Genomic DNA, 224,005 nt, shown 5'->3' with positions numbered 1-224,005 from the left:
GAGAACTTTCCGGATACCGTCTCCAACGAGCCCGAGACCACGATCAACATCGTACGACAGGCGCCGGTCAAGCCGGATCCGGTTGTCCAGCAAGTGCAGAGCATATTGAAGGATCTGAACTTCTACGACGGTGCGGTTGACGGCCTTTCGGGACCGGCCACCCGCAAGGCCATTCAAGCCTATCAGCTCAAGGTCGGGCTGCCGTCATCCGGCGCCATTGATGATGCGCTGCTTGATCAGATCGGCGCACGGCAGACGACGTCTGCCATTCCGCACCCGGTGCCGCGGCCGGCCAGCGCCGCATCCGAGCCGGCCGCGGTTCCTGCTCCGATCCCGGTCTCCGCACCCGCCAATGGCGCAGCCCCGGATGCCCGCATCGTCAAGATCCAGGCCGGCCTCAAGGCATTCGGCAACAACGACATGCAGCTCGACGGCGTCGTCGGCGCCCGCACCAAATCCGCTATCAAGGAATTCCAGGCGCTCTTCGGCCTGCCCGAGACCGGCGAGCCCGACGAGGCCGTCTACGTCAAGATGCGCGAGATCGGTCTGACGAACTGACGGCTGGTGGCGGTTCCTTTAAGCCAATGCTCAGGGTCCCGCATCCCGTGAACGATTGCTACGGCTAGGACGCCATAGCTCATTGGCTCGTAAATGATGATATACCGGCCCTCCACGAGAATACGAGCGGAAGCACTCAGCTCTGGCCGAGCGACGCCCATATTGGGATGGCTCGAGGCGAGCTCCAACTTGTCGAAAATCTGTCCCAAGAGGCGGTTAGCCGCACCTTCGTTGTCGACCGCGATATGGCGCCAAATCTCGCGGAGATCCTGTTGCGCGCGAGGGGTAAGTCGATAGCTAGCCACGTTCGGCGTGCTCAGCCTTCAGAGCACGCAGAAAGGCGGCGCGATCAATTTCCTGACCTTCGCCGCTAGCAATACCTTCGTCATATGCCTGCCTTAGCTGCGCCAGTTCGAGGGCACGAAGCTCCTCGCGGTACTCCCACAGCCTCAGTGCTTCCCTGACGATTTCACTGTTCGAAGCATATCCGCCCCCGTCCACTGCGTCCTGCAAACGGGCGGCCTGCTTTGGCGTTAACGAAATGGTGAGAGTGCGCATAGCTTGGCTTTTCATCGTTCCTTTATAGTGCCTTTCATAACTTTTAACAAGATTTGTTAGGAAACCCTTTCTGGCTGGTGCATAGGCGCTCGCAGGTTTGTAAGCATTTCGCTAAACAGTCCGCATGTCATTCGGAACCTTTCCATGCGCGTGACCACCGATCTGTGGGTGTCGGCCCTGCTGCGCCGTGCCTTCACGGCAGGCGGCTTTGCCGCCGTGGTCAAACGTGGCGCGACTGAGGCAGGCGCTGTCTTCGTTTTGGCGCGCGGCCGGTTGGGCGAGGTCGCCCTTTACGGACCGGCGCCGCAGACCAGTTACGATTCAGCAAAGCCCGACGAGCGCTTCTTCACGTTGCTCGATTGCAGCGATGATGCCTCGGCATTCGATGCGCGGCTGGAAAAGGAAAAGCGGTTCGACCCGGACATCTGGGTGGTCGAGATCGAGGCGGGTGCGGTCCCGGTCGAGGAGCTTCTTTCCTTAAGAACAGAATAGGTGAGCTTCAGGACGCCTTGAGGCCAGCGGCCGAAGCCGCGTTGGTCGTTGCCTGGCGCTCGGCGGTCGCTGGGTTGCCGGCCTTGCCGCGGATCGCTCGCGACAGGGTCTCGGCCTTCCAGGCCCGCACCGTGTCGAGCGCCGCTTCGCGATGCAGCAGCCGGTAGCGATCGAGGAAAAGTCGAATCGCCTGCGGGTGCGGGAACTCGCCGGGATAGACCGCGACCGCGATCAGGAAAGCGGTGTCCTCACTGAGGTCGAGTGCCCTGAGCGCCGCAAGCAGGCCTGCATAGGTCGATTGCTCGGTCACCGAGCGGGCGGTGGCAAAGTCGACCTCCAGCGCATCGGCAAGAGCTGTCTGGAAGAAGGCGGCATTGCCGGTCAGCGCCGTCTCGCGCAGCTTCGCATAGGCCGGCTGACCAAGGAACGTGTTGACGGTGACGTCGCCCGCCGGCCGCATCATCGAGCGCAGCCGGCGCCGAGCATTCTCCCCAGCTTCTCCGGCAGGCGGGTGATGGTCGGCGGCGGAGGTGCCGGAAGTCGGTAGTTTCGTGACCGTCTCCGGTTGGCGCGTCTTAACGAGCGTCGGCTTCTCCAGGGCGCGGATCAGGTCGGCAATCGTTTGGTTGAGCCCTTTGCGCCGCGCGATCGCGCGGGCATGCGGCAGGCCATGGCGGCCGATCAGCGCGATGAGGTCGATATCGCTCAGTGCCTTCGAGCGGATGAGCAGGGGAGCCGCCGTCTCGACCGGCTCCTCGGCGAGCCGTCGCACCAGGGCCGTCGGGGCATATTCACACTCCGACAGCGCCGCGGCGACATAGCGCCGCGATTCGACCGAGACGTCGTCGAACAGCGGCAGCGTCAGATCCTCGAGTTGGGCGATCTCGCGGCGCGACGGCCGCGTCAGCGAGCAGAAGGCCGACACTGCGGCGCGGAACAGCCTTTCGGCTTTTCCCGCTTCGGTCCGGATAGCGATGTGCCTGAAATCCGAAGAAGACACGGAGGATACGCCCGATACTCGACACAACCCTGGTCTCGCTGGATCGGTCGGGCCGATTTCGCGTTTGCCAGAAACAAACATCAAATTAGCGACGATCCGTTAGCGCTCCGTTAACCCTCTGGCCGCCTTAATCGAGTTTGGAGGCGTTGCGTTGTGCTCCGGTCAAACCGAGAGGAATGCGCGAACCATGGGCATGGTCCTGTCATTTGTGCCGAGAACGGCACGCATAAATCGAGCAAGTCACGACACCGCTACGGCGGCGGCGGTCATCATTTTCCCCGGCGTACGCTACGAGCAGCAGCCGCAGGGCGGCCAGGCGCGGCCAAGCGGCGTTGATCCGGGCAAGCCAGGTTCGCCGCGGCCTCCTGTCCCGCATCACTGAGGGTACAATCTAGTAGTCCGGCAGCTCGCAGGCGCTCTGCTCGAGAAACCGTGACACGATCGGTTTCCAGCTCTCGTCCGGCACGAAGGCGCGGACGACGAATATGCCTTCCTCGATCGGCGCCTCGACGAAGATCGCGCCCTGCAACTCCTCCGGAAGATCGCGTCGCACATCGATCATCTGCGCCGGCGTCAGCACCACCGCATCGAGCTTGCCGCTGTTGGCATTGTGATCGTTGAAGGAATAGATGTTGTGGCCGCTGCGGTCATAGACCGAGGCCGACCAGAACGGCACGTCTCCCGGCGCCTTGATCCGCACCAGCCCGTCGGCGAGATCGAAACGGCAGGCCGCGGCATAGAACAGCGGATCCACCGATTTCACCACCGGCGCGCCGCCGGCCTCCGCATCGAGACGCGTCATCTTGTAAAGATCGGACGCCATCGCCAGTCGCGACCAGGCGTCGCGCTCGGAAAATTCCGGCACCAGTAAAAGCACGATGATGTGCACGATGCCGGCGCCGACGAGGCCGATGATCAGGGCGTGGAGCAGCCTACGCATTGCAGCCCGCCTTAAGGATGCGGGGCAGCGTCACGTCGGAAAGGCCCGTGCTGCTGGCGATCGGTGTGTCGTAGAAGGTGAGCACGAAATACATCTTGCCGAAACCGGTGGTCAGCAGCCAGTTGCCTGGAGCCGGGCGGTTGCCGACCGAGATGGAGACCATATTGTCGGGCTTGCGCAGGACATCGTAGGACTGCAGCGCGGCGGGCCTCGGCTTGCCGGTGTCGATGACACCGAGAGACTGGTCGGCGGCATAGAGCGTCCAGAAGCGGGCCGTCGGGTATCCGCCTTCGATCGTATAGGCGCATTGCCGCTTCAGCGGCTCGCCGGCCTCGTCGCGCTCGGCGACGAAGGACAAGCCCTCGGCGCGGCCGAGCGCCAGGACGCCCTCGCGCGCCACGCGCGCCTTCGAATAGGGATCGGCCCCTTGCGTGCCGATATCGGGAAAGGCGGTCCATTGACCGATGCGGATCGCACCGACGCCGTCCTGCGCATTGAGCGCATACCAGACGCTGCCGCCGCCGAGGCCGATGGCCAGAGCAAGCGAAAGCAGTGTGAGGAATGCGTTCTTGAGCATGAAGGCCGGACAAAGAGGAGGTGGCTCGGGATATCGCGGGGCAGGCCCTCATGGCAAGCCGGCTGCTTCGGTGGGACTCTCTAATGCATGTCGCTCAGAAGTGTGCGGCGGTTCTGAGACAACGGCATGCATCGAAACAAAAACTTAAAGCGCCGACAGCGTCTCCGGTGGGGTGGGCGCCTCGAGGACCGGGGCTGACTGGAACACCCTGGTCATGTCCCGCAGCGTCTGCGTGGTGCGGCTGGAGAGCACCGGCGGACGCTCGGCCTGGGCCTGCGCCGTGGCGTCGTCTGCCTCCTCCTTCTTCGCCGCCTCCTCGGCCTTGGCCGCGACCTCCGGGTCGACGAAGGGATGATCGAGACCAGGGATCGGCTTCAGGTCGATGTTCTGATGCGCATAGGCCATCAGGCGCTGCCAGACCATCGCCGGCAGCGAACCGCCGGTCATCTTGTTGGTCGGGGTGAAGTCGTCATTGCCGAGCCAGACGGCGGCCGTGTAATTGCCGGTGAAGCCGACGAACCAGGCGTCGCGGTAGGATTGCGTCGTGCCGGTCTTGCCGGCGACGACGATGTTGGGAAGCTGGGCGCGCCTGGCCGTGCCGATCACCGGCACCGCCGCCAGCATGGTGTTCATGTATTTCAGCGCCTGTTCCGAAAGCACGCGGTGCGGCGGCGGCGCGTCCTTGGTCCAGTCATAGACCACGTCACCGGTCCGGGTGACGAGTTGGGTGATGCCGTGCCTGGAGCCGACGAAACCGTTCTGGGCAAAGACGCTGTAGCCCGTCGCCTGGTCCATCACCGTCATCAGCGACGTGCCGAGCACCATGGTCTTGTGCGATTCCAGCGGTGATTCCACGCCCATCGATTCGGCCATCGCCTTGATCGGGCCGATGCCGAGATGGTCCTTGGCGAGCCGCACCGGCACCGTGTTGATCGATTTGGCGATCGCCGTCAGCAGCGTGACATTGCCGGCCGATCCGCCGCTGTAGTTGTGCGGTGACCAGCTGCCCCAGCTGACGGCGCCGCCCGACACCACCGAGTCGGGCGTGAAGCCGTGCTCCATCGCCGTGGCATAGACATAGGGCTTGAACGACGAGCCGGTCTGGCGCAGCGCCTTGGTGGCGCGGTTGAACTGGCTGGCGCCATAGTCGCGGCCGCCGACGATCGCGCGCACGGCGCCGTTGGTCTCGATGACCACCACAGCGCCTTCGGTGACGTTGTATTCTTTGCCGAATTGCCTGAGGTGGAACTCGACCGATTCTTCCGCCGCCTTCTGGATGTTGGCGTCGAAGGTCGTGTGGGCGACCAGCGAGTGCTGGCCGGTTTTGGCGATCTTCTTGACCTCGTCGAACGCCCAGTCGAGGAAATAGTCCGGGCTCTTCTGCTCGCCGCGGTCGACGATGTCGGCCGGATGCAGCCGTGCCTGCAGCACCTGGCCTTCGGTCATGAAGCCGGCGTCGACCAGGTTGGACAGCACGACATTGGCGCGGGCCCTCGCCGCCGGCAGGTTGATGTGCGGGGCGTATTTGGTCGGCGCCTTGAACAGGCCGGCCAGCATCGCCGCTTCCGCGAGGTTCAGGTCCTTGACGCTCTTGCCGAAATAGAAGTCCGCCGCCGCCTCGATGCCGAACGTGCCGCCGCCCATATAGGCGCGGTCGAGATAGAGCTGCAGGATCTCCTTCTTGGAAAGGTTCGCCTCCAGCCACAGCGACAGGAAGGCCTCCTTGATCTTGCGCTCCAGGGTGCGCTCGTTGGACAGGAACAGGTTCTTGGCGAGCTGCTGGGTGATGCTGGAGCCGCCCTGCACGACCGAATTGGCGCGCACATTCTCGAAGATGGCGCGCGACAGGCCGAGAACGTCGATGCCGTAATGGTCGAAGAAGCGCCGGTCCTCGGTCGCCAGCACCGCCTTGATGACGTGGTCCGGCATTTCGTCGACCGGTACCGAATCGCGCTGGATGATGCCGCGCTGGCCGATCTCGTTGCCGTAGCGGTCGAGGAAGGTGACGGCGAAATCGCCCTGGTTGCGCCAGTCGCCGGCGGTGATCTCGAAGGCCGGCATGGCCAGCGCCAGGAGCACCACGAAGCCGCCGGCGCCCATGGTGAAGCCTTCGCTCAGCACCTCGATGATGGCGCGCCGCCAGCCATGCAAGCGGAAGCGGCGGGAAAAGATGGTCGCCGCTTCCCAGAATTGGCCCGACTTGAACCCGATCTCGTAGAGCGAGGAATCCAGCCACGCGTCGACGGCAAGCAAGGCGGAAGCGATCCGGCCTCTTCTCTTGCGTGGTCTCAAAGGACTTGTCATTCCAGAATTCCGCCCCAGCGCCTTTCCACCGAACCGCATGTGGGCAGTGTCAGCGTACACCCTGCCAGACTATTCGACCATTTTAGCACCGCTCACAAGGGCAGCGAAGCCACACACAAACTTTGTTGATCGCTAAGGTTGATTGGGCGTGCCGGCGGCCGGCTCTGTCGGGTGAAGCAGCGCAGGCGAGCGGCAGGATGGCTGACCCGTACCCCAACGAGCCGATGAAGGCTGCTCTGGTCTCAGCAGATCGCAAGGGCGTCGCCCAAGCGTTGGCGGAGGGCGATTTCGCCGGGGAGGGGAGCCGGCTTTCCGTGCACATTGTCGGCCTGGAACGGCCGGCGTGGCATGAGGAGGCCCGACATGATGGACGAAGCGGTGCGGGATGTCCGGCGCGAACGACGGCGCGGACGCACGAGCGAAGCGGGCAGCGAGTCGAGCCGCCGTCCGAACTACCGTTCGCTGAAGAACCCCTTCCTGCCGCAGCCCGTCTTTTCCGAAGATCAGGTTGCGGCGATCCACGACACGGCGCTGCGCGTGCTCGAGGAACTTGGGATCAAGGTGCTGCTGCCCGAGGCGCGCAGCATTCTTGCCAAGGCGGGCGCCTTGGTCGACGAGGACAGCCAGATGGTGAGAATCGGCCGCGACATGGTCGCGGCGGCGCTCGCCTCGGCGCCCCGCTCCATCCAGACGTATGGCGGCGACCGCTGCCGCGATCTCGCGCTCGAACTCGGCTCGATGACCTTCCTCGCCGGCTCCGGCGCGCCAAATGTCACCGACCTTGAGCGCGGCCGGCGGCCGGGCACGCTCGCCGCGTTCGAAGAGTTCATGAAGCTGCTGCAGCATTTCGACGTGCTGCATATGCTCGGCCCGTGCATCGAGCCGCAGGATATCGACAACCGCTTTCGCCATTATGCGGTCAACCGCGCGCAACTGACGCTGTCCGACAAGCTTCCCTTCATTTTCGCGCGCGGCACGCCCCAGGTCGAGGACGGCTTCGAGATGGTCCGGCTGGCGCGCGGCCTGTCCGAGGACGAGTTCCGTGACGGAGCCTATTGCTACACCGTCATCAACACCAATTCGCCGCGCCAGCTCGACATACCGATGGCGCAGGGCATCATCGACTTCGCCAGAGCCGGGCAGGTGTCGATCATCACGCCCTTCTGCCTGGCGGGCGCTATGGCGCCGATCACGGTCGCCGGCGCGCTGACGCTGCAGCATGCGGAGGCGCTGGCAGGGTTGACGCTCGCGCAGATCGTGCGTCCGGCCGCGCCGGTGGTCTACGGCTCCTTCTCCTCCAATGTCGATATGAAGTCGGGCGCGCCGGCCTTCGGAACGCCGGAGCACATCAAGGCCACTTTGGGCGCCGGCCAGCTCGCGCGCTTTACCGGTCTGCCGTGGCGCTCCGGCGGCGGCAGCGCCGCCAACATCTCCGATGCGCAGGCCGCGCACGAAACCCAGTTCGCGCTGTGGGGCTCGGTGCTTGCCGGCTCGACAGTCTGCATCCACGCCGCCGGCTGGCTGGAGGGCGGCTTGAGCGTCTCCTTCGAGAAGCTGATCACCGACATCGAGGCGCTGCAGACCGTTGCCGAGCTTTGCATGCAGACGCCGGGCGATGCCGACGCTATCGGCTTCGAAGCCATCGCCGAAGTTCAGCCGGGCGGCCATTTCTTCTCCGCCGCCCATACCATGACGCGCTACCGCACCGCCTTCTACGAGCCGCTTGTGGCCGACTGGTCGAATTTCGGCAATTGGACGCAGGCCGGCGGCAAGACCGCCACCGAGCGAGCCTCCGGGATCTGGAAGCGGATTTTGGCCGACTTTCAGCCTCCGCCCGCAGCCGCTGCCACCGCCGGCGTGCTGGACCAGTTCATCGCGCGGCGCACCGAAGAGGGCGGCGCCGCGCCGGTGTCGTGAGGTTCAGCGCAACAGCGAGACGGCCTTGCGCGAATAGGTGGTGTCGCTGACCTGGGCGAGCATGAAGGCCGCCACGTCGGCGCGCGACAGCGTCGGAAGCAGCGAGGTCGCCCGAATGTCATTGCCATGGCGGAACTGGCCGCTTGCCGGGCCATTGCCGAGCTTCGGCGGCCGCACGATGGTCCAGTCGAGGCCTGAGCGGGCGATCAGGCCTTCCTTCGCTTCGTGATCCGCCACCTCATGGCGCAGCATGAGCGGCACGATGATGCCGCCGAGCAGCGGCCCCAGTTGCGTGCGGCTTTCGCGGACGCCGAGGAAGGATTGATAGATGAGGCGGCTCGGCCCGGTCCGCCGCATCGCATCGACGATGTGACCGACACCGGCGATCACGTCGGGGTCGTGTTTCAGCGGCACGCCGACGCCGAGGCAACTAAACACCGCATCGTGCCCGGCAATGGCGCTCTCCACCGCATGACGGTCGGCGACATTGCCCACGACGATGTTCAGACGCTCATGACTGAAGGCGAGTTTACCCGGTGTGCGCACGAAAGCGCGCACCCTATGCCCCTGCGCCAGCGCCGCCGCGACGAGCGCGCGCCCGGTCGCGCCGGAAGCGCCAAAGATCAGCAGGTTCATCGTCAGCCTCCCGCTTCGTCAGCCGACCTGCGCCCGGCGACGAATGCAATCGGCGCCCGGGCCGTCGATCCGGCAAATTCTCGCGCGGGCGGAGCGATCCGGCAATTGACGATTTTCGCGCACGCCTGCAAAACCGCACAGGCTTCCGGCGCCGAGTTGAGGGCAGAGCCGGAAAGCCGCATGGTGCGGCTCACGGCCGATATTCTCGGCAGCCACCCCGTTTCGCTTGTCTATCGCCGCGAGATCGGTAATGAGGCGCCGGTGCGGGCGGTCATCCGTTTCGTCAGCGGCGTGATCAGGGACAATGTGGCGTTGATCAGCGGTGAGCCTTGAGGAGATCGCCGGCAGAGAACGCGCGGCGATCTGGCAAAAGCAATGCGAGGCCGCTAGGCTGCGAAGGGAACCGGGCAGGCGAGAGGAAAGAAATATGACGGCGCCTGGCGATTTGATGCAGGCCTTGTTCCTGAGGCTGAAGACGGACGCATCGTTGTCGGCGCTGCTGGGCGGCGCCGGCCTGCTTGAGCAGGCGAGTGACAAAGCGGCCTTTCCCCACGTGACCTACGGCCGCACCAGCGCCTTCGATCTCGAATCCGGCGCCGACAATGACAACGATCAGCTCATCACGCTGCATGTCTGGTCGAAGGCGCAGGGAGAGGCCGAAACGCGTCTCATCATGGATAGCATCAAGGCCCGCCTCGACGGCGCGGCGCTTTCCATAGGTCCGCGCGGCCAGACGCGCCTGTCGCTCGAATTCGCCGAGGCGCGCTATGACGAGGACCTGACCGTCCATCACGGTCTGCTGCGCTTCCGCGCGCTCACCCAGGAAAGCACCTGAATTAGGCCTCAGCTTTCAAGTTGAGCCTGGATTGCGGCCTTGTCGATGACCGACCAGACCTCGCATATTCGGCCGTCGCGAAATTCGTAGAAGACGTTCTCGGCGAAGGAAACGCGCGCGCCGTTGACCGGCATGCCGAACAGCAGGCCCTTGGGCCGGCAGTCGAAATGCAGGCGGGCGGCCACGCGCGGCGGCTCTGAGACAAGCAGCTCGATGTTGAAACGCAGATCGGGAATGGCGTCGAAGTCGCCTTCCAGCATCCGGCGATATCCTGAAAGCCCGATCGTCTCGCCGTTATACTGGACCTCTTCGCCGACGAACCGGCCGAGATCGTCCCAGTCCTGGGCATTGAGGCAGGCGATGTAGCCCCGGTAACGCTCGGCAAGGTCCTCACTTCGCATCGTAGCTCCTATGGTCACCAGGACGTTCTACCCTAGCTAGGGCAGGGCGAAAGTTTCGCATCCGAATACCGTAGCCGTGCGGATGATTTTCCGGCTATGAATTCGGGGCTTGGTTTGAGGGGTTTCGGGCGGCAGGACTCATTCGTCTCGCGTTGAAGCATTCCAGGAATAGTGCGAAGCGGCTTTGCGTCCGGAATTGCGCAAAAACGATACTATGGGGTTACAGGCAATGGGTTTTCCGGGCGGTTCACCGTTCATTTCATGTTCAGCACGCATGCGTTAGAACCGTGATCATGAAAACCTTTGGCTCCCATATACGCTCCGTGACGCTGGCGCTTGCCGCAGCCGCGCTTTTCGCGTCGCAGGCGATCGCCATGCCGGCCATCGATCCGTCGGTCGAGCAGCCGGTCGTGCTTGCCGCCGGCGATTGCTATGCCATCGGCCAGCAGGTTGCCGCGCAGTATGGCGGCACGCTTGCCAAGGCCTCGCAGGCGACGCGCGGCGGCCGGCAGGTCTGCGTCATCGTCGTGCTCGTTCCCGGCAAGGAGGGCCAGCGCCCGCGCCGCTCGGAGATCGTGGTCCCGTTGGACTGACGCTATCGTTTCCCAGGCCGGCGGAATCGGCCTATACCTCCGCCGCAAAACAGGCTTCGAACCATGCGCGTGCTCGTCGTCGAGGATGACAAGGATCTCAACCGGCAACTGGCCGATGCGCTCGTCGATGCCGGTTATGTCGTCGACCGCGCCTATGATGGCGAGGAGGGGCATTTCCTCGGCGATACCGAGCCCTATGATGCCGTGGTCCTCGACATCGGCCTGCCGCAGATGGACGGCATCAGCGTCGTCGAGCGCTGGCGCCGCGGCGGCCGCAAGATGCCAGTCCTCATCCTCACGGCGCGCGACCGCTGGAGCGACAAGGTGGCCGGTATCGATGCCGGCGCGGACGACTATGTCACCAAGCCTTTTCACATCGAGGAGGTGCTGGCCCGGGTCAGGGCGCTGATCCGGCGCGCCGCCGGCCATGCCTCGTCCGAGATCAGCTGCGGGCCCCTGAGGCTCGACACCAAAGCCTCGAAGGCCGACGTCAACGGCGTCCCGCTCAAGCTCACCTCGCACGAGTTCCGGCTGCTCGCCTATCTGATGCACCATATGGGCGAGGTGGTATCGCGCACCGAACTGGTCGAGCATCTCTACGATCAGGATTTCGACCGCGATTCCAACACCATCGAAGTGTTCGTCGGCCGGCTTCGCAAGAAGATGGGCATCGACATGATCGAAACCGTGCGGGGCATGGGATATCGCATGCGTGAGCCGGAGGCGTGACGCGGAACCGCTGAAACCAACTATGAAGACGCGGCTTTCGAGGCTGCGGCTCTGGCCGCGCTCGCTGACCTTCCGCGTCATCGCCTTTTCGACCGTCTGGGCGATCCTGACGCTGGTCGTCATCTTCACGCTCATCACCACGCTCTACCGCCAGGCCAGCGAGCGCGGTTTCGACAGCCTGCTTTCGGCGCATCTGTTCAACCTGATCGGCTCGGTCGGCATTTCCGACAACGGCGCGCTCACCGGCGCGCCGGACCTAGGCGACCTGCGCTTTTCCGAGCCGAATTCCGGCTGGTACTGGTCGGTGGAGCCAGCCTCCGAGGACGTTCACGGCGAGCTCCATTCCTCCTCGATGACCACCTCGATCCTGTCGCCGAGCGTCGCCGAGGTCCCCTTCAACGCGAACTTTCAGCGCAGCTACTCGACCGAAGGCATCAAAGGCGAGCAGGTCGAGGTCTTCGAGAGCGAGTTCGTGCTCGATGCCAAGAACCGTGCGGCGCGCTTCCGCGTCATGGGCAACCATAGCGAGCTCGAGCAGGAGATCGCGAGCTTTCAGCGTCGCCTGCTCACCTATCTGTCGCTGTTCGGCGTCGGCATGATCGCCATCAATGCCATCGCCATCCTGCTCGGCCTGCAGCCGCTGCGCCGGGTGCGCAATGCGCTGGCCATGGTGCGTGAGGGTACGGCGCATCGGCTCGACGGCAGCTTCCCGGCAGAGATCGAGCCTCTGGCCAACGAGACCAACGCGCTGATCGAAAACAACAGGCGCATCGTCGAGCGTTCGCGCACGCAGGTCGGCAACCTCGCCCATTCGCTCAAGACCCCGCTGGCGGTGCTCATCAACGAGGGTCGCGCGCTCGGCGGCGCCAAGGGGCAGCTCATTGCCGAACAGGCCGCCTCGATGCAGAAGCAGGTCGACCACTACCTGCAGCGCGCCCGCGTTGCCGCCCAGCGCGACAGCGTCGTCTTCCGAACCCCGGTCTCGCCGCTGGTCGAGCGCATGGCGCGCGTGCTGCAGAAGCTCAATCCGCAGGCGAAGCTCTCCCTGTCGCTGCCGCCGGGCGAAATTGTCTTTGCCGGCGAGCGCGAGGATCTCGAGGAATTGCTCGGCAACCTGCTCGAGAATGCCATGAAATGGGCAAAGAGCGCGGTGGCCGTCTCGGTCGCCGTCGTTCCGGGAAGCATCAATCAGTTTGAAATCGTCATAGAGGATGACGGACCGGGCATCCCCGAGGAGAAGGCGCGCGAGGCGTTGAAACGCGGGCGGCGGCTCGACGAGACTAAGCCTGGAACGGGACTGGGGCTGGCCATTGTCGCCGACCTCGTCAACGAGTATGGAGGCGTCCTGGCGCTGGAACGCTCCGGCATGGGTGGCTTGAGGGCGGTGGTGAGATTGCGGAGCCTGCAGTGACGTATTTTATCGATTTGCTTGCGGCCGGTTGCGGCCAAATTTCCGACAAATATCAACACTATGGCCACGATCACGTCTCCGATGGCGCGGCCCCAATCCGTGTCGCTCAGAGCAATTCCAGGAAAAGTCTGAAACGGTTTTCCATCCGGAATTGCGTCAAAACAACGAGATAGAACGGTTAGCCGTTTCCGTGAAACGGTGAACTGCTCTAGAAGTCCATTCCGCTCAAGACAACCGGTTGCTGGCATGAAGATTCGCGTCGCGCTCGTTTCAACCCTGTTGGCCGTTTCCGGCTGCACCACGCTGGGCAAAAGCGGCCCAAGCGCCTCGCTCACGCCGCCGGCCGGGTCCAATGCTTCCGGCGGCAAGGTGGGGACCAGCATCGTCGCGGCGATGAATGGCGGGCTGATCGGCGGCTCGATCGGCTCCGGACTGAGCGACGCCGAAAAGCGCAAGGGGCTCGAGGCCGAATACAAGGCGCTGGAGTACAACAACAGCGGCCAGAAGGTGACCTGGAAGAGCGACAGCTCATCCCACTATGGCGAGGTCGTTGCCGCCCAGCCCTACCGGGTCGGCTCGCAGGACTGCCGCCAATACACCCATACCGTGTATGCCGGCGCTGCGGGGGTTACCGCGCGCGGTACCGCCTGCCGCAATGCCGACGGCAGCTGGACGCCGCTGACCTGATAATTGCGTCCTGCCAACCCCATGTTTGGCAAAGGACATGCAGGGCAAGGCAGGTCGGATCGTCCTATAATCCGGTCCGGTTGATGTCGATCAAGGCCAGACGACAGATCTGCCGTCAAAGCGTCGCAGTGTGCTTGTGTTGGCAGGGCAGGGCTCTGCCGTTATTGGAAGAACCATGCTGTTCTGGGTCATAGCCGCGATCCTCACACTGGGCGCCAGCCTGGCCGTGCTGCTGCCGCTGGCTGGCGGCCCGAAGGGCGCGTCCGCCGCCGGCTCCCACGACCTGGAAGTCTATCGCGACCAGCTCTCCGAGATCGATCGCGACGTGGCGCGCGGGCTGATCCAGCCGGCGGAGGCGGAAGAAGCGCGCGCCGAGATCGGCCGCCGCATCCTGCGCCTCGGCTCGGCTGAGCAGTCAGCAACGGATGCACCACGCCCTTCGCAGGCCGCGCGGCTCATCGCCGCTGCCGCCGTGCTGCTGGTCCCCCTGGTGAGCTGGGGACTCTATGGCGCGCTCGGTTCGCCGGACCTGCCTTCGCAGCCCCTGGCGGAGCGGCTTGCCAAGAACCCGGCCGATTCTTCGGTCGACGAATTGGTCGCCCGCGCCGAGGCCCATCTCGCCGCCAACCCTTCTGACGGCAAGGGCTGGGACGTGCTGGCGCCGGTCTATCTGCGCCTGCAGCGCTTTCCCGACGCGGTGACGGCCTACCGCAACGCCATCCGCCTCGACGGCGACAGCGCCGTTCGTCAGGCCGGCCTCGGCGAGGCGATCGCCAATGCCGCTGGCGGCATCGTCTCGGCGGAGGCTCAAGGTGCCTTCGAGGCGGCGCTGAAGCTCGACCCCGTCAATGCCAAGGCGAATTTCTACCTGGCGATGGGGCTTGCCCAGGAAGGCAGGAAGGCCGAGGCAGCGGCGGCCTGGCAGAAGATGCTGGGCATCTTGCCCCCGGACTCGCCTTGGCGCACCGCAGTGAAGCAGGCGCTTGCCGAAACAGCTGGACCAGCGGTCGCGGCAGGCGCATCGGCCAAAGGGCCGGACGCCGAGCAGATGCAGGCGGCGCAGCAGATGTCGCCGCAAGACCGCCAGGCGATGATCGAAACCATGGTTGCCGGCCTCGACGATCGGCTGAAGCAGAACCCGCGCGACGAGGAAGGATGGATGCGCCTCATTCGCTCCTACGTCGTGCTCGGCAAGGCCGACCAGGCGCGCGACGCGCTCGCTCGCGCTGTCGCCGTCTTCGGGCCCGACAGCGAGCAGGCCAAGAAGTTCACCGCCTTTGCCGCCTCGCTCGGCGTGGCGGCGACGGAGTAAGCGATGACGCGCAAGCAGAAGCGATTGTCGGTGATCGTTGCCGGACTGGCCTTCCTCGGGACGGCTGCCGGGCTCACCTTCTATGCGCTCGGCCAGAAGGCTTCCTATTTCTACATGCCGGCCGATCTCGCTAGCGCAACCGTCCAGCCGGGACAGCGCATCAGGCTTGGCGGCCTGGTCGAGAAGGGAACCATCGTGCGCGGGCAGGGCGCCACCGTCGCCTTCTCCGTCACCGACACGCAAAAGTCGGTCAAGGTCACCTATACCGGGATCCTGCCCGACCTGTTCCGCGAGGAGCAGGGCGTCATCACCGAGGGTGCGTTCCGTCCGGACGGCGTCTTCGTCGCCGACAGCGTGCTTGCCAAGCATGACGAGCGCTATATGCCGAAGGAAGTCGCCGATGGGCTGAAGGCTAAGGGCGTCTGGCAGGAAACGAAGAGTGAGTAGCAGCCGTGGTTGAGACCGGACATTTCGCGCTCGTCCTCGCCTTCGCGCTGTCGCTGGTGCAGATGCTGGTGCCGCTGGTCGGCGCCCGTGCCGGTAACCAGCGGCTGATGGCGGTCGGCGGTCCGGTCGCGGTCAGCGGCTTTGCGCTCACCGCGCTCTCCTTCGCGGCATTGGCCGTCGCCTATGCCGGCTCCGATTTCTCGGTGGCGAGCGTGTGGGAGAATTCGCACTCGCTGCAGCCGATGATCTACAAAATCACCGGAACCTGGGGAAACCACGAAGGCTCGATGCTGCTCTGGGTGCTGATCCTGACCTTCTTCGGCGCGTTGGTCGCCGTCTTCGGCTCGAACCTGCCGGCGACGCTGAGGGCCAATGTGCTTGCCGTGCAAGGCATGATCGGCGCTGCCTTCTTCCTGTTCATCCTGACGACGTCCAATCCCTTCGTCAGGCTGAACCCGGCGCCGATCGAGGGCCGCGACCTCAACCCGGTGCTGCAGGATCTCGGCCTCGCCGTCCATCCGCCGCTGCTCTATCTCGGCTATGTCAGCTTCTCGATCTGCTTCTCCTTTTCGGTGGCAGCACTGATCGAGGGCCGCATCGACGCATCCTGGGCGCGCTGGGTGCGGCCGTGGACGCTGGTCGCCTGGATGTTCCTCACCGGCGGCATCGCCATGGGCTCGTACTGGGCCTATTACGAGCTGGGCTGGGGCGGCTTCTGGTTTTGGGATCCGGTCGAGAACGCCTCCTTCATGCCCTGGCTCGCCGGCACCGCGCTGCTCCATTCGGCGATCGTCATGGAAAAGCGCTCGGCGCTGAAGATCTGGACGCTGCTGCTTGCGATACTGACCTTCTCGCTGTCGCTGCTCGGCACCTTCCTGGTGCGCTCAGGCGTGCTGACCTCCGTTCACGCCTTCGCCACCGACCCGACGCGCGGCGTCTTCATTCTCTGCATCCTTACGCTGTTCATCGGCGGCTCGCTGGCGCTGTTTGCGCTGCGCGCCTCGACGCTCACCGCCGGCGGCCTGTTCCATCCCATCTCGCGCGAGGGCGCGCTGGTCCTCAACAACCTGTTCCTCACCACGGCAACGGCAACCGTGCTGGTCGGCACGCTCTATCCGCTGGCGCTCGAGGCGCTCACCGGCGGTAAGATCTCGGTCGGCGCGCCCTTCTTCGACCTGACCTTCGGCCCGCTGATGCTGCCGCTCCTGGCGATCGTGCCCTTCGGGCCGCTGCTTGCCTGGAAGCGCGGCGATGTGCTTGCCGCCGCGCAGCGGCTGATGGCGGCTTTCGCGCTGGCGCTTGCCGCCGTGCTCGTCACCGGTCTGTTCATAGACGGCGCCTCGGTCTTCGCGGCGCTTGGCGTCGGGCTTGCCGTCTGGCTGGTCGCCGGCGCGCTCACCGACCTTGCCGTGAAATCCGGCGCAGGCTCTGCGGCGCCTGCCGTCATGCTGCGGCGCTTCGCCGGCCTGCCGCGCTCGGTCTATGGCACCGCGCTTGCCCATCTCGGCCTCGGTCTGACGTTGCTCGGCATCGTCGGCACGCTCTCCTTCGGTACCGAGAGGATCCTGACCATGCGCGCCGGCGAGACGGTCGAGCTCTCCGGTCATACCTTGCGGTTCGAGGGGCTGTTCCCACGAAAAGGCCCGAACTTCACCGAGGATCGCGGCCGCTTCGTCATGATCGGCAGCGATGGCAACGCCGATGGCGAGATCAGCTCGGCCAAGCGCTTCTATCCGGTGCGTCAGACGGTGACCACCGAGTCCGGCATCAGGACGATCGGATTGAGCCAGCTCTATCTCTCACTCGGCGACGAAGGCAATGACGGTTCCGTCGTCGTGCGTCTGTGGTGGAAGCCCCTGGTGACGCTGATCTGGGGTGGCGGGCTGGTGATGATGGCGGGCGCGGCCATGTCGCTGATGGACCGGCGCCTGCGCGTAGGCGCGCCGTCGCGCCGCCGCAGGCAGGTAGCTGCCACAGCATCCGTGAGCTCGACATGAGGGCCAGGTTTTCACTTGCCTCGCTGGTCCTTCTGCTTGCCCTGGTCTTCGCCGGGACCGCGCAGGCGGTGAAGCCGGACGAGGTGCTGCCCGATCCGGCGCTGGAGGCGAGGGCGCGCGCGCTTTCGGAAGAGCTGCGCTGCATGGTCTGCCAGAACCAGTCGATCGACGAATCCGATGCCGACCTGGCGCGTGACCTGCGCATCCTGGTGCGCCAGCGCCTTGTCGCCGGCGACACCGATCAGCAGGTGATGGACTATATCGTCTCGCGCTATGGCGAGTTCGTGCTGCTGAAGCCGCGCTTCAGCCTGCGCAACGCGCTTTTGTGGGGTACGCCGGTGCTTCTGCTGCTCGTTGGCGGCACCTTTATCGTGATCGGTGCCCGCTCCCGGCGCCCTGCGTCGGGAAGCGTCCTAAGTGCCGAGGAACAGGCGGCGTTGGACAAGATGCTGCGCGAATAATGCACCTTAGAGGTTGGTCGAAACGCTTATGCCGTCGTCATCCACGGGCGGAGCAAGGAGCGCAGCGACGCGCGTAGACCCGAGGATCCATGCCGTGACTTCCACGCTCCGCTGCGGCGGAGAATTCTGCACCGCTGTACTCTACGGTTGAGGTAACGGCATGGATCCCAGGGTCTCCGCGACGGAGCTTCGCTCCTGCTTCGCCCTGGGATGACGACGTCGAGGGTGCTTCCGCAAGCCTCCGAGCGAGGCACATCTCAGACCTTGCGTGTGCGCGCAGCTTCCACCGGCCTCGATGACCGGTCGATTTCCGGCATTGCTCATTCGTGAGTCACCAAACGGCCCGTCTTTGCGTCGGATATTCCGCGCTTGATGCCCTCGATTATCTTAGTCTCCCAATCGACCGGGGCTTGACCCGGTTGGTGCGACCTGCGGTCATTTTGAAGCCTCGTGATCTCACGCATCCTTGCCGATCGCCAACATTACAAAATTTTCATGTACCGGAAATGGCCTCGTAATGTGCGGCTCTCTAATTCTCTTGCCCGAGGATGCTCGCCTGAGCGCATCCCTTCGAAAGAGGATAGAGACCCATGAATATTGCCCCCAATTCATATTCCCGCACCCGCAAGCGCCTACTGGCCGCCGCAGCCTCGCTGGCCGTCGCTGGCGCCATCGGTTTCGGTGCGGTGACCACCGGTACCGGACCTGTGCTGGCAGAAGCCGTGCGTGTCCAGGCGCCGCAGGTGACGGGCTTCGCCGATGTGGTCGAGCGCGTGTCGCCGGCGGTCGTCAGCGTCAAGGTCAAGGCCAAGATCCAGCCGACGGCCGATGACGGCTCCGATGACCAGGACGGCTTCGACAACCTGCCCGACAATCCGCAGCTGCGCCGCTTCTTCAAGGAGTTCCGCGGCTTCGGCGACCAGGGCGGCCAGTTCGGCATGCGTCGCCACCGCGACCACGGCAACAATGGCGAGCCGCGCCCGGTCGCTCAAGGCTCCGGCTTCTTCATCTCCGAGGACGGCTACCTCGTCACCAACAATCACGTCGTCTCGGAAGGCACTGCCTTCACTGTGGTCACCAATGACGGCAAGGAGCTCGACGCCAAGCTGATCGGCTCCGATCCGCGCACCGACCTCGCCGTTTTGAAGGTCGATGGCGGCGGCAAGTTTACCTATGTCGACTTCGCCGATGATTCCAAGGTCCGTATCGGCGACTGGGTCGTGGCCGTCGGAAATCCGTTCGGCCTCGGCGGCACCGTCACCGCCGGCATCGTCTCGGCCCGCGGCCGCGACATCGGCGCCGGTCCTTATGACGACTTCATCCAGATCGACGCATCGGTCAACCGCGGCAATTCGGGCGGCCCGACCTTCAACCTCAATGGCCAGGTGATCGGCATCAACACCGCCATCTTCTCGCCATCGGGGGGCAGCGTGGGCATCGCCTTCGACATTCCGGCCTCGACCGCCAAGCAGGTTGTCGACGACCTGATGAAGAACGGCTCCGTCCAGCGCGGCTGGCTCGGCGTCGAGATCCAGCCGGTCACCTCCGACATCGCCGAGTCGCTCGGCCTGAAGGCCGACAAGGGCGCGCTGGTTTCGAGCGCCCAGGACGCGGGCCCCGGCAAGAAGGCCGGTATCGCCGCCGGCGATGTGATCACCCAGGTCGATGGCAAGGATGTCGCCTCGCCGAAGGAACTCGCCCGCATGATAGGCTCCTACGCGCCGGGCAAGTCGGTCGATGTCACGGTCTGGCGTGATGGCAAGAACGAGACGATCAAGGTCGACCTCGGCACGCTGCCGACGAGCGACAAGCAGGCTTCCAACGAGGACAACGGCAAGCAGTCCGCGCCCGCCAAGGCCGACACGCTGGCCGATCTCGGCCTCACCGTCACCAAGTCGGAGAACGGCAAGGGTCTGGTGGTCACCGATGTCGATCCGGACAGCGATGCAGCCGACCGTGGCATCCAGCCGGGCGACGTCATCACCTCGATCAATTCGAACGAGGTCAACACCACCGACGATGTCTCCAAGGCGATGACGGATGCTGCCAAGACCGGCCGCAAGGCGGTGCTGATGCAGATCACCCGCGACGACTCCAACCGTTTCGTCGCGCTGCCCGTCGGCAAGGGCTGAGCGCGCCTGATCCCGAAAGCCGCGTGGGTTTTCGGCAGGATCATGCGCCACTGCGCAACTTTCGACCTTTCCTGGCGGCGGTTTCAACACCCCCGGACCGCCGCCGGGAAACATGGGGCCGAACACGTCTGTCAGTCACCGTGTTTCGCTCCTGGCGGCAGCGGGTATCCCATGACTCGCTGCCGCCTTACAGCACGTCGCCCAAAAGTGGTTGCCGGTTTTGGGATGACGACGTGCGAAGCCAAAAGCACGTCGCCCAAAAGTGGTTGCCGGTTTTGGGGTAACGGCGTGCGAAAACAAAAGCACGTCACCCAAAAGTGGTCGCCGGTTTTGGGGTAACGACGTGCGGGACCGACAATTGCAAAGGCGCGTCCGATGCCTGCCCCTCAATATTCCAGTGAAATCGCGTATAACGGCTCCATGAAGATTCTCGTCATGGAAGACGATCGCGAGGCCGCCGACTATCTGCAGAAGGCCTTCGCCGAGGCGGGCCACACCGCTCATGTCGCCGGTGATGGCGAGACCGGCTTCGCGCTGGCCGACGCCGTCGACTATGACGTCATGGTGGTCGACCGGATGATGCCGCGCCGCGACGGCCTGTCGGTGATCGCTGCGCTGCGTTCGCGCGGCAACACCACGCCGGTGCTCATCTTGTCGGCGCTGGGCGAGGTCGACGATCGCGTCACCGGCCTGCGCGCCGGAGGCGACGACTATCTGACCAAGCCTTATGCCTTTTCCGAATTGCTCGCCCGGGTCGAAGTGCTGAACCGCCGCGCCAGCGCCAGGGAGGCCGAGACCGTCTACAAGGTGGACGATCTCGAACTCGACCGGCTTTCGCATTCGGTCAAGCGCGCCGGCCGTGAGATCACGCTGCAGCCGCGCGAATTCCGCCTGCTCGAATATCTGATGCGGCATGCCGGCCAGGTGGTGACGCGCACCATGCTGCTGGAGAATGTCTGGGACTATCACTTCGATCCTCAGACCAACGTCATCGACGTTCACGTCTCGCGGCTGCGCGGCAAGATTGAGAAGGGCTTCGACAAACCGATCCTGCACACGATCCGCGGCGCCGGCTACATGCTGAAGGGCGGCTAATGCATGCCGCCTAAAAGTGTGCAGCGGTTTTGGAAGGACGACATGCGCAAAAGCAATGGACCTAAAGCGTGTCGCTTGAACCCGTTTCAACGCGGAGCGCTTTAGAGAGCAAGATGGCCCTTTCCCTGCCGGCCATCATGAAGACGACGGCAGCCCGGCTTTCGGCGCTTTTTTTCCTGCTGTTCGCGCTCTGCGCCGTACTGCTGGTCTTCTACATGACGTCGCTCTCGGCCCGCATGCTGACCGCCCAGACCCAGGACACCATCAACGACGAGATGGTGGGTCTCGCCCGCGCCTACCAGCGCGGCGGCCTGCCAGTGCTGGTGCGCGTGGTCGAGGCCCGCTCGCGCCAGCCGGGCGCCAACCTCTACCTGATCGCCGACCCCAACGGCCAGATTCTGACCGGCAATGTCCAGAGCCTGCAGCCGGGGGTCATCGAGACGGAAGGCTGGACGAAGGAGCCTTTTTCCTATCACCGCTTCGGCGAGGGCGAGCTCGACCGGCTGCGCAGCGGCGCCTCCGAGCAGGCCCCGCCACAGATCGGCGAGAAGGAGGCGCAGCCCGAGGGCGAGCAAGGCCATAATGCCATCGCTTTCGTGCTGCGGCTGCCCAACCAGATGATCATCCTGGTCGGCCGCGATCTCGGCGAGCCCGAGCGCTTCCGCGCCGTCATCCGGCGCTCCCTGATGCTGGCGCTGGGCATGATGGGTTTGGGCGGACTGCTGATCTGGTTCTTTGTCGGGCGCGCCGCGCTCAACCGCATCGACAGCGTCTCCGAAGCGAGCCGCCGCATCATGGGCGGCGACCTGTCGGGACGGCTGCCGGTCACCGGAGCCGGCGACGAGTTCGACCGCCTGTCAGAAAACCTCAACACGATGCTGGCCAGGATCGCGACACTGAACGAGGGACTGAAGCAGGTTTCCGACAACATCGCTCACGATCTGAAGACGCCGCTGACCCGGCTGCGCAACCGCGCCGAGGCGACGCTTGCCGGCAAGCACAAGACGACCGACTACCGGCAGGCGCTGGAAAGCACGATCGCCGAATCCGATCAGCTGATAAAGACCTTCAATGCCATCCTGATGATCTCGCGGCTGGAATCTGGCTATTCCTCCGAGACCACCACTCCGGTTGATCTCGCCGCCACCGTGAGCGACGTGGTCGAGCTCTACGAGCCGGTGGCGGAGGAGGCCGGGGTGGTTCTGGAGGCGCTCGTGCCGGAACCGCTGATGATCGACGGCAACCGCGAGCTGATCGGCCAGGCGCTGTCGAACATCGTCGACAACGCGATCAAATACTCGGCCGACGCAATCGAGCCGAAAGTGCGCGTGACGCTGGAGCGGGCCGTCGGCGAGATCAGGCTCGCCGTTACCGACAACGGCCACGGCATTCCCGACGACGCCGACCGTGCGCGCGCGACCGAACGCTTCGTGCGGCTGGAAAAGAGCCGCTCGCAACCCGGCTCCGGACTCGGCCTCAGCCTCGCCAAGGCGATCATGACTTTCCACAACGGCAGGCTTGATCTTCTGCCTACCAATCCCGGATTGTCCGTGGTCATGAGTTTTCCCGCGCGGGAGACGCAATGATGGCGGCGAGGATGGCGAAGAAACAAGTCGAAGGCGAGTTGCAACTTCGTCCTACACTGGCGCTTCGACCGCTGGACGAGGCTCGCGCCCGGCGCGAACTGTCCGAGATCGCCGACGCAGCCGGGGAGGCGGGCTTGTCCCGGCTGGCGGCGCTGCTCGCCGGCGAGGGGCCGCTGCAGGGCTTGCTCGCGGCTGTTTTCGACCTGTCGCCCTTCCTGCGCGACATGGCGCACCGCCGGCCGGCCATTCTGGACACCCTGTTCGACCAGCCGGTTGAGGCGCGGCTCAAGGCGATCGGCGAGGCGATCGGCCGCGTGGCGCAAGCCGAGTCGGTTTCCGAATCGAGCCTGATGATGGAACTCCGCCAATGGAAGGCGGAGGCGCATTTCCTGACCGCGCTTGCCGATCTCAGCGGCGAGGCCGAAACGGCGCTTACCGTGCGCCGCCTCAGCGACCTAGCCGATGCCTGCACCCGCGCCGCCATCGACTTCCTGCTGCGCGATGCGCACGAGCAGGGCAAGATCAAGCTGCCCGATCCCACGAACCCGGCGCGGCAATCGGGCTGGATCGTGCTCGGTATGGGCAAGCTCGGCGCGCATGAGCTCAATTTCTCGTCCGACATCGACCTCGTCGTCTTCTTCGATCCTGACGCAGCGGCCGTCATCGATCCCCTCGATGCGACGGAACTGTTTGCGCGCCTCACCCGACGCCTTGTTCGCATCCTGCAGGATCGCACCGAGCACGGGTATGTGTTCCGCACCGACCTGAGGCTTCGCCCCGATCCCGGCTCGACGCCGCTGGCGATCCCGGTCGAGGCGGCACTGCATTACTACGAAGCACGTGGCCAGAACTGGGAGCGCGCCGCCATGATCAAGGCGCGCCCGGTTGCCGGCGACCTCGCCGCGGGTGCCGCCTTCCTCAAGGAACTGCAGCCCTATGTCTGGCGCAAATACATGGACTATGCGGCAATCGCCGACGTCCATTCGATCAAGCGCCAGATCCATGCTCACAAAGGTCATGGCGAGATCGCGGTGAAGGGCCACAACGTCAAGCTCGGCCGCGGTGGTATCCGCGAGATCGAGTTTTTCGTCCAGACGCAGCAGCTCATTGCCGGCGGCCGCTTCCCGGAACTGCGCGGCCGTGAGACGGTGCCGATGCTCGGCCAACTTGCCGCGCGCGGCTGGATCACCGCCGAGGCGCGCGATGCGCTCGCTCGCCAGTACTGGTTTCTGCGCCGGGTCGAGCACGCTATCCAGATGGTGGCCGACGAGCAGACGCATGTTCTGCCCGACGAGGACGAGGAGCTGGAGCGCATTGCGCTCATGCTGGGCTTTGCCGGCGAGGCGGAGTTTGCCGACGCCTTTCGGGCTGCGCTGCAGCAGGTCGAGCGCCATTATGCGGCGCTCTTCGAGACCGCGCCGGAATTGTCGGCCGGGGTCGGCAATCTCGTCTTCACCGGCGACGTCGACGATCCCGATACGCTGCAGAGCTTGCATCGCCTCGGCTTCCAGCGCCCGAGCGACATCTGCCGCGTCATTCGCGGCTGGCATTTCGGCCGCTACCGCGTCACCCATTCGGCGGAAGCGCGCGAGCGGCTGACGGAGCTGACGCCGGCGCTGCTGAAAGCCTTCGGCCAGACCCGCCGCGCCGACGAGGCGCTGGTCCGCTTCGACGAGTTCCTCGCCGGCCTGCCGGCCGGCATCCAGCTCTTCTCGCTCTTGCAGTCGAACCCGGCCCTGCTCAAGCTGATGGCGACCATCATGGGCGCGGCGCCACGGCTCGCCGCCATCATCACGCGCCGCCCGCATGTGTTCGACGGCCTTCTCGACCCGGCGCTGCTGACCGAGTTGCCGAACCGCGCCTATCTTTCTGCGCGGCTCGCCGCCTTCATCGAGGGCGACCGCGTCTATGAGGACGTGCTCGACCGTCTTCGCATCTTCGCCTCCGAGCAGAAGTTCCTGATCGGTGTCAGGCTGCTCGCCGGCTCGATCGATCCCGCGCGCGCAGGCCGCGCCTTTTCCGATCTCGCCGATCTTACCATCGAAGCGGCACTCAACGCGGTGACGACGGAGTTCGCGCTGCGCCACGGCTTGATTGCCGGCGGCAGGGTGGCGCTGCTCGGCATGGGCAAGCTTGGCAGCCGCGAGCTCACCGCCGGATCCGACGTCGATCTCATCCTGCTCTACGATCACGATCCGGACGCCGAAGAGTCCGACGGCGAGAAGCCGCTCGCGCCCTCGCACTACTACACGCGCATGACGCAGCGCCTGATTGCTGCCGTTTCAGCGCCGACCGCCGAAGGCGTGCTTTACGAGCTCGACCTGCGCCTGCGGCCCTCCGGCAACAAGGGGCCGGTCGCCACCCACATCGACGCCTACAAGAAGTATCAGCGCCAGGACGCCTGGACCTGGGAGCACCTGGCGCTGGCCAGAGCGCGCGCGATCGGTGGCGATGCCGAACTTTGCGCCGAGGTCGAGGGCGACGTGGCCGCGGTGCTTGCCCAGCCGCGCGACGCTGCCAAGGTCAAGGCGGAGGCCTTCGAGATGCGGGCGCTGATCGAGAAGGAAAAGCCGCCGCGCGATCTCTGGGACATCAAGCTCGTTGCGGGCGGTCTCATCGATCTCGAATTCATCGCCCAGGTAGCGGTCATCACCGGCAATGTCGAACCCGGGCGCCGCGTGACGGCGACCGCCGACATATTGGCGCGCCTTGCGCCGCAATTCGCGGCCATCGATGTCCGGCACGAGCTCTGCGAGGCCGATCGGCTGTATACCGCGCTGACCCAGATGATCAGGCTTTGCCTGACCGGCGAGTTCCAGCGCGACGACGTCCCGCCTGGGCTTTCGGACCTGCTTCTGGGAGTCACCGACCTGCCGGACTTCGGCGTGTTGGAGGCGCACCTCAAGGAGACGTCGCGGAAGGTCAGGAAGGATTTCGACCTTCTGCTGCGTGCGAAGCCGCCATGATGGAGGGACGAGGTTCGTGAAGAGCATCGGGTCCGCAAGCGGAAGCTGGCTCGCGAAAATCCGATGTTCCCACAAAGAGATAGGACGGCTGCCTGAATCAAAATGAAAGGTTGCCGTCCTGGCATCGGGGGTGACGATGCAACAGGAGAAGACCAATGAGAAAGTCCATCAAATTTGCCCTTGCCTTCGTAGCGCTGGCCGGTGCTGTCGGCACCACCGCCTATGCCGAGAACGCCGGCGGCGACCGCATGCGTGAGCGCATGATGATGCGCCTCGACAAGGCGATGAGGGATTCCAATGGCACGATAACCTTCGATCAGTTTTCGAACGCCATGGATTCGCGGCTGAAAAAGCTTGTTGCCGAGAATGGCGGCAAGCTCACCGTCGCCCAACTGGCGGACGCGCTGGAGAAGGCACGCTACGAGCGCATGGCCCGTCGCATCATCGAACGCTACGACAGCAAGGGCGACGGCACGCTGACCGCGGACGACATCACCGGCCGCGAGAAGAAAATGTTCACCCTGCTCGACAAGAACAACGACGGCAAGATCCAGAAGGGCGAACTGCCCAAGATGGGCCGCTTCGGCCACCACCCCCAATGGGGTGGCGGTGATGACAGCATGCAGTGATCTGACGGCTTGGTTCCGGCGGCCTGACCGTCGCCGGAACTGCTCGCCTGGCTATTCGTCCGTTGAACCCGGCGTAGCGCGCGGCGCGTATGCGCTTCTAGGATGCGGTCGCGCAGAGACGGCCTCATGCCGGCTCCTCAAGCTCAAGCCGCCGCCTTCACCGACGGCGGCGACTTCTTCAGCGGGATGCGCACCGATACGATGGTACCGGCGCCTTCGGTCGAGCGGATCTTCAGCGCGCCGCCCTGCAACTCTGCGAGCGAGCGCGAGATGGCGAGGCCGAGGCCGGAGCCGGTGTGGTTCTTGGAGAACTGGTTCTGCACCTGCTCGAAGGGGCGGCCGAGCTTGCCCAGTGCGGCCTTCGGAATGCCGCAGCCATTGTCTTCGATGGTGAGTACCAGCGCCCCCGACGCATTGCGCGCGCGGACCGTGATGCGGCCGCCCTGGCCGGTGAACTTTACCGCGTTGGACAGAAGGTTGATGGCGATCTGCTTGATCGCGCGGCGGTCGGCATAGAGCCGCATGGAGTCGGCGATGCGCGTATCCACCGTGATTGCCTTTTCCGCCGCCTGCAGCGAGATGACCCGCACAGTCTCCTTGATCAGCGGGCAGAGGTCGATCTCCTCGCGGTCCAGCGAGAACTGGCCGGCCTCGATCTTGGACATGTCGAGTATGTCGTTGATGACACCGAGCAGGTATTTGCCGCTGCCGTTGATGTCGCTGGCATATTCCTCGTAGCGCGGCGAGCCGAGCGGCCCGAAGAGACGCTGCTCCATCAGCTCGGAAAAGCCGATGATGGCGTTGAGCGGGGTGCGCAGCTCGTGCGACATGTTGGCAAGGAATTCGGACTTCGCCCGGTTGGCGGCCTCGGCGCGCTCGGTCTCCTTCATGTATTTGCGGTTGAGCTCGACCAGCTCCTTGGCGCGCTCCTCCTCGGCCCGGCGGGCGAGGCTGAGATCGTGGATCGTCGCCATCAGGCGGCGTTCGCTGTCGACCAGCTTTTCCTGATGCAGCTTGATCTGCGTGATGTCGGAGCCGACCGACACGATGCCGCCATCCCTTGTCCTGAGCTCGTTGACCTGCAGCCAGCGCCCGTCGGATAGCTGGCGCTCGAGAGTCACGCCGCCATGCGGGCCGTTGGCATTGGCCAGCCGGCGCTCGGAGGCAAAGGCGAGCATGCGCTCCTCCAGCACGGCGCGGGCGGCGCCCGGCAGGACGTCACGATCCGACAGACCGTTGTCCTGTTGGAACTTGGAGTTGCACATGATCAGCCGCTCGGCCGCATCCCACAGCACGAAGGACTCGTTGATGTTCTCGATCGCCGTCCTCAGCCTCATGTCGGCCGCCTCCGATCGCAGCGCCAGATGGCGCTGCTCGGTGACGTCCACGGCAATGCCGATCAGCTGGATCTCCGGCGCCTCAGGGTCGATCACTTGCGCCCGCGCGCGCATCCACACCCACTGGCCGTCGGCATGGCGCATGCGGAACACCTGGTCGATATGGTCGATCTCGCGTTCGACGATGCGGTTGGCGAGCTCGAACAGATCGCCGTCTTCCGGGTGGATGATCTCGTCGACCTCGCCGAAGGACAGCATGGAGTCACAGGGCTCGTAGCCAAGCATGTCGTACATCGAGCGCGACCAGTACATCTTGCCGCGCACCATGTCCCAGTCCCACAGCCCGCAACGGCCGCGTACCAGCGCCATGTCGATGCGTTGATGCGCCTCGAGATAGATGCGGTCGGCGGCCTGGGCGCGCGCCGCCTGGCCGAAATAGGCATAGAGGATGATGATCAGCACGCCGGCCGTCAGCACGAACAGCGCGACGTTGAGCGACACCGTCTTGCGCCAACTGTCGAAGACGGCCTCCTTCGGCACCAGCACCGCCGCGGCGTTCTTGCGGCTGCCGGAGAGGCTCACCGCCGCGAACCAGTCCTGACCGCCAATGCTGACATTCATGACGCCGGCACGGTTGCCGAACATGAACAGCGGCTGCCCGCCGAGCACGAGGCTGTCGAGCGAGCGCCCCTGCCAGCCTGTCGACAGGGGCGACACGGCGATGATCTTGAAGGCGTCGTCGGTGATGGCCAGCACATGGCTGCGGCCCATGGCGCCCTGGCGGCTGGTGCTTTCGAGGAGATCCATGGCCGTGGCGGCGGCGGCGCTCGGGTCGGCGGTGATCGCATGGGCCATCTGGTCCGCAGCCAAGGCCAGCACCGCCTTGGCGTTGCGCGCAACGTCGTCGCGCTCGTTCATCAGCGACAGGACGCGAAGCGCCGCGATGACGACGAGGAAGATGATGATCAGTGCCGGGATCAGGCGGCGCAGCAACGGCTCGGCCGCCAGCAGCCGCTGGTAGGCCGGTTCGGCGATGAGACGCGTGTTGCCGGCCAGCCCATCGCGCCTCGCCTCGCGACGCGCAAAAACCTTCCCGCCGGGCGCGCCCCACGCGTCCGTCTTGGCCATAAATGGCACTCCCCGATTTGCCGCATACTTGACGATCCGGCTACGCCGCACGTCCGAATCGTCATTAAAGAATCAAAGGTGATTCGCCTTGTCCAGAGGCGCGGCCAAAAAAGATTAAAAGTTGATTGAAATTGCGACTTTTCCTTCTCGCCTGGTGGGAGAAGGTGCCCGAGCAAAGCTCGGCGGATGAGGGGTTCCAGGAAACACCGACGCCTCATTCCGTCCAACACCCCTCACGGTCTCGGCGCTGCGCGCCGATCCACCTTCTCCCACAAAGGGCCCACAACGGGAGAAGGAGAGGGCGCTACGCCAGCGTCCGCTCCACGATGTCCCGCAAGTCGGCCGACAGGTTCTCGGCCTTCGCCATCGTCAGCAGCGCCTGCCGCGCCTGGTCCTGCCGTCCGGGCTCCAGCGAGCGCCAGGACCGCAGCGCCGTCGCCAGCCTTGCGGCCACTTGCGGATTGCGTTTCTCGACCTCGAGCACGATCTCGGCGAAGAGCCGATAGCCTTCGCCGTCGGCGCGGTGGAAGCCGGTCTGGTTGGCGCTGGAGAAGGTGCCTATCAGCGCGCGCACCCGGTTCGGATTGGCGATCGAGAAAGCCGGATGCTGCATCAGCATGCGCACCTTGTTGACTGTCTCTGCGCCAGGCACGCCGGCCTGGATCTGGAACCATTTGTCGAGCACCAGCGCATCGCCGCGATACTTGGTTTCGAAGCTCGCCAGCGCTTCCTGCGCTTGCGGCGAGCCGGCATGGCGATGCGCCAGAACGGTGAGCGCCGCGGCGCGGTCGGTCATATTGGTTGCCGTGCCGAAATGGGCGGCGGCAAGCGCCGCGCCCTCGGGCAGCAGCGAAAGATAATCGAGCAGGATGTTGCGCAACGCCCTGCGGCCCGCGCTCGCCGCGTCGGGGCTGAACGGTCCGTCGTCGGCGAGGCTACCGTAGAGCGCGGAGAAGGTCTCGCGGTTTGCCTTGCCGATGGTGCGGGCCAGCGCCTCTCGAGCGACGAAGATCGCGTCGGGATCGATTCCCTTGCCGATGTCGCGGGCAATGTCGGCCTCACCGGGAAGCGACAGCGCCAGCGCGCGATAGGCAGACTCCAAGGTCTCGTCGCCGGCGATCCTGCCGGCAAGTTCGGCGAGCCGCGCCGCGAATGCCGGCTCCTTGCCGCCCAGCACCTGGCGGAAGGCCGCGATCAGGGCGTCGGTGAGCAGCGTGTTGAACGCCTGCCAGCGCGAGAAGGCGTCGCTGTCATGGGCGGCGAGGAAGAACTGGTCGTCCGGCTTCTGCTGCACCGAGAGCGTGATCGGCGCCGAGAAGCCGCGGTTGAGCGATAGAGACGGCCGTTCCACCACGCCCGAGAAGCGCAAGGTATGCCGCCGCTTGCGGACATGGATGATACCGTCCTCGACGACCGCACCGTCGGCGCCTTGCCAGGCGACGGGCTTGCCGCCAGCGCCGACAAGGCCGAAGGCGAGCGGGATATGCATCAGCCGCTTGCGGCTCTCCGATGGTGTCGGCGGCACCGACTGTTCGATCTCCAGCGTGAACGCCTTGGCGCTGGCGTCATAGGAGGAACTCACCGTCAGGTTCGGTGTACCGGCCTGATGGTACCAGAGCGCGAATTGCGCGAGGTCGCGGCCGGAAACGTCCTCGAACACTTTGAGGAAATCCTCGATCGTCGCCGCTTCGCCGTCATGACGCTCGAAATAGAGATCCATGCCGGCGCGGAAGGCCTCAGGCCCGAGAATGGTGCGGATCATGCGCACCACCTCTGAGCCTTTCTCGTAGACCGTCGCCGTGTAGAAGTTGTTGATCTCGCGGTAGCGGCGCGGCCTGACAGGATGCGCCAGCGGCCCCTGATCTTCGGGGAATTGATGCGCGCGCAGCGTGCGCACCTCGGCGATGCGCTTGACCGCCCGGGAGCGCTGGTCAGCCGAGAATTCGTGGTCGCGGTAGACGGTCAAGCCCTCCTTCAGGCAGAGCTGGAACCAGTCGCGGCAAGTGATTCTGTTGCCAGTCCAATTATGGAAATACTCATGCGCGATGATCGCCTCGATATTGGCGAAGTCGGCGTCCGTCGCGGTCTCCTCATCGGCCAGCACATATTTGTCATTGAAGATGTTGAGACCCTTGTTCTCCATCGCGCCCATGTTGAAGTCGGAGACGGCGACGATGTTGAAGACGTCGAGGTCGTACTCGCGGCCGAAGACTTCCTCGTCCCATCTCATCGAGCGCTTCAGCGCGTCCATCGCGTATCCTGCCAGCCGCTCCTTGCCGGGTTCGACATAGATGCCGAGCTCGACCTTGCGACCCGACAGCGTTGTGAAGCTGTCCTCCACTTTGCCGAGCGCGCCGGCCACCAGCGCGAAGAGATAGCAGGGTTTCGGAAAGGGGTCGTGCCAGACAGCGTAATGCCGGCCTCCGTCAAGCGCACCGCTTTCGACCGGATTGCCGTTGGAGAGCAGCAGCGGCGCCTCGTTCTGCGGGGCCTCGATGCGCACCGTGTAGACGGAGAGGATGTCGGGCCGGTCGAGGAAGTAGGTGATGCGCCGAAAACCCTCGGCCTCGCATTGCGTGCAATAGACGTTGTTGGAGCGATAGAGGCCCATCAGCGCTTCGTTGCGCGCCGGCGCCATCTCGGTCTCGAGCCGAAGCTCGAAGCGTTGTGCCGCGGGCGGCTTCGCAATCGTCAATTGGTCTGGCGTCGACGCATAGTCCGAAGGTGCAAGAGCACGCCCGTCGATGGCTAGGCCGAGCAGCGTCAGCCCGTCGCCGTCGAGCACCAGCGGCGCGGCGGCCGCGACGCCTGCGCGCCGCTCGATGGTCAGCATGGCAGTGACGCGGGTCGCATCCGGAGACAGGCGGAAATCGAGAGTGGTCCGCGGAATGAGGTAATCGCTGGGGCGATAGTCTTCGAGCCTGAAGACATGGCCGGTATCAGTGCGCATTCCGGTGCTTTTCCTGTCGATTTTCGGGCGGACAGCGGGCGTTGCTGGTCCAAGAATTTCAGCGTGGGCGCTCTTTACACGAAACGGTCACTCGACAAAACTGCGCCGGGGTCTATTTCTGGGCTTCGTTTTCCGACCATCGTCACGAGGCAGGATGACCGTCGATCACGCCGGCAATCACAGCACGCTGCGAGGCATCGCGCTGAAGATCGTCTCGGTGGCGGTGTTCGTCGGCATGCAAACCTGCATCAAGTCGGCCGGCGACGTGCCCGCCGGGCAAATCGTGTTCTTCCGCTCCTTCTTCGCCATCTTCCCGATCATCGCCTTCCTGGCGCTCAGGGGACATTTGGCCACCGCATTCGCCACGAAACGGCCTTTCAACCACATCGCGCGCGGCCTCGTCGGCGTCGGCGCCATGGGGCTTGGCTTCTTCGCGCTCACCAGGCTGCCGCTGCCGGAGGCGATCACGCTGAACTATGCCCAGCCGCTACTGGTGGTCGTGTTCTCCTCCGTCTTCCTCGGCGAGGCCATCCGCGTCTATCGCTGGAGCGCTGTCGCCGTCGGCCTTGTCGGCGTGCTCATCATCTCCTGGCCTGAACTGACGCTGCTGGGCTCCGACACAGCGCTCGACGACCAGGAAGTGCTGGGCGTGATGGCGGCATTGATCGCTGCCGCGATCTCGGCCGTCGCCATGCTTCTGGTGCGCAACCTCGTGCAGACCGAGAAGACGGCGACCATCGTGCTGTGGTTCTCGTCGACCGCAAGTGTGCTCTCGTTGCTCACCATTCCGCTCGGCTGGCAGGTGCTGACCCCTGTTCAGGCAGCGCTGCTTGTCATGGCGGGTTTCTGCGGCGGGCTCGGCCAGATCCTGATGACTGCCGCCTACCGCCATGCCGAGGCTTCCGTCGTGGCGCCGTTCGAATACACGTCGATGATTCTGGGCGTCGTCGTCGGCTATTTCGTCTTCGGCGACGTGACATCGCTGAACACCCTGATCGGCGGCGCGATCGTGGTCGCCGCCGGCATTTTCATCATCTGGCGCGAGCGGCAGCTCGGGCTGGAACGCACGCGCACGAGAAGAGCCACGCCGCCGCAGGGTTAAACCTAGGAGCTTACGGCCGCGCGCTCGTTCGTCAGCCGCACCAGACCGCCCGCGCCTGCTCGTCGGCCGGAAAGAACTGGCTCATGCGCTGGCGCGTGCGCCATCCCCACGAGGGGGGAGATCAGCTAATCGCCAGCCCCCGCAGCTTCGCCTTCACCTCGAGGAAGTCCCGCCAGGCGAGCTTCTTGTGCGCCGGCGTCCTCAGCAGATAGGCCGGGTGCAGCGTGGGCATGGCGGGAATGGCAATGCCGGAGGCGGTTGTATGAACGCGCCAGTTGCCGCGCAGGCGCAGGATGCCGTCCGTGGTGTTGAGCAGCGTCTTTGCCGAAGGTCCGCCGAGATTGACCAGCACCTTTGGATTGACCAGTTCGATCTGCCTTTCGATGAACGGTCGGCAGATCTCGGTCTCGTGCGGTGTCGGTGTGCGGTTGCCCGGCGGCCGCCAGGGAATGACGTTGGCGATGTAGGCGGAGTTGCGGTCGAGGCCGATCGCAGCCAGCATGCGGTCGAGCAACCGGCCGGACCGGCCGACGAAGGGCAAACCTTCGAGATCCTCGTCGCGGCCCGGCGCCTCGCCGACCAGCATCAGGTCGGCGTTCGGATTGCCGTCCGCGAAAACCAGGTTCTTGGCGGTGAACTTGAGGTTGCAGCCGTCGAAAGCCGCCATGTGCCGGCGCAACTCGTCGAGGCTCGAAGCATCCGCCGCCAGCTGTCTTGCGAGCAGCACCTGCCCTTCGTCGGGCACGGCGGCAGTGGCGGCCAGGGGACGAGCAGGCGCATCCGGCACCCGGCTCGCGTCGAGCCTGGCTGGCGGCGCCGGCTGCGCCGGCGGCCGGCCCGCGTCGGGGGCCGCATCGGACACCTGTGTTGCCTGGGACCTGCTTTCCCGGACGGGCGCGGTTGGAGCCGGTGCCCGCTCGGCCTGCTTCGGCCGCGCCTCCGCGAACCGGTTGATGGGCGCGTCTTCCAGCGCCTCGTCGGCGCCGGCGCTGGCGTAGAAGGCGAGCAGTTCGGCTATGTCGATCGGATTGCTGGGGGAGGCGGCAGTCATGGGCGCCACCATCGTCCGCGCCGCGCCGATTTGCAACCTCGTCGACACTCTACCCGGTCGGTATGCGGGGGTCCTGCACCAGATAGAACGTCCAGCGAGGCGTGTAGTCGGTGACCAGGAATTCGAAGCTCGCCGTCTTCAGCGGATCGACCTTGCCGTTCTTGAACAGGAGCCGGTCGTAGGGTTCGAACTGGCGGTCGAAATCGGCGAAGTTGCTTGAAACGATATTGTCGGGCCGCTTGTTGCGCTGGTCGAACGAAAGCCCGTCGCCGAACACGCTCGGCTGATCCAGTATCTCCTGCAGTTCGAACTGGAACTCGACCCAGGCCTGGGCGCTGTTGTTCAGCACCTCGATGCGCATGTACATCACCCCATTGGCGAAGTCGCCCGCCCTGCCGAAGGCCTCGATCGGCCTCGTCGCGCGGATGGTCAGCGTGACAGGCGTCGCCGAGTTCAATTCCTCGGTGATGACCAGGGGGTCGTCCTTGGTGCCGGTGCCCGAAGCGCCGGTGATGCGGAAGCCGCCAAGCTCGTCGGAAAAGGAGTAGGCGCCGGTCGCCCATACTTTCTGCTGATCGGCCTGTGCCGGGGCAATCGATAAGAGAAGCGGAAGAACCGCGCGGCAAACCACGCTGGGCGTGAAGAGAAAGCGCTTCGATGAAAAGCCGGATGGCTCGGGAGTGCGCATGAGACCAAGTATTGCCGATAAGCAAGCCGCCGAACAATTAAAAACGTCCGCCAGGCAGTTCCCCTTGCAACCGAACCGGCATGACCGATGCTTTTCCTTGCGGTCCGCGAAAGGCCTCCGGCGGGCGAGTCCGCGACTTTTTGTCGAAATCGGCATTGTCACATCAGCGCCGGTTTCGCGTCGCGAATTGATGCGCTATGCAGCACAGGAGCCAGCAAGATGCCCGGCAAAGGCAAGCCAGTGAGGGGTCGATGAGCGATATCGAACGCGAGAGCATGGAATTCGACGTGGTGATCGTCGGCGCCGGTCCCGCCGGCCTTGCCGCCGCGATCCGCCTGAAGCAGGTCAACCCCGAGCTTTCCGTCGTCGTGCTGGAGAAGGGCGGCGAGGTCGGCGCCCACATCCTGTCCGGCGCCGTCGTCGATCCGATCGGCATCGACCGCCTGCTGCCGGGCTGGCGCGAGGAGGAAGGCCATCCCTTCAAGACGCCGGTGACCGACGATCATTTCCTGGTGCTCGGTCCCGCCGGCTCCTTCCGCCTGCCCAACTTTCTGATGCCGCCACTGATGAACAATCACGGCAACTACATCGTCTCGCTCGGCAATGTCTGCCGCTGGCTGGCGGCCAAGGCGGAGGCGCTCGGCGTCGAGATCTATCCGGGATTTGCCGCGGCGAGCCTGGTCTACAACGACGCCGGTGCGGTGACCGGCGTCATCACCGGCGACATGGGCGTCGATAAGGACGGCACGCATGGTCCGGCCTATGCGCCGGGCATGGCGCTGATGGGCAAATATGTGCTGATCGGCGAAGGCGCGCGCGGCTCTTTAGCCAAGCAGCTGATCGCGAAATACAAGCTTGCCGACGGCCGCGAGCCGGCCAAGTTCGGCATCGGCCTCAAGGAACTGTGGCAGGTCAAGCCTGAGAACCACAAGCCGGGTCTGGTGCAGCATTCCTTCGGCTGGCCGCTCGACATGAAGACCGGCGGCGGCTCCTTCCTCTACCATCTCGAAGACAACCAGGTGGCCGTCGGCTTCGTTGTCCACCTGAATTACAAGAACCCCTATCTCTCGCCCTTCGAGGAGTTCCAGCGCTTCAAGACGCATCCGGCGATCAAAGGCACCTTCGAAGGCGCCAAGCGGATCGGCTACGGCGCGCGCGCCATCACCGAGGGCGGCTGGCAGTCGGTGCCGAAGCTTTCTTTCCCGGGCGGCGTCCTGATGGGCTGTGCCGCCGGCTTCGTCAACGTGCCGCGCATCAAGGGCTCCCACAATGCGGTGCTCTCCGGCATGCTGGCCGCCGAGCATGTCGCCGAAGCGATTGCCGCCGGCCGCGCCAATGACGAGCTCGCCGCCTATGAAGCAGCCTGGCGCGGCAGCGATATCGGCAAGGACTTGAAGAAGGTGCGCAACGTCAAGCCGCTGTGGTCGCGCTTCGGCACCATCGTCGGTGTCGGTCTTGGTGGGCTGGACATGTGGCTGAACACGCTGTTCGGCTTCTCGCCCTTCGGCACGCTGAAGCATGGCAAGGCGGATTCCGCGACGCTCGAGCCTGCCTCGAAGCACAGCAGGATCGTCTATCCGAAGGCGGATGGGATCTTGACCTTCGACCGGCTGTCCTCGGTGTTCCTGTCCAACACCAACCATGAGGAAAACGAGCCCGTGCACCTCATCGTCGGCGACATGGGCCTGCAGCAGCGCTCCGAACACGATGTGTTTGCCGGTCCCTCGACCCGCTACTGCCCGGCCGGCGTCTACGAATGGGTGGACAAGGACGGCAACGCCGCCGCCGATCCGTCCGCCAAGGACGTTCGCTTCGTCATCAACGCGCAGAACTGCGTGCACTGCAAGACCTGCGACATCAAGGATCCGAACCAGAACATCAACTGGGTGCCGCCGCAGGGCGGCGAAGGCCCGGTCTACCAAGGCATGTAGCTGCGCGCCGGGGCGGACCGTCTCGACAGCCGCCCAATGGGAAGCCGGCGAAGGCGCGTTAAAGCGTTGAAATGGGCAGCGGGCTGTGGTTCCCTTCTCCAGATGGAGAAGCGGCCATGCGCGTGGTAATTTTCGCAATTCTGGTTGCGATCGGCGCGCTATGCGGCAGCGCCGCCGTCGCCACGGCCGACACCAAGCTGCTGATCAAGACGCGAACATACAACATCACCGGCGCAACCGGTGCTGCTCTCGTTGAGGCGATGGATCGCAACGGTCCCAAGCACGGCTTCATGACGCGCGCCATTGCGGATACGAGCTATACGGTGAGATGGCACCTCAGCACGAGCCGGACCGATGGCGTCTGTCGTCTGCGGCAGGTCGACGGCGTGCTCGACCTGACCTACACCTATCCGCGTCTGGCATCGCCGGCCGCTCGCGCGCTCGAGCGCCGCTGGAAGCGGTTCTTCGCCGGCGTTCGCGCGCATGAGGAGACGCATGGCCGCATAGCCAGGCGCATGATGGCGGCCACCGCCAGATCGATCCGGAACCTCGAACGGGCCGATAATTGGTTCTGCACCGGCACGCGTCGTGAAGCGCGGCGCCGGATCAATTCCTTCTATGCCGAATATGAGGCGAAGCAGAACGCCTTCGACGCACGCGAGCACCGTGACGGCGGCCATGTCGAGCACCTGGTTGATGCTCTGATCAAGCCTTAACGCTGCAACGCAGAGACTCGATGCAGACTGGAGACCCGCGGTTTCGCGAGCTCGCTACGGAGCGAGCGCCGCAAGCGCGGTTTTGTGCGCGTCCTCGCGCTGCTCGTCGTCCGGGCGCAGCGAGAACTCTACCAGTACCGGCAGATGGTCCGAGCCGGCACCTTCCAGCCGCGTCGACGAGTGGATCGTCACCCGGCCCTTGCTGAACACCTGGTCGATGGGCAGGCCGGTGAAACGGCGCAGGAAGTCGGGCAGTTTTCTGTGAATCCAGGTCGGTCCGGCAGACGGCATGATGGTCAGCCCGCCGATCGCGGCGACGCGCCTTACCGCCGCGCTCCAGGGCGCGGCGTTGCAGTCGCCGGCCATGATCGCGGTCTCGCCGAGAGCGGCAAGCGGTGCCGACAATTCACCGATCTGCCAATACTGCTCGCGGGGCCAGGGCCAACTGAGATGGATCGCGGCGACGTCGACGGCGGTGCCGCCGAAATCGATGGTGGCCGTCGCCATCGCGCCGCGCGGCTCGCAATGCGGCGCGCTGCCGACCGCGAACGGCCGCCGCGAGAGCAGCGCGACGCCGAAGATGCCGTTCGGATAGGCGCAAAGGATGCGATAGGGATAGGCGCTGGCGATGTAGCCGAGTTGCGTCGCCCACATGCCCGACACCTCGTCGAGCGTGATCACGTCGGGATTGGTGCGGCCGATCAGCGACAGCACCTTCTTGGGCGTCGGATTGTCGAAGCGCAAGTTCATCTGCAGCAGGCGATAGACGATCCGGTCGCTCGGCTTGGCGACAGCCTGCTGCGGCCACAGCCTGGGCAGCGCGTTCGTTGTCGTGGCGAAAGAGGCAATGGCGAAGAGCAGCACTGCCGCCGCCTGCAGCCGGTACGACCCGGCCAGCAGCGACAACGCAAGCACCGCGCTCAAGACGCTCAGATGAATGCGGAAATGCGAGAAGGAATCGAACGCCGGGTGCAGCGTGCCGAAGAACCCGGCCAGCAGCGCGGCCGAGAGGGCCATCATTGCCAGGAACAGAACCCCAGCCGTCATGTTCGAGCGCGCGCCGCCTGTTGCCATCGAATTCGTGGTCTGTCGAATGCCGCTGGCATTTGTTCGGCCTGCTTATCGGCCAAATTGCGGCCCCAACAAGACCGCGAGGTCCTGTCGAGCTTTCCTACTGGAAAGCGGTCTCAGAAAAACTTCTGAGCTTGCGCGAGTGCAGCCGGTCCATCGGCATCTCGGCCAGTTTCTCCATCGCCCTGATGCCGATGGTGAGATGCTGCGCCACCTGCCGCTTGTAGAATTCGCTCGCCATGCCCGGCAGCTTCAACTCGCCATGCAGCGGCTTGTCCGAGACGCAAAGCAACGTGCCGTAGGGCACGCGGAAGCGAAAGCCGTTGGCGGCGATCGTTGCCGATTCCATGTCGAGCGCGATCGCACGCGACTGCGACAGGCGCTGCACCGGCCCGCGCTGGTCGCGCAGTTCCCAATTGCGGTTGTCGATGGTGGCGACGGTGCCGGTGCGCATGATGCGCTTGAGATCGTAGCCGGAAAGGCCCGTGACTTCGGCGACCGCCTCCTGCAGCGCCACCTGGATTTCTGCCAGCGGCGGGATCGGCACCCAGACCGGCAGGTCGTCGTCGAGCACATGGTCCTCGCGCACATAGGCATGGGCCAGCACATAGTCGCCCAGTGCCTGCGTGTTACGCAGGCCGGCGCAATGGCCGAGCATCACCCAGGCGTGCGGGCGAAGCACGGCGATATGGTCGGTGATGGTCTTGGCATTGGAAGGGCCGACGCCGATATTGACCATGCTGATGCCGCCATGGCCGGGCTTCTTCAAATGATAGGCTGGCATCTGCGGCAGCCGCGGAGGCGGCGTGCCTTCGCTCGGCATGCCGGCGCCCGCCTTGGTCACCACATTGCCCGGCTCGATGAATTCGCTGTAGCCGCCACCGCCCTTCTCCATCAGTTCGCGGGCGCGTGCGAGGAATTCGTCGATGTAGAATTGGTAGTTGGTGAACAGGACGAAGTTCTGGAAGTGCTGCGGGCTGGTCGCCGTGTAGTGGGACATGCGATGCAGCGAATAGTCGATGCGCTGCGCCGTGAACGGCGCCAGCGGCCTTGGTTCGCCGAACGCCACCTCGAAGGTGCCGTTGGCGATCTGGTCGTCGGTGCCGTCGAGATCCGGCACGTCGAACAGGTCGCGGATCGGCCGCTTGATGCGCTCGGCCGCGGTGCCGTCGACATAGGTGCCTTCGAGGAAGGCGAAATGCAGCGGGATCGGCGTGGTCGATTCCGAGACGGTCACCGGCACGCCGTGATTGCGCATGATCAGGCGAAGCTGTTCGATGAGATAGTTTTCGAACAGCTGCGGCTGGGTGATCGTGGTGGCGAAATGTCCGGGCGTCGGCATGTGGCCATAGGCCTGGCGTGAGTCGATCTGGGTGAACGAGCTGGTAGTGACGCCGATCTGCGGATAGAAGGCGCGGTAGCGCCTGCTCTCGTCGCCGCCTGCGGCAAGCGCTGCGAAGGACTCGCGCAGGAACTTGGTGTTGCGGTCATAAAGCGCCTGCAGCGCCGCTACGGCCTTTTTGGCGTCGTGGAAATCCTGCCTGCCGAAGGGCTCAGGCATCACGACCGATTCGATGGCTTGGGGATAGATTCGCTTTTCCATGGCCCAATATAGGGATTTGGCGAAGCGCTTGGGAGGGGGAGGCCGTCGCGAAGCTCGGCCATGGCCCATTTTTCTTCGGTCAGGGCTATGCGCGCTGCAGGCTGACCAGCAGCACGAAGCCGACGCCCGCTTTCCTTGGCGACGGCGCTTCGATCGTCGAGCCGGTGTCGGCGCGCATCATCGGCACCGCCAGCACCGGGGCGGCAAGCAGCATCAGGATGAGCGCCGCCCGCGGCAGGAGCCCGAGGGTGGTCATGGCGCTGGCAGCGATGCGGTTCATGGTCGTTGTTTCCCGTTTGAGGGTTGGTCGGTTCAGCGGTTGAAATGGTTCATGCAGCCCAGCCGGCAGGAAGCTGCAGCCTCAAAGGAGCGTGCCGGCCGGTCTGCCTGCGCGACGAGGACGGCGAAGAGCATGCCGAACAGGCTCATCAATAGGCAGACGATGGTGAAGCGGCGCGCAAGCATTGGGTCTCTCTCCTTCAATGGAGAAGAGATTGCCCGAATGCCGCTGAACCTGTTCTGAGACCGGCATTCATCTGCCGTTCAAAATTCGCTGACGCTGCCGGGTGCACTTTGCCGGCGGCAGCGCCCGTTGTTCCCTGGCCGCCAGCGAGCCGGGCAAAAAGAACGGGGCCGCCAGGGCCCCGTTCCAAGATCATCGCTTGCGAGTCGATTAAAGCTTGGTCCAGGTCTGGGTCTTGCAGATCAGGCCGCCAAGCACGCAGCCGCTCATCTTGAGCGAGGTGCCGGAGATCGTCGCCTTGCCGGAATAGGTCTTGTCGGTTTCCGGATCGGTTATGGTGCCGGTATACTTGTTGTCGCCGGCTGCCTTGAAGGAGCCGATGGTCTTGCCGGCATATTTGCCGGACTTCAGTGTGATGGAAAACGCGCCGCTGCCGGCGATCGCCGCCGTCGAGCCGGATTGCGTCTTCCAGTTGCCCTCGATCGGATCGGCCCATGCGGCGCCAGCCATGATCAAGGTGGCCCCCAGGGCCAGGCTCAGTTTTCGAAACATCGTGTGTCCTCCCGGTAGATTCGAGCGGGGCAAGTCCGCCTCTGCCCTTTACGCAAACGTCAACCTAGTGCAGCTCTCGCCGAAACGAAAGCGGTGCCCTCACGGAAGCTTGCAGCATTTTGCGGCGAAAAATGAACCAGTGGCGATCGCGGCTTCGATTTTCGTGGTTAGTGAAGTCTTGATTCCGGGAGCCGAAATTTTCGTCGATTTTTGCCGGAACAGGCCGAATTGCGCGCTTCCTATGCTTAACGATTTCCCGTGTTTACCTCTTGTTTTAGCTTTGTTTTCTTCGAATTAAGCACGCCATTTAACGACGGATTCAAGGCCAGGCTTCATCCTCGAAAGCATCGAAAGAGCGGCCCGCCCCACCCGACAAGGGGGACCGAACAAGGCAGCTCTCGGGAGCCAGACAGGGGATTGAAATGGCACGTTTTGAGATGTTGGAAGACGGCTTCGGCGCCATGGGGGCAACCGCCCAGGCCGATATTCTTTTCGAACTGGGCATGATGTATGCCACCGGCCGCGACTGCGAGACCGACGTCGTCGCCGCCCACAAATGGTTCAACATCGCTGCCATCAAGGGCTCCCTCCGCGCCGCCGAGTTGCGTTCGGAACTGTCGGCCACCATGTCGAAGACCGACATCGCCAAGGCGCTGCGCGAAGCACGCGAATGGATGACGATGCACTGAGGCAAGCAGGACGGGAACACTTCGGGCAAGACCGCGGCAAGACGGTCGCCCACAGGAGAAGACCGCGGCAAGACGGTCGCCCACAGGACAAGGCCGCGGCAAGACGGTCGCCCACAGGACAAGGCCGCGGCAAGACGGCCCGGACGAACGGACGACAGGGAAGTAGGCGGGTTTCGGGAGCGGGGGTGTTTGGAAACGCTCGATTGGCAAAAGCCGCGACCGGCCGGGACAAGGCCGGCGCGGCTTTTGGCATTTCACGGCCTGCCAGGTGGTCACTGCCGGACATCGGCCTATATCAACCTGGCGGGTCCGCCGCTCTGATCACAGGCCCAATCGAGTGCCGTCGATGCGCCAAGACAGGCTGGTTCAACGGTGAAATGGTCCCGCCTTCTGAAAGAAGCGCGGCCTGAGCGGTCGCGCGTGAGTGGAGGAGGTCTATCACCATGAAAAAATTTGGTCTTTTGAGCGCGGCCGCATTGGGCCTGATGATGAACGCATCGATCGCGTTCGCCGACGACATCACCATCTCGGTGGTCGGTCCCATGACCGGCCAGCTCGCCAATATCGGTGACCAGTTCAAGCAGGGCGCGCAGGCCGCCGCGGACGCCATCAACGCCGCCGGTGGTGTCAACGGCAGCAAGATCAAGATCGACATCCAGGACGACCAGTGCGATCCGAAGCAGGCCGTCTCGGTCGCCAACCGCATCGTCGCCGACGGCACCAAGTTCGTCGACGGTCACGCCTGCTCGGGCTCGAGCATCCCGGCTTCCGCCGTCTACGCCGAGGCCGGCACGCTGATGATGACCCCGGCGTCCTCCAATCCGGAACTGACCGACGCCGCCGCCAAGGCCGGCTGGCCGACGATCATGCGCCTTTACACGCGCGACGACGCGCAGGGCGCCTTCATCGGTCCTTGGATCGCCAAGAAATACGCCGGCAAGAATGTCGTGGTCCTGCACGACAAGAGCGCCTACGGGCAGGGCGTGGCCGACGCCGTCAAGGCGACCATGAATGCCGGCGGCCTCAAGGAGGTCGACTATGAAGGCATCAACGCCGGCGAGAAGGATTATTCGGCCTTGGTCACCAAGCTGAAGCAGCTCAAGGCCGACGTCGTCTATTTCGGCGGCTACCACCCGGAGGCCGGTCTCATCCTGCGCCAGGCGGCCGAGCAGAACGTCAAGTTCCAGCTCATCATGCCGGATTCGATCGCCTCGCCGGAGTTCTGGCAGGTTGCCGGCCCGGCCGGTGAAGGCACAATGTTCGTCTTCCCGTCGGACCCGCAGGCCAAGCCCGAAGCCAAGGACGCCGTTGCCAAGATCAAGGCCGGCGGCTTCACGCCGGAAGGCTTCACGCTGTTCTCCTATGCCGTGGTTCAGGCCGTGGCCGAGGGCGTCAAGCGTGCCGGCAGCGACGATCCGGCCAAGGTCGCCGAGGCGCTGAAGAACGGCCAGCCGATCAGCACCGTCGTCGGCGACGTCATTTTCGATGAGAAGGGCGACCTGAAGAACGCCAGCTATGACATCAATCAGTGGCACGACGGCAAATACGCGCCGATCAAACCGTAGTCGCATCTGTTCGTGTGGAAATGGCCGGGCTCTCGCCCCGGCCATTTTCGTTTTGGTGGCGGTCGGCGCTCCACGGCGCCCCCCTCTGGCCTGCCGGCCATCTCCCCCACAAGGAGGGAGATCGGACGTCGCCGCCGCTTTCGCCAATCGCGCTGCAGAAAAATGCGCCATCGCCGAAACTGCCAATCTCCCCCAAGTGGGTCCCAAGTGGGGGAGATGTCCGGCAGCACAGCGGGGGGCGGCGCTGTCCCGCGGCACATGTCCGATTACAAGGCTGTCAGCCCTGGCCGTCCTCCGCGAACCGCACCAATACCGTGCCGTCGCTCACCTGCGCGCCCTCGGCCGCGATCTCTGCGATCACCCCATCATGCGGTGCTGCGATGGTATGTTCCATCTTCATTGCCTCGAGGATCAAGAGGGGCTGGCCCTTGATCACCGCATCCCCGGCTGCGGCCCGCACCAGCTTGACCAGTCCCGGCATCGGTGCGCGCAGGCTGCCCGAGGCGGCCGCGGCCTCGTCGGCCTTGGCGAGCGGGTCAGGCACCGTGAAGGAATGGGCGACCGCGCCGTCGAACACGGTGACATGCCCGGGCCAGCGTGCGGTGCGCGGAAGGGTCCGCAGATCATGCGAATTGACCGCATCGTGCGGTGCCTCCAGCGCCACCTGGAAGCGGCCGTCCGGCCGCGCCGAGACCCGTGCCAGCATGTCTTCATCGCCGTAACGAAGTCTGATGCGCCGCGCCACGGTGTGGAAATGCGCATAGCCGGCAAGCGAGGACCAAGGATCGCCGCTGATGTCTGGAGCGCCTGCGCCGGTGGCCGCGAGGGCTGCGGCGGCGATCGTTTCGTCGCTTGGCGGGGGCAGGGCGATGAGTTCCTCCTGATGCCGGCCGATCAGCCCGGTGTCGACATCGCCGGCCGCGAAATCGGCGTTGGCCGCAAGCGCGGCGAGGAAGGCGGTGTTGACGGTGGAACCGGCCACCTCCATCTGCGCGAGCGCCTTGATCAGCGCGGCTAGCGCGGACGCCCTGTCCGGAGCCCGGACAACCAGCTTGGCGATCATTGGATCGTAGAAGGGGGAGATCGTGTCGCCGGCCCGCACGCCGGTCTCGATGCGTAGTGCGGCCCCGTCCGGTGCCGAGTCCGGAAACTTCAGATGGTGGAGCGTGCCCGTTGCCGGCAGGAAGCCCTTGGCCGCGTCCTCGGCATAGATGCGCGCCTCGAAGGCGTGACCTGCAAGCTGGATTTCGCTCTGCGCCTTGGGCAGTTTCTCGCCCGACGCCACGCGCAACTGCCACTCGACAAGATCGACGCCGGTGACCATTTCGGTGACCGGATGCTCGACCTGGAGGCGGGTGTTCATCTCCATGAACCAGAAGCGGTCCGCCTTCAGTCCTTCCGAGGCATCGACGATGAACTCGATCGTGCCGGCGCCTGAATAGCCGATGGCCTTCGCGGCCTTGACCGCCGCCTCGGCCATCGCCTTGCGCAGCGCCGGCGTCATGCCGGGGGCGGGCGCTTCCTCGATCACCTTCTGGTGGCGTCGCTGTGCCGAGCAGTCGCGCTCGAAGAGATGGACGGCATTGCCGAAATTGTCGCCGAACACCTGAACTTCGATATGGCGCGGCTTGTCGACATATTTTTCCACCAGCACGCGGTCGTCGCCGAAGGCGGCCTTGGCCTCGCGCCGGGCGCCGGACAGCGCCTCGGAGAAATCATCCGGATGGTCGACGCGGCGCATGCCTTTGCCGCCGCCGCCGGCGCGCGCCTTGATCAGCACGGGATAGCCGATCTCGCGCGCCTTGGAGGCGAGCAGAACGATCTCCTGCGCCTCGCCGTGATAGCCCGGGACCACGGGCACGCCGGCCTTTTCCATCAGCCGCTTGGCCGCGTCCTTCAGTCCCATGGCGCGGATCGAGGCTGCCGAAGGGCCGATGAAGACGAGCCCGGCCGCCGTCACCTGATCGACGAAACCGGGATTCTCCGAAAGAAAGCCGTAGCCGGGGTGGATCGCCTCTGCACCGCTGGCGAGCGCCGCGGCAACTATTCTGTCGCCGTGCAGATAGCTTTCACCGACCGGCGAGGGACCGATATGCACCGCCTCGTCGGCCATCTCGACATGCAGCGCGCGAGCGTCGGCGTCCGCGTAGACGGCGACGGTGCGCACGCCGAGCCTGCGCGCCGTGCGGATGACGCGGCAGGCGATCTCGCCGCGATTGGCGATCAGGATCTTGCCGAACATGGAGCCTCCCGGTCTTGTCTCGGCCGGCGCCAGTCTGGCAGGCGTCGGCCTACTTCGAGGCGGCGATCTCGCAGGCGCCGCCTGTTACCACCTTGTAGTGCGCGCGCGTGGCCAGGCAGGATTTCATCGCCAGATCTTCCGCCGCCTTCTGAGACGGAGCATTCAGGTGTCCGCCACAGATGATGTAGGACGACATGATCCGGGCATAGGGCGTGGTGGCATAGGCCGAGTGGCCGCCCGCCGCCACATAGGCCTTGTAGGCCTTGGTGCATGGATCCTTGGGATTTCGCGGCAGAAACGGCGGGAAACGCGTGTCCCCCTCGCTTCCGGCCAGCGATCCGGCCATGGCGGCGCCGGACGATGCGACTATCAGCAGGCCGGCCAACATCGCCGCGGCTGCCCGCTTGCAGCTCATTGATTTCACTTTGCTTTCCCCACCGGAAGAATTGCCCTTCTCGCCTGGCGGCTACTTCGATGCCGCGACGCTGCAGGCCCCGCTGGTCTGGAATTTGTATTTCTTGAGCCCGCCCTGGCATGAGCGCATAGCCAGGTCCTCCGCCGCTTTCTGGCTCTTGGCGTTGACGTGGACGCCGCAGATGAAGAATTCCGTCATCCGGGCGATCGGCGTGGAAGCGTAAGCGGAATGGCCGTTCGCCGCGACATAGGCATTGTAGGCCTTGCCGCAATCTCCCCTGGTCCCGAGCGGGAAGTATACCGGATAGCGCACATCGCCCTTGCTGCCGGCCAATGACTGCGCCGCGCCGATGCCTGGCGCCGCGACTATCAGCAATCCTGCAAGTATCGAAACAGTCGACTTGCGACAGTGATTCAGAATCATCTTTTCCCCACCCAAATTGCCCAATCCAGGGTGAGCAGTAGCGAATATTTTGCGCCGCCGCCAGCGCCAAGGTGCCAACTCGCACTTTTGTGTACAGATGGGCCGTCTCGCTCATCATTGTTCAGGACCCGTCACGCGCAGAAATGGCTGATCGGTATAGTTCGGCCGTTTGCTGGTCGAAGCAGCAGAAAGTCACGATTTCGGGAATCGCATTTTCACTAAAAAAGGCAGCGACAGTTTCGACTGCTATTTCCGTGGCCTGGTCTTTCGGATAGCCGTAGATGCCGGTCGAGATCGCCGGAAAAGCCACAGTGCGGCAATCATGGGCGAGGGCGACCTCGAGCGAGCGCCGGTAGCAGGAGGCAAGCAGGTCGGCCTCGCCCTTGCCGCCGCCATGCCAGACTGGACCGACCGTGTGGATGACATAGCGCGCCGGAAGCCGGTAGCCCTTGGTCAGCTTGGCATCGCCGGTCTTGCAGCCATTGAGCATGCGGCATTCGGCAACCAGTTCGGGCCCTGCCGCGCGGTGGATAGCGCCGTCGACGCCGCCACCGCCGAGCAGCGAGGAGTTGGCGGCGTTGACGATGGCGTCGACCGCGAGCTTCGTGATGTCGCCGGTGTGGATACGGATCCTGTCGCCGAGGGCACTCATCGTCTACATCCTGAACACGCCGAATTTCGTGTCCCCGATCCCGGCATTGAGCGCCGCCGAGAGGCTGAGCGCCAGCACCTCGCGCGTCTTGGCCGGATCGATGATGCCGTCGTCCCAGAGCCTGGCCGAGGAATAGAGCGGGTGGCCCTCATGCTCGTATTTCATCAGGATCGGCTTCCTGAACTTTGCTTCCTCTTCCGTCGTCCATTCGCCCCCCTTGCGTTCGATGCCCTCGCGCTTGACCATGGCAAGCACTGTCGCGGCCTGCTCGCCGCCCATCACCGAGATGCGCGCGTTCGGCCACATCCACAGGAAGCGGGGAGAGTAGGCACGGCCGCACATGCCGTAATTGCCGGCGCCGAACGAGCCGCCGATGATGACGGTGAGCTTCGGCACGCGTGCCGTGGCCACCGCCATCACCAGCTTGGCGCCGTCCTTGGCGATGCCGCCGGCTTCATATTTCTTGCCCACCATGAAGCCGGTGATGTTCTGCAGGAAGACGAGCGGAATGCCACGCTGGCAGCAGAGCTCGATGAAATGCGCGCCCTTCAGGGCGCTTTCCGAAAACAGCACCCCGTTGTTGCCGAGGATGCCGACCGGCATGCCGTGCAGATGCGCAAAACCCGTGACGAGAGTCGTGCCATAATTCTGCTTGAACTCGTCGAATTCCGAGCCGTCGACAATGCGCGCGATCACCTCGCGCACATCATAGGGCTGGCGCAGGTCCGTCGGCACGACGCCGTAGAGTTCATGCGGATCGTGAAGCGGCGGAATCGATTTCTGTAAGTGCAGACTTACGGCTTTGGTCCGATTGAGGTTTTTGACGATGCGCCGGCAGATGGCCAAGGCATGTTCGTCATCCACCGCGTAATGGTCGGCAACGCCGGAAAGCCGGGTGTGGACGTCGGCGCCGCCAAGCTCCTCGGCGCTGACATCCTCGCCGGTGGCGGCCTTCACCAGCGGCGGCCCGCCGAGGAAGATGGTCGCCTGGTTGCGCACCATGATCGTCTCGTCCGACATCGCCGGCACATAGGCGCCGCCCGCCGTGCAGGACCCCATCACGCAGGCGATCTGCGGGATGCCTGCCGCCGACATGTTGGCCTGGTTGTAGAAGATGCGGCCGAAATGCTCGCGGTCCGGAAAGACCTCGTCCTGGTTGGGCAGATTGGCGCCACCGCTGTCGACGAGATAGATGCAGGGCAGGTTGTTCTGCAACGCGATCTCCTGCGCGCGCAAATGCTTCTTCACCGTGAGCGGATAGTAGGTGCCGCCCTTCACCGTGGCGTCGTTGACGACAACCATGACTTCCCGGCCCTCGACGCGGCCGATGCCGGTGATGATGCCGGCAGACGGAATCTCCTCGCCATACATCGACCATGCCGCGAACTGACCGACCTCGAGGAAGGGCGAACCGGTATCGAGCAGTTGCGCCAACCGCTCGCGCGGCAGCAGCTTGCCGCGGCCCTGATGGCGCTCGCGCGCCTCGTCCGAGCCGCCACGCTCGACGCCGGCAGCCTTCTCGGCGATCTCGTCGACCAACTCCCGCATGCGCAGGGCATTGGCGCGGAAAGTGTCGGAAGCGGGGGAGATTTGGGTATGGAGCGTGGCCATGGTCGTCTCCTATTGCTCGGCCACGACTTGCAACTTGCCGTCTCGCCGCTCGAAGATATTCTCAGACAAAAGGTCAGGCTCGTCTCGAAAAACCCTGGTGATCAAGGTGCGGGCTAACTGAACCGAGTTGGGCAGGCGCTTGTCGAATACAAAAATTGAGTCGCGTCGCGGAATAGCTATAAGTACTCCGTCGGGAAACTGGGGTTCAAGCAGTGCCCAAAATTTGTCGGTAAGTAGAAGAGCGGGTGAGATAGCCTCATCACCTTCGACGGTGAAGAGGGATATCCCGTCGCGAATCTTCTCCTGCCTGACCTGGGGCATCTGCTTGTCGATATTTTCTAGAGCAAGCTGGCGAAGTTGTGGGAGGGAACGGCCTCCGACGTCGGAAAACGGCACGCTTGCAAGCGACTCCTCAGCATCGATCTGATAGAGGATGACGACATCTCCAGCGAGATCCTCATAGGTAGTTCCTTTTCCGGGTGCCACGTCGTCTTTAAAGGCATCCAGATGCTCGCGAGGTCGAATGTTCGCGATTAGGTGGTCAGCGTCGAAACCGCTTTCGGTATCGGTGAGGACAAGAACGTTCAAGAAGCGATGGATCTCAGTTTCGACTTCGTTGGCAGGCAGTTCGCGAAGGCGACCAAGCAGGTTGGTGACGTCGATTTCAAGTTTCTGGTCCTTACCCGGGCGCACTGTCGTTACGCTCAGTCGAGCCAGATCGACAGGATCAGGGATAGCCTCCTTGACACGGCTATCGCTCCTCAACCGCGAGATAACCTCAAGCCGAAGCGCCGCAGTATCCTTGAATCTTAGCGTATCGGAATGCGCTGTCGCCACAAATCCGGACAGCGATACGGACGCGAGAACTCCGCGTGCCACTGCCCAGAGATGTTTCGACAGCCTTGATATTTTGAAGTAACTCACGTCCCCTCCGCCATGATCTCGCGGCCGATCAGCCAGCGGCGGATTTCGCTGGTGCCGGCGCCGATCTCGTAGAGCTTGGCGTCGCGCAAAAGCCGGCCGGTCGGATAGTCGTTGATGTAGCCATTGCCGCCGAGCAACTGGATGGCGTCGAGCGCCATCTGCGTCGCCTTTTCGGCTGCGAACAGCACGCAGCCGGCGGCGTCCTTGCGCGTGGTCTCGCCACGGTCGCAGGCGGCGGCCACTGCATAGACATAGGCGCGCGCGGCGTTCATCGTCGCATACATGTCGGCGAGCTTGCCTTGAACCAACTGGAACTCGCCGATCGGCCGGCCGAACTGCTTGCGCTCGTGGACGTAAGGGATTGCAACGTCGAGGCACGCCGCCATCAGGCCGATCGGCCCTCCGGCCAGCACGGCGCGCTCATAGTCGAGCCCCGACATCAGCACCTCGACCCCGCGCCCTTCTTCATGCAGCACGTTCTCGAAAGGCACTTCGACGTTCTCGAACACCAGCTCGCCGGTGTTGGAGCCACGCATGCCGAGCTTGTCGAGTTTCTGCGCCACCGAAAAACCTGCCATCGTCTTCTCGACGATAAAGGCGGTGATGCCGCGCGAGTTTCGCTCCGGATCGGTTTTTGCGTAGACCACCAGCGTCTCGGCGTCGGGACCGTTCGTGATCCACATTTTGGAGCCGTTGAGCACATAACGGTCATTGCGCTTTTCGGCGCGCAGCCGGAGCGACACGACGTCCGAGCCGGCACCCGATTCCGACATCGCCAGCGCGCCCACCTTCTCGCCGCTGCAGAGCGCCGGAAGGTATTTCTCCTTCTGCGCCGACGTTGCCCAGCGGTTGATCTGGTTGACGCAGAGGTTGGAGTGCGCGCCGTAGGACAGCCCCACCGACGCCGAGGCGCGCGAGATCTCCTCGACGGCGACGACATGCGCGAGATAGCCCATGCCGGTGCCGCCGAAATCGGGATCCGCCGTGATGCCGAGCAGGCCAAGCGCGCCGAGCTCGGTCCAAAGATGCGCCGGGAACTCGTTGGTGCGGTCGATCTCGGCCGCGATCGGCGCGATCCTGTCCTGCGCGAAGCGCCGCACGCTGTCGCGCAACGCCTCTATGTCGGCATCAAGCCCGAAGCTCAACGTGTTCGTGTACATGCCGTTCCTCCCTGCGCATGCCCCGATCTTCGTGGGGATCATGCGTGAAACTCAGAGTGCCACGACGGCCCTGGCGCGCCCGGAGGGGCGCGCTTCGCCTTGGCTGATTGTCGCGCCGACCAGGCGCATTGTCATCGAAAGATATGAGGTGGTGACTTCGGCGATCGACAGCCGCTCGCCCGGCCGGAACCAGACGATGACGCCGGTCATCATCTGGATCAGCGCCATAGCGGTGAGCCCGATGTCGTCGATCGCAAAGACGCCATCCTCCGCGCCGTCGCGCAGGATCGCGCGCAATTCCTTCTCATAGGCCGTGCGCAGCTTGAGGATCTGGGTGAGCCGGTCCGGCGAAAGGCTGCGCAGCTCCATGTTGGAGACATGCGTGGCGTGGCGGCGCGCGATGTGGAAGGCGATGTGGGTCTCGACATAGGCGGCAAGGCGCGCCACGGGATCCTCGGCAGCGGGGCGGGCCGATCGCCAGGCCTCCAGCAGTCTTTCCATGTGCTCGCGCATCAGCGTGAACAGGAGGTCTTCCTTGGTCGGGAAGTAGCGGTAGAGCGCGGCGGCCTGCACGCCGACTTCCGCCGCCAGCAGGCGCATGGACATCGCCTCATAACCGAGGCGCGCGATCAGGCCGACCGCCGCTTCGCGGACGGCAGCCTCTGTCTTTTCCCCGTCGGAGCCCGTCGTGCGCGCCATCTCAGTCGCCTCTTCGTCCGCAATAATAAAACGAACGTTCAATTAATTCAAGCGCCGGATAAACGGCGTTCCTCGTAGGGAGGGCGACAGCAGGCGGAGTGGGGAACGGCCCGCTCGACCGCGCCGGCAGCCTCGATCAGGCAATTGGAGGTTCAGTCGCCGCGAAACGCCCGGCTGGCCTGGTCGGTCAATGGCTTCAGCAGGTAGGAGAGGACCGTGCGCTCGCCTGTCTGAAGGAAAACCTCGGCCGGCATGCCGGGCTTCAGCTCGAGCTGTCCAGCTTGCTTCAGGCTGCTCTTCGTCAGCGCGATACGCACGGCGTAGTAGGCGACGCCCGCCTTCTGGTCCTCAATGAGGTCGGGCGAGATTCGGTCCACCTGGCCCTCGACCTCCGGCGTGGTCTGTTGGCTGAACGCCGACAGGCGAAGCGCCGCCGGCTGCCCGACGCGGACCTGGTCGATGTCCTGCGGGGCGACACGCGCCTCGACCACCAGGGCGTCGGCCGTCGGCACGATCTGCATGATCGCCTCGCCGGGCGCAATGACGCCGCCGATCGTGTGCACTGCCAGTTGGTGCACGCGGCCCGATTGCGGCGCGCGGATATCGATCTGCTTCAGCGACTGCTCGGCGGAAATCTGCCGCTCGCGCAGCTCGCCCATCTTGGCGTCGATCTCTCGCAGCTCTCCCGCCACTTCGCTGCGCATATCCTGGTCGATCTGGATGATCGCCAGCTCCATCTCGCTGATGCGGCCGCGAGTCTGGGCGGCGGCTGCGATCAGTTGGCCGTTTTCGCCGTCGAGCCTGGCCTGGGCCCGCTCGCTCTCGGTCATCCGAGAGATCGGCACCAGCTTCTTCTTCCAGAGGTTCCGCATGCTGTCGAGCTCGACCTTGGTGAGCGCGATCTCCTGCTGCTTGCTCTTCTGCTGCGCGTCGATGCCGGCGATTTCCTGCCGGAACTGCACGACGCGCTCGCGCAGCTGGGAAACCTGGCCGTCCCGCGCTTGCCGCCTGAGCGCAAACAGCTTGTTCTCGCCGTCGATCAAATGGCCGACCTCGGGATCGGATGCTCGTGCCAGGAGCTCTTCAGGGTAGCGCACGGCATCAGTGCCGTCGCGCTCGGCAATCAGCCGCGCGCGGCGGGCCGAAAGCTCGTCGAGGCCGTTGTCGACGATGGCGAGGTTGGCGCGCGCCACCGTGTCGTCGAGCCGCACCAGCACGTCGCCGGCCGAAACCATGCTGCCGTTCTGCACATTCAGCGCGCCCACCACGCCGCCTTGCGGATGCTGGACAGCCTTGACGTTGGAATCGACGACCAGATGGCCGGCGGCCACCACGGCGCCCGCGAGATTGCTTGTCGCCGCCCACAGGCCGAGCCCGCCGACCAACGTTGCCGCCGCGACGGTCCCCGCCCGCACGTTCCGGCGAATCGCCTGGCGCAGACGCTGCTGCTGCGGCGATGCACCTTCGACGGGTTTTGATCCGCGGTCGAGGAGGGCAATGACCCGTGTCCTCGCCGACAACGCAATATCCCGCACGGCGCGCAATTGGTCGGCTGTGAAATAGCTGGATGCTGGCGCCATCTCAGCCCGCCGATCCGACCGCGTGCAGCGGCGTTGCCACAGGTTGCAGGGCTTGCCGCGCGATCTCGCTCTTCAGGCCGAATGCCTGCTGCCGGCCGCCATTCAGCACCAGCAGATGGTCGAGCGCAGCAAGAGCGCTCGGCCGATGCGCCACCACGATGACGATGCCGCCGCGCGCCTTGATACCTTCGATGGCGCGGGTCAGCGCCTGGTCGCCGGCGGCGTCGAGGTTGGAGTTGGGTTCGTCGAGCACGACCAGGAACGGCTTGCCGAACAGCGCCCGCGCCAGCGCCACCCGCTGGCGTTGTCCGGCGGAAAGTGCCGCGCCGCTTTCCCCGATCTCCGTCTGATAACCTTCCGGCAAGTGCAGGATCATGTCGTGCACGCCAGCGGCCCGGGCCGCCTCGATGATGGTCTCCGGCGAGGCGTTCTCGTCGAACCGGCAAATGTTCTGGCCGACCGTGCCGGCGAACAATTCGACGTCCTGCGGCAGGTAGCCGATGTGGCGGCCAACCGCGTCGACCGGCCATTGCTCGAGCGCCGCGCCATCGAAGCGGATCTTGCCGCGCATCAGCGGCCACACCCCAACCAGCGCGCGCGCCAGCGAGGACTTCCCGGAGCCGCTCGGGCCGATCACGCCGATGCCCGATCCGGCGCCGAGTGAAAAGCCGATGTCCTCCACCACCACGCGCCGGCCGCCGGGCGCGACGACGCTGATGTTTTCCACCGCGAGCGTCGAGCTGGGCACCGGCAGTTCCATGCCGCCTTCGCTGATCGGAAAGGCCGCGAAAAGCCCGTCCAGCCGCTGCCAGCTCTGGCGCGCATTGAGAAAGCTCTTCCAATGCGCGATGGCGAGCTCGATCGGCGCCAGCGCTCGCGACGTCAGAATCGAACTGGCGATGATGATTCCGGGCGTTGCCTGGTGGTGGATGACCAGATAGGCGCCAAGCGCGAGCACCATCGACTGCAGCATCATGCGCAGGATGCGGGAAGCCGCGCCGAATCCGCTGGTCAGGTCGCTTGCCTGTTCCTGCGCCTCGCGAAAGGCGTTGTTTGCCTGGCTCCAGCTTTTCGCCAGCCTGGCGCCCATGCCCATGGCGGCCAGCACCTCGGCGTTGCGGGCGCTCGCCTGCGCGATCGCGCCGCGCTTTGTGCCGAAGCCCGACATGGCCTTGGTCGGGGCGCGGACCAGCCGGTCGGTGAGCACTGTCAGCGACACAAGCAGGAGCGCGCCGATGAGTGCCGCGACGCCGATCCAAGGGTGGAAGAGAAAGCAGATCACCACATAGAGCGGCATCCACGGCAGGTCGAACAGGGCCGCCGGGCCGGGGCCGGAAAGAAAGCCGCTGATCTGGTCGAGATCGCGCAGCGCCTGCAGGCCTTCGCCGCGGTCGCGCGTTCTGAGCGGCAGCCGCACGACGCAGTCGAAGACGCGGTTGGCGATGGTTTCGTCGATGCCCGCGCCGATGCGCGTCAGCACCCGCGCCCGGATCGCTTCGAGCACGCCTTGGAATGCGTAGAGCACGGCGACTAGAACGATCAGAGCCACCAATGTCGGTACGCTGCGGCTGGGCAGGACGCGGTCATAGACCTGCAGCATGAACAGCGAGCCGGACAGCATCAGCACGTTGATCAGGCCGCTGAACGCAGCGACGGCCACATACGAGCCGCGGAAGGAGGTGAGGGCCCTGCGCAGCTCGGAAGGTTTCAGGTCTGGCGAAGACGAACGAATCAGGTGGTCATACCCTCAAAATGGCGTGGCGTTCGGCTGGCTGCTGGTGGGCGGACCGCGATCGAGGCGCGGCCCGCCCTCGTCTGACGGATCAGCCCACGAGGTCCGCGGTCTGATGTTCCGAATGGGCCGCGATCTGTGCCAGAATCTTGCTGACCATGGACTGCGCAGCATCGGCTGCGTCGGCAAACACGTGATTGTCGGCCGGAAGGTGGTCGTGCAGGGCCGCTGCCGCGCGCTCCACCGCCTGATGGATGTGTCCTGCGTCCGACAGGTCCGGAGCGTTCTCCAGATTGGCGTGCGCGGCATGGCGGAACTGGAAATGATCGCCATCGAGGGCGACGGCCTGATGCTTGGCGGCGCCGGCGGAGTCGCCGGAGCCGAGCGTGCCCCGATCGGTTCCCGAATGGTTGTTGAAGAAGTCGGCGAGCCAGGTCTTGGTGGTGGTGCCGGTGTTGCCGGTGTCGGAATTAGCGGTCGGCGCCGAGGGCTGCGTGTGGCTGGTATCGGAACCCGTATCTTCCGCCGATGCGGTCGCGGCGAGCGTGCCCGACTTCATGGTCGGGTCGATGAGGTCGCGCTTGACGTTCTTGGTGCCGATCGTCGCCGTCTGCGTCGAGGTTGCGATGTTGGCGCCGGAGAACGTCACCGTGTAGGTGCCGGGCTTCAACACCAGGTCGTAGCCGCCTGCGGCGGACGTCGTGGTCTTGAAGGTCTGGCCGGCGCTGTTCTTGGCCGTCACCGTGATAGCGCCCAGTCCTTCGCCCGGATCGTAGAAACGGTCGCCGTCCTTGTCGTCGAAGGCGACGGCGGTCAGGAACAGGTCGGTGCCTGTCTTGCCGAAATCCTCGGTGACAAAGGCGCTGCTGCGGCCCTTGTAGTCGCCGACTTCAAAGCCAAGTCCGACTTCCCGGAAATTCGGGTTGAGGATGTTGGCCCGGTGCCCGGACGAGTTCATCAGATTGGTGTGGAGAAGCTTGATCTCGTCGACATAGCCGGTCGGCGCGCGGGTCGTTGCCCAGGCGATGTTCTCACCGGTCGCCCACGAGCCGCTCAGCGTATAGCCGGCATTCTTCATGCGCGTCGTCGGCGACGAACCTCCGGACCCGGTGTGGGAAAATGTGTCGGTCGCGAGCATCCACTGGTCGTGGCCCTCGGCGGCTTCGCTGAGGTCGTTGTCGAAGGCCAGGGGCTGGGCGCCTACCTTGGCGCGCTCGGCATTGATGAGCTCGAGCAGATACTGCTCGTTGGCACTGTGCTGCGGCATTGAATATCCCCGTTGACCTAGTTGGTATTGAACCCCCTGTTCCCGTCACCTGTTCGAGCGCTAGGTCGCATATGTGTCTATGATGTGGCGCTAAAGTAAACAAATCAGAATATACACACATATATCGTGTGCTTAATTGCTGGGCAGTCTTGGTGAGGATGTCGGACCCGTGCTCGAGGCCACCGCTGAGCTCGCTGCAACATTCGCTCAGATGACGATTCGGAAGTCGCTTGGCGCGTCATCGTCAGCGCCTTCCTCGATCTCGACCATGGCGACCGATGCTCCGCGCGGTCCCTGCCAAAGCCGCTCGACCATGGCGGTGACCGCGCCATCGGCGCCAGCGATCAGCGCCGACACCGAGCCGTCGCGTTCGTTGCGCACCCAGCCCGTCAGACCGAGACGCAGTGCCTCGCCGCGCGTCCAGACTCGATAACTGACGCCCTGTACCTTGCCGGAGATGCGTGCCCGCACGGCTCGCTGCTTACCTTGCATCGTCCCGACCTTCCGCCTTCGCCTTGCAGAAACTGGTATGGAGCCGGGCAAAGGCAACCCGGCCCTGGCGAGGTCGAACCGCTGAGCGGCTGCTTCTAGCTCCCCCTTGCGGCGGCCAGCGCGCCCGGCAGCTCCTCGGCGAAGATGTCGAGTTCGTGGTCGAGACCGACGCTCACCCTGATGCAGCGGTCGAGGACCGGCACCATCGGCTTGCGGATGAATACGTCGCGCGACAGCAGGGCCTGCATCACCCTAAGGGCGAAGGCGCCGTCGCTGCCGCAGTCGATGGTGACGAAGTTGGTCGCCGAGGGCAGCGGCTTCAGCCCGTTCTGTTCCGCGATCGAGGCGATGCGTTGGCGTCCCGCCGCGACCCGCGCCACCACGGACTGCAGGTACTCCTGGTCGGCAAGCGCCTCGACCCCGGCGATCTGCGCCATGCGGCTGACGCCGTAATGGTTGCGGATCTTCTCGAAGTCGCGGATCACTTCGCGTTTCGCCACCGCGTAGCCGCAGCGTATGCCGGCCAGTCCATAGGCCTTGGAGAAGGTGCGCATGCGGATGACGTTCGGCCTCGAGACGTCGATCGGCGGCAGCGCCGATGCCGGCCCCAACTCGCCATAGGCCTCGTCGAGCACCAGCATGGTGGTTTCCGGCAGCGCCTCGATGAAACGCAGGATCTCCGGTGCCTCCCACCAGCTGCCCATCGGATTGTCGGGATTGGAAAAATAGACGAGCGGCGCCTTCTCGCGACGCACGGCGGCCAGGAGCGCGTCGAGGTCCTCCTTGTCGTTGGCATAAGGCACGGGCATCAGTCGGCCGCCGACGCCGGCGATATGGAAGTTGAAGGTGGGATAGGCGCCGAGCGAGGTGACCACCGCATCGCCGGCACCGACATACATGCGCGCCACCAGGCCGAGCAGCCCGTCTATGCCTTCGCCGACGACCACATTGTCGACGCCGACTCCCAGATGAGCGGCCGCCGCCACCTTCAGGTCGAAATTGTCGGGATCGCAATACATCCACATGTCGCGGGCGATTGCCTCCATGCGGGCAATGACACGCGGCGAAGGACCAAAACTGCTTTCGTTGGCGCCGATGCGGGCGCGAAACGGCCGCCCGCGCTCGCGCTCCTGCGCCTCCGGGCCGACGAACGGCACCGTGGTGGGAAGCGCACCGATGATCGGCGTGAGGGAAGGGCGCTGGCGCATGGCAAAGGCTCACTGAAGGGGTGCCTTCTTTGCTAGCGTGAGCGGATGGCGGGTGCAAGTTGCCCCGTGTCTTCAGAAGCCGATGTGACTTCCATCTAGTTTATGTGGACGATGACGTAGCGTCCACCGTAGGCCTGGTAGGTACCTGCTGCCACAGTGCCACACCACGATGCCGTTGACCGACGTCTTTCCGGATATGAGCGCGAATGGAATTCTCGGTCGCCCGTGCTTGTCTGCATGATGTTTCGCGGATCGGCATGTCAAAGATTGTGACTGTGCACTCGCAGACCTTTCTGCCTGACGATTCCGAAATGTTCAATATTGGGGACTGATGAACCCCGACGGCTGGATGGACAGGCCGATCGACGCCGTGCCAGGCGAGACGATGGTGTGGATGCCCGGTGGCGAGTTCCTGATGGGCTCGAACAGCCACAATCCGGAAGAAGCGCCGGCACACCGCGTTGTCGGCGGCTTCTGGGTGGATCGCACGACGGTCACAATGCTGAGTTCAGGCGCCTCGTCGACGACACCGGCTGTGTCACGCTGGCCGGGCGACCGGCGAATGCGGCGGACTATCCCGGCGCCAGCCCCGAGTCGTTGGCGCCGGCCTCGGCCTTGTTCGTGAGACCCCCGCGCGGCATCGACCGCGGCAATCACTACAACTGGTGGGCCTATGTGCGCGGCGCGAACTGGCGCCGCCCGCGAGGGCCCGCCAGTGACCTCAAGGGTCTCGACAGCCATCCTGTCGTGCACATCGCATATGGGGATGCGCAAGCCTATGCAGCCTGGGCGGGAAAGGCGCTGCCGAGCGAGGCCGAATGGGAGTTCGCAGCGCGCGGCGGGCTGGATTTGGCGCCGAGTTCGTATGGGGCGACGAACTCATTCCCGGCGGCCAGCACATGGCCAACACCTATCAGGGCGAATTTCCGTATCGCAACGACTGCGAAGACGGCTATGAATGGACCGCGCCGGTCGGCTCGTTCCCGGCAAACGGCTACGGGCTCTCCGACATGGCCGGCAACGTCTGGCAGTGGACGGTAGACTGGTACCAGGAGCATCGCCGGATCGAGAGCCCGTGCTGCACGATGACCAATCCGCGCGGCGGCGAGCGCGAGGCGAGCTATGACCCGCTGACGCCCGACATCAGGATACCCCGCAAGGTGACCAAGGGCGGATCCTTCCTCTGCGCCCCGAGCTACTGCCAGCGTTACCGCCCCGCCGCTCGCATGGCACAGCCAGTGGACACCTCCACGTGCCACCTGGGGTTTCGTTGCATTGTGCGTTTGATGTGACCTAGCCTCAACCGTGGAACGGCCGGCCACACCAAATCAGCTATGATTTGAGAAGCCCGGGCGCGGCAGCTCCAAGGCTGGATTCTCCCGGCTCCTTTTGCTAGCGAGACAAGATGAGCAACCGATTGCCGCCCACTTGGGCCAAGCACCTCAAGGCCCAACCTTCGGCGAAAGCGCTAGCGCCAAAAGCAGCACCGCTAAGAGCCAAGCCGAAAACTAACCTGCCTCGTATTCAGTCCGACGACATGCTGCTGAGGCAGGCGCTAGAACTTCAGAAGGTCGAGCGGCTGTCAGAAGCGGAGGAATTGTGCCACCGCGTTTTGGCGAGGAGGCCGGAACATGCGCTTGCTTTGTACATGCTGGGAACGCTGGGGCTGGAATTTGACGCCGAACTGGCAATAACCTTTTTCAAGCGAGCAGCCGCGCGAGAACCCAGCAATCCGTACTACCAGCTAAGCCTAGGCGAGGCTTTGTTGAAAGTGTTCGACTTTTCGCTAGCCGTCAGGCATCTGCGACTGGCCTGCCAATTGAAGCCCGATCTGATAGAGGCGCTTTGTGGGCTGGGGCATGCCTATGCCGGATTTGACCAGGCTGAAATGGCCTTACTTGTCTATGAAAGAGCGCTGAAGATCGATCCCCATTATCCCCGCGCCCTCATCGGGATTGCGAATACGCTGATGGGGCTTGGGCGGATGGATGAGGCAGCAACTTATTTGAATGAAGCGATTGACCGTCGCGTCAATATCGCTTCGGCTTACAATAGCCTTGCAAACACTCGGAAATTTTCAACCGAACCGTCTGAACTCGCACAGATATTGAGGGAAATCGGCAACACGGCCAATTCCGATGACGAGATGAGCCTGCTGCATTTGGCAGCGGGAAAGATACTGAACGACCTCGGTCGTTATGATCAGGCAATGGACTATTTTCTGAGAGGGAAAGCTCTAAAAGCCAACAGTTTTGCGATCGGCGCTTACCGCAAGCGCGTAGATTCAATTATTAATCTCTTTGATACGAAACTGTTCGCTGAGAAGGCGGGTTATGGGAGTCCTTCAGAGGTACCCGTCTTTGTCGTGGGTATGCCACGCTCAGGCACAACTTTAACTGAGCGGATCTGCTCGAGCCATCCAGACGTCCATGGGGCAGGAGAACTCACCAAACTGGGACGGATGGCTGATGCAATCGGCTTAAAGCTGGAGCCGGGTCAGCCCTTTGGTGTCTCGGTGAGGTCGATGACGCTTCAGCAATCGCGCACGCTAGCAGAAGAATATCTTTCCTATTTGCGTCAGTATTCACCTAAAGCACTGCGCGTTGTCGACAAGTTACCGCATAATTTCGAGGTCATTGGCCTTATTGCACTTCTTTTTCCTAACGCCAGGATTATTAACTGTAGACGTGACGCGATTGACAATTGTCTTTCCTGCTTCTTTTCAAACCTTCGGGAAGGCCATAGTTACAGCGACAGCCTTACGACCCTAGGGCAAACCTATCGCGAGTACGATCGGCTTATGCACCATTGGCAGGTGGTGCTTCCGAGGCGGATTTTTGAAAATCGCTATGAAGATCTGGTCTCTGACCAGGAAGGGCAATCGCGTCGCCTAATAGACCACCTTGGCTTGACCTGGGACGATGCGTGCCTTCGATTTTTCGAGAAAACTGGATCCGTGAGGACGATCAGCCGTTGGCAGGTTCGGCAGCCGATTTACAAGTCGTCCGTGAATCGCTGGAAAAGCTATGAGAATCACCTTCAGCCATTGATTGAATCACTAGGCGATCTGGCCGCGGTCTGATTTAGAGAGGGTGGCTCTTGCGTCAAAAGTGTCGCTTCGGTCAAGTTACTTCCTATTCAACCGGCCACAGCAATGCAGTTCGAGCACAAGACGATCATGACGATTATAAGAAGCCGACTTTGGCTGTCGGGCGGCGATTTCGCGAGGCGAAATCTACTAAAAAGATGTTGGAAGCGGAGGAGGTTGCCGAGGCTGTTATTCTTTGTCGGCATGGGTTCAGTCATCGAGCGTGCTGTCGTCGAGGTGACCAAAGTGGTCACAGTCGACTTCGGCAGCAGGGCGGCAGCAGGGGGCGCCCGGACAATCGCCGAAGGAGCGCATGCGTGCAAGCTTGGCCGAAGTTCCTGATGGCACAACGCGGCTCGCACTGGATTCTGTGGGCTGTTTTTGTTAGCGAGGGACAATGAGCAATCGTCTTCCGCCTGCCTGGTCAAAGCATATAAAGCCCGGCCCAACGTCGAAAGCCATATTGCCGCCGGGAAGGCTGCCAAGTTCGGTGTCGCGTGCAAAGGCCGATGACCTGTTGCTGCAGGAGGCATACCAGCACCAGCAGGCTAAGCGGCTCGAAGAAGCCCAAGACCTCTGTTTTCGGGTCTTGGCACGTAATCCAAACCATCCGCTGGCCCTATACATCTTGGGGACCGTGTATCTTGGCTACGACGATGAGAAAGCCTTGCGACATTTCGCACGCGCCGTTGGCGAGGAGCCCAGGAATCCTTACTACCACCTCAGCTTGGGCGAAGCCTATGTGAAGGTCAGCGAATATTCGCAAGCGATCAAGCATATGAAGTATGCCTTGGAACTGCAGCCCAAACTTATCGAGGCGCTTTGCGTATTGGGGCGGACTTATGTTGCAACCGACAGGCCTGATCTAGCTTTGCCGCTTTACGAAAAGGCAGTCAAAATCAACCCCAACCATCCCAAGGTGCGGCCAGGATTGGCCAGCGCTCTTAGCAGCCTGGGGCGTATGGATGAAGCGGCCGTTCATCTGAATCACGCAATAGAGCGACGGATCGATGTCCCGGTTGCCTATTATGACCTCGTACAAACGCAAAGATTCACGGGGGAGCCTAAGGAACTCCAGGCCATTTTTCGCGAGCTCGGCAATCCCGGGCTCGATTGGAACGATGCTGAGAAGCTCCACTATGCTGCGGGTAAGGTGTTGAACGACCTCAAACGCTACGAAGAGGCGTTCGACCACTTTAACAAGGCGAAACTGACTCTAGGCCAAAAATTCGACATCGACCTGTACCGACGTTGGATCGACTCCATAATCGAAATTTTCACGCCGGACCTATTTGCCGCCAGATCCGGCTATGGCAATCCTTCCGAGGTGCCTGTGTTCGTGGTCGGCATGCCACGTTCAGGGACGACGCTGACGGAGCAGATCCTAGCCAGCCATCCAAAAGTTTATGGCATGGGAGAGCTTACCAAACTGAGACGGGTCGCGAATGCGATCGGCTTCAAAACGTCCTCGGCTGATGATTTGAGCCAGCCAATCATGTCGATCACTCACGACTTGTCCAAAACGCTCGCCGAAGAGCATCTGTCCTATCTTCAGGAGCGTGCACCTACGGCACTTCGCATAGTGGACAAGATGCCGCACAATTTTGAATTGATTGGCCTCATCGGCCTTCTTTTTCCCAATGCCCGCATTGTTCATTGCCGTCGCGATGCCATTGATAATTGCGTCTCTTGCTTTGTCCTGCCCTTCAGTGAGGCGCATAGCTACAACGCCGACTTGCGAAAGCTCGGCCTTTACTATCGTGAATATGACCGCTTGATGCGTCACTGGAACGAGGTTTTGCCGGGCCGCATCTTCGAGAATCGCTATGAGACGCTCGTTGAGGATCAGGAGGCGCAGTCGCGACGTCTCATAGAATATCTCGGACTGCCCTGGGACGACGTCTGCCTGCGCTTTTTCGATAGAGAAGGCTCGGTCACAACCCCTAGCCGATGGCAGGTACGGCAGCCGATCTATAGATCATCTGTCAAACGCTGGAAAAATTATGAAAAGGAAATTCAGCCGCTGATAGAATCGCTAGGGGATCTCGCGGACATCTGACCGCCTATGACGTCACATGGAGGCGCTCGTGGGCATCGGCCCTGGATTGTCTAGCACAATGTTGGCGCCGAACTCTGATGTCCGCACATCAGGCCAGTCCGCAACAAATCATGGGGTGATTCCGAGCCACTCCGAGGGCCCTGAACAGGAACGAGCGGACAACTCTCTAACAGAAAACCCGGCGGCTGCCCGCCGGGTTCTGTTTTGACGCCGTTTCAGGCGACTAGAAGGAACGCTGGAAGCGGAGAATGCCGCCGACGCTGTTCTTCTTGTTCGCATCTGTCCAGTTCCGATTGTCGGCCTGGCCGAATTTGCCGTCGTGATCCCAGTCGACTTCGGCCGTGACCGTGAACCCGGGAACGATGTCGTAGGCCACGTTCGCTGCAACGCCGACGTTCTTGTCGTCGTCCGCCGACGCCTGAAGGTTCAATGAGGTCTTTTCATTGAATTTGTAGGTGCCGCCGCCCCATACGGCCCAGTTGCCGCCCCACTGCTTGTAGAAGTTGCGGTCGATATGGTCGTCCGTGCCGTAGCCGGCCATGATGAAGAGCGACAGTTCGCTCGTGGCGTTCACGTCCAGGCGAACCTTGCCGGACCACTCTTCCCAGGTGCTGTCATACGCGGCAACGCCGGTGATGGCGCCCCAACCCTGCGTGTACTTCACACCCGCGACGACGAACGGAACGTAGCTGTCGATCGTGTCATTGCCGGTCGCAAAGGGCGTGCCCTGATAAGGGCCGGCAGGGGCAAACGCGGTGCCCGAGCCTTCTTCGAGCGAGACCACGGCCGAGAGGCCATTGCCGCCGTCGAAGTAGTACTGGACAACGTTGGTGTCGAAGCCGCCGTAAGGAACGATCGTATCGTTGATCACGTTGCCGGCATAGCCGATGAAGGTATCGAACGCCGATTCGTCCTTGCCTACTCGGAGCCCACCGAGTTGGATCCAGGCGAAATTCAACGTGATGCCCTTGTTGTGGGCATAGTTGTCGTAGGTGCCGAAGCCGTAGCCGTTGCTGTTGCCGAAATTGATGCGGGTCTCGGTGTAGGTCTTCAAGGTGCCGAGTTCGGTTTCCTGTCCGGTCCATGTCTTCAGCGTGAAGCGGGCGTTTTTGAACCAAGTGGCTTGGTCATCGCCGGTCCGCTGATCGAAAGTCCGTGCGCCGTCGAACGAGCCGACGTCGCCGACGCCGATGTCGTAACGGACATAGCCGCCGATGCGCAGGCAGGTCTCGGTGCCGGGGATGTAGAAGTAGCCCGAGCCGTAGACGTCGCAGATTTTGACGTATTCGGCCGGTTCCGGCTCGGCGACGGTCACCGCGTCGGCGGCGCGCGCGCCGGAAACCGCGATCAGTGCCGCAGCTGAGCCGAGAAGAAGGCTCTTGATGTTCATTTTCTGACCTCCAGTCAGAATCGACACTGGAGGTCGAGGAAAATCAGCTGGCAGCGCTTTTTTTCGTTCAATTTCAAATAGTTAAGTCGTAACGTCATTCGTCGGGTCTTGCCGGCCAGAAACGCTTGTTTGCTAGGGCCTTGCCTGATCCGGTCTTAAAATATTGCTCGAGTTGCCGTGCGTTGGCCTCGGTCTCAACCGCGATGTAAGCCTTTAAGGTTAGAGGCAAATGGGCCTTGGTCGAAGTCACATAGCCCGACCGATGCGATTCGAAACGTCGTCGGAGATCATTAGTCGACCCGACATAGACGTCGCCGCTGTTCAGCTGCAGAAAATAGACGTACCACGCGGTTCCGGGTGGCCTGCCACCCGAAGCCCGCAGGGCGTAGGGTGGCGGAGAGGATGGGATTCGAACCCACGAGAAGCTTTTGACCTCTACTCCCTTAGCAGGGGAGCGCCTTCGACCACTCGGCCACCTCTCCGTCGCGCCGCTGGATAAAGAAAAGCGCGGACACAATCAACAAGCGGGCGCCATAAACGCCGAAAATTTGGAGCTCGTCGCTCACCATCTCGTGCCATGCGGCGATTCCAAGGCGATTCCCGGGCGGGCGACTCGGCTGGCGCGCCGCAATTCCGGCCAGCTGGCGCCGAATTCGGTTGGATGGCGGCCCAGCAAGGCCAGATTGGTTAACAAGAGCTTTCGCAGTGAGGCCAAATCGTGTCATTTGTGCAACAACGCCCCCGGATAGCGTCCACAGAGCCCTTTCCTCGATACGATCCTGGTTGAACGGCGCCGCCTCATGGGTAATGTCGAGTTCGAAGGAGCGGCGCGGTGCGCATCTTTTTCGGTTAGTGGGGATGGGGCAGGGAACGCTGTCCTTCAGCAAAAAATACCCAGACCCGTTTTTTAACTTTTGACTGGAGGTCAGAAAATGAACATCAAGAGCCTTCTTCTCGGCTCAGCTGCGGCCCTGATCGCAGTTTCCGGTGCGCGCGCCGCCGACGCCGTTGTCGTCGCCGAGCCGGAACCGGCTGAATACGTCAAGATCTGCGACGTCTACGGCTCGGGCTACTTCTACATCCCCGGCACCGAGACCTGCCTGCGCATCGGCGGCTATGTCCGTTACGACATCGGCCTCGGCCAGCAAGGCTCGTTCGACGACGCTCGCGCAACCGATCACGAGGACGGCAGCATCAACGATACGTGGCGGAAGAACGCCCGCTTCACGCTGAAGACCTGGACCGGCCAGGAAACCGAGCTCGGCACCTTGAAGACCTACACCGAGACCCGCTTCAACTTCGGCAACGTCTCCGAAAGCGGCGTGGCGACAGCCATCAACAACCCCACCACCCCCACCGATGAGGCTGTTCCGGGTCCTGGCGCCTTCAACAAGGGTGTCTCGCTGAACTTCGCCTGGATCCAACTCGGCGGCCTCCGGGTCGGTAAGGACGAATCGGCGTTCGATACATTCATCGGCTATGCCGGCAACGTCATCCAGGATACGCTGGTTCCTTATGGCGGCTTCGATACCAACGTCGTCCAGTACTACTTCGATGCCGGCAACGGCTTCTCGGCCGTGATCTCGCTCGAAGAAGGCTATGGCGCCTACACCATCGACAGCTACGTTCCTCACGTCGCTGGCGGCGTGAAGTGGACGCAGGGTTGGGGTGCCATCACCGGCGTCATCGGCTATGACAGCAACTACGAAGAAGTGGCCGGCAAGGTTCGCTTGGACGTGAACGCCTCCGACGCTCTGTCGCTGTTCATCATGGCTGGCTACGGCACTGACGACAACCTCACCGATGATACCTGGGCTATCCCGGGTCACGGCCGTGGCTTCTACAAGCTGTGGGGCGGCAACTGGGCTGTGTGGGGCGGTGGCACCTACAAGTTCAACGAGAAGACCTCGTTCAACGTCCAGGCTTCGTATGACGAGAGCAAGGATTTCGGCCTCGCGGCGAACATCGCCTATGACGTCGTTCCTGGCTTCACGATCACGGCGGAAGTCGACTGGGCTCACACCGATCACTCCGTCAACGGCAACTGGACCGGTATCCCGGCCGATGAGGACAATGCAATCGGCGGTATCCTCCGCTTCCAGCGCTCCTTCTAAGGGCTGGAACCACATAAGTTGAAATCCGGCCCGGGCGCTCCAATGCCCGGGCCGTTTTGTTTCGTGACTGGGTCAACGCAAACGAAAGGATGGGGGTGAAACGGTAAGCTGATCGGGCCTGTGGAGCGACTTTGTGGGATCCGCCGCCGGCGGATGGGGTCGCACGCCAGACTCGAAAACTCTTGAAAGGACGCTCCCAAGCGGTTAGGGCTGGTCCCTATTCCACAGGGGGTGTGGCATAGAATGTCAAACGAAGCGACCCAAGAGGTTGAGCCCTCCGGTCATTTTGCGGTGTTTTCTTCTCAAAATTCGAAGTTTAGGTATACCTACAACAAGATCAGAGAAGTAAAGTCGTACAGGATCAGCGAGCTCTTCGCAGCATACCGGGACATACTCTGGGATGATGGTCGGCATAAATACAATGTCAGTTCCTTCATCGGTGAGATAGACGAGATTCTCCTTGGGGAGCGTTTCTCCACCTTTGACCAGAACACCCTGGACAATCTTATCGGTACCTTGCGCCAGCGCGGCAACAGCAATGCAACCATCAATCGCAAGATGGCTGCCCTTAGCAAACTGTTGCGCAAGGCACATAAGATGGGTGATATCCACAGCCTGCCCGAGTTCCGCCGCCAGAAGGAGCGGGCGGGACGGATTCGATTCCTCGAGCGGGACGAAGAGGCAAGGCTGTTCGCTGCCATCAGGAGCCGCAGCGAGGATGCCTACAGGCTTTCCGTCTTTCTGGTCGATACCGGCTGCCGTCTCGGCGAGGCGCTCGGCCTGATCTGGAACGACATTCAGGAACACCGCGTCTCCTTCTGGATTACCAAGTCCGGCCGTAGCCGCACCATTCCGATGACCGAACGGGTCAAGGAAGTCATCAAGCTGCCTCCGACCACCGAAGGCCGCCGGCCGAAAGGGCCGTTCACCAAACTCAGCCAGGCGCAGTACCGCGCCATCTGGAACGAGGCGAAGGCCGAGGTCGGTCTCGGCGCCGACGAGCAGGTGGTGCCGCATATCCTGCGCCACACCTGTGCTTCGCGCCTTGTCCAAGGCGGCATTGACATTCGGCGCGTGCAGATGTGGCTCGGCCACCAGACGCTGTCGATGACCATGCGCTACGCGCATCTTGCCACCAACGATCTCGATGGCTGCGTCGTCGTGCTGGAAAAGCCTCGCAGCGAGGACTCGCAGCGCGAGGCGGAGAACTCTGTGTTCGCCTCGCCCTTGACCACGGCCGCGCCCGCCGCGCCGACCGGCAAGGCGAAGGGATCGGAGCCCGCGAAGGCGCACCGCAAGACCTCCAAGGGCAAATAGCCCGCGCGCCGGGCATTGACCGGCGGTGGATAATCTATACTTCTATGTGAAGCCCGGGACTTATAACGTCTCGGGCTTTATTTGGTTTGATTTGCTTCCGCCCGGTCGAAAAAGCCGGCAATCTCGCTTGGGAGACTGCCGGTCTCCAGGAAAGGCGCATGCCCCTGGCCTTCAACCGTGATTGTCTCCATGCCGGAATGGCGCCTCTGCATTTCCTTGAGTGTTGCGGCAGACAGAAGCTTGGAGTTGGCGCCGCGAATCGCTAGCAGCGGCACGGCGGCGAGCGCGTCGAACTGCGCCCACAGATCCGGCAGCGGCTTTTCGAAATCGATGCCGGCCAGCGTGTCGACCAGTGTCGAGTCGAAATCCGGCAATAGCCCGGCTTCTGTATCGCGGTAGATGGCGGCCACCATACGCGACCAGTCCGCGTCGGAGAGGGCAGGAAAGCCGGCGCCGTGCACGCGCCGCTGCGTGTCCACGGCTTCGGCAAAAGTCTTCGGCTTCGGCGTCCGGTCGAGATAGGAGCGGATATGGCAGAGGCCCTCGATCTCGATCACCGGGCCGATATCGTTGATCACGATGGCCTTCAGCACCGCCGGCTTCAGTGCGCCAAGCACATGGATGATGAGTCCGCCGCGGGAGGTACCGACAAAGGCGGCTTCATCGATGTTGAGCGCCGAAAGTCCAGCCAGCACGTCGCCGGCCTCTACGCCGACATTGTAGTGGCCGATATCCGGATCATAGGCGGACAGACCGCGTCCGCGGTAGTCAAACGCAATGACCTTGCGCGGCCTCGCAGCTTCCCGGGACAGGAAGAGCGCCAACTCGTGAAAGTCGCGGGCATTGCGGGTCAGACCAGGCAGGCAGACCACCGGCCAGGCATCGGTATTCGCCTCGCCGTAGATTCGGGCATGGAGCCTCAACCCATCGGGCGCGGCATAGAAGAAGTCGGAGAAACCCTGGTCGCTGGCCGTATGCACTTCGATTCCTCGCCACTGTCGGATTATCGTCGACAGCTACAGATGTGGGCAGGAATGGGCAAGCGGCCCCAGGCGCTGGCGGGCTGCGCCCCCTCTGTCATGCCGGACATCTCCCTCACAAGGGGGAGATCGGCCGTCGTATCGCCTTTCGCCAATCTCCAACGCTGCAGGACGAGCGCAAGACCGAAGCTGCCAATCTTCCCACCTGTGGGGGAGATGTCCGGCAGGACAGAGGGGGGCGCGAAGGATCTCGACCTGAAACGACTCGCGCAGGCCGCTCAGCTCCGTCCGTTCACGAGGTCGCCGACGATGTCGTACTTCCCCGAGATACGCATCTTGTAGACTTCGTAATTCTCCATCACGCGCTGCACGTAGCTTCTTGTTTCCGTGTAGGGAATCCTTTCGATCCAGTCGACCACGGCATCGACGTCCTTGCCGCGCGGATCACCATATTTGGCCACCCACTGCGCCGCGCGGTTGGGGCCGGCATTGTAGCCGGCGAAGGTCAGCACATAGGAGCCGTTGAAGCGGTCGAGCTGCTCCCCCAGGAAAGCTGAGCCGAGCGTCGCATTATAGCCGGCATCGGTCGTGAGCCGCGCCGGCGAGAAGCTCATGCCGGCCTTCTTCGCCAGTTGCTTCGCGGTGCCCGGCATCAGCTGCAGCAGGCCGCGCGCTCCGGCGCTGGAAATCGCGCCGACATTGAATTCGCTCTCCTGGCGAGCAATGGCATAGGCCAGCGCCTTGCCGGAGCCGGAAATGTTTGCCGAATCGGGAATGACGCCCAGCGGATGCGACAGCGCGCCGACATCGATGCCGCGAGCGCCGGCGATCTTGCCGACCTTCAGCGCGATAAAATGATTGCCCTGCTTCTCCGCCAGCACCGCCAGCAGCGCCAGCTCGCCCGGACTGGTCAATTGCCCGGCGAGGTCGCGGTAGAGCGTCTCGGCATAGCGGTCGTAACCCGACTCCTGCAGCCTTTTTATCGCCTTGACCGCCTCGCGGCCTTCAAAACTCAGGCGGTCGGCGTCACTCGGCTTGGGATAGGCGATGTTGAGCGTTCTCAAGCCGACGCGCTCGCCGGCGAGCTGGCCGTAGAAGGTCGTGCCGTAAGCTGCGGCCCGCATGAAATAATCCTTGGCGCTGCCCGGACCGCCGACCTCAGCGGCGCGACCGAGCCAGTAATAGGCGCGCGACAGCGACACCGGCCCCTGGGCGAGTTCTGCGATACGCCCGAAATGCGCGGCCGCGGCAGCCGGATCGTTGAGGCCGCGCAACGCATACCAGCCGGCATGGAACTCGGCCTCGGCGGCGCTGGCCGGGGTGTCGGCTGCGTGCATCGAGACAATCTTGTAGGCGGTCTTGATGTCGCCCTGGTCGACCAGGGCGCGTGAGAGAACGCGGCGCTCGACCCACCAGGCATCGGGGTCGACGAGCGCATCCCGGTCGCTTGGAGCCTTCATTACGAGTGCGGCTGCATCGGCGAATTTTCGCTGCTTGCGCAGATATTGAGCCTGGGCGAAGAAATAGCCGGCGGAACGCTGCGCCGCCGGCACCGCCGTGAGCAACTTGGCCGCATTCTTGTCGCCCCTTCCGGCCGCCGCCCAGGCGTCCGCCAGTTGCTGCGCTCCGGCAAGGGCGGCGATCCGCAAGGCCGAGTTCGGCCGGTCGGCATAGAACATGCGCTCCATGCGATAGCGATGGTCGGCTGTCGGGATCAGCGCGCCGAACTCCTTGATGATGGCGGCTTCGTCCTTGGCGTCCAGTGTTTCGGTGCGCCAGAATGGCGCCAGCACCGCCCGTGCCGCCGCGGCGTTGCCGAGCGCCACCTGCGAGCGCGCCAGAATCACCACGCCTTCCGGAGTCAGCGGCTGGCTGCGGCCGAAGGCCTGCACCACCACTTGCGGCGGCGGGTTTTCGCGATAGAGCGCGCGCTCGCTGTTTTTGCGCAGCGCGATCGTCCCCGGCCATCCAGGCAGCATCTTGGCTGCGTCGGCGATCTCACCGCTCGGCACCTGGTCGCCGCCGTAGAGCGCGATCGCCCAAGCCAGTATGTGCCGGTCGAGCGACGCGGCGGGCAGCGTGTCGCGCGCGTTGCGCGCGGCGGCAATGTTGTTGGCGGCGAGCGCGTCCAGCCCGCTCTTCAGTTGCGCGATGCTGGCCGAAGGGTGATCGGGCTGCGCCTGGTCGGGCACTTGCCCCGCGCCGGGCGCAGGGATCGCCGCCGCCACATGCATCTCGGCGCTGCCGCCGATCGCTATCCCCGGCATCAGCGCAGCGGCCGCACCAAGAAGCGCGAAAAGATGAGCCCGCCCTGTCGGCATTCTCCAAACCCCAGCACATCGCCAGCAGGCACAGGCGCCATCATGGGCCGATCAAGAGCCTAAACTCAAGCCGTGAAAGGCTCGCAGACAAAAGCTTATCGAGGCCGTTCGAAATGCGCCCGCTGGCCTTATGGCAATGCTTGCCGCTGAACCATGTCGAGACTATGGTGCGCGGCTTCGCTTTCGGTTAGAAGGCGCGCAATTAGACCCGAGAACCTGTTTCGAAACTCGCTCTGCCGCCAGAGCGGTTTCGAGCCAAGTTCGAAGAAGTTCCAAGGAGTTGGACAAAATGCTGAGAGGCTCGCTGACCGCGCTCGTCACACCGTTCGAAAAGAACGGGCGTTTCGACGAGAAAGCCTTTCGCGCTTTCATCGAGTGGCAACTGGCCGAAGGCACCACGGGCCTCGTCCCGGTCGGCACCACCGGTGAGTCGCCGACGCTGTCGCATGACGAGCACCGCCAGGTGATCAAGCTCTGCATCGAGGTGGCCAAGGGCCGTGCCCCGGTCGTTGCCGGTGCCGGCTCCAACAACACCGAGGAAGCGGTTGGCCTGGTGAAATTTGCCGAGGAGGCCGGCGCCGATGCCGCGCTCGTCGTCACGCCCTATTACAACAGGCCGACCCAGCGCGGCCTCTACGAGCATTTCGCTGCCGTCGCCCGGGCGACCAAGCTGCCGATCATCATCTACAACATCCCGCCGCGTTCGGTGATCGACATGATGCCCGACACGATGGGCAGGCTCGCGCATGACTTCAAGAACATCGTCGGCGTCAAGGATGCCACCGGCAAGGTCGAGCGTGTTTCAGAACAGCGCGCCACCTGCGGCAAGGATTTCATCCAGCTCTCCGGCGAGGATGCCTCAGCGCTCGGCTTCAACGCGCATGGCGGCGTCGGCTGCATCTCGGTGACCTCGAATGTCGCACCGCGCCTCTGCGCCGAATTCCAGGAGGCGACGCTTTCGGGCGACGGCGCCAAGGCGCTCGACCTGCAGGATCGGCTCTTACCGCTGCACAAGGCGATCTTCGTCGAACCGGGCCTGTGCGGCGCCAAATACGCACTGTCGAAGCTGGGCAAGGTCGAGAATGTCGTGCGCTCTCCGCTGGTGACGATCGAGGCTTCGACGGCCGAAAAGATCGATCAGGCGATGAAGCATGCCGGCTTGATAAATTAGGGGCGAAGCGCCACCTCTCCGTCTCATGAATCAAGTCAAGAAAGCCGACCCCAACAACAGGACGGTCGCCGAAAACCGCAAGGCGCGCTTTTCCTACGAGGTGCTCGACACGATCGAGACCGGCCTGGTGCTGACCGGCACCGAGGTCAAGTCGCTGCGCCAGGGCCAGGCCAACATCCAGGAATCCTACGCCTCGGCCGAAGGCGGCGAGATCTGGCTGATCAATTCCTATCTGCCGGAATATCTCCAGGCCAACCGTTTCAACCACGAACCGCGTCGGCGCCGCAAGCTGCTGGTCAGCAAGCGCGAGATGGCAAAGCTCTCGCAAAGCGTCGAGCGCGAAGGCATGACGCTGGTGCCGCTGAAGATCTATTTCAACGATCGCGGCCGCGCCAAGCTGCTGCTTGCGATCGCGCGCGGCAAGAAGCTGCACGACAAACGTGAGACTGAAAAGCAGCGCGACTGGTCGCGCGAGAAGGGCCGGCTGCTCAAACAGCGCGGGTGAGGAATCTCGGCCGGCAGCCTGAAAAAAGCCAACAGTCTGGATTCCATTTCGCCATCGATGAGCGGCAAGGGGATGGTCTTGAAGAAACGGATTGTTCTCTGGACCCTGGCCAGCCTGGTTTTGGCCGCCCTCGTTGGGGCAGGCGGCCTCATCTATTTTCACACCTTCTCTCCTGATCGCGACCGGTTCCCAGTCAGGGGCATCGACATCTCCCACCACCAGGGCCGGATCGACTGGCGGCGTGTCGCCGCCGACGATGTCGCTTTCGCCGTCATCAAGGCCACCGAAGGCGGCGACCAGGTCGACGATGCCTTTGCGACCAACCTGCGCGAGGCGCGCGCCGCCGGGCTGGCGGTCGGCGCCTATCATTTCTTCACCTTCTGCCGGCCGGGCGCCGACCAGGCGAAGAATTTCATCTCGGCGGTGCCGCGCGGCGAGCCGCTGCTGCCGCCAGTGGTCGACATCGAGTTCGGCGGCAACTGCCTGCAACGTCCGTCGCCGGAACAGCTCAATGTCGAACTCCAGGCGTTCCTCGCTCCGGTCGAGGCGGCCTTCGGCAAGCCGGCAATCGTCTATCTGACCGATGATGCCGCGGTTGCCTATGCCAGCCACATCGCCAAGCGGCCGCTGTGGCTGCGCTCATTGCTTCTGCAGCCAGGCTGCGATGACTGGATCTACTGGCAGTATCACAACCGGGGCCGGATCGACGGAATCAGCGGCGATGTCGATCTCAATGTCCTGCAGGGCGGGCGCGAGACATTGGCTGAGCTGTTTGCCTCGGCACCCGCCTCCTAGGAAGCCGAATGTACTCTTCGCGTATGTCCCTGAAGCATATGCTAAAGTAAGGCATATTCGAGGGGTTCATGCAGCCATTGCCAGGGGATATTCCCGCTCGGCAGAAAGCCTCCGTGGGCCCGGGACTTGCAATTGCCTTTGTGGTTCTGGTCTTTCTTGGCAGTATCCTTGCCGCCATCCGGTTCTAATTGTTTCCATCTCGCGCGAGAGCCCGACCGTGCCGACCATTCGTCCCGCCACGCAGGCCGACTTAGATTCGATCTGGTCCATTCTCGAGCCCGTCTTGCGGGCCGGGGAAACCTACGCGCTGCCTCGCGACTGGAGCCGCGACCAAGCGATCGCCTACTGGTTTGCCGACGGCAACGAGGTGTTCGTGTCCGACGACGCCGGCGACGTGGCTGGATGCTACTACCTCCATGCCAATCAGCGCGGCGGCGGCGCGCATGTCGCCAATTGCGGTTATGTCACATCGGCTGCCTTCACGGGACGCGGCATTGCCACGGCCATGTGTGAGGATTCCTTGCGACGGGCCGCCGAACTTGGCTTTCGAGCCATGCAGTTCAACTTCGTCGTCAGCAGCAACGAACGCGCGGTGAAACTTTGGCAGCGGCTTGGCTTTGCCATTGTCGGGACCATTCCAGAGGCGTTTCAGCATCCCCGGCTAGGCTTCGTCGACGCCTATGTGATGCACCGGATGCTCTGAGAGCCGGCAGGATTCAGGCTGGTCGGAAGGGAATGCCAGCCGTTCCTGCCATGACACACGACGCGGACTAAAGCGGGTCGCGCTGAAACGAGTTCAGGCGACGCGCCTTAGGGTTTTGTTTTTATGCATGTCGTTGTCTCAGAACCGCGCACACTTCTGAGCGACATGCATTAGAGGCCATCGCCTTGGTTTTCCAAGAACGCCGCAATCTCCTGGAAGACATTGACGAACATGGCTTCCGTCAGCACGCCCGTATTGGTGTTGTAGCGCGAGCAGTGATAGCTGGAAAACAGCGCCATCCCACCGACCTCCTGTCTCCCGGCATGCCGGAACGGATAGGCCGCCACCCTTTCACCCAGTGCCCGCACCGTCGACTGATGCGCGATCGAACCCAAGGTCAGGATGGCGCGCAGGTTGGGGAAACGCGTGATGGTCGGCTGGAGGAATGTGCGACAGGTGGCGATCTCGGCGCCGACCGGCTTGTTCTCCGGCGGCACGCAGCGAACGGCATTGGTGATCGCCGTGCCGACCAACTCCAGCCCGTCATCGGGTCTCGCCTTGAATTCGCCGCGCGCGAAGCCTTGCGCGATCAGCGTGCCGTAGAGCAGATCGCCGGCATAGTCGCCGGTGAAAGGCCGCCCCGTCCGATTGGCGCCGCGCAGGCCGGGCGCCAGCCCGACGATCAAAAGCCGCACCGAGGCCTCACCCTGCGGCGGCAGGAAGGTCGGCACCGGCGCATTGAACCAACCGGGCTCGCGCTGGCGCCACGCGGCGATGAAATCATGCAGCCGCGGACAAAGCGGGCAGTCGCGACTGGGTTCGGGCGAGGGCGCGGCGCTCAAGGCCGCTCTCAATAATCGTCCTCGTCGACTTCGGCCGGCTCGGGCCGGCGTACCGGCCGCTCCGACGGGTCGCGGCCGACCTCGCTCTTCAGCGTCATCAGGTCGATGAAATGGTCGGCCTGGCGGCGCAGATCGTCCGAGATCATCGGCGGCTGCGAGGCCATCGTCGAGATGATCGACACCTTGCGGCCGCGCCGCTGCAGCGCCTCGACCAGCGTGCGGAAGTCGCCGTCGCCGGAGAAGATGACATAGTGGTCGACGACGTCGGCGAGCTCGAGCGCATCGACGGTGAGCTCGATGTCCATGTTGCCCTTGATCTTGCGACGGCCTGTGGAGTCGGTGAACTCCTTGGCGGGCTTGGTCACCACTTTGAAGCCGTTATAGTCGAGCCAGTCGATCAGCGGGCGGATCGAGGAATATTCCTGGTCCTCGACAAGCGCGGTGTAATAGTAGGCCCTGAGCAGATAGCCGCGCTTCTGGAAGCTCGCCAGCAGCTTGCGGTAGTCGATGTCGAAGCCGAGTGCCCGAGAGGTGGCGTAAAGATTGGCGCCGTCGATGAAAAGAGCGATCTTTTCACGGGGGTCGAACATTGAAAAATATCCCTTTTCAAAAATATTTGTCGTCGAAATCCGCCTGACGGGCAGGCCCGATAATGGTCCCATTTTGCCGTCCCATTCGAGATAGCGCCAGATTTGCGGATATCCAAGGGCGCGGGTGCCGATTGCAAGCAATTGTGATCGCCATTATGTGAGCGCCGGGGCGGGGCGATGCCCGCACGTCGCGCCGGGCAAAGCTTCGTGCCTCGGCCGTCCTCGCCATAAAGCTTGTATTTCGACGGCGTCCGGGTTATGGAGCGCGCCTGTTTTCCACCAAATCCATCGCATGAAAGGGGCAGTCCATGGCCCGCGTAACCGTTGAAGATTGCATCGACAAGGTCGACAACCGTTTCGAGCTCGTGCTGCTCGCCGGCCACCGCGCCCGCCAGATCAGCCAGGGCGCGCAGATCACCGTTCCTCGCGACAATGACAAGAATCCGGTCATTGCGCTGCGCGAGATCGCCGAGGAGACGCTGGCGCCCGACGACCTCAAGGAAGACCTGATCCACTCACTGCAGAAGCATGTCGAGGTCGACGAGCCGGAGGCCGAAGGCGAGGCGATCGCCGATCAGACCGGTGCTGCTGCAGCCGCCGCCGACACCGACGATGCCGAAGACAACATCGCCTTCGACCGCATGAGCGAGGAAGACCTTCTCGCCGGCATCGAAGGCCTGGTGCCGCCGGAAAAGAGCGACGACTACTAAGCGCGTTCGGAACTCGCCCGGATCGGGAATCCGGCACTTCCGTATCGGCAGTTTCGTGGCTATCTATGACATGCGCCGCATAGCCTGCGGCGCATGATTCATTTCAGCACCGCGAGATCCCGCCCATGATGCGTCAGTATGAGCTTGTCGAGCGCGTGCAGCGCTACAAGCCTGACGTCAACGAGGCGCTGCTCAACAAGGCCTATGTCTACGCCATGCAGAAGCATGGCCATCAGAAGCGCGCCTCGGGCGACCCCTATTTCTCGCATCCGCTGGAAGTCGCGGCCATTCTCACCGAGATGCACATGGACGAGGCGACCATCGCCGTCGCCCTGCTGCACGACACCATCGAGGACACCACCGCGACGCGGGCCGAGATCGACGAGCTGTTCGGTCCGGAAATGGGCAAGCTGGTCGAGGGCCTGACCAAGCTGAAGAAGCTCGACCTCGTCTCCAAGAAGGCCGAGCAGGCGGAGAACCTGCGCAAGCTGCTGCTGGCGATCTCCGAGGACATTCGCGTTCTCCTGGTCAAGCTCGCCGACCGTCTGCACAACATGCGCACGCTCGACCATATGCCCGAGTCCAAACGCCTGCGCATTGCCGAGGAGACGATGGACATCTATGCGCCGCTCGCCGGGCGCATGGGCATGCAGGGCATGCGCGAGGAACTGGAGGAGATCGCCTTCCGCTATATCAATCCGGAGGCCTATCGCGCCGTCACCGCGCGGCTCGCCGAGATCTTCGAGCGCAACAAGGGCGTGCTGGAGGAGATCGAGAAGGCGCTGTCGGCGCTTTTCGAGAAACACGCGATCAAGGCCAGCGTCAAAAGCCGACAGAAGAAGCCATGGTCGGTGTTCCGCAAGATGGAGGCCAAGGCGCTCTCCTTCGAACAGCTCTCCGACATTTTCGGCTTCCGCGTCGTCGTCGACGAACTCGAGGATTGCTATCGCGCGCTCGGCGCCATCCACACCACCTGGTCGATGGTGCCCGGCCGCTTCAAGGACTATATCTCGACGCCGAAGCAGAACGATTACCGTTCGATCCACACCACCATCGTCGGCCCGTCGCGGCAGCGCGTCGAGCTGCAGATCCGTACCCGCGAGATGAACAAGATCGCCGAATACGGCGTTGCCGCGCATTCGATCTATAAGGACAGCGGCGGCAAGGTGAACGGCGCCATGCACTCGATCTCCAAGGAGACCAACGCCTACGCCTGGCTGCGGCGCACCATCGAGCAACTGGCCGAAGGCGACAATCCGGAGGATTTCCTCGAGAACACCAAGTTGGAACTGTTCCAGGACCAGGTGTTCTGCTTCACCCCCAAGGGCATGCTGATCGCGCTGCCGCGCGGCGCCACCCCGATCGACTTCGCCTATGCCGTCCACACCGATGTCGGCGACACCTGCGTCGGCGCCAAGGTCAATGGCCGCATCATGCCTTTGATGACGGAGTTGAAGAACGGCGACGAGGTCGAGATCATCCGCTCCAAGGCGCAGGTGCCGCCGGCCGCCTGGGAATCGGTCGTCGTCACCGGCAAGGCGCGCTCGGCTATCCGCCGCGCCACCAAGAATGCCATCCGCAAGCAATATTCCGGGCTCGGTGCCCGCATCCTCGAGCGCGCCTTCGAGCGTGCCGGCAAGACCTTCACCAAGGAAAGCCTGAAGCCGGTGCTGCACCGGCTGGCGCGCAAGGACATCGAGGACGTGCTGGCCTCCGTCGGTCGCGGCGAGCTCGGCTCGACCGACGTCATGAAGGCGGTGTTCCCGGACTACAAGGACGAGCGCGTCACCGTCGCGGCGCCCAAGCAGCGCGAAGAGGGCTGGTCCAAGATCCGCAACGCCGCCGGCATGCTGTTCCAGATGCCGGGCCGCGCGTCCCGCAAGGACAAGAACCAGCCGCGCGACGACGCCGTGCCGATCCGCGGCGTGCGCGGCGACCTGCCGGTGCGCTTCGCGCCGGAAGGCGCAGTGCCCGGCGACCGCATCGTCGGCATCATCCAGCCGGGGACGGGCATCACCATCTATCCGATCCAGTCGCCGGCGCTGCAGGCCTTCGACGACCAGCCCGAGCGCTGGATCGACGTGCGCTGGGACATCGACGAGCGCACCAAGGAGCGCTTTCCGGCGCGCGTCTCGGTCACCGCCATCAACGCGCCGGGCTCTCTGGCCGACATCGCCCAGGTTGTCGCGGCGAACGACGCCAACATCCATACGCTGTCGATGGTCCGCACCGCGCCGGATTTCACCGAGATGCTGATCGACCTCGAGGTCTGGGATCTGAAGCATCTCAACCGGCTGCTGTCGCAGCTGAAGGACAATTCGAGCGTCAGCGACGCGAGGCGCGTCAATGGATGAATAGTGAATAGTGAATAGTGAATAGTGAATAGTGAATAGTGAATAGTGAATAGTGAATAGTGAATAGTGAATAGTGAATAGTGAATAGTGAATAGTGAATAGAAGGTGTTCTCATTACCATTCACCATTCACCATTCACCACTCGCCAAGGGCATGGAGCGAACAATGAACACCGACGAAGTGCTGGGCATCTTCCGCGAAGCCGGCGCCGTGCTGGAAGGGCACTTCATCCTGACCTCGGGATTGCGCAGTCCGATCTTCCTGCAGAAGGCGCGCGTTTTCATGCATGCCGACAAGACCGAGCGTCTGTGCAAGGCGCTGGCCGAGAAAATCCGCAAGGCGGTGCCGGGCAGGATCGACTACGTCGTCGGCCCGGCGATCGGCGGCCTGATCCCGGCCTACGAGACCTCGCGCCATCTCGGTGCGCCGGCGATCTGGGTCGAGCGGGAAGGGGGCGAGTTCAGGCTGCGCCGCTTCGAGATCGACAAGGGGTCGCGCGTCGTCATCGTCGAGGACATTGTCACAACGGGCCTCTCGATCCGCGAGACTATAGACTGCCTGCGCGAGCTCGGCGCCGAGGTGGCGGCGGCTGCCTGCATCATCGACCGCTCCGCCGGCAAGACCGATGTCGGCGTGCCATTGGTCGCGCTCGCCGAATATGAGGTGCCGGCCTATCCGCCGGACCGCCTGCCGCCGGAGCTAGCGGCCCTCCCGGCCGTCAAGCCCGGCAGCCGCAACATCTGAGGCCGCTAGACTAAAGCCTGTCAGGAAGACTGCCGAAGCCTGCGCGTCTTCGTCATCCTGCGACGGAGCAAGGAGCGAAGCGGCGCGCGCAGCCCCCAGGATCTGGGGAGACTTCCACGCCGGTCCAATGGCGATCATTGGCAATCCTCCCGGACCTTTTCCTCAGTTTTGCCAGAATGCCGATATTGTTACCGCTGCGGCAGACCATCGCGGCACCGTTTCGTTGTCGCGTGGCGGCGCTGTCCCTATATCAGACGTTATTGCCATTCTGCGCCCTCGAAGCGCAATATATGTCGGTGCGCCCCGCAACTGGGGGCAGCGTGTGTTGGACCGGGAACTGGAAGAGAGTGCTTTTTCGACGCCGAGAGCCTGATGGCCTCCTGGAGCGGGTGCGTACTTACCTGTGGCCGCGCCGCTCTTTCTGGCGTTCGGTGCAATATTTCTCCAAGCGTATCCTGAGATTGAAGGCCACGCCCCATTCCGTGGCGGCCGGGGTCGCGGCCGGGGTCTTTGCCTCCTTCTTCCCGCTTGGCTTTCATTTTGTCATCGCCGCCGTGCTCTGCTGGGTGATCGCCGGCAACCTGGTGGCCGCAGCCCTGGGGGCGGTATTCTTCGGCAATCCGCTGACCTTTCCGCTGCTCTGGGGCGCGTCCTGGGAGACTGGCAAGCTCATCCTGCACGAGCGCCTGCCCGTGCACGGGCCTCCCGCGCATCTTGGCGAGATGATGCACAAGCTTTCGTTCGCGAAACTGTGGCACCCGATCCTGGAGCCGATGCTGATCGGCGCGGTGCCGCTGGGGCTGGTCTTCGGCTTGCTGTTCTACGGTATCACGCGCTGGGGCATGACGGTGTTTCGTGAACAGCGCAAGCGGCGCATGGCCGAAAGGGCGGCCAAGGCCAGGCATGGCGGGCGGGAAGTGCCCGCGGAATGATCATCGGCATCGGCAGTGACCTCATCGACATCAGACGCATAGACAAATCGCTGGAACGGCACGGCCAGCGCTTCATCCAGCGCATCTACACCGAGGTCGAGCAGGCCAAATCGGAAAACCGGGCGGCGCGCGCCGCTTCCTACGCCAAACGCTTCGCTGCCAAGGAAGCCTGCGCCAAGGCGCTGGGCACCGGCATGGCCGAGGGCGTGTTCTGGCGCGACATGGGCGTCGTCAATCTGCCCGGCGGCAAGCCGACGATGGCGCTGACCGGCGGCGCGGCGGCCAGGCTGGCCGCGATCGTGCCCAAGGGCCACAACGCGGTCATCCATCTCACCATCACCGATGATTTCCCGCTTGCTCAAGCCTTTGTGATCATCGAAGCAGTGCCCGCCGAACAAGCGCCACATTGATTCCATCTGACCACGGCGGCATGACGTTGCCCAGCGCGCGCCGAGACTCTATACCAACCAACGCATAATCGAGGACGACATGAGCGTGGCTGAAAAACGCGAGAAGAAATCCGGCGGACTAGGTGAAACCTTCTCCGTCATCATCCAGGCTTTGCTGCTCGCGCTCGTGATCCGCACGCTGCTGTTCCAGCCCTTCTCCATTCCCTCCGGCTCGATGCGGCCGACCTTGCTCGAAGGTGACTATCTCTTCGTCACCAAATGGGCCTATGGCTATTCGCGCTATTCGCTGCCTTTCGGTCCGGACCTGTTTTCCGGCCGCATCTGGGGCTCGGAACCGAAGCGCGGCGACGTCGTGGTGTTCAAGTTCCCTCCGGATCCGTCCGTCGACTACATCAAGCGCGTGGTCGGCCTGCCGGGCGACAAGATACAGGTCAAGGACGGCCAGCTCTTCATCAACGGCGCCGCCGTCCCGCGCGAAAAGGTCGGCCAGATCGACAATCCCGATATCACCGAGGCGCAGGGACCGGTCGATGTCTATCGCGAGACGCTGCCCAACGGCGTCAGCTATGACACGCTCGACCTGACCCAGAACTCGATCGGCGACAACACCCGCGAGTTCGACGTGCCCGCCGGCCACTATTTCATGATGGGCGACAACCGCGACAATTCCTCCGACAGCCGTTTCACCGTCGGCTTCGTGCCGGCCGAGAACCTCGTCGGCCGCGCCAACGTCATCTTCTTCTCGATCGCCGGCGGCGCGAGCCCGCTCGAAGTCTGGAAGTGGCCGTCGCTGATCCGCGCCGGGCGCCTGTTCCATTTCGTCCACTAGGGTGATGGGCAACAAGCGGCCGACCGCCGATGATCTCGCCGCAGCACTCGCGGAGCGCACCGGCCACGCCTTCGCCGATCGCCAGCGGCTGCAGCGTGCGCTGACCCACGCCAGCGCGCGCTCGACCCATGCCGGCGTCGACTATGAGCGCTTCGAATTCCTGGGCGATCGCGTGCTGGGGCTTGTCGTCGCCGACATGCTGCTCGCCGCCTTTCCGGATGCCGCCGAGGGGGAACTGTCGCTTCGCCTCAATGCGCTGGTCAATGCCGAGGCGCTGTCCGAGATCGCCGAGGAAATCGGCCTGCCTGAGCTGGTCCGCGCCGGCTCGGACGTGCGCAATCTCGACGGCCGCAAGCGCACCAATCTGCGCGCCGACGCGCTGGAATCGCTGATTGCCGTGCTCTATCTGGATGGCGGCCTTGAAGCCGCCCGCGCGTTCATCCACCGTTACTGGCAGCCGCGCTCGCAGGCGATCGGCGCGGCCCGCCGCGATGCCAAGACCGAATTGCAGGAATGGGCGCACCAGGCGGCGGCGGGCGCCGTGCCGGTCTATCGTATCGACGGCCGCGAGGGGCCGGACCACGACCCGCTGTTCACCGTCAGCGTCAAGGTCGGCTCCTTTGCGCCGGCGATCGGCACCGGCCGTTCCAAGCGCGAGGCGGAACAGGCAGCGGCGGCTGCCCTTCTGCTGCGCGAAGGCGTATGGAGCGTGGCATGACCGGCACCGAAGCTCCCGAGACACCCGCCACGCGCTCCGGCTTCGTCGCGCTGATCGGCGCACCCAATGCCGGCAAGTCGACGCTGGTCAACCAGTTGGTCGGCGCCAAGGTGTCGATCGTCACCCACAAGGTCCAGACGACGCGCGCGATCGTGCGCGGCATCGCCACGCATGAGAACGCGCAGATCGTCTTTGTCGACACGCCCGGCATCTTCAAGCCGAAGCGCCGGCTGGACACGGCAATGGTCACCACCGCATGGGGAGGCGCCAAGGACGCCGATGTCGTGGTGCTGCTGATCGATGCCGAGCGCGGCATCAGGGGCGATGCCGACGCCATCCTCGACCGCCTGAAGGACGTCCGGCAGCCAATGCTGCTCGTCCTCAACAAGGTCGACCGCGTCAAGCCGGAGACGCTTCTGGCCCTGACCGTGGCAGCGAACGAAAGAGTGCCGTTCAAGCGCACCTTCATGGTCTCGGCGCTTACCGGCTCCGGCTGCAAGGATTTGCTCGACTATCTCGCCGAGTCGCTGCCCCTGGGACCATGGTACTATCCGGAGGACCAGATCTCCGATTTGCCGATGCGCCAGCTGGCGGCCGAGATCACGCGTGAGAAGCTGTATCTGAGGCTGCATCAGGAGCTTCCCTATTCCTCGCATATCGAGACCGAGAAATGGGAAGAGAAGAAGGACGGCTCGGTGCGCATCGAGCAGGTCATCTATGTCGAGCGCGACAGCCAGAAGAAGATCGTGCTCGGCCACAAGGGCGAGACGATCCGCGCCATCGGCCAGGCCGCTCGCGCCGAGATCGCCGATATCCTCGAGCAGAAGGTGCACCTCTTCCTGTTCGTCAAGGTGCGCGAGAACTGGGGTGACGATCCCGAGCGCTACCGCGAGATGGGACTGGAGTTTCCACATTGAGCCATGTCGCCCACCGGCAATGGGCATGGTCTACAGCAAGCCTCTTGCCCTGAGATCGGCGGCGAAGGTTGCCAGTGGCATGACGAGGGTCAGAGGCGCTCCCGAAAGCGGCTCGGCGCCATAGCTGCGATACCAGTTCGGGGCGCGCTCGCTCTTGGCGTCGATGATCAGCAGCAGACCGCCTCCTTCGGCTGCGACATGCAGGCATCGCAAGGCTGCGGCCACCAGGAGCTGGCCGCCGAGGCCTTGACCTGCCACCGTCAAATCAGTCACCAGGCGGGACGGTCTAGACATAACGTACATACACGTACGTACAAGATGCTGCTGACAGCACTCACCTTGCCGGGGTCGAAGCAATCTTGATTTCGCCGCGCAACGGGTGAAAAGCTCAAGCCATGGAATGGCGCGACGAGGGAATCGTTCTCGGCACTCGCAAGCATGGCGAAACCAGCGCCATCCTCGAGGTGATGACGCGCGCCCATGGCCGCCATCTCGGTCTGGTGCGCGGCGGCCGCTCGCGCAAGCAGCAGCCGGTGCTGCAGCCTGGCAACCGTGTCGACCTGCTGTGGCGGGCGCGGCTCGACGAGCATCTCGGCATTTTCCAGGCGGAAGCGATCGAGATGAACGCCGCCCGGCTGATGGACAGCGCAGTCGCCGTCTACGGCCTGCAGACCATGGCAGCGCATTTGCGGCTCTTGCCGGAACGCGACGCCCATGGCGGCCTTTACGAGGCGCTTGCCGTGATGATTTCCCATCTCGATGATGTCGATGCCGCCGGCGAACTGGTGGCGCGCTTCGAGCTGCTGATCCTCGACGAGCTCGGCTTCGGCCTTGATCTCAGCCAGTGCGCCGCGACCGGCACGCGGCAGGACCTCGCCTATGTCTCGCCGAAATCCGGGCGCGCGGTCTCGCGCGCGGCCGGTGCGCCGTGGCACGACAAGATGCTGGTGCTGCCCGCCTTCCTGCAACGCGGCTCCGGACTGCGCGCCGATGCCTCGGCACTCGAGGACGCCTTCCGGCTGACCGGGTTCTTCTTCACCCGGCATGTCTACGAGCCGCGCGGGATCGAGCCGCCCAACGCCCGCGCCGGCTTTCTCGCGGCGCTGCGCCGGCATCATGTGTCCGCGAAGGCGGTCAGCGGGGAAACCGCCGGACGGTAGGGGAGGGCGTCTATCAGACGCCCCGCCGCTCCAGAAAATCGTCGAGGATCGGACGCTGGCCTTTCAGGATCTTCAGACCAGCCTCGGGCAGTGAGAACCAACCGGCTCTGTCGACTTCGGGAAACTCCTTCATGCGGCCTGATCGCGGCGGCCACTCCATGCTGAACATGTTGCTCCTGATGGCCTCCGCATCGAGATCCGCTTCGACGCTCCAGGCGATCACGATCTTGCCGCCAGGCTGGCGGTAGCTGCCGACCGGCCGGAAATCCCCGTCGATGGCGAGTCCGAGTTCCTCTTCGGCCTCGCGCCGGGCCGCCTCGAGCTCGTCCTCATTGTCGCCGATAAGTCCTTTCGGTATCGACCATGCGGCTTCATCCTTCCGTGCCCAGAAGGGGCCGCCGGGATGGACCAGCAGGAATTCGAAAACGCCTGCGGTTCGCCTGTAGATCAGCAGACCAGCGCTTCGTTGCGGCATCGATCATCCTCATTCGAGCGAACATCCGAGAATAGCACGGGTATTTCAGGACCGGCGGCAGGTAAATCTTGAAGGCGCGTCCAATCCGTGTCGACGTTTCGGCATTGGAAAAGCAATCAGATTGCTGGCAATTGTCTTCGAAACATGCTCGATCTTGAAAGCCGGCAAGGCGCTGATTTGGCTAGCCGTCCCATCGCCGCATTTGTCTGCCAGGACTGGTCCGGTTTTGAGGGGAACCGCCCCATGCTTTTCGGCCTGATTGCGATTGCCGCCGTCATCGCTTTGTTCGTCATCATCTCGCGCCAGCAAACCCGCATCGGATTGATCGAGCGCGAGCTTGGCGCGTTGCGCAGCCTGGTGCTCTCCGGTGTCCCGCTGCCCGCGCCGGCCTCCGGCGCGGTGACGCAAGCCGCGCCCGATGAAGCTCCCGCCTCCGCAGCCGAGGCTGTCACGCCCCAGGAAAGTGACGCGGCAGCCGAAGCCGCTGCAATGGCGCCCGACGCTGCCCGGGCGGCCGAGGCGCCGACCGAGGCAGGCGAGGGCACTTCGGCCAAATCCGAGGAGCTGGCCGAAGCGGCGCAGCCGGTTGTCGCGGCAGAGCCTGCGACGCCGGCCAGGGCAGCCCGGCAGACCGATGTCGAAACGGCGCTCGGCACGCGCTGGGCGGTCTGGGTCGGCGGCATCGCGCTGGCGCTCGGTGGCCTGTTCCTGATCCGCTACACCATCGAGGCCGGCATTTTCGGCCCCGGCGTGCGCCTCGCCATGGCGGCCGCGCTCGGGCTGGTGCTGATCGGCGGTGCCGAATTCATCCGCCGCACCGGCTTCAGGGTGCCGGTGCAGGGTGCGGCCGGCGCCTATATCCCGGCGATCCTGACCGGGGCCGGCGCCTTCATCCTGTTCGGGACTGTCTACGCCGCCCATGGCATCTACGGGTTCATCGGCCCGGCACTCGCCTTCACCCTGCTCGGCGCCATCGCCGTCGCGGCCATCGCCGTCTCGCTGGTGCACGGTCTGGCGCTCGCCGGCATTGGCCTCGTCGGCGCCATGGTCACCCCGGCGCTCGTCGCCGCGCAGGCGCCTAATCCTTGGGCGCTGTTCGTCTATCTGGCGATTGTGCTTGCCGCCACCGCGGCCATAGCCCGCATCCGCGCCTGGGAGGCGCTGGTCGCCGCGGCCTTTGCCGGCACCGGCATCTGGACCATCGCCTACATGACGGATGCGTTGGAGATGAACCTGGCCGCGGTGCTCTTCATCAGCCTGGCCACGCTCGCCGTGCTAGCCTTCGTCTGGCTCGTCCTTTTCTTGACCACTCGCCGCGACGAAGCGGAGCCGGGCTTCGACTGGCCCTCGATCGCGCCCGGCTTCTTCATAGCACTGACGGCGCTTGGCCTGTCTGTCGAGCCGGCCTTCGCCGTCGCCGGCGACGCCCTTCAAGGCGCGGTGCTGCTGGTAGCGCTCGTAGCTGTCGCGCTCTACCGGCCGCGCGCCCTGCCGCTGGTCTTCGCGGCGGGGCTGGCGACCGTGGTGATCTATCTTGGCATCGTACCGCCCCATCGGCGCCGACGTGGTGGGCGCCGGCTTGGGCGTCGAGCCGCTGGCAACCGCCGACACGCTGACCTTCCGTCTCGGCATCGCCCTGGCGATCGTCTTCATCGCCGCCGGCTTCTGGGCCGCGCGCCGCTTTGCTGCCGCGGCGCCCGTCCGCGCCGCCTCATGGTCGGCATGGGGCGTCATCGTCCCGCTGGTCGTGCTGACCGCGCTGTGGCTCACCTTCGGCGATATAGACCGCGACTTCGGCTACGCGCTGCCGGCGCTGCTGCTGGTGCTGGTCTTTGCCGCCGGCGGCGAGTGGATCGCACGCGCCGAAGAACCACCGCTCGTCGGAGGCCCTGCCGTGTCGTTTGCGCTTGGCGGCGCCGGCGTCGCCGGGCTGTTGATGCTGCACATGGCGTTCAGCTCCGGCTGGACGACGGTGCTGCTCGGCGCGGCTGCTATTCTACCTGCGCTGGCGACGCGCTGGCGCTCCTATCCGGTGCTGGGGTGGATCGCGGTCGGCGCCGCTGTTGCCGTGCTCGACCGCGTCGCATTCGATCCGACGATCGTCGGCGCCGCGGCACTGTCGCGGACGCCGGTCTTCAACTGGCTGCTGCCCGGCTATGGCGTGCCGGCGCTCGCCTTCGGCTTCGCCGCCTGGCAACTGGCACGCACCACCAATGGCCGCCCGCGCCTTGCCATGGAAGCCGCGTCGGCCCTGTTCGCGCTGCTCACCATTGCGATGCTGGTGCGCCATGCCATGCATGGCGGCGTCATCGACACCGGCCCGGTCACGCTGGCCGAACAGGCGATCTACACGCTGATCGCGCTCGGCGCCGGCGCTATCCTCGTCGCCATCGACATGCGCTCTCCGAGCTCGGTGCTGCGCTATGGCTCGATGGCCGCCGGCGTGCTCTCGGTCGCCTTCATCCTCATCCGGCATTTCGTGGTGCTGAACCCGCTGCTGACGGACGAATCGACCGGCACCGTCCCGTTCTTCAACCTGCTCTTCCTGGCCTATCTGCTGCCGGCGATCGCCGCCGGCGCGCTGGCGCTCTATGTCCGCGACAAGCGTCCGCGCTGGTATGCGGCGATGCTGGCGCTGATCGCCTCGCTGCTTGCCTTCGCCTACGCCACGCTCTCGGTGCGGCGCCTGTTCAAGGGCGAGTTCATCGGGTTGTGGAGCGGGCTCGGTCAACTCGAGACCTACACCTATTCCGCACTCTGGCTGGCCATCGGCGTGGCGTTGCTCACCGCCGGCGTCTGGTTGAAGTCGCAGGTGCTGCGCGTTGCTTCCGCCGTGCTGATCGCTGTTGCGGTGATGAAGGTCTTCCTCTTCGACATGTCGGAACTGGAGGGCGTGCTTCGTGCGCTGTCCTTCATCGGTCTCGGCGCCGTGCTGATCGGCATCGGCCTTTTTTACCAGCGGCTCCTGACGCGGGCGGCGAGGGGAGGGTGACGACCAGGCTTCCTGCCCGCGCACTTACGTCATTTGATGGCAGGCCGCTATTTTGGAACTATGCCGCGTTAATGTGACAAGTAAGCTCCGCTCGCCTTCAAGGCGGGAATAAACCGGCACTCGCCAGCGTTGTTCAGGTGCTTGGGTACCGGAGCAGGGGTGGCCTGCTTCGCGCTGAGTGCTTGCGCCGCGCCGCGAAGGCGCGTTCAATCAGGATGGGAACCGACCTCGAAACAAGCCGGCATGGACGACAAGAAGGCAGCGATCCTGAGCGAGATACCGCGGTTGCGCCGCTATGCGCGCTCGCTGCTGCGCGACCGCGACTCCGCCGACGATCTGGTCCAGGACTGTCTGGAACGGGCACTCGTGCGGCTCGACAACTGGCAGACGGGAGAAAGCCCCAGGAGGTGGCTGTTTACGATCATGCATCATCTGTTCATCGACCAGATGCGCAAGGTGAGCAGGCGTGGCGAAGCGGCGATCCTGCCGCTCGAAGCGGGCGAAGCCCAGGCCGCGCCCGCCGATCAGGTCGAAAGCATCGCCTCGCGTGAGATCATGGATGCCTTGCAGGCGATCAGCCCCGATCGCCGAGCGGCTTTGGTCATGGTTGCCATTGAAGGTTTTTCCTATGCCGAGGCCGCCAACATTCTGGGCGTGCCGGCCGGCACGCTGATGTCGCGCATCGCGCGCGGCCGCGAGGAATTGCGCGGCCTGCTCGACGACTCCTCGCGCCGCCGCTCGATAAGGATCGTTGAGAGATGACCCGGCGCGATTTCACGGAACGCGATATTCACTTGGCGCTCGACGGTGAGCTGCCGGGCGATGAGCGCATGGCCTATGACGCGTGGCTCGAAGCCAATCCGGAGATGAAGGCAAAAAGCGCGCGCTACGTTGCCGATCGCGCCGCGCTGCGCGCGGCCTTGGCCGGCTTGATGGACGAGCCGGTGCCGGCGAGGCTGACACAGGCGGTGCTGGGCGAGGCGCCGGCGAAGGCGCCGGCCTGGCGCTCGCGCTGGTGGCTTTCGGCGGCGGCAGCCGCCGTGCTGGTGGTGGGCGGGCTCGGCGGCTATCTCGCCGGCGTCGATGGCATCGGCCGCGAGGATGCGGCGGACGACCAGCTCGCCGAGCAGGCGATCGCCGCCCATGTCATCTACGCCGCCGAGAAACGTCATGCGGTGGAGGTGCCGGCAAGCGACAAGGACCATCTGCAGACCTGGCTGTCCAATCGGGTCGGGCTGAAGCTGGTCGCGCCCGATCTGGCAGCTGAAGGCTTCCAGCTCGTCGGCGGCAGGCTGCTGCCGGCCGGCGACCGCGGCAAGGCGGCAATGCTGCTCTATGAGGACGCCAAGGGCGAGCGCATCTCCCTCTTTGTCACCTCCGAATCGGCCGAGACCACCAAGGGCACCTACACGGCCGAAGCCGATGGTCCCGAGGCTGTGTACTGGCTGGACAAGGGCTATGGCTGCGCGGTCGTCGGTTCGCTGCCGCCGGAGCGCCTTTCGGCTGTCGCCAAGAGCGCCTACGGCCAGCTTCTGGCCGGCCTTTCGAGTTGAGTTCGTTGCGATTTTGCGCCTTCGCGCAGCCGGTCCCGTTCAAGTCCTGGATGTCGTTGGACCACCGCGCAACCTGTCACAATTCGGCCCTATTCAAGGTGCGATAGCGCTTGTGAACACAGGCGCTTCGGCCCGTGTTGCTTTGTTGACGTTGCTTTGTTGACCGGGGCCGTTTCCGCAACCCAATCGAGGTTCTCCCAAGCCCGCATGCCTGCCGAGATTCGCAAGGCCCGCGCGTCAGACGTCGATGACCTCGCCGCCATCGAGAAGGCCGTCTTCTCGGGCGACCGGCTTTCCCGCCGCTCTTTCCGTCAGTTCATCGAGCGCGAGACCGCCGAGATGCTGGTCGCGGAAAATGACGGCCATGTCGCCGGCTACGCGGTGGCGCTGTTTCGCAAAGGCAGCGGCGTGGCGCGGCTCTATTCAATCGCCGTCAGTCCTTCCTTCGGCCAGCTCGGCATCGGGCGCCGGCTTTTGGCGGCGGCGGAGGAAGCAGCCTTCGAGCACGATCGCATGCTGCTGCGGCTGGAGGTGCGCGAGGACAATCATCGCGCCATCCAGATCTACGAGCAGGCCGGCTACCGCAGAATAGGCCGTGAGCCCGACTATTACGAGGATGGCGCGACGGCACTGCGCTACGAAAAGACTTTGCGTGGCGATGCCCCCACCGCCACCAGGGTGCCGTTCTACCAGCAGACCTGCGAGTTCACCTGCGGCCCGTGCTGCCTGATGATGGCGATGGCCAATTTCGACCAGGGCTTCGTGCCCGACCCGGTCATGGAGATCCGCCTGTGGCGCGAGGCCACCACCGTCTTCATGATGTCGGGCCCGGGCGGCTGCGAGCCGTTCGGGTTGGCTGTCTCCGGTTACGAGAGCGGCCTGGCGGCAGAAATCTTCGTCTCCTTTCATGGCGCGCTGTTCCTGCAGTCGGTGCGCAGCGAGGACAAGCGCCGGGTGATGGAACTCGCCCAGGTCGACTTCCGCCGCCGTGCGGAACTTTACGGCATTCCGGTGAATTACCGTTCGTTCGGCATCGACGACATCCGCTCGGCGCTTGCGGAGGGAAAGCTGGTGCTGGTGCTGATCAGCGGCTTCCTGATGTTCGGCAAGAAGATACCGCATTGGGTGCTGGCGATCGGCGACGACGGCGACCACATTCTGATCCACGATCCGTGGGTCGAGGACGAAAGGCAGGAGACGATCCTCGATGCCGCCAACATTCCCGTGCCCTACGGCATCTTCATGAACATGGCTCAGTTCGGCCGCGATGGATTGCGCGCCGCCATCACCCTGGGAAAACGCTGAAATATGACCTGGGTCATCCTTACAGGCAGGCAGAACGATCTCGATCAGGTGGCGACGCCGCACAAGATCATCACCAACCGCGACTATCTCGCGCATCCGGCACTTTTCCGCGGCCAGCGGCCGAAGGTGATCAACCTGTCGAACAATTACGGCTACCAGAGCCGCGGCTATTATGCCTCGCTGCTTGCCGGTTCGCGCGGCCACAAGGTGATCCCGACGGTCGAGACCATGATCGATCTGTCGGAGCGCAAGCTCTACGAGCACGCATTGCCGGAACTGGAACTCGCGCTCAACAAATGCCGCAAGGATCTCGGCGGAACCTTCCCCTCGAAGGTCGCCGTCTTCTTCGGCATCGGTCCGTCCAAGATCTGGGACCGCTTCACCAAGCTGTTGTTCGACTGGTTCCGCGCGCCGGCGCTGGAGGTCCACATCAAGGACAGCGCCGAATGGGCCTCGATCCGCAAGATCGGCTTCCTGCCGCTCGCCCGCATGAGCGAGGAGGAAGAAACGGTCTTCCTGGGGTGTCTGGAAACCTACACCAACCGTGAATGGCGCGACACCAAGGGCCGCACGCCGGCACGCTACACCTTCGCCACGTTGGTCGATCCGCATGAGGAATTGCCGCCTTCGGAGATCTCCTCGCTGCGCTACTGGGCGAGGATCGCCGAGAAGATGGGCGTCGAAGTCGAGCCGATCACCAAAAAGGATTTGGCCAAGCTCGCCAATTACGATGCGCTGCTCATTCGCGAAACGACGTCGATCTCCAACCACACCTACCGCTTCGCGCGCCGCGCCCAGCAGGAAGGCATGCCGGTGATCGACGATCCGCTGTCCATGATCCGATGCACCAACAAGGTCTATCTCAACGAGTTGATGACCTACAACAAGGTGCCGGTGCCGCCGACGGTAATGATCGCTGGACCTTCGGACCTGGAGGTCGCGGCGCAGACGCTGGGCTTCCCGCTGGTGCTGAAGATCCCGGATTCCTCCTTCTCGCGCGGTGTCAAGAAATGCGAGAACCTGGCCGAGCTGACCAGGCTCGCGACCGAATGGCTGGAGGATTCCGACCTCCTCATCGCGCAGAAGTTCCTTCCGACCGAATATGACTGGCGGGTCGGCGTGCTCGGCGGCCAGCCGCTGTTTGCCGTGCACTATCTGATGGCCAAGAAGCATTGGCAAATCGTCAACCACAAGGCCAACGGCAAGCCCGACCAGGGCGGCATCAAGACCTTCACACTGAAGGAGACCCCGCCGCATGTTGTCGAGACGGCGGTCAAGGCGGCGCGCTGCATCGGCGACGGGCTTTACGGCGTCGACCTCAAGGAAACCAAGGACGGCGTCTTCGTCATCGAGGTCAACGACAATCCCAATCTCGACCATGGCTGGGAGGATTCGGGCGAGAAGGACGAGGTCTGGGTGCGGCTGACGCAATGGTTCCTTGACCGGTTGGAGCGGCCTGGACGATAGTGTTCCAGACTGAGGGGGCAGACATGCTGTTTTTCGTCATCGAGGACTTTCGCGGCTGCGACCGCAAGGAGATCTATCGCCGCTTCCGCGACAAGGGCCGCCTGAAGCCGGACGAGCTTGTCGTCCACCACAGCTGGATCGCGGCCGACATGAGCCGCTGTTTCCTGCTGGTCGAGGCCGATGACGCCACGATTCTACAGCGCTGGGCCATCGAGTGGAACGATTTGGTCGAGTTCGAGATCGTCCCGGTGGCGACCAACAAGGACATGGTGGCGGCGCTGGCCGGGCATCTCTGACCATCGCCGTGTATCTTTTCGAGGATCCGTGATCAGCTTCTGACGCCCTCGTCAAATGACCGCTATCGCGTCGACCTCGATCAGGTAGCCTGGGGACATTATTGCCACCCCAACCACCACATTCGCCGGTTTGTGATCTCCAAACAGCGAAATCTGCGCGTCTTCGATGATCGGGACATGTTCATCACGATCATAATCGACAATGTAGATCGTGATCTTGCAAACCTGCTCAGGCCGCGCGCCTGCCGCCTTGAGCGCTCGGCCGAGATTGCCGAATGCCAGCCGCGCTTGCGCCGCAAAATCACCATGTCCAACGAGCTTGCCGTTTATGTCTTCGGGCTGCTGGCCTGAGACGAAGACTAGCCTGGATCCCGTCGCGACGACCACCTGCGTGTACATCTCCGGAACCGGCAGATCATCGGGGTTGATGAGTTCGAGCGACATTAGAAATCTCCTGCTTCGTTCGACTGAGATCGACCTTGGTGATCGCTGCGCTGGCGATCGTCAGTCCTCGTCACCGGGCACCGAGCGCCGGCGACCTGATCGCGCGCAGGCATTCCTCGATCAGCCATTCGCGAAACACCGCCACGACGTCGCGCTTTGCGCTGCGTTCGGGGATCGTCAGGCAATAGGGCTGGCGCAGCTCCAGGGATCGGGCCACGGGCCGCATCAGCCTGCCATTTTCGAGCGCCTGGGCGCAATAGATGCCTTGCGCCAGCGCGACGCCCAGTCCTGACATGGCGAGGTCGAGCGCCGCCCGCGACGAGTTGGCGGAGAGGCCGCGTTTGACGGCCCGACCTGGCTCGATGCCTGCCGTCTCGAACCAGTTGCGCCAGGACGGAAACGACGCTCCGGCCGGTCCCCAGTCGGTATGGATGAGGGGCAGGCCAGCGAGGTTGTCGGACTCTATCGCGCCGGCAATGCCGCGCGCGCAGACCGGATAGACGGCGTCCCGGACGATCTCCTGCGTGGGATGCTCGCGATAATGCGGGCCGTAGGACAGCCGGATGTCGATCAGCTCCCGGTCGAACGGCACCGGGTCGTCGTCGCCTCTGAGCGAAATGTCCGCAGCGCCGTGGCCGGCGATGAAGCCGGCGATGCGCTCCGAAAGCCAGCCCATCGCCATGGAGGGCGGTACCGAGACGATCAGCCTCGGCCGGAATGCCCCGCCGCTGACATCGCGCGCGACGCTGCCGATTTCCTGGAAGGCCAGGGTGAGCCTGGGCAGCATCTCGACGCCGGCCTCGGTCAGCACGACGCGCCGGTTGGCTCGGTGAAACAGTCTGCGGCCCATCTGTTCCTCGAGGGTGCGAATGAGCTGGCTGACCGCGGCCGCCGAGACCGACAGCTCTTCCGCCGCCGCGGCGAAGCTGCCGGTGCGTGCCGCGGCCTCGAAGGCCTGAAGTCCGCGCAGCGATGGCAGTGCGACCATGGTGACCTATAGATAAGATTGACTTGTCTATTTTGCAGAATTCCTCGTTTTTCGAAAGGTTTCTTTCTGGAGTAGCGTGGCGCCATGAACGCCATCGACCGCGACCAAGCCCTGGACCACCGCGAAATCATCGCTTCGCTGACCAATGAGGAGCGCAACCAACTGACCGGCAAGTCGGACGGACCGGGGCTGATCCAGTTTGCTGTCCATTCTGGCGCGATTGTCGTTCTCGGCGCGCTGATCGCGGCCAAGGTGCCGTTCTGGCCGTTCCTGATGCTGCCGCAGGGTATCTTGATCGTGTTTCTGTTCACGCTGCTGCACGAGACCGTGCACAGGACGGCCTTCCGGGCGCAGTGGCTGAATGATGCCGTCGCCCGTCTGTGCAGCCTTGCGATCGCGCTGCCCGCAGACTGGTTCCGCTACTTCCATTTCGCCCATCACCGCTTCACCCAGGATCCGCGGAACGATCCGGAGCTGGCCTTCCCGAAGCCCGAGACCCTGTGGCAGTACATCGTCCACGTCTCGGGCCTGCCGGTGTGGTGGGGCCACGCCAACACGCTGTACATCAATGCCATCGGCCGCTGCCGGGACAGCTTTGTGCCGCCGAAGGGCTTGCGCAAAGTGCGGGCCGAGGCGCGGGCGATGATCGCCTTCTATGCCGTGATCCTGGCGCTCGCGCTCTGGTTCAAGGCGTCAGTGCTGCTCTATGTCTGGATCGTGCCCGCCCTCGCAGGCCAGCCGTTCCTCAGGCTCTATCTGCTGGCCGAGCACGGCCGCTGCCCCTTCGTCGCCAACATGCTGGAGAACAGCCGCACGACGCTCACCAACTGGTTCGTGCGCAAGCTCGCCTGGAACATGCCCTATCACGCCGAGCACCACGCATATCCCGGCGTGCCGTTCCACCAGTTGCCGGCGTTCCATCAGCTGATCGAGCGGCATCTCAAGGTCGTCGAGCCGGGCTATGTGAGCTTCCACGAAAAATACATCGAGACGCTGCGCTGACGCCGAAGTTTGCGCGACCATATTTGCTGCTCAGCCGGATCGGCGCAGCAGCGCATGTGAGTGCAGCAGCCTGCTCATCTCGGAAGCGTTGGCCGGCACGCCGATCAGGTAGCCTTGGGCTTGGCCGCAGCCGGCCTTGCGCAGCAGCTCGAGCTGGGCCTCGGTTTCGACGCCCTCGGCCGTGACGGTTATGCCAAGCTCGGCGCCGAGCCCGATCACGGTGCGGACGATCGCCGCCGTGTGGCGATTGTCGATGTCGCGGATGAAGGAGCGATCGATCTTGATCTTGTCGACCGGAAAGCGGCGCAGATAGCCGAGCGACGAATAGCCGGTGCCGAAATCGTCGAGCACGATGCGAATGCCCAGCCCGCGCAATTGGCTGAGCGTCCTTTGCACGGTATCGCTCTCATCCATCATCACCGTTTCGGTGATCTCCAGTTCCAGCCGATTGGCCGGCAGGCTGGAAAAGGCGAGTGCCGAGATCACCCCGCGGGCGAAGCCGCCGCTCTTGATCTGGGCCGCGGAGACATTGACCGCCATGCGCATGTCCTCGGGCCAGTTCGCCGCCACGTTGCAGGCCTTGCGCAGCGCCCAGTCGCCAAGCTGCACGATCAGGCCGGTCTCCTCGGCCGCAGCGATGAAATCGTCTGGCGGCACAAGGCCGCGCGTCGGCGAGCGCCAGCGCATCAGCGCCTCCGCGCCGACGATCCCGCCCGAAGCGATGTCTAGGATGGGCTGGTAATCCAATTCGAATTCGCGCTTGGGGAGCGCCGCTTCGAGCTCGGCCTCCAGCGCGCGGCGCGCACGCATCATGGCGTCCATGCCCGGTTCGAAGAAACGGTAGACGTTGCGTCCCTCGCTCTTGCCCCGGTAGAGCGCCATATCGGCATTGGTCAACAGCGTGTCGGCGTCCTGTCCGTCGCTTGGGTAGAGCGCGATGCCGAGGCTGACGCCGACATGCATCTCGCGGCCCTTGTCGCGATAGGGCTTGCCGATGATCTCGACGACGCGCTTTGCCAGCTTTTCGGCGTCGGCGCTTGCGCTGACATTGAACTGGATGATGGCGAACTCGTCGCCGCCGAAACGGGCCACCACATCCTTGTCGCTGCGCAGGCAGCGCTGCAAACGCTTGGCCACGCATCTCAGCAGCCAGTCCCCGGCCGGATGTCCAAACGTGTCGTTGACCGCCTTGAAGCGGTCGAGGTCGAGCGAGAAGATCGCCAGCGGCGCAGCCTTGGGCTGGCTCAGGGCCCGGTCGAGCCGCTCGCGGAACATGGAGCGATTGGGCAGGTTGGTCAGCGTGTCGTGATGCGCAAGATGCGTCATCCGCTCTTCGACACGGCGGCGTTCGGTGACGTCCTCGAAGGTAGCCACCCAGCCGCCGTCCGCCAATGGCCGTCGCGCTACAAAGAGTGTGCGGCCGTCGACGAGTTCACGATAGCTCGAACGCGAGTCCCCGGCCTCCAGGCTGGCCTTTGTCTTCTGCACCTCCATGTCGACGTCGACGGGTACGAATATGCCGAGGCTTATAAGCTTCTCCAGCATCTGGCCGTGCGTCATGCCGAGCGAGAAATCGGCTGCGGAAGCGTGACACAAATCCAGAAAGCGCTGGTTGCGCACGATCAGGCGGCCTTCCGCACTGTACATCAGCAGGCCTTGCGACATGTTGGCCAAAGCGGCGTCGAAGCGGCGGTGCTGCTCCTTGAGCTCGTCTTCGCCGCGTCGTTGCTCGGTGACGTCCTCGTAGATCGACACCCAGCCGCCAACCGCCAGCGGCCGGTGAGAAATGAAGATGATGCGGCCGTCCGAAAGCGTCTCCTCATAGGTCGAGGGCTTCGCGCCGTCGATATAAGGTTTGCGGATGGCGTAAAGCTCCTCTGCGCTCTGCGAGGCGATGCCGATGTCGACGCTATGCTGCAGGATGTCGAAGAAGCGGATGCCCGGCTGCATCAGTTCGGGATCGAGCCGGAAGATGTCGAGGTAGTTGCGGTTGCAGATGATCATCCGCTCTTCGGCATCGAACATGCACAGGCCATGCGACATGTTCTCCACGGCGGCCGCAAAACGCGCGTTCTGCGCGCGAAGTTCTTGCGCTATTCGCTTGGCGGAGCCGATGCCGCCTGCCTTCCGCCTGCTGGCGGCCGAACCAGTCTTGCGATGTGCGACGGGCATGAACGCGCCTGCGACGGTGACTGATACGTTACTGTCGCGACCGGCGGTTAATTTAGCGTTCTTTCAGGTCACTGGATTATCGGCAAGAAAAGACTGCCGTTTAGCTTCGAGCGCCTTGAAACGTTTTAGAAATGCCGCCTGCGCCCAGGTCACGGAGCGCGGCGTGAAATCGAAACGATCGGCGGAGAAGCCTCGCGGCCGGCCGAAGTATTCGGTGGCTTCCGCAGTCGAGAAGCCGGCAAGCAGTGTCGCCTCGTAATAGGCAGCGATCTGGTCGGCGCGCTTGATGTCCCTGCGGACGGTCCCGCCGAGCTCCGCCGGCAAGGAAAAGCGCAGGTGAATGGCGCGCTGCAGCCTCAGCTCGCAATCCTTGTAGGAGCCGCCCATCACCGACTTGAACGGCGAGATCATGTCGCCGATGACATATTCGGGGGCATCATGGAGCAAGGCTGCCAGTCGCGCCTCGGGGGAGGCGCCCGGCACCAGTTCAGCGTAGAGCGCCTCGACCAGCAGCGAATGTTGCGCGACCGAAAAGGCGTGCTCGCCACTGGTCTGGCCGTTCCAGCGCGCGACACGGGCGAGCCCATGCGCAATGTCGGCAATCTCGATGTCGAGCGGCGAGGGATCGAGCAAGTCGAGCCGCCGGCCGGAGAGCATGCGTTGCCAGGCGCGCGGCGGCGCTCCGGCGCGATCGGCCGCCATCACGCCTCCTCCGCGCTGAGGCCGTCGGTCGGAAAGGTGAATCTGGCCCATGAAGGAATGACCAGCGTCACGGCCGTGTCGCCGGCCACGATCGCCTCGCCGGCAGCGAGCGCCGCCTTGACGCGATCGATGCGGGCGATGGCAAGTCCGCGTCCGCCGCTGACCGAACCCAGCGTGCCGATCGGCCGCCCGTTGACGGTCACCTCCGTCCCCGCCGGGGGCAGCGAGCCGGTGGCAACGGCGATCAGCACGCGCCGTCTCGCGGTGCCGCGATGCTGCATGCGCGAGACCACTTCCTGACCGACATAGCAGCCCTTCTTGAAGCCGACGCCGCCGGTCTCGTCGAGCAGCACGTCGTGCGGAAAGGCATCGCCGAGCTGATAGTCCGAACCGCTCTCGGCAATGCCATTGGCGATGCGCAAGGCCTGCCAGGCGCCGACGTCGCCATCCTCCGCCGCCATGCTGCCATAGGATCGCTTGACGCCGACGTCACGGAAGCGGGTATCGGCGAACACGGGTGAATCAGAATCTGAGCGCGTTGAATCACCGCCCCACGCAACCGTGACAAGCGCCTGATCCTGCTTGGCAATCTCGGCCTTTGCCCTTAGCCGGTAGAGCATCAGCCGGCGCAGGAAATCGTCGGCGATATCGGCCCGGCATTCGAGGCGGAAGCCGTTGTCACCGCTGCGCGAGATGAGAAAATCGAACAGGATCTTGCCCTGCGGCGTAAGCAGTGCGCCGGGTTTCACCTCATTGGCGGCAAGCGTATCCAGGTCGGTGGTCAGGATATTCTGCAAGAAATGCTCGGCGTCAGGGCCTGACACGGAGAGGAGCGCGCGGTCTTTCAGCAGGGCAAAGGGCATGAGCGGGAAATCGGCCTGATCTTGCAAAATCGACGGTCATTACGTAAGCCGGCGACACTCCCCCCGCAAGAGATTGGACCATCCAATGGCAACCACCTATGACCTCATCCTGACAGGCGGCACGGTGGTCAACCATGACGGCGAGGGCCGGCGCGATGTCGGTGTGAGGGCCGGGCGCGTAGCGGCCATAGGCGATCTCGGCCAGGCTTCGGCCGGCGAGACGATCGACTGCCGCGGCCTGCACATTCTCCCCGGCGTCGTCGATAGCCAGGTGCATTTCCGCGAGCCGGGGCTGGAACACAAGGAAGATCTGGAGACGGGATCGCGCGCCGCGGTGCTCGGCGGCGTCACTGCCGTCTTCGAAATGCCGAACACCAATCCGCTGACCACCAGCGAGGCGGCGCTTGCCGACAAGGTGCGGCGCGCCACGCGCTGCATGCATTGCGACTTCGCCTTCTGGGTCGGCGGCACGCGCGACAATGCCGGCGACGTCGCCGAGCTCGAGCGTCTGCCGGGGGCAGCCGGCATCAAGGTGTTCATGGGCTCGTCGACCGGCGACCTGCTGGTCGAGGACGACGAGGGCGTTGCCTCGATTCTGCGCAACACGCGCCGCCGCGCCGCCTTCCATTCGGAGGACGAGTTCCGCCTGCGCGAGCGCCTCGGCGAGCGGATCGATGGCGATCCGTCATCCCATCCGGTCTGGCGCGACGAGATCGCCGCGCTTCGCTGCACCGAGCGCCTCGTGCGCATCGCCAGGCAGACCCGCGCGCGCATCCACGTGCTGCACATCTCGACCGCCGAGGAAATCGCATTTCTGGAAAAACACAAGGATGTCGCCACCTGCGAGGCGACGCCGCATCATCTGACCCTGACGGCGGAGGACTACGCGCGGCTCGGCACGCTGATCCAGATGAACCCCCCGGTGCGCGCTCCGCGCCACCGCGACGGCGTCTGGCATGGCGTCTCGCAAGGCATAGTCGACGTGCTGGGCTCCGACCACGCGCCGCACACACTGGCAGAGAAGGCAAAGTCCTATCCGGCTTCGCCGTCGGGCATGACCGGAGTGCAGACGCTGGTGCCGATCATGCTCGACCACGTCAATGCCGGCCGGCTCACTCTGCAGCGCTTCGTCGATCTTTCGAGCCACGGTCCGCAGCGCATCTTCGGCATGGCGCGCAAAGGCCGCATCGCAGCCGGCTACGACGCCGACTTCACCGTCGTCGACCTCAAGCGGCGCCAGACCATCACCAATGCGCAGGCAGGCTCCAAGGCCGGCTGGACGCCCTACGACGGCAAAGAGGTCACCGGCTGGCCGGTCGGCACTATTGTTCGTGGCAACCGCGTCATGTGGGAAGGCGAGATCGCCACGCCCGGCCAGGGGAGGGCGGTGGAGTTCTCCGAGGCATTGGCAGTTTAGACAGCCAAGAACACGTCACGGCAGCGATCCTTCGCGCGCCCCTCTGTCCTGCCGGACATCTCCCCCACAAGGGAGGAGATTGGTCGTCGCGCCGGCTTTGGCCAATCGCCAACGATGAAGGAATGGCGCTTTCGGCGAAGCTGCCAGTCTCCCCAGTCCATACACCCCAATGTCCGGTATGCTGAAGCCTCAATCCCCGGCGACGAAGAACATCCACTGGCCGGCCGGCGTAATGCCGACGCGGTAGAAGATGTAGGCGCCAAATTGCTTCATGTCGTCATAGTCGCTTGCGGTGACGAGCTTGAACAACTCGACGCGCTGCCGCGAATCGAGCTTGTCGAGCGGCAGCGCAAAGAAATACGGCCAGACATAGAGTTCCTGCGGCGTGCCGGTGTCGACATGGACGTAGCCGGCGCTGAGCACCTCCTCCAGGATGGCAAGGATCTCCTGGCCGTCGCCGTCGCCTGAGAGCCCCTTGAGGAAGGCGATCGGATCGCCGTCGATGTCGCCGAGCGATAGTTGCGTCATCGAATCACCCTGGCCGATCAGCGGCCTGAGCTTCTCGATGTCGCCGCTCTTGCAGGCCTCGATGAGCATGCCGTGCATGCGCTTGACCGGCTCCGGCAGCCTGTCGAGCTCATAGACGACCGCGGGCGGCGGTGCCTCCGGATCGGCACGCGGGCTGGTGATGCCACCGCTGCCGGACGGCGCCTCCGGCTGGCTCTTGTTCGTATCGTCCGTCGGCTGCCCGTTGTCGGAAGGCTTCGTGCCGAGCGGATCCGGTATCGGCGCGCTGGGTTCCGGCACGGCCGTTCCGCTGTCGCCCGGCGGTGCGACCGGCGAAGGCAGGTCCCCACGCTGGATCTCGCTCAACGCGTAGGAGGGAGTGCTGACCAGACACAGTCCCAGCGGAGCGGCCAGGCAGGACGCTGCGACCCAGATGCCGAGGGTCAGCCCGCGTGGATAGCCCGACATCGAAAATTTCACCGCCTGCCTCTCCGTGTTTTTCCAGGCCCCGCCAAGCCAATTCCAGAACTGTGTAACGGTCGTTCGCAATTGCGCAAAGGATTAGAGCAGTTCGCCAATTCTACCAAACGCAGGGCTACTCTGCCGCGCTCGGCATTCGCGGCCATCAACGCGCATGGACATGATGCCCAAACGGGCCGTTGCCGTCAAAGAAGCGGCAGCTAATGCATGTCGCCGAGAAGTGTGCGGCGGTACGGCGGGACGCGGCTTCAGTGCTTCAGCCGCTCCGGCTCGAAGGCGCCGGCGATCACCTTTTCCCGCATGCGGTCGAGCAGGGCGAGAGCGGAGGTTTCGCCATTTGCGCGCAGCATCTCGCCAAAAGCCGTTTCGAGCGCTGCCTCGGCGATGATTTCCGGCTCGATGCCGGCCGACAGGCCTTCCGCCCAGGCTTCGCAGTGGCTTTCAACGGCAGTCAGGCGCTTTTCTTCCCTGACCAACGCGTCGATTTCGCTGACACCATGTTCCATTGCGATGTCCACCTTTTCAAGCGGCGATCCTTGCGGGATCAGGCTTGACCTGTCTGTTCATCCGCAGCCCCGCAATTGTTTCAGCACGACATTTCCTGCGTCGTGATCCACGCTTCCGGCGGGACTGCGCTCGATCGATCTCAAACTTAGCCGATTAGACCGGCTTGCGGCATCAAAACCTTCAGTTTGAGTTAATTCCGGATTTGTGCGCTAAGGTTTCGTTAATACTGTGGCATGTCTGCAACACCAGTATTTGCAGTCTGGCCCGGTTTGGCACAAGGGTTGAGCCCGCCAGGGCGAATCTCACGGCGCTCAATTGCCATAGCGCGAAGCGATGTCGCGCGACAGGGTCTCGCCCTCCTTCATGTAGCGGGCGATGGCCTCGGTCGCTGAAGCGGTGCACTGCGTGTAAGTGCCGCTAAAGGAGCGATAGCCGCGGTTGAAGGATGCGATGAAGCGGGCGCGCCGCTCCGGATCGGGGTTTTCCGATTCGAGCAGCTTTTCCATCTCGACCCGCCACTGGTCGCCCTTCTCGCCGCAGAGATTGCGCAGGAAATGCAGCGAGCCCAGCACCTCGGCCAGCCGCATCAGCCCGGGCTCGAACGGCGCTTCTGCAGCAAGCGTCGGCCGCGCCGCGACCGCCATGATGACGGCAAGGCATGCGGCGAGGAGGGGCGAGGCGCGTGTCATGTCGGCTTGGCGTGAGAGGGTAAGGCTTTGTGGCGAAACATTTTGTCGCCTGCAAGGCGTTTCTCGACGGTTATTGCCAGGCGTCTTGAGCCGGCCCGAGCAGTTTCTCGGCCACCGACAGGACATCGCCCGCGAGCGGCATCTCCGCCATTTCCGCCAGCGTATAGAAGGCCGCCGATTCGGCATCGTCGCTGGCCACCGGCTCGCCCCCGACGTAAATCGCGCCGAACACCGTCAGCAGATAGTCGACCGCGTGGTTCTCGCCGCTGCCGTCGATATGGATGTCGCGCAGCGGCCGATAGTCCTTGGCCGCGAGGCCGGTTTCCTCCAGGAGCTCGCGAGCCGCCGCTTGCGCCAGGGTTTCGCCAGCTTCCACCTTGCCGCCCGGATAGGCATAGAGCCCCTGCGACGGCGGCCGTGCGCGCCTGACCAGAAGCACCGTCTTGCCACGCACGACGGCAACCGAGACGGCAGGGATGATCTTGCGCGGTTCCATGGCTACCTGCTTGCTGGCCCGGTATTGTCTGGGCGAGGCGAACGACCAGCGCAGCATTACCCGTTGCGGAAGCCTCCTTCCATTGCCACTTTGGCGACAACGCAATTTCGAGAGCTGCAGAGGATCATGGCCGGGCGCTTTGCCTTGACTGCTACCCCGCAGGAAACTGCCGCCTGTCTCGGTCTGGCCGAGCTGGAGGACTTCCCGCCGCGCTACAACATCGCGCCGACGCAGCCGGTGCTGATGGTGGTGGCCGGCCCGCCGCGGTCGCCGGGCTCCAACCTGCCGGACCGCCAGCCGATGCTGGTGCGCTGGGGCCTGATTCCGAGCTGGGTGAAGGACACCAGAGAATTTCCGCTGCTTTTCAACGCCCGCTCGGAAGGCGTGCAGGGCAAGGCCTCTTTCAAGACCGCCATGCGCCACCGCCGCGCCCTTGTGCCGGCCTCCGGCTTCTATGAATGGCAGCAGTCAGGCGCCGGCAAGGGCCAGCCCTATTGGATCCGGCCGCGGCAGGGCGGCGTCATCGCATTCGCCGGGCTGGTCGAGACCTATGCCGAACCGGGTGGCTCCGAAATGGATACGGGCGCGATTCTGGCGACGCGCGCCAACGCGGGCATCGCCCATATCCACGACCGCATGCCGGTGGTGATCGACGAGCGCGATTTTGCGCGCTGGCTGGACTGCCGCACGCAGGAGCCGCGCCATGTGCTCGACCTGCTGCACCCGGCCGAACCCGATTTCTTCGAAGCGGTTCCGGTTTCCGACCTTGTCAACAAGGTCGCCAACACTGGGCCGGAGATTCAGGAGCGGAGCGTCATCGGGCCGCAACCCGGGAAGGCCGGGCGCCAGAAGCCCGGCGCGGACGAAAACCAGATGACCTTATTCTAGCGAAGGCTGCTTTCGGAGGCCTTCCACTCCCGAGGCGCTGGTTGGCGCCTACATCGCCGGCGTTCCCATCATAGGGGACTGCGCCGATCGTGCCGTTTCAGGCGGCGCGCGGCGAAATGATCTTCTGCGCCGGCTTCTTCTTCTTCGCGGTGTGAAGAAGGGCCGCGACGATGGCGGCCGGGCCGATCGCGCGGTACTGCTTGGTGAGCGGCTGTTGCGCCGGTCGGCTTTGTTCCTGCTTGTTTCGAGGCATTGTTCTCTTCCCTGGTAACGTTTTCGTGTCTGCGTCTGATAGTCGATTCGGACCAAATCGTGACGCCGTGGCGGTCTAGCCCGAGAATGTTTCATCACTGTGCCGACATGTTTAATAAAATGTTTCGCGCGGTCTTTACCTGTGATCCATTGACATCTTTCCCGTCTGCAGCGACTTGACGGCAACAGCAGCGGGCGCGATAAAGCCGGCCATGAAAACGTCTTTCGCCATTTGTGGCATTTGCATTATTGGCTAGCCTCGCGCTGGTCCGGACGTTTTCGCCGTATCTTTCCCCAGATTGGACAAACGCCCCGGCCAGCAGGCTGGAGCCCGATTTGCGTCTCGGCGCAAGGCGGGTTTTGCGGGTAACCAACCGGGAAGGGCACGCATGTCGGACGCATCGAAGGGTCTCAGCCTCTACAATACGCTGACGCGCACGAAGGAGCCGTTTGTTCCGATCGATCCGCAACGCGTGCGTATGTATGTCTGCGGCCCGACGGTCTACGACTTCGCCCATATCGGCAACGCCCGGCCGGCGATCGTCTTCGACGTGCTGTTCCGCCTGTTGCGCCAAGTCTATGGCGAAAGTCACGTGACGTATGTGCGCAACATCACGGATGTCGACGACAAGATCAACGCACGCGCGCTTCGCGACTTCGGCGACGAGATCGCGGCGGGAAAACTGTCGCTGAACGACGCCATCAGGAAAGTCACCGAAAAGACAGCCGACCAGTACCACAAGGATGTCGCCACCCTGGGCTGCCTGGAGCCGACCTTCGAGCCGCGCGCCACCGAGTTCGTCGCACCCCGCGCCGACGGCAAGGCCGACATGCTGTCGCTGATCAAGCAACTGATCGAGCGTGGCCATGCCTATGTCGCGGCGGGCGAGGTGCTGTTCGACACGGCCTCGATGCCTGACTATGGCGAGCTGTCGAAGCGCAATCTCGACGAGCAGCAGGCCGGCGCCCGCATCGCCGTCGACGCGCACAAGAAGAATCCCGGCGACTTCGTGCTGTGGAAACTGTCGACGCCGGAAGAGCCCGGCTGGGACAGCCCCTGGGGCCGGGGTCGGCCGGGCTGGCACATCGAGTGCTCGGCCATGTCGGCCGCCTATCTCGGCGAGGTTTTCGACATCCATGGCGGCGGCCTCGACCTGATCTTCCCGCATCACGAGAACGAGATTGCCCAGTCGCGCTGCGCCCACGGCACCAAGGTCATGGCCAACATTTGGATGCACAATGGCTTCCTGCAGGTCGAAGGCCAGAAGATGTCGAAGAGCCTCGGCAACTTCTATTCGATCCATGAGCTTCTGGAGACCGAGACCTTCGGCGGCCGCAGCTGGCCGGGCGAGGTGCTCAGGCTGGCGATGCTGATGACGCATTACCGCGAGCCGATCGACTTCTCGGTGCGCAAGCTGGAGGAAGCGGAGAACACGCTGCGCAAATGGAAGCGGGCCGCCGACCTGGCGCCGGCGACGGCGAAGGAATTGCCGGCCGAAGTGGTGGAAGCCCTGTCCGACGATCTCGCCACCTACGCCGCCTTCCAGCGCCTCACGCAGCTTGCCGGCGAGGCGGTGGAGTTCGGCGGCACCGGCGAGAACGCAGCCGCTGCGTCGCTGAAGACCGCGCTCGCCTTCCTCGGCTTCGACGTCGGCGCGGCCAAGGTGGACGAGGCGGCGATTGCGACGGCGATTGCCGAGCGCCTGGCGTTGATCGCGGCGAAAAACTGGGCCGAGGCCGACCGCGTGCGCGAGGAACTCCTGGCGCAGGGCGTGCAGTTGAAAGACGGCAAGGACCCTGTAACCGGCCAGCGCGTAACGACCTGGGAGATTAAGCGGTGAGGTTGCTTTGGCGATTGGCGAAAGCGCCGGTAACAGCTGATCTCCCCCCTTGCGGGGGAGATGTCCGGCAGGACAGAGGGGGGTGTGAAGGAACGCCGACCTCCGAGCTTGACGTTCTGCACTCCCTTGACCTTCAGATCGCCCAGCTGTCATCGTTTGATATGCTGGCGGGACAGCACCCCCCTCTGTCCTGCCGGACATCTCCCCCGCAAGGGGGGAGATTGGCCGTCGCTTGCGGTTCCGCTAATCTCCAGCGTGGGATCGCGTAGCCATGGGGCACGACCTCGTTCCTTCCCGTCAGCGCAAGAACGCCAAATCCATGCGGCATGCGATGACCGACGCAGAGCTGAAACTTTGGAACGAACTGCGTGCTCACCGGCTGATGGGAATGAGCTTTCGGCGGCAACTGCCGATAGGGCCTTACATTGTCGATTTCGCCTGCGCGGCTCATCGGATCATAGTCGAGGTCGATGGCAGCCAGCATGCCGATGCGGATCACTTGCGCAGTGACGAGGCGAGAAGTGCTTATCTAAGCGCCAGTGGCTGGACCATCCTGCGCTTCTGGAACGACGACGTGATCCGCGATATCGACAATGTCTGCCAGCATATCGTCATCGTGGCTGGCCTGGCGGGCGCTGAGGTGCCCGGCCCATCAATGGAGGAACTCGTTCCATGATCGATCATCTCGGCATCAGCGTTTCCGATTTCGAGGCGTCCAAGGCCTTCTACGACAAGGCGATGGCGCCTTTGGGGGCGTCGCTGCTCTACATGGTGCCGGAAGAGTACACCGGCGGCGCCAAGGTCGGCGGCTATGGCCGCGACCGGCCGGTGTTCTGGCTGAGCTCGGGCAAGGACAAGCCTAGGGACCGCCAGCATGTCGCGTTCACCGCGCGCAGCCGCGCCGAGGTCGACGCCTTCCATGCTGCAGCGCTCGCCGCCGGCGGCAAGGACAATGGCGGGCCGGGGCTGCGCCCGCACTACCATGCGAACTACTACGGCGCCTTCGTCTTCGATCCCGACGGCAACAATGTCGAAGCCGTCTGCCATGATCCGGAGTGAGCCCATGAAGCGGAGCGAGCCATGAGCCTCGACAACCGGCCGGTCTATACAGGCGGCTGCCAGTGCGGCGCGGTCCGCTTCCGCGTCGAGGGCGCGCTCGGCGACGCCTCGGTCTGCCATTGCCGCATGTGCCAGAAGGCGAGCGGAAATTTCTATCTGCCGCTGGTTTCGGTGCGCGGCGCCAAGCTCGATTGGACGCGCGGCGAGCCGAAGCGCTTTCGCTCATCGAGCGCCGTTCGGCGCGGCTTCTGCGCCGAATGCGGCACGCCGCTGACCTTCGAGGCGCCGGACGGGATCGCGCTGGCGATCGCTGCCTTCGACGACCCTGCCGGCATTGCGCCGACCATCCAGTGGGGCACCGAGGCAAAGCTCCCCTATGTCGACAAGATCGCGCAATTGCCGGGCGAGCCCACGATGGCGGATATCGGCTCGGCGCCGTATCTCGCCGAGCTCGTCTCCTACCAGCATCCCGATCACGACACCGACCAATGGCCGCCGGAGGAAAAACCATGACCGACCAAGTTCGAACCGGCGGCTGCCAGTGCGGCGCCGTGCGCTTTCGCATCAAGGGCAAGCTCGGACGCCCGTCCATCTGCCATTGCCGCATGTGCCAGAAGCAGTTCGGCAATTTCTTCGGCGCGCTGGTGACGGTGCCCAAGGACGGCGTCGAATGGACACATGAGGAGCCGAGCTATTTCCAGTCCTCGGTCAACATCGATCGCGGCTTCTGCGCCCGTTGCGGCACGCCAATGACCTACCGCCAGCCCGGTGCGCTGGAGATCGCCATCGGCGCCTTCGACGACCGCTCGGATCTGGCGCCGCAGATCCAGGTCAACTACGCCGTGCGGCTGCCCTGGGTCGAGAAGATCTTCGAGGCGCCGGTTCACGACGACCCCGACTATTACCGCAAGCAGGAGCAGATCATATCCTTCCAGCACCCCGATCATGAAACGGCCAACTGGCCGCAGCAGGGCCTGAAACTATGACGATTGCCGGCGGATCGTTGCGCACGCTCTATCCGGAAATCGAGCCGTTCGACGGCGGCATGCTCGATGTCGGCGACGGCCACACCGTCTATTGGGAGCGCTGCGGCACCAGGGGTGCCAAGCCAGCCGTCTTCCTGCATGGCGGTCCGGGCGGCACCATCTCGCCGAAGCACCGGCGGCTGTTCGACCCGAGGCTCTACGACGTCATGCTGTTCGACCAGCGCGGCTGCGGCAAGTCGACGCCCAACGCCTCGCTCGAGGCCAACACCACATGGCATCTCGTCGCCGACATCGAGCGCCTGCGCGAAATGGCGGGCTTCGACAAATGGCTGGTGTTCGGCGGCTCCTGGGGCTCGACGCTGGCGTTGGCCTATGCCGAGACGCACCCGGAGCGCGTCAGCGAGCTGGTCGTGCGCGGCATCTACACGCTGACCCGCGCCGAGCTGGAATGGTATTACCAGTTCGGGGTCTCGGAGATGTTTCCCGACAAATGGGAGCGCTTCCTGGCGCCGATCCCCGAGGCCGAGCGCGGTGACATGATGGCGGCCTACCGCAAGCGGCTGGTGGGCAGCGACCGCAAGCTCCAGGTCGAGGCCGCCCTGGCCTGGAGTCTTTGGGAAGGCGAGACGATCACGCTCCTGCCGGAGCCGGAGACCAGCACGCCGTTCGGCCAGGACGATTATGCGGTGGCGTTTGCGCGCATCGAGAACCACTACTTCGTCCATGCCGGCTGGCTGGAAGAGGGACAGCTGCTGCGCGACGCCTGGAAGCTGAAGGACATCCCCGGCGCCATCGTCCACGGCCGCTACGACATGCCGTGCCCGGCGCGCTATGCCTGGGCGCTGCACAAGGCCTGGCCGAAGGCCGACTTCCACCTCGTCGAAGGCGCCGGGCACGCCTATTCGGAGCCCGGGATATTGGACCAGCTGATCCGGGCGACGGATCGGTACGCGGGGAAGAACTAGTCGATGTACGGCGTTCCGTCACACCCCCCTCTGTCCTGCCGGACATCTCCCCCGCAAGGGGGGAGATTGGATGTCGCCATCGCTTTCGCCAATCGCCGAGGTCGCAGAAAGAGCGCCGTCGGCAAGGCTGCTGATCTCCCCCCTTGCGGGGGAGATGTCCGGCAGGACAGAGGGGGGTGCTCAAGCACCTTGCCATGATGAAAAAACAAAGACTTTTCCTCTTCGACACCACCCTGCGCGACGGCCAGCAGACGCCGGGCATCGACTTTTCCGTCGAGGACAAGATCGCCATCGCCATGCTGCTCGACGAGTTCGGCATCGACTATGTCGAGGGCGGTTATCCCGGCGCCAATCCGACCGACACCGCCTTCTTCCAGCAGAAGCGCACGGCACGCGCGAAATTCGTCGCCTTCGGCATGACCAAGCGGGCAGGGGTCTCGGCCTCCAACGACCCGGGGCTGGCGTCGCTCGTGCAGTCGAAGTCCGACGCCATCTGCTTCGTTGCCAAGAGCTGGGACTATCATGTGCGCGTTGCGCTCGGCTGCACCAATGAGGAGAACCTGGAGTCGATCAAAGTCTCGGTCGAGGCGGCGGTCGCTGCCGGCAAGGAGGCGATGGTCGACTGCGAGCATTTCTTCGACGGCTTCAAGGCCAACCCGGACTACGCGCTGGCCTGCGCCAAGGCCGCCTATGATGCCGGCGCGCGCTGGGTGGTGTTGTGCGACACCAATGGCGGCACCCAGCCTTCGGAGGTGCTCGCCATCGTCGACAAGGTGATCGCCGGCGGCATTCCCGGCGACCATCTCGGCATCCATGCCCATGACGACACCGGCCAGGCGGTGGCCAATTCGCTCGCCGCGGTCGAGGCCGGCGTGCGCCAGATCCAGGGCACGCTGAACGGCATCGGCGAGCGCTGCGGCAACGCCAACCTGATCTCAATCGTGCCGACGCTGGCGCTGAAGCCGGCCTTCGCCGACCGTTTCGAAACCGGCATTTCGGCCGAGGCGCTGACCGGCATCTCGCGGCTGTCGCGCGCCTTCGACGAACTCTTGAACCGCGCGCCGGAAGCGCAGGCGCCCTATGTCGGCTCCTCCGCTTTCGCCACCAAGGCCGGTATTCATGCCTCCGCGCTTGCCAAGGAGCCGGCGACTTACGAACATGTGCCGCCGGAAGCGGTCGGCAATCGTCGCCGCGTCATGGTCTCCGACCAGGGCGGCAAGGCAAATTTCCTCGCTGAGCTCAAGCGGCGCGGCATCGACGTGCCGAAGGACGATCACCGCCTCGACGCGCTGATCGCCGTCGTCAAGGAGCGCGAAGCCGAAGGCTATGCCTATGAGGGCGCCGATGCCTCCTTCGAGCTGCTGGCGCGCAAGATGCTGCACGGCCTGCCTGAGTTCTTCAACGTCACCTCCTTCCGCTGCATGGTCGAACGCCGCTTCGACGCCAACGGCCATCTGAAGACCGTCTCCGAGGCGATCGTGAAGGTCGAGGTCGACGGCGAAGAGAAAATGTCGGTGGCCGAGGGCCACGGTCCGGTCAACGCGCTCGACATCGCGCTGCGCAAGGATCTCGGCAAGTACCAGAACGAGATCGGCGATCTCGAGCTTGCCGACTTCAAGGTGCGTATCCTCAACGGCGGCACGGAAGCCATCACCCGCGTGCTGATCGAATCGCACGATTCCTCCGGCGCCCGCTGGTGGACGGTCGGCGTGTCGGAAAACATCATCGACGCTTCCTTCCAGGCGCTGATGGACTCGATCATCTACAAGCTGATGAAGAACCGCGACATGGCCGGGCTGGTGGCGGCGGAGTAGGGCTCCTCCACCTCGCCCCCGCAAAGCGGGGGAGAGGTGGCCTGGCGAAGCCGGGACGGAGCGGGGGACGACCTATGCGAGGCCAGAGTCCGAGAAGGATGAGACTCGATCGAAGTCCCTAAATCATAGCCGCCCCACTTTACGAAAGCTCTCTCCGTCCCGGCTTTGCCGGGCCACCTCTCCCCACTTCGTGGGGCGAGGAAAAAACCGTCCCGCTCCCTTGAACCATCAGCGGAAGTCCATTGATCCATCATAATTTTGCGATGGTCTTGCATGGCCGGCTGGGCCATAGCGTTGGGCCATGGTCACCGCTACAGCCGATCTCGATGCCGACGCCAAGGCCCGCCGCGGCTTCATGCTGGCGCTGGGCGCCTATTTCCTGTGGGGGCTGCTGCCTTTCTACATGAAGGCGGTGGCGCATCTGCCGCTGATCGAGGTGATCTGCCACCGCATCGTCTGGTCGGTGCCGATTGCGGCGGCCGTTCTGGTCTGGGCCGGCCGAACGGCCGATTTCAAAGCCGCGATCCGTTCGCCGAAGAGCATTGCCATGGCGGTCCTGACGGCGACGCTTATCTCGGTGAACTGGGGCATCTATGTCTGGGCAATCGCCGTCGACCGCACGGTCGAGACCGCGCTCGGCTATTACATCAACCCGCTGGTCAGCGTGGTGGTCGGCGCGCTGCTGCTCGGCGAGCGGCTCGACCGGCTGCAGATCGCGGCGGTGGCGCTGGCCGCGATCGCGGTCGCGGTGCTCACCGTCGAGGCCGGCAAGCTGCCCTGGGTGTCGCTGGCGCTTGCCTTCTCCTTCGCCGCCTATGCCTTCTTCCGCAAGACGCTGCCGATCGGCCCGAGCCAGGGCTTTTTGCTGGAAGTGCTTTTGCTGTCGGTGCCGGCGCTCTGCTACGTCGGCTATCTCATCGCCACCGGGCAGGATCATTTCGTCTCCAGCACCGGCGACGACACCGCGCTGTTGATCGGCTGCGGTCCCATCACCGCGGTGCCGCTGCTGCTCTTTGCCTTCGGCGCCAGGCTGCTGCGCCTGTCCACCATCGGCATCATGCAGTACATCGCGCCCACCATGGTGTTCCTGATCGCGGTCCTGATCTTCGACGAGCCGTTCGGCACCACCCAGGCGATCGCCTTCGCGCTGATCTGGACGGCGCTGGCGATGTACAGCTGGTCGATGTTCAAGGCTCGCCAGCCGACGCCCGCGACAAGATAATGGAGCGTTCTTCCGTCCGGAATTGCATCACAACGAGGGGGCCATCCGATGTACGTCCTGCACATCGCCAATAAGAACTATTCGTCCTGGTCGCTGCGGCCCTGGGTGCTGATGCGGGAGCTTGCCATCCCATTCGAGGAGCGGTTGACGCCGTTCCCGACCGGCTCGAGCTTTAGGCTCTACCGGCCGTTCTCGCCGAGCGGCCGGGTGCCCTGCCTGGTCGACGATGGCTGGGCGGTCTGGGATTCGCTGGCGATCGTGGAATATCTGGCCGAGCGTCATCAGGGCATATGGCCGGCTGACCCCAAGGCGCGCGCATGGGCGCGCTCGGCCGCTGCCGAGATGCATTCGAGCTTCACCGCGCTGCGCAATCTCTGCCCGATGAGCTGCGGCGTGCGGGTCGAACCGTTCCCGATATCCGATGCGCTGAGGCACGATCTTTTCCGCCTCGGCGATCTCTGGAACGACGGCCTTGGGCGTTTCGGCGGCCCGTTCCTGGCCGGCGACCGCTTCAGCGCTGTCGACGCCTTCTTCGCGCCGGTGGCCTTCCGCGCCCAGTCCTATGGGCTCTCTTTCGAGGGAGCCGCGGCTGCCTATCCGAAGCGGCTGCTTGACCTGCCCGCCATGCGCGAATGGTACGCGGCCGGCCTCGCCGAGACCTGGCGCGAGCCCGGCCATGAAGCCGAGGTCGGCGCCGCCGGAACGGTCATCGAGGATTTGCGCGCATAGATTTCGTGTCGCTCAGGCGAGCCGCCCGTTAACTGCCGCTGTTGAGCGTCAGATGTTCAGTCAATTCCACGGGGGAGGGACTTGCGGACAGCTAACCCGCCGCCAGCCATTTGCGCGACTGGGCGAAGTCCCTGAAGTCCTTGGCATCCATGGGGCGACCAAAGGCATAGCCCTGCAGGATATCGCAGCCCAGCTCCTTCAGGATGCGCGCATGCTCGACCGTCTCGACGCCTTCCGCCACCACCTCGATGCCGAGCGACTTGCCGATGTCGATGATCGAGGACACCAGCCGGCGCTGCGCCTTGGAGCCAGTGATCGGCGTGACCAGCTGGCGGTCGATCTTGAGGCGGCGCGGCTGCAGCTTGAGCAGGCTGACGATCGAGGCATAGCCGGTGCCGAAATCGTCGATCTCGATATCGATGCCGAGCTCCTTGATGTGCTCGATGTTCCACGCGACAAGCTCGTCGTTCTCGTCGAGGAAAATCGACTCGACCAGCTCGAACGACACTGTTCCGTCCTTGATGTCGAGCTTGCGCAGGCCGCTGATGAGATCCTTGTCCTCCAGGCGCTTCGCCGAGACATTGACCGACACGCGCGGGATGTTGAGGCGCTCAAGCGACCAGCGATCGAAGCTTTCCAGTGCTTGTTCGAGGATCGTGCGATCGATCAGTGAGACGACGTTCAACTCCTCCGCCACTTTCAGAAAGACATCGGGAGCGAGAATGCCGTGCTGCGGATGGCGCCAGCGCGACAGCGCCTCGACGCCAACGATCTCCAGCGTCTTGGCGTCGAACTGCGGCTGGTAATAGGCGATGAACTCGTTGCGCTCGAGCCCGCCGAGGATCTCGTCGGCGGTTTGCTTGGTCTTGACGATCTCGCTCTGCAGCTCTTCGTTGAAGAACTCATGGCGGTTGCGCCCCCGGCTCTTGGCCCGGTAGAGCGCGAGGTCGGCATTGACCAGCAACTGCTTGGCGTCGACATCGCTATTGGCCGCGATGCCGATGCTGACGCCGAACCAGCACTGATGGCCGTGATAGTCGACGGGCTGGCGTATTTCCTCGATGATCCGCTCCGCAAGCGTGGCGAGTTCGTCGTCGCTGCGTCCATGGCTCACCACCACGAATTCGTCGCCGCCAATGCGTGCCACGAAATCGGACATTCCGGCATTGGCCTTTATGACCTTCGATGCGTGCATCAGCATCGCATCGCCCGCTGCATGGCCGAGCGTGTCGTTGATGTGCTTGAAGCGGTCGAGATCGAGATGCAGCAGCGCCATGCGTCCGTCGGAGCTGCCTGCGGCCAGCATTTCGTCGAGATAGCGGCGGTTGGGCAGGCCGGTCAGCGAATCGTGGAGCGCCACATGCTCCACGCGCGCCTTGGCGAGTTCCAGCTCGGCATTTTTCGATTCCGAAAGCTGCCGTTCGCGCACCAGGTTCTCGTTGAGCAGGACGTCGCTGGTCACGTCCCATTCGGCCCCGATCAGCTTGGTCGCGCCGCTTTTGTCCTGCAGGAAGTTCGCCCGCGCACGCACATGGCGTATGGCGCCGTCGGGCAGCACAAGACGGTATTGCGAGGAATAGAGCGTCTGCGTCGCCGCGGCGGCGTCGAAGTCCTGCAGCGCCCGTTCGAGATCGTCCGGATGGATCGTCGACGCCCAGTCGTCATAGCCGCGCGGCTTGCCGTCGAGTGGCTTGCCGTAGATTTCGTTGACGCGGTCGTCCCACACCAGCCGTTCCGTCGCGAGGTCGTGCTCCCACACGCCGATGCCCGAAGCATCGAGCGCGACTTCGAGCCGCTGTGAAAGCAGCCTCAGCTCCGCATAGTTCTTCTGCCGCTCGCCGAACAGCCAGCCCGCCACCAGGATCGGCAGCACCACCAGCGTGCCCGCCAGTGTCATCGTGGCCCACAAGGCGCTCTCGTTCTTCGGGTGCTTCGGCCAGCCGCCCTTGGGGACAGCCGATATCTGCCAGGAGCCATGCGGCAGCTGGACATTGGCCGTCACCGGATCGCCGTTGACGATGTTGGCGCCGCCGAAGAAGCGCTGCCCGCTGCTGCCCAGCGCATCCTTGCCGGTCAGCCCGACATCGATGTCGAGAGCGGGGTCGGTCAGGCCGCTTGCAGCGTAAAGCCGATCGACGTCGATCACCGCCGAGACGATGCCCCAGAACCGGTCTCCGCCCCCCGCCGTCGGCACGAAGACCGGGATGCGGCCGATGAAGCCGCGCCCGCCCTGCGCGAGATCGACGGGGCCAGCCAGCACCAGCGCGCGCTCGTCCCGCGCCCGAAGGGCAGCCATGCGCTGCGAGTCGCTGTTGCGGTAGTCGAGCCCGATCGCCTTCTCGTTGCCTTCCATCGGATACATCAGCGAGATCACGAGATCCGGCGCGCCGGCGATGTTGCGCAACTGGGAGTCCTGCTTGAACAGGTTGGCCGCAAGCGAGGCATATCTCTGCTGCCCCATATAGGGCTCGGTAACGATGGTCGAGACGAGGCCTTGCACCAACTGAAGGTTGCCGTTAATATTTCCTTCAAGTTTAGCGCGAATGATGTTGACCTTGGCCAGAACGTCGGCGCGGGTCAGCTGATCGGAGACTTTTCTGTTCTGCTGGTCGACGAACAGGGCGAAGATCAAAAGCACGACGACAGCGATCGCCGCCGGCAGGTTGGCGGGCGAAAAAACGGCCCGTCTGACGCGGCCGAGAGTGAAATCGGTTCTGGTCAAATCGACCTGAATGCCTTTCCTGGACAAGGGTCCACTGACCGAAAATAATCGAAAGTGCTTAAATTAAAGCTTCCAAGGCGGCGGGAAGTGTCAGTATCTGCGCCCGATTGCCCATTTCGTCCGGTAAACTGGCCATATGCCTAATGCTGATAACGGGTGTTTTGTCGGCAGAACCGCGTTGCAATTCTTCGAAATCTCCTTCGACAGGCAAGGTCCCCCCGGGCCGACGACGATCGAGAAGAGATTTGTAAGAACAATGCTTAGAGCGTTGCGAAAGGCAGAATCGCTCTAGCCGATCAGCCCTTGCGGCAGATGTATCCGCAATCTGCTCTCAGGCTTGCTGCCCCGCAATGCGCCGATGCACACGGTCCAGGCTTTCCGCAAGGACGTCGAACAGCTTGCGCTCCGTCAGTTCGCGCACAACCTGCTCGTTGACGCCGCCGCGTGTGGCGTAATCCTGCGCCAGATGCATGAAATCGGCTTCCGGCGCTGTGTCCGGCGCGTTTGCCAGCGCCTTGTAGATGCTGCTGATGTAGGCGCGCGCCTTGTCGCTCGAAACACCTTGGTCCCGCACCCAGCTGTGGATCGTGTCGAGAAGTTTGAAATAGCTGGCATAGGTTGCGGTGACGACGGTCAAGGCGTCGAACTCGTTCTGGTCCTCGACCTCGATCACCTCTCCCAGCCTGCCGAAGAAGGACGCCACGGCGCGATCCGGCGGGCAGATGATCGTCGCCCCTTGCAGGCGGGAGATCATCGGCATGGGTAGCGCCTTGGTGACATGTGTCGCGGGTGCGACAAGGGCGGCTATCTCCTCGCGCGATACCGTGGCGATCAGGCTGACGACGTGATGATCCTCGCGGAACCGGAGCTCCTTGAGGACATCCCGCGCGATCTGCGGTCGGACCGCCAGCATGACCGTATCGCATTGATCGAGCACGGCCTGATTGTCGGCGGCGATGCGCACATCCCGATAGCGCGTGGCGAGTTCCGCGGCGATCTCCTCGTTACGCGGTGAGACCACCACCGGCGTTGCCTCGTCAGGCAGCGATTTCAGTCCGCTCACGATGGCTGAGCTGAGCGCGCCTGTGCCGACAAAGCCGAGTTTCATGGAGGCTCCCGCCGCATCTGTTTCGAAGCCACGACAATACCGGCCGTTCCGTCGCCGACAAGGGGAGGGGCAGCCCGCTTGACCGCTGGCCGTGGGGACTGGGCTGCGGCCTGCCAAACTGGCAAGATGCTTGCTCCCGCCGGATGTCTCCGGGGGTGGGGGGTAGGCAATGGCATTGCTTCAATTCGCGGTCACCGGCGAACAGGTCTCAATCCCTGAAACGGAAGAGGTCATCCGTGAGGCGGAACCGCATCGCAGCCTGGTCCGCTATCGCTCGGATGGCGGCGAGCTGTTCATCAATACGCGGGTGAACATGGCGCTGCTGCGCGCTGCGGCCTCGCTTCCGATCCTGCTCCTGAAGCTCACCCCGCGCGCAAACGAATTGACGCCGCGCGACGCTTTGCTGACGCCCAAGGGATCGAGGCGGAATTACACATTCCTGGAAAGGCTTTGCGGGGATCTGGCCATTGCGAGTTGCCCCGCCTGCTACCTCGCCGAGCAGCACGGCGAGGGACGGCGCGATTTCTACTTCACGACCGAAGATGTCGCCGGCTTCGAGCAGATCGCCCGCAGCGCTGCCGAGGCGCTGGCGTTTCCGCTCGTCATCGAGAAGCATTCGCTGGCCGCGGTGGCGCCCCTCATTCTTCCCGCCGAGGCGATAGGCGACCTCAACCTGGAGATCGCCCCGGCCGCCCGCATCCGGCCGACGCGCTTCGAGTTCTGGGGCGCGGAGCCTTCGCTGGCAAAGCTGCGTGCCGAACTCGAAAGGCGCGGCTACCGCTTCCTCGGCCTCGAGGCCTTCGCACGCGAACTGCGCATGGTGAAAGAGGTGCCGATCGACGGGGAAGGCTTCGCTGCGGTGCTGCGGGAAATCGTTCCGCTGGCCCGCTCGCTGCAGTGCAGCTATCGCGGCACCGAGACGGTCGAGGGCCATGAGCAGTTCCTGCTCGCTCGCCCTTTGCCCGAGCGTTACACCGCGGCGCGGACAGGTTTGCTGCGCCGCCTCTTCGGTCGCTCCTGAAGCGGTTGCTCACTGACTCGGTTTTCGGCAGGCCGATTGCAGCACGTCTGTCGGATGAGACTTCCGCGATCGCGCAATATCGTCGTCGGCCGTCTGGAGTATCCTCCTGTTGCGGCGGTTGCCCATTCCGCCCCCGGCCGGCGCCTCGGCACCCCAACAACCCCACCCACTGATGCGCCGGCCTGCCTTCAGCCGCCAGCCGCTGCGGCGTCGTCGTACGGAGCGCCGCTCACGCCGCCTTCCTTGCCCCTGCGATCGCCTGCCGCAACCGTCGCATCCCGGCTTCCGTCTGCGCCTTGTTGCAGGCGGCATAGCCGAGCACCAAGCCGTTGCCGGACCGCGACCAGTAATATTTGGACAGCGGCGAGGCGTTGACGCCGAGCCGGTCGGCGCTCGCCACCACCGTGCGGTCGTCGCAATTCAGCGGCAAATGCGCGACGAGCTGGATGCCGGCCTCGGCCGGCGAGAGCGCCACATCCGCTGGCAACTCGGCGGCGAAAAGCTCGTGGAAAAGCTTGCGGCGCTCGGCGTAGATGCGGCGCATGCGCTTCAGGTGCCGGCTCATATGGCCTTCGTCGATGAAGTCGGCCAGCGCGGCCTGGAGCACCAGCGGGGCGAACTGCCCCGTCGTGCTCAGCGCATGCGGAATGCCTTCGCAGAGCGCCGGGGGCAGCACCATGAAGCCCAGCCGCAGTGCCGGGAACAGCAGCTTGGCGAAGGTGCCGACATAGATCACCCGGTCGGCGTAATCCATGCTCTGGATCGCCGGCACCGGCCGCCCCTGGAAGCGGTACTCGCCGTCGAAATCGTCTTCGATGATCCAGGAATTGTAGCGCTCGGCGATCTCGAACAGGCGCATTCTTTGGTCCATGCGCATGGTGATGCCGAGCGGATGCTGGCAGGCCGGCGTGACATAGATCAGCCGCGGCGCGCTCTCCGGCGGGTTCATCTGCCACCCGTCGCCGTCGACGGCGAGCGGCGTGATGTTGGCGCCGGCCACGGTGAAGGTCGCCCTGGCAGCATAGTAGCCCGGCTCCTCCAGCCAAACCGTGTCGCCGGGGTCGAGCAGCAGCCGGGCCAGCAGGTCGAAGGCGGCCTGGGCGCCGGTCGTCACCACGATCTGGTCGGGCTGGCAGCGCACGCCGCGCGCCGACACCAGATAGCTGGCGATCGCTTCCTTCAGTGCCGGCAGGCCGGTGACGTGATAGGTGCCGAACAGCATGTCGGCGCCGAAAGTGGCGCGGTGCGCCAAGAGCCGCCCCCATACGCCGAACGGAAAGTTCTGCGCATCGGGCATGCCGGGATGGAAGGCGAAGCGGCCGGGCGCGCCGTGGTGGAAGGGCTGCTGCATCAGGCTTTCGCCGCGCTTCGACAGCGGATGGCGGATGACCGCGGCGGCGGCGCCGCGCCTGTCCCTGCCGGGTGAGTTGGCCGGCAGGTCAACGACGATGGCGCGCGCGCCGGGCCGGCTGGTGAGATAGCCTTCGGTCGCCAGCTGGTCGTAGGCGCCCACGATCGTGTTGCGGGCAAGCCCAAGATCCTCGGCCAGGGCGCGGGTGGACGGCAGTTCCGACCCCGGCGCCAGGCGCTTGTCGCGGATCATCGCGGCGATCTGCCGGTAGAGCTGCCGCTGGATCGGTTCGGTCAGCGTGCGCTCGATGGCCAGCGCTTCCATCGGAAAGGCCTGGCGCCTGCGCCGTGACGTCTGCATCGGAAACCTCGGGGGTAAGGGAAGCACCACATTAGCCGCGTCCGCTCACAAGCGAAACTGGCACCTTCACTTTCGCCCAAACTGGTCCTCGCGATGGATACAGATTGGCGCTTAGATGCAAAGAAAAACGGCAACGACATGCCAGTCTATTGCCGGCCAGCGGCTGCACGAGAGTGGGCGACGTCGCCGGAGGTCTGGCCGGGTGGGAGCTGCGATGACCGTCAGGATTGGCATCAACCCCATCACCTGGACGAATGACGACGTGCCGGAGCTGGGCGGCGACACGCCGCTCGAGACCTGCCTCGCCGAGACAAGCCGGGCCGGCTATGCCGGCACCGAGCTCGGCGGCAAGTTCCCGCGGGAAAGCAAGGCTCTGAAAGCCGCCCTTCGGCCCTACAGCCTCGCTCTCGTTTCCGGCTGGTACGATGGCCGCATCTGCGAGAAGGAGGTCGAGGAAGAATTCGACGCGATCCTGCCGCATCTCACCTTGCTGCGGGACCTGGGCGCAAGACACGTCGTCTATGCCGACACCTCGCGCGGCCGCCACGGCGCCATCCACGATCCGATCTCGCAGCGGCCGAAGCTCGCCGACGACGAGTGGAAGGCTTACGGCGCCAAGATCACGCGCCTTGCCGAACGCTTCACCGATTTCGGCGTCGCCATGGCCTTCCATCATCACATGGGCACCATCATCGAGACCGACGAGGAGATCGGCAGGCTGATGGCGGGATCGGGCGAGGCGGTCGGCCTGCTCTATGACACCGGCCATTGCGCCTTCTCAGGCGGCCACCCCGAAAGCCTGCTGCGCCGCCACATCGGCCGCGTCGTCCACGTCCATTGCAAGGACGTGCGACCTGAGGTGCTGAAGCGGGCGCGGGCCGAGGACATGAGTTTCATGGGAGCGGTGATGGAAGGCATCTTCACCGTCCCGGGCGATGGCGCCATCGACTATGCGACGCTGCTCAAGATGCTCGCCGACCACGGCTATGCCGGCTGGCTGGTCGTCGAGGCCGAGCAGGATCCGGCCGAGGCGCATCCGCTCACCTACGCAACGATGGGCTATCGCAACCTTCGCGATCTTGCCCGCGACGCCGGCTTCACCGTCGACGTAAGGAAGGGTTGAGCCACAAGGCGGGGACGCCGGGGAGGGCGATGAGTTCGGTCCTGTATAGGAAGGTGGTCAAGAACTTCGGCGCGCTCAACGTGCTGCGTTCTCTCGACCTCGCCGTGCCGGACCACAAATTCCTCGCCCTCCTCGGCCCATCGGGCTGCGGCAAGACCACAGCGCTGCGCATTCTTGCCGGGCTCGACATGCCGACGACCGGCAAGGTCTTCATCGGCGAGCGCGACGTCACCCGGCTGCAGCCGCGCGACCGCGATATCGCCATGGTGTTCCAGAGCTACGCGCTTTACCCGCAGATGACGGTCGCCGAAAATATCGGCTATCCGCTGTGGATCCGCGGCATGCCGGACGGCAAGCGCCAAGCCAAGATCGACGAGGTCGCCGCCATCCTCGAGATCGGCCATCTGCTGGACCGCCGGCCGCGCCAGCTTTCGGGCGGCCAGCGGCAACGCGTGGCGCTGGCGCGCGCCATCGTCAGGGATCCGGCTGCCTTCCTGATGGACGAACCGCTGTCCAATCTCGATGCGCGGCTGCGCCTCACCATGCGCGGCGAGATCAAGCGGCTTTGCCAGCGCCTCAGCGCCACCACCATCTATGTCACCCACGACCAGGTCGAAGCGCTCACCATGGCCGACCTCGTTGCGGTCATGCATGGCGGCGAGCTGCAGCAGATGGCGCCGCCGATCGACATCTACGACCAGCCGGCCAACCGCTTCGTCGCCACCTTCGTCGGCAATCCGCCGATGAACATCCTGCCGGTAGCGCTTTCCGAGCAGGGCGTGGCGGCCGGCGGAAGCGTCGTTCCGCTGGAGGGAGCCCGGCTCACCGCATGCCGTTTGGCCGAGATCGTCGAGATCGGGCTGCGGCCGGAGGACTGCAGCATTGCCCAGCCGGGCACGCCGGGCGCGCTGCCGGGCGAGATCTATGTCGTCGAGCCGATGGGCAACGAGACGCTGGTCAACATTCGCGTCGACGGCGGCAACCTTTCCGTGCGGGCGGGCCGCGATTTCAGGGGCGCGGTCGGCGAGAACATCGGCGTTGCCTTCGACCCGTCGAACGCCTGTTTCTTCAATTCCGCCGGCCTCACCGCCGTCCACCGGGTCCACAGCAATGGGAGAGAGAAATGACGCATTCCAGCAGACTCACTCGCCGCTCCGTCATCAAGGGCGGGCTTGGCCTCGCGCTCGCCACCACGGCCCTCACCACGCTCGGCCTGCCGATGGCGGCCAGGGCCGCCGGCAAGAAGGTGATCATCGGCGCCTTCACCGATGGCGGGCTCACGCCTTTCAAGCAGAAGATCATCCCACAGGCCAAGGAAGCCGGTTTCGACGTCGAGTTCCTCGAGGACGAATACGGCGTCACGCTCGAGAAGTGGTTCGCCGACGCCCAGAGCGGCGCCGGCCAATACGACCTCTATCTGCTCGATGATCCGTGGGTGCCGCAGTTCGGCGCCGCCAATGTGCTGGAAGATCTCGGTGCCGGCGGCATCGACGGCTCCGACAAGGACTGGATCGGCTCCATGATCGACATGGGCTACTGGCCGCCGCAGCAGGGACCGCGCGTCAAAGGCTTCGAGGACGCCAAGCCGACACTGATCTGCGTGCCCTTCGTCGGCGACCTGCAGACGCTGACCTATCGCAACGACGTCTTCACCGGCGGCGCGCCGAAGACCTGGGACGAGGTGATCGCCAAGGGCAAGGAAGGGGTGGCGGCCGGCACGATCAAGTATCCGGTCGTCTTCCGCGGCGTCTCCGGCAACCCGATCGTCACCAGTTGGTATCCGATCTTCCTGTCGTTCGGCGGCTCGTTCTTCGACGACAAGTGGAACCCGATCTTCAATTCGGCGGAAGGCAAGGCCTCGGCCGATTTCTTCGTCGGCACGATGAAGCAGAACGCGCCGAGCGGCGTGGTCGAGTTCGACTCCGACCAGGAGGGCGCGGCGATCCTCGGCGGCGAGGCGGGCGTCATCATCCAGTATTCCGGCAACGCGCTGAAGGCCGACGATCCGGCGCAGACCAAGGTGGCCGGCAAGCTCGATTTCGGCGTCGTGCCGAAGCAGGAAAAGGCGATCGCCCAGATGGGCATCTTCATCGCCGGCGTGCCGAAATCGGCGCCCAACAAGGCAAACGCGATCGAATTCCTGAAGTGGTACACAAGCGCCGAAACTCAAGCCAAGCTATCGGAAGCGGGCTCGATCCCGGTCAAGCGCAGTGCCTTCGGCGTTGCCAAGCCGGGCAACCGGCTGATCCCGGTCGCCCTTCAGCAGCTCGACGCCGGCGCGCTGCCCCGGCCGCGCACGCCGGACTGGGCGAAGGTCGAGGAACTGCTCGGCATCGAGCTCAACAAGGCGCTTCAGGCCGGCTCCGGCGGCGGCGCCGCCCTCGACACGGCCGCCAAGCAGGTCAAGGATTATCTCACCACGGCCGGTTACTACTGATGCACGGCGCAGCGCAGGCACGCAAATATCGCCTGCAGGGGGCGGGGCTCGACCTCGCCCTTCCATACCTCATGCTGGCGCCGGGCCTGATGATCGTGCTCGGCGTCCTCGTCTATCCGCTTTGGGACGGTCTCAGGGCGAGCACCAAGATCTACCGCTACGGCTCGCCGGTCGCCGATGCCGGCTTCCAGAACTATCTACGCCTGTGGAGCGACGCGCAGTTCCTGAACTCGCTTTGGGTCACGGTGAAATTCGTCGCGCTCTCGGTCTCGCTCGAGGCGGTGCTCGGCTTCGCGCTGGCGCTGTTCTGCCTGCGTGAGTTCCGCGGCATCCGCCTTCTGCGCACCGTGCTCATTGTTCCCATGGTGATCACGCCGGTCGTCGTCGCCATCCTCTTCCGGCTGATCTACGCCAGCGACGCCGGCATGCTGACGGTGCTTTCCGAGGCGATGGGCGGCGGCGAAGTGCAGATCCTCGGCAATCCGCTCAACGCCTTCATCGGTCTCGTGGTGCTCGATGTCTGGGAATGGACGCCGCTGATGTTCCTGATCCTGCTCGCCGGCCTGCAGTCGCTGCCGCATGAGCCTTTCGAGGCCGCGCGTGTCGACGGCGCCGGCGCCTGGCGCGTCTTTGCCGATCTTACCTTTCCGATGATGCGGCCGGTGCTCGCGGTCGCCATCGTGCTCAGGACCATCGACGCCTTCGGCACCTTCGACCAGGTCTTCGTGCTGACCCGTGGCGGGCCGGGAGAAGCGACGAGGCTGATCTCGATCTACGGCTACGATACCGCGTTCAAGTTCCAGCAGACCGGCTACGCGGCGGCGCTGTTCGTGACCATCGGCCTCGTCGTGCTTGCGCTCGCCTTCAGCGCCATCAGGCTCCTGCGCAGGATCGATGCGTCATGAGCACCCGTCTGGCCCGCATCCTGACGACGCTTTTCGTGCTGGCGACTGTGCTGCTGCCGATCTACTGGCTCGTCTCGACCTCGCTGAAATCCAACCGCGAGATCACCCAGGAAGGCACGCTTTACCCGCATGTGCCGACGCTCGCAAATTACGTCAGGCTGTTCACCGAGAAGCAGTTCGGCTCCTACCTGACAAACTCGCTCGTGGTGACCTTTGTCTCCGTCGCGATCGCGCTGGTGGCGGGCGCCATGGGGGCCTATGCGATCGCCCGCTTCCGATTGCCGCTGGCCATGGAGGGCAAGGTCGGGCTGTTCCTGCTGACGCTGCGCATCATCCCGCCGGTGGTCATCTTGATCCCGGTCTATCTCCTGATGCTGAGCCTCGGCCTCCTCGACACCTGGCTTGGCCTGATCGTCACCTACACCGCCTTCAACGTCACCTTCTGCGTCTGGATGATGGAGAGCTTCTTCCGCGAGATTCCGGTCGATCTCGAGGAGGCCGCGATGGTCGACGGCGATTCCCGCTTCGGCGCCTTCCGCCGCATCACGCTGCCGCTGGCGGCACCTGGGCTCGCCGCGACAGCGATTTTCGCCGTGCTGGTCACCTTCAACGAATTCCTCTTCGCGCTGGCGCTGACGGCGACCCCGCGGGCGATGACCATGCCGCGCGGCACCGCGACGCTGATCGGGCGCATCGACACCGACTGGGCCTCGATGGCGGCGGCCGGCGTCATCGGCGCGCTGCCGATCGTCTTCTTCGCGCTGCTGGTGCAACGGCATCTGGTGCGCGGTCTCACCATGGGTGCAGTCAAGTGACACGTTGAGTTCGCCGTCCGGGACGGCCCGACAGGAAAGTCGAACGCATGATGGATGTTTGTCTGTTCGGAGTGGGACTGATCGGCCGTGTGCATGCCGGCAACCTGGCGCGTCACCCGAAGGTGCGGCTGCGCTACATCGTCGATCCCAATCCGCAAGCCGCGGCCAAGATCGCCGCCATGACCGGCGCCGAGATCGCCGATACCGAGGCCGTCATGAACGATCCGGCGGTGAAGATGGTGTTCATCGCCTCGGCAACCCGCACGCATGCCGAGCTTGCAATCGCCGCGGCCGGGAAGGGCAAGGCGATCTTCTGCGAGAAGCCGATCGACCTCGACCTGAAGCGCACCGACGAATGCCTGGCCGCGGTGGCCAAGGCGGGCGTGCCGTTCCAGATCGGTTTCAACCGCCGTTTCGATCCGAGCTTTCGCGCGCTGAAGGAGCGGCTTGTCGCCGGCGAGATCGGCACCGTCGAGCAGGTCATCATCACCAGCCGCGACCCCGAGCCGGAAACCGAGGAGGCGCTGGCCGGCGGCGGCGGCGTTTTCCGTGAGATGACCATTCACGACTTCGACATGGCGCGCAACCTGCTCGGCGAGGAGCCGGTGCAGCTCTTTGCGACCGGCTCCTCGCTGGTGGCGCCGCAATATGGCAAGCTGGGCGACTACGACACCGCGATGTTCATCCTGCGCACGGCGTCCGGCCGCCAGTGCCACATCAACAACAGCGTCAGGACCGCCTATGGCTACGACCAGCGCATCGAGGTGCATGGCCCCGATGGCATGCTGAGGGCCGGCAACCGGCTGCCCACCTCGGTCGAGTTCTCCGGCGCGAGCGGCACATCGCGCGACAGGCCCTACTATTTCTTCGTCGAGCGCTATGCGGAGTCCTACGCGGCCGAGATCGACCATTTCATCGCGTGCGTCGAGGCGGGCAGGGCGCCCGACGTGACCGCCAGCGACGGCCGCAAGGCGATGATCCTTTGCGAGGCGGCGCTTGCCTCCGCCAGATCCGGTCGGTTCGAGCCTGTGCGGTTCTGATCCGGCGACTGCCACCAAAGTCATTCGGAGGACGCTCCATGAAGATTGGCATGATCACCGACAGCCTCGGAAACCTTTCCTTCGACGAGATGCTGAACGCTTCAGCCGAGCTTGGCCTGGAGACGCTTGAATTCGCCTGCGGCAACTGGTCGTCGGCGCCGCACATCGATCTCGCCGCGATGCTGGAGAGTGCGGCCGCGCGCACCGAGTTCGCAGCCAAGGTCAGCGCTCGCGGGCTGACCATCGCGGCGCTCAACTGTTCCGGCAATCCGCTGCATCCGGGACCGCAAGGCAAGAAGCATCGCCAGGTGACCGAGGACACGATCCGGCTGGCGAGCCTGATGGGCATCGACCGCGTGGTGATGATGTCGGGCCTGCCGGGCGGACCCGGCGATGCCAACCCGAATTGGATCGTCACCGACTGGCCGCCCGAATGCGCCGAGATCCAGCGCTACCAGTGGGACGAATGCATCATTCCCTACTGGCGCGATCTGGTGAAGTTTTCGAACAATCTCGGCATCAGCAAGCTCTGCCTGGAACTGCACGGGCATCAGGCAGTCTACAATGTCCATACGCTGTTTAGACTGCGCGAGGCCGTCGGCGAGACGGTCGGTGCGAACTACGACCCAAGTCACCCGATGTGGATGGGTGCCGACCCCATCGCCGCCGTCCGCAGCCTGGGCTCCGCGATCTACTACGTCCATGCCAAGGACACGCGCGTCGAACCGATCCCGGCCGGCATCGACGGCGTGCTCGATGCGCGTCCGACGAACCTCTACGCGGAGCGGGCTTGGAACTACATCACATTGGGCTATGGCCACGGCGAGACCTGGTGGCGACAGTTCTGCACCGTCCTGAAGCAGGTCGGCTACGACGACGTGCTGTCCATCGAGCATGAGGACATGATGCTTTCGCCCATGGAGGGCATGCGCAAATCCGTCGCCCTGCTGCGCAACGTGGCCATCAATTTAGGGGAGTAGGGGAGTAGGGGAGTAGGGGAGTAGGGAGGCGCCTCATCGGCTGCCGGGCACTGCATATTCCTTATTCCCCTACTCCCTTACTCCCCTAAACCTACATCTTGTCTATCACCGATTGCACGCCTTCCGTCGGTGCATCTACCGACGACCCTGCCACCATGATGGCGGCGACGATGGCTTCGGGGTCGCTGACCACCAGCGGCTTCACCCGGTGCGCCGTGTGGATGAAGCCCTCCTCCGCCATGTGCTCGATGAGCGACAGCATCGGATCCCAGAAGCCCTTGATGTTGGCGAACACGATCGGCTTGCGGTGATGGCCGAGCTGCGCCCAGGTCATGATCTCGACGATCTCCTCGACCGTGCCGATGCCGCCGGGCAGCGCCACAAAGGCGTCGGATTTTTCGAACATCCTGTGCTTGCGCTCGTGCATATTGTCGGTGATCAGCAGCTCGTCGAGCTTGTCGAGGGCGGTCTCCGTCGCCTCCCGGTTGATCAGGAAGCGCGGGATGATGCCGGTCACCTTGCCGCCGGCCTTGAGCGCCCCTTCGGCGACAGCGCCCATGATGCCCTTGGTGCCGCCGCCATAGATCAGGCGCAGGCCGGATTTCGCCAGCGAGCGGCCGAGCAGGTGCCCGGCCTTGATATAGGCCGTGTCGCGGCCCGGAGACGAACCGCAATAGACACAGACGGATCGAATCGTGTTCATGTCGATGATTGGTGATGGGGACGGTTGGCGCGGTCAAGCCCATGACGGGCTTTTTCTTGTAGCACCAAGGAAAACACGCTAGACCGGCGTTAGGTGGCTAAGGGGGCAGAAAAGAATATGGCTATCAATCCTTCCAAGGCGTTTTTGTTCGCGGCGGGCGGCGTTGCCGTCGTCGCGGCTGTCGCCTATGGCTCGGGCGCGCTCGATTCCTACATCAAGCAAAAACCCGCGGAGATCGCCGCCCTCCCGCAAGGAGAAACCAAACCGGCCGGATCCGCCGGCACGACCACCGAGGGACGCCTGCCGCAGCCTCCAGCCGACGCGATGGCGCCGGCCAGCAATACGATGGCGCCGGCGAACAAGAACAACGCGATGGCACCGGCTGCCCCTGCCGGGACGGCTCCAGCCGGCACCGCACCTGCCGCTCAAGCGCCCGCTGCCGCCGGCCCGACGCCGCCGACCTTCGACGTCGTGCGCGTCGAAGGCAATGGCTCAATCGTCGTTGCCGGCAATGCGGCGCCGAATTCGAAAGTCGAGATCCTCAGCGCGCCCAAGGTGCTCGGCTCGACCGATGCCGGTCCGGACGGCGCCTTTGCCATCGTGCTCGACGACCCGCTCAAGCCCGGCGACTATACGCTGTCGCTGCGTTCGACGGCGGGCGGTGTCGCCACCCAATCGGCGCAGACCGCTGTCGTATCCGTCCCGCAGAGTCCTACCGGCCAGGTGTTGGCCATGGTCGAGGAGCCGGGCAAGCCGTCGGAACTGATCACCGTTCCGCGGCCGCAAGCCAACGCCGCCGCACCGGCCGCCACCGATCAGGCCGCCGCTCCGGCGGCGCAGGCGCCGGCTGCCGGCTCATCCGCGATGACGACGGTACCGGCGACCGCCCCGGCCACTACCGATCAGGCTGCTGCGCCCGCGACGCCGGCACCCGCCGCTGGCGAACCCAAGATCGTCGTCGAGGCGGTCGAGATCGACGGCAAGAAGATCTTCGTCGCCGGCACGGCCGATCCTGGCCGCAAGGTGCGCGCCTATGCCGACGAACTGCTCCTCGGCGAAGCCAAGACCTCGCCTGACGGTCACTTCCTCATCGAGGCGGCGCGCGACATTCCGGTTGGCAGCCACACCATCCATGTCGACGGCCTGGCCGAGGACGGCGTGAAGGTCGTCTCCCGCGCCGCCGTGCCGTTCGAACGGGAGCCCGGCGAGTCGGTCGCCGCCGTCGCCCCGGGCGAGAACAAGCCGGCCGCGACGAAACCGGCAGCACCTGCAACGGGTGAGGCACCTGCGGCCAAAGTCGCGGAAGCGGCGCCGTCGGACGGCGCGGCCGAAACCGTCGCGCCCAAGCTCGAACATGCCGATGGCTCCGTCATCATTCGCCGCAACGACACGCTGTGGCGCATCTCGCGGCGAGTCTACGGCCATGGCGTGCGCTACTCGACCATCTATCTCGCCAACCAGGACCAGATCCGCAATCCCGACCGCATCTGGCCCGGCCAGGTCTTCAAGGTGCCCGGCAAGTCGAAAGAAGGCGAGCCGGCCGACATGAAGGCCATGGGCGACCAGATGACCACGCCGCCTGCGAAGGCCGAATAGATCAGCTAGCCATCCGCCCAGCTTGCCTTGTCATCGTTCATCGTCTATCGACGATGAACGATGACAGACTCCCTTTCCGAAAGCCGCGCTCCCGACAGCCGTGCCATCGCTCTACGTTTTGCCGCGCTGGCGCACCCGGCGCGCATTGAGATCCTGAAGCATCTTTCGGCCAGCCGCTGCTGCTCTTGCCGCGAGGTGGTCGATCATCTCGATCTCGCCCAGTCGACGGTTTCGCAACATCTGAAGATCCTGGTCGAGGCCGGGCTCGTCCGGTTCGAGGCCGATCGCCAGCGCTCGCGTTATGCGGTCGATCATGCCGCGCTCGCCGGTGTGTCCGCCGCGCTCGACCAACTCGTCAACGCCTGCTGCTCCAGCCGCTGACCCTCTCACCCAAAAGGCAAGAAAAGTGGCCGAAAAGACCGTTTCCGCCGAATCCGGCACCCTCACGACCCTGCGCAATCTGTGGCCCTATATGTGGCCGGCCGAGCGCGCCGACCTGAGGGCCCGCGTCACCTGGGCGACGCTACTTTTGGTCGTTGCCAAGGTGACCCTGGTCGCCGGCCCGTATTTCTTCAAATGGGCGACCGACGCGCTCGCCCACGCCGCGAAGACGCCGCCGCCGCTGCCCGCCTTTCTGCTCGCGCCGGTCATGCTGGTCATCGCCTACAATATGCTGAGGCTGCTGCAGCTCGGCTTCAACCAGTTGCGCGATGCGCTGTTTGCCCGCGTCGGCCAGTATGCGGTGCGCCAGCTCGCCTTCCGCACCTTCGTCCACATGCACCAGTTGTCGCTGCGTTTCCATCTCGAGCGCCGCACCGGCGGCCTGTCGCGCATCATCGAGCGCGGCACCAAGGGCATCGAGACGATCGTGCGCTTCGTCATGCTGAACACGGCGCCGACCATTCTCGAATTCGCGCTGACGGCCGGCATCTTCGCCTTCACCTATGGCTGGAAATATGTGGCGGTGGTCGCAATCACCGTCTGGATTTATGTCTGGTTCACGGTCAAGGCCAGCGACTGGCGCATCTCGATCCGCCGCGACATGAACGACAGCGACACCGACGCCAACACCAAGGCGATCGACTCGCTGCTCAATTTCGAGACGGTCAAGTATTTCACCAACGAGCGCATGGAGGCCGAGCGCTTCGACCGCTCGATGGCCCGCTACGAGAGCGCCGCCACCAGGACCTGGACCTCGCTCGGCTGGCTGAACTTCGGCCAGGGCGTCATCTTCGGGCTGGGCACCGTCATCGTCATGTGCATGTCGGCGCTGGAGGTGCAGGCGGGCACGCAGAGCGTCGGCGATTTCGTCTTCATCAACGCCATGCTGATGCAGCTTTCCGTGCCGCTCAACTTCATCGGCTTCATCTACCGCGAGATCCGGCAGGGGCTGACCGACATCGAGCATATGTTCGACCTGCTCGACGTTCCCCAGGAGATCGTCGACAAGCCCGACGCCAAGCCTTTGGCCGTCGGCCCCGGCAAGGTCGAGTTCCGCGACGTGCATTTCTCCTACGACCGGAACCGCAAGATCCTGAAAGGCATCTCCTTCGAGGTGCCGGCCGGCAAGACGGTGGCGATCGTTGGCCCGTCGGGTGCCGGCAAGTCGACCATCTCGCGGCTGCTGTTCCGCTTCTACGATGTCCAGGCTGGCCAGGTGCTGATCGACGGCCAGGATGTCCGCGACGTCACCCAGGAGAGCCTGCGCGCCGTGCTCGGCATGGTGCCGCAGGACACCGTGCTGTTCAACGACACCATCGCCTACAACATTCGCTACGGCCGCGTCGGCGCCAGCGAGAAGGAGGTGCGCCAGGCCGCCGAGCTTGCCCAGATAGGCCAGTTCATCGAGAAGCTGCCCGATGGCTACCGCGCCATGGTCGGCGAGCGCGGGCTGAAACTGTCCGGCGGCGAGAAGCAGCGCGTCGCGATCGCCCGCACCATCCTCAAGGCGCCGCCGATCCTGATGCTCGACGAGGCGACCTCGGCGCTCGACACCCAGACCGAGCAGGAGATCCAGGCCGCGCTCGACCTCGTCAGCAAGGGCCGCACCACCATCGTGATCGCGCATCGGCTGTCGACGGTGATCTCTGCCGACGAGATCATCGTGCTGAAGGACGGCCAGATCGCCGAGCGCGGCACCCATGCGGCGCTGTTGCGCAAGAAGGGCCTCTATGCCTCGATGTGGGACCGCCAGCGCGAAGCGACCGAGGCCGAGGAGCGCCTGCGCATTGCGCGTGAGGCAGATGAGCTTGGGGTGATCGTGCGGCGCCGGACTTCGGAGGTTGGCTAATCTCCCCCCTCGTGGGGGAGATGCCCGGCAGGGCAGAGGGGGGGCGCTGTCCCGCTGACCTGTCAACGCTTTGCAGACCTGCAAATATCTGCAGGCTCGCGGTTCGTCTTAGGTGAAATCAGAAAGGCCGCGTTCCTTCGCGCCCCTCTCTGTCCTGCCGGACATCTCCTCCACAAGGCCCCACAAGGGGGGAGATCAGCAGCGTCGATCACCGGCGCCAAAAATCCCCTTGACCTCAACCTACCTTGAGATTGCAAACCGTCTCCGAGCCTCCTGCCAAGCAACCTTCCAAGAACGGAGACAGGTCGAAATGAGCAATGAAAATCACCACAATGGCAGCGTCTTCCGGGTCGACAAATTCGTCGTCCCGGCGGAAGCGCGCGACGAGATCCTCGGTAAAGTCAGGATGACCCATGAATTGCTGCGCCGGCAGGAGGGCTTCGTACAGGATTTCCTGCTCGAGCAGTTCTCCGGCCCGGGCGAATTCAACATCGTCACCATGGTCGAATGGGAAAGCCAGGCGGCCATCGACAAGGTGGTGCCGATCGTCAAGGCGGCGCATGAGCGCGTCGCGTTCAGCCCCCAGGAAACCATCGCCCGCCTCGGCGTCAAGGCCGACATCGCCAACTATCAGCGGGTGCCGGAGCTGTAGGAACGCCGGAGGCCTCCTTCCACTTCCATTGTTGCGTTGCGGGGAGGGGGGCTTTCGGCTATTGAGGCCGGACCTGAAACAGGGACCGCCCAGAACTCGATGACGCTTCTCGATTCGGTCAAGAATACGTTCGTTCCGATCCATCGCGAGGGTTATCCCTTCATCGCCGCCTTCGCCGCGGCAACGCTGTTCCTCGGCTATTTCTCCTCGGTCCTGTTCTGGATCGGCCTCATCCTCACCGCCTGGTGCGTCTATTTCTACCGCGATCCCGAGCGCGTCACGCCGGTCGACGACCGGTTGGTGGTAAGCCCGGCCGATGGCGTGGTCTCGGCCGTCGGCCCGGCCGTGCCGCCGCGCGAGCTTGGTTTGGGTTCAGCCGAGATGACCCGCATCTCGGTGTTCATGAATGTCTTTTCCTGCCACATCAACCGCGCGCCGGTGCGCGGCAAGATCACGCGGATCGAGCATCGGCCGGGAAAATTCCTCAATGCCGAGCTCGACAAGGCAAGCGCGGAGAACGAACGCAACGGCTTGGTCATCGACAGCCCCAACGGCACGATTGCCACCGTCCAGATCGCCGGCCTGGTGGCGCGCCGCATCGTCTGCTGGGCCGAGCAGGGCGGCTCGATCGCCATCGGCGAGCGCTTCGGGCTGATCCGCTTCGGCTCGCGCGTCGACGTCTTCCTGCCGTCGAGCGCCGTGCCGCGCGTCGCCGTCGGCCAAACGGCGGTCGGCGGCGAGACGGTGCTTGCGGAGTTCGGCGCCTCGGCCGTCACCCCGCTGGTCAGGATTTCCTGAGCGGTGGGCGCGCCCTTCAAGAAATTCGAGGCGCACGCCAGCGGCGGACCGCGTATCCGCGAGATCCCCATGCGCATGGTGCTGCCCAATCTGGTCACCGTGCTCGCCATCTGCGCCGGCCTCTCCGGCATCCGCTTCGCCTTCGAGAACCGCTTCGAGCCGGCGGTCGTCATGGTGCTGCTCGCCGCCTTTCTCGACGGCATAGACGGGCGGCTGGCGCGCATGCTGAAGGCGACCTCGAAATTCGGCGCGCAGATGGATTCGCTGGCCGACATCGTCAATTTCGGCGTGGCGCCGGCGCTGGTGCTCTACGCCTTCATGCTCGACCGCGCCGGCTCGCCGGGCTGGATCGCCGCGCTCCTGTTCACCATCGCCTGCGGCATGCGGCTTGCCCGCTTCAACGTGCTGACGGAAGACACCGACCAGCCTGCCTGGCAGACCGAGTATTTCGTCGGCGTGCCGGCGCCGGCCGGCGCGGTTCTGGTCATGCTGCCGCTCTATCTGTCGTTCCTGCGGCTCGGGATCGAGCCCGGCCGGCCGGCCGCCTTCGTCGCCACCGGCTTCACCGTGCTCGTCGCCTTCCTGCTGGTCAGCCGGTTGCCGGTCTATTCGGGCAAGACCGTCAAGGTGCCGGGCGACAAGGTGCTGCTGGTGATCCTCGCGGTCGTTCTCTACATCCTGCTTTTGATGGCCTATCCCTGGTATACGCTGACGGCCTCGGTCGCCGGCTATCTCCTCTTCCTGCCGTTCTCGGTCCGCGCCTATTCGAAACGGGCGAGGCTGGAGGGCGAGAAGGTGCCGCCTTCGGATATTGGGTAGGGGTCGCCCAATCTCCCTCCTCGAGGGGGAGATGTCGCCGAAGGCGACAGAGGGGGTCGCCGCGCGTGAAGCGCCAACCTCCTTCGCCTGCGGTAAGAGGTCGAGCCCAGTCGGACCGATCCCCTCTGGCCGCTTTCGCGGCCATCTCCCCCTCAAGGGGGGAGATCACGCCGCAGCGCTCAGCCCCAGGCGGTCGATCGCCAGCTTGCGGGCCGAGACATAGTCGGTCTTGCCCGAGCCCAGCACCGGGATCTCCTCCACCTTGACGATGTCGTTGGGCACCATCAGTTCGGCCGCGCCCGCCTTCTTGCCGAACTGGCGAAGCTCGTCGGCGCTGGCGTCGCCCGCGGTGGTGACCAGCACGATGCGTTCGCCGCGCCGCTTGTCGGGCACCGCCACCGCGGCATGGCGCTCTTCCGGCCATAGCGACTGCACCAGCATCTCGACGGCGCCCAGCGACACCATCTCGCCGGCGATCTTGGCGAAGCGTTTTGCCCGTCCGCGAATGGTGATAAAGCCGTCGCGGTCGACCGACACGATGTCGCCGGTGTCGTGCCAGCCCTCGAGCGGCTGCAATTCGCCGGGACGGTCGGCGGTCATGTAGCCCATCATCATGTTCGGGCCGTCGAGCCATAGCCGGCCGGCATCGCTGATGCCCTCGACCGGCTCCAGCTTCATGCGGATCGCCGGCAGCAGCCGCCCAACCGTGCCGTCGCGGCCATGGATGGCGGTGTTCACGGCCACGACGGGTGCCGCCTCGGTCAGCCCAAAACCTTCGATGATCAAGGCCTGGAATCGGTCGCGGTAGACGTGCCGCGTCTCCGGCTTCACCGCCTCGGCGCCGGCCACCACGAAGCGCAGGCTGGAGAAATCGCCGTCCTTGGCGGTGCGGGCATAGTTGGCGAGGAAGGTGTCGGTGCCGAACATGATCGTCGGCTTCACCTTGCGGGCGATCTCCGGGATGATCTTGTAGTGCAGCGGCGAAGGATAGAGGAACAGCTTCACCCCGGTGACCAAAGGCAGGATGGTGCCGCCGGTCAGGCCGAAGGAATGGAACACCGGCAGCACGTTGAGCAGGATGTCGGCCGGCGAGATGGTGATGCGCGCCTCCGCCTGCATGGCGTTGGCATGCAGGCTGCGGTGCGACAGCACGACCGCCTTGGGTGTGCCTTCCGAGCCGGAGGTGAACAGGATCACCGCCGGCTTTCCCGCCTCCTGCCGCTGCAGCGGGAAGCGCCAGAAAAGCGCGGCGGCCACCTTGTCGAGCGTCGTCACGCTGTCGCGCAAATCCTCCAGCCACAGCATCTTTGCGCCGCCCGCCTCGACTGCGGCGACGACGTCGCCGATTCCCGCCTTCTCGATGAAGGCGCGCGACGACACCACAGTGCGGATGACGGCGGTACGGACCGCTGCGGTGACGCTCGCCGGGCCGGCCGTATAGTTGATCATGGCCGCCACGCGTCCCGCCGAGACCAGGCCAACGAAGGAAAGCACCACGCCATTGGCGTTGGGCAGCAGCAGCCCTACCGCCTCGCCCGGCGCCGTCACGCCCTCGAAGCGGCGACCAAGCACGCGGGCGCCGATGAACAGCTTGCGGTAGCTCAGCGCACCTGAAATGACGTCCTCTACGATCGGATGCGAGGCGCCGACGCGGTCGGCCGCGTCGCGCATGGCGAGAAACAGGCCGCGATCAAGGTTGGTGCCATAGAGCCGCGCTTCGGCGATGCGGTCGAACAGCGCGTTGGTGTTGGAGGCCTGGTCGGGGTTGCGCGCCACCAGCTCGGCAATCGTCATCGGCTCCAGCACACTCAGCGACAGGCGTGGGAACCAGTGCCGCGGCGCGCTTTCGGCCGGCCTAAGCGACATCGGCAGGTCGCGTGCGCCGGCGACGAAGATCGGCACGATGCGGGCGTCAGCCTGCATCGCAATGCGAGTGATGGCGCGAAACAGCCGGAACGACTTGACGTCGGGCTCGACGGCTTCGGGCAGGTAGACCGCGAGCCGCCCCTTGCCCTTCAGCACGCGTACCAGCCGGCGGCTGACGAAGACATGCTCGGCGTTGAAGGCGATGGTGCGGCCAAGCTCGCGCCACGGCTCCAGCCAGGGGGAGCGGGCGGAGGCTTCGTCGAGTATGTGCAGCGTGTCGTCGGGCAGCAGCGACAGCATCAGCGCCGGCTCGATGCGCGACTGATGCGTGACCACGTAGATGACCGGCGTCTGCGCGTTGCGGGCGATGCGGATGCGCTCGTCCGCGATCCGGTAGGCGAGCTTGAACGGCACATAGAGCAGCGCCTGGGTAAGGCGCAGGTCGAGGCGGAACCTCTCGATCACGCCGATCAGCAGCCAGGCAAAGACAAGGCCCGCAAGCAGCGCCAAAGTCAGCATCATGCCGCTCTCTCCCAGCGTCCTCCAGGCGCGGCTCTTGATGGCCGCTTCGGCGCAGAGGGTAACGTAAGTGGGGCCGGCGTCAATGCGGGCGGATGCAGTGCTTCGATCGCCATATGATGCAGCGATGAAAAGCTGTCGCTGTTCAAGGCGCGGTAAGGAACGACCGCTGGAAAGAGTATCATCGGCCATCACCCCGCGGTGTACGGCCAAAGGCTCGCTTGAAGGCATGAGAAAAGGCGCTCTGCGATTCGTAGCCGACCGCAGCGGCAACCGCCGCGACGGTGTGGCCAGCGCTAAGCTTTCGCTTTGCCAGAACCATGCGCCAGTGGGTAAGGTAGCCGAGCGGTGGGCGGCCGACACGGTCGGCGAAGCGCTGCGTGAAGGCCGAGCGTGACATGCCCACCTCCGATGCCAGCATCGGCACCGTCCAACGACGCGCGACATCGCCGTGCAACAGTCTAAGTGCCTTGCCGATCCGTGGATCCGCCAGCGCGGTAATCCAGCCGACACTGGTTGCAGGACTCGTAGCCACGAAAGCGCGGACCGCCGCGACGACGAGGATTTCCGCCAACCGCTCGGCGACGAGCGAACCGCCTAGTTCCGCGCTGCTGACCTCCGTCCTCAGAAATTCCAGCGTCCTTTCGACAGCCTCGGCGGTGGGCGAGGCCCGGTCAACACGCACGAACGTGGGGAGCGCGTCCAGTACGAATGAGGCGGCGCCGGCCGCAAAGCCGCTTCCGCCGCCGATCATGGCCGTCTCGTCACCCGCGCCGAGGCACACCATGTCCTGTCCCGGTGAAGCGTAGAGCGGCATACCGTCGATCGGTTCGACCGCCGGATTGCTGGCCACCGTGTAGCGCGTGTTGCTGATGAGAACGACATCGCCTTCCACGAGTGCTTCCGGCGGATGATCCGGAAGCAGAAGCCAGCATCGGCCACGTGTGATCGCGACGAACTTCAGCCGCGCTCGTCCGTCGAAGGCGAGCGCCCAGTCTCCTGCCGCTTTGAGGCCAGTCCCACGAACGCTCAGCGCACCGAGCGCCGCAAGAACCTCGGAGAGTGGATCGGATGTAGTTTCGGCGGATCGCGATAAAAGCATGGCCGTTTGAGCATAGATCATCCGACCCGCAACGCATAGGCTGGCTTTGCACTCAGAAAACGGAGCCTTTGTCATGACCATAGCGAACAAGATCGTAGCCATCACCGGAGCAGGGCGCGGCATCGGCCGAGCGACCGCTATTCATCTTGCTGCGCGCGGCGCGCGTCTCGCGCTCGGTGCGCGAAGCGAGGCGGAGATCGCTGCTGTCGCGGGCGAGATCGAAGCGGCGGGCGGCGAAGCTATCTACCGGGCAACCGACGTGACGAAGCGCGATGATCTGGACGCGCTGGTCGGCTTCGCCTGCAAGCGGTTCGGGCGGCTTGACGTAATCGTCAACAATGCAGGTATCGGGCCGCTCTCGCGCTTCGATGCTCTGGAGGTCGATGCCTGGGACGCCATGATCGACGTGAACCTGAAGGGCGCGCTTTACGGCATCGCTGCGGCGCTGCCCGTGTTCAGCCGCCAGGACAGCGGCCACGTCATCAACGTCATCTCGACGGCTGGCATCAAGATCATGCCGACAATGGGCGTCTACGCTGCGACCAAGAACGCGCTGCGGACAGCTACCGAAGCGCTACGGCAGGAATCCGGTCCACACCTGCGCGTGACGGAAGTATCTCCGGGTTTTATCGACACGACCTTCGCGGATGACACCATTGGCAATGCGGACATCAAAGCGGCGATCCAAAAGCGCAAGCAAGAGCTTGCCATTTCGCCGGAGGCGATCGCACGGGCGATCGCATTCGCAATCGAACAACCCGGCGACGTCGAGATCGGCAGCATCGTGGTGCGCCCGACGGCGCAGGATTGACGTAAAATGAGCCTATTGGCTTGATGCCCAAACGTGTCCGCCCGCCTTCAGCAGGCGGCACAATCCGGCTTACGGCCTTTATGCCGATCTGGCGGAGCTTCTCGGCAGCGGCCTGGCAATACCGTCGTGAATGGAAATTCCCCAAAAGAAAAAGCCGACCTTTTTGCGGGTCGGCTTCTAGTCGGACGGGTCGAGGGGTTTGGGGGGGACTTGGGGGGTGACCCGTCGATCTAACAATGCTCCAGCCGAATATTGGTTCCGCGACCGCAAAAAAATTTATGCGCGCACCGATTTGGCCTTGAGCCAATCACGCCCGGCGTGAGCGAACACCGCGCAAAGCACGATCGCGCCGCCGACGATGCTGGCTGCAGGCGGAACTTCGCCGAGGAACAACAGGGCAAAGAGGATGGCGAATGGCACCTCGGCCGAACCGAGCAGGCCGGATTCGGCCGCGGGGATCAATCGTGAGCCCTCCGTCCACAGGATCGAGGCCAAAGCGAAGGAACAGCCGAAGGTGGCGAGCAGCACCACGTCGCGGGTGGATACGGCCAGCGGATCGGTGACGAACCAGCCAAGCACGAACAGCAGGAACGCCGACACGGCGCCGGCCCAGACCACGGGCGAGTCGCGGAAGGCGCGCACCATGATCATGTAGAGCGCGCTGCCGGCGGTCATCAGAAGCGCCAGCCCGTCTCCGAACAGATGGCCGCTGCCCATGCCCGAGCCGACCATGATCGCGACGCCGCAAAGCGATACCGCCGCCGCCAGCATCGTCTGCAGCCGGAATTTCTCCCGCACTAGCAGGAAGGCTAGCAGCGCTGCAATGAAGGGCGAGGTTGCGTAGATGACCGCGACGTTGGCGACATAGGTGAATTTGAAGGCGGCGATGAAGGCGATGCTGGCCGCCGCGCCTACGATCGCGAGCAGCCAGCCGCGCCAGCCGAGCCTGAGACTCTCGCGTCCGCCCGACCGTCGCCGCCGCCACAGCACATAGAAGGAGATCAGGATCGAGCCGAAGAAACCGCGCCAGCAGGTGATGGTCAGCGGATCGGCATGGATCGATTTCGTCAGCACGCCGGTCAGCGCGAAGGCGACCGCAGAAGCCGAAACCAGCGCGATGCCCAGCGTGCGCTCGGCCGCCGGGTTGGCGACGCTGCCTGCGACTTCCGGCGAGTCGATTGTGTCCGTCATGGTGCCAGACTAATTCGTTGCTGCTGACAGCCTTGTGTCATGAGCGCTTCACCACTTGCGCAATGCCCTTGCTATAGGGGCGAATTCTTGCCGCTCGCTGCTCCAGCGCAGCGGTTGCGTTGGGGCAGGGGGTGGGCCAGAGCGAAAGCGCCTACTGCGTCGCCTGGTAGAGCTCCGAGGCCGCCTCCTTCAGCGCGCGCCTGCCGTCCGGCCTGAAATACATCATGTGCCCGCCCTCGACGACGTCGAGGCGGATCGGCTTGGCGCCGGCGAGCGTTGGGATCTGGTTCACCAGGTAGCGTGAGGCGAGATAGGGGGTGACGAGGTCGGTGTAGCCGTTGACGATGACGACGCCGAGCGAAGGATTGAGCGAGCGCGCCCGTTGCAGGTCGTTCATCACGCCGGCATAGCCTTGCTCCGAACTGCCATAATCCCAGCCGTGGCTGACCTCGCCATTGAGCAGGCGATAGCTCATATCGGTGTGGAAGTTCAGTTCATCACGCGCATAGGCGACGAAGGCAGAGGTCAGCGCCGGAATGCTGCCGTCGAGCACCGGATCGGGACCGCCGGCCTGCGCGCTTTGCGGCGCGATGTCGGCAGTGCCGATCATGGCGTCGTAGGGACTGAGCACTTTGCCGTTGGCGCGCGAGAACTCCTTGGCGAAGAGGCCGGTCGGGATGCGCGCGAAGTTCCGCCGCACGAGGTCGAGGGGCAGGCCGGTGATCTCCGCCACGCGACCGCTGGCCAGCTTTCCGCCTTGCTCCAGCCCGCTGGTAAGCGCCGTCAGATAGTCGCCAAGCGCGTAATGCTCGACCTCGGCCAGCCTGCTGCGCAGCGCCTCGCCGCCGATCCCGTCGGCTCCGAGCCGCGCCGCCGCCAGCGCCGGCAGCTCCAGCGCCCAGTGCAATTGGTCGAACTGGTCCGGTCGAACCAGCATGAACTCCAGCGCCGGCGAGATCAGCACGATGCCGCTGGGGCTCAGGCCGACATCTTCCTGCAGCGTCCGGGCGAGCAGCGCGGCGCGGAAGCCGCCATAGCTCTCGCCGGCGAGGAACAGCGGTGAAGCTGTGCGGCCGTTCTGCGCCAGATAGAGCCGGATGAAGGCGCCGACCGACTTGGCGTCCTGGTCGACGCCCCAGAACTCCTTGGCGTCATGGCCGGGCGCCTCGCGGCTGTAGCCGGTGCCGACCGGATCGACGAAGACGAGATCGGTCATGTCGAGCCAGCTGTCCGGATTGTCGACGAGCTTTTGCGGCGGTGGCAGGAATTCGCCGTCGGCCGCGGTCGCGATGACGCGCGGACCGAGCGCCCCGAGATGCAGATAAGCCGACGCCGCCCCGGGCCCGCCGTTGAAGACGAAGGTGACAGGCCGCTGTTTGGCCGGCGCGGGTGCTTGCTGGCTATAGGCGACGTAGAATATCTCGGCCGTGACCTCGCCTTTGCCGGACAGCAGCGACAGCGTGCCGGCCTTGGCCTGATAGTCGAGCTTGCGCCCGGCAAGCGTGATCGAATGGCTGGTGACCTGCGGCGACGGCAGCAGCGAAAGCACGCCGCCGGTGGGAGCGGGCCGTTCCGGTGTTTCGGCAACGGCCGGATGCGCCAAGGCGGCGAGGGTCAGCAGGACGAGGGGGACGAGTTTCAGCGTGGACCGCATGATGCCTCCGGGAGCGTCTCCCGCAAAGGTATGGCCGAGGCGGCTGATGTCAAAGGGTGAGAGGAACGATAAGTGTCGCGTCCGCCGCGCTCCCTCTGTCCTGCCGGAAATCGTTCCCCACAAGGAGGGAGATTGGCAACTTTCGCGCCTCGCTCACTCTTGCGACATTTGAGTTTGGCGAAGACGGGCATGACAACTGATCTCCCCAAGTGGCCTCAAGGGGGGAAATGTCCGGCAGGACAAAGGGGGGCGCTGTCCCGCCAGCGTGAAGCGACGCGCCGGACGTCGCTACTGCGCAGAGGGCTCTTCGGCATCCCCTTCATCGGTGAAGGGCGAGGCGCTCGGCACGCACTGCACGGCCCAGCCCTGCGGCGTCGGCTGCTTCTGATATTCGGTGATGGCATTGGTGCACTGTTCGCGGGTGTCGAAGGTGCTGGGCAGCACCACCATGCCGCCTTGCGGGCCGGCGATCACCAGATACCAGACCAACGCTACGCTGGGAGTGGCAGCCATGGGAATTCCTCGCTTTGCTGGATGTCGGAGTCGGAGCGATCCTAGCAACTCGCCGCTCCTGGCGAAAGCACGCGCGGCGGAGCGATGCTCCGCCGCGCGATCACAGACCCGTGAACCGAACGCCGCGTAAAGCTATCACTCGACGGCGAAGCAGTAGAACAGGCCGTCGCCGCCTGTGCCCTTGAGCGCCTCCTGGCTGCAGCCGCCGCGCGAGGCATGCGAGGAGTTCCACGATTTGGCGGCGGCCGAATCGTCGAGGCCCATGCGGTCGTGGTGGCCCATCATCGCCGCACCCTCGGCGCCGCTCATCGTCCAGTCGCCGCAGGTCTGGTCGGCAATCTTTGTGCCGTCGGGCTTCGAACCGGTCAGGATGTCGTGGCGGTTCGGCTCGTCGCCGCGTCCATTCACCACCTCGCCTTTCTCGTCGAGCGCCGTCTGCTTGGTGATGCCGTTCGCGTCGCCGTGCAGCGAGGCGACGTCGTCGGCGATCTTCTCGCCCTTGGCGTTGAGCCAGGGGCCCTTGCCGATGCGGTCGCGGGCGTCTTCGGCGCTGGTCGAAAGATAGGCGTGCCAGGTCTTGCCGGTGACGCCGGCGGCTTCCGCCAGCGAGGCGCAATGCGCGTCGGCACCCTTCAGCCCGCCAAGGTCGGCGCCCTTGCCGGAGCCGACGCTGGTGACGAAGAAGCTCATCTTGGCATCTTGCGAGAGCGCGACGCCCGCCGTGGCGGCGAGAGCGGCGACGCTGGCGGCGACGAGAAGAAATCTGCGCATGTCGGCCTCCGGTTTCGAATGTCCTACATTCGAAGAACGCAACCGGTGGCCTGTTTAATCCGCGCCGGGCGCGAGTTTATTGCAGCGGCTCCGGCAGCCGGTAGGCGACGAAGCGGTTATGCTTGGCCTGGAAGATCAGCCCGGTTTCCTTCAACTCTGGACTTGCTAGCGGCACGATGCGTTTGGCGCTTTCCGCAGGATGAGGCAGCGTTTCCGGATCCTCGCCGGGCATTGCCTGCGCGCGCATCGCGGTGCGGGTGCTGCCGGGATCCGCGGCATTGACCCGCAGCGGCAGGCTCTCGGTCTCTTGCGCCCAGGAGCGCATCATCGCCTCCACCGCCGCCTTGGAAGCCGCGTAGGGCGCCCAGAAAGGCCGGGCCGAATGGGCGACACTGGAGGACATGATGATGGCGCGGCCGGCATCGGAAAGGCGAAGCAGCGGATCGACCGAGCGGATCAGGCGCCAGGTCGAAGTCACGTTGATGGTCATCACCTTCTCGAAAGTCTTGGCCTCCACATGGCCGATCGGCGTGATCACGCCGAGGATGGCGGCATTTGCGACCAGTATATCGAGCTTGCCCCAGCGTTCATGGATCGCGCCGCCGAGCCGGTCGATGCCGGCCATGTCGGTCAGATCCAGGGGCACCAGCGTCGCCTGCCCACGACCATCGGCCTTGATCTGGTCGTCGAGTTCCTCCAGCCCGCCGACGGTGCGGGCCACCGCGATCACATGCGCGCCGGCCAAAGCCAGTTCCTTGGCGATGAAATAGCCGATGCCGCGCGAAGCGCCGGTGACGAGGGCCACGCGGCCGGAAAGGTCGAGGGTCATGCGGAAGATTCCATGGGATCGGCGTGAAGCACCCCTCTCTGCCCTGCCGGGCATCTCCCACTCAAGGAGGGAGATTGGATTTCACCGGCGCCGGCTCTTATTCTGCGGCCTTGGAGAGCAGCGAAATTGGTGGCGACAGCTGATCTCCCCCCTTGAGGGGGAGATGTCCGGCAGGACAGAGGGGGGTAGCCTGGCGAATACAATGGTGACCCGGACTACGACCCGCTGCTCGCCAGCAGCGACAGCGTGCGCACATTGTCGTGGCCTTCGAAGTCGAGCAGGCGGGTCGGGTACTGGCCGGTGAAGCAGGCGTCGCAGAACTGCGGCTGGTCGTCGTCGCGCCGCGCTTCGCCGACGGCGCGATAGAGCCCGTCGATGGACAGGAAGCCGAGCGAATCGACGCGGATGAACTCGGCCATCTCCTCCACCGACATGCGCGACGCCAGGAGCTTCGATTTCTCCGGCGTGTCGACACCGTAGAAGCACGACGCGCGGGTCGGCGGCGAAGCGATGCGCATGTGCACTTCCCGGGCGCCGGCATCGCGCACCATCTGCACGATCTTCTGGCTGGTGGTGCCGCGCACGATTGAATCGTCGACCAGCACCACGCGCTTGCCCTCGATCATGCGGCGGTTGGCGTTGTGCTTGAGTTTGACGCCCATGTGGCGAATGGAATCGCCCGGCTGGATGAAGGTGCGGCCGACATAGTGGTTGCGGATGATGCCGAGCTCGAAGGGAATGCCGGCAGCCTGGGAAAAGCCGATGGCCGCCGGCGTGCCCGAATCCGGCACCGGCACGACGATATCGGCCTCGACCGGGTTTTCCTGCGCCAGCTCCGCCCCGATGCGCTTGCGCACGTCATACACATTGCGGCCCTCGACCGAGGAATCCGGCCGCGCGAAATAGACATATTCGAAGATGCAGAAGCGGGTCTTCTGCGGCTCGAACGGAAATACGCTTTCAATGCCTTTCGAGGTGATCACCACCATCTCGCCCGGCTTGATGTCGCGCACGAAGCGGGCGCCGATGATATCGAGCGCGCAGGTCTCGGAAGCCAGGATCCAGGCGCCGTCGAGATCGCCCAGAACCAGGGGCCTGATGCCGAGCGGATCGCGGCAGCCGATCATCTTCTTGGCCGTCAGAGCCACCAGGGAGAAGGCGCCTTCGACCTGGCGCACCGCGTCGATGAAGCGCGAGTTGAGGTCGCGCTCTTTGCTGGTGGCGACCAGATGCAGCAGCGTCTCGGTGTCGGAGGTCGAGGAAAAGATCGAGCCCTGCTTCTGCAGCACGCGCTGCACGGTGAGCGCATTGGTGAGGTTGCCGTTGTGCGCTACCGCCAGGCCGCCTTCCGCAAGCTCGGCGAAGAAGGGTTGGATGTTGCGCAGGCCGGCGCCGCCGGTGGTGGCATAGCGCGTATGGCCGATGGCACGGTTGCCTTGCAAGCGGTCGATGACGTTCTGCTTGGTGAAGGTGTCGCCGATCAGGCCGACATGGCGCTCGACGTGGAACTGGCTGCCGTCGTAGGAGACGATGCCGGCCGCTTCCTGGCCGCGATGCTGCAGGGCGTGCAGCCCCAGCGTGACGATGGCCGCGGCATCCTGCCGGCCGAAAATGCCGAACACGCCGCACTCGTCGTGGAAATGGTCATCGGCCTCGGCCGAAAGCACGTCGCCTGCGTCTGCCTTCGAGTCTGCCATTGGGGGCTCAAGCTCCGCTAAAACCGCCATATAAGGCGATTGGGCGCCGAACGCAACGCGCCCCGTTGGGCCTTCATCAACATGATGCCGGCCGCTTTGCCGGCAGGCTTTCAGTTTGCCGGCGCCGGACTGGCGGGAGCCGGATTGGCCGGGGCCGCCGGTTCGTTGTCGGCCGGGGCCTCGCCTTCACTGTCGTCTGGCGCCGGCGCATTAGTGTCGTCGCCGGCGGCAGGCGGCTCGGCAGCCGGCTGGTCGGTCGTCGCCGGCGCTTCGGTGGTGGCCGTGCCCTTGTGCGTATACTTGTTGACCAGCTCTTCCGTGTTCTCGGGCAGCACGCTCTCGAGCTTGGCGCCGATGGTCTCCAGAAGCGGACGCGACTTCGCGTTGGCGACCCAGGCGGGCGCCTTGGCGCCGGCCAGCCAGTTGAAGAACAAAAGCGCCACGGCGACCACCAGAATGCCGCGCGCGGCGCCATAGAGGAAGCCGAGCGTGCGGTCGAGCGCGCCGATGCGCGAATCGATGATCCAGTCGGCGATCTTCATGGTGATCACCGAGACGACGATCAGCGCGATGATGAAGACGATGCCGGCCGCCGCCGCCATGGCGACCTTGTCGTTGTCGACATAGGGCTGAACGTATGGCAGCACCGGCTTGTAGAACAGGAAGGCCGCTACCGCCGCCGCCGCCCACGAGATGACCGAAAGCACTTCGCGGGAAAATCCGCGCACCATGGCAAGCATCGCCGAGACCAGGGTGAAGCCGACGAGAATTCCGTCAAGCAGCGTAATCGGCATATCCTTCGCCCCACATCATGAGCCGCATCACTCCCCCTCGTCGGCGCGGCTGCGTCGTGAGCCGGCTATGCGCGCCACAAGGTCGGCAAGCTCGGTGGGCTGAAAAGCGCCGGCCCCGATTCCCCCGGCAACTTCCTCGCTGCCCAAGGGCAGCACCGCGCTTCCGAAGCCCAGCTTTTCGGCCTCTTTGAGACGCTGCTGCGCATGCGCAACCGGCCTCACCGCGCCCGACAGGCTGATTTCGCCGAAATAGACGCAATCGGCGGGAAGGGCAAGACCGGTGAGCGAGGAAACCAGTGCGGCGGCGACCGCGAGATCGGCCGCCGGCTCGCTGATGCGATAGCCGCCGGCGACGTTGAGATAGACATCGTGCTGGCCGAAGCGGACGCCGCAATGCGCCTCCAGCACCGCCAGCACCATGGAGAGCCGCGCGCCGTCCCAGCCGACCACGGCGCGGCGCGGCGTGCCGAGCGAGGACGGCGCCACCAGCGCCTGGATCTCGACCAGCACCGGCCTCGTCCCTTCCATGCCGGCGAAGACGGCCGCACCCGGCGATTTCGCGTGACGCTCTCCGAGGAACAGCTCGGATGGATTGGAGACCTCGCGCAGACCCTTGTCCGACATTTCGAAGACTCCGATCTCGTCGGTCGGCCCGAAGCGGTTCTTCACCGTGCGCAGGATGCGAAAGTGATGATTGCTTTCGCCCTCAAAATAGAGCACGCCGTCGACCATGTGCTCGACGACGCGCGGCCCGGCGATTTGGCCTTCCTTGGTGACGTGGCCGACCAGCACGATCGCCGCGCCTGTGGATTTCGCGTAGCGGATCATCGCCTGCGCGGCGGCGCGAACCTGGGTAACGGTGCCCGGAGCCGAGTCGGCGAGATCGGTCCACAGCGTCTGGATGGAATCGAGAATGACGAGGTCCGGCCGCTTGCCGTCGGCTATTGTTGCCAGGATGTCCTCGACGTTGGTTTCGGCGGCTAGCTCGACCGGCGTCGAAGCGACGCCGAGGCGCTGGGCGCGCAGCCTGATCTGCGCAACCGCCTCCTCGCCGGAGACGTAGACGATGCGGTGGCCTTTCGATGCAAGCGCTGCGGCGGCCTGCGTCAGCAGCGTCGACTTGCCGATGCCGGGATCGCCGCCGACTAGGAGCGCCGAGCCGCGCACGAAGCCGCCACCGGTGGCGCGGTCGAGCTCGCCGATGCCGGACACGATACGCGGCGCGTCCTCGATGTCGCCGGCAAGGCTGGTGAGCACCACGGCGCGGCCCTTGCGGGCATTGCGCGTGTTGGCCGGCCCCGAGCCGATGCCGCCGGCCGTGCCTTCCTCGACCAGCGTGTTCCATTCGCCGCAGCCATCGCATTTGCCGGCCCAGCGCTGATGCACCGAGCCGCAATTCTGGCAGATGAACTGGACGCGTGATTTGGCCATCAGCGTCGCGCCGATCGCAAGTTTTCGAAGGCTGGCGTTCCCGCCCACCCCCCTCTGGCCTGCCGGCCATCTCCCCCGCAAGGGGGGAGATCAGCAGCTTGGCCGCCGGCGTTATTTTTGCAACGTTGGCGATTGGCGAAGGTCGCGATGACAGTCAATCTCCCCCCTTGCGGGGGAGATGTCCGGTAGGACAGAGGGGGTGTGACGGAGCGCTGACGTGGGCCAAAACGCTACTCAAACCTCTCCGGCAAATGATGCTCTTCCGCCAAATCCGAGAAGCGGGTGAATTCGCCGTGGAAGGCGAGGCTGACGGTGCCCGTCGGCCCGTGGCGCTGCTTGGCCACGATGCACTCGGCCTTGCCGCGCGCCTCGTTCATCTCGTTTTCCCATTTGACGTATTCCTCGGTGCCGAGCTTCGGCTCGCGGTTCTTGAGGTAATACTCCTCGCGGTAGACGAACAGCACCACGTCTGCGTCCTGCTCGATCGAGCCGGATTCGCGCAGGTCCGATAGCTGCGGGCGCTTGTCGTCGCGGCTTTCGACCTGGCGCGACAGCTGCGACAGCGCGATGATCGGGACGCCGAGTTCCTTGGCGAGCGCCTTCAGACCGGTGGTGATCTCGGTGATTTCCTGGACGCGGTTCTGCGAGGCCCGGGCGCTCGAGCCCTGCATCAGCTGGATATAGTCGATGACAATGAGGTCGAGGCCGCGCTGGCGCTTCAGGCGCCGGGCGCGGGCGGAAAGCTGGGCGATCGAGATACCGCCGGTCTGGTCGATGAACAGCGGAATCTTCTGCATCGTCTGCGAGCAGGCGACCAGCTTCTCGAAATCCATCTCCGTGATCTCGCCGCGGCGGATCTTCGAGGACGAAATCTCGGTCTGCTCGGAGATGATGCGGGTGGCGAGCTGCTCCGACGACATTTCCAGCGAGAAGAAGCCGACGACACCGCCATTGGCCGCCTTGAACGTTCCGTCGGCCTGCTGCGCCGGTCGATAGGCTTCCGCGATGTTGAAGGCGATGTTGGTGGCCAAGGAGGTCTTGCCCATGCCGGGGCGGCCGGCAAGCACGATCAGGTCGGAGGGCTGCAGGCCGCCCATGCGGCGGTCGAGGTCGCGCAGCCCGGTGGCGATGCCCGACAGTTGGCCATCACGCATATAGGCGGCATTGGCCATGTCGACGGCGGTCTTGACCGCATCGTTGAAGCTTTCGAAGCCGCCGTCGTAGCGGCCGGTCTCCGCCAGCTCGAACAGGCGCCGCTCGGCGTCCTCAATCTGATCCGAAGGCGACATGTCGACCGGCGCGTCATAGGCGATGTTGACCATGTCCTCGCCGACCGTGATCAGCGCGCGGCGCGTAGCAAGGTCGTAGATTGCTCGTCCGTAGTCGGTGGCGTTGACGACGGTGACGGCCTCGACCGCGAGCCGCACGACATATTGCGCCACCGTCATGTCGCCGACCTTCTCTTCCGCCGGCAGGAAGGTCTTCAGCGTGATCGGCGTGGCGATCTTGCCCATGCGGATCAGCTCCGCCGCGACCTCGAAGATGCGGCGGTGCAGCGGCTCGTAGAAATGCCCGGGCTTCAGGAAATCCGAGACGCGGTAGAAGGCGTCATTATTGACGAGAATAGCGCCGAGCAGCGCCTGCTCGGCCTCGATGTTGTTCGGTGCCTCGCGATAGAGCGGTTGCTCCGCCACGCCCAGTTTGCGCGCTGCTTCAGCCATGATGTCCCCGATTTCGATCCCGGACCTTCGATATCAGAACTGCAGAAATCGGTGCTGACCATTCTGCAACAGTGCCTGTCTAACCGGCCTCGATGCTCGCGATTCACAACCAAAATTTTTCCGTGGAAAGATTCGTGATTGACTCGAATCGAGAAGCGCAAGCGTAGCGGGTGTACGGGCGGAACAAAACAAGAAAATGCAACTTGGTTTTGCATCGGTCGCGTTGACCGCGATCCGCCGAGCTAGCGCTGCACATGCAACGCCGAGATCGTCGAGAATATGCGGCCTATCCCAGCGTGCTGCCCCAGTCCGCCCGCCGCGCAGCCCTGAACCTATCGCCGTCGCGCTTGCTGAGAAGCGTCTCGCCGGCGCTGCCGTCCGGCTCGCAAAGCTTCAGCACCACCTTGCCGGAACCTGCCTTCGGCGGTGCGATCACGCGCGCCCCGCGCACCGGCGCGGGGTCTCGCGAGGCGGCGAGATAGATGAACTTCTCGTCCTCCCACGGCACGTCGGCGTCCTTGGCCAGCCGGTGCAGCCGCGAGCGGGCGACCCGGCGCGAGAAATGGCACCAGTCGGGCGCAAGAAGCGGGCAGGCCGCCTCATGCGGGCAGGGCGCCAGCACATGCGCGCCGGCATCGATGAGTTGGCAGCGGGCGGCAAGGATGCGCTGCCAGCCCGCCGGCGTGCCGGGCTCGACGATCAGCAGCGTGTCGGCGGTGAGACGCCAGAGCCCGCCGATAAGCTTCGGCAGCGAGGCCGGCACGATCTCGTCCAGCACATAGGCCGCGCTGACGAGGTCGGCGGGTCGAATGTCGTCGAGGTCGATGGTGGCATCACCCGCGATCCAGCTCGTCCGGGCGCCGATCGTCCCGCCCGCCAGCGACTGGCCGACCTTGCGCACCGCGGCGCTCGCCTCGACCAGCACCGCCTGCTCGAGTTCCGGCCAGACGTCGGCTGTGGCCCAAAGCATCGTGCCAGGCCCGGCGCCGATATCGAGCAGGCTGCTCGGCTGGAAATCGGGGCGGGTGGCGGTCAGCGCGCCGAGGCTGGCGCGGACCGCGGCATAGGTGGCCGGCAGGCGAGTCGCCAGATAGGCCCTGACCGCCAGGTCCTCGGCCATGTGCAGGCGACCATCGCGCAGTTCGGCGCGATAGCGTTCCGAAAGCGTCCTCGCCGCCTGTCTGAGGGACGGCAGAGGCACCTTGTCGAGCAGGCTGTCGACACCTTGCCGGAGCGGGGCAGGGAGCTCCACCTCAAGCTCCTCTCGGCGCCAGCAGGATGGCCGAGGCGCCGACGATGCAGAGCATGGCCCCGGCCAGATCCCAGCGGTCGGGCCTCACACCTTCAGCCAGCCAGAGCCAGACGAGCGAAACGGCGATATAGATGCCGCCATAGGCCGCATAGGCGCGGCCGGCGGCCGATGCGTCGACAAGCGCCAGCAGGAAACCGAACAGGGCGAGCGAGACCAGGCCCGGCACCAGCCAGAGCGGCGATTTCGCCAGCCGCCACCAGGCCCAGAAGGAAAAGCATCCGACGATCTCGGCAAGCGCGGCTGCGGTGTAGATGAGGTAGGTCATGACTGGATCGGTAGCTCTTACAGGGACTTGTCACAAGATGGGGAGCAGGGATCGCAAGTATGGCGGGCCAGCGCCCCCTCTGTCCTGCCGGACATCTCCCCACGAGGGGGGAGATCAGATGCGCGCCGGCTTTCGCCAATCACAGTTATTGCAGGAAGAGCGGGGCGGCAGAAACTGCTAATCTCCCCCCAAGTGGGGGAGATGTCCGGCAGGACAGAGGGGGGGCGCGAAGGAACGCGACGCTGGTGGCTACCCTCTTTCGCGTGAGCCCTTCTTACTGCACCTTCTTGCGGCGAGTGGGCTTGGCCGGCGGTGCCGGCTCCTGATGGCCCATGTCGCGCAGTTCCAGCGCCTTCTCGCATTTGGCCATGTAGTCGCGCGTCGTCGGCAGCGTGTCGTTCCGCTTGGCGAGCTGGAACTGGAAGATGACCAGGTCCTGCCAGCGGAAGGCGGCTTCCGAGGCGGCCAGGTAGAATTCCCACATGCGGCAGAAGCGCTCGTCATAGATTGCCCTGGCCTTGTCGCGGTTGGCGGCAAAGCGCAGCCCCCAATGCTTCAGCGTTTCCGCGTAGTGCAGGCGCAAAACCTCGATGTCGGTGACCACCAGTCCGGACTTCTCGATCGCCGGCATCACCTCCGAAAGCGCAGGGATATAGCCGCCGGGAAAAATGTATTTGCGGATGAAGGCGCTTGTCGCCCATGGCACGCCGGAACGGCCGATCGTGTGCAGCAGCATCACGCCGTCGGGCTTGAGCAGCGTCGCAGCCTTGTCGAAGAAGGTGCGGTAGTGGTTGACGCCGACATGCTCGAACATGCCGACCGAGACGATGCGGTCGAAGCGCTCATTGAGCGCGCGATAATCTTTGAGATCGAAATGGACGCGGTCCTGCAGGCCCAGCGCATGCGCGCGGTCGGTGGCGACGCCGTGCTGTTCGGTCGACAGCGTCACACCCTGCACGTCGACGTCGAAAGCCTTGGCGAGGTAGAGGCCAAGCCCGCCCCAGCCGGAACCGATGTCGAGCACCGTCTGCCCGGGCTTCACTCTCAGCTTGGCGGCGATATGGCGCTTCTTGGCGAGCTGCGCCTCGTCCAGCGTCATGTCGGGCTGTTCGAAATAGGCGCAGGAATACTGCATGTCCTCGTCGAGGAAGAGCTTGTAGAGCTCGCCCGACAGGTCGTAGTGGCGCTGCACGTTGCGGCGCGAGCGCGAGGCGGTGTTGATCTGCTGCAGCCGGCGGAAGGCGTGGCGCAGGCCTTCGATCGCTTTCGACCAAGCAGCGTCGATGCCGCCGCTGCCCATGTTCTGGAAAGCGATGCGCATCATTCCGAGGACGCCGCCTTCGAGAATGTCGAGCTCGCCGTCCATGTAGGCTTCCGGCACCGCCAGCATCGGATCGAAGGAGATCGCGCGCTCGGCATGCCTGGTCTTGATGTGCATGTGGACCGGCTCGCCGGTGCCGTCGCCGAACGTATGGGCGGAGCCCTTCGGCCCCGTGACCTTGAGATTGCCGGTCCGAACCAGGCGGTCGAGGATGTGCTTCAAAAGGATGTTCATGACCAATCGTCCCTCAAGGTCAGACAGGCATGGCGCATGTTTCCGAACTGTCGCTTTCGGAAGGAGCATGCGCCAGGAAATCCACCATCGCGTCCTCTGTGTGCGTCCTAAGGACGCGCGACGCTCTAGTCTGCCTCAAGATATGGGGTCTCGAAAAGTTCCTTTTGGCACAAAAAAGCCCGGGTCGAAGACCCGGGCGTTGGTCCAGAAATTCCTGGACCTCGATTGGGCAGGAGCGGTGCTCCGGCGAGGGCGGTCAGGCGTTGTCTTCGCCGCCTTCGAACTCGGCGTTCGGGTCGAAGAAGTTCTCCGGCCGGGCATTGTCGTTGATGTCCTCGCCATAGATGGCTTCAGCCGTCGTCAGGGTCTCGCCCTTGGCCTGGCGCTCGGCTTCCTCGGCGGTGCGCGCGACATTGAGCGTCACGGTGACCTCGACTTCCGGATGCAGCGCGATCGCCACATTGGAGAGGCCAATGGTCTTGATCGGCTGGTTGAGCTCGATCTGGTTGCGGCTGACCGTGAAGCCTTCCGCCGTCAGCAGTTCGGCGATGTCACGGGTCGACACCGAACCGTAGAGCTGGCCGGTCTCGCCGGCCGAGCGCACGACGATGAAGCTCTTGCCGTCGAGCTTCTCGGCGACCTGGGCGGCCTCCGATTTGCGCTCGAGGTTGCGGGCTTCGAGCTGGGCGCGCTGGCCTTCGAACTTTTTCTTGTTGGCTTCGTTGGCGCGCAGCGCCTTGCCCTGCGGGAGCAGGAAGTTGCGGGCGAACCCGTCCTTGACCTTGACGGTTTCGCCCATCTGGCCGAGGCGGGAAATGCGCTCGAGGAGAATGACTTCCATGGTTTCGTTCCTTCACTTTGGCGCCATTCAGGATGGCGTCGGACTGTTTGGAACAGGTCAGGAAGCAAAAAGTGGCGTCGCCGCCGTGTCGCTGTCCTGCCTGTCTGGGCAGTTAGAGGCCTGGCCTCAACCCGGGGTTTGATGCTCAACCCGACGCGCCCGTCGCGCCGGTGGAAAGTGCGGGCGGCGAACCGCCCGCTTACTGGACCATGATCCCGAAAACTGGATACCGGTTCTCGGGAAAGATCATGGTCAACTCAAAGGCGTCAGCGAACCACGTAGGGCAGCAGGCCGAGGAAGCGGGCGCGCTTGATCGCCTTGGCGAGCTCGCGCTGCTTCTTCTGGCTGACGGCGGTGATGCGCGACGGCACGATCTTGCCGCGCTCGGAAATGTAGCGCTGCAGCAGACGCACGTCCTTGTAGTCGATCTTCGGGGCGTTGGCGCCGGAGAACGGACAGGTCTTGCGACGGCGATGGAAGGGACGCCGGGTCGGGATCTGATTGATGTCGACCATTATTCTGCACCCCCTTCAACGGCTTCGCGCGGACGGCGCGGACCGCGCTCGCCATCGAAGCTGCGTGGCGGACGGTCGCCACGATCGCCACGGTCACGGTCGCCGAACGAACGCGGGCCGCGATCGCCGCGGTCACGGTCGCCGAAGCCGCCGCGCTCGGAGCGTTCCTCGCGCTTCTGCATCATTGCCGAAGCGCCTTCCTCATGCGCTTCGACCTTGACGGTGAGGAAGCGCAGGACATCTTCCGACAGGCCCATCTGGCGCTCCATTTCGTTGAGCGCAGCCGGCGGGCAGTTGATGTCCATCAGCGTGTAGTAAGCCTTCCGGTTCTTCTTGACCCGGTAGGTGAGGGACTTCAGTCCCCAGTTCTCGATCCGGCCGACCGAGCCGCCATTCGCGGTGATGACGCCCTTGTACTGTTCGACAAGCGCATCAACCTGCTGCTGCGACAGGTCCTGCCGGGCAAGAAACACATGTTCGTAAAGAGCCATTATGTTTTTCTGCCTTTCTTCGTTTCTCTTACCGGCCCTCGCGGCTAAGCCTCTGCAACTTGTCTGACCCGGCCGGAGGCGCGGGGAAGAAAGGAGCATCGCGAGACGGTCGAGAGCGGAGACACGGGAGGCGGAAGCCCTTCTGGCTTCACAGCGCGGCCTTCGAAAAAGCCGCGGCCCTCCGTTCAGCCCCCAGCAAGGACCGGCAGATTGCAGGCGTCTATATAGCAATTCCCCAGGAAGGCAAGGCGCAAGGCGAGGCAGGTGATGCGGCGAGGGGTCTCATTTGGGCAGGCTCTCTGCCGCAGCCGGCTCAGCTCGTATGCGCGATCAGCCTGTTCACCGTCTCCGGGAAGAAATCGGGTGCCGCCTGGCGCTTCCCGAACATCATGTCGTACTGGATCAGGCGGAAATCGTTGATCGCCGGATCGATCTTCTTCTGCCGGGCCCAGTCGGGCGTCGCCTCGCCCGACGGGGACAGGAGAAGATTGCGGTCGACGACGCGGTAGCGATCGCGCAGCGCGCCGAGGAATCCGGTGTAGTAGGGATGGGTTATCCCTGCCGTGGTGAGGATATGGTAGGGCAGGAAGGCCGGGCTCACCGCGCCAAGATCCGCGACCGGGCCGGAGCGGTTCGACCAGATGATCAGCGGCGTCTCGTGATGTTCGAGCGCTGCCTGCGGGGTCGGCTCCTTGCGTGGCGCGACGTTGTCCTTGAGGAAGCCGGTCTCGACATAGACCGGGCCGAGCGGCGGCAGATGGTCGCCGAAGAAGGCGATGATCGTCGGCCGCTCCCGCTTCTTCGCCCAGTCGATCAGGCGCTGCAGCCCGCGATCGGCGTCGGCGGATCCCTCCGCATAGGAGAGCAGAGATTCCCGCGCCCAGCTGCTGATCGGCGCGTCGACCGTATGCGTGGGATTGTAATAGCGATAGGGCTCGTAAGGCCCGTGGTTCTGCAGGCTGACCGCGAACAGGAAGACCGGATCCTCGTTCGCGTCGGCCTCGCGGATGATCTCGTCGGTCATCGCGGCGTCCGAAGCCAGCGGTCCGCGCTTTTCCATTGGCGGCAACGTCTCTTCGGAGCGGAACTCGCTGAACCCGAAATCGGCATAGACCGCGCCGCGGTTCCAGAACCAGTTGGTGCCCGGATGGATGGCGCGCGCCCGATAGCCTTCGCTCTTCAGGAAGGTCGCGAGCGACGGCGTGGGCGTGCGAACATATTGCTGGTAGGGGATCGAGCCCGCCGGCAGGAACGCGTTGGAGAACCCGGTCAGCGCTTCGAACTCGATGTTGGCGGTCATGCCGCCGAATTCAGGCGAGAACATGTAGCCCGATCGCAGCGCCCGGACCGTCGGGATCGGATCGGGTTTGATGCTGACGCCCGGCAGCTTGGTCGCGTCCCAGAAGGATTCGCTCATGACGATGATGATGTCCGGCTTTTCCGCCGGCACCGAAGCGGCCACATCCGGCCGCTTGATCGCTGCGATCGTCTTGTCGGAATAGCCGGGCGGGGCCGAGACATGCGCCATCGGCACGTTGAGCGCGAAGGCGAGCGCAAAGCCATTGGAGGCGTAGTTTTCCTTCTGGTCCCACATGATCGGGATGATTTGCAGCCGGTCGCGCGTCCACGAGAAGGTGGCGTAATCCATGATCGAGACGAAGAAGGCGAGCAGCGGCACGGCAAGCGTCAGCCGGGCCAAGCGGCCCTTGCGGCTCAGGATCGGCACCCGGCGGCGCCACTGCCGCCAGCCAAGGGCGAGCAGCGCCAGGCTGCCGACGATCACCACCGCGAGCATCGCTGCCGTCCATGGCCGCTCGCGCACCAGAAGCGGCATCAGCGCCATGATCTGGCGGGCGTAGAGGAAATCGGCCGGATAGAGCGGATCGCCGAGGTAATGCGATTTCTGATGGCCGACGAAGGCCAGCGCCAGCGTCAGCGGCGTGACGATCATCAGGCTCTGATGGCTGCGGCCGATGATGGCGTCGAGCCCGATCAGAACCAGCGCGAAGACGATGATCGTCGTCCAGCCGGGCTTGAAGGGCTGTAGGAAGAAGTCGACGGTGCCGAAGAAGTCGCCGCGCACGATCCATTCGATGGCGAACACCAGCAGCGCCGAGGCCAGGAGCGTGGCGAGACCGTAGCGCACGATCGGCCATCTGCGGCCCGGCAGATAGCCGGTGGACGGATCGTCTTCCAGGAACTGCGGCACGGGTCTGGCCGCGCCCTTTCTGATCCTTGCCACTTAACTCCCCCGGCCCATGCTACGCGTCTTCCACTCGCGTCACGCTTCTGTCATCGAACTGTCACGCAAAGCTAATGCCTGTGGCGGAAATAAGAAGAGCCAGCAAACGATTCGTGAGCGGTTTTCATCAGGTGTGATCGCCAAAAAGCCTTTTGGAACAGCGACTCGGCCGGTTTTTATGGCCGCAATGGGTGCTGAATGGCTGCCGGCGGGCTTGACTTGGCCGTCCGGCTTGCGCCAGAGGCTGACAAAAGCAAGCCGCTGGAGACCCTAAAATGGCCGTCGCATTCACCTTTCCGGGACAGGGCAGCCAGGCCGTCGGCATGGGCAAGGACCTTGCCGATGCTTTTCCCGAGGCGCGCCGGGTCTTCGAGGAAGTGGACGATGCACTCGGCGAAAACCTGTCGAAGCTGATCTGGGAAGGACCGGAACAAACCCTGACGCTGACCGCCAACGCGCAGCCGGCGCTGATGGCGGTGTCGCTGGCGGCGCTGCGGGCGCTGGAGTCGCGCGGCTTTTCGCTGAAGGACAAGGTGTCTTACGTCGCCGGCCATTCGCTCGGCGAATATTCGGCCCTCGCCGCGGCGGGGTTCGTCTCGGTCGCCGACGCCGCGCGGCTGCTGCGCACTCGCGGCAACGCCATGCAGGCCGCCGTGCCCGCGGGCGAGGGCGCCATGGCCGCCATCATCGGGCTGGAGCAGGCCGACGTCGAAGCCGCCTGCGCCGAGGCCGCCAAGGCTTCGGTCTGCCAGATCGCCAACGACAACGGCGGCGGCCAGCTGGTCATTTCCGGCGCCAAGGCGGCCGTCGAGCTGGCGGCCAGGCTCTGCACCGATAAGGGCGCCAAGCGGGCGCTCATGCTGCAGGTTTCCGCGCCGTTCCATTCGGCGCTGATGGCGCCGGCGGCCGATATCATGCGCGAGGCGCTGGCCGGTGTTGCGAAGAAGGCGCCGAGCGTGCCGGTCGTTTCCAACGTCACCGTCACGCCAGCCAGCGACCCGGACGAGATCGCCCGCCGCCTGGTGGAGCAGGTGACCGGCCGCGTGCGCTGGCGCGAGACTGTGGAATGGTTCGGCGCCAACGGCGTTGCTACGCTCTATGAAGTCGGCGCCGGCAAGGTGCTGTCGGGCCTGGCGCGGCGCATCAACCGCGACATCGCCACCGCCGCAATCGGCACGGCTGCCGAGGTCGAGACGGCGCTCGCGGCGCTTGGCTGATTTTGCCCCTTTCTATTGATTTTTCGGCTTCGCTGCGATACATGAATACATGTATTCAACGGAGATTTTTCCGTGCCAACTTCGATCCGCCTGGCCCCTGACATCGAGGAGCGCCTGGACTTTCTTGCTGCCAAGACTGGACGGAGCAAGGCTTACTACCTACGAGAACTCATCGAGCGTGGGCTCGAGGACGTGGAGGATTACTATCTTGCCGCCGAGGTACTCGAGCGGATCAGGCGTGGCGAGGAAGACGTCTTGAAGAGCGAGGATTTCTGGCGTGGCTTGGACGCTTGAGTACGCTCGCTCAGCCCGCAAATTTGTCGAAAAACTGGATCCGCACACGCGCAATCATATCCGCGACTTCGTCGAAAACCGCCTTGTCGTGCTCGACAATCCGCGTGATCTCGGCAAGCCGCTGAAAGGGCCGTTAGCGACATTCTGGAGATACCGAGTTGGCGACTATCGCGTTATTTGCGATGTGCAGGACAGCCGGTTGGTTATCCTCGTCGTCACGATAGGTCATCGAGGCGAGAGATAGTCTGATCGCTGGATCAGCCCGATTTGAAAGGGGATAAAAATGTTCGAACTGACCGGCCGCAAGGCGCTCGTCACCGGCGCATCGGGAGGCATCGGCGAGGCGATCGCCAGGATGCTGCACAAGCAGGGTGCCATCGTCGGCCTGCACGGCACTCGCGTGGAGAAACTCGAGGCGCTGGCTGGCGAACTCGGCGATCGCGTAAAACTGTTCCCGGCGGACCTGACCAACCGTGACGCGGTCAAGGCGCTGGGCCAGAAGGCCGAGGCCGATCTCGAAGGCGTCGACATCCTGGTCAACAATGCCGGCATCACCAAGGACGGGCTGTTCGTGCGCATGTCGGACGCCGACTGGGACCAGGTGCTCGAGGTCAACCTCACCGCCGTGTTCCGGCTCACCCGCGAACTTACCCATCCGATGATGCGCCGGCGCCACGGCCGCATCATCAACATCACCTCCGTGGTCGGCGTCACCGGCAATCCCGGCCAGGCCAACTACTGCGCCTCGAAGGCCGGCATGATCGGCTTTTCCAAGTCGCTGGCGCAGGAGATCGCCACGCGCAACATCACCGTCAACTGCGTCGCCCCGGGCTTCATCGAATCGGCCATGACCGGCAAGCTCAACGACAAGCAGAAGGAGGCGATCATGGCAGCGATTCCCAGCAAGCGGATGGGCACCGGCGCCGAGGTTGCTTCGGCAGTCGCCTATCTTGCCTCCGACGAGGCGGCTTACGTCACCGGCCAGACCATTCACGTGAATGGCGGCATGGCGATGATCTAGGGTGTGTTGATATTCAGGTGATGCCCGGCCCTGCAAACCGTGGCTTTTTGCGCTTGCGGCCTTCGCCGGCCGAAGCACCGGTGGGTAGCGTGGAGGCTGCAGCCGGCGTAGGCCGGTGCTCACGGACCCGAATGTCCGCTCCGCTCCGGTTCTCGAAAGACGCATTTTCAGCTCGGCTGGCCTGAATCCCAACACACGCTGACGGACCTTGGTCCGGCGCCTGTGAAAACAGGCATTTCGGCTTGGACGCCCGCCGTTTTTCGTGTAATGCGGCCGGCAACCCGGCGGTTCGGGCAAAAACCGGTCCTGTGGCGTTTGCGTTTCCTGCGGGACCATCTTTCAGCTTGATTAGCGGCATTCCGCCCGCTAACGAAGACAGACAACATCAGACGAGGCCCCAAATGAGTGACACCGCAGAGCGCGTCAAGAAGATCGTCATCGAGCATCTCGGCGTCGATGCCGACAAGGTGACTGAGCAGGCGAGCTTCATCGACGACCTGGGCGCGGACAGCCTCGATACGGTCGAACTCGTCATGGCGTTCGAAGAGGAATTCGGTGTCGAGATTCCGGACGATGCCGCCGAGACCATCCTGACCGTCGGCGATGCCGTGAAGTACATCGACAAGGCCTCGGCCTGAGGATTTTCGCAGGTATCATCGGGGAGGACCTGCGATGAGGCGTGTCGTCGTCACGGGCCTTGGCCTGCTTTCGCCATTCGGCATGGGCGTCGAGCACAGCTGGAAGGAATTGCTTTCCGGCCGCAGCGCCGCCCGCCGCGTCACCGAATTCGAAGTGGACGATCTTGCCTGCAAGATCGCCCACGTCATCCCGCGCGGTGACGGCTCCAACGGCACCTTCAATCCGGAGGCCGTGCTTGAGCCGAAGGAACTGCGCAAGATCGGCGAGTTCATCCTCTATGGCATCGCTGCCGCCGACGAGGCGCTGGCCGATTCCGGCTGGAAGCCTGAGACGCATCAGGATCAGTGCGCCACCGGCGTGCTGATCGGCTCCGGTATCGGCGGCATCGACGGCATCGCCGAGAACGCGATAACCCTCAAGGAGCGCGGCCCGCGCCGCATCAGCCCCTTCTTCATCCCCGGCCAGATCATCAACCTTGTCTCCGGCCAGGTATCGATCCGCCACGGGCTTAAAGGCCCCAACCACGCCGTCGTCACCGCCTGCTCGACCGGCGCGCATGCCATTGGCGATGCCGCCCGGCTGATCATGTGGGGCGATGCCGACGTTATGGTCGCGGGCGGCGCGGAAGCGCCGGTCACGCGGCTGTCGATCGCCGGCTTCGCCGCTTGCCGCGCGCTCTCCACCGAGCGCAACGACACGCCCGAGAAGGCGTCGCGTCCCTATGATCGCGACCGCGACGGATTCGTCATGGGCGAAGGCGCCGGTGTCGTCGTGCTGGAGGAACTCGAGCATGCCAAGGCGCGCGGCGCAAAAATCTATGCCGAGGTCACCGGCTATGGGCTCACCGGCGACGCCTATCACATCACCGCGCCGGCCGAGGATGGTGACGGTGCCTTCCGCTGCATGACGGCGGCGTTGAGCCGGGCGAAGCTCTCGCCCGCCGACATCGACTACATCAACGCGCACGGCACCTCGACGATGGCCGATACGATCGAGCTCGGCGCGGTCGAGCGGCTGGTCGGCAACGCGGCTTCGAAAATTTCGATGTCGTCGACGAAGTCGTCGATCGGCCATCTGCTGGGCGCCGCGGGCGCTGCGGAAGCGATCTTCTCGATCCTCGCCATCCGCGACAATATCGCGCCCGCCACCATCAATCTCGACAATCCGGAACGCGAGACCGCGATCGACCTCGTGCCGAACAAGCCGCGCCAGCGCCAGATCGACATTGCGCTGTCGAACTCCTTCGGCTTTGGCGGCACCAACGCGTCGCTCGTGTTCCAGCGTTATAATGGCTGAGCAGCCGCCACCTGCCGTCATTTTTGCCAAATTCTCCCCTAGCCTTGCGCCGGGGGATTCGTTGCAAGAGCAGACGTAGGGCGCCATGAACACAAATCCGGGCGGCAGCGGGGAATTCGGGCAGCGGCAGGCACAGGGTCCGATCGTGCCCAAGACAGCCGCCGAAGCGCTACGCCCTGAAGCCGGCACGCCGCCGCCCTCCAAGCGCTCGCGCGCGTCGCGCAGCCAGGTCGTCGTGTTCCTGAACTTCCTCCTTTCGATGGTGATCCTGATCGTGCTCGCCTCCGGCGCGGCGCTCTATTTCGGCATGCAGGCCTTCGTCGAGCCGGGTCCGTCCGCCAATGGCGACACCTTCATGGTCAAGCCCAACACCGGCGTGCAGGAGATCGCCGAGCAGTTGGAGCGGCGCGGCCTGGTCAGCGATGCGCGCATCTTCAGGCTGGGCGTGCGCGCGACCGGCAATGACTCCGTCCTGAAGCCAGGTGAATACGCCATCAAGCCGCGCGCCTCGATGCGCGACATCATGGAGTTGTTCAAGAGCGGCAAGTCGGTGATGTATTCGCTGACGATCCCTGAGGGACTGACGGTAGAGCAGGCGCTGCAGCGCGTCGCGCAAGAGGATGCGCTGAGCGGCGACATGCCCAAAACCATTCCGCCCGAGGGCAGTCTTGCCACCGACACGCTGCGCTTCACGCGAGGCTATTCGCGCCAGCAGATTGTCGACAAACTGCTGGCCGACCAGAAGAAGCTGGTTGATGATGTCTGGGAGCACCGGGCGCCGGACCTGCCGATCGCCAATGTCCAGGACTTCGTCATTCTGGCTTCGATCGTCGAGAAGGAGACGGGCAGGGGCGACGAGCGCTCGCGCGTGGCGGCCGTCTTCCTCAACCGCCTGGCCAAGGGCATGCGGCTGCAATCCGATCCGACCATCATCTACGGCCTGTTCGGCGGCAAGGGTAAGCCTGCCGATCGTCCAATCTATCAATCCGACATCGACAAGCAGACGCCCTACAACACCTATCTCATCAAGGGCCTGCCGCCGACGCCAATCGCCAATCCGGGCCGCGCGGCGCTCGAGGCGGTGGCCAATCCGTCGAAGACGGACGATCTCTATTTCGTCGCCGACGGCAATGGCGGCCATGTGTTTGCCGCCACGCTGGAGGAGCACAACCAGAACGTCGCCCGCTACCGCACGCTGCAGAAGAAGCAGGCTGACGAGGCCGCCAAGGCTTCCGGGCAGACGACAGCTCCGGCTGCTCCCGAGGACAACAGCGCTGGCGATGACAGCGGTACCAGCGGTGATACCGGCGACGCCGGCGGTGATACCGCCCAATAGCCAGGCGCATCTGCGCCGCGTCCTTTGACGCGGCGCCGTATTCATGTTTTGAGGGAGACCAGCCGCCCGACCGAAGGTCTGGCGATTGCAGCATATGGCCCGCGGTGGTTTTTCGCGCGGGCCATACGCAAGATCCAAGTGGTTCAGTAGGAGGCGCGCTTGGTCGGACAACGCTTGACCTGCGACAGGGGGACGACTTCATCATGAACGTGCAGAGCATGACCGGTTTCGCGCGCGCAGTCGCCGAACGCGACGGCACGTCGATTGCGTGGGAAGTGAAATCGGTCAACGGCAAGAGCGTCGAGGTCAGGCTGAGGCTGCCGCAAGGCTTCGACCGCCTGGAGACCGCGGTCAGGCAAACGGTGCAGAAGCGCTTCGCGCGCGGCAATTTCCAGGCGACCCTGACGGTCGGCCGCGCCGCCGCGCAGCAGGCGCAGCCGGTGGTCAATGAAGCCTTCCTCAAGGACTTGGCTGGGTTGGCCAAGCGCCTCCAGGAGCAGTTCGGCACCGCGCCGGCTACCGCCGACGGCCTGCTTGCTCTGCGCGGCGTTCTCGACATTCCCGATACTCTGGAGAACGAGGAGGAGCGGGCCGCCCTGGATGCCGCCATCCTCTTGGCGCTCGACGCAGCGCTGGTGGGGCTGGAGGAGGCCAGGCAGAACGAGGGCGAGGCGCTGCGCCTTCTGCTTTCCGCCCACATCGATGCCATCGAGGCGCTGACGCTGAGGGCCGAGGCCGATCCGTCGCGGGAGCCGGCGGCGATCCGCGAGCGCATCGCCGAGCAGGTGCGGCTGCTGATGGATGTCTCTGCCAATTTGGACGCCAACCGCCTACATCAGGAAGCCGCCTTCCTCGCCACCAAGGCCGACATCCGCGAGGAGATCGACCGGTTGAAGACGCATGTGGCCTCCGGGAGAGCGCTCCTGAAGAGCGGCGGCGCCATCGGCCGCAAGCTCGATTTTCTGGCGCAGGAATTCAACCGCGAATCGAATACGCTGTGCTCCAAGTCGAACGCCGCCGCGGTCACCGCGATCGGTCTGGAGCTGAAGGCGGTGGTCGACCAGTTTCGCGAACAGGTCCAGAATCTGGAGTGACCGGGATGGTTGCCAAGGAACCGATGGCCGCGAAGGATTTGGGGTCCCGCATCCGCCGCCGCGGGCTTATGCTGGTGCTGTCGTCACCGTCGGGCGCCGGCAAGTCGACGATCGCACGCAATCTTCTGGAGAGCGATTCAAGCCTGGAACTGTCGGTCTCCGTCACCACCAGGCCGCGGCGCGGCTCGGAGATCGAAGGCGTCCACTATCATTTTTGCAGCATGCGCGAATTCGAGCGGCTGCGCGATTCCGACGCGTTGCTCGAATGGGCGGAGGTGCACGGCAACTGCTACGCCACACCGCGGGAGCCGGCGGAAATGGCGCTGGCCGAAGGCCGCGACATGCTGTTCGACATCGACTGGCAGGGCGCCCAGCAGCTCAAGGAGAAGATGCGTGCCGACATCGTTTCGATCTTCATCCTGCCGCCCTCGATGAAGGAGTTGAAGGCGCGGCTGAAGCGCCGCGCCGAGGACCAGGAGCAGGTCATCGAGACAAGGCTGAAGAATGCCCGCCTCGAAATCGAGCACTGGAAGGAATACGACTTCGTCATTGTCAACGACGACCTCGACCGCGCCTTCGCCGAGGTCCGTGCCATCGTCACCGCCGAGCGCCTGCGCCGCGACCGCCGGCCGGGCCTGTTCGACTTCGTCTCGGGGCTGCTGGACGAGAAGACGGAGTAGCGGCGACTGGCCGACCGCTTTCGGGAAAGTCCCGAAGACGGACTGTCGCGGCGACAATCCGCTCATCGATTGCTATCGCAGCCGCCGGGTTCTCGGCCTCGATATGCGTGAATATTCCGTCGCGATCCGAAAGCGCGAACGCTGACCAGACGATCTTCAAGATTTGGATTCATCAGCCTTGCGACGCGCTGCCGCGCGTCGCTTCCGCAAAATGCACCTCGGCTTGATCGTCAGAAATATCGGGCCGGTGATCTTCCAGCGCCTCGCGCACCTTGGCGCGGAACCACACATCGTGCGCCTCGCTGTTTGTGACCAGGTCAATAGGCAGCGCGCCCTCATTGGCAGTGCGGGTGAGAAGTATCCGAACCGCATCCGAAACCGTGAGACCCATGTTTTCAAGCACCGCAGATGCCCGATCCCGGATGTCGGCGTCGATGCGAGTCTGGAAGTGCGTTCGCTGTTGAATGACAAGCGCCAGACCCGACATACGCTCCAGCCGCCAACGATAAGGAGTTGTAGAGCTGGCCGAAGCGCCGCGTCGAACTGTTAGAAGGATCCCTTCCTTTTCCCGGTATGCGGGCAGAAGAGAGCTACACCGCGTTCGTCAGCCGTACGAACTCTTCCACGCTCAGCGTCTCGGCGCGGCGCGTCGGGTCAATGCCGGCGCGGGTCAGCAGCGCCACGCCGCCGAGGCTCTTCACGCTTTGCCTCAGCATCTTGCGGCGCTGGCCGAAGGCGGCTTCGGTGACGCGTTCGAGCCTTCGTCCATCGGCGGGCAGGGGAATTGCGCGCGGCATCAGATGCACGACCGAGGAGGTGACCTTGGGGGGTGGCGTGAAGGCCTGCGGCGGCACGTCGAAGGCGATCTTTGCTTCCGTGCGCCAGCCCGCCAGCACCCCGAGCCGGCCATAGGCGTCGCTGCCCGGACAGGCGGTGATGCGCTCGGCCACCTCGCGCTGGAACATCAGCGTCATCGATTGATAGAAGGGCGGCCATTCAGCCACCGTCAGCCAGCGGACAAGCAGTTCCGTGCCGATATTGTAGGGCAGGTTGGCGACAATCTTCACCGGTCCGCCATTCGCCTTGCCGGCAAGAGTGATGAAGTCTGCCTTCAACGCATCGCCGGCGATGATCTCCAGCCGGCCGGGATAGTGGTGGGAGACCTCGGCGAGAGCCTCAAGGCAGCGTTCGTCGCGTTCGATGGCGATCACCCGTTTCGCGCCGTTGAAGAGCAGCGCTCTGGTCAGCCCGCCCGGGCCGGGGCCGACCTCGATTACCGTCGTCGCGCTGAGGTCGCCGGCCGCGCGCGCGATCTTGCCGGTCAGGTTGAGGTCGAGCAGGAAATTCTGGCCGAGCGCCTTCTTTGCCTGCAGGCCGTGACGCTCGATCACCTCGCGCAGCGGCGGCAATCCGTCGATGGTCATGCGCGAGCGCCTGTGCTCATGCGGCCGCCGTGGCACGTCCGCTGTCGGCAAGCCGGCGGGCGAGCTTCAGCGCCGCGATCAGGCTGTCGGCCCGCGCCAGCCCTTTGCCCGCGATGTCGAAGGCCGTGCCGTGGTCCGGCGATGTGCGGATGAACGGCAGGCCCAGCGTCACGTTGACGGCCTCGTCGAAGGCGAGCGTCTTGGCAGGGATCAGCGCCTGGTCGTGATACATGCACAGAGCCGCGTCATAGAGAGCCCGCGCGCGCGGATGAAACATCGTGTCGGCCGGCAGCGGTCCGACCGCATCGATGCCTTCCGCTCTCAGTGCCTCGACAGCGGGTTGCACGATGGCGATATCCTCGGCGCCCATCGCGCCGCCTTCGCCGGCATGCGGATTGAGCCCGGCGATGGCAAGCCGCGGCCGCGCAATGCCGAAGCGGCTCTTGAGATCGGCGGCGGTGATGCGGGCGGTGACGATGATCATCTCGCTCGTCAGCACCTTCGGCACCTCGGCCAGCGCGATGTGACTGGTGACCGGCACGGTGCGCAGTTCGGGGCCGGCGAGCAGCATCACCGGGGTCGCTTCCGCCCCGGTGTGGCGGGATGCCAGATGCGCCAGGTATTCGGTATGGCCAGGGAAGCGGAATCCGGCATCGTAGAGCGGCTTCTTGGCGATGGGGCAGGTGACGACCGCGGCGGCGCGGCCGGCGAGGCAGTCGGCGACGGCGCGGTCGATGGCCTCGATGGTACCGGCCGCGTTGCCCGTTTGCGGCTGTCCGGGACGGTCGAGATGGCGCGCCTCGAGCGGAACGATGGGCAGCGTGCGGGCGAAGTGCTGCGCCGCCTGCGCCGGCAGCGTTTCGGTGAGCGCCACCTTGGCACCGATCGCACGCGCGCGCGCTTCCATCAGGGCCGGATCGGCCAGCAGATAGAAAGGGGGCACGCCGGCGCTGTCGCCGGCCCGCCACGCGGCGATGGCGATCTCCGGCCCGACGCCGGAAGGGTCCCCGACGGTGAGTGCCAGCGGCGCAACTCTCTTTGGCATGCTCATGCCGTCTCGCGGGACAGACTGCCCATATTGGCTTGGGGCGCGGCGGGGTCAATCTGTCCGGTCACGCCGCCTGGCCCGGCGTCCTAGCGCTCGACGATCTTGGCCTTCTTGCGCAGCTCGTCGACATATTTCTTGCTGAGCTCGTCGGCATCCTTGTCGTTGCCGCCTTCGGCCTGGAACACCATCTGAGCCGCCTTGTCGTCGGAAACCTCGCGCGAAGAGCAGATGCCGATGAACTCGACGCCGCGCTCGGTCGCACGCGTCGGCGTGGCGCTGCCGACCTTGGTCGCCTTGATCTGTTCAGCCCAGTCCGGCGGCAATTGCGGCGCCAGCACGCGGCCGAGATCACGCACGGTGACGTCGATCAGCCCCTTGGCGAATTCGCGCGTGGTGTTGCAGCCGTTGAAACGGGCGCGCATGGCGTCGGCTTCGCGCTTGCGCTTGGCAAGCGTTGCTCCGCGCTCGGAGGCCGGCACCACGAAGATCACTTGCTGCAGCATATATTCCATGGCGGAGGGCTTGGCGCCGCCCTTGTCGAGCATGCGGCGCACCGCGTCCTGCTCGGTCACCGAGCCGCCTTCGCCGGAGCGGTAGCGCGCGCCGAGCGCCTGGTTCCAGGCCATTTGGGCGCGGATGAACTCCTTGAAGTGCTCCTTGGTCACGCCCGATTGGGACATGATGGCGTCAAGCTTGCCCAGCGGCATCTTGTTGTTGGAAGCAAAGCGCTGATAGGCAGCGTCGACCTGCTGGTCGGTGATGCGGATGCCGAGCCGCCTGGCCTCGGCCAGCCGCAGCGTCTGGTCGATCATCTCCTGGCCGGCATTGCCCTTCTTGCGCTGCAGCTTGAGGAACGCGGCCCGGTGCGCGATATCGCCGGTGGTGATCGGTATGTTGTTGACGATGTATTTGATCGTGCTTGCGAATGCCGGCGGCGTCATCGCCGCGATCGAAACCGAGGTCACCGCCAGCATGAGCGCGAATCCTGCCGAGAACAGGTACTTCCTCATCTCACCTTCCCAAATTCATCCCGCTGCCATAGCGCCGCGCCCGGACGCGCAAGGAACGCTGTAGCCTTTGATCCTGCGCATGATCCTTCCGAAAATCGACCCCGATTTCGGGACATGCCAAGTGGCCGACCCCATGCCCGCTCTATACGGCGAAACAATGTCGCCGCAACACCTGCATTGGAATCACGCGCATTTTCGAGAGATCATGCGCCAAATCAAGGCCCGGGCTGGGAACTCGCACCAAGATCCTGCCTTCGTCTGCCCGAAGCCGCTTGCCCGCGCCCCGCCTATTGGATCGTGTCGACGGCGCTGGTCGACGAGCCGAAATCGCCGAGGGTGCGGAACGACAGGTTGAAGCCGACGCTCTGCGACAGCTCCTTGGTCACCGAATCGCGCGTTTGCGCGAACGTCATCACATAGGTGAAGCAGGAATCGTTGTAGGCAAAGCCGACGCCGTCTTTGACCATCACGTTCTGCTCGATATCGTAAGTGCTGGTCCCGAAGACGCGCCAGTTCTCGGCCAGATGCGTCGACGCGCCGAGAGTGACCTCGTGACGGTCGGTGGCGAAGCCATAGAGCGGCTGCGCCTGGATGAAGGCATATTTGGCGCTAAGCGAGACCGGCAGGCCGGAATAGGCGGCCTTCACCTCGGCGCGCCTCACCTCGAGGGACTGTTCGTCGAAGCGGCCGCTAAGCGAGCCGGAGACGCCGTTCGGGCTGCTGAAGCCGACCAGGCCGACATAGTCGGAACTCGGGGTCTGCAGACCCGAATACGCGCCGGCATTCACCAGGTCGGGCGCATCGAAGGAATTCTGGCCGGCCAACTGGTAGGACTGGCCGAAGATGGCATTGGTGGCCCAGCCATTGTCGTAGGAACCCGAATAGCGGAAGCCGACATTGGCGCGGGTGCCGCCTTCCATGCGGTCGTAGCCGGAGAACTTGTCGCGCTCGAACAGTGTCGTGGCGTCGAAGACGAAGCTCTGCGCGTCCTCGTTGGGAACGGCGAGGCCGCCCACATACTGCTCGTTCGGACGCACGAAGACTTGGCCCATCGGCTCGAGAATGTGGCTCGAGCTCGGCATCGAGAACAGAAGCGGCCAGCGCATCTCGAGGCCGAGCGTGGCCATGTAGCGGGCAAGCGACGTGCGCATGTCGTCCTGCTCGCCGAGGTTCGTCGCCATCTGGTTGACCGCCTCGAGCGAGGCGGAATTGGCGTTGACGTAGCCGGCATCGCCGCGCAGCGCGAGCAGCGGGGTCAACTGCAGCCCGCCATCGGTGGTGAAGGTGCGCTTCCATTCCGTCTCGGCTGTCAGCCGGGTCGATTGGCCCTCGATGCCGCGCACATTGTTGACCGAAGTGGGATCCGAAACATCCTCCAGCACGGCATCCAGCCGATCGCGGCTGATGGCGCGCGCGTTGACGTTCAGCGACAGCTGGCCGCCGGCCACCGACATGTCGGGGATATAGGCATAATCGAGCGAAGGCAGCACCCAGGGCTGCTCGCCGGCGCGCGCCGTCGGATCGCTGGAGAGCGTGTTCTCCTGGACCGAGAAGCGCATCGCGCGCACGTCGAAATAATTGCGGTCGCTCAAGCCGGTCAGATAGAGCGACGACTGGTGGACGAGATCGCTGTAGCCGTCGATGTTATAGGTTCGCGAAAAATTCTTGTCGGACTGCAGCAGCACGTCCCAGCCGAAGTTCCAGCGCTCGTTGATGGCGAACTGGCCCTTGGTGCCCATCATGCCGCGGAACTTGTTCGGATCGCCGGCCGCGCCCGAATTCACGTTGTGGCCGCTGGCGTCGATGAACGTGTCGGGGTCCTGCTGGTGGATGCCCGCTATCTTCAGCGTGTACTCGCCATTGTTGAAGCGCTGGCGCCATTCGGCTTCGCCGAGAAAGCCCTGCTTGGTGTAGCCGGTACCGGTGACGGTCAGGTCGTAAGTCGGCGAGAGGGCGAAATAATAGGGGACCTTCACGCCGACCCCGAGGTCGGTGTTGTAAGTGATTCCGGGAATCAGGAAGCCGCTCTTGTGTTTCACCGAGGGGTCGGCGATCTCGAACGCCGGCAGATAGGCGAGCGGATAGCCGAAGAACTCGAAATTCGCGTTCTCGAAGCGAACCGTCTTCTTCTGGCCGTTCCAGATGATCTTGCGCGCCTTGACGCGCCATGTCGGCGCCTTGTCCGGCTTGTCCTCGCAGGGCTCGCAGGCGGTGTAGACGCCATTGTGGAAGGTCGTCAGCACGCCGCCCATGCGCTCGGCGCTCTCGGCGGCAAAATAGGCTTGCTCGACCGTCTCGACGCGCAAGGCGTTGGTGAAGCCGTCCGCGAAATCGTCGGTGATGTCGATATGCTCGGCATTGATCTTGGTGCCGTCGCTGTTGATCAGCTCGACGGCGCCGCTGGCGACAAGGCGCTTGGTGTCGCGGTTGTACTCGACGCGCTGGGCGACCAGCTTGTTGCCGCCATAGTCGATCTGCACGCCGCCGACGGCGGTCACGGTGTGGTTGTCGTTGTTGTAGACCAGCGTATCGGCGGCAAGCAGCATCTGCGTGCCGGAGGGAACGGGCTTCGCGGTGATGTCCTGTGCCAGGGCGGGCGCCGTCGGCACCGCGCAGGCGAACAGGCATGCCAAGGCGGTCGCCCCATAGAGGCGTGCCAAACCGGCCTGCCTATGGCTGCGCAATCCAGCCTCCCTCACTAGCCGTCTTCCTTGTATAGCAGGAACGTCACCCCGAAGAACATAGCCACGACAACCGGAACCCATGCAGCCACCACTGTTGGCACGAATCCCGCCACGCCGAATGCCTTGACCAGTACCGAGACGACATAAAGCAGAAAGCCGGCTAGGACGCCACCCAGAATCATCGTCGCCGACTGCCCCATCCGCGCAAATCGCATTGAAACTGTTGCCGCGATCAGCGTCATGGCGACGAGCAGGAACGGCAGCGCCACGAGCGAATCAAACTGCATGGCGAACGCATTTGCCTTGAGGCCGAAGGAACGGGCAACCTCGATCTTGCTGGGCAGGTCGTAGAAGGGAATCGTTTCCGGGCGCGCCAGCCGTTCCTGCACGAATTCCGGCTTCAGGTTGGTCGCCACGCGGTCGGTGGGCAAGGAACGGATGTTGCCGTCCTTGAACACCTTCACGTCCTGCAACTCCCAGTAGCCATCGCGCAGATAGGCCCGCGCCGCATCCTTGCGCTCGGCGATGTTGCCTTTCTGGTCGATGGCGAAGAACACGGCATCGGCCATTTCCAGGCCCTGGTTGAGGATGGCGCGGGCGCCGATGATCGTGTCGCCGGACTGCGTCTTCTGTCTCAGCCACGGCGTGGCATCGGCAGCGACGGTGTTCGATTTTCCGGCCCGCAGCTGATTCTCCATCTGCTCGGACCAGGAAAAGCCGTGCGCGGCGATCGGGTTGAGAACGCCGACCGACAATATGCCGAACAGCAGCGCGCCGACGCAGCATGGAAACAGGAACTGCCAGGCCGAAACGCCCGCCGAGCGTGCGATGACCAGCTCGTATTTGCGGTTGAGCGACACCAGCGTCGCCATTGCCGAGAACAGCCCGACGAACGGCACCGTCTGCAGCATGATCATCGGCATCCGCAGCGCCGAGATGGCGAGCGCCGTGCCGTAGGTGAAGCCTGGCAGCCCCGTCGTGCGGCCGGAAAGCTCGGTGAAGTCGATCAGGAACACCAGCGCCAGCAGGCCGAGGAAGAACCAGATCGTGATCCCCACGTAGCGGAAGAAGAAGTAGCGGCCCAGCGTCCAGCCCATGGTCAGGCTCCCTGGCCGAAGGCGCGCCGGAAGAGGCGCAGCTTGAGCCTCGTCCAGCTCTCGCTGGCGCGGCCGGCGAAATTCGCCATCCAGTCGGCCCAGGCCGAGGGCAGCTCCATCGACCGCGATGAGAGAATGAACCAGGTGGCGACGGCGGAAGCCACGATCGGCACGGCGTACACCATATAGGCATAGGCAGGCACCTTGTCGGCCTTGCCGGCGGCGAAGAAGCCGAGCCAGCGCACGAACAGCGCGATGGCGATGGCCGTGATCAGCGGATGAATGCGCGCTTCGCGGTGCGAGCGGGCGTCGCCGGCGACCGCCAGCGCGATCAGCGCGAACACCAGCGAATAGGACCATTCCGAGAAGCGCTGGTCGAGCTCGGCCTTGTAGCTGCCGGGCTTGCGCTGGAACATCTTGTCGTTGGGGTCCGGGTTGAGCAGGTATTGCGTCGTGCGGTCCTTCGGCAACAGCATGATCTCGTTCGCCGCCGACATGAAGGCGGAGAGGTCGAAGGCGTAGGAGGTGAAGCGGATGACCGAGAGGTCGCCGGTCACCGATTTGCGGTTGATGACGCCGTCATTCATCATCAACACCTTCTCATCGCCCTTTTCGACGACGCTGCCGCTCTTGGCATAGTAGACCAGGCTGGCGCCTTCCTCGCGCGAATCGGCGACGAAGATGCCGCCGAGCCGGTTGTCGGGAAGCCGTTCGCCGACCTGCAGGTACAGGCCGTCGTCGATCTTGCGGAACGTGCCTTCCTGGATGATCAGCGACAGGAGGTCGGCGCGCGAGGCCGCCACCAGCTGGCGGTTCTTCTGCCTGGCATAGGGGTCGACGCCATTGTCGACGGCCAGGGAAAAAACGCTGGCAGCCAAGGCGAGCAGCAGGATCGGCCGCGCGATCGTCCAGCGGGAAGCACCGGCGGCGTTGATGACCGCAAGCTCGGAGTCGGAGTTCATGACGCTCAGCGTCTGCGCCACCGCCACCACCAGCGCGAACGGCACCACGATCGGGATGATCGAGGGAATGATCAGCGCCGCGACTTCGAAGAAGGTCAGCGCCGACTGGCCGCTATCGGTGACGAGGTCGATCTTGGCCAGCACCTGCGTCGTCCACACGATCGCCAGCGTCCAAGCCAGCGACGCGAGGAACATCGCGGCGGCGCGGCGCATGATGTAGCGTTCAACGACCTTCATGAAGGTTTTTCTCGATTGTGCCGAACGGCATCATGCCCGCCGACAAGGTAGTCATCCGCTGATGCCTGCACAACTGGCTCCGTCGGCGGTCCGGTCCGGTTTGTCTCCCCACGCCGCGCGCCTCGGCGCGGCGGAGTCTCCGCGTCAATGAATAAGAAATGCAAAACATTGATGGTTAACAATAGGTTGTAGCGGGAGACTAAAGTCGCGCCGCGCCGAATCCTTCGCTGTGTTCGGCGGCGATATAGACAGCGATTTCGGCCAAAGTCTTGCCAAATGGCTGAAAACGACCAAATGTCGCGCACGCTTGAAAGCCGGTTCGCGGCACCTCACCCGAAAGCAGGAAATGATGACTTCGAGACCTTCGATCGCCTTTGCCAAAATCGCCGCGCCCAAGAAAGGCAGCGTCTTCGTGCTTGCGGCCGACGGCGGTAGCTTGGGCGAAGCCGCGAAGGCTTGCGACCCGGCGGGAGCGCTGGCTCGGGCGTTTCCGGTCGCCGATTTCTCCGGCAAGTTCGCCAGCACGGCGGAGGTGCTGGCGCCGGAAGGGACGTCGGTCGACCGGCTGGTGGCGATCGGCGCCGGCAAGGTCGCTGACCTCCAGGACCACGCCTGGCTGAAGCTCGGCGGCGCCGTTGCCTCCGCATTGCGCAAGGCAACGGAGGTCGCAGTCATCCTCGATCTTCCCGAACTGCAGCCCGACGGCCGGCAGGCGGCGAACCTTGCCGCCGGTATCCTTCTGCGCAGCTACGGCTTCGACAAGTACAAGACACGGAAGGACAAGGACAACGGCCAAGCCGAGGCAAAGGCGAACGGCGCCAGGAAAGCCGAGCCGAAGCCGGCCAAGATCACCATCCACTGCGCCGATCCATCGGCGGCGAAGAAGGCCTTCGCCAGCGAAGAGGCGGTGATCGACGGCGTGCTGCTCGCGCGCGACCTCGTCAACGAGCCTGCCAATGCGCTGGGCCCCGTCGAGTTCGCCGCGCGCGCCACCGAATTGCAGGCGCTCGGCGTCGAGGTCGAGGTCCTCACCGAGAAGGAGATGAAGAAGCTCGGCATGGGATCGCTGCTCGGCGTCGCGCAAGGTTCGCCGCGCGGCGCCCGCATGGCCGTCATGCAGTGGAAGGGCGGCAAGGCCAAGGAAGCGCCGATCGCCTTCGTCGGCAAGGGCGTCACCTTCGACACCGGCGGCAATTCGATGAAGCCGGCCTCCGGCATGGAGGATATGAAGGGCGACATGGGCGGTGCCGCCGCCGTCACCGGGCTGATCCATGCGCTGGCAGCGCGTAAGGCCAAGGCCAATGTGGTCGGCGTCATCGGCCTGGTCGAGAACGCCGTCGACGGCCATGCCCAGCGGCCGGGTGACATCGTCACCTCGATGTCGGGGCAGACGATCGAGGTGCTCAACACCGACGCCGAGGGCCGCCTCGTGCTGGCGGATGCGCTCTGGTACACCAATGACCGCTTCAAGCCGAAATTCATGGTCAACCTCGCGACGCTGACCGGCGCCATCATGGTCGCGCTCGGCCAGCATTATGCAGGTCTTTTCTCAAACAATGACGAGCTCGCCGGCAAGCTGTTCGGCGCTGGCCAGACGACGCAGGAGCGGGTCTGGCGCATGCCGCTCGGCGTCGAATACGACAAGCTGATCGAATCCAAGAACGCCGATATGAAGAACATCGGCGGCCGCTACGGCGGCGCCATCATCGCCGCGCAGTTCCTGCAGCGTTTCGTCAAGGACACGCCCTGGGCGCATCTCGACATCGCCGGCACCGCGATGGGCGCGCCGGCGAGCGAGATCAACCAGTCCTGGGGCTCGGGCTTCGGTGTGCGCCTGCTCGACCGGCTCGTGCGCGACAACTACGAAGGCTAGGCTTTGCAAGGATGGCCGACATCCTGTTCTACCACCTGACGGAATCGACGCTGGAAGAGGCGCTGCCCGGCCTGCTTGAGCGCAGCGTCGAGCGCGGCTGGCGCGCGGTCGTGCAGACCGGCACCGAGGAACGGCGCGATGCGCTCGACCAGCATCTGTGGACGTTCCGCGACGATTCCTTTCTCGCGCATGCCACCGACCGCGAAGCCCATCCGGCCGAGCAGCCGATCCTGCTCACCACCGGCGAAGGCAACCCCAATGCCGCGCAGATTCGCTTCCTCGTCGACGGCGCCGCGCCGCCGGAACTTTCCGGCTACGAGCGGGCGGTCTTCCTGTTCGACGGCCATGACGCGGCGCAGGTCGAAAGCGCGCGGACATACTGGAAAGCGATGAAGGAAGCCGGCCACGCCGTGACCTACTGGCAGCAGACGCCCGACCGGCGCTGGGAGCGGAAGGCGTGAGAGCCTTCAGTGATCGCTCATCGTTACCTTGTTGATTTTCGTGCCTGGCGGAAGATCTTTTACCTGCCGGTGGATTTGCCCGGCTATGTGGACCTTCACGACGAAGAATGTCTTCTCCATTTGGTCGACCTCCATTCCACCGCCAAGTACCGGTGGCTTCTTGAAGTCGTAGCATTGGCCCCTGTCGAGAACCAAACCTTTGCGTCGCGCCGCCACCACTAGGCTGGCCAGCAGAAGATCATCCTGACGACCGGAATCGTTCAACTGCGTTTCGAGCTCCGACCATGTGCGAGACACTTGGGTCAGGCGCCCCGCGATCATGTCTAAATGCTTGACCGATCCATCAGCGGCACGAAAGAAGATATCGCCAAAGGCCGAAACCGCCGCGGGCTCAAGTCCGTCAAGGCCGATCCACTTCCAACCGTCAAGCGCTTCCGTGACGTCCCTACCGGAAGGTTCGATGAACAAGTGCTGAAGGTTGCCGGGCAGCGCGGCCTTGACTGTGCTTGATGAGCCAGCTTTGTCCTCCACATCTCGTTTGCCGCCAAAGATCGAAGAAACAAAGCGCGAAAAAATATTAGTCATAGGTCACCCCTGCAGGAGCTGTATACTTACAGTCGACTTCATCTGCAACCGAGGGTGAATCGCGTAGGTTGGCGAAGCGCGACCAGACGGGCTTTGAACGCCAACGCGCGCGAGCGGCTGCGCACTGCCTCCAGATCGTCGCGCGAATTGAGCAATGTCGTTTCTGGAGTCGCCAGTCCGAGGCGCCCCGCCAGCCGGATGAAGGCATGCTTGTTATGGACTTCCGCCAGGAGCTCGATATGGGGTGCGAACAGTCGCGCCGGAACCTGTCGGCTTCGCCACGCCAGCGGCGGCCCGCGCCGTCGAACAGGCGCGCCGGATGTAGTGCCACCGGCACGCGCGCTCCGGTGATGAGCACGGTGGTGTCCGGCGGCATCAGGTCTCGCGGTCGTTTCGGTTCGCGAGGACCGTTGTGCGAAATTGCCCTGCTTGGCAATCGCTCAAAAGTTTGTTTTCGCGCAGGTTCCGGAGGGAAAACCGCTCCGCACCTTCTTAGAGTTGGTCTACCGCCCGCCGACCGGCAGCGCGCGCTGGACGAGGTTGAGGAAGAAGCGGATCCCGATCGGGATGATCGCTTCGTTGAAGATGAAGCGGTCGCCATGCAGCCCGGCGCCCGGACCGACATCGCCCGCGCCGATCCAGAGATAGGCGCCATCGCCGACGCCCTGCAGCAGGAAGGCGAAGTCTTCGCAGCCCATGCTGGGCTGGAACTCGGTCGAGACGCGCTCCGTACCCACCGTATCCGCGCCGGCCAAGGCGGCGAGCGCCGCGCCATCGGCCGGATTCACCACCGGCGGGTACCCGCGTTTGTAGGTGAGTTCCGCGCTGGCGCCATGCATGGCCGCGCTCGCCTGCGCGACACGCTCGATCTCGGCGGCGCAATGATTGGACAGCGCCCGGTCGTAGAAGCGGCAGGTGCCCTCGACCTTCACCTCGCCCGGCACGAAATTGTTGAAGCGGCCGCCATGGATCTGGGTCACCGACAGCACGGCAGGCGACAGCGGATCGACGCTGCGGCTGACCAGCCGCTGGATCGCGGTGATAAAGCTCGCCGCGGCCAGCAGCGGATCGTCGCCCTGGTGCGGCATCGCCGCGTGGCAGCCGCTGCCGCGAAAGACGATCTCGAAATCGTCGACCGCGGCCATCTGCGCTCCGGCGCGCACGCCGATATGGCCTTCCGGAAAGCCCGGCCAGTTGTGGACAGCAAACACCTGCTCGACCGGAAAGCGCTTCAGCAGCCCGTCCGCAATCATCTTCTTGCCGCCGCCCAGAACCTCTTCGGCCGGTTGGAAGACGAACACCACCGTGCCGTCGAAGCTCTCGCTCTCGGCCAAGAGCTTGGCCGCGCCGAGCAGCATGGCGGTGTGGCCGTCATGGCCGCAGGCATGCATCACGCCATCGTTGCGCGATGCATAGGCAAGGCCGGTCGCTTCCTTGATCGGCAGCGCGTCCAACTCGGCGCGCAGAGCGATCGCCTTGCCGCTCGTGCCTTTCGCCAACGTCGCCACCACCGCCGTGGCGCTCACATCCGTATGCACCGCAAGGCCGAATTCCTTGAGCTTTGCCGCGACGAACGCCGCCGTCTCATGCTCGGCAAAGCCGAGTTCCGGATTGGCATGAATGTACCGGCGCCAGCCGGTTGCCTCGGGCACGATCGCTGCTACCTCGTCGTTTTCCTGCATCGTCCTGCCTCCGTGTGCATGCGCCGATCTAGCCGGCGGCTTCGCTTGGCGTCTTGAACGGGATTGACGGGCAGGGCGGTTTTCGAGAAGGCTTGCTGCCATGAGCGATGCCAGCGAGCAACGGGAACGCGAAGCGGCAAAGCTGACGCGGCATGACGGCCTCGGCGGCCTCGAAATGCTCGCCGCGCGCTATCGCGACCATGCCTATGCCTTGCACACCCATCCGACCTGGGTATTCGGCGTGGTGGTCGCCGGTGTCGAGAAGCTCAGGATGGGCCCTCGCCGGCATCTGGCGACGGCAGGCTCGATCATCATCGTCAACCCGGAAGAGCCGCATGACGGCGAGAAGGGCGCGCCGTCCGGCTGGGCCTACCGCACCTGCTATCCCGACGTCGCCCTGATGGCCGAGATCGCCGCGGAACTCGAACTGCCGGGACTGCCGATGTTCCGTCACGGCGTCGTGCAAGCGCCCGCGCTGGCGAGGGCCTTCGTGCAGGCACATCGGCTGGCGGAGCAGGGGCTCGAGCAGGAAGCGGCGATGCTTGTGGTGCTGCGCGAACTCGTCGGCCGCTTTGGCGCCGGCCAGCGCGCCGACCGGGTCGCCGATGATGGCGAAGCGAGTCGGCGCTTTCGTCTCTATGGCGAGATGATTGCGGCCGATCTCTCAATCGGCTTCGACCTTGCGCATCTGGCGGTGGCCGCCGGCGTCACCCGCTTCCAGGTCATTCGCGACTTCCGCCGCGCCGTCGGCATGACGCCGGGGCAATATCTGCGTGATCGCCGCATCCGCGCCGCCTCGGTGCTGATCAAGACCGACATGCCGCTGGCCGAGATCGCCGCAGCGACCGGCTTCGCCGACCAGAGCCATCTCACCAGGGTGTTCAAGGCGATCAAGGGGCTTTCGCCCGGCGCCTGGCGCGCCGCCGCCTGATGGATGTCGCCCAAAGGTGCGCAGCGGTTTTGGGGGGAACGACATGCATCCAAAAACAAAAAATTCAATGCGCGTCGCCTGAATCCGATCAACGCTACGCGTTTTGATGCTCAGGCAAGCTGGCGCAGCTACATCAGCGACGCCGTGGCCAGGCGATTCTTGGCGACGTTCGGCTTCTTGTCGCCAATATACTCCACTTTCGTGTCGACCAGCCGGTCGCTGTCGATGCCCGCCGCGGTCAGAATGTTCTCGATCGCCTTCACGCGCCGCTTGGCCAGATCCTTGTTGATCTTGGCAGCGTTGGCGCCGGTAAATTCCTTGGCCGCCAGCGCCGTCATCTCCACGTTGCAGCGCGTGTCGCGAATGCTGGCGGCGAACTTCTCGAGCTCGCGTTTCACCTTCGCTGAAATCACGGAGGAGCGGCTGGCGAAGACGAGATGGACCTGCTCCGGCCTGCGCTTCTCATACTGCCGGCAGGAGATGCCTTGCTTGGGCAAGGTGTAGAGGATGGCGCTGCGCGCTTGGCTCGTGTCGGCGGCGCCGTCATCGACCCAATAGGAAAGCGCCAGCACCATTTCCGGCTTGACGCCCTGTGCTTTGAGGAAGTCGCTCGTCGCGTTCAGCCTGCGGCCGGCAATGTCATACGCCTTGTCGTATCCGCCTTCCTTGCTCGCAGTCGCATAGAGCCTGTACCCGCAATCGTGGCCGGCGCCATTGACGAACTCTCCCAGGGCTTTTGCGGATTCGGCCGATATCTTGCCGTCACCCTTCGTGAACAGGACCCGGTGCGAGTTCCACTGGGTGCACTTTGGTCCAACGTCACCTTCCTGTGCGACCGCCGGGAAGAATGCCGCGCTGACGGCAATAATGAAAACGGCAAGGCCGACAATGCTCTTCATCTTCGTGGCACCTCCCAGGCTCGCCGCCGTCTACTACTGCACTTCGCGGTCCTCGCAAGGTAACGTTCGCGCGATTGGCACCGGCGTCAGTCCCACGCCAGCAGCAGCTTGCGCCAGAAAGCGTTGGACGGCATGGGCTTGGAACCAGGTGGCAGTCTGATCGCCAGATGGATCGTCAGCCATTTGCGATCGATCTCGCGGATGGAGACCTTCAGGTCATGCAGCTCGAAGGGTCTCGCGACACGTGTCCAGCCGGAGAAGGCCAAGGCGCCGACCGGAGCATCGTGTTTCCAGACGAGTTTTTCTTCCGGCCGCCCCAGTGCCATGGCGAACTCGAAGGGGGAAGCATCCTCATGCGCGATCTCCACCGTTGCGATCACGCTTCGGGCAAAGGCCGGGAAAGTGGAATTGAGGGCGGCGACCACGGGACCATGGTTGCTCGGCCGCAGGAAAATGCCGCCATTGTCGCCGGCAACGAGCAGCGCCGGCAACTCGGACGGATAGTTCGTTGTCAGCGTCGCACGCTTCAGTTCCTCGCCGCTCAGCCGGCGCATGCGCTGGCGCTGCTGCGGCGCATTGAGGCGTGGGCGCCGCCCGCCGGGTGAAACCACGTTGCGGATCTTGATGCTGGAGAAGCCGCCAAGCACCTTCGCGTCCGGCTGCCTGTCGGCGCATCTGACGGCCAGCAGCAGATCGCGCCTGCCATCCGCAGGTCCATCGGCATCGGCCATGATTTCGCGCGGTTCGTGCGGACGGCTCACATTCGCCCAGCCGCTGCCGCCATTTGCAAGCAGTTCGGCGAGCTGACCGAAGTCCCGCTTATCCGCATCGACGAGCGCGATCTGAAACTGCGCCGGTTCCGTGACCGCTTCATCAAGATAGACCCAGCAGCTCGCGCCGACCGTGCCTGGCGGGCATACGCCCTTCAGCAGCGCCATCGAAACGGCGCCGCCGCTGGCCTGGACGAACAGCTGGTCCGGCGATTGCTCGACATAGGTCAGCAGATCCGAATCGGTTGGATACGACCCGACATGGGCGAGTCGCAGGATCTCGGCCGAGAGGTACTGCTCGCGATGCAGCAGGGAGTGCAGTTCCGGGACCGTCTCCTCAGCCGAGGCGTTGAGCATGTCGACAACGCCCAGGGTGAAGTCGGATCGGCCGGCATGGGCGAGCAGCGAGATCGCCGTGTCGGCCCTGCCTTCGCGCGCCGCTATCTCAGCCAGCAGCTGGATCGCATCTGCGGAATTGGCGGCAGCCGAACTCAGCCGCAGATACCGGTCGTCCTTGACCCGCAGCTCCAGGTTCCAGAGGTTGAGTTCCTTCTCGTGGCTGGCGGTGTTCGAGCTGATGCCGAGCTGCACGAACATGTCCGTCCGCGCGAATTTGTGCTTGCGGAACACGTCGATGATCGGCCGCCGGTTTCTCAGCCACTCGGCATTCCGGTTCATGCCCGTCGGCGAAGACCGGTACCAGTAGAGCGGCTCCGGGATGGTCACGATCTCCAGGCCGGCAAGATCGGCGCGCAGGAAGAATTCCCAATCGCTTGCCGAAAAGCCGCGCTCTTCGTTGAGGTAGCCGACCTTGTCGAACACCTCGCGCCGGAACATGGCGTTGGCATCGCCATAAGGGTTGGTGATCAGCGCGATGTCGGGTGGGCCGCCGACCGGGAAATACAGCATATAGCCGCTCTTCGTGTCCGGCGGCACGAACGGCTCGTTGAGCCACTTGGCGAAGGTGGTGCAGATATCGGCGCCGGACCTCAACATGCCGGAGACGAAGGTGCTGACCGCATTCGGGAACAGCGCATTGTCGTCGTCCAGGAACAGGATCAACGACCCCTTGGCGTGGCGGATGCCGTTGTTGCGCGCCTTGCCGAGGAAGCCGTTCTTCTGCCGGATGATCTGCCAGCCGCGCTGCTTGAACTCCGGCTCGAGCTCGGCCAGTAGCCGGATCGCCTCGGGATCGGTGCTGCCGTCATCGACAAGGACCAGTTCGATGTTGGGATAGTCCTGGCGCCGGACCGAGGCGATCGCCTGCGGCAGCAGGCGCGCCCGATTGTAGTGCGCCGTAATAATCGAGACCAGCGGCAGCCGGCCCCGGCCGAGCCCGCCGGGCTTGGCGGCCTGTTTTGCGAATTTCGCGTGCAGCCTGCTCCAGGCCTTCTCGCGCGCATCCCGGTTGTGCTGCGGCTTCGCCGGGTCGAACGACCGGCTTTCCATGACCGACGCAATCTTGGCCGCGATCGCTGCGGCGGAAGCCTTCATGGTGACGGCATCGGCGGAGCTCGGATGGATCACGTCGCGAATGCTGCCGACATCCGTGGTGACGAACGCGATCCCTTCGTCGAGGCACGTCACAACATCCAGCGGAAGATGGGCGGCCGAATGAGTGATCGCCACCAGCGCATGGCTCTGCCGCAGATATTTGAAGATCTGCGGCTCGTCCCGGATGGGCAGAAGCTTCAGCTTGAACGGCCATTGCCGCGCCCGTCGGACGATCATGCCGCCCGAATGCTCGCCGAGCACATGGCCGAATGCGCCGACCACCGTCACCGACAGGTCGGTGACGCCGCTGTCGGCCAGGCGATCGAGCGCATCGCAGAACAGCGTCAGCCCGCCGCGCGCCTCCGTGCCGGAGAAATGAACCACTTCGGGGCTGAGCCGCTCCCGGGGCCGGTAGTGATCGACGGTGAAGTTCGAACGCCACTCCTCGGGCGGCAGCGGGGCGGCGATGTGACGACTGGCGGGCAACTTCCATCCCGCCTTGGTCATCCAGTCGAGCAGCGACTGGCCGGTGACGACGAGATGGTCGCAGGTCTCGGCCGCTGTCCTCTCCATATGCGCGACCGTCATCTGGTCCTTGTGCTCGATCGCCCGGGAGTTGGCTTCCAGCTTCCAGATCAGCGGTTCGTGGGCGAGCACGACGATCACCGGCGGATCGGGGAACACGCCGGTGCGCTTGGCAACCGTGGGGAAATGCGCCAGCCCGCCTTCGAGCGAAAAATAGACGACGTCGAACGGGTTCTGCTTGAGATAGTGGTAGACAGCCACCGAGTTCTTGTCGCTCGCTTCGTCGCCGCGCAGCAGCTCCGGCGACAGCGGCAGCAATTCGAGCCGCACCAGGAAATTGTCGAAGCACCATTTGGCCAGCCGCGCGATCTCCTCCGCGTCAGGCCGGCTGCCGAGCGGGCTCGCCACCCAAAGCAAGGTCACCCTGTCGCCGGTCTTCGCAAGGTGCTGGGCCAGGGCGTAGACCGCCGAGCCGGGATCGGCCGTCACGGTCGAGCCGAACTCGACCTCCGAAACGATGCACACGTTGCGGGGCTTTTGGCTCGCCTGCCGCCTCCCGGCGGGCACCGCTCGTTTCTTAGAACCAACGCTCAATCGGTCCCCCAATCAATCCCAGCTCAGTCCAGCTTTGTCAGCCTGTCCAACGCGAAGCAGTCTTGCCAACAGTTGGATAACACTTTGATAATTGTCTTGGGTGCATAACACGCGTCTGCCTTCGCTCAACCGTATTGATGACGTTCGGATGGTTGGCTTTCAATCCCCAAAACATCTCGCGCGACTGGATGACCGGCCGATCGACATGGCCCACGACGAGATCCTTTGCTTTGTCGGATTGCGCAACGAAGCGGCCTTGCTGCCGCACATCCTCGACCACTATCGCAAGCTCGGGGTCGACCGATTCTTCTTTCTGGACAACGGCTCGACGGACGGAACGCGCGAACTGATCCTGGAGCAACCGGACAGCCACTGCTTCCACACCGAAGGATCGCATTTCGCCGAAAACATCGATCCGCCGAAATGGATCAACACGCTGATGAACGTCTTCGGCAGCGGCCATTGGTGCCTATCGATCGACGCCGATGAGCTTCTCGTCTATCCCGATTGCGAGCAGACGAATCTGCGGCAGCTCTGCGCCTATCTCCAGTCGACCGGCGCCGAAGCCGTCATCGGCTCGATGATCGACATGTATGCCGACGGACCGCTGACCGAATGCAGCTACGACGGCAAGCTCCCGCTGCTCGAGGCCTCGCCCTATTTCGATCCCGAGCCGGGATGGCTGAGGCCCCGCGACGGCCTCTATCCGCCGGAGCAGATGTTCGGCGGTGTGAGAGAACGTGTCTTCTGGCACGGCCGCTTCAAGCAGACGTTTCCGCCCTGTCTGACGAAAGTGCCGATCGTGCGATGGGGGCGGGGCACAAGCTACCACGTGGCGCAGCACACCCTCACCAAGGTCAGCTTCAGCGAACTGCGCGTTGCCTTGCTGCACTTCAAATTCGTCTGGGGCTTCCGCCAAAAGTCGGCGTCGTCCCTGAACGAGAATGCGCAGCTCAAGGAAAAGACCCTCGAGGAACGTGCAGCCTACATGGAAGCATTGGAGCGAAACCCGAAGCTGGCGCTCCGCGACCATCGCTCCGTCCGCTATCGCGACACCGCGCAGCTCGTGGATCTCGGCTGGATGAAAACCTCGGATCGCTACGCTGAGTTCATCTCAAAGCAAGCGACGCGCCGTCTTCGCGACGGCGCGTCCGCCTGACATTTATCGAGAAAATCGGCGCTTATCCGCCGTAGCGGCCGCCGCCATCCCCACCGTTCCCGTTTCCACCACCGGCTGCAAACTGTGACAGGCTGTTCAAAGCCAGCGCTTTGCAGGCCGTCGGCGCATTCGGATAACGATGCAGATAGTCCTCTAGCGCCTCGATGGTGCCGATCTTGAGGGCCTGCTCGCAGGCGAGCTCGGCTTCCTTGATCGGGGCAACTTCGATTTGCGCCTGCGCCGCGTTCGAGAACGCGACACTCAACCCCAGCAGACTGAGGCCGCCCAAAAGTAGCGACTGTATTTTACGCATTACGCCCACCCATACACTGCACACCCCATAGACTGTTGATACTATTGATTTGTTAGCAATTTGTCAACCATATCGACAGAAACCTGCTGGGGGATGGTTAACGGCTTGAGCGCCTGTTTGGGTCTGCGAAAGGGGCTGCTGCTGGCAGGCTGGATCGTGTACGGCCGCGGAAATTCGGCGTCGAAAAACAGGCCAACAGGCAGCCTGTCGAGTTCGGATGTCGAACGCCCTGCTTTAGTCGCTGAACAGGGTCAGCGTCCGAAAGAAGGCGTTGCTCGGAGCGCCGTTCGGCCCTTCCGCGAAGCGCACCGCGAGCACGATCGAAAGCGGCATCTTGCGCCTGACACGGGCCGTCGTCGCCACGACGTGGCGCACGAATTTGTCGCGGACCATTATCCAGCCGGAGAAGCCGATCGTCTGCGCGCCGATGTCCTGCTGCCAGTCTATGGGCTGGTCGGGGCGGGCGAGCGCCAGGCCGAATTCGATTGCCGGAGCGTCGGCATGGGCGAGCTCGACGGCTGCCTCCATTCTGCGAAAAAAGGGCGGGAACTGATGGTCAAGCGACGCGGCGACCGGGCCCTCCGCGTGCGGCCGCAGGAACACGCCACCCCCGTCAGGCGCGACCAGCAGCAACGGCAGCGCGGAACTTCGCGGCGTAAGCAGCCTTGCAGCCTTCAGCACCTCGTAGGCGAGCGCGACTGAAGCACCGGCCGCCTCGGCTCTGCCCGATGCATCCGGCTGCGGCTTGACGAGGCCGTCTCCAAGCAGGGCGGCGCGCGTATCGTTGCGGCCGACCGAGGCGGCGATGCCGGCAAGCGCCTCGATCGCTGCCTCGCCGTTGGGCTCGAGGTCGCTGAGCTCCAGGTATTTCCGATTGGCCGGTGTATATTTCAGGTTCTCGCGCGCGCTGTCGACTTCGGAGCGTGCCGTGTTCTGCGCGATGGCCAACTGGTGGAGCAACCGGACGTCCTCGGATCGCAGCGTCCGCAACGCTTCCATGACGGGCAGGCGGTTGTCATACCAATTCGATGTGCGGAACATGCTGCCCGGTTTCGACCGGTACCAGTAGAGCGGCTTCGGAATCGGCCTGAGCTTGAGCCCGGCGAGCGAGGCCCGCGCGAAGAATTCCCAGTCGTGCATGGCATAGCCTGGATCCTCGATCCAAAATCCGATCTGCGAGAAGACCGCCCGGCGCACCATCGCGTTGGCATCGCCATAGACGTTGTGGATCAGTCCCAGCGCGTCCGGGCCGCCGAGCGGCAGATACTGGATCAGCCCATCGGCCCGGTTCTCCGGCACGAAATCCTCGTAGAAGATCAGTTGGAAGGCCGTGCAGATGTCGGCGCCCGATGTCGTCATGGCGCGAACGAACTGATCGACGGCTTCCGGGAACAGCGCGTTATCGTCGTCGACGAACAGGATCAACTCGCCGCGCGCGGCGCGCACGCCGGCATTGCGCGCGGCGCCAAGATGCTTGTGCAGCCAGCGCAGGATCTTCCATCCGCGTCGACGGAAGCCCGGTTCCAGCGCATCCAGCAATTGCCTGGCTTCTTCCAGATCGCTTCCATCGTCGACCAGCACCAGTTCGAGATTGCCGTAGCTTTGCGCCTCGACCGCCTCGATGGCCTGCTTGAGATAGAGCGGCCGGTTGCGATGCGCCATCACCACCGAAACCAGGGGTGCCGGTCGAGCCTGCTTGCGGATGCGCTTTCGGGCAGCGGGCACATGGCGCGAATCCAGCCATGCCTTGCGGCAGGGGCCCGACATATCGATCCGGCCGGGGCGGGGGGGCTTGTCGAGCGCCGCCAGCATGGCCGCCGCCAATTGCGCCGCGTCGGCCTCGACCAGCGGCGCCTGGCCGGCCTCAGGATTCCAGGCTTCGGCATTGGCGCCGGCATTGGTTGCAACGAACGGCAGCCCTGCAGCGGTGCATGCGGCAACGGCTTCGCCTGTCGATGCAGCGAGGCTGGGGATCACGGCCAAGGCGCCGCTGCGTGCGAGGTAGTCGAGCCTCTCCCGGAAGGTCGCGCGCGGCAACAGCTTGAGCCGGAACGGCCAATGCTCGGCGCGCCGCAGAAGCAGCCCGCCGCTGTGCTCGCCCATGATCTTGCCGAATGGACCGAATGCGGTGAGGGTCAGCCCTTCGGGCGCCGATGGCGCGAGGATGTCGAGCGCGTCGCAAAGCAGCGTCAGGCCATCCCGGAACCGAGCTCCGGCCAGGGCAACAAGTTCGCACGCCTTGCTCTCGACCGGTGACGCCGGCGCTTCGGTCCGGCCGGCCCGAAACGGTGGCGGCAGCACCGTCGCCTTCCTCACCTTCCAGCCTCTCGACAGCATCCATTGGCGCAGCGCCGCGGAGGCGCAGATCGTCCTGTCGGCCATTTCGGCGCAGTGCTTTTCCATATGGGCCGTAGCGATAGCCTCGGTGCTGCCCATGAAGGCCTTGTCGGCTTCATGCACCCATTCCTCCGGGGCGCTGGCGAGGAGGACGATGGGCGGCGCGGCGAAGGCGCCGGTCTCGGCCGCGAGCAGGGTGAAATAGGGCAGGCCACCCTCGAGCGGCGCGAAGACCAGATTGTATCTGGAGCGCTCGAGATAGTGCAGCAAGGCCGCGGACCGGCTCTCCGGGCTTGCCAGCGAGGGGAGCAACTGATCGGACCGGTCGAGAACCTCGAGTGTGACCGCGGCGGCCTCGAGTTCCTTGCGTTGCGTGGCCAACTGCTCCGGCGAGGGCGCTTCCCGGCCGGCGACCAACAGCAGGGTGACGTCGTCTCCCTCATCGGCAAAGAGTCTGGCGAGCTCGCTGAACGCCGTCGCATCCTCGACCTCGCTGTCGCGGCGGATCGCATGCGTGACCACGCAGATGCGGCGACGAGCGCCATCCTGCTTCGGCTTGCTTCCAGCGGTCATTGAACGTTCCTCTGACCCCGATCGACCGGCACGGCTTCCACGCTTCTCTGCTCTTTGACCATGCCGGATTTACTTTCCAGTGATCATCCTTGTGCGCCACCGGTAAACCAAGACCATCAAGCGGCGCCTAAAACAGCTGCGCAATCAAGCGATTGTTACAAGTTTACCGACACGGCATAACCAATCTTTACGCGTCCCGGCTAACCGTTCACGGCATAGCAGGAGGCGCGAATGAAAACGATAATGAAGTTTCTCGCTGCGCTCGCCTTGATGGGCGCCATGATCTCGACGAGCTCGGCAGACCAATTGCTGCGTCCGCGCATGAATCTCGGCAATGGCTATGTGAAGACGATCAGCGGCGACCGTGGCGGCTATGTGATCGACTATGCCATCCGCGTGCTGAAGATGCGCCGCAGCGGCGGCTTCGTGCGCTTCAACGGTGCGTGCGACTCGGCCTGCACGCTTTACCTGGCGATGCCCAAGAGCAAGGTCTGCGTCACGCGCAGCGCCTCGTTCGGCTTCCACCTGCCCTATGGCGCCGGGGCGCGCGGCAACCAGGTCGCGGCCGACTTCATGATGAAGAACTACCCCGGCTGGGTTCGCGGCTGGATCGCCAAGCGCGGCGGCCTGAAGAATTCCATAACGACCATGACCTATGCGGATGCGAGCCGGTTCCTTCCGACTTGTCCTTCCGAACAGCGGTCGACCATTGCGAGCCTGAGCCCGACCCGCCTGCGCGGCGGCTGAACCCCGCAGCAGGTGTTGGGACGACCGATGACGGCGGGTGCTTCACGGCGCCCGCCGTTGCCGTTTCAAGTGGCCGCTCACATTTGAACGCAGAGGTCGTTTGTGTATGTTCGGGCGTAACTCCATTGGGTGTGGTGCGAATGCAGTCTTGTCAGAAGTTCGTGCTGATCGCTTCCCCCAGAACCGGCTCGCAAGCGCTCAATCGCCATCTCAACCAATATGAGGGGATGGTGATGCATGGCGAGATTTTCAATCCGCGCTTCGTCGGTCTGCGCTATGACTACCATGACAAGATGAATCTGCCGCGCGAGGCTGTCGGCACGCGCGATGCTGCTCCCGAGCAGCTCATCGCGCGCATCTTCGAGGATCCGTCGGCCCGCTTTGCCGGTTTCCACATATTTCCCGAGCAGACGCGCCCCGCCGTGCTTCCGGTGCTCGAGGACGAGAGCGTGAAGAAGCTCTGGCTGGTCAGGAACCCGGTCGCCTCGTTCCTGTCCCTGCTCGAGGCGGAAGCGTCGGGCGTCTGGGTCGTCCACGCCTCCGAGCCCTTGCCCGAGCCCAGCCGCAAGAAGGTGTATTTCGACCTTGAGCGGTTCAACGCCTATCTGCGCGAGCTGAACCTGTTCCGGACCAAGATCAAATCCGTGCTGTTCGAAGCCAATCAGCCCTATTTCCCGATCCACTACAACGATATCGCCGATCCGCTGGTCGGAAACGCGATCATAGCCTATCTCGGTGGGTCGCAGCGCCTCGACCGGTTCGAGGCCGAGATATTGAAGCAGCCGGTGCGCCCATACGCCGAGCGCATCGAGAATTATTGGGAATTCACCGCCTATTTCAGGGCCATTTCCACCGAAGACCTGCACGCGCTTGGGTGATGCGGCCGGCCGGCGGGACCAACGAAGACCAATCGCGGATCGGCTTTGGCAGCTCTTGCGCTTCGATGCCTCGGTTAACCAGTCCTGAAGAGAGATGGTTAACGCACGCTTGATTTTGTTGACTCTTTTTTAACCCAGACCGATTTTGCGGGTTGGGGGTTTTGAACGCTCTGGTTGTGGCTGGCCGGAGCGCGAAGTGGCGGCGGTATTTATATGAACATCGGCGGCGGCATGGGGTCGACGAGCTGGCCTGAAAACGGTGCGGCGAATTCGAAGAAGGGCGCGGCTTTGCCGCGCGCTATGCGCTTTCGGCGCATGTCGTTGCAGATCATCTGTACTGGAGTTCTGTCCTGGCTGCTCTTGGGCATCTACCGAAGCGTCATCATCGATCCGCAGACGACGGTGCAGGGGCTCCTGGCGTCCGCTCCCGTTGGACTGGCCGCAAGCTATTATGACCTGATCCTCATTGCCTCGCTGACCGCGGCGGCCCTGGCACTGCGTTTCCTGGCAAGGGCCAGCCGCCTCGCTTCCGCGGCGGTCGCCGTCCTGTTCTATGTTGCAATCCTGGTGTCGCTCGCCTGGGGATTTGCCAACATCAACCTCGTCAAGATGCTGGGCGAGCCGTTCACCTTCCAGTGGCTGGTCTATGGCGACTTCCTGCAGAATGCCGACGCAAGGAACGCCATGGGTGACGCCCTCAACGTCCGGGATTTCGCGACCCTGTGCGGATCCGTCATGCTGGTGTTCGTGCTTGGCTATGCCGCGGCCGGATTGTGCCTGCGGCTGAACACAGTCGGTCACCGCGCCTTTCTCGGTGCGCTCGTCCTGGCTGTCGGCGCGGCGCTGGTCGGCACGGGCTACCATGTGCGCGCCGAGTCGCTGCCGGCGTCCAAGGTCGACAATCCGATCGTCTATTTCGTTCAGTCGGCCTTGTTCAGCCCGATGCCGGTGATGCTCGCCATGAGCGCCGGCGCCAACGACCCCGATGTCGCCAGCGTCGGCGAGCGGCCGCCGGAGACGTCCAGCTTCAAGCCGCCGGCGCCGAACCCGATCAAGAACGTTCTGATCTTCATGATGGAGTCGGTGCCGTCCAAATATGTCGAGACATTTGGCGGCAACTATCCGGTGACGCCGACAATCAAGGCCTATGCAGGCGATTCCATCCGCTTCGACAACATCTATGCGCACGCGCCGTCCACGCACTATTCGATATTTTCCCTGCTCACCTCGCTCTACAACGACATTTCGTTCTACGGGATGACCAGCCGGTATCCGTACCTGCCGCTGGACACTGTCTCCAACACGCTGTCCAAGAACAACTTTCGCACCGGTTTTTTCTGGAGTGCGGATTCCCGTTTCCAGCGCGTCGACGAGTTTCTCCTCAACAAGGGACTGGACGTGATCCAGGATTATCGCGGGCAGAAATGCGCTACCCCGACCTTCAAGCTCAGCTCCGAGCAGTGGAAGAACATGGACTACAACAGCGACCTGTGCACCGCGCAGTCCATCATCGACTGGATGAACAAGGATTCGCAGAAGCCTTTCTTCGGCATCATGTTCACGGCGATGACCCACTATCCCTACATCACCGCCAGTCCGATGTTTTCGAAGATGGCGCCGTCGTCTCACGACAAGGGTTTGGTGCATTATTCGGACGACGAGAAATTCAACGCCTATCTCAACGCCCTGAAGGTCGGCGACACCGCGCTTGGCGAGATCCTTGAATCGCTCAAGCGGTCCGGCAAGCTCGATTCCACGCTCGTCGTCGTGCTCGGCGACCATGGCGAAGCGTTTGGAGAGCATGGCGATTACGTCCATGCCAGCGCGATGTATGACGAGAACGTCCACATCCCGCTGATCATGATCAACAAGCATCTGTTCCACGATCAGGTCGCGCACCCGGTTGGCGGCATCATCGATATCGCCCCGACGATCTTCGACATACTGGGCCTGCCGCTGCCGAAGCAGTGGCAGGGGCGCAGCCTGTTCAGCGAGCAGAGGCCGAACAAGACTTTCTTCTTCAATCCCTGGGCCGGCTACCTGTTCGGTTATCGCGAGAACGATCGAAAGGTGATCTTCAACGCCACGACCGGCAAGGTCGAGGAATATGACCTCAAGGCCGATCCCGGCGAAAGGACGAACCTATTCAGCGAGGATGCGAGCGACAGGAGCGCGCTGCTGCAGCCCATCGCTGGATGGGTGCAGTCGCAGAGACGCCGCATAACCGATCTGGTCGCTGCCGCCGAGAACGACGCCGGGCGCTGCACCGCCACGAATCTGACGATCGAGGCAGCCGGCACCGATTATCGGGGAGCGCCGAGCTTCGACGTCTTCGTGGACGGCAAACGCCTCGCCGAGATCGCCGTCCAGGGCAAGGAGAGCAAGGCATCGGCGGCCGAAGCCCGCGTCGCGGAACTGCAGGAGGCGGCAATCGACGCGCAGCCGTTCCGCGTCGACATCAGCGGCGTGCCCAATCCGAAGACGATCGAAATTCGCTACATCAATGACGAGTGGGCCGGTGACGGTCTGCCCGGCGACCGCAACCTGTTCATCAAGAGCATCAAGGTGAACGGACAGCTGGTCCCCAAAAGCAAGCTGCATGTCGACGAGCAGTCCCATGGCTATACCGACGACAGCGGCACCGCCATGTACACCAACGGCTCGCTATCGGTCAGCGGCCCGTTCATCGAAGGCTGCATGTAGCGCAGAGCAATCCGCTCGCGCTACCGCTGGCCTTGCGGCTGCCATTCCTGCCGGTACCAGTCGACGAACTTCGCCAGCCCTTCCTCGATCGACACTTTCGGCTTGAAGCCGAAGTCGCGCTCCAGCGCGCTGGTGTCGGCAAAAGTCTTCTCCACTTCGCCCGGCTGCATGGGCAGATTGTCGCGATCCGCCTTGACGCCGAGCAGGCTTTCCAGCGTGTCGATGAAGCGGCCGAGATGCACCGGCTGGCTGTTGCCGATATTGTAGATCCTGTGGCGCTCGCTATCGGTTGCCGGCGCCTTGTCCAGCACCGCCACGACGCCGTCGACGACGTCGTCGACATAGGTGAAGTCGCGCCACATCTCGCCATGATTGAAGACGCGGATAGGCTTTCCGGCGAGCATCGCCTCGGTGAAGATCCAGGCAGCCATGTCCGGACGCCCCCAGGGGCCATAGACGGTGAAGAAGCGCAGGCCCGTCTGCGGCAGGCCGTAGAGATGCGAATAAGTCGAGCTGATCAGCTCGTCCGCCTTCTTGGTCGCGGCGTAGATTGAAACCGGATGGTCGACGCGGTCGTCCTCCGCGAACGGCACCTTGGTGTTGCCGCCATAGACCGAGCTCGACGAGGCGTAGACCAGATGCTTCAGGCCGGGCAGCGCGCGGCTGAGCTCCAGCATCTCGAGATGGCCGGCGATGTTGGCGTGGATATAGGCGCGCGGATTTTCGAGCGAGTAGCGTACCCCGGCCTGGGCGGCGAGGTGCACGATGCCGCTGACCGGTGCTCCCTTGAGCTCGGCCGCCAACGCCCCCGGCTCGGCAATGTCGAGCTGGTGGAACGAAAATCCCTCGCTGGGCGAGAGCCGGGCAAGCCGCGCTGCCTTAAGCGCCGGATCGTAATAGGCGTTCATGTTGTCGACGCCGATCACTTCGTCGCCGCGCGCGAGCAGACGGCGGCAGACATGGCTGCCGATGAAGCCGGCGGCTCCGGTTACCAGGATGCTCATGCTGGCTCTCCAGGGCAGGGGTCAGGCGCGGCTGTCATTTCCGGCGCGAGCTCTTCCTGGCGCTCGCCGGCAGGCTCGGCCGGTGCCAGCCATCGGCTTCGCCATGTGCGGGCTGCGGCCGCGCCACATAGGCGAGCGCGCCGTTCGCTTCGAGATAGATGCGCGACAGCATCTCGGCGAGCACGCCCGAGGTCACCGCCTGCAGCCCGGCGATGACCAGGAAGAAGCCGGTGAACAGCATCGGGCGGGTGCCGATATCCTGCCCGAGGAACAGCTTCACGCAGAGCAGGTAGGTCAGGATCAGCGAGCCAAGCACGCCGAACACGATGCCGATGCCGCCGAAGAAGTGACCCGGCCTGGTGCGGTAGCGCATGAAGAAGAACATGAAGACGAGATCGAGCACCACGCGGAAGGTGCGCGAGATGCCGTATTTCGAATGGCCGTGGATGCGGGCGTGATGGGTCACCACTTCCTGGGCGATGCGCCGCGGCGTCGTCACCGTCGCAAGCCATGCCGGAATGAAGCGGTGCATTTCGCCATAGAGCCGGACGCTGCGGATGACGCTGCCGCGGAAGATCTTGAGGCTGCAGCCATAGTCCTTCAGCCGCACGCCGGTGACGCGCGCGATCAGCGAATTGGCAATGCGCGAGGGCAACCTGCGCATCCAGAAACCTTCCTGGCGGTTCTTGCGCCAGCCGGCGACGAGATCGAGGTCCTCGGTCAGAAGGCGATACACCATGCGCGGTATGTCGAACGGATCGTTCTGCAGGTCGCCGTCGAGCGTCGCGATCACGTCGCCGCGCGCCGCATCGAGCCCAGCCTGCATGGCGGCGGTCTGCTTGTAGTTGCGCACCAGTTCCACGCCATGCACGTGCGGGCCGTATTGGGCGGCGAGCCTGCGTATTTCGGCGGGCGTCGCGTCGGTGCTGCCGTCGTCGACCAGCACCACCTCCCAGGGCTGGCTGTAGCCTTCCAGCGCCTGGTGGATGCGCACCAGCAGCGGCTCGACATTGTCGGCCTCGTTGTACATCGGAATGACGATGGAGAGCCTGTGCTCCGGCATGACGGCGCCTTCGGGCAGGCCCGCGGCAGGGATGGGAAGCACGTTCATGGCGGTCATTTCCTTGCGGCTCCCGTGGTCTCGGGCAGCGTCGGTTTCGAGGGAAACAGCCAGGCGATCGCTCCGGTTGCAACGGCCGAGCAAAGAATGAAGAGGTGCAGCGCGAGCGCGGCCTGCAGGCCGTCCTTCACCGCGATGCCGGAATAGACCAGCGCCGCGGCGGCACCCGCCTCGTAGGTGCCGAAACCGGCGACGCCCTGCACGGGCAGGATGGCGGCGGCCTCGGCGCCGACCGCGCCGGGAAAGGCGGTCTGGAAGGAGGTGCCGAGCAGCATGGCGAGCAGCCAACCTTGCACGGCGAGCTTCAGCGCCCAATTGGCCACCGTCCACCACCAGCCGTAGCGGGAACGCCCCGTCGCTTCGGTGAAGATGTCGCGCAGCTTGCCGAGCTTCGAGACGATCTGGCCGCGTCCAGCCCAGTCATGCGGCGCGCGCGCCCAGCGCGGCAGGTACCAGGCGACGGCAATCAGCGCGGCGATGCCCGCGGTCCTCAGCGCCGGATGCAGGCTTGGCCACACCAGGCAGGCAAGCACGCCGACGACGAAGGCGTCCTGCAGCCTGAACCACAAGAGCGAGGCGCTGGCGCGCACGATCGAAATGCCGAACACCTGGCGCAAGAGCAGCGGAAAGGCGGTCTCGCCGCCGCGGAACGGCACCACATTGATCATGGCGTTGTGGACCAGGATGACACGCAGGCAGGCGCCGAAGCGCCCACCCACCTCGTCGCGGAACTCGTCGCAGACGCGCAGCGCGCGCAGCACATAGGTGACGAACAGCGCCAGCGCCACCGCCGCGAAGGCGCCCGGCGTGATGCTGGCGAACGCATCGCCGACCATCTTCCAGCGCGAGTCGCCGGCAAGCCATGCCAGCAGCGCCAGAGTGACGATTATCGAGACTGCTCGCTTCAACCAATTCTCCGATGGCGTCCATCGCCGCGTTCCGGATGCTGCTTCGACTGCGAAGCTCGTGCGGCCGCGGATCGCCGGCGTTTGCCCTGCCGTTCTCGCAGGGCAGGAGGCGGGACCGCCGAAACGCGGCTGATCCTATAGACCACCGGCGTTTGCGAATCCACAAGCTTGGTTCAGGCTTGTCGAACAAGCGGGCCGCTTCGATTGGGATGCGATCCCGGGCGAGCCCGTCCAGACGGCAAGCGGAAGGTTGACGCCACTCTTTGGCCCGCGGTCGCGGCGGTACGGCGGCGGCGCGGTTTCCAAACGCATCCTCCGCCATGTCATCGTCGCGGCGCCCCGCATTGCGGCGCCGCCTGCGCGGCCGGCTCGTCAGCCACCGCGTCGGGTGGTGCGGCGAGCGCGCCGACGGCGGTTGGGAGGCTCGCTGAGAGAGCCCTCATCCAAGCTCAGCGAGCCCCAGCCCCGACGCATTACTAACGGGGACGGCTGCCAGCCTTGCATGCTGGCTTTGTTCGTTGGCGACGGTTGCGGACGCCACGCAATCTTCTTCTGCGGCCGGGGCGGCGATCGGAACGGAGATGGCAGCCGCCGGTCTTGCCGGCACGAGCCCGAAGAAGGGCGCGGCCGTGCTGACGATGGTGTCGATGTCGGAAAGCTCCGCCACGAAGCCCAGCTGCTCGCGCGCCCTGGTCGGATCGGCGTAGAGTTCGGCCGGATCGCCGGGCCGGCGCGCCTTGTATGCGACCGGGACGGGACGCGACGTCACCCGGGTCACCGCCTCGAGAATCTCGTTGACCGAGATGCCCCGGCCGCTACCGAGATTGACCGACAGGTTCTCGCCGCCGGCCTGCAGATGCATCAGCGCCTTGACATGCGCGCGGGCGAGGTCACCGACATGAATGTAATCGCGAACGCAGGTGCCGTCCGCCGTGTCGTAGTCGGTGCCGAAGACTTCGACCGCATCGATCATGCCGGACGCGGCCATCAGCACCCTGGGGATGAGGTGGGTTTCAGGCTCGTGCCACTCGCCAAGCTCGCCGTCCGGGTCGGCGCCGCAGGCGTTGAAATAGCGAAGGATCGCGTATCTGGTTCCATAGGCGGAGGCGTAGTCCTTGATGATCTGCTCCCCCATCAGCTTGCTGCGGCCGTAGGGGCTGATCGGGTTTTGCGAGGCGGTTTCGCTGACCGGCAGCGTCTCGGGAACGCCATAGGTCGCGCAGCTGGAGGAGAAGATGATCTTGTCGATGCCGTTTGCCCGCGCCGCGTCCAGCACCGTGGCCGTGCCGGCGACATTGGTCGAATAGTAATCCGCCGGCCCGCTGACCGACTCGCCGACATAGGCGAGCGCGGCGAAATGGATGATCGCCTGCGGCCGATGGGCGGCGATCGCCCGCTGCAGCGTGCGTTTGTCGCGAATGTCGCCGACCACGAGCGGTCCCCAGGCAACCGCCTTCTCGTTGCCGCGGCTCAGATTGTCGTAGACCACCGGCAGGTAGCCCGCCGCCGAAAGCTGCTTGCAGGTATGGCTGCCGATGAAACCGGCCCCACCTGTCACCAGGATCCGACGCCGTGTCATGACATGACGGCCTCTTTGGCGGCGCGGCCGCGGCTGCGTGCCGCAACGAACTGGCGGCTGCCGAGCAAGGCGTCGAAATAGGCTGTGGTATGGGCGAGCCCTTCGGCGAGCGCGACCTTCGGCTCCCAGCCGAGATGCTGCCTGGCGACGGAAATGTCGGGCTTGCGCTGCCGGGGATCGTCGATCGGCAGCGGTCGATGCACGATCCTCGAGCGCGAGTTGGTGTAGTCGATGACCATCTCGGCCAGTTCCATGATGGTGAACTCGACCGGATTGCCGAGATTGACCGGATGCTGCGGCGCCGCGGGCACGTTCACCAGCCGGATGAAGCCCTCGATCAGGTCGTCGACAAAGCAGAAGGAGCGCGTCTGCTGGCCGCTGCCATAGACGGTGATGTCCTCGCCGCGCAGCGCCTGGACGATGAAGTTCGACACGACGCGGCCGTCGTCCGGCTGCATGCGCGGACCGTAGGTGTTGAAGATGCGCGCGACGCGGACATCGATGCCGTATGTCCGCGAGTAGTCGAAGAACAGCGTCTCGGCCGAACGCTTGCCCTCGTCGTAGCAGGAGCGCGGACCGTGCGTGTTGACGTTGCCGAAATAGGCTTCGGGCTGCGGATGAACCAGCGGATCGCCATAGACCTCGGACGTCGATGCCTGGAAGATCTTGGCGTTGTTGCGACGGGCGAGTTCAAGAAGGTTGATCGAGCCGAGCACACTGGTCTTGAACGTGTGGATCGGATCGGCCTGATAGTGCGGCGGAGAGGCCGGGCAGGCGAGGTTGTAGATCTCGTTGACTTCGAGATCCATCGGCAGCGCATCGACGATGTCGTGCTTGATGCAGGTGAAGGACGGATCGCGCTGTATGCCGCTGAGATTATATCGCTTGCCGGTGTGGAAGTTGTCGAGAACGACGACTTCATAGCCGTCGCGCAGCAGCCTTTCGCAAAGATGCGATCCTAGAAATCCGGCGCCGCCGGCGACCAGGGCGCGGCCACGTCCGGCGCTCCTGCGGTTGACTCCAGGATTGAGCTTGACGACCCTACTCATAACGCCCCCTTGACTCGGCACGCGCATCATCACCCCAGCCGAGCAAGTGCTTTGCTCGACCAAGCCCCAAACAGCGGCGAAGCCTCGGCGCAAGCCGGGACCGCCATCAACGATGTGCGTTGTAGAGGTAGAGTTATGGAGCTTTGCCCGACGGCCATTGATTGCCGTTCAGCACACTTTCGCCCCTAGTCGCGATCCACGAAGCCGGTTGCCACCATCGCGGACTGCTCGCCCAAATTGCACACCCAACGTATATAAAAATATACCTCCCAGTCGCGTAGTCAACAAAATTAGCGTTCTGTTAACCTCGCTTCTTGGCGATTGGTTAATCATCGCGGACTGCCGGGTTGGCTCTTGCGCGACTGGCGGCGCCTGGTCTTGAAGTTGTCGTCGTCTAAGGGGGAGATGTCTCGCCCATCGGCAAAAGCTTTCGGATCCAGATCTGGAGGAAATATTCAAGGCAGGGCGAACTAAAGCGTCAGGTCGCTGTCAATAAGCGCTGCTGGTTATAGAGATATGCTTTAAACGTTCGCAGAGCTGCGCGGAATAAAGTTCACGTCAGGCCGGCAATTAAGGAATGTGGTGTTCACTCCCGGATCGCACGGGGATGAAGGTGCGCGGGCTCCCTTCCGGCTGCCCGGCCCGGACTTCCGCGCCGGAGGGGGCCTGCCTGCTCAATCGTGTCCCGGGGCCTGCAACTGCTCGGCCAGCGCTACCACTTTTAGGTGCAGAGAATGCATCCAGGCCTACAGGCGAGCCGACGGAAGGCCTCAGGCACGCCGGCAATGCTCCCCATGCTGCTTGCGGCTGTAATGGCATGGCGCGCCGATCTTGGCGGCCATGCCGCGCAGATTTATTCGCCGCCCATATCCTTCTTGAACTGGTCGAAGTCGACCTGCATGCCGTTGAAGATGGTGCTCCAATGGCGGGTCAGCGCTGCCATTGCCACGGCTTCCTGGATTTCCTGCTCGGTGGCCCCGGCCCGTTTGGCGTTCGCGGTGTCCGACCAGACGCAGTAGTTGCACGGGATCTGCGCGGCGACCGCCAGCGAGATCAGCGACTTGACCTTCGGCGACAGCGCCGTCTTGTCGCTGAGTTCGATGGCCTTGACCTCGGCCCACGCGCCGGGCAGACCGGCTTTCGGGAATTGTTTCACGAAACCGGGCACGCCGCCCATCGTCGACTGAATATCCTTGATAGCGGTGTCGTAGTCGCCGGCGCTGGCCGGTGCGGTCAAGATCGGGGTCAGCGCGACCGCGGCAAGCAGCGAGGCCGAATGCAGGCAGGAATGAACGGTTGAAGCGATGCGAGAGACGGACATGGTTTCTCCTCTGGTCTTTGCTAACCTTACGGTGTAAGGTAGTTTGGAAAATGAACCTTACAGTGTAAGTTGTCAAGCGCGCCATGGACTCGTCTGTCGAAAAAAAGCGAACGCGCGGCCGGCTGTCTCCCGAGATGATCGAGGACGCCGCCTTCGAGGTGATCGAGAGGGAAGGGCTTTCGGGCTTTTCGATGCGCAAGCTCGCGGCAGCGCTCGGCTGCGAGGCGATGAGCATCTACCACCACTTCCCCTCGCAGGCGCATCTCTATGAGGCGCTGGTCGACCGCCAGATGAGCGGGCTGGTGATCCCCGACGAGAGCCTGCCTTGGCGCGAGAGGGTCCGCGTCGGCATGCAGGAATTCCGCCGCGTCGCGACCGAGCATCCGGCCTTTGCGCCCTTCATCGTCGTCTACCGGATGAACTCGCCGCCCTGTCTCGCCAAGCTCAACGGCATCATCGGCCTGTTCGAGGCAGGCGGCTTCGGACCCGAGCTCAGTGCCCGGCTGTTCCGTGCCGCCGGTTACTATCTGATGGGCGCTATCCTCGACGAGACGGCCGGCTACGCCAAGCGCCCGTCGGCGGTCACCACGGTCAGCGACGAGGAATTGGCGCGCGACTATCCGAGCGTCGTGGCGGCCGGAGCCTATTTCGGCGCCAGCGGTTTCGACGAGACTTTCAAGCTTGGCCTGGAGATGTTTCTGGACGAGATGGAGCGAATACGCGACGCTGCCCTGGGCGAGGCCGCCAAAGGGCGTCGCGGTCAATCGAAGAAGAAAAAATAACCAGGGCTTTCTATGCGCTTCCTCTCGGTTCTTGTCCTGATCGCCGGCGGCGCCATCGGTCTCCTCTATCCTTGGGCGATGAGCAATTTCTCCGGCCACGCCATCGGCACCTGGCGCGTTTACGAGACCGGCCGCTTCAAGCCGGCGACGGTGCAACTGACAGCGGGCGACGCACCGGTCCGGGTGCTGGTCGACCTCACCGCGCGGGCCGAGCGCGTCGCTTCGCAGCAGCGCGCGGTGCTGACGCTGACGGCGGCGAACGGCGGACGCACGGCGCTCGCCTCGACGCTGTCCTTCAACCACACCGACAATCCGCGCCAGGTGAGTCCGCAGCTGCCCGACAAGATCTTTCGCGACGAGGCCGGCGTGATCGAAAGCGTGACGCCCGGTGCCTACGTCTTCACTGTCGGTCCGGGCGACGCCGACGGCATCGACATGCGCGCCGTCGATCTCGTCTTGCGCGCCGGCACCGGCGCGATCGATGAGAGGGCGCGGCCTGCGGGCTATGTGCTGATCGGCGTCGGATTGCTTGGCCTGGTGCTGTCGCTGGTCTTCGGTCGTGGCAACAAGCCGCCGGCGAACCCGAACTCGCAGCCGCCGCCGCGCTGGGGCCGTGGCGGCTCGACGAGGTAAGCACCCATGAACTATCGCCACGCCTATCACGCCGGCAATTTCGCCGATGTCGTCAAGCATGCCGTGCTCTGCCGGCTGGTCGACTATCTGAAGCAGAAGGACAAGGCTTTTCGCGTCATCGACACCCATGCCGGCGTTGGCCGCTACGACCTGGCATCGGTCGAGGCCGGCAAAACCGGCGAATGGCAGGGCGGCATCGGCCGGCTGATCGAGGCATCGCTCGAGCCGCCGGCGGCGGCGCTGCTTCAGTCCTATCTGGAAGCCGTGCGCGCCGAAAATCCCGAGGGCGGCTTGCGCCGCTATCCCGGCTCGCCGCTTGTCGCCCGCCACCTCCTGCGCAAACAGGACCGGCTGACCGCGATCGAACTCCACCCCCGCGACGCGGCGCAATTGAAATCGGTCTTCGCCGGCGACTTCCAGACGCGGGTGATCGAGCTCGATGGCTGGCTGGCGCTTGGCGCGCATCTGCCGCCGAAGGAAAAGCGCGGCCTCGTGCTGGTCGATCCGCCCTTCGAGGAGGAGGGCGAGTTCGCGCGCCTCACCGACAACCTGCGGCGGGCGCACCGCCGCTGGCCTGGCGGCATCTATGCGCTCTGGTACCCGATCAAGGACCGCAAGGCGGTTGCCGCCTTCAGGTCGGCGCTGAAGCAGGCCGGCATCCCAAAGATGCTCGATATCGCCTTCGACATCCGGCCCGCCTCGAACGAGCCCAGCCTCGACGGCAGTGGCATGGTGGTGGTCAATCCGCCCTTCACGCTGGAGGGCGAGTTGCGTGTCCTGCTGCCGGCCCTGCACAAGGCGCTGGCCGTCAAGCAGCCGTCGCGCTGGACGGTCGAATGGCTGGCCGGCGAGCAGGGCCGCGGCTGAGCTATGCCAGCGCCGACGGCGTGAGGCCGGTCAGCCGCCGGCTCTCGCGGATCAGATGCGCCTGGTCGGCATAGCCGGCCTCGATCGCCAGCACCGCGGTCGAGGCATCGCCCGCCTTCTCACGCAGGCGCCGGAACCGATTGAAACGCAGGATACGGTCGAGCGTCTTCGGGCCATAGCCGAAGGCGTCGTCGAAGCGCCGGCGCAGCGTCCGCTCGCTCATGTTGAGCCGTCTCACCAGGAAGGGCAGCAGCGGCGCTTCAGGCGGCAGGCCTTCATGGATGACGTCGAAGGCGCGGCCCATCAGCGGATCGAGCGCATCGCACCCTTGCGTTTGCCTGCCGACCGTCTCCTCCAGTAGTCGCACCATGCCGGCGAGATCCGGCGCGTGCTTGATGCCGTCGGAGAGTTCGCGAGCGCGGCCGCCCCACAATTCGGCGAGGTCCAGGCGCTCGCCGACAATCTCGCTGGCCGGCAGGCCGAGCCAGCCCGCGGCAGCACCCGGCAGGAAGCGGAAGCCGACGATCACGGCGCCCGCCGGGGGCCGCTCGATCTGCGGCTCCTTGTCCGGACCGGCTACGCGGAAGCGCCCGTCGATCCATTGCAGGTCGATGGTGGCATCCGGCGTGATGACGATGGGCGGAACGTTCTCCTGCGGCATGCGGTGGACCCAGACCGCGGAGAAGACGCCGGCCAGGCCACCGCCGGCGGGCCGTTCGCGAAAAGAAGCCGGTTGACCGCGCCAGCACCGCTTCCATGTCTTCTCCGATCTGCGCCGGCAGTTTCCCTGCGCACCGGGCCGTCAGTTTCCCTGCGCACCGGTGCGATGGCCATTTTGGCCGAAATCTTCAATGCCGGCCGCTGCTGTTGTGGCAAACAAGCATAAATTTGCGGGCGCCTTGAGCGCTCTGCCCGCACCCCATCCGTCATCGGGACGTGGTCAAGAATATAGAAAGGAGAACGCGAAATGAAACCTCGCATCACCGTCTTCACGCTTGGCGTCGACGATCTGGAGGCGTCGCTGAAATTCTATCGCGATGGGCTGGGCCTGCCGACCGAAGGCATCATCGGCCGCGAGTTCGAGCACGGTGCCGTCGCATTCTTCGAGCTCGCCGGCGGGCTGAAATTCGCGATCTTCGAGCGCTCGAGCATCGCCCATGACGCCACGGTGCCGCAGAGCGGCCGCAGCCCGACCGAATTCACCATCGGCCACAATGTGGGCAGCGAGGCGGAGGTCGATGCCGCGATGGCTGAGGCCATCAAGGGCGGCGCGCGCGTCGTCAAGCCGGCGCAAAAGACCTTCTGGGGCGGCTACGCCGGCTATTTCCAGGACCCCGACGATCATCTGTGGGAAATCGTCTACAACCCCGCTTTTGTCCCGCAGGACTGAGCCCTCGAAAGCACGGGAGGCCGACATGCCCGTAGAGGCGATCCAGATCATAGGCGCGCTTCTGATCGGCGGCGTCTTCGTCTTCGCCGGCATCGAGCATTTCGTGAAGTTCGACGCAATGCGCTTCTATCTGGCGAGCCGGAACGTCCCGGCTCCAGCTTTGATGCTGGCCTGCGGCTCGGCGGTCGAGATCGGCGCCGGGCTCATGCTTGCCCTCGGCATCGCGGCAGCCTTCGCCGCGGCTGCGCTGGTCGTGTTCACGTTGGCCGCGAACGTCCTGCTGCTGCGCTTCTGGACCTGCGAAGAGTTGGAACGGCAGGTTCTGCGCAATGCCTTTCTGATCAACTTTGCCGTCATTGGCGGGCTGCTGCTCGCCGGAACGGCTTGACGACCTTGCGAATGGAACGATGCATTCCGGAAACCATTGTTTTCGCAACCGCTTGACCGGCGTCGAGCGAATCCGCACAGTGCGCGCAATCGACCCTGAGAGGCTGTCATGACTCGCTTCGCTCATTCCGCCCTTGCCGCGCTGATTTCGTTCGCGACGCCGTTTGGCACGTCGCTTGGCTTCACCCACGCCGCGCATGCCGCCGATCTTGCCGTCTACACGGAGGATGACAGTGGCGTCTGCGGTCAGCCCTGGGTGCTGAGCAAGATCACCAGCCGGTTCTCTTATCAGGTGCATCACGTGCCGCATCTGCCGGATGTTTCGATCACCGACTTCCATCGCATCCACCAGCATCGCTACTTGCCGGCCAGCGAGGAATGGCCGATCGGCCGGCGCTATTGCGGCGCAACGGTCAGCCTGTCGGATGGCCGCGACCGCGCCATCTGGTACCTGATCGAGGAAGGCCAGGGCTTCGCCTCGATCGGCGACAATGTCGAATTCTGCGTCGCGGGCTTCGACCGCTGGATGGTCTATAACGGCCGCTGCCGCGTGCTGCGGTAAAAAGTCGGCCGCACTTTCCAGACTGATCTAAACAGCCTGTGGCTGCGTTCACAGCTGTGCGGGCGGCGACGGTGCGATGACCGGCGCCAGCGTTGCGGTCGTCGCAACTCGCTGACACCCGGCGACTCCGCCGTTGACATGACGTCGCGAGCAGCCTCCCGCTATCCTCATGCTCGCGCGCCCTGGCCGGACAGATAGGCGCAGATCAGCTCGCCGAGTTGCTTCTGCAACTCCGGCGCATCCAGCATGTTGCGGCGCGCTGCATTGTGGATCACGCCCTCGACCGCCGAGGAGAGCACGCGCGCCACGGTCTGCGTGTCTTTCAAGCGCCGGCGGTACTGCGCGACGGCCGTCGCGTAGTGCTCGAGATAGCGCGCCTGGAACGAGGCATGCGCGGCCCGCGAGCCGCGGTCGCCGGGGGCCTCGTCGAGCAGCACCTGATGCAGCGTCGGATGGACGCTGTGCGCGGCGATCATGCCGCGCACCAGTTCGCGGGCGAATTGCCTGAGCGGCTTCTCGTCGGCCGCCGCGTCGCGGATGACCGACAGCACCTCGTCGAAGTGGCGGCGTCGGATCGAGTCGACCAGGGCGAGCTTGTCGGGAAAGTACTGGTAGAGCGAGCCGATGCTCACGCCAGCCGCCTCCGCCACCTTGTTGGTGGTGAAGCCCGCCCAGCCCAGTTCGCTCAAAACGCGAGCACCTGCTTCAATGATCGCTTCGACGGTGGCGACCGAGCGCGCCTGGCGCGGCTCTTTGCGCATGCGCCGGGCTGGCTTTGCAACGCGAGTAGACATCCCCGACCAGGTCCCCCAAAAATATAAACAAGATACTCACATTTATCTTCAACGCAAACGGAGCCGCAAAGATGAGCGCCACGATTTTGCTGCGCAGCCTGCTTGCCTACCAGGCCTGGGCCAATGACGAGTTGCTGGAGACGCTCGCCGGTATCGATCCGCAACGCAACGCAAAGGAACGTCACGCCGCGCTGCGGCTGATGAACCACATCCATGTCGTGTCGCGGATCTTTTCGGCGCATCTCACCGGCGTCGCGCATGGCTACGCCAGCGACAACACCGAGGAGACGCCGAAGCCCGCGCAGTTGCGCGCCGCGATGGCGGCGAGCGACCGCTGGTTTCTCGACTATGTCGAAGCCGTTTCTGAGCGCGATCTGTCCGAGCCGGTCGCCTTCACCTTCACCGATGGTGACAGTGGCTGCATGACCAGGCAGGAGATGCTGACCCATGTCGTCGTGCACGGCAGCTATCATCGCGGCGAGATCGGCCGCATGCTGGCCGGGATCGTGGTCTCCCCGCCTTGGGATACCTATGCCGTTCATCTGCACCGCGCCGAGCCTTCGCGTCGCCTGCAGATGGAGCTCGAGCCGTTCGGCGCCTGAGATGGAACGGAATCTGATGTATGTGAGCGAAAAGCTCGCATTCGTGAAAGCAAGATTTGCAGCGGCCGCTTGACCGTTTTGCTTGGCCTTTACCTGTACATCTTCCTGCTGGACAAGGTGAAGTGGAGGGTCTGGCTCCGTTTGTTGAATATGTATGGCAAGCTCACATTTTGCGGGGAGCGCGGCAGGGATGATCGAGCGATAGAGTGCAGCGCGAATTCTCGGCAACGCAACTTCACTTGGACAAGCAAAGATTCGCTCTCGATTTTTGCGCCGATACGCCTTGAAGGACGTTTCTCGTAACCGAAATTCAATATATGAAAATCATTGTGTTGCTTCGCTGGCTAGAAAGTCGCGAGTCAGATATGCATTGACGCGCGGGTCACTCATGACCAGCGGCAAAACGCAAGGGGCATCGCATGGCAAAGCAAACAACGAAGGCGCCGGCGGCGAAAGCGCCGGCAAAGAAAGCGGCACCGAAAGCTGCCGCTAAACCAGCAGCAGTGAAGAAGGCAGCGGCACCGAAGGCAGCCGCCAAGGCTCCGGCCAAGGCAGCGGCAAAGCCCGCCGCCAAGGCAGCAGCCAAGCCCGCCGCCAAGGCCGCGGCCAAGCCTGCCACCAAGGCAGCAGCGAAGCCCGCCGCCAAGGCAGCGGCAAAGCCTGCCGCCAAGAAGCCGGCAGCCAAGGCAGCGGCCAAGCCCGCCGCCAAGGCGCCGATGAAGGCCGCCGCTGCCAAGTCGACGGCAGCGGTGAAGAAGGCGGCGCCTGCAAAGAAGGCGCCGGCCAAGAAGTAGTCGCGGGGCTTCGCTCGCGAACGCGAACGGGTGAGGGCGGGTGCCGTGGGCGCCCCTCTCGCCCATTCGGCGTGACGCCGATCGAAGCTGGAGCGCTCTGTCCAAAGCTCTCGGAACTTGCCATCGGCAAAGCTTCCGGGAGCTTTTTGCTGTTGCGCTGCGACGCGCAATCTGGTGCCGGCGCGTTGGCCGCCTGGATCGGCGCCGCTGGCCGTTGCCCTCCAGTGACCGTTCGGTCAACAGTGCGCGAGAAAACTGGGAAACCGATCATGCCGAAACTGCTCTATGCCTCCGCCTCTCCCTATAGTTCCAAGGTCCGCATGGCCGCTGCCTATGCCGGCATCGCGGTCGATCTCGTGCCGGTCAAGACCGAGGACAAGCCGGCGGAGCTGATCTCGGCCAATCCGCTGGGCAAGATCCCGGTGCTGGTGCTGGAGGACGGCCGCTCGATCTACGACAGCCGCGCCATCACCCAGCATTTCAACCGCCTGTCGAAGAATGCGCTGTTTCCGCGAGATCCCGACAAGCGGCTCGAGGCCGAGGTGCTGGAGGCGCTGGCCGACGGCATCTGCGACTGCGCGCTGTCCATGGTCTATGAACGGCGCACGCGGCCTGAGACGATGGTCCATCAGCCCTGGCTCGACCGGCAGTGGACGAAGATCATCGGCGCGCTCGACCTGCTCAACGCCAACCCGCCGAAACTGCCGAAGAAGATCACCGCCGGCCAGATGGCGTTGCGCGCCACCCTCGGCTATCTGTCGCTGCGCTTCGGCGGCCAGTGGGAGAAAGGCCGCAGCCGGCTCGTGCGCTGGGCGGCGCGCTTCGACGAGAAGTTTCCCGAGCTGAAGAGCTGCGTGCCGGGGTGAACAGCTAATCTCCCCCACAAGGAGGGAGATCGGCAGCTTCCTCCAAGTGCCTCCCCATATTGAATTGTCGCTCGGATTCGTGATTGCATAGGCCGTGCAATCGCAAAGTGGTTCGCATGGCAAAATCAGTCACCACAGTCACCAAAACAACCGCCGCCCCCGACCCCATGGTCGAGCGCCTGCGCGTCGCGCTTGGCAGGCGCGCCTTCACCGAGCAGAAGATGTTCGGCGGCACCTGTTTCATGATCAACGGCAACATGCTGATCGGCACCTCGAAGCGCGGACTGCTGGTGCGCGTCGGCAAGGACGCGCATGCGGCCGCGGTTGCCCGACCGCATGCGCGGCCCATGGAGATGGGCGGGCGCTCGATGGAAGGCTATGTCCACGTCGCGCCGGAAGGAACGGCCACCGAAGCCGACCTTGCCGGCTGGCTCGATCTTGCGCTGGCTTTCGTCGAAACTTTGCCGCCGAAGGGCAAGCCGGGCAAGGTCGCAAAGCGGCCAGCCTGAGCAGATCGCGCAGCCTATTCTGCACTGCAACGGCGGCGTCGGCAGTTCGACCGGACACGCCAGCCGGCGGAGGACGCGATGACATCTCTGACGGGACGTTGCATGTGCGGCGCGGTCACCTGGACCTATGCCGGCGAGATCACCCGCAATCTGGTCTGTCACTGCGCCGACTGCCAGCGTGCCACGTCGTCGCCCTTTACGGCCTTCCTGGGAATGCGGCCGGAACACCTGACCTGGACCGGCGACATCAGGCACTACGAGAGCAGCCCGGACACGTTGCGCGGGTTCTGCCCGTCCTGTGGCTCGAGGCTCTATTTCCGCTCCGGGAAATGGCCTGCTGAAATCCACGTCCACGCCGCCACCATGACCGATCCCGCCGACTATCGGCCCGACGCTCAGGTGGTCATGCGCTCGCGGGCGAAATGGCTGGACCGGCTGCCATCGATCCCGGCCCATGACGGTTTTCAGCAGAAGCCGTCGGGTGGGGCGCCTGCCGAAGGAAACTGACGCCCTCAAGTCCCAACCCGATCGGCGGACTCAACACAAGGCACAAAAAAAGCCGGGCGCGGGGCCCGGCTCTTTCGTGTCGTGGCTTGTACGACTTAGAACTTCATACCGACGCCGAAGGTGACGCGGTTGTCCTTCGACTTGACGTTGCCGACATTGTCGAAGTCCTTGTCGCCGTAATCGCTGTAGCGATACTCGACGCGGCCGAACACGTTGTCCGTGATCTTGATGTCGGTGCCGACACCAGCCGTCCAGCCGAGCATTGCATTGCTGTCGCTGCCGGCTGCGGTTTCGATCTTCTGGTTCTTGGCCGCGAGACCGCCGGTGCCATAGAGCAGGATCTCCGGGGTCACCGAGTAGCCGAGACGGGCGCGCAGCGAGCCTTCAAGCCCACCCTTGGCGGTGATGCCGCCCTCGGAGCCCTTGACGCCGTTGTAGCCGAGATCGGCTTCAGCACCGTACACGAAGTTCTCCTGCTGCCACTGATAGCCGCCGAAGACGCCGCCGACGAAGCCCTTGGTGCCGACATCGATACCGACGTCGCGCGCATCGGCATGGCCGCTGAAGCCGTAGCCGGCGCTCAGACCGACATAGGGGCCGGCCCAGGATGCCACGGGGAGTTCGGCGACCGGAGCGGGGGGTGCCGGCGGCTCTTCAGTGACGACGTCTGCGGCATAAGCGGTACCGCCGAGGGCGAAAAGCCCGAGCGCAACCGCGAGCGGACGCGCAAACTTGAGATTGGCTTGCATTGTTGTTTACTCCTTAAGCCACAAGACACTTTAGGCTTGGTTGTTCATGAAATGCCCCGGCCCGTCCGGGGGGATAAACGAGCCTGGCGTTCAACGGTTCCAAATGTCGTGTCGAAATACGGCTGAAGCGAACCTGAACTTGGGTCATTCCCCGGCGCGAATAAGGCCGAACCATGACGTTGCATCTTCGCCACAGCAAATGTCAGCAGGCTAATGAGGTTGCGCTGCACGCCGCTTGGTTCAAGGGGTCCAGCGACATATATTGCGCTATGACGGGCCCGGATCCGGGCCGGGCAAGCGTGCGTATCGGCCGCTTCGCCACATTCCCGCCTCAGGTGGAAATGGTGTTTAACCCCTTGGTCCGTCATATTGTGCCGGCTGCCGGAATCGCGGCGTCGATTAAGGATTGACAGATGAGACAAGCCCCAGCCGTTGCGCTGGTAACGGGTGGCGCGAAACGGATCGGCAAGGCTATCGTCGAGGACCTTGCGGCGCATGGCTTTGCCGTCGCCATCCACGCCAACCGGTCGGGCGCCGAGGCTGAGGCTGTGGCCAGCCGCATCCAGGCAAATGGCGGGCGCGCCGCCGTGGTTGTCGCCGACCTGACCGACATGGACGCCGTCGGCGATCTCGTCGGCCGTTCGCAGGCCGCACTTGGGCCCGTCACGCTGCTGGTCAACAACGCCTCGCTGTTTGTTGACGACCGTATCGAGGATCTCGACTGGCAGGCCTGGGACCGTCACTTCGCCATCCATGTGAAGGCGCCGGCGCTGCTGGCGCAGAATTTCGCCCGCGCGCTGCCGGAGGGCGCGGAGGGGCTGATCGTCAACATCATCGACCAGCGCGTCTGGCGGCCGACACCGCGCTATTTCTCCTATGCGCTGTCGAAATCGGCGCTGTGGACCGAGACCCAGATGCTGGCGCAGGCGCTGGGCCCAAGCATCCGCGTCAACGCCATCGGCCCCGGCCCGACGCTCAAGAACAAGCGCCAGGACGATGATGATTTCGGCAAGCAGGTCGAAGGCCTGATCCTCAAGCGCGGCCCGCAATTGCCGGAATTCGGCGCCACCATCCGCTATCTATGGGAAGCGCGCTCGGTTACCGGCCAGATGATCGCGCTCGACGGCGGCCAGCATCTTGCATGGCAGACGCCCGATGTGACAGGCATGGTGGAATGACTCCCGCAGACCAGAAACACAGACGAAACGGCGCCGCCGACGATCTGCCGCCCGGCATCGATCTCGAGGACGAGGCAACGGAGGAGATCGTCGAGCCGGAGCCCATGCCGGCCGGACCCGATGTCGCCTTCACCGCGATCGACTGGACGCCGCATGCCGGCGATGCCGACGGCATGGTCGGCGCCGAGGTGATCCAGACCTTGGTCAAGCGGCTGCCCAATCAGCCGGGCGTCTACCGCATGATGAACGCCGCCGGCGACGTGCTCTATGTCGGCAAGGCGCGCAGCCTCAAGAAGCGCGTCACCAACTATGCGCAGGGACGCTTCCACACCGCCCGCATCGGCCGCATGGTGCGCGAGACGGCGACGATGGAGTTCGTCGTCACCCGCACCGAGATCGAGGCGCTGCTGCTCGAGGCCAACCTCATCAAGCGGCTCAGGCCGCGCTTCAACGTGTTGATGCGGGACGACAAGTCGTTTCCCTACATCCTCTTGACCGGCGATCATGTCTCGCCGGGCATCTACAAGCACCGCGGCGCGCGCTCGCGCAAGGGCGACTATTTCGGCCCCTTCGCCTCCGCCGGCGCGGTCGGGCGCACCATCAACTCGCTGCAGCGCGCCTTTCTGCTCAGGAGCTGCACGGACTCCTTCTACGAGAACCGCACCCGGCCCTGCCTGCTCTACCAGATCAAGCGCTGCGCCGGCCCGTGCACCGGCGAGATCTCGCATCAGGGCTATGCCGAACTGGTCGCCGAGGCCAAGGATTTCCTCTCCGGCCGCAGCCAGAAGGTGAAGACCGAGATTTCGGCCGCCATGCAGCAGGCCTCCGAGGAGCTCGATTTCGAGCGCGCGGCCATTTATCGCGACCGCCTTGCGGCGCTCTCGCATGTCCAGGCGCACCAGGGCATCAACCCGCAGACGGTCGAGGAGGCGGACGTCTTCGCCGTCCATCAGGAAGGCGGCCAGACCTGCATCCAGGTGTTCTTCTTCCGCACCGGCCAGAACTGGGGAAACCGAGCCTATTTCCCGAAGGCGGATCCGGCACTGGAGGGAGCCGAAGTGCTGGGCTCGTTCCTGGCGCAGTTCTACGACGACAAACTGCCCGCGCGCACGCTGCTGCTTTCCCAGCCCGTGCAGGAACAGGAACTGCTTGCCGAGGCGCTGTCGACCCGTGCCGGGCGCAGGATAGCGATCTCGGTGCCGCAGCGCGGCGAGAAGAAGGACCTGACCGACCATGCGCTGCAGAACGCGCGCGAGGCGCTCGGCCGAAGGCTCGCCGAAACCTCCACGCAGGCGCGGCTGCTTAACGGTTTTGCCGAGACCTTCGGGCTGGCGAAGCCGCCGGTCCGCATCGAGGTCTACGACAACTCGCACATCATGGGCACGAACGCTGTCGGCGCCATGGTCGTCGCCGGGCCGGAAGGTTTTGTGAAGAACCAGTACCGGAAATTCAACATCCGTTCGACCGAGATCACGCCCGGCGACGATTTCGGCATGATGCGCGAGGTGATGCAGCGGCGCTTCTCGCGGCTGCTCAGGGAACATGGCGACGCTCAGCCTTCGGACGGCGTGGAAGCCGAGAACGGCACGGACGAGGACCTGGTCGCCGGCAACGGCAGCTTCCCGGCCTGGCCCGACGTCATCCTGATCGACGGCGGCCAGGGCCAGATGACGGCGGTGCGGCAGATCCTCTCCGATCTCGGCATCGAGGAGCGGGTCGCGGCCATCGGCATCGCCAAGGGTCAGGACCGCGACGCCGGGCGCGAGCGCTTCTTCGTCAAGGGCCGGGACTCCTTCACGCTGCCGGTGCGCGACCCGGTGCTCTATTTCGTCCAGCGCCTGCGCGACGAGGTGCACCGCTTCGCCATCGGTTCGCACCGCGCCCGCCGCAAGAAGGAGATGGTCAAAAGCCCGCTCGACGAGATCGCCGGCATCGGCCCCGGCCGCAAGCGGGCGCTGCTGCTCGCATTCGGCACCGCCAAGGCCGTCAGCCGCGCCGCGATCGAGGACCTGGTCAAGGTCGACGGCATTTCCGAGCATGTCGCGAAGCTGGTCTACAACCATTTTCATGACAGCTGACCATTCTTGCGCCTATTTTTGCCTGACCAATCGAATCTCGCCTGTTGACCCCCCACATTGGCTTCTGATTTGAGTAGCAGGCGGAGGAGAATTCCCGAGACGACATGGCCCAGCGCGCGTTCAACCTGCCGAACATTCTCACCTACGCCCGTATCATCGCGGTGCCGCTGGTGGTGCTGTGCTTTTTTCTCGAGGGGCATTTGAAGTCGTCCGACTTCGCCCGCTGGTCGGCGCTGGCCATCTTCCTGCTCGCCTCCATCACCGATTATTTCGACGGCTATTTCGCCCGCGCCTGGCAGCAGACCTCCAACATCGGCAAGATGCTCGACCCGATCGCCGACAAGCTGTTGGTCGCCACCTGCCTGCTTCTGCTTGCCGCCGATACCGATCGCCATGCCGGCATCGCCGGCTGGTCGCTATGGGCGGCGATCATCATCCTGTGCCGCGAGATTCTGGTGTCGGGACTGCGCGAATATCTGGCGGCCCTCAAGGTCTCCGTGCCGGTGACGCAGCTTGCCAAATGGAAGACCACCATCCAGATGATCGCCATCGCCTTCCTTCTGGTCGGCCCGGCCGGCGACAAGATCTTCCCGCTGACCACCCAGATCGGGCTGGTGCTGCTGTGGATCGCGGCGCTCGTCACGCTCTACACCGGCTACGACTATTTCCGCGCCGGCCTGAAGCACATCATGGACGAGTAAGATGTCGACGAAGCTCATCTATTTCGCCTGGGTGCGCGAGCGCATCGGCAAGCCGGAAGAGGAGGTCGAGCTGCCGGCCGGCATCGAGACGGTCGCCGACCTGCTGCGCTGGTTGAAGTCGCGGGGCGAGGAATACGAGCACGCGCTGCAGCATTCCGACGTGATCCGTGTCGCCATCAACCAGGAACATGTCGGCCATCGCGAGAAAATAGCGGGCGCGCGCGAAATCGCGCTGTTCCCGCCGATGACCGGAGGCTGAGGTGGCGAGCGCCGTGGCGCCTGTCATACGCATCCAGCGCCAGGATTTTGACGTCGCCGCCGAGATTGCCGCCCTGACCAAGGACCGCGCCGACATCGGCGCCGTGGTGACGTTCTCCGGGCTCTGCCGTGACGAGCAGGGCGCGCTTTCGGCGCTCGAACTGGAGCACTATCCCGGCATGGCCGAGGCCGAGATCGGCCGCATCGCCGCCGAGGCGGTTCTGCGCTGGCCTCTGCAGGGGCTGACCGTCATCCACCGCCACGGCAAGATTGCGCCCGGCGAAAACATCGTGCTGGTGGTCGCGGCCTCGTCGCATCGGCAGGCCGCCTTCGAGGCGGCGAACTTCCTGATGGATTACCTGAAGTCGCGCGCGCCCTTCTGGAAGAAGGAGCATCTTGCCGATGGCTCCGAAGGCGGTTGGGTCGAGGCCAAGGAAGCCGACGACGAAGCCGCCGACCGCTGGAAGTCGGGCGGATGAAGCCCGGCCTGGTTCCGGGGCTTGGCCCCGTTCTACCATTGAACCGCACTCCTTGCCGCCGTTGATACCTGACGGCAAGTCCCGGACCGTCGTTCCTACGATGGGGTCGGTCCGACCCCGAGATTTTCCGGGAATAATCCGGACACCCGAAGCGTTCCCTTCTGAGATGGCGGGCAGGCACAAGGGATGTTTCCCAAGAACATCCTTCGTTGAAGCCGCCAGACCGAAAGCGGCTCGATCTGGCTACTCAAAGGAGACCAGATATGAAAAAGCACGCGCTCATCCTTGCGGTCACAAGCCTTTCGCTGATCGCCTTCGCCGGCCTTGCCAAGGCGGACGACCACCTCGTCAACGCGCTTGAGCATGGGCTCAGCCCGGACAGCCAGGCGTTCCAGACCAACAAGGCCGGCCATAGCGGCGACCTCGCGCCTGGACAGGGCAGCCCGTTCGGAGGCGAGGACATGAGGACGCCGTCCACCGACACCGAGGCAGCGAACCTTCATGCGAATGTGAAGGAGCGCGAGGCAAAGTGACGTCTCGACCCGCCGCGAGGGGCGGCGGGTGCTGCACTGCCGTGAACCGACCAGCGCGCAGCCGGGCATCGCGCAATCGAATGTCGCCGAGCGTGCATAGGAAGCGAGCCTCGCCCGTATGGGCTGGCCGGCGATTTCAAGCAGCAGCTTGCGGATCGCCTTCTCGAACATGGCGAGATCGCCAATGGTGAAGGCGTCCGGTCTCCTTGCCAGGCTCCAGCGCCGATTGACCGGAATGGCGGAAACACCTAGTTTCGCCGCTGCAAGAATGGGGATGGGGTTCCCCCGAAACCGCCCAAGCTTTTCGCATCTGGGCTGATGACTCCTGCCAGGCGTGCTCTGCGCGGCAGGATCTGCTTGTGCGCTCGCAACATGCCTGTTCGGTCAACGCGGCTCGGGCCGTAAATGGAGAGGCATGAAGCAATGACCCTTGCGGCTTGCGCCCTGGTCCTGATCGGCGGGTTTTGCGGCGGCATATCCCGCTTCTTCCTTTCGGGCATCGTCGGCCGCGCGGTCGGCGAGACCTTTCCCTGGGGCACGCTGGCGGTCAACGTCTCCGGCGCCTTGGCCATCGGTGGCTTTGCCGGCGCGGCTCGCACGGTCGGCGGCGTCTTCGCCAGCGATCTGGTCCGTGATTTCATCGTCGTCGGTCTGTTCGGCGGCTACACCACCGTCTCCTCCTTCTGCCTGCAGACGCTGAACCTGGCGCTGGACGGGGAGGGGCGGCTCGCCGTCTTCAATGTCGTTGCTTCATCGGCGGCGTGCGTGCTCTTCGTCGCGGCCGGCTTCTTTGCCGTCGTCTGGATGGCGGGGTAAAGGCCATGGGAGGCAAGGACAGACAGGCAGCGCAACTCTATCTGGCGGTCGGCGGCGGTGCGGCCATCGGCTCGCTGGCGCGTTTCCTCTCCGGCTATGTCATTGTTTCGTTGCTCGGCCTCAGCGCGCTTCTTGCAACGGCTTTCGTCAATGTCGTCGGCTCCTGGGTCGTCACGTTCTTCGCCACGCTGACCCGGCCGGACGGGCGCCTGATGATTGGCCCGACCGCCCGCCAGTTCGTCACTGGCGGCTTTTGCGGCGGTCTCACCACTTTCTCGGCCATGAGCCTGGACACCTTCATCCTGCTTTTCGAGCGCGACCTCGGCCTCGCCGCGACCTATCTTGTCAGTGTGGTCGTGTTGTCGCTGGCGGCCGCCTGGCTCGGCTATGCCATGGCGATCAGGATCAACCGGTAATCTGGGAGGAGAACATGGAACTTCCCAGCCAATGCGTGCTGCTCAGGATATTCTTCGGCGAGGATGACAGGTCGGCCGACGGCAAGCCGCTGCATGAGGCGATCGTCATTACGGCGCGGGAGGCCGGAATGGCCGGCGCCACGGTGCTCAGGGGGCCCCTCGGCTTCGGCCGCTCGAGCGTGCTGCACACGGCCAAGATCCTGCGCCTGTCGCAGGACCTGCCCATCGTCGTCGAGATCGTCGACGCGCCGGAAAAGATCGACGCGCTGATCCCGCAGATCAAGGCACTGACCAAGAGCTGCCTGATCACCAGGGAAAAGGTCGAGGTGGTCCGCTACGGCGAAGGGGATTGAACCGCGTGCCGCTTCGATCAGCTTCGACGAAGACGTCGGCTGATCGTGACTTCGTCGAAAATGCCGGCCGCAAAAATGTCCATGGCATCCTTGGCCAGGGCCGAGGCTTCGGGGCTGCCTGGGGTAAGGCCGCGCTCCTGGCAGACCTCGTCATAGATGCGCTTGAGCAGAGCCAGATCGCTAGGATAGGCGATGCCGCTCTTCGAGACATGGGGATTGATCATCGCGTCCTCTCAGTTTGGGACGGAGACGCGACAGATGCTCGCGGGGCGCAGAGCATCCATCGCCGGGCGCACAACCATAGGTGCTTCGAGCGGCTCCGCATTCACCCAGGTTAAAGGAAAAGGCGGCTCCGGCAGGAACCGGGCCGCCTCGTTTCCTGCTGTCAGCTGGCTCAGCCGACGATCTCGGTGTCCGAGAACCAGTAGCGGATCTCCTGCGCGGCGGTCTCCGGCGCGTCCGAGCCGTGCACCGAATTCTCGCCGATCGACAGCGCATGCACCTTGCGGATCGTGCCTTCGGCGGCATTGGCCGGGTTGGTGGCGCCCATTACGTCGCGGTTCTTGGCAATCGCGTTCTCGCCTTCCAGAACCTGGACGATGGTCGGGCCCGACGACATGAATTCCACCAGCTCGCCGAAGAACGGGCGATCCTTGTGCACGGCATAAAAGCCCTCGGCCTCGCGGCGGCTCATCCACACGCGGCGCGACGCGATGACGCGCAGCCCGGCATCTTCCAGCATCTTGGTGATGGCGCCGGTCAGGTTGCGCTTGGTCGCGTCGGGCTTGATCATGGAAAAGGTGCGTTCGATCGCCATTGGGTCGTCCTTGTTCTGGGAATGGAATTGGAGTGGCGGGCTCTATACAGGCCGCTCGACGCCTTGCCAAGGGGAAGCGGCTTCCGAGCAATTCCTGGAAAAGTGCGAAATGGTTTCCGTCCGGAATTGCATCAAAACAAACACATAGAACGGTTCGGCGTTTCTGCGAAACGGCGAACCGTTCTGGTCAGGACCGGCTCTTTGCGGGATAATCCGGCGGCTGCGGGCGCGGTTCGAATGCAGGTCGGAGCATCGCGGCGGAGCCGAAGGCGATGAACTGGCCTTACCTCAGACGCGGCGATATCGCTGGCATTGTCTTCATGGCCATCGTTCTTGCCGGGATCCTCTTCGTCCTGCTGTTCTTCCCGCAGCGCGGGCAGCAGAATTTCGGCTTCGGTCCGGAGTGGCAATGCACGCGCATCGAGCACGGCGATCCGATCTGCGTCAGGCTGGTCGAAAAGGATGCGCCGGGAAATCTCCCCCCTTGAGGGGAGATGGCCGGCCAGAGGGGGTGGTCTCGCGCGGAGTGCCGAACTTCTCTTTGCGTCGCAGCATTTGAGGCGATCCCCTCTGTCGCCTTCGGCGACATCTCCCCCTCGAGAGGCTATCGAGAGGGAAGACCACTAGGCGGCAGCGGCAACCTGCCGGCCGATTCCGCCATGCAGGTCGAGGCAGCGCTCGAACCACTGCGCCACGCTGTCGCCTTCGTCGAGCAGCCGGTAAGGCGAGGCGATGCGCCCCCATTGCAGCGCGCCGAACACGATGTAGTCGGCAAACAGCGGCGATGCTCCGCCGAGGAAAGGCTGGTAGGTCAGCATCGAGCGCAGCGGCTCCAGCGAGGCGCGGAAGCCGGTGATGCCGGCGTCGCGTCCGGCCACCACCTCTTCCAGTCTCTTGCCGAAGCGCTGCTCGCGATTTTCGCGGAAATATGCCGCGTTCGCCTCGTCCTGCATGCCGTGCAGGTCGAGAAGCGCCACGCTGGTGATGAAGGGATGGATCGTGAGCTGGGACCAGCGCTCGATGAAACGCGCCATCGCCTTGCCGCCCTCGCCGCCAAACAGCGTCGGCCGCTCCGGATAGGCTTCGTCGAGATAGAGCGCGATGGCGAAGGAATCGGCCACCACCCGCTCGCCGTCGCGGATCACCGGCACCGTCTTGGACACGCCGCCCTCGACCTTGGGCACCTCCAGGAAGCGCGTCGGCAACTGGTTCACCTCCAGCCGCTTGTGCGCCAGCGCCATCTTCGCCTTCCAGCAATGCGGACTGAATGGCCGTTGGGCATCGTGGCCGACGAGATCATAGAGCATAATGGTCATTGGCGGGGTGGTTCCTGCGGTTTACGAAGAGCCGGGATTCGTTGCGAGCCGGATGAAAGAATGAAACAGCATTTCATGATGTTTGCGGCCTATAATCAATGGGCCAATGGACGCATCTATGATGCCGCGGCCGAGCTTCCGGAAGAGGAACTCTGCCGAGATGTCGGGGCCGTCTTCGGCTCCATGCTGGGCACGCTCAACCATCTGCTCGCCGTCGACCGCGTCTGGATGAAGCGCTTTACCGGGGAGGGCGACGCGCCAGGGGACACCGCGGCGATGCTCCACCGCACGCTGAGCGGACTGAGGCTGGCACGCGAGGCGGAGGACAAAAGGATCCTCGACTGGCTCGGCCGCATCAGCGACAAGGCGCTCGCCGGCCGCTTCTCCTACATGACGCTTACCGACATGCGCACCGTCTCTCAGCGGCTGGCGCCGGCGCTCAGCCACTTCTTCAACCATCAGACCCACCATCGCGGCCAGGCGCATATGTGCCTCACCGTGCTCGGCCGGCCGTCCGTGCCGCTCGACCTCGTGCTGTTCCAGCGCTCCGAGGAAGGTCGCGCCTACGCCTGACCGGCCGCTGGCCATCGCATCGGTGTCGGTATGTTAGGACTTCTTTTGTTCTCTCGCTTCACAATAGGCCATTGCAGCAGGAGAAAGGCATGCGCATCGATTTGTCCCCGACGAGTTGGGGCAGGGTCATTGTGGTCACGGTTGCCGGCACGGCGTTCTTCATCGGCGCCGCCTTCTTCGTCGATTCCTACAATTTCCCATCGCTGTCGCCGGAGGCGCTGCTGTGGGCGAAGCTCACCGATCTGTTCCTGCCGCTCATCCTCGGCGGTTCGTTCCTGTTCTTCCTGATGTGGAAGATGCGCCAGCTGGCGATCACCCAGAAGGAGCTCACCATTGTTGCGGCGACCGACAGCCTGACGGCGGTCTTCAACCGCGGCGCGTTCTCCATGCTGGTCGAAGCCTATCTGGAGAAGGCCCGCAGCCACGCGGTCGCCGACACCGGCGCGCTGCTGATCGTCGATGCCGATCACTTCAAGTCGATCAACGACCGCCTCGGCCACGACTGCGGCGATCAGGCGCTCAAGATCATCGCCAACACGATCAAGGCGCAGCTGCGCGGCGCCGACATCGTCGGCCGCATCGGCGGCGAGGAGTTCGCGGTCTTCCTTCCCGGCGCCGACGCCTCGCGTTCCTGGCTGGTCGCCGAAGGCATCAGGCGGCGCATCCGCGAGATCGAATTCTCGCATGAAGGTCGGCCGTGCCCGCTTTCGGTCAGCATCGGCGGCATCGCCTTCAGCGGCATCACGACCTATGCCGACATGTTCCAGATCGCGGACAAGCATCTCTACAAGGCGAAATCGAATGGCCGCGACCAGGTGAGCGTCGAGGCCTCCGGCCCGCGCGGCGTGGCGGCAGACGACACGTCCGGCACGGTTCACTGAAGTCTTTCAGGTAACGCCGTAAGGCAGCAATATGTCAGGCGGCAAAGCCGTCATGGCCGCGTGTGACCGCAACCGGCGGCAGGTCCGCAGGCCACAGGATGCCGGCCGTCACCGCGAAGGTGATCAGCGCGTCGCGGGCCGCCTCGGCCGGGATTTCTCCCGCACGCGCGGCCTCGCAGGCCTTGGCCGCGGCGCCATAGCTCAGGCGCCGGCGCGAGGGCGCGAACTCGGTCAGGAACTCATGCATCTCGGACAGCGAGGCGATCATGCGCTTATGGCCGGCGCCGACACTGACCGCGACCGGGGTGAAGAACATCCTGTCGTACATGCTTGCCTCTCGAATGGAAGCGGAGGATGGCGGGACCGCCATCCTCCGGTCTTGGGTAGGACGCCCAACAACGCGCCTTGCGGGACGAAGTTCCATGCCGGGAAGCCATTTTGTGGGACGCGAGAGCGAGGCTGGGCAGGAGCAGGCAAGCCGTCCCCGAAGAATACCAGCGGTACGTTTACTGCGCTGTTCCGATCGTCGTGTCGGGGGTTGAGGCGGAGCCCTGATAGTGCGGCGAAAGCAGAAGGAACAGGATGGCGACTCCGGCGACGACCGCCGCAACGGTATTGACGAAAACCCGACCGGCCAGACCGGCCAGCCGCTGCCGCCAGCTCATAGCCGAAGGGATGAAACGCATTGTCCGTTTCTCCTCGTTTACGTCAGGCTGCCGCTCCTCTCCGCCAGCGGCAGCCTGGGCACGCCCCGCCGAACTTGCCGGTCTGCAATCCTGCAAGTCGTTGCGAGCCGCAGACCCTGTCCTGAAGATCGGCCGCCATGGCGAGTATAACCGTCTTCGGATCTGCCCATTGTACCAGGACCTGCAAACGCAAATGAACAGCGCAATCGAAGGTTCCATCGCTCGCGCCGAAGATGACGGGCGTCTTTCCGAACGCGAAGTGAATACGCGATAAAAACACCCCCGACCGGATATATGGAAGTCTATATTAGTCTATTCGGTCGCGCTCTCGGTGCGCGTCACCAGGTAGTCGGTAGAAGTCGCGTGAGAGCCGTTGCCGCGGGTGACGCGTACCACGGCGACACCCTGGCCGGAGGCGAGGCCCTTTACCGTTCGACACCTGCCGATCATATTTGTGCCCTCGAGCCGGGCGAGCAGGGCGGCGGCGCATTGGTTCATCCCGCCATAGATGGCCGGCCGCGTCTCAGCCCGGTGACAGGACTGCATGTCGGGGCTGCAAGAAAGCAGGATCAGCGCCACTACAGCTGTCGGCTCCATCGACGCGCTCCGTTGATGGGCGAAGAACGCCGATCCGGGCCTTTGGTTGCCGCATGGCCGTGCCGAAACTGGAAGCCTATTTCCACATGCCGCGCATGCGAGCGCCGAGATCGACCTTGACCGCAGGCCTGGCGCGCGGGTCGTTGGTCATCCGCGCGCTGGCCCAGGACGACTGCTCGAAGGCGGCAAGCATCGAGGCCGGGATGAAGCGGGTGCGCGAGGCGTAGACGTGGCGGTCGCCGCGCGCCGGCTGGTTATGCGGGTAGAACCGCTGCGGCACGACAAGGTGCAGGCTGTCCTTGGCCCGCGTCATCGCCACATAGAGAAGCCTGCGTTCCTCCTCGATGTCTTCCTTGGTGCCGACGCCGAGATCGGCCGGGATGCAGCCGTCGACCGTGTTGAGCAGGAAGACGTTCTTCCACTCCTGGCCCTTGGCCGAATGGATGGTCGACAGGATCAGGTAATCCTCGTCGCGGTGCGGCGGGCCGGCCTGGTCGCTGGTGGCGTCCGGCGGGTCGAGCGTCAACTCGGTCAGGAAACGTTCGCGCGAGGGATAGCCGGACGCGATCTGCTCCAGCTGCAGCAGGTCCGCGCGGCGCGTGATCGCATCCTCGTGAATGCGTTCAAGATGCGGCTCGTACCAGAGCCGGACCCGTTCGAGGTCGGCCGGCCATTTAGCGCCGGCCCTGAGACTGCTGTAGATACCGAGAAAGACCGGCCAATCTTCAGCCGCGCGCTGCGGCGGCCGGAAGCGGGCGAGGCCCATCGTCTCGTCCAGCGACGTCGCCATCGCCTCGATGATCTGCGAAGCGGCGGACGGACCGATGCCCGGCATCAACTGCAGCACGCGGAAGCCGGCGACGCGGTCGCGCGGGTTCTCGGCAAAGCGCAGCATCGCCAGCATGTCCTTGACGTGGGCGGCGTCGAGGAATTTCAGCCCGCCGAATTTCACGAAAGGGATATTGCGGCGCGTGAGCTCGACCTCCAGCGGCCCGCTGTGATGCGAGGCGCGGAAGAGCACGGCCTGCGCCTTCAGCGCCGTGCCGGCCTCGCGCTCGGCCAGGATCGCCTGGCAGACGTAATCGGCCTGCTCGGCCTCGTCGCGCACGCTGACCAGTTGCGGCTTGTGCGACGATCTGCGCTCGGTCCACAGGTTCTTGGTGAAGCGCTCGGTGGCTTCGCCGATCACCGCATTGGCGGCGGCAAGGATGGTCTCGGTCGAGCGGTAGTTGCGCTCCAGCATCACGACCGAGGCGCCTTGCGCGAACTGCTTTGGGAAATCCAGGATGTTGCGCACTTCGGCGGCACGGAAGGAATAGATCGACTGGGCGTCGTCGCCCACCACCGTCAGCCCGGCGCCATCCGGCTTCAATGCCAGGAGAATAGAGGCCTGCAGCCGGTTGGTGTCCTGGTATTCATCGACCAGCACGTGATCGAAGCGGGAGCCGAGATGCGCCGCGATCTCCGGCTCCGCCGCCATCTGCGCCCAGTAGAGCAAGAGGTCGTCGTAATCGAGCACGTTCTGCGCCTGCTTGGCCTCGACATAGGCCGCGAACAGGGCCTTCAGCTGGTCCGTCCAGCCGGCGCACCAGGGAAAGGCGGAGCCCAGCACCTCGCCGAGCGGCGCCTGCGCGTTGACGGCGCGCGAATAGATCTGCAGGCACGTGCCCTTGGTCGGGAAGCGGCTCTCGGTCTTGGAAAATCCGAGTTCGTGCCGGGCCAGATTCATCAGATCGGCCGAATCCTCGCGGTCGTGGATGGTGAAGGCGGGATCGAGCCCGATCTGCTCGGCATAGTCGCGCAGCAGCCTGGCGCCGATGCCGTGGAAGGTGCCGGCCCAGGAGAGCGCGTCGGCGATGATGGCGGCGTCGCGGCCAAGCACCTCGCCGGCGATGCGCTCGACGCGCTTGGCCATCTCGGCCGCGGCACGGCGTGAAAACGTCATCAGCAGGATGCGGCGCGGATCGGCGCCCTTGACGATCAGATGGGCGACGCGATGTGCCAGCGTATTGGTCTTGCCGGAGCCGGCGCCGGCGATCACCAGCAGCGGCGCCGCCACCTTGCCGTCGCCATGCACCACCGCCAGCCGCTGCTCGTCATTCAGCCGCGCGAGATAGGCGGGCGCCTCGAAGGACGAATCACGAGCGGCGATGTTCATCGCCCATCAAGCATCGTTTCCGCTTTGTTCGCAACGGGGATCTCCCTCCTTGAGGGGGAGATGTCGCCAAAGGCGACAGAGGGGGTCGCCGCGCGTGAAGCGCCGGCGCTGTCGTACTTCCGAGAAGGAGCGCCGCGCTCGACGCGAGACGACCCCCTCTGGCCTGTCGGCCATCTCCCCCTCAAGAGGGGAGAACAGCTGTGTCTACCGCTTCGGCTCCACTCCCATCGCCGCCGACTGGCGCCGCAGCGCGCGCCGCTCGTCGCCAGGCATCTCCAGCGGTGCGACGTCGCCGGGCACTTCCTCGATGATCCTCATCGTGACGCGGTAGGCGGTATAGGCGAATAGGCCGGTGAGCAACAGGCGGATCATGACCATCTCCTGATTTGGCTTCGAGCGGGCTCGGTGTTCAACCGGGCATGTGCCGGTTGGTTCCCCGTTCCACGCAACCAAACCGCCAGCGCTTCGTTTGCCCAGTGAAAAGGGGCGAACGAGAGGAGGTCGTCATGAAGAAGCTTCCTGTGCTGCTGGCCTTTGCGGCAGGGCTCGCGCTCGCCGCCTGCGACAACAGCGTGCAACCCACCAAGGCGCCGAGCGACACCGTCGACAAGAATCCTCAGGTCGACAAGAACCCGGTGCCGCAGTCGACCACCGGCGGCGATCAGCCCGGCACGCCACCGAAGCAGTGACGCCGCGCAATCGCCAGCCATAGTCGAATGAAAGTCGCCGGCAAGAGAAAGGCCGGCGCTGCTTGGGAGGAAGCTGGGAAGCGCCGGCCAAGCGGGAAAATCAGGCCCGCCGCACAAAACACCATAGCTGAGTCTTGCCGCCGGGTCAGCGGCGCGCCGCGGAAGACCTGTTGAAGGTGGTCAGAAATTCCAGCGATTGTGTGAAATCTACAACAAATGTCCTGAGCTGGTCCCAGGCATTGGTGCTGCCGGTTCATTGTAGAAGATCGAACACATAGCCTGGTATGCTGTGCGTTCTTGAATGTCTAAACTTGCACGGGTGCCTTACGCCATCGCTGCCCGTCTTACGGGCAGGTTCGTGATCTCGACGTCCAATTGGCGCTGCGTCAGCGCCGCTTCGGCCATGATCCACTGCTTGAACAAGCTCACCTTGCGGGCGCCAATCGCCTTGCCAGGGCAGACGAAATACCAGCCGGCGCTGTTGGGATGGTGCACCGCGAACGGCGCCACCAGCCGCTCGGCGCGGATGTCGCTTGCCATGTAGGCGCGGTTGGCGACCGCAAAGCCCATCCCGGCGTTGGCCGCTTCATAGGACATCATGCAGGAATCGAAATAGATGCTCTTCGCCTCGCCGAGCACGAAGCTCGCGCCGGCGAAGCGCAGCCACGACTGCCAGTTCTGGGTGCAGGTCTCGGAGTGGAGCAGGGTGAAGTGCCTCAAATCGTCGGGCGTCACCCTCGACAGCGGCTTGTTGCCCAGCACCTCGTGGAACAGCTTGCGGCTGCACACCGGGGTCAGGTCCTCCCGGAACAGAAGCTCGGAACTGAGGCCCGGGAAACTGCCGTCGCCATACCGGATCTCCAGATCGTATTCCGAGGTCGCGAATTCATGCGTGGCATAGGATGTCGAGACCCGCATCTCGATCTCGGGATACTGCCGCTGGAAGGCGGAGAGCCGTGGAAACAGCCAGCGCGCGGCAAAGGTCGGCAGCACGCAGATCTTCAGAACATGAGCCTGGGACTGGCCGGTGGCCTCCATATTGGCGGCCACGATGCGCTCTAGAGCCTCGCGTACCTGCGCCACATAGGCCTCGCCCTCCGGCGTCAGCGACACCGCATTGCCGCCGCGCTGGAAAATCTTGAAGCGGAGCTGGTCCTCCAGGCTCTTCACCCGCTGGCTGACTGCCGAAGCGGTGATGAACTGCTCTTCGCCTGCGCGCGTGAAGTTTTTATGCCGTGCGGCACTCTCCACGATTTTCAGTGAATTCAGGTTGACCTGACTGAGCAGACGCACCGGTTTGGACCTTAAGCTGGGCTTAGGCTAGCACCAGCATTCCTAAATTTACAGGGGTAGGGGAATTAATTGACTGTTTACCAAGTGTTGCCCCCAGCTTGGAGAAGTAGAATGAACGCCCATACAATCCCCGAACTGCGCTGCGCGATGAGCCGCGAGGCCATCATTGGCCATGAGACGGCTTGGAAAGTGTCGGGCTTCGGGGTCGCCCAGTATCGCCACGGCTACGACCCGGATCTGCTTACCGCGATCGAGGAGGCGGCGCGCAAGCTCAAGGACAAGCACGCGGTGCACAAGCATCTCGATCTTACCTTCATCACCGGCGCCGACCGTTACATCCCGGAGATCAAGGAGCTTCTCAACGACAAGCTGCGCCTGGAGCGGCTCTCGGACATGATGGGCACCAGGCTCGAACCCTATCCGCTGTCGATCGTCGGCTCGACCGTCACCTTCATGAGCCCCAGGGACGGCGCCGTCGATTGGCATTGCGATGGCGTTCCGGTGACGGAGCTCATTCCGCTGTCGATGACCGATCCGCTGATCGGCGGCCATCTCGAGATCTATTGCGACGACTCCGAGACCGGCCGTGCCCTCCTCGAAAGCGGTCGCGACCTGCCGCGCAACAAGATCATGCGCATCGACCACAAGATCAATTATGCCACGCTGGGCCAGTTCCTCGGCGTGCTGCACCGCGCCGCTCCCATCCAGCTCGGCGAACGCGTCACCCTGGTGCTCAACCAGCGCTCGGTGTCCAAGCCCTATGTCGACGACAACCGCATGTTCTACCTCGCCGCCGACAACGACCAGGACCGTGCCTGGGTGAACGAGCTGGCCGAGGATGTCTGGAACAACCAGCTTCCGGCCTATCGCCGCCATGCCGAAGAACACCCCATGCCACAACCGGTCGCCGAGACGGTCGCCGGCGGGGCAAGGGAAACATGGTAGCGAGTCCCGAGCCGGCCGGACGGCAGCCGTCGCTGAGCGCGCAGCCGGGCATGGCTCGAGGGCGAGAAATCCGCAGCGGCGCCGCCGCCCCGATGGCGGCGCTGGCCTTCGCTCTCGGCGCCGTGGCGCTGTGGGCCACCAACGCCCTTGTCGGCAAGACGCTGCTGGCCAGCCATCCGGTGTCGCTGGTGCAGTTCCTGCAGTTCTGCGGCGCCAGCCTGGTCTTTGTGATGATCAGGCTGGTGCGCACCTCTCCGTCTCCCCTTGCGGGGTCCGAAGGGCGGGGCGAGAGCCGTGGCTCGCCCCCGGGCAGTGGACCGGCGCGGCGCGCCGAGACGGATGAGGGATGGTGGCCGGAGCGCGGTCGCCACCAAGCTGGAGCACCCCTGATCCGTCATCTTCGGCGACACCTTCTCCCACGAGGGGGGAAGGGCAAGCCTGCGCGGAGCCTGGCCGCATACGCCGTCGGCTTCATCGGCCTCGTCGGCACCATGGTGCTGCAATACATCGCCTTCGCCTCGATGCCGGTCATCGAGGCCAATCTCGTCGCCTATACTTGGCCGCTGATGGTCGCCGCAGCCATCATCGTGCTCGGACGTCCCAGGCGGCCGATGCTGCTTGGTCTGACCGCGGCGGTCGGCTTCGTCGGCGTCGCGCTGGTGATTTCGGGCGGGCGCGCGCAGGCCTTGTTCGCGGGCAGCCTGGGCGGCTATCTCGCCGCCCTCGGTTCGGCGCTGTGCATGGCCTTCTATTCGATCACCGTCGGGCGTGTTGCCCTGCCGCCGGATCGCCTGCTGCTGCCCTCGGCGCTCATCGGCGTGGTGCTGACCTTTCTGTGGTGCCTTCATGACGGGATGGCCCGCCCGGCCGCTGCGGATCTCGCGCTTGGCCTCTATCTCGGCGCCGGGCCGATGGGGCTGGGCTATTATTTCTGGTCGCGCGCGGCGCGGCTCGCCCAGGGCGGCAGGCTTGCGATCGTCGCCTATCTGACGCCGATCGCGTCCACCTTGCTTTTGGCGCTGTCGGGCGAAAGCCTGTCGTTGACGGCCGTCGCTGGCGCCGTCCTGGTCATCGGCAGCTGCATCGCAGTCGGCATCGAAGGTTCGGAGACTGAGGATCATGCCAGGGACCATGTTAA

General features: G+C 64.3%; 215 protein-coding genes, 1 tRNA gene, 5 pseudogenes and 1 riboswitch (2 of these 222 cut by a window edge). Of the genes and pseudogenes, 117 read left to right on the top strand and 104 right to left on the bottom strand.

The features are described 5' to 3' along the window. On the top strand, positions 1-558 hold the 3' portion of the coding sequence (locus EJ074_RS08305; RefSeq protein WP_129552972.1) for a peptidoglycan-binding protein. 213 nt of this gene lie to the left of the window's left edge; the window shows 558 of its 771 coding nt (coding positions 214-771); its start codon lies beyond the left edge, outside the window; its stop codon occupies positions 556-558. Here EJ074_RS08305 and EJ074_RS08300 read toward each other — a convergent pair. Then, complete coding sequence (locus EJ074_RS08300; RefSeq protein WP_129552971.1) at positions 522-863, bottom strand: type II toxin-antitoxin system RelE/ParE family toxin; 342 nt, start codon at positions 861-863, stop codon at positions 522-524. The genes EJ074_RS08305 and EJ074_RS08300 overlap by 37 nt on opposite strands. Continuing rightward, entirely contained in the window at positions 856-1,116 is a 261-nt protein-coding gene (locus EJ074_RS08295) for a type II toxin-antitoxin system ParD family antitoxin (protein ID WP_207210061.1), read from the bottom strand. Before EJ074_RS08295 ends, EJ074_RS08300 begins: the two co-directional genes overlap by 8 nt. A gap of 144 nt (positions 1,117-1,260) precedes the next feature. Here EJ074_RS08295 and EJ074_RS08290 point away from each other — a divergent pair, with 144 nt between their 5' ends. After that, positions 1,261-1,608 (top strand): DUF1491 family protein, encoded by a 348-nt coding sequence (locus EJ074_RS08290; RefSeq protein WP_095805664.1) that lies wholly within the window; start codon positions 1,261-1,263, stop codon positions 1,606-1,608. Between the two features lie 7 nt (positions 1,609-1,615). Here EJ074_RS08290 and EJ074_RS08285 read toward each other — a convergent pair whose 3' ends face one another. From EJ074_RS08285 to EJ074_RS08265, 4 genes are all read right to left on the bottom strand, one after another. Next, a complete protein-coding gene (locus tag EJ074_RS08285; protein WP_129552969.1) occupies positions 1,616-2,608 on the bottom strand; it encodes a DUF2336 domain-containing protein in 993 nt (330 codons plus the stop codon). 391 nt (positions 2,609-2,999) lie between these two features. Continuing rightward, positions 3,000-3,548 (bottom strand): DUF1254 domain-containing protein, encoded by a 549-nt coding sequence (locus EJ074_RS08275; RefSeq protein ID WP_129552968.1) that lies wholly within the window; start codon positions 3,546-3,548, stop codon positions 3,000-3,002. Then, positions 3,541-4,125 carry a DUF1214 domain-containing protein gene (locus EJ074_RS08270; RefSeq protein ID WP_129552967.1) on the bottom strand — a complete coding sequence of 195 codons (585 nt, stop codon included), beginning with the start codon at positions 4,123-4,125 and terminating at the stop codon, positions 3,541-3,543. The genes EJ074_RS08275 and EJ074_RS08270 overlap by 8 nt, the downstream gene beginning before the upstream one ends. 144 nt (positions 4,126-4,269) lie before the next feature. Then, the gene (locus EJ074_RS08265; protein ID WP_129552966.1) at positions 4,270-6,429 is read right to left on the bottom strand and encodes a penicillin-binding protein 1A; all 2,160 of its coding nucleotides are present in this window, start codon (positions 6,427-6,429) and stop codon (positions 4,270-4,272) included. A gap of 363 nt (positions 6,430-6,792) precedes the next feature. On the opposite strand from EJ074_RS08265, the gene EJ074_RS08260 reads away from it, so the two are divergent. Then, positions 6,793-8,346 (top strand): trimethylamine methyltransferase family protein, encoded by a 1,554-nt coding sequence (locus EJ074_RS08260; RefSeq protein ID WP_129552965.1) that lies wholly within the window; start codon positions 6,793-6,795, stop codon positions 8,344-8,346. Positions 8,347-8,349: 3 nt separating this feature from the next. Here the strand turns inward: EJ074_RS08260 and EJ074_RS08255 are convergent, their stop codons facing one another. Continuing rightward, complete coding sequence (locus EJ074_RS08255; protein WP_129552964.1) at positions 8,350-8,982, bottom strand: SDR family oxidoreductase; 633 nt, start codon at positions 8,980-8,982, stop codon at positions 8,350-8,352. A gap of 105 nt (positions 8,983-9,087) precedes the next feature. Between EJ074_RS08255 and EJ074_RS08250 the strand changes: the two genes are divergently transcribed. After that, on the top strand, positions 9,088-9,315 hold the full coding sequence (locus EJ074_RS08250; RefSeq protein ID WP_129552963.1) for a hypothetical protein: 228 nt from the start codon (positions 9,088-9,090) through the stop codon (positions 9,313-9,315). 94 nt (positions 9,316-9,409) lie between these two features. Next, on the top strand, positions 9,410-9,817 hold the full coding sequence (locus EJ074_RS08245) for a DUF3168 domain-containing protein (RefSeq protein ID WP_095805673.1): 408 nt from the start codon (positions 9,410-9,412) through the stop codon (positions 9,815-9,817). Positions 9,818-9,825: 8 nt separating this feature from the next. Here EJ074_RS08245 and EJ074_RS08240 read toward each other — a convergent pair whose 3' ends face one another. After that, positions 9,826-10,218, bottom strand: a complete 393-nt coding sequence (locus tag EJ074_RS08240) for an ester cyclase (RefSeq protein WP_129552962.1) — start codon at positions 10,216-10,218, stop codon at positions 9,826-9,828. A gap of 293 nt (positions 10,219-10,511) precedes the next feature. On the opposite strand from EJ074_RS08240, the gene EJ074_RS08235 reads away from it, so the two are divergent. From EJ074_RS08235 to EJ074_RS08170, 13 genes are all read left to right on the top strand, one after another. Beyond that, positions 10,512-10,811, top strand: a complete 300-nt coding sequence (locus tag EJ074_RS08235; protein ID WP_095805674.1) for a hypothetical protein — start codon at positions 10,512-10,514, stop codon at positions 10,809-10,811. Positions 10,812-10,874: 63 nt separating this feature from the next. Next, positions 10,875-11,540 carry a response regulator transcription factor gene (locus EJ074_RS08230; protein ID WP_095805675.1) on the top strand — a complete coding sequence of 222 codons (666 nt, stop codon included), beginning with the start codon at positions 10,875-10,877 and terminating at the stop codon, positions 11,538-11,540. A 22-nt stretch (positions 11,541-11,562) separates the two neighbouring features. Further along, positions 11,563-12,951: an ATP-binding protein gene (locus EJ074_RS08225; protein WP_165349886.1), complete on the top strand. Its 1,389-nt coding sequence runs from the start codon at positions 11,563-11,565 to the stop codon at positions 12,949-12,951. Between the two features lie 246 nt (positions 12,952-13,197). Next, positions 13,198-13,638, top strand: coding sequence for a hypothetical protein (locus EJ074_RS08220; RefSeq protein WP_129552960.1), 441 nt, complete (start codon positions 13,198-13,200; stop codon positions 13,636-13,638). A gap of 175 nt (positions 13,639-13,813) precedes the next feature. Further along, positions 13,814-14,950, top strand: a complete 1,137-nt coding sequence (gene ccmI / locus EJ074_RS08215) for a c-type cytochrome biogenesis protein CcmI (protein ID WP_129552959.1) — start codon at positions 13,814-13,816, stop codon at positions 14,948-14,950. Positions 14,951-14,953: 3 nt separating this feature from the next. Then, positions 14,954-15,397 (top strand): cytochrome c maturation protein CcmE, encoded by a 444-nt coding sequence (gene ccmE, locus EJ074_RS08210; protein ID WP_129552958.1) that lies wholly within the window; start codon positions 14,954-14,956, stop codon positions 15,395-15,397. A gap of 5 nt (positions 15,398-15,402) precedes the next feature. After that, a complete protein-coding gene (locus tag EJ074_RS08205; protein ID WP_129552957.1) occupies positions 15,403-17,394 on the top strand; it encodes a heme lyase CcmF/NrfE family subunit in 1,992 nt (663 codons plus the stop codon). Then, positions 17,391-17,855, top strand: a complete 465-nt coding sequence (locus EJ074_RS08200; RefSeq protein ID WP_129552956.1) for a cytochrome c-type biogenesis protein — start codon at positions 17,391-17,393, stop codon at positions 17,853-17,855. Before EJ074_RS08205 ends, EJ074_RS08200 begins: the two co-directional genes overlap by 4 nt. A 590-nt stretch (positions 17,856-18,445) precedes the next feature. Continuing rightward, positions 18,446-19,987 carry a Do family serine endopeptidase gene (locus EJ074_RS08190; protein WP_129552955.1) on the top strand — a complete coding sequence of 514 codons (1,542 nt, stop codon included), beginning with the start codon at positions 18,446-18,448 and terminating at the stop codon, positions 19,985-19,987. A gap of 420 nt (positions 19,988-20,407) precedes the next feature. Next, on the top strand, positions 20,408-21,082 hold the full coding sequence (locus tag EJ074_RS08185; protein ID WP_129552954.1) for a response regulator transcription factor: 675 nt from the start codon (positions 20,408-20,410) through the stop codon (positions 21,080-21,082). A gap of 113 nt (positions 21,083-21,195) precedes the next feature. After that, the gene (locus EJ074_RS08180) at positions 21,196-22,668 is read left to right on the top strand and encodes a HAMP domain-containing sensor histidine kinase (RefSeq protein ID WP_129552953.1); all 1,473 of its coding nucleotides are present in this window, start codon (positions 21,196-21,198) and stop codon (positions 22,666-22,668) included. Further along, the gene (locus EJ074_RS08175) at positions 22,668-25,634 is read left to right on the top strand and encodes a bifunctional [glutamine synthetase] adenylyltransferase/[glutamine synthetase]-adenylyl-L-tyrosine phosphorylase (protein WP_165350058.1); all 2,967 of its coding nucleotides are present in this window, start codon (positions 22,668-22,670) and stop codon (positions 25,632-25,634) included. Before EJ074_RS08180 ends, EJ074_RS08175 begins: the two co-directional genes overlap by 1 nt. A gap of 155 nt (positions 25,635-25,789) precedes the next feature. Next, positions 25,790-26,263: a hypothetical protein gene (locus EJ074_RS08170; RefSeq protein WP_129552951.1), complete on the top strand. Its 474-nt coding sequence runs from the start codon at positions 25,790-25,792 to the stop codon at positions 26,261-26,263. Between the two features lie 143 nt (positions 26,264-26,406). Here the strand turns inward: EJ074_RS08170 and EJ074_RS08165 are convergent, their stop codons facing one another. Next, positions 26,407-28,728 carry a PAS domain-containing sensor histidine kinase gene (locus EJ074_RS08165; protein ID WP_129552950.1) on the bottom strand — a complete coding sequence of 774 codons (2,322 nt, stop codon included), beginning with the start codon at positions 28,726-28,728 and terminating at the stop codon, positions 26,407-26,409. A 304-nt stretch (positions 28,729-29,032) separates the two neighbouring features. Continuing rightward, positions 29,033-31,678 carry an aminopeptidase N gene (gene pepN / locus EJ074_RS08160; protein ID WP_129552949.1) on the bottom strand — a complete coding sequence of 882 codons (2,646 nt, stop codon included), beginning with the start codon at positions 31,676-31,678 and terminating at the stop codon, positions 29,033-29,035. Between the two features lie 154 nt (positions 31,679-31,832). Between pepN and EJ074_RS08155 the strand changes: the two genes are divergently transcribed. Then, complete coding sequence (locus tag EJ074_RS08155; RefSeq protein WP_129552948.1) at positions 31,833-32,780, top strand: DMT family transporter; 948 nt, start codon at positions 31,833-31,835, stop codon at positions 32,778-32,780. 121 nt (positions 32,781-32,901) lie between these two features. On the opposite strand, the gene EJ074_RS08150 is transcribed toward EJ074_RS08155, so the two are convergent. Together EJ074_RS08150 and EJ074_RS08145 are read right to left on the bottom strand one after the other, a co-directional pair. After that, complete coding sequence (locus EJ074_RS08150; protein ID WP_165349885.1) at positions 32,902-33,831, bottom strand: uracil-DNA glycosylase; 930 nt, start codon at positions 33,829-33,831, stop codon at positions 32,902-32,904. A 49-nt stretch (positions 33,832-33,880) separates the two neighbouring features. After that, positions 33,881-34,519, bottom strand: coding sequence for a hypothetical protein (locus EJ074_RS08145; protein ID WP_129552947.1), 639 nt, complete (start codon positions 34,517-34,519; stop codon positions 33,881-33,883). A 251-nt stretch (positions 34,520-34,770) separates the two neighbouring features. Between EJ074_RS08145 and EJ074_RS08140 the strand changes: the two genes are divergently transcribed. Next, on the top strand, positions 34,771-36,450 hold the full coding sequence (locus EJ074_RS08140; RefSeq protein ID WP_129552946.1) for an electron transfer flavoprotein-ubiquinone oxidoreductase: 1,680 nt from the start codon (positions 34,771-34,773) through the stop codon (positions 36,448-36,450). Between the two features lie 116 nt (positions 36,451-36,566). After that, positions 36,567-37,166 (top strand): DUF922 domain-containing protein, encoded by a 600-nt coding sequence (locus tag EJ074_RS08135; protein WP_129552945.1) that lies wholly within the window; start codon positions 36,567-36,569, stop codon positions 37,164-37,166. A gap of 54 nt (positions 37,167-37,220) precedes the next feature. On the opposite strand, the gene EJ074_RS08130 is transcribed toward EJ074_RS08135, so the two are convergent. The 5 genes from EJ074_RS08130 to EJ074_RS08115 all read right to left on the bottom strand — a co-directional run bounded on the left by EJ074_RS08130 (position 37,221) and on the right by EJ074_RS08115 (position 40,855). Beyond that, complete coding sequence (locus EJ074_RS08130; RefSeq protein ID WP_129552944.1) at positions 37,221-38,213, bottom strand: endonuclease/exonuclease/phosphatase family protein; 993 nt, start codon at positions 38,211-38,213, stop codon at positions 37,221-37,223. 124 nt (positions 38,214-38,337) lie between these two features. After that, positions 38,338-39,798, bottom strand: a complete 1,461-nt coding sequence (locus tag EJ074_RS08125; protein ID WP_245454806.1) for an AMP nucleosidase — start codon at positions 39,796-39,798, stop codon at positions 38,338-38,340. Positions 39,799-39,925: 127 nt separating this feature from the next. Continuing rightward, complete coding sequence (locus EJ074_RS08120) at positions 39,926-40,120, bottom strand: hypothetical protein (protein WP_129552942.1); 195 nt, start codon at positions 40,118-40,120, stop codon at positions 39,926-39,928. A 32-nt stretch (positions 40,121-40,152) separates the two neighbouring features. Beyond that, positions 40,153-40,305 carry a hypothetical protein gene (locus EJ074_RS29645; RefSeq protein ID WP_165349884.1) on the bottom strand — a complete coding sequence of 51 codons (153 nt, stop codon included), beginning with the start codon at positions 40,303-40,305 and terminating at the stop codon, positions 40,153-40,155. A gap of 208 nt (positions 40,306-40,513) precedes the next feature. Then, positions 40,514-40,855: a DUF2147 domain-containing protein gene (locus EJ074_RS08115; protein ID WP_129552941.1), complete on the bottom strand. Its 342-nt coding sequence runs from the start codon at positions 40,853-40,855 to the stop codon at positions 40,514-40,516. Positions 40,856-41,277: 422 nt separating this feature from the next. On the opposite strand from EJ074_RS08115, the gene EJ074_RS08110 reads away from it, so the two are divergent. Together EJ074_RS08110 and EJ074_RS08105 are read left to right on the top strand one after the other, a co-directional pair. Next, positions 41,278-41,544 (top strand): sel1 repeat family protein, encoded by a 267-nt coding sequence (locus tag EJ074_RS08110; RefSeq protein ID WP_095805695.1) that lies wholly within the window; start codon positions 41,278-41,280, stop codon positions 41,542-41,544. 443 nt (positions 41,545-41,987) lie between these two features. Beyond that, positions 41,988-43,109: an ABC transporter substrate-binding protein gene (locus EJ074_RS08105; RefSeq protein ID WP_129552940.1), complete on the top strand. Its 1,122-nt coding sequence runs from the start codon at positions 41,988-41,990 to the stop codon at positions 43,107-43,109. A gap of 277 nt (positions 43,110-43,386) precedes the next feature. Here EJ074_RS08105 and EJ074_RS08100 read toward each other — a convergent pair whose 3' ends face one another. From EJ074_RS08100 to EJ074_RS08040, 13 genes are all read right to left on the bottom strand, one after another. Then, complete coding sequence (locus tag EJ074_RS08100; protein WP_129552939.1) at positions 43,387-45,351, bottom strand: acetyl/propionyl/methylcrotonyl-CoA carboxylase subunit alpha; 1,965 nt, start codon at positions 45,349-45,351, stop codon at positions 43,387-43,389. Positions 45,352-45,400: 49 nt separating this feature from the next. Continuing rightward, positions 45,401-45,766 carry a hypothetical protein gene (locus tag EJ074_RS08095; RefSeq protein ID WP_245454863.1) on the bottom strand — a complete coding sequence of 122 codons (366 nt, stop codon included), beginning with the start codon at positions 45,764-45,766 and terminating at the stop codon, positions 45,401-45,403. A 51-nt stretch (positions 45,767-45,817) separates the two neighbouring features. Beyond that, a complete protein-coding gene (locus EJ074_RS08090) occupies positions 45,818-46,141 on the bottom strand; it encodes a hypothetical protein (RefSeq protein ID WP_348626995.1) in 324 nt (107 codons plus the stop codon). Between the two features lie 169 nt (positions 46,142-46,310). Next, positions 46,311-46,841, bottom strand: coding sequence for an O-acetyl-ADP-ribose deacetylase (locus EJ074_RS08085; protein WP_095805700.1), 531 nt, complete (start codon positions 46,839-46,841; stop codon positions 46,311-46,313). A gap of 3 nt (positions 46,842-46,844) precedes the next feature. Continuing rightward, positions 46,845-48,452 carry a carboxyl transferase domain-containing protein gene (locus EJ074_RS08080; RefSeq protein ID WP_129552938.1) on the bottom strand — a complete coding sequence of 536 codons (1,608 nt, stop codon included), beginning with the start codon at positions 48,450-48,452 and terminating at the stop codon, positions 46,845-46,847. Positions 48,453-48,461: 9 nt separating this feature from the next. Further along, complete coding sequence (locus EJ074_RS08075; protein ID WP_129552937.1) at positions 48,462-49,376, bottom strand: hypothetical protein; 915 nt, start codon at positions 49,374-49,376, stop codon at positions 48,462-48,464. Continuing rightward, positions 49,373-50,536, bottom strand: a complete 1,164-nt coding sequence (locus tag EJ074_RS08070) for an isovaleryl-CoA dehydrogenase (RefSeq protein WP_095805704.1) — start codon at positions 50,534-50,536, stop codon at positions 49,373-49,375. Before EJ074_RS08070 ends, EJ074_RS08075 begins: the two co-directional genes overlap by 4 nt. Before the next feature lie 51 nt (positions 50,537-50,587). Then, positions 50,588-51,235: a TetR/AcrR family transcriptional regulator gene (locus tag EJ074_RS08065; RefSeq protein ID WP_129552936.1), complete on the bottom strand. Its 648-nt coding sequence runs from the start codon at positions 51,233-51,235 to the stop codon at positions 50,588-50,590. Positions 51,236-51,387: 152 nt separating this feature from the next. Beyond that, on the bottom strand, positions 51,388-52,815 hold the full coding sequence (locus EJ074_RS08060; RefSeq protein WP_095805706.1) for an HlyD family type I secretion periplasmic adaptor subunit: 1,428 nt from the start codon (positions 52,813-52,815) through the stop codon (positions 51,388-51,390). A 1-nt stretch (position 52,816) separates the two neighbouring features. Further along, the gene (locus EJ074_RS08055) at positions 52,817-54,550 is read right to left on the bottom strand and encodes a type I secretion system permease/ATPase (RefSeq protein WP_165350056.1); all 1,734 of its coding nucleotides are present in this window, start codon (positions 54,548-54,550) and stop codon (positions 52,817-52,819) included. Between the two features lie 88 nt (positions 54,551-54,638). Next, a complete protein-coding gene (locus EJ074_RS08050) occupies positions 54,639-55,814 on the bottom strand; it encodes a CAP domain-containing protein (RefSeq protein WP_129552934.1) in 1,176 nt (391 codons plus the stop codon). Positions 55,815-56,021: 207 nt separating this feature from the next. Continuing rightward, on the bottom strand, positions 56,022-56,306 hold the full coding sequence (locus EJ074_RS08045) for an acylphosphatase (protein ID WP_095805709.1): 285 nt from the start codon (positions 56,304-56,306) through the stop codon (positions 56,022-56,024). Between the two features lie 95 nt (positions 56,307-56,401). Beyond that, positions 56,402-57,514, bottom strand: coding sequence for a pyridoxal phosphate-dependent aminotransferase (locus EJ074_RS08040; protein WP_129552933.1), 1,113 nt, complete (start codon positions 57,512-57,514; stop codon positions 56,402-56,404). Between the two features lie 349 nt (positions 57,515-57,863). On the opposite strand from EJ074_RS08040, the pseudogene EJ074_RS08035 reads away from it, so the two are divergent. The 3 genes and pseudogenes from EJ074_RS08035 (at position 57,864) to EJ074_RS08025 (ending at position 62,661) form a co-directional block, all read left to right on the top strand. Then, positions 57,864-58,806, top strand: a pseudogene (locus tag EJ074_RS08035) (formylglycine-generating enzyme family protein). A gap of 113 nt (positions 58,807-58,919) precedes the next feature. Next, on the top strand, positions 58,920-60,596 hold the full coding sequence (locus tag EJ074_RS08030) for a sulfotransferase (RefSeq protein WP_129552932.1): 1,677 nt from the start codon (positions 58,920-58,922) through the stop codon (positions 60,594-60,596). A 403-nt stretch (positions 60,597-60,999) separates the two neighbouring features. After that, a complete protein-coding gene (locus EJ074_RS08025) occupies positions 61,000-62,661 on the top strand; it encodes a sulfotransferase (protein WP_129552931.1) in 1,662 nt (553 codons plus the stop codon). A 223-nt stretch (positions 62,662-62,884) separates the two neighbouring features. Here EJ074_RS08025 and EJ074_RS08020 read toward each other — a convergent pair whose 3' ends face one another. The 4 genes from EJ074_RS08020 to EJ074_RS08005 all read right to left on the bottom strand — a co-directional run bounded on the left by EJ074_RS08020 (position 62,885) and on the right by EJ074_RS08005 (position 64,938). Beyond that, positions 62,885-64,051: a porin gene (locus tag EJ074_RS08020; protein ID WP_129552930.1), complete on the bottom strand. Its 1,167-nt coding sequence runs from the start codon at positions 64,049-64,051 to the stop codon at positions 62,885-62,887. A gap of 94 nt (positions 64,052-64,145) precedes the next feature. Beyond that, entirely contained in the window at positions 64,146-64,433 is a 288-nt protein-coding gene (locus tag EJ074_RS08015; protein WP_129554003.1) for a GIY-YIG nuclease family protein, read from the bottom strand. A 9-nt stretch (positions 64,434-64,442) separates the two neighbouring features. After that, positions 64,443-64,533, bottom strand: a tRNA-Ser gene (locus EJ074_RS08010). Further along, positions 64,495-64,938, bottom strand: coding sequence for a hypothetical protein (locus EJ074_RS08005; protein ID WP_129552929.1), 444 nt, complete (start codon positions 64,936-64,938; stop codon positions 64,495-64,497). The genes EJ074_RS08010 and EJ074_RS08005 overlap by 39 nt, the downstream gene beginning before the upstream one ends. A gap of 45 nt (positions 64,939-64,983) precedes the next feature. Between EJ074_RS08005 and EJ074_RS08000 the strand changes: the two genes are divergently transcribed. Both EJ074_RS08000 and EJ074_RS07995 read left to right on the top strand, forming a co-directional pair. Next, positions 64,984-66,165 carry a porin gene (locus EJ074_RS08000; protein ID WP_129552928.1) on the top strand — a complete coding sequence of 394 codons (1,182 nt, stop codon included), beginning with the start codon at positions 64,984-64,986 and terminating at the stop codon, positions 66,163-66,165. Between the two features lie 243 nt (positions 66,166-66,408). Next, positions 66,409-67,482, top strand: a complete 1,074-nt coding sequence (locus EJ074_RS07995; RefSeq protein WP_129552927.1) for a site-specific integrase — start codon at positions 66,409-66,411, stop codon at positions 67,480-67,482. 77 nt (positions 67,483-67,559) lie between these two features. Here EJ074_RS07995 and EJ074_RS07990 read toward each other — a convergent pair whose 3' ends face one another. Continuing rightward, entirely contained in the window at positions 67,560-68,462 is a 903-nt protein-coding gene (locus tag EJ074_RS07990; RefSeq protein ID WP_129552926.1) for an alpha/beta hydrolase, read from the bottom strand. Positions 68,463-68,740: 278 nt separating this feature from the next. Then, on the bottom strand, positions 68,741-70,783 hold the full coding sequence (locus EJ074_RS07980; RefSeq protein ID WP_129552925.1) for a lytic transglycosylase domain-containing protein: 2,043 nt from the start codon (positions 70,781-70,783) through the stop codon (positions 68,741-68,743). Between the two features lie 289 nt (positions 70,784-71,072). Here EJ074_RS07980 and dapA point away from each other — a divergent pair, with 289 nt between their 5' ends. From dapA to EJ074_RS30145, 4 genes are all read left to right on the top strand, one after another. Beyond that, positions 71,073-71,954 (top strand): 4-hydroxy-tetrahydrodipicolinate synthase, encoded by an 882-nt coding sequence (gene dapA / locus EJ074_RS07975; protein WP_129552924.1) that lies wholly within the window; start codon positions 71,073-71,075, stop codon positions 71,952-71,954. A 25-nt stretch (positions 71,955-71,979) separates the two neighbouring features. Next, complete coding sequence (smpB, locus tag EJ074_RS07970) at positions 71,980-72,459, top strand: SsrA-binding protein SmpB (RefSeq protein WP_095805718.1); 480 nt, start codon at positions 71,980-71,982, stop codon at positions 72,457-72,459. Between the two features lie 78 nt (positions 72,460-72,537). Beyond that, the gene (locus tag EJ074_RS07965; RefSeq protein ID WP_129552923.1) at positions 72,538-73,254 is read left to right on the top strand and encodes a GH25 family lysozyme; all 717 of its coding nucleotides are present in this window, start codon (positions 72,538-72,540) and stop codon (positions 73,252-73,254) included. Positions 73,255-73,471: 217 nt separating this feature from the next. Continuing rightward, positions 73,472-73,957 (top strand): N-acetyltransferase, encoded by a 486-nt coding sequence (locus EJ074_RS30145; RefSeq protein WP_245454805.1) that lies wholly within the window; start codon positions 73,472-73,474, stop codon positions 73,955-73,957. 170 nt (positions 73,958-74,127) lie between these two features. Here the strand turns inward: EJ074_RS30145 and EJ074_RS07955 are convergent, their stop codons facing one another. Together EJ074_RS07955 and EJ074_RS07950 are read right to left on the bottom strand one after the other, a co-directional pair. Beyond that, positions 74,128-74,799: a uracil-DNA glycosylase gene (locus EJ074_RS07955; RefSeq protein ID WP_129552922.1), complete on the bottom strand. Its 672-nt coding sequence runs from the start codon at positions 74,797-74,799 to the stop codon at positions 74,128-74,130. Positions 74,800-74,807: 8 nt separating this feature from the next. After that, positions 74,808-75,389: an NYN domain-containing protein gene (locus tag EJ074_RS07950; RefSeq protein ID WP_095805721.1), complete on the bottom strand. Its 582-nt coding sequence runs from the start codon at positions 75,387-75,389 to the stop codon at positions 74,808-74,810. A 308-nt stretch (positions 75,390-75,697) separates the two neighbouring features. Here EJ074_RS07950 and rpoZ point away from each other — a divergent pair, with 308 nt between their 5' ends. From rpoZ to era, 8 genes are all read left to right on the top strand, one after another. Next, a complete protein-coding gene (rpoZ, locus tag EJ074_RS07945) occupies positions 75,698-76,099 on the top strand; it encodes a DNA-directed RNA polymerase subunit omega (RefSeq protein ID WP_095805722.1) in 402 nt (133 codons plus the stop codon). A 125-nt stretch (positions 76,100-76,224) separates the two neighbouring features. Further along, positions 76,225-78,453 (top strand): bifunctional (p)ppGpp synthetase/guanosine-3',5'-bis(diphosphate) 3'-pyrophosphohydrolase, encoded by a 2,229-nt coding sequence (locus EJ074_RS07940; protein ID WP_095805723.1) that lies wholly within the window; start codon positions 76,225-76,227, stop codon positions 78,451-78,453. A 165-nt stretch (positions 78,454-78,618) separates the two neighbouring features. After that, the gene (gene pyrE / locus EJ074_RS07935; protein ID WP_129552921.1) at positions 78,619-79,197 is read left to right on the top strand and encodes an orotate phosphoribosyltransferase; all 579 of its coding nucleotides are present in this window, start codon (positions 78,619-78,621) and stop codon (positions 79,195-79,197) included. Between the two features lie 347 nt (positions 79,198-79,544). Next, positions 79,545-80,129, top strand: coding sequence for a DUF2062 domain-containing protein (locus EJ074_RS07930; RefSeq protein ID WP_095805725.1), 585 nt, complete (start codon positions 79,545-79,547; stop codon positions 80,127-80,129). Continuing rightward, complete coding sequence (acpS, locus tag EJ074_RS07925) at positions 80,126-80,539, top strand: holo-ACP synthase (RefSeq protein WP_129552920.1); 414 nt, start codon at positions 80,126-80,128, stop codon at positions 80,537-80,539. Before EJ074_RS07930 ends, acpS begins: the two co-directional genes overlap by 4 nt. A gap of 79 nt (positions 80,540-80,618) precedes the next feature. After that, positions 80,619-81,368: a signal peptidase I gene (gene lepB / locus EJ074_RS07920; RefSeq protein ID WP_095805727.1), complete on the top strand. Its 750-nt coding sequence runs from the start codon at positions 80,619-80,621 to the stop codon at positions 81,366-81,368. A gap of 4 nt (positions 81,369-81,372) precedes the next feature. Continuing rightward, positions 81,373-82,086 (top strand): ribonuclease III, encoded by a 714-nt coding sequence (gene rnc, locus EJ074_RS07915; protein ID WP_207210060.1) that lies wholly within the window; start codon positions 81,373-81,375, stop codon positions 82,084-82,086. Beyond that, a complete protein-coding gene (gene era, locus EJ074_RS07910; RefSeq protein ID WP_165349883.1) occupies positions 82,071-83,003 on the top strand; it encodes a GTPase Era in 933 nt (310 codons plus the stop codon). Before rnc ends, era begins: the two co-directional genes overlap by 16 nt. Positions 83,004-83,033: 30 nt before the next feature. Here the strand turns inward: era and EJ074_RS07905 are convergent. After that, a pseudogene (locus EJ074_RS07905) lies at positions 83,034-83,291 on the bottom strand (GNAT family N-acetyltransferase); the annotation flags it as partial. A 107-nt stretch (positions 83,292-83,398) separates the two neighbouring features. On the opposite strand from EJ074_RS07905, the gene recO reads away from it, so the two are divergent. Beyond that, on the top strand, positions 83,399-84,163 hold the full coding sequence (gene recO, locus EJ074_RS07900; protein WP_129552917.1) for a DNA repair protein RecO: 765 nt from the start codon (positions 83,399-83,401) through the stop codon (positions 84,161-84,163). A 13-nt stretch (positions 84,164-84,176) separates the two neighbouring features. Here recO and EJ074_RS07895 read toward each other — a convergent pair whose 3' ends face one another. Next, positions 84,177-84,638, bottom strand: a complete 462-nt coding sequence (locus tag EJ074_RS07895) for an NUDIX domain-containing protein (protein ID WP_129552916.1) — start codon at positions 84,636-84,638, stop codon at positions 84,177-84,179. Positions 84,639-84,782: 144 nt separating this feature from the next. On the opposite strand from EJ074_RS07895, the pseudogene EJ074_RS30720 reads away from it, so the two are divergent. From EJ074_RS30720 to EJ074_RS07865, 7 genes and pseudogenes are all read left to right on the top strand, one after another. Continuing rightward, positions 84,783-86,165 (top strand): annotated as a pseudogene (locus tag EJ074_RS30720) (DUF2339 domain-containing protein); the annotation flags it as partial. A 7-nt stretch (positions 86,166-86,172) separates the two neighbouring features. Beyond that, complete coding sequence (locus EJ074_RS30715) at positions 86,173-87,630, top strand: DUF2339 domain-containing protein (protein WP_348626994.1); 1,458 nt, start codon at positions 86,173-86,175, stop codon at positions 87,628-87,630. Positions 87,631-87,873: 243 nt separating this feature from the next. Next, positions 87,874-88,392 carry an RNA polymerase sigma factor gene (locus EJ074_RS07885; RefSeq protein ID WP_095805732.1) on the top strand — a complete coding sequence of 173 codons (519 nt, stop codon included), beginning with the start codon at positions 87,874-87,876 and terminating at the stop codon, positions 88,390-88,392. Further along, positions 88,389-89,183: an anti-sigma factor gene (locus tag EJ074_RS07880; protein ID WP_129552915.1), complete on the top strand. Its 795-nt coding sequence runs from the start codon at positions 88,389-88,391 to the stop codon at positions 89,181-89,183. Before EJ074_RS07885 ends, EJ074_RS07880 begins: the two co-directional genes overlap by 4 nt. Before the next feature lie 207 nt (positions 89,184-89,390). Continuing rightward, positions 89,391-90,488 carry a GNAT family N-acetyltransferase/peptidase C39 family protein gene (locus EJ074_RS07875; RefSeq protein WP_095805734.1) on the top strand — a complete coding sequence of 366 codons (1,098 nt, stop codon included), beginning with the start codon at positions 89,391-89,393 and terminating at the stop codon, positions 90,486-90,488. 3 nt (positions 90,489-90,491) lie between these two features. Then, positions 90,492-91,955, top strand: coding sequence for a RimK family protein (locus tag EJ074_RS07870; RefSeq protein WP_095805735.1), 1,464 nt, complete (start codon positions 90,492-90,494; stop codon positions 91,953-91,955). A gap of 23 nt (positions 91,956-91,978) precedes the next feature. Next, positions 91,979-92,251 (top strand): DUF3303 family protein, encoded by a 273-nt coding sequence (locus EJ074_RS07865; RefSeq protein WP_095805827.1) that lies wholly within the window; start codon positions 91,979-91,981, stop codon positions 92,249-92,251. Positions 92,252-92,302: 51 nt separating this feature from the next. Here EJ074_RS07865 and EJ074_RS07860 read toward each other — a convergent pair whose 3' ends face one another. Beyond that, entirely contained in the window at positions 92,303-92,695 is a 393-nt protein-coding gene (locus EJ074_RS07860) for a RidA family protein (RefSeq protein WP_095805736.1), read from the bottom strand. A gap of 70 nt (positions 92,696-92,765) precedes the next feature. Beyond that, complete coding sequence (locus EJ074_RS07855; protein WP_095805737.1) at positions 92,766-93,683, bottom strand: LysR substrate-binding domain-containing protein; 918 nt, start codon at positions 93,681-93,683, stop codon at positions 92,766-92,768. Between the two features lie 111 nt (positions 93,684-93,794). Here EJ074_RS07855 and EJ074_RS07850 point away from each other — a divergent pair, with 111 nt between their 5' ends. Then, positions 93,795-94,685, top strand: a complete 891-nt coding sequence (locus EJ074_RS07850; RefSeq protein WP_095805828.1) for a fatty acid desaturase family protein — start codon at positions 93,795-93,797, stop codon at positions 94,683-94,685. Between the two features lie 30 nt (positions 94,686-94,715). Here EJ074_RS07850 and EJ074_RS07845 read toward each other — a convergent pair whose 3' ends face one another. The 3 genes from EJ074_RS07845 to EJ074_RS07835 form a co-directional block, all read right to left on the bottom strand. Next, on the bottom strand, positions 94,716-96,857 hold the full coding sequence (locus EJ074_RS07845) for an EAL domain-containing protein (protein WP_129552914.1): 2,142 nt from the start codon (positions 96,855-96,857) through the stop codon (positions 94,716-94,718). A gap of 63 nt (positions 96,858-96,920) precedes the next feature. Beyond that, entirely contained in the window at positions 96,921-97,559 is a 639-nt protein-coding gene (locus tag EJ074_RS07840) for an HD family hydrolase (protein ID WP_095805739.1), read from the bottom strand. Continuing rightward, positions 97,559-98,422 carry a folate-binding protein YgfZ gene (locus tag EJ074_RS07835; RefSeq protein ID WP_129552913.1) on the bottom strand — a complete coding sequence of 288 codons (864 nt, stop codon included), beginning with the start codon at positions 98,420-98,422 and terminating at the stop codon, positions 97,559-97,561. Before EJ074_RS07835 ends, EJ074_RS07840 begins: the two co-directional genes overlap by 1 nt. 85 nt (positions 98,423-98,507) lie before the next feature. On the opposite strand from EJ074_RS07835, the gene EJ074_RS07830 reads away from it, so the two are divergent. Continuing rightward, complete coding sequence (locus tag EJ074_RS07830; protein WP_129552912.1) at positions 98,508-99,839, top strand: dihydroorotase; 1,332 nt, start codon at positions 98,508-98,510, stop codon at positions 99,837-99,839. Between the two features lie 189 nt (positions 99,840-100,028). On the opposite strand, the gene EJ074_RS07820 is transcribed toward EJ074_RS07830, so the two are convergent. The 4 genes from EJ074_RS07820 to EJ074_RS07805 form a co-directional block, all read right to left on the bottom strand. After that, positions 100,029-100,826: a hypothetical protein gene (locus EJ074_RS07820; RefSeq protein WP_129552910.1), complete on the bottom strand. Its 798-nt coding sequence runs from the start codon at positions 100,824-100,826 to the stop codon at positions 100,029-100,031. A gap of 248 nt (positions 100,827-101,074) precedes the next feature. Next, a complete protein-coding gene (locus tag EJ074_RS07815; RefSeq protein WP_095805745.1) occupies positions 101,075-101,332 on the bottom strand; it encodes a hypothetical protein in 258 nt (85 codons plus the stop codon). A 312-nt stretch (positions 101,333-101,644) separates the two neighbouring features. Continuing rightward, positions 101,645-102,022 (bottom strand): TIGR02301 family protein, encoded by a 378-nt coding sequence (locus EJ074_RS07810; protein WP_129552909.1) that lies wholly within the window; start codon positions 102,020-102,022, stop codon positions 101,645-101,647. Positions 102,023-102,092: 70 nt separating this feature from the next. After that, the gene (locus EJ074_RS07805) at positions 102,093-102,518 is read right to left on the bottom strand and encodes an NUDIX hydrolase (protein ID WP_129552908.1); all 426 of its coding nucleotides are present in this window, start codon (positions 102,516-102,518) and stop codon (positions 102,093-102,095) included. Positions 102,519-102,644: 126 nt separating this feature from the next. Here EJ074_RS07805 and EJ074_RS07800 point away from each other — a divergent pair, with 126 nt between their 5' ends. Then, positions 102,645-103,406, top strand: a complete 762-nt coding sequence (locus EJ074_RS07800; protein WP_129552907.1) for an SOS response-associated peptidase — start codon at positions 102,645-102,647, stop codon at positions 103,404-103,406. Positions 103,407-103,503: 97 nt separating this feature from the next. On the opposite strand, the gene EJ074_RS07795 is transcribed toward EJ074_RS07800, so the two are convergent. Further along, positions 103,504-103,659: a hypothetical protein gene (locus tag EJ074_RS07795; protein ID WP_095805748.1), complete on the bottom strand. Its 156-nt coding sequence runs from the start codon at positions 103,657-103,659 to the stop codon at positions 103,504-103,506. Between the two features lie 388 nt (positions 103,660-104,047). On the opposite strand from EJ074_RS07795, the gene cysS reads away from it, so the two are divergent. The 9 genes from cysS (at position 104,048) to EJ074_RS07740 (ending at position 112,274) form a co-directional block, all read left to right on the top strand. Beyond that, a complete protein-coding gene (gene cysS, locus EJ074_RS07790) occupies positions 104,048-105,499 on the top strand; it encodes a cysteine--tRNA ligase (protein WP_129552906.1) in 1,452 nt (483 codons plus the stop codon). A gap of 271 nt (positions 105,500-105,770) precedes the next feature. Then, the gene (locus EJ074_RS07780; protein ID WP_129552904.1) at positions 105,771-106,175 is read left to right on the top strand and encodes an endonuclease domain-containing protein; all 405 of its coding nucleotides are present in this window, start codon (positions 105,771-105,773) and stop codon (positions 106,173-106,175) included. Next, the gene (locus EJ074_RS07775; protein WP_129552903.1) at positions 106,172-106,558 is read left to right on the top strand and encodes a VOC family protein; all 387 of its coding nucleotides are present in this window, start codon (positions 106,172-106,174) and stop codon (positions 106,556-106,558) included. The genes EJ074_RS07780 and EJ074_RS07775 overlap by 4 nt, the downstream gene beginning before the upstream one ends. Before the next feature lie 21 nt (positions 106,559-106,579). After that, positions 106,580-107,071 carry a GFA family protein gene (locus EJ074_RS07770; protein WP_129552902.1) on the top strand — a complete coding sequence of 164 codons (492 nt, stop codon included), beginning with the start codon at positions 106,580-106,582 and terminating at the stop codon, positions 107,069-107,071. Next, positions 107,068-107,544, top strand: a complete 477-nt coding sequence (locus EJ074_RS07765) for a GFA family protein (RefSeq protein WP_129552901.1) — start codon at positions 107,068-107,070, stop codon at positions 107,542-107,544. The genes EJ074_RS07770 and EJ074_RS07765 overlap by 4 nt, the downstream gene beginning before the upstream one ends. Next, positions 107,541-108,509 (top strand): prolyl aminopeptidase, encoded by a 969-nt coding sequence (gene pip / locus EJ074_RS07760; RefSeq protein WP_129552900.1) that lies wholly within the window; start codon positions 107,541-107,543, stop codon positions 108,507-108,509. Before EJ074_RS07765 ends, pip begins: the two co-directional genes overlap by 4 nt. A 197-nt stretch (positions 108,510-108,706) precedes the next feature. Beyond that, entirely contained in the window at positions 108,707-110,323 is a 1,617-nt protein-coding gene (gene cimA / locus EJ074_RS07750) for a citramalate synthase (RefSeq protein WP_129554001.1), read from the top strand. 301 nt (positions 110,324-110,624) lie between these two features. Then, complete coding sequence (rarD, locus tag EJ074_RS07745; protein ID WP_129552899.1) at positions 110,625-111,545, top strand: EamA family transporter RarD; 921 nt, start codon at positions 110,625-110,627, stop codon at positions 111,543-111,545. A 48-nt stretch (positions 111,546-111,593) separates the two neighbouring features. Continuing rightward, positions 111,594-112,274: a glutathione S-transferase family protein gene (locus EJ074_RS07740; protein WP_129552898.1), complete on the top strand. Its 681-nt coding sequence runs from the start codon at positions 111,594-111,596 to the stop codon at positions 112,272-112,274. A 91-nt stretch (positions 112,275-112,365) separates the two neighbouring features. Here EJ074_RS07740 and EJ074_RS07735 read toward each other — a convergent pair whose 3' ends face one another. Next, positions 112,366-114,996: an EAL domain-containing protein gene (locus EJ074_RS07735; protein ID WP_095805831.1), complete on the bottom strand. Its 2,631-nt coding sequence runs from the start codon at positions 114,994-114,996 to the stop codon at positions 112,366-112,368. A 331-nt stretch (positions 114,997-115,327) separates the two neighbouring features. Continuing rightward, positions 115,328-116,104, bottom strand: coding sequence for a pyrroline-5-carboxylate reductase (locus tag EJ074_RS07730; RefSeq protein ID WP_129552897.1), 777 nt, complete (start codon positions 116,102-116,104; stop codon positions 115,328-115,330). Positions 116,105-116,273: 169 nt separating this feature from the next. Between EJ074_RS07730 and EJ074_RS07725 the strand changes: the two genes are divergently transcribed. After that, complete coding sequence (locus EJ074_RS07725) at positions 116,274-117,125, top strand: hypothetical protein (RefSeq protein ID WP_129552896.1); 852 nt, start codon at positions 116,274-116,276, stop codon at positions 117,123-117,125. Positions 117,126-117,354: 229 nt separating this feature from the next. Here EJ074_RS07725 and EJ074_RS07720 read toward each other — a convergent pair whose 3' ends face one another. Next, a complete protein-coding gene (locus EJ074_RS07720; protein ID WP_129552895.1) occupies positions 117,355-118,836 on the bottom strand; it encodes a PLP-dependent aminotransferase family protein in 1,482 nt (493 codons plus the stop codon). A gap of 214 nt (positions 118,837-119,050) precedes the next feature. Here EJ074_RS07720 and iolE point away from each other — a divergent pair, with 214 nt between their 5' ends. From iolE to EJ074_RS07685, 7 genes are read left to right on the top strand one after another with little or no spacing between them, the layout of a single operon-like run. Next, positions 119,051-119,959, top strand: coding sequence for a myo-inosose-2 dehydratase (gene iolE, locus EJ074_RS07715; protein ID WP_129552894.1), 909 nt, complete (start codon positions 119,051-119,053; stop codon positions 119,957-119,959). A 29-nt stretch (positions 119,960-119,988) separates the two neighbouring features. Beyond that, entirely contained in the window at positions 119,989-121,086 is a 1,098-nt protein-coding gene (locus EJ074_RS07710) for an ABC transporter ATP-binding protein (protein ID WP_129552893.1), read from the top strand. Continuing rightward, complete coding sequence (locus tag EJ074_RS07705; protein WP_095805762.1) at positions 121,083-122,396, top strand: extracellular solute-binding protein; 1,314 nt, start codon at positions 121,083-121,085, stop codon at positions 122,394-122,396. Before EJ074_RS07710 ends, EJ074_RS07705 begins: the two co-directional genes overlap by 4 nt. Continuing rightward, on the top strand, positions 122,396-123,301 hold the full coding sequence (locus EJ074_RS07700) for a sugar ABC transporter permease (RefSeq protein ID WP_095805763.1): 906 nt from the start codon (positions 122,396-122,398) through the stop codon (positions 123,299-123,301). Before EJ074_RS07705 ends, EJ074_RS07700 begins: the two co-directional genes overlap by 1 nt. Then, on the top strand, positions 123,298-124,116 hold the full coding sequence (locus EJ074_RS07695) for a carbohydrate ABC transporter permease (protein WP_129552892.1): 819 nt from the start codon (positions 123,298-123,300) through the stop codon (positions 124,114-124,116). Before EJ074_RS07700 ends, EJ074_RS07695 begins: the two co-directional genes overlap by 4 nt. A gap of 47 nt (positions 124,117-124,163) precedes the next feature. Beyond that, positions 124,164-125,156, top strand: a complete 993-nt coding sequence (iolG, locus tag EJ074_RS07690) for an inositol 2-dehydrogenase (protein WP_129552891.1) — start codon at positions 124,164-124,166, stop codon at positions 125,154-125,156. A 38-nt stretch (positions 125,157-125,194) separates the two neighbouring features. Then, positions 125,195-126,136, top strand: coding sequence for a sugar phosphate isomerase/epimerase (locus EJ074_RS07685; protein ID WP_129552890.1), 942 nt, complete (start codon positions 125,195-125,197; stop codon positions 126,134-126,136). 91 nt (positions 126,137-126,227) lie between these two features. Here EJ074_RS07685 and EJ074_RS07680 read toward each other — a convergent pair whose 3' ends face one another. Continuing rightward, on the bottom strand, positions 126,228-126,839 hold the full coding sequence (locus tag EJ074_RS07680; RefSeq protein WP_095805767.1) for a TIGR00730 family Rossman fold protein: 612 nt from the start codon (positions 126,837-126,839) through the stop codon (positions 126,228-126,230). A 117-nt stretch (positions 126,840-126,956) separates the two neighbouring features. Here EJ074_RS07680 and EJ074_RS07675 point away from each other — a divergent pair, with 117 nt between their 5' ends. The 6 genes from EJ074_RS07675 to pssA all read left to right on the top strand — a co-directional run bounded on the left by EJ074_RS07675 (position 126,957) and on the right by pssA (position 132,994). Then, entirely contained in the window at positions 126,957-128,435 is a 1,479-nt protein-coding gene (locus tag EJ074_RS07675) for a LysM peptidoglycan-binding domain-containing protein (protein WP_129552889.1), read from the top strand. Positions 128,436-128,495: 60 nt separating this feature from the next. Continuing rightward, positions 128,496-128,816, top strand: a complete 321-nt coding sequence (locus EJ074_RS07670; RefSeq protein WP_129552888.1) for a metalloregulator ArsR/SmtB family transcription factor — start codon at positions 128,496-128,498, stop codon at positions 128,814-128,816. Between the two features lie 25 nt (positions 128,817-128,841). Then, the gene (locus EJ074_RS07665) at positions 128,842-130,725 is read left to right on the top strand and encodes an ABC transporter ATP-binding protein/permease (RefSeq protein ID WP_129552887.1); all 1,884 of its coding nucleotides are present in this window, start codon (positions 128,842-128,844) and stop codon (positions 130,723-130,725) included. Between the two features lie 310 nt (positions 130,726-131,035). Then, a complete protein-coding gene (locus EJ074_RS07660) occupies positions 131,036-131,377 on the top strand; it encodes an antibiotic biosynthesis monooxygenase (protein WP_129552886.1) in 342 nt (113 codons plus the stop codon). Positions 131,378-131,437: 60 nt separating this feature from the next. Next, entirely contained in the window at positions 131,438-132,175 is a 738-nt protein-coding gene (locus tag EJ074_RS07655; protein WP_281033671.1) for a phosphatidylserine decarboxylase, read from the top strand. Between the two features lie 75 nt (positions 132,176-132,250). Next, complete coding sequence (pssA, locus tag EJ074_RS07650) at positions 132,251-132,994, top strand: CDP-diacylglycerol--serine O-phosphatidyltransferase (RefSeq protein ID WP_245420334.1); 744 nt, start codon at positions 132,251-132,253, stop codon at positions 132,992-132,994. 165 nt (positions 132,995-133,159) lie between these two features. On the opposite strand, the gene EJ074_RS07645 is transcribed toward pssA, so the two are convergent. Continuing rightward, positions 133,160-135,382, bottom strand: a complete 2,223-nt coding sequence (locus tag EJ074_RS07645) for an AMP-binding protein (RefSeq protein WP_129552884.1) — start codon at positions 135,380-135,382, stop codon at positions 133,160-133,162. Between the two features lie 178 nt (positions 135,383-135,560). Next, positions 135,561-136,481, bottom strand: a complete 921-nt coding sequence (locus EJ074_RS07640) for an AraC family transcriptional regulator (protein WP_207210073.1) — start codon at positions 136,479-136,481, stop codon at positions 135,561-135,563. 73 nt (positions 136,482-136,554) lie between these two features. Between EJ074_RS07640 and EJ074_RS07635 the strand changes: the two genes are divergently transcribed. Continuing rightward, the gene (locus EJ074_RS07635; protein WP_129552882.1) at positions 136,555-137,292 is read left to right on the top strand and encodes an SDR family oxidoreductase; all 738 of its coding nucleotides are present in this window, start codon (positions 136,555-136,557) and stop codon (positions 137,290-137,292) included. A gap of 276 nt (positions 137,293-137,568) precedes the next feature. Here EJ074_RS07635 and EJ074_RS07630 read toward each other — a convergent pair whose 3' ends face one another. The 16 genes from EJ074_RS07630 to EJ074_RS07555 form a co-directional block, all read right to left on the bottom strand. Further along, positions 137,569-138,483 carry a DMT family transporter gene (locus EJ074_RS07630; protein WP_129552881.1) on the bottom strand — a complete coding sequence of 305 codons (915 nt, stop codon included), beginning with the start codon at positions 138,481-138,483 and terminating at the stop codon, positions 137,569-137,571. A gap of 151 nt (positions 138,484-138,634) precedes the next feature. Then, a complete protein-coding gene (locus tag EJ074_RS07625; protein ID WP_129552880.1) occupies positions 138,635-140,137 on the bottom strand; it encodes a peptidase S10 in 1,503 nt (500 codons plus the stop codon). Between the two features lie 288 nt (positions 140,138-140,425). After that, positions 140,426-140,650 (bottom strand): hypothetical protein, encoded by a 225-nt coding sequence (locus EJ074_RS07620; protein WP_040984608.1) that lies wholly within the window; start codon positions 140,648-140,650, stop codon positions 140,426-140,428. A gap of 135 nt (positions 140,651-140,785) precedes the next feature. Further along, entirely contained in the window at positions 140,786-141,421 is a 636-nt protein-coding gene (locus EJ074_RS07615) for a hypothetical protein (protein WP_095805779.1), read from the bottom strand. A gap of 76 nt (positions 141,422-141,497) precedes the next feature. Further along, positions 141,498-142,250, bottom strand: a complete 753-nt coding sequence (locus tag EJ074_RS07610; RefSeq protein WP_095805780.1) for an SDR family NAD(P)-dependent oxidoreductase — start codon at positions 142,248-142,250, stop codon at positions 141,498-141,500. 215 nt (positions 142,251-142,465) lie between these two features. Further along, positions 142,466-143,947 (bottom strand): amidophosphoribosyltransferase, encoded by a 1,482-nt coding sequence (gene purF, locus EJ074_RS07605; protein WP_095805781.1) that lies wholly within the window; start codon positions 143,945-143,947, stop codon positions 142,466-142,468. 110 nt (positions 143,948-144,057) lie between these two features. Further along, a complete protein-coding gene (locus EJ074_RS07600) occupies positions 144,058-144,741 on the bottom strand; it encodes a CvpA family protein (RefSeq protein WP_129552879.1) in 684 nt (227 codons plus the stop codon). 27 nt (positions 144,742-144,768) lie between these two features. Next, positions 144,769-146,172 (bottom strand): DNA repair protein RadA, encoded by a 1,404-nt coding sequence (gene radA, locus EJ074_RS07595; protein WP_129552878.1) that lies wholly within the window; start codon positions 146,170-146,172, stop codon positions 144,769-144,771. 230 nt (positions 146,173-146,402) lie between these two features. Then, positions 146,403-147,893, bottom strand: a complete 1,491-nt coding sequence (locus tag EJ074_RS07590) for a replicative DNA helicase (protein WP_129552877.1) — start codon at positions 147,891-147,893, stop codon at positions 146,403-146,405. Between the two features lie 286 nt (positions 147,894-148,179). After that, positions 148,180-149,145 (bottom strand): small ribosomal subunit Rsm22 family protein, encoded by a 966-nt coding sequence (locus EJ074_RS07585; RefSeq protein ID WP_095805784.1) that lies wholly within the window; start codon positions 149,143-149,145, stop codon positions 148,180-148,182. Position 149,146: 1 nt separating this feature from the next. Continuing rightward, entirely contained in the window at positions 149,147-149,470 is a 324-nt protein-coding gene (locus tag EJ074_RS07580) for a YnfA family protein (RefSeq protein ID WP_095805785.1), read from the bottom strand. Between the two features lie 274 nt (positions 149,471-149,744). Continuing rightward, positions 149,745-151,025, bottom strand: a complete 1,281-nt coding sequence (locus EJ074_RS07575) for a cyclopropane-fatty-acyl-phospholipid synthase family protein (protein ID WP_095808677.1) — start codon at positions 151,023-151,025, stop codon at positions 149,745-149,747. Positions 151,026-151,281: 256 nt separating this feature from the next. Continuing rightward, entirely contained in the window at positions 151,282-151,866 is a 585-nt protein-coding gene (gene rplI, locus EJ074_RS07570; protein ID WP_095808678.1) for a 50S ribosomal protein L9, read from the bottom strand. 266 nt (positions 151,867-152,132) lie between these two features. Beyond that, positions 152,133-152,381, bottom strand: a complete 249-nt coding sequence (gene rpsR, locus EJ074_RS07565) for a 30S ribosomal protein S18 (RefSeq protein ID WP_006203718.1) — start codon at positions 152,379-152,381, stop codon at positions 152,133-152,135. Continuing rightward, positions 152,381-152,872 carry a 30S ribosomal protein S6 gene (rpsF, locus tag EJ074_RS07560; RefSeq protein WP_095808679.1) on the bottom strand — a complete coding sequence of 164 codons (492 nt, stop codon included), beginning with the start codon at positions 152,870-152,872 and terminating at the stop codon, positions 152,381-152,383. The genes rpsR and rpsF overlap by 1 nt, the downstream gene beginning before the upstream one ends. A gap of 313 nt (positions 152,873-153,185) precedes the next feature. Continuing rightward, on the bottom strand, positions 153,186-155,114 hold the full coding sequence (locus tag EJ074_RS07555) for an LTA synthase family protein (protein WP_095808680.1): 1,929 nt from the start codon (positions 155,112-155,114) through the stop codon (positions 153,186-153,188). 275 nt (positions 155,115-155,389) lie between these two features. On the opposite strand from EJ074_RS07555, the gene fabD reads away from it, so the two are divergent. From fabD to gmk, 9 genes are all read left to right on the top strand, one after another. Further along, a complete protein-coding gene (gene fabD / locus EJ074_RS07550) occupies positions 155,390-156,331 on the top strand; it encodes an ACP S-malonyltransferase (RefSeq protein WP_095808681.1) in 942 nt (313 codons plus the stop codon). 72 nt (positions 156,332-156,403) lie between these two features. Continuing rightward, on the top strand, positions 156,404-156,625 hold the full coding sequence (locus EJ074_RS07545) for a ribbon-helix-helix protein, CopG family (RefSeq protein ID WP_095808682.1): 222 nt from the start codon (positions 156,404-156,406) through the stop codon (positions 156,623-156,625). After that, entirely contained in the window at positions 156,609-156,869 is a 261-nt protein-coding gene (locus EJ074_RS07540; RefSeq protein ID WP_095808683.1) for a type II toxin-antitoxin system RelE/ParE family toxin, read from the top strand. The genes EJ074_RS07545 and EJ074_RS07540 overlap by 17 nt, the downstream gene beginning before the upstream one ends. Positions 156,870-156,908: 39 nt before the next feature. Beyond that, the gene (gene fabG, locus EJ074_RS07535) at positions 156,909-157,646 is read left to right on the top strand and encodes a 3-oxoacyl-[acyl-carrier-protein] reductase (RefSeq protein WP_129552876.1); all 738 of its coding nucleotides are present in this window, start codon (positions 156,909-156,911) and stop codon (positions 157,644-157,646) included. Positions 157,647-158,047: 401 nt separating this feature from the next. Continuing rightward, positions 158,048-158,284, top strand: a complete 237-nt coding sequence (locus EJ074_RS07530; protein WP_006203723.1) for an acyl carrier protein — start codon at positions 158,048-158,050, stop codon at positions 158,282-158,284. A gap of 34 nt (positions 158,285-158,318) precedes the next feature. Beyond that, positions 158,319-159,581, top strand: coding sequence for a beta-ketoacyl-ACP synthase II (gene fabF, locus EJ074_RS07525; RefSeq protein ID WP_095808685.1), 1,263 nt, complete (start codon positions 158,319-158,321; stop codon positions 159,579-159,581). 85 nt (positions 159,582-159,666) lie between these two features. Further along, the gene (gene mltG, locus EJ074_RS07520; RefSeq protein WP_129552875.1) at positions 159,667-160,917 is read left to right on the top strand and encodes an endolytic transglycosylase MltG; all 1,251 of its coding nucleotides are present in this window, start codon (positions 159,667-159,669) and stop codon (positions 160,915-160,917) included. A 203-nt stretch (positions 160,918-161,120) separates the two neighbouring features. Then, positions 161,121-162,011, top strand: coding sequence for a YicC/YloC family endoribonuclease (locus tag EJ074_RS07515; protein WP_095808687.1), 891 nt, complete (start codon positions 161,121-161,123; stop codon positions 162,009-162,011). Between the two features lie 5 nt (positions 162,012-162,016). Then, a complete protein-coding gene (gmk, locus tag EJ074_RS07510) occupies positions 162,017-162,691 on the top strand; it encodes a guanylate kinase (RefSeq protein WP_165349881.1) in 675 nt (224 codons plus the stop codon). Positions 162,692-162,701: 10 nt separating this feature from the next. Here the strand turns inward: gmk and EJ074_RS07505 are convergent. From EJ074_RS07505 to lptF, 8 genes and pseudogenes are all read right to left on the bottom strand, one after another. Beyond that, a pseudogene (locus EJ074_RS07505) lies at positions 162,702-162,851 on the bottom strand (type II toxin-antitoxin system RelE/ParE family toxin); the annotation flags it as partial. Further along, positions 162,848-163,178: pseudogene (locus EJ074_RS07500) on the bottom strand (type II toxin-antitoxin system RelB/DinJ family antitoxin). The pseudogenes EJ074_RS07500 and EJ074_RS07505, both read right to left, overlap by 4 nt. A gap of 103 nt (positions 163,179-163,281) precedes the next feature. Next, complete coding sequence (rsmA, locus tag EJ074_RS07495) at positions 163,282-164,115, bottom strand: 16S rRNA (adenine(1518)-N(6)/adenine(1519)-N(6))-dimethyltransferase RsmA (protein WP_095808806.1); 834 nt, start codon at positions 164,113-164,115, stop codon at positions 163,282-163,284. 16 nt (positions 164,116-164,131) lie between these two features. Further along, positions 164,132-165,166, bottom strand: a complete 1,035-nt coding sequence (gene pdxA, locus EJ074_RS07490; protein WP_165349880.1) for a 4-hydroxythreonine-4-phosphate dehydrogenase PdxA — start codon at positions 165,164-165,166, stop codon at positions 164,132-164,134. A gap of 83 nt (positions 165,167-165,249) precedes the next feature. Continuing rightward, a complete protein-coding gene (locus EJ074_RS07485) occupies positions 165,250-166,173 on the bottom strand; it encodes a peptidylprolyl isomerase (RefSeq protein ID WP_095808688.1) in 924 nt (307 codons plus the stop codon). A gap of 287 nt (positions 166,174-166,460) precedes the next feature. Beyond that, entirely contained in the window at positions 166,461-168,872 is a 2,412-nt protein-coding gene (locus EJ074_RS07480; protein WP_165349879.1) for an LPS-assembly protein LptD, read from the bottom strand. Continuing rightward, positions 168,872-169,954: an LPS export ABC transporter permease LptG gene (lptG, locus tag EJ074_RS07475; protein ID WP_095808689.1), complete on the bottom strand. Its 1,083-nt coding sequence runs from the start codon at positions 169,952-169,954 to the stop codon at positions 168,872-168,874. The genes EJ074_RS07480 and lptG overlap by 1 nt, the downstream gene beginning before the upstream one ends. Before the next feature lie 2 nt (positions 169,955-169,956). Next, the gene (gene lptF / locus EJ074_RS07470; protein ID WP_095808690.1) at positions 169,957-171,153 is read right to left on the bottom strand and encodes an LPS export ABC transporter permease LptF; all 1,197 of its coding nucleotides are present in this window, start codon (positions 171,151-171,153) and stop codon (positions 169,957-169,959) included. 349 nt (positions 171,154-171,502) lie between these two features. Between lptF and EJ074_RS07465 the strand changes: the two genes are divergently transcribed. Together EJ074_RS07465 and EJ074_RS07460 are read left to right on the top strand one after the other, a co-directional pair. After that, on the top strand, positions 171,503-173,026 hold the full coding sequence (locus tag EJ074_RS07465) for a leucyl aminopeptidase (protein WP_095808809.1): 1,524 nt from the start codon (positions 171,503-171,505) through the stop codon (positions 173,024-173,026). A gap of 11 nt (positions 173,027-173,037) precedes the next feature. After that, positions 173,038-173,487 (top strand): DNA polymerase III subunit chi, encoded by a 450-nt coding sequence (locus EJ074_RS07460; RefSeq protein ID WP_095808691.1) that lies wholly within the window; start codon positions 173,038-173,040, stop codon positions 173,485-173,487. A 6-nt stretch (positions 173,488-173,493) separates the two neighbouring features. Here EJ074_RS07460 and EJ074_RS07455 read toward each other — a convergent pair whose 3' ends face one another. Both EJ074_RS07455 and EJ074_RS07450 read right to left on the bottom strand, forming a co-directional pair. After that, entirely contained in the window at positions 173,494-174,072 is a 579-nt protein-coding gene (locus tag EJ074_RS07455; protein WP_095808692.1) for a T6SS immunity protein Tdi1 domain-containing protein, read from the bottom strand. A gap of 503 nt (positions 174,073-174,575) precedes the next feature. Next, positions 174,576-175,754, bottom strand: coding sequence for an amidohydrolase (locus EJ074_RS07450; protein ID WP_129552873.1), 1,179 nt, complete (start codon positions 175,752-175,754; stop codon positions 174,576-174,578). 100 nt (positions 175,755-175,854) lie between these two features. On the opposite strand from EJ074_RS07450, the gene EJ074_RS07445 reads away from it, so the two are divergent. Beyond that, positions 175,855-176,685 carry an AraC family transcriptional regulator gene (locus EJ074_RS07445; RefSeq protein ID WP_095808694.1) on the top strand — a complete coding sequence of 277 codons (831 nt, stop codon included), beginning with the start codon at positions 175,855-175,857 and terminating at the stop codon, positions 176,683-176,685. A gap of 128 nt (positions 176,686-176,813) precedes the next feature. Here the strand turns inward: EJ074_RS07445 and EJ074_RS07440 are convergent, their stop codons facing one another. Beyond that, positions 176,814-177,584, bottom strand: a complete 771-nt coding sequence (locus EJ074_RS07440; protein ID WP_095808695.1) for an OmpA family protein — start codon at positions 177,582-177,584, stop codon at positions 176,814-176,816. 86 nt (positions 177,585-177,670) lie between these two features. Continuing rightward, positions 177,671-180,898 (bottom strand): DUF6212 domain-containing protein, encoded by a 3,228-nt coding sequence (locus EJ074_RS07435; protein ID WP_129552872.1) that lies wholly within the window; start codon positions 180,896-180,898, stop codon positions 177,671-177,673. A 274-nt stretch (positions 180,899-181,172) separates the two neighbouring features. On the opposite strand from EJ074_RS07435, the gene EJ074_RS07430 reads away from it, so the two are divergent. Next, positions 181,173-182,126 carry a glycosyltransferase family 2 protein gene (locus tag EJ074_RS07430; protein WP_165349878.1) on the top strand — a complete coding sequence of 318 codons (954 nt, stop codon included), beginning with the start codon at positions 181,173-181,175 and terminating at the stop codon, positions 182,124-182,126. Between the two features lie 22 nt (positions 182,127-182,148). Here EJ074_RS07430 and EJ074_RS07425 read toward each other — a convergent pair whose 3' ends face one another. Next, positions 182,149-182,439 carry a hypothetical protein gene (locus tag EJ074_RS07425; protein WP_129552871.1) on the bottom strand — a complete coding sequence of 97 codons (291 nt, stop codon included), beginning with the start codon at positions 182,437-182,439 and terminating at the stop codon, positions 182,149-182,151. Between the two features lie 234 nt (positions 182,440-182,673). Further along, positions 182,674-185,349, bottom strand: a complete 2,676-nt coding sequence (locus tag EJ074_RS07420) for a DUF6212 domain-containing protein (RefSeq protein ID WP_095808699.1) — start codon at positions 185,347-185,349, stop codon at positions 182,674-182,676. 231 nt (positions 185,350-185,580) lie between these two features. Between EJ074_RS07420 and EJ074_RS07415 the strand changes: the two genes are divergently transcribed. The 3 genes from EJ074_RS07415 (at position 185,581) to EJ074_RS07405 (ending at position 189,677) form a co-directional block, all read left to right on the top strand. Beyond that, on the top strand, positions 185,581-186,096 hold the full coding sequence (locus EJ074_RS07415; RefSeq protein WP_245420597.1) for a hypothetical protein: 516 nt from the start codon (positions 185,581-185,583) through the stop codon (positions 186,094-186,096). A 140-nt stretch (positions 186,097-186,236) separates the two neighbouring features. After that, positions 186,237-186,974, top strand: coding sequence for a hypothetical protein (locus EJ074_RS07410; protein WP_095808701.1), 738 nt, complete (start codon positions 186,237-186,239; stop codon positions 186,972-186,974). Positions 186,975-187,187: 213 nt separating this feature from the next. After that, the gene (locus EJ074_RS07405) at positions 187,188-189,677 is read left to right on the top strand and encodes a sulfatase-like hydrolase/transferase (RefSeq protein WP_129552870.1); all 2,490 of its coding nucleotides are present in this window, start codon (positions 187,188-187,190) and stop codon (positions 189,675-189,677) included. A 20-nt stretch (positions 189,678-189,697) separates the two neighbouring features. Here EJ074_RS07405 and EJ074_RS07400 read toward each other — a convergent pair whose 3' ends face one another. From EJ074_RS07400 to EJ074_RS07375, 6 genes are all read right to left on the bottom strand, one after another. Next, complete coding sequence (locus tag EJ074_RS07400) at positions 189,698-190,681, bottom strand: NAD-dependent epimerase/dehydratase family protein (protein ID WP_095808703.1); 984 nt, start codon at positions 190,679-190,681, stop codon at positions 189,698-189,700. A gap of 34 nt (positions 190,682-190,715) precedes the next feature. After that, complete coding sequence (locus EJ074_RS07395) at positions 190,716-191,792, bottom strand: glycosyltransferase family 2 protein (protein WP_095808810.1); 1,077 nt, start codon at positions 191,790-191,792, stop codon at positions 190,716-190,718. A gap of 5 nt (positions 191,793-191,797) precedes the next feature. Further along, positions 191,798-192,709 (bottom strand): lysylphosphatidylglycerol synthase domain-containing protein, encoded by a 912-nt coding sequence (locus EJ074_RS07390; protein WP_095808704.1) that lies wholly within the window; start codon positions 192,707-192,709, stop codon positions 191,798-191,800. Positions 192,710-193,148: 439 nt separating this feature from the next. Next, positions 193,149-194,288 carry a UDP-glucose 4-epimerase GalE gene (gene galE / locus EJ074_RS07385; RefSeq protein WP_095808705.1) on the bottom strand — a complete coding sequence of 380 codons (1,140 nt, stop codon included), beginning with the start codon at positions 194,286-194,288 and terminating at the stop codon, positions 193,149-193,151. Continuing rightward, positions 194,285-195,337, bottom strand: a complete 1,053-nt coding sequence (locus EJ074_RS07380; protein WP_095808706.1) for a UDP-glucuronic acid decarboxylase family protein — start codon at positions 195,335-195,337, stop codon at positions 194,285-194,287. Before EJ074_RS07380 ends, galE begins: the two co-directional genes overlap by 4 nt. Before the next feature lie 853 nt (positions 195,338-196,190). Then, complete coding sequence (locus EJ074_RS07375) at positions 196,191-196,658, bottom strand: carboxymuconolactone decarboxylase family protein (protein WP_095808707.1); 468 nt, start codon at positions 196,656-196,658, stop codon at positions 196,191-196,193. 83 nt (positions 196,659-196,741) lie between these two features. Here EJ074_RS07375 and EJ074_RS07370 point away from each other — a divergent pair, with 83 nt between their 5' ends. The 3 genes from EJ074_RS07370 to EJ074_RS07360 are packed head-to-tail and all read left to right on the top strand — an operon-like array spanning position 196,742 to position 198,940. Further along, on the top strand, positions 196,742-197,440 hold the full coding sequence (locus EJ074_RS07370) for a TetR/AcrR family transcriptional regulator (protein ID WP_129552869.1): 699 nt from the start codon (positions 196,742-196,744) through the stop codon (positions 197,438-197,440). A 12-nt stretch (positions 197,441-197,452) separates the two neighbouring features. Further along, positions 197,453-198,073: a hypothetical protein gene (locus tag EJ074_RS07365; protein WP_095808709.1), complete on the top strand. Its 621-nt coding sequence runs from the start codon at positions 197,453-197,455 to the stop codon at positions 198,071-198,073. 6 nt (positions 198,074-198,079) lie between these two features. Then, positions 198,080-198,940: a 23S rRNA (adenine(2030)-N(6))-methyltransferase RlmJ gene (locus EJ074_RS07360; RefSeq protein ID WP_095808710.1), complete on the top strand. Its 861-nt coding sequence runs from the start codon at positions 198,080-198,082 to the stop codon at positions 198,938-198,940. Position 198,941: 1 nt separating this feature from the next. Here the strand turns inward: EJ074_RS07360 and EJ074_RS07355 are convergent, their stop codons facing one another. Next, positions 198,942-199,601: an AraC family transcriptional regulator gene (locus EJ074_RS07355; RefSeq protein WP_245454804.1), complete on the bottom strand. Its 660-nt coding sequence runs from the start codon at positions 199,599-199,601 to the stop codon at positions 198,942-198,944. Positions 199,602-199,907: 306 nt separating this feature from the next. Here EJ074_RS07355 and EJ074_RS07350 point away from each other — a divergent pair, with 306 nt between their 5' ends. The 3 genes from EJ074_RS07350 (at position 199,908) to EJ074_RS07340 (ending at position 201,279) form a co-directional block, all read left to right on the top strand. Further along, positions 199,908-200,330 (top strand): VOC family protein, encoded by a 423-nt coding sequence (locus EJ074_RS07350; protein ID WP_095808712.1) that lies wholly within the window; start codon positions 199,908-199,910, stop codon positions 200,328-200,330. A gap of 25 nt (positions 200,331-200,355) precedes the next feature. After that, a complete protein-coding gene (locus EJ074_RS07345) occupies positions 200,356-200,718 on the top strand; it encodes a DoxX family membrane protein (RefSeq protein ID WP_129552868.1) in 363 nt (120 codons plus the stop codon). 108 nt (positions 200,719-200,826) lie between these two features. Next, positions 200,827-201,279: a hypothetical protein gene (locus EJ074_RS07340; protein ID WP_095808713.1), complete on the top strand. Its 453-nt coding sequence runs from the start codon at positions 200,827-200,829 to the stop codon at positions 201,277-201,279. 167 nt (positions 201,280-201,446) lie between these two features. Here the strand turns inward: EJ074_RS07340 and EJ074_RS07335 are convergent, their stop codons facing one another. Continuing rightward, positions 201,447-202,073, bottom strand: coding sequence for a TetR/AcrR family transcriptional regulator (locus EJ074_RS07335; protein ID WP_348626992.1), 627 nt, complete (start codon positions 202,071-202,073; stop codon positions 201,447-201,449). Positions 202,074-202,144: 71 nt separating this feature from the next. Here EJ074_RS07335 and EJ074_RS07330 point away from each other — a divergent pair, with 71 nt between their 5' ends. From EJ074_RS07330 to EJ074_RS07310, 5 genes are all read left to right on the top strand, one after another. Beyond that, positions 202,145-202,675 carry a DinB family protein gene (locus EJ074_RS07330; RefSeq protein ID WP_095808715.1) on the top strand — a complete coding sequence of 177 codons (531 nt, stop codon included), beginning with the start codon at positions 202,145-202,147 and terminating at the stop codon, positions 202,673-202,675. A 419-nt stretch (positions 202,676-203,094) separates the two neighbouring features. Then, positions 203,095-203,469: a histone gene (locus EJ074_RS07325; protein WP_129552867.1), complete on the top strand. Its 375-nt coding sequence runs from the start codon at positions 203,095-203,097 to the stop codon at positions 203,467-203,469. Positions 203,470-203,738: 269 nt separating this feature from the next. Beyond that, complete coding sequence (locus tag EJ074_RS07320) at positions 203,739-204,335, top strand: glutathione S-transferase family protein (RefSeq protein WP_095808812.1); 597 nt, start codon at positions 203,739-203,741, stop codon at positions 204,333-204,335. A 116-nt stretch (positions 204,336-204,451) separates the two neighbouring features. Then, positions 204,452-204,844 (top strand): TfoX/Sxy family protein, encoded by a 393-nt coding sequence (locus tag EJ074_RS07315; protein ID WP_095808717.1) that lies wholly within the window; start codon positions 204,452-204,454, stop codon positions 204,842-204,844. Between the two features lie 78 nt (positions 204,845-204,922). Further along, complete coding sequence (locus EJ074_RS07310; protein WP_095808718.1) at positions 204,923-205,351, top strand: GFA family protein; 429 nt, start codon at positions 204,923-204,925, stop codon at positions 205,349-205,351. A 95-nt stretch (positions 205,352-205,446) separates the two neighbouring features. Here EJ074_RS07310 and EJ074_RS07305 read toward each other — a convergent pair whose 3' ends face one another. Next, entirely contained in the window at positions 205,447-206,100 is a 654-nt protein-coding gene (locus EJ074_RS07305; protein ID WP_095808719.1) for an outer membrane protein, read from the bottom strand. 413 nt (positions 206,101-206,513) lie between these two features. Between EJ074_RS07305 and EJ074_RS07300 the strand changes: the two genes are divergently transcribed. The 9 genes from EJ074_RS07300 to EJ074_RS07260 all read left to right on the top strand — a co-directional run bounded on the left by EJ074_RS07300 (position 206,514) and on the right by EJ074_RS07260 (position 212,912). After that, the gene (locus EJ074_RS07300) at positions 206,514-207,278 is read left to right on the top strand and encodes an SDR family oxidoreductase (protein WP_095808721.1); all 765 of its coding nucleotides are present in this window, start codon (positions 206,514-206,516) and stop codon (positions 207,276-207,278) included. Next, positions 207,275-209,356, top strand: a complete 2,082-nt coding sequence (gene uvrC / locus EJ074_RS07295; protein ID WP_129552866.1) for an excinuclease ABC subunit UvrC — start codon at positions 207,275-207,277, stop codon at positions 209,354-209,356. The genes EJ074_RS07300 and uvrC overlap by 4 nt, the downstream gene beginning before the upstream one ends. 104 nt (positions 209,357-209,460) lie before the next feature. After that, positions 209,461-210,057 carry a CDP-diacylglycerol--glycerol-3-phosphate 3-phosphatidyltransferase gene (gene pgsA / locus EJ074_RS07290; protein ID WP_095808723.1) on the top strand — a complete coding sequence of 199 codons (597 nt, stop codon included), beginning with the start codon at positions 209,461-209,463 and terminating at the stop codon, positions 210,055-210,057. Between the two features lies 1 nt (position 210,058). Next, positions 210,059-210,316, top strand: a complete 258-nt coding sequence (moaD, locus tag EJ074_RS07285; RefSeq protein WP_095808724.1) for a molybdopterin converting factor subunit 1 — start codon at positions 210,059-210,061, stop codon at positions 210,314-210,316. A 1-nt stretch (position 210,317) separates the two neighbouring features. Then, positions 210,318-210,794 (top strand): molybdenum cofactor biosynthesis protein MoaE, encoded by a 477-nt coding sequence (locus tag EJ074_RS07280; protein ID WP_095808725.1) that lies wholly within the window; start codon positions 210,318-210,320, stop codon positions 210,792-210,794. Between the two features lie 263 nt (positions 210,795-211,057). After that, positions 211,058-211,327 carry a hypothetical protein gene (locus tag EJ074_RS07275; protein WP_095808726.1) on the top strand — a complete coding sequence of 90 codons (270 nt, stop codon included), beginning with the start codon at positions 211,058-211,060 and terminating at the stop codon, positions 211,325-211,327. Positions 211,328-211,588: 261 nt separating this feature from the next. Continuing rightward, positions 211,589-211,662, top strand: a riboswitch (Fluoride riboswitch). An 88-nt stretch (positions 211,663-211,750) separates the two neighbouring features. Next, entirely contained in the window at positions 211,751-212,143 is a 393-nt protein-coding gene (gene crcB / locus EJ074_RS07270) for a fluoride efflux transporter CrcB (RefSeq protein ID WP_095808727.1), read from the top strand. A 5-nt stretch (positions 212,144-212,148) separates the two neighbouring features. Further along, a complete protein-coding gene (gene crcB / locus EJ074_RS07265) occupies positions 212,149-212,559 on the top strand; it encodes a fluoride efflux transporter CrcB (protein ID WP_095808728.1) in 411 nt (136 codons plus the stop codon). Between the two features lie 14 nt (positions 212,560-212,573). Continuing rightward, positions 212,574-212,912, top strand: coding sequence for a DUF190 domain-containing protein (locus EJ074_RS07260; protein WP_095808729.1), 339 nt, complete (start codon positions 212,574-212,576; stop codon positions 212,910-212,912). A gap of 17 nt (positions 212,913-212,929) precedes the next feature. Here EJ074_RS07260 and EJ074_RS07255 read toward each other — a convergent pair whose 3' ends face one another. Further along, on the bottom strand, positions 212,930-213,136 hold the full coding sequence (locus tag EJ074_RS07255; RefSeq protein WP_095808730.1) for a hypothetical protein: 207 nt from the start codon (positions 213,134-213,136) through the stop codon (positions 212,930-212,932). A gap of 170 nt (positions 213,137-213,306) precedes the next feature. Next, the gene (ndk, locus tag EJ074_RS07250; protein ID WP_095808731.1) at positions 213,307-213,729 is read right to left on the bottom strand and encodes a nucleoside-diphosphate kinase; all 423 of its coding nucleotides are present in this window, start codon (positions 213,727-213,729) and stop codon (positions 213,307-213,309) included. A gap of 272 nt (positions 213,730-214,001) precedes the next feature. Between ndk and EJ074_RS07245 the strand changes: the two genes are divergently transcribed. Continuing rightward, positions 214,002-214,217, top strand: coding sequence for a hypothetical protein (locus tag EJ074_RS07245; RefSeq protein WP_095808732.1), 216 nt, complete (start codon positions 214,002-214,004; stop codon positions 214,215-214,217). A 135-nt stretch (positions 214,218-214,352) separates the two neighbouring features. On the opposite strand, the gene EJ074_RS07240 is transcribed toward EJ074_RS07245, so the two are convergent. After that, positions 214,353-215,045 (bottom strand): glutathione S-transferase family protein, encoded by a 693-nt coding sequence (locus EJ074_RS07240; protein ID WP_129552865.1) that lies wholly within the window; start codon positions 215,043-215,045, stop codon positions 214,353-214,355. A 60-nt stretch (positions 215,046-215,105) separates the two neighbouring features. Here EJ074_RS07240 and EJ074_RS07235 point away from each other — a divergent pair, with 60 nt between their 5' ends. After that, entirely contained in the window at positions 215,106-215,618 is a 513-nt protein-coding gene (locus EJ074_RS07235; protein WP_095808733.1) for a DinB family protein, read from the top strand. An 89-nt stretch (positions 215,619-215,707) separates the two neighbouring features. Continuing rightward, on the top strand, positions 215,708-216,499 hold the full coding sequence (locus EJ074_RS07230) for a GGDEF domain-containing protein (protein ID WP_095808734.1): 792 nt from the start codon (positions 215,708-215,710) through the stop codon (positions 216,497-216,499). 34 nt (positions 216,500-216,533) lie between these two features. Here the strand turns inward: EJ074_RS07230 and EJ074_RS07225 are convergent, their stop codons facing one another. From EJ074_RS07225 to EJ074_RS29640, 5 genes are all read right to left on the bottom strand, one after another. Beyond that, complete coding sequence (locus EJ074_RS07225; protein ID WP_095808735.1) at positions 216,534-216,827, bottom strand: DUF982 domain-containing protein; 294 nt, start codon at positions 216,825-216,827, stop codon at positions 216,534-216,536. 178 nt (positions 216,828-217,005) lie between these two features. Further along, the gene (locus EJ074_RS07220) at positions 217,006-217,185 is read right to left on the bottom strand and encodes a hypothetical protein (RefSeq protein ID WP_129552864.1); all 180 of its coding nucleotides are present in this window, start codon (positions 217,183-217,185) and stop codon (positions 217,006-217,008) included. Between the two features lie 312 nt (positions 217,186-217,497). Continuing rightward, positions 217,498-217,782: a hypothetical protein gene (locus EJ074_RS07215; protein WP_095808736.1), complete on the bottom strand. Its 285-nt coding sequence runs from the start codon at positions 217,780-217,782 to the stop codon at positions 217,498-217,500. Between the two features lie 76 nt (positions 217,783-217,858). Next, on the bottom strand, positions 217,859-219,940 hold the full coding sequence (locus EJ074_RS07210; RefSeq protein ID WP_095808737.1) for an ATP-dependent helicase: 2,082 nt from the start codon (positions 219,938-219,940) through the stop codon (positions 217,859-217,861). A 204-nt stretch (positions 219,941-220,144) separates the two neighbouring features. After that, positions 220,145-220,312, bottom strand: coding sequence for a hypothetical protein (locus EJ074_RS29640; RefSeq protein WP_095808813.1), 168 nt, complete (start codon positions 220,310-220,312; stop codon positions 220,145-220,147). Between the two features lie 134 nt (positions 220,313-220,446). Here EJ074_RS29640 and EJ074_RS07205 point away from each other — a divergent pair, with 134 nt between their 5' ends. Then, on the top strand, positions 220,447-220,629 hold the full coding sequence (locus tag EJ074_RS07205; protein ID WP_095808738.1) for a hypothetical protein: 183 nt from the start codon (positions 220,447-220,449) through the stop codon (positions 220,627-220,629). A gap of 324 nt (positions 220,630-220,953) precedes the next feature. Here EJ074_RS07205 and EJ074_RS07200 read toward each other — a convergent pair whose 3' ends face one another. Continuing rightward, positions 220,954-221,922 (bottom strand): LysR substrate-binding domain-containing protein, encoded by a 969-nt coding sequence (locus tag EJ074_RS07200; RefSeq protein WP_129552863.1) that lies wholly within the window; start codon positions 221,920-221,922, stop codon positions 220,954-220,956. A gap of 111 nt (positions 221,923-222,033) precedes the next feature. Between EJ074_RS07200 and EJ074_RS29635 the strand changes: the two genes are divergently transcribed. Together EJ074_RS29635 and EJ074_RS07180 are read left to right on the top strand one after the other, a co-directional pair. Beyond that, positions 222,034-222,867: a hypothetical protein gene (locus EJ074_RS29635; protein ID WP_165349877.1), complete on the top strand. Its 834-nt coding sequence runs from the start codon at positions 222,034-222,036 to the stop codon at positions 222,865-222,867. 92 nt (positions 222,868-222,959) lie between these two features. Continuing rightward, positions 222,960-224,005 carry the 5' portion of a DMT family transporter gene (locus EJ074_RS07180; protein WP_245420606.1) on the top strand. Its footprint extends 25 nt past the window's final position, so only the first 1,046 of its 1,071 coding nucleotides appear in the window; the start codon lies at positions 222,960-222,962; the stop codon falls past the right edge of the window.

The sequence above is a fragment of the Mesorhizobium sp. M3A.F.Ca.ET.080.04.2.1 genome, assembly GCF_003952525.1.
Lineage (GTDB): Bacteria > Pseudomonadota > Alphaproteobacteria > Rhizobiales > Rhizobiaceae > Mesorhizobium.
This window is presented reverse-complemented; position numbering and strand designations above follow the sequence as displayed.

Excerpts from the sequence above, each read along its gene's own strand:
- iolE (WP_129552894.1), top strand. The coding sequence starts at position 119,051 with ATGACCGTCAGGATTGGCATCAACCCCATCACCTGGACGAATGACGAC.
- crcB (WP_095808727.1), top strand. The coding sequence starts at position 211,751 with ATGACCCTTGCGGCTTGCGCCCTGGTCCTGATCGGCGGGTTTTGCGGC.
- era (WP_165349883.1), top strand. The coding sequence starts at position 82,071 with ATGGAGCGTGGCATGACCGGCACCGAAGCTCCCGAGACACCCGCCACG.
- EJ074_RS08095 (WP_245454863.1), bottom strand. The coding sequence starts at position 45,766 with ATGAGCTGCAAGCGGGCAGCCGCGGCGATGTTGGCCGGCCTGCTGATA.
- EJ074_RS07235 (WP_095808733.1), top strand. The coding sequence starts at position 215,106 with ATGAAACAGCATTTCATGATGTTTGCGGCCTATAATCAATGGGCCAAT.
- EJ074_RS08120 (WP_129552942.1), bottom strand. The coding sequence starts at position 40,120 with ATGAACCGCATCGCTGCCAGCGCCATGACCACCCTCGGGCTCCTGCCG.
- EJ074_RS07995 (WP_129552927.1), top strand. The coding sequence starts at position 66,409 with ATGTCAAACGAAGCGACCCAAGAGGTTGAGCCCTCCGGTCATTTTGCG.
- EJ074_RS08080 (WP_129552938.1), bottom strand. The coding sequence starts at position 48,452 with ATGGCCACGCTCCATACCCAAATCTCCCCCGCTTCCGACACTTTCCGC.
- moaD (WP_095808724.1), top strand. The coding sequence starts at position 210,059 with ATGTCGACGAAGCTCATCTATTTCGCCTGGGTGCGCGAGCGCATCGGC.
- EJ074_RS29635 (WP_165349877.1), top strand. The coding sequence starts at position 222,034 with ATGAACGCCCATACAATCCCCGAACTGCGCTGCGCGATGAGCCGCGAG.
- radA (WP_129552878.1), bottom strand. The coding sequence starts at position 146,172 with ATGGCCAAATCACGCGTCCAGTTCATCTGCCAGAATTGCGGCTCGGTG.
- EJ074_RS07455 (WP_095808692.1), bottom strand. The coding sequence starts at position 174,072 with ATGACTAATATTTTTTCGCGCTTTGTTTCTTCGATCTTTGGCGGCAAA.
- EJ074_RS08185 (WP_129552954.1), top strand. The coding sequence starts at position 20,408 with ATGAAGATTCTCGTCATGGAAGACGATCGCGAGGCCGCCGACTATCTG.
- EJ074_RS07245 (WP_095808732.1), top strand. The coding sequence starts at position 214,002 with ATGAACTGGCCTTACCTCAGACGCGGCGATATCGCTGGCATTGTCTTC.
- EJ074_RS07685 (WP_129552890.1), top strand. The coding sequence starts at position 125,195 with ATGAAGATTGGCATGATCACCGACAGCCTCGGAAACCTTTCCTTCGAC.
- EJ074_RS08105 (WP_129552940.1), top strand. The coding sequence starts at position 41,988 with ATGAAAAAATTTGGTCTTTTGAGCGCGGCCGCATTGGGCCTGATGATG.
- EJ074_RS07415 (WP_245420597.1), top strand. The coding sequence starts at position 185,581 with ATGAAAACGATAATGAAGTTTCTCGCTGCGCTCGCCTTGATGGGCGCC.
- smpB (WP_095805718.1), top strand. The coding sequence starts at position 71,980 with ATGAATCAAGTCAAGAAAGCCGACCCCAACAACAGGACGGTCGCCGAA.
- EJ074_RS08235 (WP_095805674.1), top strand. The coding sequence starts at position 10,512 with ATGAAAACCTTTGGCTCCCATATACGCTCCGTGACGCTGGCGCTTGCC.
- uvrC (WP_129552866.1), top strand. The coding sequence starts at position 207,275 with ATGACTCCCGCAGACCAGAAACACAGACGAAACGGCGCCGCCGACGAT.
- lptG (WP_095808689.1), bottom strand. The coding sequence starts at position 169,954 with ATGGGCTGGACGCTGGGCCGCTACTTCTTCTTCCGCTACGTGGGGATC.
- iolG (WP_129552891.1), top strand. The coding sequence starts at position 124,164 with ATGATGGATGTTTGTCTGTTCGGAGTGGGACTGATCGGCCGTGTGCAT.
- EJ074_RS08140 (WP_129552946.1), top strand. The coding sequence starts at position 34,771 with ATGAGCGATATCGAACGCGAGAGCATGGAATTCGACGTGGTGATCGTC.
- EJ074_RS07375 (WP_095808707.1), bottom strand. The coding sequence starts at position 196,658 with ATGTCCGTCTCTCGCATCGCTTCAACCGTTCATTCCTGCCTGCATTCG.
- EJ074_RS08265 (WP_129552966.1), bottom strand. The coding sequence starts at position 6,429 with ATGACAAGTCCTTTGAGACCACGCAAGAGAAGAGGCCGGATCGCTTCC.
- recO (WP_129552917.1), top strand. The coding sequence starts at position 83,399 with ATGGAATGGCGCGACGAGGGAATCGTTCTCGGCACTCGCAAGCATGGC.
- rnc (WP_207210060.1), top strand. The coding sequence starts at position 81,373 with ATGGGCAACAAGCGGCCGACCGCCGATGATCTCGCCGCAGCACTCGCG.
- EJ074_RS07630 (WP_129552881.1), bottom strand. The coding sequence starts at position 138,483 with ATGACGGACACAATCGACTCGCCGGAAGTCGCAGGCAGCGTCGCCAAC.
- acpS (WP_129552920.1), top strand. The coding sequence starts at position 80,126 with ATGATCATCGGCATCGGCAGTGACCTCATCGACATCAGACGCATAGAC.
- EJ074_RS07590 (WP_129552877.1), bottom strand. The coding sequence starts at position 147,893 with ATGGCTGAAGCAGCGCGCAAACTGGGCGTGGCGGAGCAACCGCTCTAT.
- lepB (WP_095805727.1), top strand. The coding sequence starts at position 80,619 with ATGAGCGTGGCTGAAAAACGCGAGAAGAAATCCGGCGGACTAGGTGAA.
- EJ074_RS08145 (WP_129552947.1), bottom strand. The coding sequence starts at position 34,519 with ATGCGCACTCCCGAGCCATCCGGCTTTTCATCGAAGCGCTTTCTCTTC.
- fabF (WP_095808685.1), top strand. The coding sequence starts at position 158,319 with ATGAGGCGTGTCGTCGTCACGGGCCTTGGCCTGCTTTCGCCATTCGGC.
- EJ074_RS08190 (WP_129552955.1), top strand. The coding sequence starts at position 18,446 with ATGAATATTGCCCCCAATTCATATTCCCGCACCCGCAAGCGCCTACTG.
- EJ074_RS08130 (WP_129552944.1), bottom strand. The coding sequence starts at position 38,213 with ATGACGGCTGGGGTTCTGTTCCTGGCAATGATGGCCCTCTCGGCCGCG.
- EJ074_RS07615 (WP_095805779.1), bottom strand. The coding sequence starts at position 141,421 with ATGCGCAGATTTCTTCTCGTCGCCGCCAGCGTCGCCGCTCTCGCCGCC.
- EJ074_RS07320 (WP_095808812.1), top strand. The coding sequence starts at position 203,739 with ATGCCGAAACTGCTCTATGCCTCCGCCTCTCCCTATAGTTCCAAGGTC.
- EJ074_RS08085 (WP_095805700.1), bottom strand. The coding sequence starts at position 46,841 with ATGAGTGCCCTCGGCGACAGGATCCGTATCCACACCGGCGACATCACG.
- EJ074_RS07365 (WP_095808709.1), top strand. The coding sequence starts at position 197,453 with ATGCGCTTCCTCTCGGTTCTTGTCCTGATCGCCGGCGGCGCCATCGGT.
- pip (WP_129552900.1), top strand. The coding sequence starts at position 107,541 with ATGACGATTGCCGGCGGATCGTTGCGCACGCTCTATCCGGAAATCGAG.
- EJ074_RS08150 (WP_165349885.1), bottom strand. The coding sequence starts at position 33,831 with ATGACTGCCGCCTCCCCCAGCAATCCGATCGACATAGCCGAACTGCTC.
- EJ074_RS08040 (WP_129552933.1), bottom strand. The coding sequence starts at position 57,514 with ATGCGCCAGCGCCCTTCCCTCACGCCGATCATCGGTGCGCTTCCCACC.
- rpsF (WP_095808679.1), bottom strand. The coding sequence starts at position 152,872 with ATGGCTCTTTACGAACATGTGTTTCTTGCCCGGCAGGACCTGTCGCAG.
- EJ074_RS07360 (WP_095808710.1), top strand. The coding sequence starts at position 198,080 with ATGAACTATCGCCACGCCTATCACGCCGGCAATTTCGCCGATGTCGTC.
- EJ074_RS07440 (WP_095808695.1), bottom strand. The coding sequence starts at position 177,584 with ATGAAGAGCATTGTCGGCCTTGCCGTTTTCATTATTGCCGTCAGCGCG.
- EJ074_RS07255 (WP_095808730.1), bottom strand. The coding sequence starts at position 213,136 with ATGATCAATCCCCATGTCTCGAAGAGCGGCATCGCCTATCCTAGCGAT.
- EJ074_RS07645 (WP_129552884.1), bottom strand. The coding sequence starts at position 135,382 with ATGATGCTGACTTTGGCGCTGCTTGCGGGCCTTGTCTTTGCCTGGCTG.
- EJ074_RS08255 (WP_129552964.1), bottom strand. The coding sequence starts at position 8,982 with ATGAACCTGCTGATCTTTGGCGCTTCCGGCGCGACCGGGCGCGCGCTC.
- EJ074_RS07210 (WP_095808737.1), bottom strand. The coding sequence starts at position 219,940 with ATGAACATCGCCGCTCGTGATTCGTCCTTCGAGGCGCCCGCCTATCTC.
- EJ074_RS08110 (WP_095805695.1), top strand. The coding sequence starts at position 41,278 with ATGGCACGTTTTGAGATGTTGGAAGACGGCTTCGGCGCCATGGGGGCA.
- EJ074_RS07680 (WP_095805767.1), bottom strand. The coding sequence starts at position 126,839 with ATGAACACGATTCGATCCGTCTGTGTCTATTGCGGTTCGTCTCCGGGC.
- EJ074_RS07530 (WP_006203723.1), top strand. The coding sequence starts at position 158,048 with ATGAGTGACACCGCAGAGCGCGTCAAGAAGATCGTCATCGAGCATCTC.
- EJ074_RS07780 (WP_129552904.1), top strand. The coding sequence starts at position 105,771 with ATGGGGCACGACCTCGTTCCTTCCCGTCAGCGCAAGAACGCCAAATCC.
- EJ074_RS07765 (WP_129552901.1), top strand. The coding sequence starts at position 107,068 with ATGACCGACCAAGTTCGAACCGGCGGCTGCCAGTGCGGCGCCGTGCGC.
- EJ074_RS07305 (WP_095808719.1), bottom strand. The coding sequence starts at position 206,100 with ATGCAAGCCAATCTCAAGTTTGCGCGTCCGCTCGCGGTTGCGCTCGGG.
- EJ074_RS07940 (WP_095805723.1), top strand. The coding sequence starts at position 76,225 with ATGATGCGTCAGTATGAGCTTGTCGAGCGCGTGCAGCGCTACAAGCCT.
- EJ074_RS08175 (WP_165350058.1), top strand. The coding sequence starts at position 22,668 with ATGGCGGCGAGGATGGCGAAGAAACAAGTCGAAGGCGAGTTGCAACTT.
- EJ074_RS08295 (WP_207210061.1), bottom strand. The coding sequence starts at position 1,116 with ATGCGCACTCTCACCATTTCGTTAACGCCAAAGCAGGCCGCCCGTTTG.
- EJ074_RS07350 (WP_095808712.1), top strand. The coding sequence starts at position 199,908 with ATGAAACCTCGCATCACCGTCTTCACGCTTGGCGTCGACGATCTGGAG.
- rpoZ (WP_095805722.1), top strand. The coding sequence starts at position 75,698 with ATGGCCCGCGTAACCGTTGAAGATTGCATCGACAAGGTCGACAACCGT.
- galE (WP_095808705.1), bottom strand. The coding sequence starts at position 194,288 with ATGACACGGCGTCGGATCCTGGTGACAGGTGGGGCCGGTTTCATCGGC.
- EJ074_RS07420 (WP_095808699.1), bottom strand. The coding sequence starts at position 185,349 with ATGACCGCTGGAAGCAAGCCGAAGCAGGATGGCGCTCGTCGCCGCATC.
- EJ074_RS07860 (WP_095805736.1), bottom strand. The coding sequence starts at position 92,695 with ATGTCGCTCGAACTCATCAACCCCGATGATCTGCCGGTTCCGGAGATG.
- EJ074_RS08060 (WP_095805706.1), bottom strand. The coding sequence starts at position 52,815 with ATGGCGCCAGCATCCAGCTATTTCACAGCCGACCAATTGCGCGCCGTG.
- EJ074_RS08200 (WP_129552956.1), top strand. The coding sequence starts at position 17,391 with ATGAGGGCCAGGTTTTCACTTGCCTCGCTGGTCCTTCTGCTTGCCCTG.
- EJ074_RS07870 (WP_095805735.1), top strand. The coding sequence starts at position 90,492 with ATGACCTGGGTCATCCTTACAGGCAGGCAGAACGATCTCGATCAGGTG.
- EJ074_RS07740 (WP_129552898.1), top strand. The coding sequence starts at position 111,594 with ATGTACGTCCTGCACATCGCCAATAAGAACTATTCGTCCTGGTCGCTG.
- EJ074_RS07980 (WP_129552925.1), bottom strand. The coding sequence starts at position 70,783 with ATGCCGACAGGGCGGGCTCATCTTTTCGCGCTTCTTGGTGCGGCCGCT.
- EJ074_RS08155 (WP_129552948.1), top strand. The coding sequence starts at position 31,833 with ATGACCGTCGATCACGCCGGCAATCACAGCACGCTGCGAGGCATCGCG.
- EJ074_RS07405 (WP_129552870.1), top strand. The coding sequence starts at position 187,188 with ATGAACATCGGCGGCGGCATGGGGTCGACGAGCTGGCCTGAAAACGGT.
- rsmA (WP_095808806.1), bottom strand. The coding sequence starts at position 164,115 with ATGACCATCGACGGATTGCCGCCGCTGCGCGAGGTGATCGAGCGTCAC.
- EJ074_RS07355 (WP_245454804.1), bottom strand. The coding sequence starts at position 199,601 with ATGCCGCAGGAGAACGTTCCGCCCATCGTCATCACGCCGGATGCCACC.
- EJ074_RS29640 (WP_095808813.1), bottom strand. The coding sequence starts at position 220,312 with ATGATCCGCCTGTTGCTCACCGGCCTATTCGCCTATACCGCCTACCGC.
- EJ074_RS07885 (WP_095805732.1), top strand. The coding sequence starts at position 87,874 with ATGGACGACAAGAAGGCAGCGATCCTGAGCGAGATACCGCGGTTGCGC.
- EJ074_RS07730 (WP_129552897.1), bottom strand. The coding sequence starts at position 116,104 with ATGAAACTCGGCTTTGTCGGCACAGGCGCGCTCAGCTCAGCCATCGTG.
- EJ074_RS08025 (WP_129552931.1), top strand. The coding sequence starts at position 61,000 with ATGAGCAATCGTCTTCCGCCTGCCTGGTCAAAGCATATAAAGCCCGGC.
- EJ074_RS07640 (WP_207210073.1), bottom strand. The coding sequence starts at position 136,481 with ATGCTTTTATCGCGATCCGCCGAAACTACATCCGATCCACTCTCCGAG.
- EJ074_RS07855 (WP_095805737.1), bottom strand. The coding sequence starts at position 93,683 with ATGGTCGCACTGCCATCGCTGCGCGGACTTCAGGCCTTCGAGGCCGCG.
- EJ074_RS07865 (WP_095805827.1), top strand. The coding sequence starts at position 91,979 with ATGCTGTTTTTCGTCATCGAGGACTTTCGCGGCTGCGACCGCAAGGAG.
- EJ074_RS07230 (WP_095808734.1), top strand. The coding sequence starts at position 215,708 with ATGCGCATCGATTTGTCCCCGACGAGTTGGGGCAGGGTCATTGTGGTC.
- EJ074_RS07345 (WP_129552868.1), top strand. The coding sequence starts at position 200,356 with ATGCCCGTAGAGGCGATCCAGATCATAGGCGCGCTTCTGATCGGCGGC.
- EJ074_RS07805 (WP_129552908.1), bottom strand. The coding sequence starts at position 102,518 with ATGGAACCGCGCAAGATCATCCCTGCCGTCTCGGTTGCCGTCGTGCGT.
- EJ074_RS07325 (WP_129552867.1), top strand. The coding sequence starts at position 203,095 with ATGGCAAAGCAAACAACGAAGGCGCCGGCGGCGAAAGCGCCGGCAAAG.
- EJ074_RS07515 (WP_095808687.1), top strand. The coding sequence starts at position 161,121 with ATGAACGTGCAGAGCATGACCGGTTTCGCGCGCGCAGTCGCCGAACGC.
- EJ074_RS08240 (WP_129552962.1), bottom strand. The coding sequence starts at position 10,218 with ATGCGAAGTGAGGACCTTGCCGAGCGTTACCGGGGCTACATCGCCTGC.
- EJ074_RS08220 (WP_129552960.1), top strand. The coding sequence starts at position 13,198 with ATGAAGATTCGCGTCGCGCTCGTTTCAACCCTGTTGGCCGTTTCCGGC.
- EJ074_RS07770 (WP_129552902.1), top strand. The coding sequence starts at position 106,580 with ATGAGCCTCGACAACCGGCCGGTCTATACAGGCGGCTGCCAGTGCGGC.
- EJ074_RS07875 (WP_095805734.1), top strand. The coding sequence starts at position 89,391 with ATGCCTGCCGAGATTCGCAAGGCCCGCGCGTCAGACGTCGATGACCTC.
- EJ074_RS08100 (WP_129552939.1), bottom strand. The coding sequence starts at position 45,351 with ATGTTCGGCAAGATCCTGATCGCCAATCGCGGCGAGATCGCCTGCCGC.
- EJ074_RS07840 (WP_095805739.1), bottom strand. The coding sequence starts at position 97,559 with ATGGCGGCCGATCGCGCCGGAGCGCCGCCGCGCGCCTGGCAACGCATG.
- EJ074_RS07395 (WP_095808810.1), bottom strand. The coding sequence starts at position 191,792 with ATGAACGTGCTTCCCATCCCTGCCGCGGGCCTGCCCGAAGGCGCCGTC.
- rplI (WP_095808678.1), bottom strand. The coding sequence starts at position 151,866 with ATGGAAGTCATTCTCCTCGAGCGCATTTCCCGCCTCGGCCAGATGGGC.
- EJ074_RS07895 (WP_129552916.1), bottom strand. The coding sequence starts at position 84,638 with ATGCCGCAACGAAGCGCTGGTCTGCTGATCTACAGGCGAACCGCAGGC.
- EJ074_RS07720 (WP_129552895.1), bottom strand. The coding sequence starts at position 118,836 with ATGCAGACGTCACGGCGCAGGCGCCAGGCCTTTCCGATGGAAGCGCTG.
- mltG (WP_129552875.1), top strand. The coding sequence starts at position 159,667 with ATGAACACAAATCCGGGCGGCAGCGGGGAATTCGGGCAGCGGCAGGCA.
- EJ074_RS08000 (WP_129552928.1), top strand. The coding sequence starts at position 64,984 with ATGAACATCAAGAGCCTTCTTCTCGGCTCAGCTGCGGCCCTGATCGCA.
- EJ074_RS08125 (WP_245454806.1), bottom strand. The coding sequence starts at position 39,798 with ATGCCTGAGCCCTTCGGCAGGCAGGATTTCCACGACGCCAAAAAGGCC.
- EJ074_RS07670 (WP_129552888.1), top strand. The coding sequence starts at position 128,496 with ATGACAGACTCCCTTTCCGAAAGCCGCGCTCCCGACAGCCGTGCCATC.
- EJ074_RS08135 (WP_129552945.1), top strand. The coding sequence starts at position 36,567 with ATGCGCGTGGTAATTTTCGCAATTCTGGTTGCGATCGGCGCGCTATGC.
- EJ074_RS07465 (WP_095808809.1), top strand. The coding sequence starts at position 171,503 with ATGACTTCGAGACCTTCGATCGCCTTTGCCAAAATCGCCGCGCCCAAG.
- EJ074_RS07660 (WP_129552886.1), top strand. The coding sequence starts at position 131,036 with ATGAGCAATGAAAATCACCACAATGGCAGCGTCTTCCGGGTCGACAAA.
- EJ074_RS08260 (WP_129552965.1), top strand. The coding sequence starts at position 6,793 with ATGATGGACGAAGCGGTGCGGGATGTCCGGCGCGAACGACGGCGCGGA.
- EJ074_RS07705 (WP_095805762.1), top strand. The coding sequence starts at position 121,083 with ATGACGCATTCCAGCAGACTCACTCGCCGCTCCGTCATCAAGGGCGGG.
- cimA (WP_129554001.1), top strand. The coding sequence starts at position 108,707 with ATGAAAAAACAAAGACTTTTCCTCTTCGACACCACCCTGCGCGACGGC.
- EJ074_RS07430 (WP_165349878.1), top strand. The coding sequence starts at position 181,173 with ATGGCCCACGACGAGATCCTTTGCTTTGTCGGATTGCGCAACGAAGCG.
- EJ074_RS07380 (WP_095808706.1), bottom strand. The coding sequence starts at position 195,337 with ATGAGTAGGGTCGTCAAGCTCAATCCTGGAGTCAACCGCAGGAGCGCC.
- EJ074_RS07845 (WP_129552914.1), bottom strand. The coding sequence starts at position 96,857 with ATGCCCGTCGCACATCGCAAGACTGGTTCGGCCGCCAGCAGGCGGAAG.
- crcB (WP_095808728.1), top strand. The coding sequence starts at position 212,149 with ATGGGAGGCAAGGACAGACAGGCAGCGCAACTCTATCTGGCGGTCGGC.
- EJ074_RS07450 (WP_129552873.1), bottom strand. The coding sequence starts at position 175,754 with ATGCAGGAAAACGACGAGGTAGCAGCGATCGTGCCCGAGGCAACCGGC.
- EJ074_RS07580 (WP_095805785.1), bottom strand. The coding sequence starts at position 149,470 with ATGACCTACCTCATCTACACCGCAGCCGCGCTTGCCGAGATCGTCGGA.
- purF (WP_095805781.1), bottom strand. The coding sequence starts at position 143,947 with ATGGCAGACTCGAAGGCAGACGCAGGCGACGTGCTTTCGGCCGAGGCC.
- EJ074_RS07275 (WP_095808726.1), top strand. The coding sequence starts at position 211,058 with ATGAAAAAGCACGCGCTCATCCTTGCGGTCACAAGCCTTTCGCTGATC.
- EJ074_RS07485 (WP_095808688.1), bottom strand. The coding sequence starts at position 166,173 with ATGAGGAAGTACCTGTTCTCGGCAGGATTCGCGCTCATGCTGGCGGTG.
- EJ074_RS07400 (WP_095808703.1), bottom strand. The coding sequence starts at position 190,681 with ATGAGCATCCTGGTAACCGGAGCCGCCGGCTTCATCGGCAGCCATGTC.
- ccmE (WP_129552958.1), top strand. The coding sequence starts at position 14,954 with ATGACGCGCAAGCAGAAGCGATTGTCGGTGATCGTTGCCGGACTGGCC.
- EJ074_RS07330 (WP_095808715.1), top strand. The coding sequence starts at position 202,145 with ATGAGCGCCACGATTTTGCTGCGCAGCCTGCTTGCCTACCAGGCCTGG.
- EJ074_RS07220 (WP_129552864.1), bottom strand. The coding sequence starts at position 217,185 with ATGCGTTTCATCCCTTCGGCTATGAGCTGGCGGCAGCGGCTGGCCGGT.
- EJ074_RS07695 (WP_129552892.1), top strand. The coding sequence starts at position 123,298 with ATGAGCACCCGTCTGGCCCGCATCCTGACGACGCTTTTCGTGCTGGCG.
- pyrE (WP_129552921.1), top strand. The coding sequence starts at position 78,619 with ATGAACACCGACGAAGTGCTGGGCATCTTCCGCGAAGCCGGCGCCGTG.
- EJ074_RS08030 (WP_129552932.1), top strand. The coding sequence starts at position 58,920 with ATGAGCAACCGATTGCCGCCCACTTGGGCCAAGCACCTCAAGGCCCAA.
- EJ074_RS08020 (WP_129552930.1), bottom strand. The coding sequence starts at position 64,051 with ATGAACATCAAGAGCCTTCTTCTCGGCTCAGCTGCGGCACTGATCGCG.
- EJ074_RS07810 (WP_129552909.1), bottom strand. The coding sequence starts at position 102,022 with ATGACACGCGCCTCGCCCCTCCTCGCCGCATGCCTTGCCGTCATCATG.
- EJ074_RS08070 (WP_095805704.1), bottom strand. The coding sequence starts at position 50,536 with ATGTACACGAACACGTTGAGCTTCGGGCTTGATGCCGACATAGAGGCG.
- EJ074_RS07675 (WP_129552889.1), top strand. The coding sequence starts at position 126,957 with ATGGCTATCAATCCTTCCAAGGCGTTTTTGTTCGCGGCGGGCGGCGTT.
- EJ074_RS07835 (WP_129552913.1), bottom strand. The coding sequence starts at position 98,422 with ATGCCCTTTGCCCTGCTGAAAGACCGCGCGCTCCTCTCCGTGTCAGGC.
- EJ074_RS07620 (WP_040984608.1), bottom strand. The coding sequence starts at position 140,650 with ATGGCTGCCACTCCCAGCGTAGCGTTGGTCTGGTATCTGGTGATCGCC.
- EJ074_RS07310 (WP_095808718.1), top strand. The coding sequence starts at position 204,923 with ATGACATCTCTGACGGGACGTTGCATGTGCGGCGCGGTCACCTGGACC.
- rpsR (WP_006203718.1), bottom strand. The coding sequence starts at position 152,381 with ATGGTCGACATCAATCAGATCCCGACCCGGCGTCCCTTCCATCGCCGT.
- pgsA (WP_095808723.1), top strand. The coding sequence starts at position 209,461 with ATGGCCCAGCGCGCGTTCAACCTGCCGAACATTCTCACCTACGCCCGT.
- pdxA (WP_165349880.1), bottom strand. The coding sequence starts at position 165,166 with ATGAGCATGCCAAAGAGAGTTGCGCCGCTGGCACTCACCGTCGGGGAC.
- EJ074_RS08165 (WP_129552950.1), bottom strand. The coding sequence starts at position 28,728 with ATGGCCAAGACGGACGCGTGGGGCGCGCCCGGCGGGAAGGTTTTTGCG.
- EJ074_RS07225 (WP_095808735.1), bottom strand. The coding sequence starts at position 216,827 with ATGTACGACAGGATGTTCTTCACCCCGGTCGCGGTCAGTGTCGGCGCC.
- EJ074_RS07370 (WP_129552869.1), top strand. The coding sequence starts at position 196,742 with ATGGACTCGTCTGTCGAAAAAAAGCGAACGCGCGGCCGGCTGTCTCCC.
- EJ074_RS08290 (WP_095805664.1), top strand. The coding sequence starts at position 1,261 with ATGCGCGTGACCACCGATCTGTGGGTGTCGGCCCTGCTGCGCCGTGCC.
- EJ074_RS07335 (WP_348626992.1), bottom strand. The coding sequence starts at position 202,073 with ATGTCTACTCGCGTTGCAAAGCCAGCCCGGCGCATGCGCAAAGAGCCG.
- ccmI (WP_129552959.1), top strand. The coding sequence starts at position 13,814 with ATGCTGTTCTGGGTCATAGCCGCGATCCTCACACTGGGCGCCAGCCTG.
- EJ074_RS07880 (WP_129552915.1), top strand. The coding sequence starts at position 88,389 with ATGACCCGGCGCGATTTCACGGAACGCGATATTCACTTGGCGCTCGAC.
- EJ074_RS07635 (WP_129552882.1), top strand. The coding sequence starts at position 136,555 with ATGACCATAGCGAACAAGATCGTAGCCATCACCGGAGCAGGGCGCGGC.
- fabD (WP_095808681.1), top strand. The coding sequence starts at position 155,390 with ATGGCCGTCGCATTCACCTTTCCGGGACAGGGCAGCCAGGCCGTCGGC.
- EJ074_RS07830 (WP_129552912.1), top strand. The coding sequence starts at position 98,508 with ATGGCAACCACCTATGACCTCATCCTGACAGGCGGCACGGTGGTCAAC.
- EJ074_RS08050 (WP_129552934.1), bottom strand. The coding sequence starts at position 55,814 with ATGCCGCAGCACAGTGCCAACGAGCAGTATCTGCTCGAGCTCATCAAT.
- ndk (WP_095808731.1), bottom strand. The coding sequence starts at position 213,729 with ATGGCGATCGAACGCACCTTTTCCATGATCAAGCCCGACGCGACCAAG.
- EJ074_RS07460 (WP_095808691.1), top strand. The coding sequence starts at position 173,038 with ATGGCCGACATCCTGTTCTACCACCTGACGGAATCGACGCTGGAAGAG.
- pepN (WP_129552949.1), bottom strand. The coding sequence starts at position 31,678 with ATGCGCACTGATACCGGCCATGTCTTCAGGCTCGAAGACTATCGCCCC.
- gmk (WP_165349881.1), top strand. The coding sequence starts at position 162,017 with ATGGTTGCCAAGGAACCGATGGCCGCGAAGGATTTGGGGTCCCGCATC.
- EJ074_RS08270 (WP_129552967.1), bottom strand. The coding sequence starts at position 4,125 with ATGCTCAAGAACGCATTCCTCACACTGCTTTCGCTTGCTCTGGCCATC.
- EJ074_RS07795 (WP_095805748.1), bottom strand. The coding sequence starts at position 103,659 with ATGCCTCGAAACAAGCAGGAACAAAGCCGACCGGCGCAACAGCCGCTC.
- EJ074_RS07410 (WP_095808701.1), top strand. The coding sequence starts at position 186,237 with ATGCAGTCTTGTCAGAAGTTCGTGCTGATCGCTTCCCCCAGAACCGGC.
- EJ074_RS07950 (WP_095805721.1), bottom strand. The coding sequence starts at position 75,389 with ATGTTCGACCCCCGTGAAAAGATCGCTCTTTTCATCGACGGCGCCAAT.
- EJ074_RS07260 (WP_095808729.1), top strand. The coding sequence starts at position 212,574 with ATGGAACTTCCCAGCCAATGCGTGCTGCTCAGGATATTCTTCGGCGAG.
- EJ074_RS08065 (WP_129552936.1), bottom strand. The coding sequence starts at position 51,235 with ATGGCGCGCACGACGGGCTCCGACGGGGAAAAGACAGAGGCTGCCGTC.
- pssA (WP_245420334.1), top strand. The coding sequence starts at position 132,251 with ATGGTGCTGCCCAATCTGGTCACCGTGCTCGCCATCTGCGCCGGCCTC.
- EJ074_RS08180 (WP_129552953.1), top strand. The coding sequence starts at position 21,196 with ATGGCCCTTTCCCTGCCGGCCATCATGAAGACGACGGCAGCCCGGCTT.
- rarD (WP_129552899.1), top strand. The coding sequence starts at position 110,625 with ATGGTCACCGCTACAGCCGATCTCGATGCCGACGCCAAGGCCCGCCGC.
- EJ074_RS07240 (WP_129552865.1), bottom strand. The coding sequence starts at position 215,045 with ATGACCATTATGCTCTATGATCTCGTCGGCCACGATGCCCAACGGCCA.
- dapA (WP_129552924.1), top strand. The coding sequence starts at position 71,073 with ATGCTGAGAGGCTCGCTGACCGCGCTCGTCACACCGTTCGAAAAGAAC.
- EJ074_RS07300 (WP_095808721.1), top strand. The coding sequence starts at position 206,514 with ATGAGACAAGCCCCAGCCGTTGCGCTGGTAACGGGTGGCGCGAAACGG.
- EJ074_RS07710 (WP_129552893.1), top strand. The coding sequence starts at position 119,989 with ATGAGTTCGGTCCTGTATAGGAAGGTGGTCAAGAACTTCGGCGCGCTC.
- EJ074_RS08275 (WP_129552968.1), bottom strand. The coding sequence starts at position 3,548 with ATGCGTAGGCTGCTCCACGCCCTGATCATCGGCCTCGTCGGCGCCGGC.
- EJ074_RS07610 (WP_095805780.1), bottom strand. The coding sequence starts at position 142,250 with ATGACCCTCGACCTTTCCGGCCGCGTGGCCCTCGTCACCGGCGCTTCG.
- EJ074_RS07775 (WP_129552903.1), top strand. The coding sequence starts at position 106,172 with ATGATCGATCATCTCGGCATCAGCGTTTCCGATTTCGAGGCGTCCAAG.
- EJ074_RS08045 (WP_095805709.1), bottom strand. The coding sequence starts at position 56,306 with ATGCAAGGTAAGCAGCGAGCCGTGCGGGCACGCATCTCCGGCAAGGTA.
- EJ074_RS07425 (WP_129552871.1), bottom strand. The coding sequence starts at position 182,439 with ATGCGTAAAATACAGTCGCTACTTTTGGGCGGCCTCAGTCTGCTGGGG.
- EJ074_RS08170 (WP_129552951.1), top strand. The coding sequence starts at position 25,790 with ATGAGAAAGTCCATCAAATTTGCCCTTGCCTTCGTAGCGCTGGCCGGT.
- EJ074_RS07445 (WP_095808694.1), top strand. The coding sequence starts at position 175,855 with ATGAGCGATGCCAGCGAGCAACGGGAACGCGAAGCGGCAAAGCTGACG.
- EJ074_RS07815 (WP_095805745.1), bottom strand. The coding sequence starts at position 101,332 with ATGGAACATGGTGTCAGCGAAATCGACGCGTTGGTCAGGGAAGAAAAG.
- EJ074_RS07205 (WP_095808738.1), top strand. The coding sequence starts at position 220,447 with ATGAAGAAGCTTCCTGTGCTGCTGGCCTTTGCGGCAGGGCTCGCGCTC.
- EJ074_RS08225 (WP_165349886.1), top strand. The coding sequence starts at position 11,563 with ATGAAGACGCGGCTTTCGAGGCTGCGGCTCTGGCCGCGCTCGCTGACC.
- EJ074_RS08115 (WP_129552941.1), bottom strand. The coding sequence starts at position 40,855 with ATGTTTCGAAAACTGAGCCTGGCCCTGGGGGCCACCTTGATCATGGCT.
- EJ074_RS07625 (WP_129552880.1), bottom strand. The coding sequence starts at position 140,137 with ATGCGGTCCACGCTGAAACTCGTCCCCCTCGTCCTGCTGACCCTCGCC.
- fabG (WP_129552876.1), top strand. The coding sequence starts at position 156,909 with ATGTTCGAACTGACCGGCCGCAAGGCGCTCGTCACCGGCGCATCGGGA.
- lptF (WP_095808690.1), bottom strand. The coding sequence starts at position 171,153 with ATGAAGGTCGTTGAACGCTACATCATGCGCCGCGCCGCCGCGATGTTC.
- EJ074_RS07575 (WP_095808677.1), bottom strand. The coding sequence starts at position 151,025 with ATGAACATCCTTTTGAAGCACATCCTCGACCGCCTGGTTCGGACCGGC.
- EJ074_RS07340 (WP_095808713.1), top strand. The coding sequence starts at position 200,827 with ATGACTCGCTTCGCTCATTCCGCCCTTGCCGCGCTGATTTCGTTCGCG.
- EJ074_RS29645 (WP_165349884.1), bottom strand. The coding sequence starts at position 40,305 with ATGCTTGCGCGCCGCTTCACCATCGTCTGCCTATTGATGAGCCTGTTC.
- EJ074_RS08230 (WP_095805675.1), top strand. The coding sequence starts at position 10,875 with ATGCGCGTGCTCGTCGTCGAGGATGACAAGGATCTCAACCGGCAACTG.
- EJ074_RS07700 (WP_095805763.1), top strand. The coding sequence starts at position 122,396 with ATGCACGGCGCAGCGCAGGCACGCAAATATCGCCTGCAGGGGGCGGGG.
- EJ074_RS07600 (WP_129552879.1), bottom strand. The coding sequence starts at position 144,741 with ATGCCGATTACGCTGCTTGACGGAATTCTCGTCGGCTTCACCCTGGTC.
- EJ074_RS07215 (WP_095808736.1), bottom strand. The coding sequence starts at position 217,782 with ATGGAGCCGACAGCTGTAGTGGCGCTGATCCTGCTTTCTTGCAGCCCC.
- EJ074_RS07315 (WP_095808717.1), top strand. The coding sequence starts at position 204,452 with ATGGCAAAATCAGTCACCACAGTCACCAAAACAACCGCCGCCCCCGAC.
- EJ074_RS07800 (WP_129552907.1), top strand. The coding sequence starts at position 102,645 with ATGGCCGGGCGCTTTGCCTTGACTGCTACCCCGCAGGAAACTGCCGCC.
- cysS (WP_129552906.1), top strand. The coding sequence starts at position 104,048 with ATGTCGGACGCATCGAAGGGTCTCAGCCTCTACAATACGCTGACGCGC.
- EJ074_RS07725 (WP_129552896.1), top strand. The coding sequence starts at position 116,274 with ATGGCATTGCTTCAATTCGCGGTCACCGGCGAACAGGTCTCAATCCCT.
- EJ074_RS08245 (WP_095805673.1), top strand. The coding sequence starts at position 9,410 with ATGACGGCGCCTGGCGATTTGATGCAGGCCTTGTTCCTGAGGCTGAAG.